The 230686-nt window shown below is 47.7% G+C and carries 219 protein-coding genes, 3 tRNA genes, 3 rRNA genes, 1 pseudogene, 8 riboswitches and 1 other annotated feature (2 of these 235 running past the window's edge); of the genes and pseudogenes, 67 read left to right on the top strand and 159 right to left on the bottom strand.

Features of this window, described 5'->3' with window-relative positions:
• The 9 genes from AC3IRK_RS03205 to AC3IRK_RS03165 form a co-directional block, all read right to left on the bottom strand.
• A protein-coding gene (locus AC3IRK_RS03205; protein WP_489170393.1) for a cytochrome c oxidase subunit II crosses the window boundary here: on the bottom strand, positions 1-198 show its start. 273 nt of this gene lie to the left of the window's left edge; 198 of the gene's 471 nt are visible here — the first part of the coding sequence; the start codon lies at positions 196-198; the stop codon falls past the left edge of the window.
• A gap of 328 nt (positions 199-526) precedes the next feature.
• The gene (locus tag AC3IRK_RS03200) at positions 527-1234 is read right to left on the bottom strand and encodes a Crp/Fnr family transcriptional regulator (RefSeq protein ID WP_131504220.1); all 708 of its coding nucleotides are present in this window, start codon (positions 1232-1234) and stop codon (positions 527-529) included.
• Positions 1235-1395: 161 nt separating this feature from the next.
• Positions 1396-2538 (bottom strand): CDP-glycerol glycerophosphotransferase family protein, encoded by a 1143-nt coding sequence (locus AC3IRK_RS03195; RefSeq protein WP_489170392.1) that lies wholly within the window; start codon positions 2536-2538, stop codon positions 1396-1398.
• A gap of 55 nt (positions 2539-2593) precedes the next feature.
• Entirely contained in the window at positions 2594-2986 is a 393-nt protein-coding gene (tagD, locus tag AC3IRK_RS03190; RefSeq protein WP_131504222.1) for a glycerol-3-phosphate cytidylyltransferase, read from the bottom strand.
• Entirely contained in the window at positions 2983-4200 is a 1218-nt protein-coding gene (locus tag AC3IRK_RS03185; RefSeq protein WP_188005178.1) for a CDP-glycerol glycerophosphotransferase family protein, read from the bottom strand. The genes tagD and AC3IRK_RS03185 overlap by 4 nt, the downstream gene beginning before the upstream one ends.
• Positions 4201-4268: 68 nt before the next feature.
• Positions 4269-5651: an aldehyde dehydrogenase gene (locus tag AC3IRK_RS03180; RefSeq protein ID WP_131504224.1), complete on the bottom strand. Its 1383-nt coding sequence runs from the start codon at positions 5649-5651 to the stop codon at positions 4269-4271.
• Between the two features lie 101 nt (positions 5652-5752).
• On the bottom strand, positions 5753-6460 hold the full coding sequence (deoD, locus tag AC3IRK_RS03175) for a purine-nucleoside phosphorylase (protein ID WP_026829180.1): 708 nt from the start codon (positions 6458-6460) through the stop codon (positions 5753-5755).
• 25 nt (positions 6461-6485) lie between these two features.
• Complete coding sequence (locus tag AC3IRK_RS03170; RefSeq protein ID WP_251138797.1) at positions 6486-7190, bottom strand: response regulator transcription factor; 705 nt, start codon at positions 7188-7190, stop codon at positions 6486-6488.
• A complete protein-coding gene (locus tag AC3IRK_RS03165) occupies positions 7190-8947 on the bottom strand; it encodes a sensor histidine kinase (RefSeq protein WP_131504226.1) in 1758 nt (585 codons plus the stop codon). The genes AC3IRK_RS03170 and AC3IRK_RS03165 overlap by 1 nt, the downstream gene beginning before the upstream one ends.
• Before the next feature lie 208 nt (positions 8948-9155).
• Between AC3IRK_RS03165 and AC3IRK_RS03160 the strand changes: the two genes are divergently transcribed.
• Positions 9156-10448: an NCS2 family permease gene (locus AC3IRK_RS03160; protein WP_131504227.1), complete on the top strand. Its 1293-nt coding sequence runs from the start codon at positions 9156-9158 to the stop codon at positions 10446-10448.
• A gap of 65 nt (positions 10449-10513) precedes the next feature.
• On the opposite strand, the gene AC3IRK_RS03155 is transcribed toward AC3IRK_RS03160, so the two are convergent.
• Positions 10514-11800, bottom strand: coding sequence for an ABC transporter substrate-binding protein (locus AC3IRK_RS03155; protein ID WP_114596851.1), 1287 nt, complete (start codon positions 11798-11800; stop codon positions 10514-10516).
• 188 nt (positions 11801-11988) lie between these two features.
• On the opposite strand from AC3IRK_RS03155, the gene AC3IRK_RS03150 reads away from it, so the two are divergent.
• A complete protein-coding gene (locus AC3IRK_RS03150; protein WP_131504228.1) occupies positions 11989-13467 on the top strand; it encodes a potassium/proton antiporter in 1479 nt (492 codons plus the stop codon).
• Between the two features lie 31 nt (positions 13468-13498).
• Here the strand turns inward: AC3IRK_RS03150 and AC3IRK_RS03145 are convergent, their stop codons facing one another.
• The 5 genes from AC3IRK_RS03145 to AC3IRK_RS03125 all read right to left on the bottom strand — a co-directional run bounded on the left by AC3IRK_RS03145 (position 13499) and on the right by AC3IRK_RS03125 (position 17724).
• Positions 13499-14092 (bottom strand): DedA family protein, encoded by a 594-nt coding sequence (locus AC3IRK_RS03145; protein WP_131504229.1) that lies wholly within the window; start codon positions 14090-14092, stop codon positions 13499-13501.
• Positions 14093-14109: 17 nt separating this feature from the next.
• Entirely contained in the window at positions 14110-14331 is a 222-nt protein-coding gene (locus AC3IRK_RS03140; protein ID WP_014969583.1) for a hypothetical protein, read from the bottom strand.
• 173 nt (positions 14332-14504) lie between these two features.
• The gene (gene asnA, locus AC3IRK_RS03135; RefSeq protein ID WP_131973621.1) at positions 14505-15479 is read right to left on the bottom strand and encodes an aspartate--ammonia ligase; all 975 of its coding nucleotides are present in this window, start codon (positions 15477-15479) and stop codon (positions 14505-14507) included.
• 67 nt (positions 15480-15546) lie between these two features.
• Positions 15547-15806: a binding site (T-box leader), on the bottom strand.
• A 143-nt stretch (positions 15807-15949) separates the two neighbouring features.
• Entirely contained in the window at positions 15950-16837 is an 888-nt protein-coding gene (locus tag AC3IRK_RS03130; RefSeq protein ID WP_131504231.1) for a carbohydrate ABC transporter permease, read from the bottom strand.
• Entirely contained in the window at positions 16834-17724 is an 891-nt protein-coding gene (locus tag AC3IRK_RS03125; RefSeq protein WP_026829190.1) for a carbohydrate ABC transporter permease, read from the bottom strand. Before AC3IRK_RS03125 ends, AC3IRK_RS03130 begins: the two co-directional genes overlap by 4 nt.
• A gap of 167 nt (positions 17725-17891) precedes the next feature.
• Between AC3IRK_RS03125 and AC3IRK_RS03120 the strand changes: the two genes are divergently transcribed.
• Entirely contained in the window at positions 17892-19571 is a 1680-nt protein-coding gene (locus AC3IRK_RS03120; protein WP_131504232.1) for a formate--tetrahydrofolate ligase, read from the top strand.
• Positions 19572-19581: 10 nt separating this feature from the next.
• Positions 19582-20553: an alpha/beta fold hydrolase gene (locus AC3IRK_RS03115; RefSeq protein ID WP_131973622.1), complete on the top strand. Its 972-nt coding sequence runs from the start codon at positions 19582-19584 to the stop codon at positions 20551-20553.
• A 46-nt stretch (positions 20554-20599) separates the two neighbouring features.
• Here the strand turns inward: AC3IRK_RS03115 and AC3IRK_RS03110 are convergent, their stop codons facing one another.
• Entirely contained in the window at positions 20600-21019 is a 420-nt protein-coding gene (locus AC3IRK_RS03110) for a hypothetical protein (protein WP_131504234.1), read from the bottom strand.
• Positions 21016-21561, bottom strand: coding sequence for an imm11 family protein (locus tag AC3IRK_RS03105; RefSeq protein WP_247858179.1), 546 nt, complete (start codon positions 21559-21561; stop codon positions 21016-21018). Before AC3IRK_RS03105 ends, AC3IRK_RS03110 begins: the two co-directional genes overlap by 4 nt.
• Before the next feature lie 172 nt (positions 21562-21733).
• On the opposite strand from AC3IRK_RS03105, the gene AC3IRK_RS03100 reads away from it, so the two are divergent.
• Positions 21734-21807 (top strand) — tRNA-Gly (locus AC3IRK_RS03100).
• Positions 21808-21977: 170 nt separating this feature from the next.
• On the top strand, positions 21978-22787 hold the full coding sequence (locus AC3IRK_RS03095) for an MBL fold metallo-hydrolase (protein ID WP_131504235.1): 810 nt from the start codon (positions 21978-21980) through the stop codon (positions 22785-22787).
• 51 nt (positions 22788-22838) lie between these two features.
• On the opposite strand, the gene argF is transcribed toward AC3IRK_RS03095, so the two are convergent.
• The 7 genes from argF to argC are packed head-to-tail and all read right to left on the bottom strand — an operon-like array spanning position 22839 to position 31986.
• Complete coding sequence (gene argF / locus AC3IRK_RS03090; RefSeq protein WP_131504236.1) at positions 22839-23777, bottom strand: ornithine carbamoyltransferase; 939 nt, start codon at positions 23775-23777, stop codon at positions 22839-22841.
• Positions 23774-26806, bottom strand: a complete 3033-nt coding sequence (carB, locus tag AC3IRK_RS03085) for a carbamoyl-phosphate synthase (glutamine-hydrolyzing) large subunit (protein WP_131504237.1) — start codon at positions 26804-26806, stop codon at positions 23774-23776. Before carB ends, argF begins: the two co-directional genes overlap by 4 nt.
• On the bottom strand, positions 26793-27848 hold the full coding sequence (locus AC3IRK_RS03080; protein ID WP_489170391.1) for a carbamoyl phosphate synthase small subunit: 1056 nt from the start codon (positions 27846-27848) through the stop codon (positions 26793-26795). Before AC3IRK_RS03080 ends, carB begins: the two co-directional genes overlap by 14 nt.
• Positions 27845-28987 carry an acetylornithine transaminase gene (gene argD / locus AC3IRK_RS03075; protein ID WP_489170390.1) on the bottom strand — a complete coding sequence of 381 codons (1143 nt, stop codon included), beginning with the start codon at positions 28985-28987 and terminating at the stop codon, positions 27845-27847. Before argD ends, AC3IRK_RS03080 begins: the two co-directional genes overlap by 4 nt.
• Positions 28953-29726, bottom strand: coding sequence for an acetylglutamate kinase (argB, locus tag AC3IRK_RS03070; protein ID WP_489170389.1), 774 nt, complete (start codon positions 29724-29726; stop codon positions 28953-28955). The genes argD and argB overlap by 35 nt, the downstream gene beginning before the upstream one ends.
• A complete protein-coding gene (argJ, locus tag AC3IRK_RS03065; RefSeq protein ID WP_304999554.1) occupies positions 29723-30940 on the bottom strand; it encodes a bifunctional glutamate N-acetyltransferase/amino-acid acetyltransferase ArgJ in 1218 nt (405 codons plus the stop codon). Before argJ ends, argB begins: the two co-directional genes overlap by 4 nt.
• A gap of 14 nt (positions 30941-30954) precedes the next feature.
• Positions 30955-31986: an N-acetyl-gamma-glutamyl-phosphate reductase gene (gene argC / locus AC3IRK_RS03060; RefSeq protein ID WP_131504242.1), complete on the bottom strand. Its 1032-nt coding sequence runs from the start codon at positions 31984-31986 to the stop codon at positions 30955-30957.
• 506 nt (positions 31987-32492) lie between these two features.
• Here argC and nhaC point away from each other — a divergent pair.
• Together nhaC and AC3IRK_RS03050 are read left to right on the top strand one after the other, a co-directional pair.
• Positions 32493-33866, top strand: a complete 1374-nt coding sequence (gene nhaC, locus AC3IRK_RS03055; protein ID WP_131504243.1) for a Na+/H+ antiporter NhaC — start codon at positions 32493-32495, stop codon at positions 33864-33866.
• Positions 33867-34136: 270 nt separating this feature from the next.
• Positions 34137-34346 carry a DUF3006 domain-containing protein gene (locus tag AC3IRK_RS03050; protein WP_026829204.1) on the top strand — a complete coding sequence of 70 codons (210 nt, stop codon included), beginning with the start codon at positions 34137-34139 and terminating at the stop codon, positions 34344-34346.
• An 88-nt stretch (positions 34347-34434) separates the two neighbouring features.
• Here AC3IRK_RS03050 and AC3IRK_RS03045 read toward each other — a convergent pair whose 3' ends face one another.
• The 5 genes from AC3IRK_RS03045 to nfsA all read right to left on the bottom strand — a co-directional run bounded on the left by AC3IRK_RS03045 (position 34435) and on the right by nfsA (position 38429).
• Positions 34435-34884 carry a hypothetical protein gene (locus tag AC3IRK_RS03045; RefSeq protein WP_131973627.1) on the bottom strand — a complete coding sequence of 150 codons (450 nt, stop codon included), beginning with the start codon at positions 34882-34884 and terminating at the stop codon, positions 34435-34437.
• Between the two features lie 4 nt (positions 34885-34888).
• A complete protein-coding gene (locus tag AC3IRK_RS03040; protein ID WP_131504246.1) occupies positions 34889-35434 on the bottom strand; it encodes a TlpA family protein disulfide reductase in 546 nt (181 codons plus the stop codon).
• Between the two features lie 220 nt (positions 35435-35654).
• A complete protein-coding gene (locus tag AC3IRK_RS03035; RefSeq protein WP_131504247.1) occupies positions 35655-36365 on the bottom strand; it encodes an NAD(P)H-binding protein in 711 nt (236 codons plus the stop codon).
• Between the two features lie 79 nt (positions 36366-36444).
• Positions 36445-37668 (bottom strand): LCP family protein, encoded by a 1224-nt coding sequence (locus AC3IRK_RS03030; protein ID WP_489170388.1) that lies wholly within the window; start codon positions 37666-37668, stop codon positions 36445-36447.
• Positions 37669-37682: 14 nt separating this feature from the next.
• The gene (gene nfsA, locus AC3IRK_RS03025; RefSeq protein WP_489170387.1) at positions 37683-38429 is read right to left on the bottom strand and encodes an oxygen-insensitive NADPH nitroreductase; all 747 of its coding nucleotides are present in this window, start codon (positions 38427-38429) and stop codon (positions 37683-37685) included.
• A gap of 185 nt (positions 38430-38614) precedes the next feature.
• Between nfsA and AC3IRK_RS03020 the strand changes: the two genes are divergently transcribed.
• Entirely contained in the window at positions 38615-39526 is a 912-nt protein-coding gene (locus tag AC3IRK_RS03020) for a hypothetical protein (protein WP_214855452.1), read from the top strand.
• A 70-nt stretch (positions 39527-39596) separates the two neighbouring features.
• Here AC3IRK_RS03020 and AC3IRK_RS03015 read toward each other — a convergent pair whose 3' ends face one another.
• Complete coding sequence (locus tag AC3IRK_RS03015; protein ID WP_131973630.1) at positions 39597-39860, bottom strand: hypothetical protein; 264 nt, start codon at positions 39858-39860, stop codon at positions 39597-39599.
• Positions 39861-39969: 109 nt separating this feature from the next.
• Here AC3IRK_RS03015 and AC3IRK_RS03010 point away from each other — a divergent pair, with 109 nt between their 5' ends.
• Positions 39970-40812, top strand: coding sequence for a GNAT family N-acetyltransferase (locus AC3IRK_RS03010; RefSeq protein WP_131973631.1), 843 nt, complete (start codon positions 39970-39972; stop codon positions 40810-40812).
• On the opposite strand, the gene AC3IRK_RS03005 is transcribed toward AC3IRK_RS03010, so the two are convergent.
• From AC3IRK_RS03005 to AC3IRK_RS02990, 4 genes are all read right to left on the bottom strand, one after another.
• Positions 40801-41733 (bottom strand): hypothetical protein, encoded by a 933-nt coding sequence (locus AC3IRK_RS03005; RefSeq protein WP_214855454.1) that lies wholly within the window; start codon positions 41731-41733, stop codon positions 40801-40803. The genes AC3IRK_RS03010 and AC3IRK_RS03005 overlap by 12 nt on opposite strands.
• 115 nt (positions 41734-41848) lie before the next feature.
• Positions 41849-42208, bottom strand: a complete 360-nt coding sequence (locus AC3IRK_RS03000; RefSeq protein WP_131504253.1) for a hypothetical protein — start codon at positions 42206-42208, stop codon at positions 41849-41851.
• A 56-nt stretch (positions 42209-42264) separates the two neighbouring features.
• Positions 42265-42732, bottom strand: a complete 468-nt coding sequence (locus tag AC3IRK_RS02995; protein ID WP_131504254.1) for a GNAT family N-acetyltransferase — start codon at positions 42730-42732, stop codon at positions 42265-42267.
• 31 nt (positions 42733-42763) lie between these two features.
• Positions 42764-43279: a GNAT family N-acetyltransferase gene (locus tag AC3IRK_RS02990; RefSeq protein WP_214855456.1), complete on the bottom strand. Its 516-nt coding sequence runs from the start codon at positions 43277-43279 to the stop codon at positions 42764-42766.
• A gap of 261 nt (positions 43280-43540) precedes the next feature.
• Here AC3IRK_RS02990 and murB point away from each other — a divergent pair, with 261 nt between their 5' ends.
• Positions 43541-44455 carry a UDP-N-acetylmuramate dehydrogenase gene (murB, locus tag AC3IRK_RS02985; RefSeq protein WP_114596878.1) on the top strand — a complete coding sequence of 305 codons (915 nt, stop codon included), beginning with the start codon at positions 43541-43543 and terminating at the stop codon, positions 44453-44455.
• Between the two features lie 97 nt (positions 44456-44552).
• Here murB and AC3IRK_RS02980 read toward each other — a convergent pair whose 3' ends face one another.
• Positions 44553-45776, bottom strand: a complete 1224-nt coding sequence (locus tag AC3IRK_RS02980) for an aminopeptidase (protein ID WP_426354752.1) — start codon at positions 45774-45776, stop codon at positions 44553-44555.
• Positions 45777-45871: 95 nt separating this feature from the next.
• Here AC3IRK_RS02980 and AC3IRK_RS02975 point away from each other — a divergent pair, with 95 nt between their 5' ends.
• Entirely contained in the window at positions 45872-46294 is a 423-nt protein-coding gene (locus tag AC3IRK_RS02975; protein ID WP_114596880.1) for a DUF1232 domain-containing protein, read from the top strand.
• Positions 46295-46388: 94 nt separating this feature from the next.
• Here AC3IRK_RS02975 and AC3IRK_RS02970 read toward each other — a convergent pair whose 3' ends face one another.
• On the bottom strand, positions 46389-47225 hold the full coding sequence (locus tag AC3IRK_RS02970; RefSeq protein ID WP_188005162.1) for a formate/nitrite transporter family protein: 837 nt from the start codon (positions 47223-47225) through the stop codon (positions 46389-46391).
• A gap of 183 nt (positions 47226-47408) precedes the next feature.
• Positions 47409-48017 (bottom strand): hypothetical protein, encoded by a 609-nt coding sequence (locus AC3IRK_RS02965; protein ID WP_131973636.1) that lies wholly within the window; start codon positions 48015-48017, stop codon positions 47409-47411.
• Positions 48018-48156: 139 nt separating this feature from the next.
• Between AC3IRK_RS02965 and AC3IRK_RS02960 the strand changes: the two genes are divergently transcribed.
• Positions 48157-49026 (top strand): YitT family protein, encoded by an 870-nt coding sequence (locus AC3IRK_RS02960; protein ID WP_114596883.1) that lies wholly within the window; start codon positions 48157-48159, stop codon positions 49024-49026.
• 162 nt (positions 49027-49188) lie between these two features.
• A complete protein-coding gene (locus AC3IRK_RS02955) occupies positions 49189-49821 on the top strand; it encodes a CHASE3 domain-containing protein (RefSeq protein WP_131973637.1) in 633 nt (210 codons plus the stop codon).
• Positions 49822-49855: 34 nt separating this feature from the next.
• Here AC3IRK_RS02955 and AC3IRK_RS02950 read toward each other — a convergent pair whose 3' ends face one another.
• The 7 genes from AC3IRK_RS02950 to AC3IRK_RS02920 form a co-directional block, all read right to left on the bottom strand.
• On the bottom strand, positions 49856-50221 hold the full coding sequence (locus AC3IRK_RS02950) for an ArsR/SmtB family transcription factor (protein ID WP_114596966.1): 366 nt from the start codon (positions 50219-50221) through the stop codon (positions 49856-49858).
• A gap of 178 nt (positions 50222-50399) precedes the next feature.
• The gene (locus AC3IRK_RS02945; protein WP_255508420.1) at positions 50400-50843 is read right to left on the bottom strand and encodes a hypothetical protein; all 444 of its coding nucleotides are present in this window, start codon (positions 50841-50843) and stop codon (positions 50400-50402) included.
• Positions 50844-50857: 14 nt separating this feature from the next.
• Complete coding sequence (gene thiE, locus AC3IRK_RS02940) at positions 50858-51496, bottom strand: thiamine phosphate synthase (protein ID WP_131973638.1); 639 nt, start codon at positions 51494-51496, stop codon at positions 50858-50860.
• Between the two features lie 4 nt (positions 51497-51500).
• Positions 51501-52256: a hydroxyethylthiazole kinase gene (thiM, locus tag AC3IRK_RS02935; RefSeq protein WP_188005160.1), complete on the bottom strand. Its 756-nt coding sequence runs from the start codon at positions 52254-52256 to the stop codon at positions 51501-51503.
• Entirely contained in the window at positions 52237-53046 is an 810-nt protein-coding gene (thiD, locus tag AC3IRK_RS02930; RefSeq protein ID WP_131973640.1) for a bifunctional hydroxymethylpyrimidine kinase/phosphomethylpyrimidine kinase, read from the bottom strand. Before thiD ends, thiM begins: the two co-directional genes overlap by 20 nt.
• Before the next feature lie 117 nt (positions 53047-53163).
• Positions 53164-53274, bottom strand: a riboswitch (TPP riboswitch).
• A gap of 60 nt (positions 53275-53334) precedes the next feature.
• Complete coding sequence (locus AC3IRK_RS02925; RefSeq protein WP_489170386.1) at positions 53335-54612, bottom strand: murein hydrolase activator EnvC family protein; 1278 nt, start codon at positions 54610-54612, stop codon at positions 53335-53337.
• Positions 54613-54818: 206 nt separating this feature from the next.
• Entirely contained in the window at positions 54819-56261 is a 1443-nt protein-coding gene (locus AC3IRK_RS02920) for a murein hydrolase activator EnvC family protein (protein ID WP_131973642.1), read from the bottom strand.
• 256 nt (positions 56262-56517) lie between these two features.
• Between AC3IRK_RS02920 and AC3IRK_RS02915 the strand changes: the two genes are divergently transcribed.
• Positions 56518-56925 (top strand): VOC family protein, encoded by a 408-nt coding sequence (locus AC3IRK_RS02915; protein ID WP_131504267.1) that lies wholly within the window; start codon positions 56518-56520, stop codon positions 56923-56925.
• Positions 56926-56978: 53 nt separating this feature from the next.
• Here AC3IRK_RS02915 and AC3IRK_RS02910 read toward each other — a convergent pair whose 3' ends face one another.
• The 6 genes from AC3IRK_RS02910 to AC3IRK_RS02885 form a co-directional block, all read right to left on the bottom strand.
• On the bottom strand, positions 56979-57491 hold the full coding sequence (locus AC3IRK_RS02910; protein WP_131973643.1) for a type 1 glutamine amidotransferase domain-containing protein: 513 nt from the start codon (positions 57489-57491) through the stop codon (positions 56979-56981).
• Between the two features lie 29 nt (positions 57492-57520).
• On the bottom strand, positions 57521-57691 hold the full coding sequence (locus AC3IRK_RS02905; protein ID WP_165871683.1) for a hypothetical protein: 171 nt from the start codon (positions 57689-57691) through the stop codon (positions 57521-57523).
• A gap of 27 nt (positions 57692-57718) precedes the next feature.
• On the bottom strand, positions 57719-58159 hold the full coding sequence (locus AC3IRK_RS02900) for an Ohr family peroxiredoxin (protein WP_114596893.1): 441 nt from the start codon (positions 58157-58159) through the stop codon (positions 57719-57721).
• A gap of 146 nt (positions 58160-58305) precedes the next feature.
• Positions 58306-59670, bottom strand: coding sequence for a hemolysin family protein (locus AC3IRK_RS02895; RefSeq protein ID WP_114596894.1), 1365 nt, complete (start codon positions 59668-59670; stop codon positions 58306-58308).
• Between the two features lie 165 nt (positions 59671-59835).
• Positions 59836-60318 (bottom strand): DUF456 domain-containing protein, encoded by a 483-nt coding sequence (locus AC3IRK_RS02890; RefSeq protein ID WP_131973644.1) that lies wholly within the window; start codon positions 60316-60318, stop codon positions 59836-59838.
• 63 nt (positions 60319-60381) lie between these two features.
• The gene (locus tag AC3IRK_RS02885) at positions 60382-61587 is read right to left on the bottom strand and encodes a DUF2254 domain-containing protein (RefSeq protein WP_489170385.1); all 1206 of its coding nucleotides are present in this window, start codon (positions 61585-61587) and stop codon (positions 60382-60384) included.
• 194 nt (positions 61588-61781) lie between these two features.
• Between AC3IRK_RS02885 and AC3IRK_RS02880 the strand changes: the two genes are divergently transcribed.
• Complete coding sequence (locus AC3IRK_RS02880) at positions 61782-63266, top strand: aldehyde dehydrogenase family protein (protein ID WP_131504271.1); 1485 nt, start codon at positions 61782-61784, stop codon at positions 63264-63266.
• Between the two features lie 75 nt (positions 63267-63341).
• Complete coding sequence (locus AC3IRK_RS02875) at positions 63342-63731, top strand: tautomerase family protein (RefSeq protein WP_131504272.1); 390 nt, start codon at positions 63342-63344, stop codon at positions 63729-63731.
• A 68-nt stretch (positions 63732-63799) separates the two neighbouring features.
• Here the strand turns inward: AC3IRK_RS02875 and yidD are convergent, their stop codons facing one another.
• Complete coding sequence (gene yidD, locus AC3IRK_RS02870) at positions 63800-64066, bottom strand: membrane protein insertion efficiency factor YidD (protein WP_131504273.1); 267 nt, start codon at positions 64064-64066, stop codon at positions 63800-63802.
• Positions 64067-64171: 105 nt separating this feature from the next.
• Between yidD and AC3IRK_RS02865 the strand changes: the two genes are divergently transcribed.
• The 4 genes from AC3IRK_RS02865 (at position 64172) to AC3IRK_RS02850 (ending at position 68673) form a co-directional block, all read left to right on the top strand.
• Positions 64172-65137, top strand: coding sequence for a quinone oxidoreductase family protein (locus AC3IRK_RS02865; RefSeq protein ID WP_188005156.1), 966 nt, complete (start codon positions 64172-64174; stop codon positions 65135-65137).
• A 190-nt stretch (positions 65138-65327) separates the two neighbouring features.
• Positions 65328-67769 (top strand): YhgE/Pip family protein, encoded by a 2442-nt coding sequence (locus AC3IRK_RS02860; protein ID WP_489170384.1) that lies wholly within the window; start codon positions 65328-65330, stop codon positions 67767-67769.
• Complete coding sequence (locus AC3IRK_RS02855) at positions 67756-68316, top strand: TetR/AcrR family transcriptional regulator (RefSeq protein WP_012369430.1); 561 nt, start codon at positions 67756-67758, stop codon at positions 68314-68316. The genes AC3IRK_RS02860 and AC3IRK_RS02855 overlap by 14 nt, the downstream gene beginning before the upstream one ends.
• 78 nt (positions 68317-68394) lie before the next feature.
• Positions 68395-68673: a hypothetical protein gene (locus AC3IRK_RS02850; RefSeq protein WP_131973649.1), complete on the top strand. Its 279-nt coding sequence runs from the start codon at positions 68395-68397 to the stop codon at positions 68671-68673.
• A 52-nt stretch (positions 68674-68725) separates the two neighbouring features.
• Here AC3IRK_RS02850 and AC3IRK_RS02845 read toward each other — a convergent pair whose 3' ends face one another.
• The gene (locus AC3IRK_RS02845; RefSeq protein ID WP_426354741.1) at positions 68726-69460 is read right to left on the bottom strand and encodes a metallophosphoesterase family protein; all 735 of its coding nucleotides are present in this window, start codon (positions 69458-69460) and stop codon (positions 68726-68728) included.
• Positions 69461-69797: 337 nt separating this feature from the next.
• On the opposite strand from AC3IRK_RS02845, the gene AC3IRK_RS02840 reads away from it, so the two are divergent.
• Positions 69798-70820, top strand: a complete 1023-nt coding sequence (locus AC3IRK_RS02840; RefSeq protein ID WP_041261459.1) for a PTS sugar transporter subunit IIC — start codon at positions 69798-69800, stop codon at positions 70818-70820.
• A gap of 92 nt (positions 70821-70912) precedes the next feature.
• Here the strand turns inward: AC3IRK_RS02840 and AC3IRK_RS02835 are convergent.
• Positions 70913-70985 (bottom strand) — tRNA-Val (locus tag AC3IRK_RS02835).
• 176 nt (positions 70986-71161) lie between these two features.
• Between AC3IRK_RS02835 and AC3IRK_RS02830 the strand changes: the two genes are divergently transcribed.
• Complete coding sequence (locus AC3IRK_RS02830) at positions 71162-74275, top strand: efflux RND transporter permease subunit (protein WP_188005153.1); 3114 nt, start codon at positions 71162-71164, stop codon at positions 74273-74275.
• A gap of 42 nt (positions 74276-74317) precedes the next feature.
• Here the strand turns inward: AC3IRK_RS02830 and AC3IRK_RS02825 are convergent, their stop codons facing one another.
• Positions 74318-74794, bottom strand: a complete 477-nt coding sequence (locus AC3IRK_RS02825) for a DUF456 domain-containing protein (protein WP_131973652.1) — start codon at positions 74792-74794, stop codon at positions 74318-74320.
• Positions 74795-74884: 90 nt separating this feature from the next.
• Positions 74885-75697, bottom strand: coding sequence for a D-alanyl-D-alanine carboxypeptidase family protein (locus tag AC3IRK_RS02820; RefSeq protein WP_131504281.1), 813 nt, complete (start codon positions 75695-75697; stop codon positions 74885-74887).
• 235 nt (positions 75698-75932) lie between these two features.
• On the opposite strand from AC3IRK_RS02820, the gene AC3IRK_RS02815 reads away from it, so the two are divergent.
• Together AC3IRK_RS02815 and AC3IRK_RS02810 are read left to right on the top strand one after the other, a co-directional pair.
• Positions 75933-76478, top strand: coding sequence for a methyltransferase family protein (locus AC3IRK_RS02815; protein ID WP_426354737.1), 546 nt, complete (start codon positions 75933-75935; stop codon positions 76476-76478).
• Between the two features lie 22 nt (positions 76479-76500).
• The gene (locus AC3IRK_RS02810; RefSeq protein ID WP_131504283.1) at positions 76501-77985 is read left to right on the top strand and encodes a phytoene desaturase family protein; all 1485 of its coding nucleotides are present in this window, start codon (positions 76501-76503) and stop codon (positions 77983-77985) included.
• 47 nt (positions 77986-78032) lie between these two features.
• Here the strand turns inward: AC3IRK_RS02810 and AC3IRK_RS02805 are convergent, their stop codons facing one another.
• From AC3IRK_RS02805 to AC3IRK_RS02795, 3 genes are read right to left on the bottom strand one after another with little or no spacing between them, the layout of a single operon-like run.
• On the bottom strand, positions 78033-78593 hold the full coding sequence (locus AC3IRK_RS02805) for a histidine phosphatase family protein (RefSeq protein WP_012369422.1): 561 nt from the start codon (positions 78591-78593) through the stop codon (positions 78033-78035).
• Positions 78594-78606: 13 nt separating this feature from the next.
• Positions 78607-79287: a response regulator transcription factor gene (locus AC3IRK_RS02800; protein ID WP_131973655.1), complete on the bottom strand. Its 681-nt coding sequence runs from the start codon at positions 79285-79287 to the stop codon at positions 78607-78609.
• Positions 79288-79291: 4 nt separating this feature from the next.
• The gene (locus AC3IRK_RS02795) at positions 79292-80653 is read right to left on the bottom strand and encodes a sensor histidine kinase (protein ID WP_131504285.1); all 1362 of its coding nucleotides are present in this window, start codon (positions 80651-80653) and stop codon (positions 79292-79294) included.
• A 152-nt stretch (positions 80654-80805) separates the two neighbouring features.
• Here AC3IRK_RS02795 and AC3IRK_RS02790 point away from each other — a divergent pair, with 152 nt between their 5' ends.
• The gene (locus AC3IRK_RS02790; RefSeq protein WP_131973656.1) at positions 80806-81372 is read left to right on the top strand and encodes a YdhK family protein; all 567 of its coding nucleotides are present in this window, start codon (positions 80806-80808) and stop codon (positions 81370-81372) included.
• Between the two features lie 43 nt (positions 81373-81415).
• Here AC3IRK_RS02790 and AC3IRK_RS02785 read toward each other — a convergent pair.
• A tRNA-Val gene (locus tag AC3IRK_RS02785) sits at positions 81416-81488 on the bottom strand.
• A 142-nt stretch (positions 81489-81630) separates the two neighbouring features.
• Positions 81631-82257, bottom strand: a complete 627-nt coding sequence (locus tag AC3IRK_RS02780) for a nitroreductase family protein (protein WP_131504287.1) — start codon at positions 82255-82257, stop codon at positions 81631-81633.
• Between the two features lie 194 nt (positions 82258-82451).
• On the opposite strand from AC3IRK_RS02780, the gene yhfH reads away from it, so the two are divergent.
• The 4 genes from yhfH (at position 82452) to AC3IRK_RS02760 (ending at position 85313) form a co-directional block, all read left to right on the top strand.
• Complete coding sequence (gene yhfH, locus AC3IRK_RS02775) at positions 82452-82598, top strand: protein YhfH (protein ID WP_251135546.1); 147 nt, start codon at positions 82452-82454, stop codon at positions 82596-82598.
• 204 nt (positions 82599-82802) lie between these two features.
• The gene (locus AC3IRK_RS02770) at positions 82803-83651 is read left to right on the top strand and encodes a polysaccharide deacetylase family protein (protein WP_131973657.1); all 849 of its coding nucleotides are present in this window, start codon (positions 82803-82805) and stop codon (positions 83649-83651) included.
• A gap of 12 nt (positions 83652-83663) precedes the next feature.
• Positions 83664-84314, top strand: coding sequence for a YkyA family protein (locus tag AC3IRK_RS02765; protein ID WP_214855477.1), 651 nt, complete (start codon positions 83664-83666; stop codon positions 84312-84314).
• A gap of 93 nt (positions 84315-84407) precedes the next feature.
• Positions 84408-85313 (top strand): EamA family transporter, encoded by a 906-nt coding sequence (locus AC3IRK_RS02760; RefSeq protein WP_131504290.1) that lies wholly within the window; start codon positions 84408-84410, stop codon positions 85311-85313.
• Between the two features lie 28 nt (positions 85314-85341).
• Here the strand turns inward: AC3IRK_RS02760 and nagE are convergent, their stop codons facing one another.
• The 3 genes from nagE to AC3IRK_RS02745 all read right to left on the bottom strand — a co-directional run bounded on the left by nagE (position 85342) and on the right by AC3IRK_RS02745 (position 88555).
• Positions 85342-86850, bottom strand: a complete 1509-nt coding sequence (gene nagE / locus AC3IRK_RS02755) for an N-acetylglucosamine-specific PTS transporter subunit IIBC (RefSeq protein WP_131973660.1) — start codon at positions 86848-86850, stop codon at positions 85342-85344.
• A gap of 160 nt (positions 86851-87010) precedes the next feature.
• The gene (locus tag AC3IRK_RS02750) at positions 87011-87208 is read right to left on the bottom strand and encodes a CsbD family protein (protein ID WP_114596916.1); all 198 of its coding nucleotides are present in this window, start codon (positions 87206-87208) and stop codon (positions 87011-87013) included.
• 144 nt (positions 87209-87352) lie between these two features.
• Positions 87353-88555: an ornithine--oxo-acid transaminase gene (locus AC3IRK_RS02745; RefSeq protein ID WP_131504292.1), complete on the bottom strand. Its 1203-nt coding sequence runs from the start codon at positions 88553-88555 to the stop codon at positions 87353-87355.
• A 174-nt stretch (positions 88556-88729) separates the two neighbouring features.
• Here AC3IRK_RS02745 and AC3IRK_RS02740 point away from each other — a divergent pair, with 174 nt between their 5' ends.
• Positions 88730-90769, top strand: a complete 2040-nt coding sequence (locus tag AC3IRK_RS02740) for an EAL domain-containing protein (protein ID WP_131504293.1) — start codon at positions 88730-88732, stop codon at positions 90767-90769.
• A 98-nt stretch (positions 90770-90867) separates the two neighbouring features.
• Here the strand turns inward: AC3IRK_RS02740 and AC3IRK_RS02735 are convergent, their stop codons facing one another.
• A complete protein-coding gene (locus tag AC3IRK_RS02735) occupies positions 90868-92262 on the bottom strand; it encodes a basic amino acid/polyamine antiporter (protein ID WP_188005148.1) in 1395 nt (464 codons plus the stop codon).
• A gap of 118 nt (positions 92263-92380) precedes the next feature.
• Between AC3IRK_RS02735 and AC3IRK_RS02730 the strand changes: the two genes are divergently transcribed.
• Together AC3IRK_RS02730 and AC3IRK_RS02725 are read left to right on the top strand one after the other, a co-directional pair.
• A complete protein-coding gene (locus AC3IRK_RS02730; RefSeq protein ID WP_131504295.1) occupies positions 92381-93064 on the top strand; it encodes an MgtC/SapB family protein in 684 nt (227 codons plus the stop codon).
• Positions 93065-93172: 108 nt separating this feature from the next.
• Complete coding sequence (locus tag AC3IRK_RS02725; RefSeq protein ID WP_131504296.1) at positions 93173-94807, top strand: peptide ABC transporter substrate-binding protein; 1635 nt, start codon at positions 93173-93175, stop codon at positions 94805-94807.
• A gap of 87 nt (positions 94808-94894) precedes the next feature.
• On the opposite strand, the gene AC3IRK_RS02720 is transcribed toward AC3IRK_RS02725, so the two are convergent.
• Together AC3IRK_RS02720 and ade are read right to left on the bottom strand one after the other, a co-directional pair.
• The gene (locus tag AC3IRK_RS02720) at positions 94895-95152 is read right to left on the bottom strand and encodes a hypothetical protein (protein ID WP_131504297.1); all 258 of its coding nucleotides are present in this window, start codon (positions 95150-95152) and stop codon (positions 94895-94897) included.
• A gap of 187 nt (positions 95153-95339) precedes the next feature.
• Positions 95340-97070 (bottom strand): adenine deaminase, encoded by a 1731-nt coding sequence (gene ade, locus AC3IRK_RS02715; RefSeq protein WP_131973662.1) that lies wholly within the window; start codon positions 97068-97070, stop codon positions 95340-95342.
• Between the two features lie 124 nt (positions 97071-97194).
• Here ade and AC3IRK_RS02710 point away from each other — a divergent pair, with 124 nt between their 5' ends.
• Together AC3IRK_RS02710 and AC3IRK_RS02705 are read left to right on the top strand one after the other, a co-directional pair.
• Positions 97195-97734 carry a gamma carbonic anhydrase family protein gene (locus AC3IRK_RS02710; RefSeq protein WP_131504299.1) on the top strand — a complete coding sequence of 180 codons (540 nt, stop codon included), beginning with the start codon at positions 97195-97197 and terminating at the stop codon, positions 97732-97734.
• Between the two features lie 108 nt (positions 97735-97842).
• On the top strand, positions 97843-98040 hold the full coding sequence (locus AC3IRK_RS02705) for a hypothetical protein (RefSeq protein ID WP_012369402.1): 198 nt from the start codon (positions 97843-97845) through the stop codon (positions 98038-98040).
• A 149-nt stretch (positions 98041-98189) separates the two neighbouring features.
• Here the strand turns inward: AC3IRK_RS02705 and AC3IRK_RS02700 are convergent, their stop codons facing one another.
• Entirely contained in the window at positions 98190-99773 is a 1584-nt protein-coding gene (locus AC3IRK_RS02700; protein WP_131504300.1) for an ABC transporter permease/substrate-binding protein, read from the bottom strand.
• Entirely contained in the window at positions 99770-100897 is a 1128-nt protein-coding gene (locus AC3IRK_RS02695; protein ID WP_114596923.1) for an ABC transporter ATP-binding protein, read from the bottom strand. The genes AC3IRK_RS02700 and AC3IRK_RS02695 overlap by 4 nt, the downstream gene beginning before the upstream one ends.
• 206 nt (positions 100898-101103) lie before the next feature.
• Between AC3IRK_RS02695 and AC3IRK_RS02690 the strand changes: the two genes are divergently transcribed.
• A complete protein-coding gene (locus AC3IRK_RS02690; RefSeq protein WP_131504302.1) occupies positions 101104-102123 on the top strand; it encodes a LysM peptidoglycan-binding domain-containing protein in 1020 nt (339 codons plus the stop codon).
• A 57-nt stretch (positions 102124-102180) separates the two neighbouring features.
• On the opposite strand, the gene AC3IRK_RS02685 is transcribed toward AC3IRK_RS02690, so the two are convergent.
• The 16 genes and pseudogenes from AC3IRK_RS02685 to AC3IRK_RS02610 form a co-directional block, all read right to left on the bottom strand.
• Positions 102181-102855, bottom strand: coding sequence for an IS3 family transposase (locus tag AC3IRK_RS02685; RefSeq protein ID WP_489170383.1), 675 nt, complete (start codon positions 102853-102855; stop codon positions 102181-102183).
• On the bottom strand, positions 102764-102964 hold the full coding sequence (locus AC3IRK_RS02680) for an IS3 family transposase (RefSeq protein WP_489170722.1): 201 nt from the start codon (positions 102962-102964) through the stop codon (positions 102764-102766). The genes AC3IRK_RS02685 and AC3IRK_RS02680 overlap by 92 nt, the downstream gene beginning before the upstream one ends.
• A 53-nt stretch (positions 102965-103017) precedes the next feature.
• On the bottom strand, positions 103018-103173 hold the full coding sequence (locus AC3IRK_RS02675) for a hypothetical protein (protein ID WP_489170382.1): 156 nt from the start codon (positions 103171-103173) through the stop codon (positions 103018-103020).
• Positions 103174-103191: 18 nt separating this feature from the next.
• Positions 103192-103332: pseudogene (locus AC3IRK_RS02670) on the bottom strand (helix-turn-helix domain-containing protein); the annotation flags it as partial.
• A 189-nt stretch (positions 103333-103521) separates the two neighbouring features.
• Complete coding sequence (lysA, locus tag AC3IRK_RS02665) at positions 103522-104835, bottom strand: diaminopimelate decarboxylase (RefSeq protein ID WP_426354720.1); 1314 nt, start codon at positions 104833-104835, stop codon at positions 103522-103524.
• A 12-nt stretch (positions 104836-104847) separates the two neighbouring features.
• Entirely contained in the window at positions 104848-105906 is a 1059-nt protein-coding gene (gene alr, locus AC3IRK_RS02660; protein WP_131504475.1) for an alanine racemase, read from the bottom strand.
• Entirely contained in the window at positions 105906-106838 is a 933-nt protein-coding gene (locus AC3IRK_RS02655) for a branched-chain amino acid transaminase (protein ID WP_131504474.1), read from the bottom strand. The genes alr and AC3IRK_RS02655 overlap by 1 nt, the downstream gene beginning before the upstream one ends.
• 25 nt (positions 106839-106863) lie before the next feature.
• Complete coding sequence (dapD, locus tag AC3IRK_RS02650; RefSeq protein ID WP_026829273.1) at positions 106864-107571, bottom strand: 2,3,4,5-tetrahydropyridine-2,6-dicarboxylate N-acetyltransferase; 708 nt, start codon at positions 107569-107571, stop codon at positions 106864-106866.
• Positions 107558-108304 (bottom strand): 4-hydroxy-tetrahydrodipicolinate reductase, encoded by a 747-nt coding sequence (dapB, locus tag AC3IRK_RS02645; protein ID WP_214766593.1) that lies wholly within the window; start codon positions 108302-108304, stop codon positions 107558-107560. Before dapB ends, dapD begins: the two co-directional genes overlap by 14 nt.
• Positions 108301-109182 (bottom strand): 4-hydroxy-tetrahydrodipicolinate synthase, encoded by an 882-nt coding sequence (gene dapA, locus AC3IRK_RS02640; protein WP_131504472.1) that lies wholly within the window; start codon positions 109180-109182, stop codon positions 108301-108303. The genes dapB and dapA overlap by 4 nt, the downstream gene beginning before the upstream one ends.
• A 19-nt stretch (positions 109183-109201) precedes the next feature.
• Positions 109202-110194 carry an aspartate-semialdehyde dehydrogenase gene (locus AC3IRK_RS02635; RefSeq protein ID WP_131973671.1) on the bottom strand — a complete coding sequence of 331 codons (993 nt, stop codon included), beginning with the start codon at positions 110192-110194 and terminating at the stop codon, positions 109202-109204.
• 12 nt (positions 110195-110206) lie between these two features.
• A complete protein-coding gene (locus AC3IRK_RS02630; protein ID WP_026829277.1) occupies positions 110207-111406 on the bottom strand; it encodes an aspartate kinase in 1200 nt (399 codons plus the stop codon).
• A 113-nt stretch (positions 111407-111519) separates the two neighbouring features.
• Positions 111520-111697: riboswitch (Lysine riboswitch) on the bottom strand.
• A 70-nt stretch (positions 111698-111767) separates the two neighbouring features.
• A complete protein-coding gene (gene argH, locus AC3IRK_RS02625) occupies positions 111768-113138 on the bottom strand; it encodes an argininosuccinate lyase (protein WP_131973672.1) in 1371 nt (456 codons plus the stop codon).
• Positions 113135-114340 (bottom strand): argininosuccinate synthase, encoded by a 1206-nt coding sequence (locus tag AC3IRK_RS02620; protein WP_489170381.1) that lies wholly within the window; start codon positions 114338-114340, stop codon positions 113135-113137. Before AC3IRK_RS02620 ends, argH begins: the two co-directional genes overlap by 4 nt.
• A 120-nt stretch (positions 114341-114460) precedes the next feature.
• Complete coding sequence (locus AC3IRK_RS02615) at positions 114461-114889, bottom strand: GNAT family N-acetyltransferase (RefSeq protein WP_114596935.1); 429 nt, start codon at positions 114887-114889, stop codon at positions 114461-114463.
• Positions 114886-116037 (bottom strand): alanyl-tRNA editing protein, encoded by a 1152-nt coding sequence (locus AC3IRK_RS02610; protein ID WP_131973673.1) that lies wholly within the window; start codon positions 116035-116037, stop codon positions 114886-114888. The genes AC3IRK_RS02615 and AC3IRK_RS02610 overlap by 4 nt, the downstream gene beginning before the upstream one ends.
• 128 nt (positions 116038-116165) lie before the next feature.
• Between AC3IRK_RS02610 and phnF the strand changes: the two genes are divergently transcribed.
• On the top strand, positions 116166-116900 hold the full coding sequence (gene phnF, locus AC3IRK_RS02605; protein ID WP_012369386.1) for a phosphonate metabolism transcriptional regulator PhnF: 735 nt from the start codon (positions 116166-116168) through the stop codon (positions 116898-116900).
• 123 nt (positions 116901-117023) lie between these two features.
• Here phnF and AC3IRK_RS02600 read toward each other — a convergent pair whose 3' ends face one another.
• The 5 genes from AC3IRK_RS02600 to AC3IRK_RS02580 form a co-directional block, all read right to left on the bottom strand.
• A complete protein-coding gene (locus AC3IRK_RS02600) occupies positions 117024-118121 on the bottom strand; it encodes an LCP family protein (RefSeq protein WP_131973674.1) in 1098 nt (365 codons plus the stop codon).
• A 212-nt stretch (positions 118122-118333) separates the two neighbouring features.
• Positions 118334-119092: a glucosamine-6-phosphate deaminase gene (nagB, locus tag AC3IRK_RS02595; protein ID WP_131504467.1), complete on the bottom strand. Its 759-nt coding sequence runs from the start codon at positions 119090-119092 to the stop codon at positions 118334-118336.
• 6 nt (positions 119093-119098) lie between these two features.
• Positions 119099-120244: an N-acetylglucosamine-6-phosphate deacetylase gene (gene nagA / locus AC3IRK_RS02590; RefSeq protein WP_489170380.1), complete on the bottom strand. Its 1146-nt coding sequence runs from the start codon at positions 120242-120244 to the stop codon at positions 119099-119101.
• Between the two features lie 148 nt (positions 120245-120392).
• Positions 120393-122951: a bifunctional lysylphosphatidylglycerol flippase/synthetase MprF gene (mprF, locus tag AC3IRK_RS02585; protein ID WP_131504465.1), complete on the bottom strand. Its 2559-nt coding sequence runs from the start codon at positions 122949-122951 to the stop codon at positions 120393-120395.
• Positions 122948-124303, bottom strand: coding sequence for an MATE family efflux transporter (locus AC3IRK_RS02580; RefSeq protein WP_131973676.1), 1356 nt, complete (start codon positions 124301-124303; stop codon positions 122948-122950). The genes mprF and AC3IRK_RS02580 overlap by 4 nt, the downstream gene beginning before the upstream one ends.
• 96 nt (positions 124304-124399) lie before the next feature.
• Between AC3IRK_RS02580 and AC3IRK_RS02575 the strand changes: the two genes are divergently transcribed.
• On the top strand, positions 124400-125182 hold the full coding sequence (locus AC3IRK_RS02575) for a CHAD domain-containing protein (RefSeq protein ID WP_012369380.1): 783 nt from the start codon (positions 124400-124402) through the stop codon (positions 125180-125182).
• Here AC3IRK_RS02575 and glsA read toward each other — a convergent pair.
• From glsA to AC3IRK_RS02560, 3 genes are all read right to left on the bottom strand, one after another.
• On the bottom strand, positions 125179-126111 hold the full coding sequence (glsA, locus tag AC3IRK_RS02570) for a glutaminase A (RefSeq protein WP_012369379.1): 933 nt from the start codon (positions 126109-126111) through the stop codon (positions 125179-125181). The genes AC3IRK_RS02575 and glsA overlap by 4 nt on opposite strands.
• 147 nt (positions 126112-126258) lie before the next feature.
• The gene (gene clpB / locus AC3IRK_RS02565; RefSeq protein ID WP_188005142.1) at positions 126259-128832 is read right to left on the bottom strand and encodes an ATP-dependent chaperone ClpB; all 2574 of its coding nucleotides are present in this window, start codon (positions 128830-128832) and stop codon (positions 126259-126261) included.
• Between the two features lie 7 nt (positions 128833-128839).
• Positions 128840-129706: a DnaJ C-terminal domain-containing protein gene (locus AC3IRK_RS02560; protein WP_012369377.1), complete on the bottom strand. Its 867-nt coding sequence runs from the start codon at positions 129704-129706 to the stop codon at positions 128840-128842.
• A 192-nt stretch (positions 129707-129898) separates the two neighbouring features.
• Here AC3IRK_RS02560 and AC3IRK_RS02555 point away from each other — a divergent pair, with 192 nt between their 5' ends.
• Positions 129899-130090 carry a YwbE family protein gene (locus AC3IRK_RS02555; RefSeq protein WP_012369376.1) on the top strand — a complete coding sequence of 64 codons (192 nt, stop codon included), beginning with the start codon at positions 129899-129901 and terminating at the stop codon, positions 130088-130090.
• Between the two features lie 64 nt (positions 130091-130154).
• On the opposite strand, the gene AC3IRK_RS02550 is transcribed toward AC3IRK_RS02555, so the two are convergent.
• From AC3IRK_RS02550 to AC3IRK_RS02540, 3 genes are all read right to left on the bottom strand, one after another.
• Complete coding sequence (locus tag AC3IRK_RS02550) at positions 130155-131330, bottom strand: amidohydrolase (RefSeq protein WP_188005141.1); 1176 nt, start codon at positions 131328-131330, stop codon at positions 130155-130157.
• 12 nt (positions 131331-131342) lie between these two features.
• Positions 131343-132197 carry a MurR/RpiR family transcriptional regulator gene (locus AC3IRK_RS02545; protein WP_188005140.1) on the bottom strand — a complete coding sequence of 285 codons (855 nt, stop codon included), beginning with the start codon at positions 132195-132197 and terminating at the stop codon, positions 131343-131345.
• Positions 132198-132415: 218 nt separating this feature from the next.
• Entirely contained in the window at positions 132416-133594 is a 1179-nt protein-coding gene (locus AC3IRK_RS02540; RefSeq protein ID WP_188005139.1) for a CamS family sex pheromone protein, read from the bottom strand.
• A 134-nt stretch (positions 133595-133728) separates the two neighbouring features.
• On the opposite strand from AC3IRK_RS02540, the gene AC3IRK_RS02535 reads away from it, so the two are divergent.
• Positions 133729-134301, top strand: a complete 573-nt coding sequence (locus AC3IRK_RS02535) for a class D sortase (protein WP_114596947.1) — start codon at positions 133729-133731, stop codon at positions 134299-134301.
• Positions 134302-134394: 93 nt separating this feature from the next.
• Here the strand turns inward: AC3IRK_RS02535 and ligA are convergent, their stop codons facing one another.
• The 36 genes from ligA to mtnK all read right to left on the bottom strand — a co-directional run bounded on the left by ligA (position 134395) and on the right by mtnK (position 179054).
• Entirely contained in the window at positions 134395-136389 is a 1995-nt protein-coding gene (gene ligA, locus AC3IRK_RS02530) for an NAD-dependent DNA ligase LigA (protein ID WP_131504457.1), read from the bottom strand.
• Between the two features lie 14 nt (positions 136390-136403).
• Complete coding sequence (pcrA, locus tag AC3IRK_RS02525; RefSeq protein ID WP_131504456.1) at positions 136404-138629, bottom strand: DNA helicase PcrA; 2226 nt, start codon at positions 138627-138629, stop codon at positions 136404-136406.
• 44 nt (positions 138630-138673) lie between these two features.
• Complete coding sequence (gene pcrB / locus AC3IRK_RS02520) at positions 138674-139357, bottom strand: heptaprenylglyceryl phosphate synthase (RefSeq protein WP_214855971.1); 684 nt, start codon at positions 139355-139357, stop codon at positions 138674-138676.
• Positions 139358-139441: 84 nt separating this feature from the next.
• A complete protein-coding gene (locus tag AC3IRK_RS02515; protein WP_131504454.1) occupies positions 139442-139666 on the bottom strand; it encodes a hypothetical protein in 225 nt (74 codons plus the stop codon).
• 12 nt (positions 139667-139678) lie between these two features.
• Positions 139679-141058, bottom strand: coding sequence for a TrkH family potassium uptake protein (locus AC3IRK_RS02510; protein WP_131504453.1), 1380 nt, complete (start codon positions 141056-141058; stop codon positions 139679-139681).
• Positions 141059-141097: 39 nt separating this feature from the next.
• Positions 141098-141412: a YerC/YecD family TrpR-related protein gene (locus AC3IRK_RS02505; protein ID WP_012369366.1), complete on the bottom strand. Its 315-nt coding sequence runs from the start codon at positions 141410-141412 to the stop codon at positions 141098-141100.
• A 67-nt stretch (positions 141413-141479) separates the two neighbouring features.
• Entirely contained in the window at positions 141480-143219 is a 1740-nt protein-coding gene (locus AC3IRK_RS02500) for an adenine deaminase C-terminal domain-containing protein (RefSeq protein WP_214855973.1), read from the bottom strand.
• Positions 143220-143437: 218 nt separating this feature from the next.
• The gene (purD, locus tag AC3IRK_RS02495) at positions 143438-144694 is read right to left on the bottom strand and encodes a phosphoribosylamine--glycine ligase (protein WP_489170379.1); all 1257 of its coding nucleotides are present in this window, start codon (positions 144692-144694) and stop codon (positions 143438-143440) included.
• 15 nt (positions 144695-144709) lie between these two features.
• The gene (gene purH / locus AC3IRK_RS02490; protein WP_131504450.1) at positions 144710-146230 is read right to left on the bottom strand and encodes a bifunctional phosphoribosylaminoimidazolecarboxamide formyltransferase/IMP cyclohydrolase; all 1521 of its coding nucleotides are present in this window, start codon (positions 146228-146230) and stop codon (positions 144710-144712) included.
• Positions 146227-146802, bottom strand: coding sequence for a phosphoribosylglycinamide formyltransferase (gene purN, locus AC3IRK_RS02485; protein ID WP_489170378.1), 576 nt, complete (start codon positions 146800-146802; stop codon positions 146227-146229). Before purN ends, purH begins: the two co-directional genes overlap by 4 nt.
• On the bottom strand, positions 146799-147833 hold the full coding sequence (purM, locus tag AC3IRK_RS02480) for a phosphoribosylformylglycinamidine cyclo-ligase (RefSeq protein ID WP_131504448.1): 1035 nt from the start codon (positions 147831-147833) through the stop codon (positions 146799-146801). Before purM ends, purN begins: the two co-directional genes overlap by 4 nt.
• A 19-nt stretch (positions 147834-147852) precedes the next feature.
• On the bottom strand, positions 147853-149262 hold the full coding sequence (gene purF, locus AC3IRK_RS02475) for an amidophosphoribosyltransferase (protein ID WP_131973685.1): 1410 nt from the start codon (positions 149260-149262) through the stop codon (positions 147853-147855).
• Positions 149238-151457, bottom strand: coding sequence for a phosphoribosylformylglycinamidine synthase subunit PurL (purL, locus tag AC3IRK_RS02470; protein ID WP_012369359.1), 2220 nt, complete (start codon positions 151455-151457; stop codon positions 149238-149240). Before purL ends, purF begins: the two co-directional genes overlap by 25 nt.
• Complete coding sequence (purQ, locus tag AC3IRK_RS02465; RefSeq protein ID WP_131504446.1) at positions 151438-152121, bottom strand: phosphoribosylformylglycinamidine synthase subunit PurQ; 684 nt, start codon at positions 152119-152121, stop codon at positions 151438-151440. Before purQ ends, purL begins: the two co-directional genes overlap by 20 nt.
• Entirely contained in the window at positions 152118-152366 is a 249-nt protein-coding gene (gene purS / locus AC3IRK_RS02460; protein ID WP_012369357.1) for a phosphoribosylformylglycinamidine synthase subunit PurS, read from the bottom strand. Before purS ends, purQ begins: the two co-directional genes overlap by 4 nt.
• Positions 152363-153070 carry a phosphoribosylaminoimidazolesuccinocarboxamide synthase gene (gene purC, locus AC3IRK_RS02455; protein WP_131504444.1) on the bottom strand — a complete coding sequence of 236 codons (708 nt, stop codon included), beginning with the start codon at positions 153068-153070 and terminating at the stop codon, positions 152363-152365. The genes purS and purC overlap by 4 nt, the downstream gene beginning before the upstream one ends.
• A gap of 60 nt (positions 153071-153130) precedes the next feature.
• Complete coding sequence (gene purB / locus AC3IRK_RS02450) at positions 153131-154426, bottom strand: adenylosuccinate lyase (RefSeq protein WP_012369355.1); 1296 nt, start codon at positions 154424-154426, stop codon at positions 153131-153133.
• Positions 154423-155526 (bottom strand): 5-(carboxyamino)imidazole ribonucleotide synthase, encoded by a 1104-nt coding sequence (gene purK / locus AC3IRK_RS02445; protein ID WP_131504443.1) that lies wholly within the window; start codon positions 155524-155526, stop codon positions 154423-154425. Before purK ends, purB begins: the two co-directional genes overlap by 4 nt.
• The gene (purE, locus tag AC3IRK_RS02440; RefSeq protein WP_114596963.1) at positions 155523-156014 is read right to left on the bottom strand and encodes a 5-(carboxyamino)imidazole ribonucleotide mutase; all 492 of its coding nucleotides are present in this window, start codon (positions 156012-156014) and stop codon (positions 155523-155525) included. The genes purK and purE overlap by 4 nt, the downstream gene beginning before the upstream one ends.
• A gap of 91 nt (positions 156015-156105) precedes the next feature.
• A riboswitch (purine riboswitch) is annotated at positions 156106-156207 on the bottom strand.
• Between the two features lie 224 nt (positions 156208-156431).
• Positions 156432-156638 (bottom strand): NETI motif-containing protein, encoded by a 207-nt coding sequence (locus AC3IRK_RS02435; protein WP_012369352.1) that lies wholly within the window; start codon positions 156636-156638, stop codon positions 156432-156434.
• Between the two features lie 97 nt (positions 156639-156735).
• Positions 156736-156851, bottom strand: a 5S ribosomal RNA gene (gene rrf / locus AC3IRK_RS02430).
• 47 nt (positions 156852-156898) lie between these two features.
• Positions 156899-159814 (bottom strand): 23S ribosomal RNA (locus AC3IRK_RS02425).
• Between the two features lie 166 nt (positions 159815-159980).
• A 16S ribosomal RNA gene (locus AC3IRK_RS02420) occupies positions 159981-161542 on the bottom strand.
• Together the 16S, 23S and 5S rRNA genes form the textbook arrangement of a ribosomal RNA operon.
• Positions 161543-161868: 326 nt before the next feature.
• Positions 161869-162780: a proline dehydrogenase family protein gene (locus tag AC3IRK_RS02415; protein ID WP_489170377.1), complete on the bottom strand. Its 912-nt coding sequence runs from the start codon at positions 162778-162780 to the stop codon at positions 161869-161871.
• A 91-nt stretch (positions 162781-162871) separates the two neighbouring features.
• Positions 162872-164224, bottom strand: a complete 1353-nt coding sequence (locus AC3IRK_RS02410) for an NCS2 family permease (protein WP_131503431.1) — start codon at positions 164222-164224, stop codon at positions 162872-162874.
• An 86-nt stretch (positions 164225-164310) separates the two neighbouring features.
• Positions 164311-164412, bottom strand: a riboswitch (purine riboswitch).
• Between the two features lie 411 nt (positions 164413-164823).
• The gene (locus AC3IRK_RS02405; RefSeq protein WP_426354694.1) at positions 164824-165792 is read right to left on the bottom strand and encodes a YsnF/AvaK domain-containing protein; all 969 of its coding nucleotides are present in this window, start codon (positions 165790-165792) and stop codon (positions 164824-164826) included.
• A gap of 312 nt (positions 165793-166104) precedes the next feature.
• A complete protein-coding gene (locus tag AC3IRK_RS02400) occupies positions 166105-166644 on the bottom strand; it encodes a hypothetical protein (protein ID WP_131503429.1) in 540 nt (179 codons plus the stop codon).
• Between the two features lie 299 nt (positions 166645-166943).
• Positions 166944-168464, bottom strand: coding sequence for a glutamine-hydrolyzing GMP synthase (guaA, locus tag AC3IRK_RS02395; RefSeq protein ID WP_041261800.1), 1521 nt, complete (start codon positions 168462-168464; stop codon positions 166944-166946).
• Positions 168465-168594: 130 nt separating this feature from the next.
• A riboswitch (purine riboswitch) is annotated at positions 168595-168696 on the bottom strand.
• A 37-nt stretch (positions 168697-168733) separates the two neighbouring features.
• Entirely contained in the window at positions 168734-170806 is a 2073-nt protein-coding gene (locus AC3IRK_RS02390) for a transglutaminase TgpA family protein (RefSeq protein WP_489170376.1), read from the bottom strand.
• Complete coding sequence (locus tag AC3IRK_RS02385) at positions 170803-171885, bottom strand: DUF58 domain-containing protein (RefSeq protein WP_214855653.1); 1083 nt, start codon at positions 171883-171885, stop codon at positions 170803-170805. Before AC3IRK_RS02385 ends, AC3IRK_RS02390 begins: the two co-directional genes overlap by 4 nt.
• Positions 171882-172838 (bottom strand): AAA family ATPase, encoded by a 957-nt coding sequence (locus tag AC3IRK_RS02380; RefSeq protein WP_489170375.1) that lies wholly within the window; start codon positions 172836-172838, stop codon positions 171882-171884. The genes AC3IRK_RS02385 and AC3IRK_RS02380 overlap by 4 nt, the downstream gene beginning before the upstream one ends.
• Positions 172839-173204: 366 nt before the next feature.
• The gene (locus AC3IRK_RS02375; RefSeq protein ID WP_131973292.1) at positions 173205-174224 is read right to left on the bottom strand and encodes an ABC transporter permease; all 1020 of its coding nucleotides are present in this window, start codon (positions 174222-174224) and stop codon (positions 173205-173207) included.
• Positions 174217-175740 carry a sugar ABC transporter ATP-binding protein gene (locus AC3IRK_RS02370; protein ID WP_131503424.1) on the bottom strand — a complete coding sequence of 508 codons (1524 nt, stop codon included), beginning with the start codon at positions 175738-175740 and terminating at the stop codon, positions 174217-174219. The genes AC3IRK_RS02375 and AC3IRK_RS02370 overlap by 8 nt, the downstream gene beginning before the upstream one ends.
• Positions 175737-176819: a sugar ABC transporter substrate-binding protein gene (locus tag AC3IRK_RS02365; RefSeq protein ID WP_426354686.1), complete on the bottom strand. Its 1083-nt coding sequence runs from the start codon at positions 176817-176819 to the stop codon at positions 175737-175739. The genes AC3IRK_RS02370 and AC3IRK_RS02365 overlap by 4 nt, the downstream gene beginning before the upstream one ends.
• Positions 176820-176838: 19 nt before the next feature.
• The gene (gene mtnA, locus AC3IRK_RS02360) at positions 176839-177888 is read right to left on the bottom strand and encodes an S-methyl-5-thioribose-1-phosphate isomerase (RefSeq protein WP_188005122.1); all 1050 of its coding nucleotides are present in this window, start codon (positions 177886-177888) and stop codon (positions 176839-176841) included.
• The gene (gene mtnK, locus AC3IRK_RS02355; protein ID WP_131503421.1) at positions 177885-179054 is read right to left on the bottom strand and encodes an S-methyl-5-thioribose kinase; all 1170 of its coding nucleotides are present in this window, start codon (positions 179052-179054) and stop codon (positions 177885-177887) included. The genes mtnA and mtnK overlap by 4 nt, the downstream gene beginning before the upstream one ends.
• 78 nt (positions 179055-179132) lie before the next feature.
• Positions 179133-179235: riboswitch (SAM riboswitch) on the bottom strand.
• 208 nt (positions 179236-179443) lie between these two features.
• Positions 179444-179545: riboswitch (SAM riboswitch) on the top strand.
• An 80-nt stretch (positions 179546-179625) separates the two neighbouring features.
• On the opposite strand from mtnK, the gene AC3IRK_RS02350 reads away from it, so the two are divergent.
• From AC3IRK_RS02350 to AC3IRK_RS02325, 6 genes are all read left to right on the top strand, one after another.
• Complete coding sequence (locus AC3IRK_RS02350) at positions 179626-180816, top strand: 2,3-diketo-5-methylthiopentyl-1-phosphate enolase (protein WP_489170374.1); 1191 nt, start codon at positions 179626-179628, stop codon at positions 180814-180816.
• A complete protein-coding gene (locus AC3IRK_RS02345) occupies positions 180813-181472 on the top strand; it encodes a 2-hydroxy-3-keto-5-methylthiopentenyl-1-phosphate phosphatase (protein WP_131503419.1) in 660 nt (219 codons plus the stop codon). Before AC3IRK_RS02350 ends, AC3IRK_RS02345 begins: the two co-directional genes overlap by 4 nt.
• Positions 181469-182089, top strand: coding sequence for a methylthioribulose 1-phosphate dehydratase (locus AC3IRK_RS02340; RefSeq protein ID WP_489170373.1), 621 nt, complete (start codon positions 181469-181471; stop codon positions 182087-182089). The genes AC3IRK_RS02345 and AC3IRK_RS02340 overlap by 4 nt, the downstream gene beginning before the upstream one ends.
• Positions 182090-182104: 15 nt before the next feature.
• Positions 182105-182644, top strand: coding sequence for a 1,2-dihydroxy-3-keto-5-methylthiopentene dioxygenase (locus AC3IRK_RS02335; protein WP_489170372.1), 540 nt, complete (start codon positions 182105-182107; stop codon positions 182642-182644).
• Positions 182645-182786: 142 nt separating this feature from the next.
• Positions 182787-183296 (top strand): arsinothricin resistance N-acetyltransferase ArsN1 family A, encoded by a 510-nt coding sequence (locus AC3IRK_RS02330; protein WP_131973300.1) that lies wholly within the window; start codon positions 182787-182789, stop codon positions 183294-183296.
• Between the two features lie 68 nt (positions 183297-183364).
• Entirely contained in the window at positions 183365-184120 is a 756-nt protein-coding gene (locus tag AC3IRK_RS02325) for an MBL fold metallo-hydrolase (RefSeq protein WP_426354680.1), read from the top strand.
• 60 nt (positions 184121-184180) lie between these two features.
• On the opposite strand, the gene AC3IRK_RS02320 is transcribed toward AC3IRK_RS02325, so the two are convergent.
• A complete protein-coding gene (locus tag AC3IRK_RS02320) occupies positions 184181-184828 on the bottom strand; it encodes a pentapeptide repeat-containing protein (RefSeq protein WP_131973302.1) in 648 nt (215 codons plus the stop codon).
• Positions 184829-184985: 157 nt separating this feature from the next.
• Between AC3IRK_RS02320 and AC3IRK_RS02315 the strand changes: the two genes are divergently transcribed.
• The 3 genes from AC3IRK_RS02315 (at position 184986) to AC3IRK_RS02305 (ending at position 187506) form a co-directional block, all read left to right on the top strand.
• The gene (locus tag AC3IRK_RS02315; protein ID WP_489170371.1) at positions 184986-186311 is read left to right on the top strand and encodes a Y-family DNA polymerase; all 1326 of its coding nucleotides are present in this window, start codon (positions 184986-184988) and stop codon (positions 186309-186311) included.
• Entirely contained in the window at positions 186295-186624 is a 330-nt protein-coding gene (locus tag AC3IRK_RS02310) for a YolD-like family protein (RefSeq protein ID WP_489170370.1), read from the top strand. The genes AC3IRK_RS02315 and AC3IRK_RS02310 overlap by 17 nt, the downstream gene beginning before the upstream one ends.
• 69 nt (positions 186625-186693) lie before the next feature.
• A complete protein-coding gene (locus AC3IRK_RS02305) occupies positions 186694-187506 on the top strand; it encodes a ZIP family metal transporter (RefSeq protein ID WP_012369327.1) in 813 nt (270 codons plus the stop codon).
• Between the two features lie 63 nt (positions 187507-187569).
• Here the strand turns inward: AC3IRK_RS02305 and AC3IRK_RS02300 are convergent, their stop codons facing one another.
• The gene (locus tag AC3IRK_RS02300) at positions 187570-189693 is read right to left on the bottom strand and encodes a heavy metal translocating P-type ATPase (RefSeq protein ID WP_489170369.1); all 2124 of its coding nucleotides are present in this window, start codon (positions 189691-189693) and stop codon (positions 187570-187572) included.
• Between the two features lie 171 nt (positions 189694-189864).
• Here AC3IRK_RS02300 and AC3IRK_RS02295 point away from each other — a divergent pair, with 171 nt between their 5' ends.
• The 5 genes from AC3IRK_RS02295 (at position 189865) to AC3IRK_RS02275 (ending at position 193597) form a co-directional block, all read left to right on the top strand.
• Positions 189865-190701, top strand: a complete 837-nt coding sequence (locus AC3IRK_RS02295) for an undecaprenyl-diphosphate phosphatase (RefSeq protein WP_489170368.1) — start codon at positions 189865-189867, stop codon at positions 190699-190701.
• Positions 190702-190809: 108 nt separating this feature from the next.
• The gene (locus tag AC3IRK_RS02290; protein ID WP_114597089.1) at positions 190810-191403 is read left to right on the top strand and encodes a LemA family protein; all 594 of its coding nucleotides are present in this window, start codon (positions 190810-190812) and stop codon (positions 191401-191403) included.
• On the top strand, positions 191400-192140 hold the full coding sequence (locus AC3IRK_RS02285; RefSeq protein WP_489170367.1) for a TPM domain-containing protein: 741 nt from the start codon (positions 191400-191402) through the stop codon (positions 192138-192140). Before AC3IRK_RS02290 ends, AC3IRK_RS02285 begins: the two co-directional genes overlap by 4 nt.
• 8 nt (positions 192141-192148) lie before the next feature.
• Positions 192149-192421 (top strand): DUF1294 domain-containing protein, encoded by a 273-nt coding sequence (locus AC3IRK_RS02280; protein ID WP_489170366.1) that lies wholly within the window; start codon positions 192149-192151, stop codon positions 192419-192421.
• Positions 192422-192634: 213 nt separating this feature from the next.
• A complete protein-coding gene (locus AC3IRK_RS02275) occupies positions 192635-193597 on the top strand; it encodes an EAL domain-containing protein (RefSeq protein ID WP_131503407.1) in 963 nt (320 codons plus the stop codon).
• Positions 193598-193651: 54 nt separating this feature from the next.
• On the opposite strand, the gene AC3IRK_RS02270 is transcribed toward AC3IRK_RS02275, so the two are convergent.
• Complete coding sequence (locus AC3IRK_RS02270; RefSeq protein ID WP_131973309.1) at positions 193652-194677, bottom strand: iron-containing alcohol dehydrogenase family protein; 1026 nt, start codon at positions 194675-194677, stop codon at positions 193652-193654.
• A gap of 138 nt (positions 194678-194815) precedes the next feature.
• Between AC3IRK_RS02270 and AC3IRK_RS02265 the strand changes: the two genes are divergently transcribed.
• A complete protein-coding gene (locus AC3IRK_RS02265; RefSeq protein WP_489170365.1) occupies positions 194816-195640 on the top strand; it encodes an aldo/keto reductase in 825 nt (274 codons plus the stop codon).
• A gap of 73 nt (positions 195641-195713) precedes the next feature.
• On the opposite strand, the gene AC3IRK_RS02260 is transcribed toward AC3IRK_RS02265, so the two are convergent.
• The 3 genes from AC3IRK_RS02260 to AC3IRK_RS02250 form a co-directional block, all read right to left on the bottom strand.
• Positions 195714-196469 (bottom strand): general stress protein, encoded by a 756-nt coding sequence (locus AC3IRK_RS02260; RefSeq protein ID WP_131503404.1) that lies wholly within the window; start codon positions 196467-196469, stop codon positions 195714-195716.
• Positions 196470-196592: 123 nt separating this feature from the next.
• Positions 196593-196910, bottom strand: a complete 318-nt coding sequence (locus AC3IRK_RS02255) for a DMT family transporter (RefSeq protein WP_114597082.1) — start codon at positions 196908-196910, stop codon at positions 196593-196595.
• A complete protein-coding gene (locus AC3IRK_RS02250) occupies positions 196907-197236 on the bottom strand; it encodes a DMT family transporter (RefSeq protein WP_114597081.1) in 330 nt (109 codons plus the stop codon). The genes AC3IRK_RS02255 and AC3IRK_RS02250 overlap by 4 nt, the downstream gene beginning before the upstream one ends.
• 263 nt (positions 197237-197499) lie before the next feature.
• Between AC3IRK_RS02250 and AC3IRK_RS02245 the strand changes: the two genes are divergently transcribed.
• Positions 197500-198051: a GNAT family N-acetyltransferase gene (locus tag AC3IRK_RS02245; RefSeq protein WP_131503403.1), complete on the top strand. Its 552-nt coding sequence runs from the start codon at positions 197500-197502 to the stop codon at positions 198049-198051.
• A gap of 179 nt (positions 198052-198230) precedes the next feature.
• Entirely contained in the window at positions 198231-200783 is a 2553-nt protein-coding gene (locus AC3IRK_RS02240; protein WP_489170364.1) for an NlpC/P60 family protein, read from the top strand.
• A gap of 54 nt (positions 200784-200837) precedes the next feature.
• Here AC3IRK_RS02240 and AC3IRK_RS02235 read toward each other — a convergent pair whose 3' ends face one another.
• Positions 200838-201131 (bottom strand): putative quinol monooxygenase, encoded by a 294-nt coding sequence (locus AC3IRK_RS02235; RefSeq protein WP_026829347.1) that lies wholly within the window; start codon positions 201129-201131, stop codon positions 200838-200840.
• Positions 201132-201208: 77 nt separating this feature from the next.
• On the opposite strand from AC3IRK_RS02235, the gene AC3IRK_RS02230 reads away from it, so the two are divergent.
• Positions 201209-202381, top strand: coding sequence for a M20 metallopeptidase family protein (locus tag AC3IRK_RS02230; RefSeq protein ID WP_489170363.1), 1173 nt, complete (start codon positions 201209-201211; stop codon positions 202379-202381).
• Positions 202382-202452: 71 nt separating this feature from the next.
• Positions 202453-202556, top strand: a riboswitch (SAM riboswitch).
• Positions 202557-202660: 104 nt separating this feature from the next.
• A complete protein-coding gene (gene msrA / locus AC3IRK_RS02225; protein WP_131503401.1) occupies positions 202661-203191 on the top strand; it encodes a peptide-methionine (S)-S-oxide reductase MsrA in 531 nt (176 codons plus the stop codon).
• Between the two features lie 99 nt (positions 203192-203290).
• Here msrA and AC3IRK_RS02220 read toward each other — a convergent pair whose 3' ends face one another.
• The 3 genes from AC3IRK_RS02220 to AC3IRK_RS02210 form a co-directional block, all read right to left on the bottom strand.
• Positions 203291-203770: a DMT family transporter gene (locus AC3IRK_RS02220; RefSeq protein ID WP_131973311.1), complete on the bottom strand. Its 480-nt coding sequence runs from the start codon at positions 203768-203770 to the stop codon at positions 203291-203293.
• Between the two features lie 16 nt (positions 203771-203786).
• Positions 203787-204215: a DMT family transporter gene (locus AC3IRK_RS02215; protein WP_489170362.1), complete on the bottom strand. Its 429-nt coding sequence runs from the start codon at positions 204213-204215 to the stop codon at positions 203787-203789.
• A 118-nt stretch (positions 204216-204333) separates the two neighbouring features.
• Complete coding sequence (locus AC3IRK_RS02210; protein ID WP_489170361.1) at positions 204334-205269, bottom strand: NAD(P)H-dependent flavin oxidoreductase; 936 nt, start codon at positions 205267-205269, stop codon at positions 204334-204336.
• 82 nt (positions 205270-205351) lie between these two features.
• On the opposite strand from AC3IRK_RS02210, the gene AC3IRK_RS02205 reads away from it, so the two are divergent.
• Positions 205352-205870: a gamma carbonic anhydrase family protein gene (locus AC3IRK_RS02205; protein ID WP_489170360.1), complete on the top strand. Its 519-nt coding sequence runs from the start codon at positions 205352-205354 to the stop codon at positions 205868-205870.
• A gap of 51 nt (positions 205871-205921) precedes the next feature.
• Here the strand turns inward: AC3IRK_RS02205 and paaX are convergent, their stop codons facing one another.
• The 12 genes from paaX to AC3IRK_RS02145 all read right to left on the bottom strand — a co-directional run bounded on the left by paaX (position 205922) and on the right by AC3IRK_RS02145 (position 216301).
• Positions 205922-206806 carry a phenylacetic acid degradation operon negative regulatory protein PaaX gene (gene paaX, locus AC3IRK_RS02200; RefSeq protein ID WP_026829354.1) on the bottom strand — a complete coding sequence of 295 codons (885 nt, stop codon included), beginning with the start codon at positions 206804-206806 and terminating at the stop codon, positions 205922-205924.
• A 76-nt stretch (positions 206807-206882) separates the two neighbouring features.
• Entirely contained in the window at positions 206883-207653 is a 771-nt protein-coding gene (locus AC3IRK_RS02195) for an enoyl-CoA hydratase-related protein (protein WP_131503396.1), read from the bottom strand.
• A complete protein-coding gene (locus tag AC3IRK_RS02190) occupies positions 207650-208858 on the bottom strand; it encodes an acetyl-CoA C-acyltransferase (RefSeq protein ID WP_489170359.1) in 1209 nt (402 codons plus the stop codon). The genes AC3IRK_RS02195 and AC3IRK_RS02190 overlap by 4 nt, the downstream gene beginning before the upstream one ends.
• The gene (locus tag AC3IRK_RS02185) at positions 208855-209724 is read right to left on the bottom strand and encodes a 3-hydroxyacyl-CoA dehydrogenase (protein WP_489170721.1); all 870 of its coding nucleotides are present in this window, start codon (positions 209722-209724) and stop codon (positions 208855-208857) included. Before AC3IRK_RS02185 ends, AC3IRK_RS02190 begins: the two co-directional genes overlap by 4 nt.
• 54 nt (positions 209725-209778) lie before the next feature.
• Positions 209779-211287 carry an aldehyde dehydrogenase family protein gene (locus AC3IRK_RS02180; RefSeq protein WP_489170358.1) on the bottom strand — a complete coding sequence of 503 codons (1509 nt, stop codon included), beginning with the start codon at positions 211285-211287 and terminating at the stop codon, positions 209779-209781.
• A gap of 14 nt (positions 211288-211301) precedes the next feature.
• Complete coding sequence (locus tag AC3IRK_RS02175; RefSeq protein ID WP_131503393.1) at positions 211302-212078, bottom strand: enoyl-CoA hydratase/isomerase family protein; 777 nt, start codon at positions 212076-212078, stop codon at positions 211302-211304.
• Positions 212056-212379: an EthD family reductase gene (locus AC3IRK_RS02170; protein WP_489170357.1), complete on the bottom strand. Its 324-nt coding sequence runs from the start codon at positions 212377-212379 to the stop codon at positions 212056-212058. Before AC3IRK_RS02170 ends, AC3IRK_RS02175 begins: the two co-directional genes overlap by 23 nt.
• 15 nt (positions 212380-212394) lie before the next feature.
• Positions 212395-212886: a 1,2-phenylacetyl-CoA epoxidase subunit PaaD gene (paaD, locus tag AC3IRK_RS02165; RefSeq protein ID WP_489170356.1), complete on the bottom strand. Its 492-nt coding sequence runs from the start codon at positions 212884-212886 to the stop codon at positions 212395-212397.
• Between the two features lie 14 nt (positions 212887-212900).
• The gene (gene paaC / locus AC3IRK_RS02160; protein ID WP_131503390.1) at positions 212901-213686 is read right to left on the bottom strand and encodes a 1,2-phenylacetyl-CoA epoxidase subunit PaaC; all 786 of its coding nucleotides are present in this window, start codon (positions 213684-213686) and stop codon (positions 212901-212903) included.
• Complete coding sequence (gene paaB / locus AC3IRK_RS02155) at positions 213683-214027, bottom strand: 1,2-phenylacetyl-CoA epoxidase subunit PaaB (RefSeq protein ID WP_131503389.1); 345 nt, start codon at positions 214025-214027, stop codon at positions 213683-213685. The genes paaC and paaB overlap by 4 nt, the downstream gene beginning before the upstream one ends.
• Before the next feature lie 13 nt (positions 214028-214040).
• Complete coding sequence (gene paaA, locus AC3IRK_RS02150) at positions 214041-215012, bottom strand: 1,2-phenylacetyl-CoA epoxidase subunit PaaA (protein ID WP_071499513.1); 972 nt, start codon at positions 215010-215012, stop codon at positions 214041-214043.
• A 17-nt stretch (positions 215013-215029) separates the two neighbouring features.
• Entirely contained in the window at positions 215030-216301 is a 1272-nt protein-coding gene (locus tag AC3IRK_RS02145) for a phenylacetate--CoA ligase family protein (protein WP_489170720.1), read from the bottom strand.
• A gap of 349 nt (positions 216302-216650) precedes the next feature.
• Here AC3IRK_RS02145 and AC3IRK_RS02140 point away from each other — a divergent pair, with 349 nt between their 5' ends.
• The 7 genes from AC3IRK_RS02140 to AC3IRK_RS02110 all read left to right on the top strand — a co-directional run bounded on the left by AC3IRK_RS02140 (position 216651) and on the right by AC3IRK_RS02110 (position 223527).
• On the top strand, positions 216651-217046 hold the full coding sequence (locus AC3IRK_RS02140) for a thioesterase family protein (RefSeq protein ID WP_131503388.1): 396 nt from the start codon (positions 216651-216653) through the stop codon (positions 217044-217046).
• 44 nt (positions 217047-217090) lie between these two features.
• A complete protein-coding gene (locus AC3IRK_RS02135; protein WP_489170355.1) occupies positions 217091-218233 on the top strand; it encodes a Glu/Leu/Phe/Val family dehydrogenase in 1143 nt (380 codons plus the stop codon).
• Positions 218234-218248: 15 nt separating this feature from the next.
• Positions 218249-219301, top strand: coding sequence for a pyruvate dehydrogenase (acetyl-transferring) E1 component subunit alpha (pdhA, locus tag AC3IRK_RS02130; protein WP_214855611.1), 1053 nt, complete (start codon positions 218249-218251; stop codon positions 219299-219301).
• Position 219302: 1 nt separating this feature from the next.
• A complete protein-coding gene (locus tag AC3IRK_RS02125) occupies positions 219303-220301 on the top strand; it encodes an alpha-ketoacid dehydrogenase subunit beta (protein ID WP_131503385.1) in 999 nt (332 codons plus the stop codon).
• 12 nt (positions 220302-220313) lie between these two features.
• On the top strand, positions 220314-221528 hold the full coding sequence (locus AC3IRK_RS02120; protein ID WP_489170354.1) for a dihydrolipoamide acetyltransferase family protein: 1215 nt from the start codon (positions 220314-220316) through the stop codon (positions 221526-221528).
• Positions 221529-222929, top strand: a complete 1401-nt coding sequence (locus tag AC3IRK_RS02115) for a dihydrolipoyl dehydrogenase family protein (protein ID WP_131503383.1) — start codon at positions 221529-221531, stop codon at positions 222927-222929.
• An 82-nt stretch (positions 222930-223011) separates the two neighbouring features.
• Positions 223012-223527, top strand: coding sequence for a methylated-DNA--[protein]-cysteine S-methyltransferase (locus tag AC3IRK_RS02110; protein WP_188005113.1), 516 nt, complete (start codon positions 223012-223014; stop codon positions 223525-223527).
• 49 nt (positions 223528-223576) lie between these two features.
• Here AC3IRK_RS02110 and AC3IRK_RS02105 read toward each other — a convergent pair whose 3' ends face one another.
• The 6 genes in view from AC3IRK_RS02105 to AC3IRK_RS02080 are tightly spaced (at most 25 nt apart) and all read right to left on the bottom strand, a layout consistent with a single transcriptional unit that may run on beyond the window.
• On the bottom strand, positions 223577-224596 hold the full coding sequence (locus AC3IRK_RS02105) for an aldose epimerase family protein (RefSeq protein WP_188005112.1): 1020 nt from the start codon (positions 224594-224596) through the stop codon (positions 223577-223579).
• A complete protein-coding gene (locus tag AC3IRK_RS02100; protein WP_489170353.1) occupies positions 224593-226086 on the bottom strand; it encodes a UDP-glucose--hexose-1-phosphate uridylyltransferase in 1494 nt (497 codons plus the stop codon). The genes AC3IRK_RS02105 and AC3IRK_RS02100 overlap by 4 nt, the downstream gene beginning before the upstream one ends.
• 25 nt (positions 226087-226111) lie before the next feature.
• On the bottom strand, positions 226112-227110 hold the full coding sequence (galE, locus tag AC3IRK_RS02095; RefSeq protein WP_114597053.1) for a UDP-glucose 4-epimerase GalE: 999 nt from the start codon (positions 227108-227110) through the stop codon (positions 226112-226114).
• Positions 227111-228283: a galactokinase gene (locus tag AC3IRK_RS02090; RefSeq protein WP_489170352.1), complete on the bottom strand. Its 1173-nt coding sequence runs from the start codon at positions 228281-228283 to the stop codon at positions 227111-227113.
• Positions 228280-230412, bottom strand: a complete 2133-nt coding sequence (locus tag AC3IRK_RS02085; protein WP_426354638.1) for an alpha-galactosidase — start codon at positions 230410-230412, stop codon at positions 228280-228282. Before AC3IRK_RS02085 ends, AC3IRK_RS02090 begins: the two co-directional genes overlap by 4 nt.
• A gap of 14 nt (positions 230413-230426) precedes the next feature.
• Positions 230427-230686, bottom strand: partial view of a beta-galactosidase gene (locus AC3IRK_RS02080; RefSeq protein WP_489170351.1) — the 3' end only. 1735 nt of this gene lie beyond the right edge of the window; 260 of the gene's 1995 nt are visible here — the last part of the coding sequence; the start codon falls outside the window, past its right edge — the gene reads right to left on this strand; it ends in the stop codon at positions 230427-230429.

The raw sequence follows: 230686 nt of genomic DNA, 5'->3' as shown, positions 1-230686 counted from the left end.
GCGGTTGTCGTCAATTTTTTTCAACCCCGGTTTATCAAATGGTTTGGTCTGATCCACTTGTGTCGGATCAATTAATGTAGCGTCAGACGGCGGTTGATTGCCGGATGCAAAAGCAGAAATACCAATGATGACTAAAAAAACGGCTAACATCACACAACCAAATACTAACCAAATTTTCTCCAAACGATAAATGTGCATTTCCTTTCCTCCTTATCTGGAACTAAATAATAGAAAAATCGATCCCCACATCCCGATGATGACGGAAGCAACAATAAAAACGGCGACGATTGTGCCTGATAAATTCGGTTCTGGTTTACTGCTCATGATGCCTGTCTCCCTTCTCATTTCAACTTGATGTCCTGTCTTCATTCTAGAAAAGACGAACCGCTTGAGACCGTGATAAATGTCACACCATTTGTGACGATTTCGCGCTTTCCCTTCTAAAAACACACATAAAGTTCACATTTTAGGAAGAAGCTCTCAAAAAAATCCCCTTGTCTCAAGGACAAGAGGATTCGTTTTATTTTTAAATCCGGCATACGCCTACCGGACATCCTTCACAATGGCATAAATCTCTCAAATAGTTAGCATCATGGACGATGATTTTAGTCGTCGTTGATGAAATGACCTTGTCTTTTTTCCACTGGGAAAACATGCGATTGACCGTTTCGCGCGGCGCCCCGATCAACTGACCGAGTTCGCTATCGGATGGTCGTTTGGAAATGACATAGTCTTCCCCAACCTGTTTTCCATGCATGGCAATCAACCGGAGTAAGGTCGAGGCCAGTGCACCTTGTTTCCCAAACAATAACAGGTCACGCAGTTTCGTTTCGGACTGCTTTCGCATCAAGGCTTGCCAACGCATGATTTCTAAGGCAAATACACCGTCCTGCTTCATCAATTCCTCAAGCTTCGTTTTCGAAATGACACCCAGGACACTGTCTTCCATTGTTTCAACGCTATAAGAACTTGGAAATGCTTCGCCGACATCAAACTCACCGAACAAATCACCCTTAAAGTATAAAAACATCATTAAAGGGCTGCCTTTTTTCGTCAGTTTAGACAGTTTGACACCGCCTTGCTTCACATAAAACAACTTATCGTTTAACTCACCTTCCCAACAAACGATTGAATCCTTTTTAAACGTCACCTCTGTCATGAAGTCTTCCAGTATCATTCGTGTCTCTGCTGATAAGACAAACGTATTGGCTTCTGTTGTTCCGCAAGCAAGCATTTCGCATTCTCCTTTCCTTGATTCCTTCTGCTCCTAGTATAGAACATCACACGTCAAAAAAACGTTTTTTCAAAAGATTGTCAAACATTGTTCATGTTTTCACAAAATGTTTTAAAAAAATGATTCTAGTTTCGTTTAAAAACGTAGATCATTTTTTTACTTCAACGTACTTTCCGGTAGTAATGATCGACAATCCGACGTGTCGCTTGTCCCGGTTGTTCCGTATACCAGACTGTTTTGAATTTTTCCATCGCTGTCCGGCTTTCTTCTAGCGCTGCATCCGAATTAATCCAGTTCAATATAACATCAAATTGATTTGTGCAAGTAACCGGTAACGGGTCCGGATAGGAATCGATGATACCCGGAATCTGCCGGTACGTGTCGATATCTGGTGTGTAAAGAATGGTCGGAACATCCAGCAGACAACTTTCAAAAGGAATCGAGGAATAATCGGTGATCAATACATCGGTGATGAGTAAGTAATCATTGATTGAATATTCGTCCGTAACGAAGTGCACATGTTTTTTTTGATGTGTGAACATCGAACGGACCGTCGGATGTAATTTGACAAGAATTGTCCATCCTTGATCGGTCAATTGTTCGAGTTGGCGGACAGTCTGTCCTTCCATTCCATTATATTCCCGGTAGGTTGGCGCATACAATAGAATACGACGTTCCTGTTTGACGTAAGCATCGTGAAGTTTTTTTTTGGTGTGTTGATGTTGTTCGTCAAACCAGTAATCTGTCCGGGGCACGCCAAATGTTTTGAAGACTGTCCGCGGAAGATCATGTGGTCCCATGAATTGTTTCGCGCAAGCTCCTCCCGGTACGATGAAGTCCCCATAACGCTGGTACACCCGTTTGAAACGTCGCAGGACATGATTCGGTACCATCAAACTCTTTGATGACGTCAAACCGAATTTCTTTAGTGTCCCTGCAGCATGCCATAACTGGATCCGTTTTGTTCCCTGACGAATCGGGGCGACACTATATTCGCCGATATAGTTATCGATGAAATGATGCTTCGATGTTGCAAGAAGGTACGCCAGCCGAATAAAACGCAGTCTGCGATAAGGCAATGCATATTCCGCCGACCATGCTTCCGGATATTTCACAAATTTTTTATCATAAATCAAATACCGTTTTTCGTTCGGAAATTCCGTCAGGAGCGCATCATTGATCGGTTTCACATTATCACCGTAAGTGACCCAAAAGAGCGTCACGGGTCTCACAGGTAACAAGCAGAAGATTCGATAGAAAATCCGGAAAAGCAGCAAGTAGATTTGCACGATACTCTCTCTCACGTTATTCCCTCCCTTCCATGAAGAAAGACCGCACGCAGGGTGTGGTCTTTTTTGTTCACGAACCTTTTCCTAACTCCGTTTTGATCTGGCTTGTCGAAATACCTTCCGTCCGACTGAGATAAACGACTTCACAATATTCTTTCAAGAAATCGAATTCACCGGCCCAGTCATCTCCCATGACAAATGTATCGATTTGATGTTCTTGTACATCGGTGATTTTCTGATCCCAATTGTTTTCCGCAATGACTTCGTCAACGTAACGAATCGATTCCAAAATCAATTTACGGTTTTCGAAGCTGTGATACGATTCTTTATGTTTCAATCGATTGAACTCGTCCGTCGAAATCGCGACGACTAAATAATCGCCCATTTCCTTTGCGCGTTTGAGGATGTTGATGTGACCCCAATGCAGTAAATCAAATGTGCCGTACGTGATGACTTTTTTCATGATAATTCTCCTTTATGCTGATTGCTGACAGGTTGCAAAAGACGTTGATAGGCTTGTAAAGAAGCTGTTCCGTCATCCCACTGACAAAATTTCTTTTCAAATGCAGCAAATTTTGCGCCATATCGATTACTCCATTCATGCAACCGATCAATCTCTTCAAATAATCGTGCTTGTTGTAAAACGAGCGGACCCGGTGCTTCCTGCTCAAAGTCAAAATAGAATCCGCGCAGTTGATCCCGATAATGTTCTAAATCATACGTGTAAAAAATCATCGGTCGTTTCAGATGAGCATAGTCAAACATGACGGATGAATAATCTGTAATCATAGCATCTGCTGCGATATATAAATCTGAAATATCCGGGTAATCCGAAGCGTTGTGGACAGATAGATAAGCTGACGTATCCACTTGATCCGCTACTAAATAATGCATCCGGATCAGCAACGTATATTCAGCACCAAACCGTTTTTCGAACTGTTCCAACGAAAATGGCAACGTAAAGGAATACGATCCTTGTGCCACGTACTCGTTGTCTCGCCAGGTCGGCGCATACAGAATGATTTTCTTAGTCCGATCAATTTGATACCGCGAATAAACCCGTTCGACGATTTCCGGATGCCGTTCCGTCTGGTAAAACACATCATTGCGTGGATAACCGACTTCAAGCATTTCACCTGAAAAATGAAAGGCCCGTCGAAAAATCCGACTTGAATAGGCATTCGGTGAAATCAAAAAATCCCACTTTGATGCTTCACGCGCAAAGTCACGCTTATAGCGTTTTGTCGTCGTATTGGCCATCTGCACATCATCCATGTCGAGTGCCAGCTTCTTTAACGGCGTTCCATGCCACGTCTGTAAATAGATGGTCCCTTTTCGTTTGAACAACCAAGAGGGAAGCCTGCTGTTAGAAATCCAGACGCGCGATGTAGCGAGCAGATAAATCCAGCGAATCGTCATTCGATTGACTGTCTGCACCGTCGGATCCGTTAATACACTCTGTCGATCTTTACTGAAAATCAACTCAAGTTCCGGATGTTCTTGTTTTAACGCTTCATAAATGGCACGTGGATTGTCGCTGTATTGTTTTCCTAAAAAGCTTTCGAAAAGGAAGCGATTTGGGTGAACCGGCAAACAAGCAAACAACCGCATCACGAGGTGCAATCCCGTTTCGACCAGTTTAGTTTTCTTGATCCACTGACGTAATTGACGTTTCAAAACATGTACTCCTTAATTCAACAAAAATTTACTTTTTATAACACTTCATATTAATCAAACCTCAACCATCATAACAAAAAGCGCATCCATTTGGAATCAGTATTTGAACGCATATAACGGAATGGTAAATCAAACTTCGTCGTATTGTGCACAAGGCCTTTTTGATGGCTGAACGTTTCAAAGCTGTACTTGCCATGATATCCACCAATCCCGCTGGCACCGACACCACCAAACGGTAAGTTATGCTGTGCGACATGCATGAGCGTATCATTCACACAACCGCCACCAAAGGAAATCCGGTTCAGGACACGTTCCTTGACGAAGTCATTTTCTGTGAACAAATAGAGTGCAAGTGGTTTATCACGGTCTGTGACAAATGTGATGACATCTTCAATTTCATCATATACAAGAACCGGCAAAATCGGACCGAAAATTTCTTCTTGCATCAATTTCGAATCAAGAGGAACGTTCGTCATGACGGTCGGAGCCATTTTTCTTGTTTCCGGATTGACTTGTCCGCCGAATTCAATGTCTCCCTGATCGAGATAGCCCGTCAAGCGTTCCAAGTGACTGTCGGATACAATTTTGACGTATGATCCAACTCCCACCCCATTTCCATACTGTGAAAATGCTTCTTCCTCGATATAACGCAGGAATGTTTCTTGTACATCCCGATGAACAAAAACATAATCCGGTGCGATACATGTTTGTCCGGCATTTAACCATTTGCCCCAGGCAATCCGTTTCGCCGCGAGTCTTAAGTCTGCATCCTTGTGGACAATCGTCGGAGACTTACCGCCGAGTTCAAGTGTGACCGGTGTCAGGTGTTTCGCTGCCGCCTGATGAACAATTTTTCCGACGCGTGTCGAACCCGTAAAAAAGATGTAATCAAACTTTTCTTCTAACACTGCTGTACTCACTTCCGCATCACCTTCGATTACGACACCAAAACGTTCATGGAAGGCCGTCTCAAAGACTTCGCGTAGCACACGTGAGACGTTTGGCGTTAATTCCGAAGGTTTCAAAACGACGGTATTCCCCGCTGCAATCGCGCCTACGACAGGTGCAAGGGCAAGTTGGAAAGGATAATTCCAAGGTGCGATGACAAGAACGTTTCCGTACGGTTCGAAACGGATTTCACTTTTCGAGCCAAAATGCAACAATGGCGTCCCCACACGGCGCGGCTTTGCAAGACGGCGCAATTGTTTTTCCATCCGATTGATTTCGCCGTAGACAAAACCGATTTCTGTCGTAAAAGCGTCTTGACGCCCTTTATTCAAGTCGACTTTCAAGGCATCGTAAATGGCTGCTTCATGCGTTTCAATCGCTTGTTTCAAGAACGTCAACATACTTAAACGAAAAGCAATGCTTCTTGTTGCGCCTGTCTTGAAAAAAGTCCGTTGTACCTCGACCTGACGTGCTACATCTAATCCCGTTGTCGTCAATCCCATCCGTAAATCCCCCTTGTGAGCTCATTCATTTCTTCCTTCTCATTCTACCATAGCTGCCAGGGCAAATAAAAAAAGCGGAGAGTCTTTTCTCCGCCTTCCGTTTACAGTTGGATTGCTGTTTCAAGTGCGACTTTCATCATGTCGTTAAACGTCGTTTGACGTTCTTCCGACGTCGTCTCTTCACCCGTCAACAAGTGATCGGAAATCGTTAAGATCGTCAAGGCGTTGACTTTATGTTTTGCAGCGAGTGTGTAGAGACCTGCCGCTTCCATCTCGATTGCGAGGCAACCGAAGTCCGCCCATTTTTTGAAGTGGTGGAAATCATCTTGGTAAAATTGATCGGTCGTGAAGATTTGACCGACTTTTGCATCGATGCCGTGTTCTTTCGCTGTCATATAAGCTTTGTGCAATAAGTCAAACGATGCTGTCGGCGCATAATCCAGTCCGTTGAACCGAACCCGGTTTTGTGCCATATCGTGTGACGCACTCATCGCGATGACGACGTCGCGGACTTTGACGTCCGGCGTGATCCCGCCGGCAGTACCGACACGAATCAGGTTTTTAGCTCCGTATGATTGGATTAATTCGTTTGCATAAATCGACATCGACGGGACACCCATCCCTGTTCCTTGAACAGAAACTTTTTTACCTTTATACGTTCCTGTAAAACCATACATTCCGCGAACTTCGTTATACAAAACGACGTCCTCTAAAAATGTATCGGCAATGTATTTTGCACGAAGTGGATCTCCTGGAAGTAATACGGTTTCTGCAATCTGACCTTCTGTTGCGTTAATGTGTACGCTCATGTACGATTCCTCCTCTAAATAGTGACTAAACCGACAACAACTCCCGGAACTCATTTGGAGTCATTCCAAACTGCTTTTTAAAGACTTTCCGAAAATATTTATCATCATGGTATCCGACTTCAAGCGCGATCTCGTAGATTCGAGCATCCGTCTCACCCAACAATTCCTTCGCCCGATTTAAACGGATCGTTTGAATATAATCCGATAGATTGACCGAAAAACGTTGTTTGAATCGTCTTGAAATGTATTCCCGGCTTAAGTAAAAGCGTTCGCTCATGAGTTGAAGCGTTAGTTCTTCCGCATAGTGTGTCGCAATGTACTTCGCAATCTGATCAATCGCTTCTCCTTGTTCCGGAACAGGACCTATCAATTCCATCGCACGCCCGACAGCATCGTTTAAAATATCAGGATCGATTGGCTTGAGTAAGTAATCAAACGATTGATGCAAAATCGCACGACGCATATACGTATAATCATCATACCCTGTCAATACAATCGTGACGACCTTTGGATGATGATTTTTTGTCCATTCGAGTAAACTTAGTCCGTCCAGTCCGGGCATTTCGACATCTGTTAACATCAAATCGATTTTTTCCTGTTCCAAAAAACGTTTGGCAGTGACTCCGTCATCCGCTTCAAAGATGTTGTCTACCTGCCATGTATCCCACTCGCCAAGCAATTTAACGGCATCACGAACATGTTTTTCGTCGTCTACGATCAATACATTCATCATAGTTCCTCCTGTTCAACGGGAATTCGAATGACGATTCTAAAACCACCTTCAGTTGGAGACTGCAGGATCATACTGGCTTCCTCTCCATAAAAGATTAATAGACGTTCGTAGATATTGTGTAGACCGATCCCGGATGTTTGACGGTCTTCCGGCCGGCGGTGCATCCGCATCGTTTGATCAATACTTTTCAGTTCCGTCGATTCCATGACTGCCCCGCTGTTTTCGACTTGAATGATCAGTTGATCCCCGTCACTTCTGACTTTATAGGCGAGATAGTTTTCGGTTGCATCTACCTGTTGATTAAACGCATGCTTAAAATAATTTTCAGCAAAGGGTTGTAAAATCATTTTCGGGACTTCAATCGAATTCATGTGCCACGGCACATCAACGATGTAGCGGAATCGATCGGGAAAGCGTTGCTGCTGAAGACGCATATAGGACTGAAGATGATCGACTTCCTGCTTCAACGTCACAATTGTCTGTTCATTATTCATCGAATAACGCATCATTTGCGAAAGTCCTGTAATCGAACGATATGCAACTTTTCGGTCGCCCTGTAACGTCGTCGTCCCGATTGATTGCAAGGCATTAAACAAAAAATGCGGATTCAACTGGGATTGTAAGGCCCGCAATTCATTCGTCCGGTTTTCCAGTGCCAAACGGTATTCACGTTTGATCAGCCGGTCGATTCGTTGAATCATCCGCTGGAACTGCCGATTCAGCAACCCGATCTCATCATTGGTTGTCGCAATGAATTGAGCCGATAAATCGCCTTGTTCGACACGCCACACGTTTGCTGTCAGCTGTTTAATCGGCTTTGTGATTTCAAGTGCCACGAGACTTGCTGCAATAATCATCAAGACTAACGAGCCAATTCCGATCAAAATTAAAATCAGAGCTGTTTCATTAGCACTTTTGACGACAGAGGCGTATGGCGTCGTCTTAACAAGTGTGATAGGAACACCCTGTGTTTTCGTTTTGGCATAAACGATGAAGGAGTCCCCGACCCGCATGCTGCCACTTTTACCTGTAAATCGGTCATTCGTGACCGGAAGCTCTTTTCCCGTCTTGGCAATCAATTGATTTCCATTCAACAGCCAAAGCGATTCACCGGGGAAGTTTTCAAACAGCTTTAATTGCTGTTCAAAGACACTCGTTGGAATGTCGACAGAAAGAAATCCAAGCGGTTCATCTGTTTCCACACGATTGATCCGGTAACGGAAGCTGACGATCTGTTTGTCATCCAAAATCATCGTATGTGTATTATAGGCAGTAATCTGATGTGCCGGATCAATCAACCAGCCGTTTTTTTGTTTCATCAAACGAAAGTAGTCGGTCTCCTGTAACCAATCAAACTTCCCCCGGCTGGATGTCTTCATGTTATAAACCGAGTACTCCGAGTTTCCTTTTAAGATGACGAAGTGAAGCTGCTCAATATCTTGTCTGGATAAAAAGAGTCCGAGAAGCGCCCGTGAAATCACACCCTCCGATTCACTGAGCTCAGCATCCGCCCCGACATTCATAATATTGAGTAAGGAGCGATTCGCATACAAACTTGTCGGTAATCGTCTTATATCTTCCATATAATGACTGATTTGGTTGCTTCCTCTTTTCAAAGCGCTCAAGCTTGAACGTTCCGCCTGCTCCACATTTTGATTCCGTACATAGAGATAAGAAGCTGATGTAGCAAGCGTCGTCGGAATCAGAATCGCTAAGACGACAAGTCGGATCAAACGTGTTCGGATGCTCTTCATCGCCGTCTCCTCCATCCTTTTTCTTCTAATAAGTAGTATAGCATAGCTGTATCCGCTTACATGTACGTGTTTTATTTGTTTGTGCCCCTCACGATTTTCTTCAAATTGGATTTCTAAAAAAACAACACTTGATTCCGAATGAATATTGATATAACATCGTTAATGTTCGTTTTTAACAAACTTTTAAGATTAAGGTGGTCTTTGGTTCATGTTTAAACTATCCGCACACGATACAACGGTCAAACGTGAAATTCAAGCTGGTTTTATCACGTTTATCACGATGGCCTATATTCTATTCGTCAACCCAACCATTTTGTCCGAAGCAGGAATTCCACAAGATCAAGCTTTCTCGGCGACAATTATTGCCACGCTGATCGGTACGTTATTGATGGGCTTTTATGCTAACTTACCGATTGCCGTAGCACCGGGAATGGGATTAAATGCTTATTTTACGTATACCTTGGTAATTGGTGAAAAAATACCTTATCAAACAGCCTTATCGGTCGTCTTCGTTGCCGGCATTATTTTTCTTTTGTTATCCCTGTCCCCTTTACGGACTAAATTGATTGAAGTCATTCCGACCACACTCAAATTGGCTATCACTGGAGGAATCGGTTTGTTCATTGCTTCCCTCGGTTTGAAAATGTCCGGAATCCTTGTCGCAGACCCTGCAACCTTGATTACAATCGGCTCCTTAACATCCCCGGAAGCCCTTATTACGTTAGTCGGTTTACTGATAGCAGCTATTCTGACAGTTAAACGTGTTCCGGGCGGGCTTTTGTACGCGATGATTTTATCCGGACTGCTGGCTTTCTTGACCGGTGAGTTGACGTTCTCGAAAACCTTGATTGCTTTGCCGACTTTACCGGAAGGCATTCTTGTCGCGAATCCGCTCACTGCCGTTCAAGACGTCATTCAATACGGACTCTTCAGTGGTGTGCTTTCGTTTGTGCTCGTCACGATGTTTGATACGACCGGTACGATGGTCGCAGTCGGTGAACAGGCTGGACTGATCGAAGAGGATGGTTCCCTGAAAAACAGTGAACGTGCCTTGTTATCCGATTCAACGGCGATGATTGCCGGAGCTATGTTCGGAACAAGTCCAACCACGGCCTATGTCGAATCGGCTTCCGGTGTCGCAGCCGGCGGACGAACCGGTTTGACATCCGTCACAGTTGGAATCTTGTTTGCGCTGTCAGCAGTTTTCGGCCCAATCGTTCAATCGATTTCAAGCGTTCCGGCCATTACGGCTCCGGCATTACTCCTTGTTGGTGCATTGATGCTACAAAACATCAAACAGATCCAGTGGGAAGATTTCAGTGAAGCCTTTACCGCGTTCATGGTGATCATCATCATGCCGCTATCCGGCAGTATCGCAACAGGTATCGCGTTCGGATTCATCATCTATCCCATCATGAAGGCTGTACAAAAACAGCGGGTCCACTTCTTGATTTATCTGTTCGCCGTTCTGTTTTTCATTCAATTGTTTTTTCTGCATTAATGAATAAAAAAACGTGTAAAAAAAAGTGCTGCTTCCAATTTTTCTTGGAAACAGCACTTTTTTTATTATTTCTTCATTTTTTCCCATGTCTTCGTAAAGTCTTGTAACATCTCTTCCGATGTTTTTTGTTTCCCTACATATGCCTGCATGATGGCACCAAATTCATTGACAGCGCCGTCCGGATATTTAAACCAGTTCCATGAGATGGTTTTATCTTCTTTAGAGTACTTGATGATATCGTCAGCCAGTGGTCCAAGATCGGCTGCTTCGATTGATTTGAAAGCCGGAATGAACTTGAACTTGTTGACCATGTAATCTTTTCCTGTGTCAGATGTCGCCATCCACTCGAGGAACTTTTTACCTTCCTCTTTATTTTTCGAGTTTTTGTTGACGACCCAGTTATTCGGAACGCCGACCGGAAGGCGGTCCATTTTTTCTTTATCATCATTGATCGGCATCGGGATGAAGCCCATCTCGATGTCCGGATTAACATCCGTGATCAATTGTTGCGCCCAGTTTCCTTGTTGGATCATTGCTGTTTTCCCTTCAGCAAACTGAGAAACTTGTGTATTGTAATCCGTCGTCAACGGATTTTTGTTTCCGTATTCGATCGTCAAATCAAACAAGTTCATAAACTCTTTAAATTGTTTATTGTCTTCGAACTTTCCTTTTCCAGAGTTCAAATCGGCAATGAACTGATCCGGATCATCCTGTTGCGCCATCGGGATATTCATTAAGTGGTTTCCAAGAATCCACCATTCGCCGTATCCGATTGAGAATGGCGTAACACCATCCGCTTTCAGTTTCTTAGACGCTTCTGTTAATTCTGTTAAAGTTTTTGGTAACTCTGTAATACCGGCTTTCTTGAAGATTTCTTTATTGTAGATGAAACCATAACCTTCCAGGTTCATCGGCATACCATAAAGTTTCCCGTCAATTGTCATCGGTTCTTTTGAAAGGTCTGTTAAATCACTGACCCATTTTTCATCCGAAAGATCTTCCAATTTGTCTTGCCATGTTTTCGCTTCTGTAAATCCACCGTTATTAAAGACATCCGGTTCATTCCCTGAAGCAAACTGCGATTTCAAGGCTGCGCCGTAATCCGATCCGCCACCAACCGTTTGAACGACGACTTTTACGCCTGTTTCTTTTTCATAGGCCTTTGCCATCTTTTCCATGTCTTTTGCGATTTCAGCTTTAAATTGGAATACGTTGAGGGTCTTCCCGTCCTTAGAAGAGCCACTGTCCTTTGAGTCATCACTATTGAGTGTCCCACCGCCACCACATGCTGCAAGTGCTACGACCATTGCGGTCGTCATAACTGGTAGTGCTGCCCATTTACGTTTACGCATTCGGATACCTCCCTGATTTTCGAGTTGATAATCGTGCTACGCTTTTACAATAAATGAAAACGCTTGCAATAAAAACGGATAATTTTGTCCGGTGCGGTGGAAAATATTGAACAATCGTTATCCGATAAAAAAAGTCGGGATTAGTGTATGATAAAAATAGATACTATTTAACGAAGGAGTTTGATGCAATGTCCCTACAGTTCACGATTTTATTGATTGGTTTATTGTTATTTACCGCAGTCTGGACAACGAAATTATCCAGTCGCTTGAACATTCCTGCGCTCTTGATTTTCATCGCTCTTGGTATGATTGCCGGCAGTGATATTACCGGTTTTATCCGGTTCGATGATGCGGAACTGGCGCAATTGCTCGGTACCGTGGCACTGATTATCATCTTATTTGAGGGAGGTCTTCAAACTGCCTGGAAAGAAGTGAAGACGGAATTGTCACCCTCTCTTTCACTTGCAACGTTTGGTGTCTTCATCGCAACGACGATTGTCGCCGTTGCGTCCCATTATATTCTCGGATTCAGCTGGGCTAACGCCTTTCTCCTCGGTGCCATTGTCGGATCGACGGATGCTGCCGCGATTTTTTCAGTACTCAGCGGACAATCCGTCCGGCGGAAAGTAGGATCGACGCTGGAACTCGAATCCGGTACGAATGATCCGATGGCTGTTTTTCTGACCGTCTTCTTCCTGGAATTCGTGACGAATCCTAAAGAGGCCTCACTTGTTTCCGGCTTAACTTCGCTAGTCTGGGAAATGGTGATCGGTTTACTGCTCGGTCTATTCATCGGCTGGATTGCTTCAACATTACTTAACCGGATTGATCTCAGTTCCTCGAGCTTTTATCCGATTCTGCTAATGTCATTCGCTTTTCTTTCGTTCGGTATTGCGGACACGATTCACGCCAGCGGTTTCCTCGCTGTTTACGTGACAGCGATTTATATTAGCAATCATGAGTTGGTCTACCGGCAGACGCTCGTCCGTTTCACAATGAGCATGGCGCACTTGGCGCAAATCGGAATGTTCATCGTGCTCGGATTACTTGTGTTTCCGAAACAGTTGCTTGATCCACAGGTGATTTTATCATCGATTGCCCTCGCTTTGATTTTAATCTTTATCGCTCGTCCGGTTTCCGTTTGGCTCAGTCTCCTTCCCTTTAACTATTCCTGGCAGGAAAAAGTATTTGTCTCTTTTGCCGGTTTAAAAGGAGCTGTTCCAATCATTCTCGCAACTTATCCGCTTGTTGCCGGAATCGATAATGCCGGCATGATCTTCAACATCGTCTTTTTCACTGTTTTGTTATCGACGTTAATCCAAGGGAGTATGTTGACCTTCTTGGCGGACCGGCTTCATTTAAACGAGACCGGTTCATCCACGATTCAAACGGTCATTGAGTTCATGTCGATCGGTAAACCGAATGCGGAAATCATCGAATTGACGATTCCGAACTCTCATCCGTTTGTCGGGGAAGCCATCTCGGATATTGATCTGCCGCAGGAATTTTTAATTACGGCCATCATCCGTAACGATCAAATCGTGACACCACGCGGCGATACAATTTTTGAAGGACGGGATCAATTACTTCTATTAACACCAAAACATCGGATTAAAACACTCAAACGTTTTTTATTCCCGCAAAAAGAGATGACAAAAAAGAGCTGACGTCGCTGTCAGCTCTTTTTTGTCATTTCTCTTAACGCTTTGATTTAACGCGGCGATACACAATGTATCCGATGATTCCGACGACGATAATACCAAGAATCCACCATAACTCCTGTTCGAGTCCTTTCAACATCGACTCTGCCCGTTCCACCCCAAACCTTTCTCCTAACCACACATAGAAGAACGATACCGGGAACAAGCCAATGCTTGAGGCCAATACATATCGTTTGAAAGACAAATTGAACAAACCACACGGAATGGAAACAACAGAACGAACGACCGGGAAGAAGCGGCCAAACAATGCTGACCAGGAACCGTATTTCGATACGATTCGTTCCCCTTGAACGATTTCCCGTTCCTTAATCATTAGCCATTTTCCGTAACGAACCAAAATTGGACGTCCGGCGTAACGACCGAGAAAATAAAATAATGTCGCCCCCATCAGACTGCCGAGAAAACCGATCAAGACGGCTGCGGTCCAACTAATTGTCCCGTTTGATACATAAAGACCGAGTACCGGCAACCCGACTTCAGCCGGGATTAATTCCGTCCCGAGTCCAAGAATCATAATTCCTAAAAACAGCCAGAGATTCGACTCTCCGGCTGAGAACAACCATTCTAACATCCAACCACTCCTCTAAATCAGCCTCGTGCAGGACGAAGAAGATAATAAATGATGACGACGAGCGTCGTCCAGACTCCTGTAAAGATCCCGATGATTCCGACGATAAAGAAGCCAAGTGCCATCATTGATCCTGTGCGTTTGTAATCACGCCACATCGTCCGTAATCCTTTGATGTTAAACCAAAGAAACACGACGAAAAGTAGGGCAAACACTAATCCTGTAATGAGTATCGCTGACATGTCTTCACCTCTCTCTTATTAGTTCATATGCCCATTATAACGTGTTTTCACACGTCTTTCCTCCGTCTGAGGTCGGATGAACTTATTTTACCCTATAAAAAAATGTCCTTCTGGCCATGAAATCATGGCCAGTAGGACATTTTGAATCAGATTTATCAGTACATCACTCGTTCTTACAGCAGGTGCACACCTTGTTCACGGTACGACGCGCGTGTTTCTTCCGACCAGACCGATGCTTGAACTTCACCGATATGACGTTTCTTCAAGAGGAACATCGCCATCCGGGATTGTCCGATTCCTCCACCGATTGTCAGCGGCAGTTTCTCTGCCAATACACCTTGGTGGAACGGGAAATCAAGTTTCGTGTGTTCGCCCGTCGTTTCGATCTGCGCCAGCAATGTTTCGCGGTCGACCCGGATACCCATCGACGACAGTTCAAATGCTCCGATTTCCGGATGGTGAACTAAAATATCACCGTTGAGCGTCCAGTCATCGTAGTCTGCTGCTCGACCGTCATGTTTTTCTCCGGATGCCAATGCACCACCAATCTGCATCAAAAAGACAGCACCATACTCTTTCGTCACTTCGGTCTCGCGCTCTTTTGTCGAAAGTGTCGGGTATGCATCTTCAAGTTCTTGTGTCGTCATGAAATGAATCGTCTCCGGTAAAATCGCTTCAATCGCAAGTTTCTCTTCGACTTCACGTTCCACTTGGCGAATCGACTCGTAAATCGCACGAACCGTCGTTTGCAAGTAGTCAATCGTCCGCTCTTCTTTTGTAATGACACGTTCCCAGTCCCACTGGTCGACGTGAATCGAATGAGTTTCGTCCAGTACTTCATCACGACGGATGGCATGCATCAATGTGTACAAGCCTTCCCCTTTTGAGAATCCGTATGTGTGGAGTGCCTGGCGTTTCCACTTCGCAAGAGATTGAACGATCTCGAGTTCTGCCTGATGGTCAATTGCATCAAAGCGGATGACACGTTCGATTCCGTTCAGATGATCGTTGACTCCAAGTGTGCTTTCGACGAATAACGGCGCTTCGACGCGTGTTAATCCGAGTTGTGCCGAGAACTGCTCCTCAAAGCGTTTTTTTACAAGTGTGATGGCTTCCTGTGTCTGTTTCATAGATACGAGTGTTGTCATGGTATTCTTCCTCCTCAATTGTGTGTTTGAAAAAGAAGCCATAAAAAAGAGCCCTTCTCTCCCAAGAATATGGGACGAAAGACTCGGTTCCGCGGTACCACCCATGTTAACAGCTCAGCTGCTCACTCAAAAGACTGATGATCAATTATCATCTCAATCTTCGGCCATATGATAACGGACAGGCAACTCCGGCTACGCCTACTGACTTCAGTGTTCGGGTAGCGACTCCGGGATGTTCTTCGCAACTTGTTTCCGACTGGGCTCTCACCGCCCCCAGCTCGCTAATCCGGTTTTACAAGATGTTACTCTTCCCTTCAACGTCGTTGTTACAATTGAATTGAGAACATCGTACACCATCCGGCAAGCATTTGAAAAGCCCTTTTTTCAAAAAAAAATAAAATAATCTGACTAATCAGACTAGATATGTCATATAAAAACGTTCCCGCAGAAGCGAGAACGCGCTTACATCTTTATTTGATTGAACCACTCGTAATCCCTTGAATAATTTGTTTTTGCATCGCAAAGAAGAAGAGTAACAACGGAATAATCCCGAGAATTAATCCGGCTAGCGCCAAGTCCCACTGCTTCGTGTACTGACCGAAGAAATAGAACGTCGCGAGCGGAATCGTCCGCAGTTCGACATCACGCAACATCAGGGACGGCAACAAGAAATCATTCCAAATCCAAAGTGTGTTCAAAATGACAATCGTTACCGTGATCGGTTTAAGCAACGGGAACACAATCCGCCAAAAGACGCCCCACTGCGAGCAACCGTCAATGATGGCTGCTTCTTCAATCTCTTCCGGAATCGATTTCATGAATCCATGATACAAGAAAATCGACAAGCCGGAACCAAAGCCGAGATACATCAAAATCAGACCCCAATAACTGTTTTGCAGACCGAGATCACCCGACAGCTTCGATAACGGAATCATGATCGACTGAAACGGAATGATCATCGCGGCGACAAACAGGAAAAAGATGATGGTCGACAAGCGGGTTTTCGTCCGAACAAGTTTCCAGGCGGCCATCGAACAAAAAATAACAATAACTGCATTTGCACCAACTGTAATGATGACAGAATTCAGAAACACTTTTCCAAAATTCATCGCTGCCCAGGCATCTGTATAGTTTGAGGTGATCCATTCTTTCGGAAGCCCCGATGTATTTGTAAAGATATCTCCTTGCGTTTTAAACGAGTTCGAAATGACATAATAAAACGGAATCATATACAGTAAGCCCATCAACAGTGCGGCAATCTCAACGGTACCGAGACGCACGGAATAACGACCACGCTTTTTCGGTGCCGGTTTCTCCGGCGTCAGTTCCGGTTTCGGCAAAGGTTGTGCAGTACTCATGCTTCCACCTCCCGTTTTTTCGTCAAGTAGACTTGAGTAACGGTAATCGCGGCAACGACAACAAAGAAGATGATCGCTTTGGCAGAACCAAGACCCAGGTTATTGTTTGTAAACGATTCTTTATAGATGTTCAGCGCAAGCATTTCTGTCGATTTGAACGGACCACCATTTGTCAGCGATAAGTTCGTATCAAATAATTTAAAGGACCAAGAAATCGTCAAGAACAGACAAATCGTAACAGACGGCATGATCAGTGGAATCGTAATATTCCGCAACGTGGATAATCGGTTGGCTCCATCGATTTTGGCTGCTTCAATCAGTTCCTGCGGTACATTTTGCAGGGCAGCGATATAGATGACCATGATATATCCCCCACCTTGCCAAATCGAGACGATGACAATGCCCCAGAAACCAGTTCGGGCGTCACCGAGCCATGGAAGTTCGAATAAACTCCAACCTGTCAATTCTCCAATCGACGCAAATCCTTTAACGTAAATAAACTGCCAGACGAACCCAAGAATCAATCCACCAATTAAGTTTGGCATGAAGAAAATCGTCCGTAAGAAGTTTCGTGTCCGAATATTTTGCGTGAGTAAAAACGCTAAAATGAATCCGACCAGGTTTGTTAAAATTACGGCAACGACGGTATATTTTGTCGTCAGCCAAAAGGACTGCTGAAACTGTTCGTCCACTGTAAAGAGGCGGACATAGTTATCAAATCCAATCCAATTTAATTCACCCGTAATTCCGTTCCAATCCGTGAATGAATACATGACACCATTAAAAAAAGGTACGAGAACAATCACTGCGAACACTAAAAAGACGGGTCCGACAAACATCCAAAATTCAAGTCCGCGCTTTACTTTTTTCTTATTGCTTACTGCCATTGCTCATCCCTCCTCTATCCCTAGACTACGCAACTTTCCATAAAATGAAAACGCAACCATTTGACAAGTTGGGTGGAATATATTGAACGATTATTTGGCGTGTCAGTTTCAGATACGCTACTATTAAGGAAATATAGAGAAATTCATCTTGAGAGGAAGATTACGCCATGGAAAAAACGATTCGTTCTGATCTAGAAATTGCCCAACAAACCATTCTGCGCCCCATCTCCGAAATTGCTAAACATATTGGATTAACCGATGCGGATTATGATACGTACGGAAAATACAAAGCGAAGTTGACGGACGGATTAGTTAAACGATTGGCGACGAAGACGGATGGAAAACTGATTCTTGTCACGGCGATCAATCCGACGGCTGCCGGCGAAGGAAAATCGACAGTGACGGTCGGACTTGGTCAAGCATTGCATCGCCTCAATCATAAGACGATGATCTGTTTACGCGAACCATCACTTGGACCAACGATGGGGTTGAAAGGCGGAGCGTGCGGTGGCGGTTACAGCCAAGTCTTGCCGATGGAAGAAATTAACCTTCATTTTACAGGCGATATGCATGCCATCACGTCAGCCCACAATACAATCAGTGCCCTGCTCGATAATCATCTTCATCAAGGGAATGACTTAGGAATTGATCCTCGTCGGGTCACTTGGAAACGTGTCCTCGATCTCAATGACCGGGCCTTGCGACAAATCACGATCGGACTGGGTGGACCGGCTCATGGCGTTCCGCGTCAAGATGGGTTTGATATCACGGTCGCTTCGGAAATCATGGCTGTTCTCTGCCTCGCCGATTCCATCACGGATTTAGAAGAACGGATCAGCCGGATTGTCGTCGCCTATTCGTATGATCAACAACCGGTTACAGTTCAGGATATCGAAGCTGCCGGTGCTGCGACGTTACTTTTAAAAGAAGCCTTCCGCCCAAATCTTGTCCAGACGGTCGAAGGCACACCGGCTTTAATCCATGGCGGTCCGTTCGCAAATATTGCCCACGGTTGTAACTCGCTGATTGCGACACGTACTGCCTTGAAGCTGAGTGATTATGTCGTCACGGAAGCCGGATTCGGAGCAGATCTCGGAGCAGAAAAATTCTTTAACATTAAATCCAGAATTGGCAATCTGCATCCGGATGCGGTTGTCGTCGTTGCGACTGTCCGTGCGTTGAAAATGCATGGCGGGGTTGCAAAGGATCAATTGGCGGAAGAAAATTTATCCGCTTTAGTCGAAGGACTGGCTTTACTCGAGAAGCACGTTGAAACAATGGATTTGTTCGGCGTGCCGGCCGTTGTCGCCTTGAATCGTTTCGCAAGCGATACCGATACGGAGCGCGAGACGGTGCTCGAATGGTGCCGTGAACGCAAGATCCGCGTCGCTGAAAGCGAAGTCTTCAGCCAAGGGGGAGCCGGTGGAGAAGCACTGGCGGAGCAGGTCTTTGAGGCTTTGGAGGAAGAGAGTCAGTTTACTCCGCTTTATCCGGCCGAACTGCCGCTGACACAAAAAATCGAACGGATTGCTAAACGAGTATATGGTGCAGCAGATGTGCATTTCGAAGAAAAGGCATTACGTGAGCTTGAGCGTTGCACCGAGCAGGGACTGGGACATCTGCCGATCTGTATGGCAAAAACACCTTTCTCATTGACGGATGATCCAAGCAAGTACGGACGTGTCGAAGGATTTACGATTACTGTCCGCGAAATCAAACCATCCATCGGTGCGGGGTTCATCGTCGCCTTGACCGGGAATGTATTAACCATGCCGGGTTTACCGAAAACACCAGCTGCCAATAAGATGGGAATTTCTGAAGACGGAACAATATACGGACTTTCTTAATCAGGGAAGGATGATAGATGTGACAATCGACCATACACACTGGATTGCATCAGACGGCTACACGACGACGATGCATCTGTTAGAAGCTACCGCTCCGAAAGGGGTCGTCATTGTTTTTCACGGAATGATGGAGCACGGTGCGCGCTACCAAGAGTTTGCAGAGTTCCTCTATGCCCACCACTACCATACGATCATTCCGGATGTGCGTTGTTTTGGCACACGCGCACAACAGCTGGACTCCCTTGGGCATTTGGAGCCAAATCATGGTTTTGCGCAATTGATGCAGGATGCTGAAGAACTGGTTTACGATATCAAAGATCGTTATCCGGATTTACCGATTTTCGTGTTTGGCCACAGTTTTGGTTCACTCATTTCAAGACGCCTTGGCCAAACACTCGGACACGAGTTGGCAGGGGTCATCGCAAGTGGTCCTCCGACAGACAATGGTTTACTCGGCACCGTCAGTCAAAAAATTGTCGGACGACTGATCGAACAAACTTCTTCTCAACATCCGGCAGAAGGACTCAGTAAGCTAATTTTCGGTCGGTATAACTTACGTTTCTTCCCGGCACTCTCTTCGAATGCCTGGTTATCCTCCGATCCTCAATCCGTCGTACGTTACGATGAAGATCCTCTATCGGGGCAAACCGTCACACTCGGCTTTTTTAACGAATTACTGTCGGCGACCAAATCCGTCAACTCACTGGCTTATCTGTATCAACATCCGCGTCATTTACCGTTGCTGCTGATAGCCGGGGAAGATGACCCGGTCGCATTCGACGGCAAAGGAATTCATGCCCTGTTTGATGCCTACAACCGGGTTCGTGTCGAAGGGGTGCAACTCACGGTCTACCGTGGATTGCGGCATGAGTTATTCCACGAGTTTGAGCGGATCCGTGTTTTTGCGGATATCGCAGGTTGGCTGAACAAGCAGATCGGCTCACATCCGCTTTCTTCACTGCGGAAACAAGGACATCCATAATGAACAAAAGCGAGGTGCCCTCAATTGAGGGCACTTCGCTTTTGTATTAGTGAATCCAGTTCAATGATAAGATCATCGCTTCAATTTCTTCCAATTCCAGTGACTCACGATCTGCAGAATACGTTAATAGAACAAGTCGTTCTCCGTCTGAATATGCATAAATCCGGATGAAGACCTCCTCTTCTTTCCCGTCTACAGCAAGAAGTGCTTCTTTGGAAGAATTCCGACGTGCTTCAAGTGGTCCAGTCAGTTCAATACCAAACTCTTCCACCAATAAGTTGATTTCCTGTTCTGCCGCTTCAAAAGGTGTCAGTTCTTCTGCATCCGACTCGTAGATGGATAACTGTAACGTCCCCATCGCATTTTCTTCCGTCGAATAAAAACTAACGAATGTTTCCTCTTCTTGGTATTCAAACGTTTTTGGATATTGCAGTGTAATCCAATTATCGACCGTGTACTGTTTCATATAATTTCCTCCATTCGATTTATCTCGTCAAAATGTATGCCTGTCACGGCTAGTTGCTGGAAACACCGTGCTAGCGTATCCGAGAGGAAAATACGTTCCGTACGTTCATCCCGCAAGATGTGGTGGGGACCAAGCGATGTACTGATGATTCGCTCCGTCATGAAGTAGACTTGTTTTTTCCGAAGAGTGCGGAAAATTTCCGTCTTATGTAGATGTTCCACCCGTCTTACCGCTAGAATATTGATGAGATAGTAATTGATGAGTCCCGTTCGTGTCTTCAGCTGGACACGAAGACATTGGACGGAAAACGGTGTCAGCCGCTCCAATATCTGTTTCATCCGTTCAGATACTAAGGGGATCCTCAATTCGTTCGGAAGCACGTCCGGTAGCATATCTGCATCCTGTTCGATTGAAAAGGCAAGTAAGCTTGCGTTAAGAAACCACTCTCCTGTCGTGAAGCGATAACGATCGATTTGATGGTGACATGTCGCCATCCATCCTTTTCCCATCAGCTGTTCGCTCCAAACTCGAACTTTGTTCACCAGTCATTCGCTCCTCTTTCCATCCTCAGCCACTCACTCTCGTTACAGGAAGCTCATGTAAACGATTTAGCTCTTATTATTGTACACATAAAATCGAAAGAATTACCTTTTTTCATAAAAGTTATGGAAATAAACGCTTTGCTATGCTACTATATTTCATGTAGTCACTTTTGCGGGTGTAGTTTAGTGGTAAAACCTCAGCCTTCCAAGCTGATGATGAGAGTTCGATTCTCTTCACCCGCTCCAATTTATGACATAACATAGGTCAACGACACATAGGTCAACGACTTTTATGCCCTCGAGGGCGGACGGCTTGCAATTTGCAAGCCGTCTTTTGTTGTCTCCAGGATACATTCCGTCTGCTTTCGGGTATAGTTCGGTATAAAACGTTACTACAAGAAAAGAGGAGGACTGTCATGATTCAAATGAAAATGCCCGGTGTCACGGTCTACCAAAGTACATTAATGAAAACGACCTCGACCTTGATTGAGACACCCGACTGTCTGATCGTCGTTGATCCGGGCTGGTTACCGGATGAAATCGCAACAATCCGCCGCGATGTGGAAATCATCCGACACGACCGTCCTCTTTATATTGTGTATACACATGCCCATTTCGATCATATATTAGGTGCCTATGCTTTCAAAGATGCGATCGCGATCGCGTCTCGCCGCTTTGTGGATGTGAACCGGACGGCAGCACTGGAAGAAGTCCAAAATTTTAATGACGAATACTATATCGAGTCCCCTGTCCTTTTTCCGAATATTACACACGTCATCGAGGAGTCCGAAACGACGTTGACGATCGGTAAAACCAAACTGATGTTTTTCCTGACTCCCGGTCATGAATCTACTCACTTATCGTTCGTGGTGATGCCGCTCCATATCCTCGTCTGTGGTGACTATGCATCCGACGTCGAAATTCCTTTGATTGAACACGATTCGGGTGAATATTTAACAACGCTTGAATTGCTTGAATCGTTCATTTATGAGTATGAGGTAAAGCTACTTATTCCAGGACACGGTCATATTTGTGACGTTCGCACGGAAATGATTGAACGCCTTCATTTGAGTTACGACTACATCTTAGCCTTACGTGCACATAAGGAGTCGGACTGGTCGCCCTCATGGCAGCGAACGTCCTTCATGGGGCGGTTGCACGAAAAAAATAAACGGCAGATTACAAAAGAACAGACTGAGCAGCTCGCCCGGCGTCAATACGATTAAAACAAAAGACAGACTGTGTTCCTTATCGGAACCAACAGTCTGTCTTTTCGCTTAGTCCATTACTCCAATCAATTCGATCATTAATGCTTTTTGAGCATGGAGCCGGTTTTCCGCCTGGTCAAATACAAGTGAGTGACTGCCGTCAATGACTTCTGCCGTCACTTCTTCCCCGCGATGTGCCGGAAGACAGTGCAGGAAAATCACATCGTCAGCAGCTGTCATCAACAACGCTTGATTGACTTGATATCCTTGGAATGCTTTCAGACGATCTGCCGACTCTTCTTCTTGTCCCATGCTGGCAAATACATCACTGTAGATGACATCTGCACCCGCAACCGCTTGAACAGGATCCGTATATTGTTCGATTCGGCCGCCTGACTTTTGTGCCAGTACTTTTGCTTGATCGATAATCGTTTGATCCGGTGCATAGGCGGCCGGACTGCAAATTCGAACTGTCATTCCACTTAACGCTCCTCCTAAAAGCAGCGAATGTGCCATGTTGTTTCCATCTCCAACATAAGCGAGTATCTTGCCTTGACGTTGACCAAAATGTTCTTCGATCGTCAGTAAATCAGCTAACACCTGACACGGATGATGAAGGTCAGTCAATCCGTTGATAATTGGAATTGTCCCGTGTGCCGCTAACGTCTCGACCGTTTCATGGGCAAAGGTCCGAATCATCAAGGCGTCAACATAACGGCTCATGACTTGAATCGTATCGCTGAGAGATTCTCCGCGACCGATTTGCATATCCGATCCGTTTAAGACGACCGGATATCCCCCTAATTCGACGACACCGACTTCAAAAGAAATCCGTGTGCGCGTCGATGCTTTTTCAAACAGCAAAGCAACTTTTTTTCCTGCAAGTGTTTGAGCATAAGTCGCAGGAGAGGCTTTGACGGCCTTCGCCAGTTCCAGCAACTCAGTCAGTCCTTCTGCGGTCAACTCTTCCAGTGTCAGCAAATGTTTTAATCGTTGTGTTGTCGTCATTGGATCGGCTCCTTTTGTTTCGTCCATTCGGCTAACCGTTTCACGGTACACATCGGTATAGCTTGGACGGATTCAAAATAGTGGGCAAGATGTTCTTCAGTAATGACAATCGCTCCCTGAGCAAGTGCTTTTTCCCGTTGTATCCGTTCCTCTTCCGCCTTTGAGAAGAACACGAGACACGTATCAAACTCGGTATCCTGCTCTAGTTCCTCTCCGTCCGACCATGTGTGGGTTCCCGCTCCACAGATACGACGTGTGCGTTTCGACATCGCGGCTTTCGTCGTCTGATCGAAGACGAACCGTTCTTTGGCAAATCCCGCTTCCGTCCACTGTAACGTTTCTCCGGTTGAACGCATGACAGGACCTGTCATCGGATCAACCCCACGTAACTTCAATGTTGAAAAAACCGGCGTCTTGACGGCATGAAACGGCAATGTCAATCGAGCAGTCGGCAAGGCATCGACCTGCATCCCGATGGCTGCTTGAACAGCCCATTCAAGCAACGGTTGTCCCGTCACCTTCGAGACGATCGGTAACGTCCGTGATGCGCGGGGATTAATCTCGAGCACATAGATCGTTTGATCTTTGACGACAAACTGAATATTGAAGGCCCCTTGGTAATCCAAGTGTTGACCGATTGTTTGCGCAATCCGTTCAATCTCGTCCTGTAAGTCTGCCGAAGCTGAAACCGGGGGTAAAATCATCGTTGAATCACCCGAATGAACACCGGCGGCTTCAATTTGTTCCATGATGACCGGTACGTACGTCGTTGTCTTGTCTGAAATGCAGTCGACTTCGAACTCTTGTCCTTCGATGTACGCATCCACCAGGATCGGAAATGCGATTTCCGGCAATAATTTCTCTAAATCGCTTGCTGTCGTTAAACGATGCATTCCTTTTCCGCCAATGACGTACGATGGACGAATCATCAACGGATAACCAAGTTTTTGTACGACTGCTGTCAGCTCTTCAGGGTTTGAAACTTCTTGACCCGGTATGCGGTCAATCTGTAACCGGTCCAAAAACTGATAAAAACGATCACGGTCTTCCATCTCGTCAATTGTGTCTGCCGTCGTCCCTAACAGCTGGTAACCCAGCTGTTCGAGCCCGGCTGCCAGTGTGATGGCGGTCTGTCCGCCGAACTGGACAAGCACCTGCTGACATTGCTCTGCTTCCAGGACATGCACAACATCTTCAATCGTCAACGGTTCGACGTAAAGACGATCCGCGACCTCAAAGTCGGTCGAAACGGTTTCCGGATTATTGTTGATCATAATCGTTTCATAACCGGCTTGCTGCAAGGCACGGACGGCATGGACCGAGCAGTAGTCAAACTCGATTCCCTGTCCGATCCGAATCGGTCCGGCCCCGAGGACAGCAACTTTCTTCCGGCTGGATGGCGTGACTTCCGTCCGGCCGGACCAACTGCCGTAAAAGTACGGCGTCAGACTTGAAAATTCTGCTCCACAGGTATCAATCATTTGAAAACTGGGCTGAATTAGAAAGGAACGGCGTTGTTGCTGGACGACTTCCACCGGTACATCGGCAATCTGCGCAATCTGCCGGTCGGTAAATCCGAAGCGTTTTGCTTGTTGCAGCGATTCTTTTAAATTCAAATCCAACGTTTCCTGCATCAGAATCAAAGTCTCGAGCGTCGTGATGAACAATGACTGGATTTGTGTTTTTTCAGCTAACTCGTTGTGTGTCGTCGCCTGTCGGTCCAGCAATGCCAACATCGCTAACAATCGGCGGTCCGTGATTTGGCTGACTTCCTGCCATAATACATCCGTTTCGGCCTCTTTCATCCAGCCCGGATACAACGGGGCTTGTTCGATTCCGGCACCGCGCCATGCTTTTTGTAAGGCTTCCTCGAGTGTCTTCCCCATCGCCATACTTTCTCCGGTCGCCTTCATCTGCGTACCGAGTGTGCGGTCACTTACAGGGAAAAGATCAAACGGGAAACAAGGAACTTTAGCTGTGACATAATCCAGGACTGGTTCGAAACTGGCCATCGTTTCTTTCGTCACCGGATTGATGCAATCATCGAGACGCTCACCGAGTGCAAGACGGGTCGCTAATTTCGCAATCGGGTAACCCGTTGCTTTTGAAGCTAAAGCCGAAGAACGGCTGACCCGGGGATTCACCTCAATGACATAGTACGTCTGTTCTGTCGGATGGATTGCAAATTGGATATTACATCCCCCAACGACACCGAGCGCTGAAACGATTTCCCGTGATGCCGTCCGTAAGGTTTGATTCATTTGATCGGATATCGATTGGATGGGTGCGAAGACGACAGAATCTCCCGTGTGCACACCGACCGGATCGATATTCTCCATGTTGCAGACGATGATCGTCGTATCAAAAGCATCCCGCATCACTTCGTACTCGACTTCTTTATAACCGGCAATGCTGGCTTCGACGAGACATTGTGAAATCGGGCTGGCCTGAAGTCCATTCGCTGCAAGTTTGCGGGCATCTGCTTTCGTTTGAGCAATACCGCCCCCGGTTCCTCCTAGCGTAAATGCAGGACGGACAACAAGCGGGACTCCTGCCTTTTCCATGAATCCTTCCAGTTCTTCCAGTGTCTCAATCGTTTGACTGATCGGGAGCGGTTGATTCAGTTCCAGCATCCGTTGTTTAAACCGTTCGCGGTCTTCGCCGTCCCGGATCGTCTCAAGTGATGTTCCCAGCAGTTCGACTTGATACTGCTCAAGCACTCCCGCCTCTTCGAGTGATAAAGCAAGATTTAAAGCGGTTTGTCCCCCAACTGTCGCTAATAAATGGGTCGGTCGCTCACGTTTGATAATGGCAGTCGCTTTTTCAAGCGTCATTGCTTCGATATAGATATGATCCGCTGTTGATGGATCCGTCATGATCGTAGCCGGATTCGAATTCATCAACATGACCTCGCATCCCGCTTCCCGAAGTGTTTGACATGCCTGTGTACCCGAGTAATCAAATTCTGCTGCTTGACCAATCACGATCGGGCCTGATCCGATGACCAGGACTTTTTTATGTTCCTGCATATGCTACCTCCTGCTTTAAGATGCTCGTCACGAATTGATCAAATATCACCATTGCCTCCAGTGGACCGGGATGGGCTTCCGGGTGAAACTGAACTGTCAAGATAGGGTGTGTCGGATGAAACAGCCCTTCGATTGAACCATCGTTGATATGCTCATATGCGACATTCAATTCAGATTTCCGGACACTGCCCGCCTGGACAACATACCCGTGATTTTGTGATGTCATGAAGACACGTCCGGTCTTTACCTGACGGACAGGATGATTGGCTCCACGATGACCGTGATGCTGTTTTTCGATTTGACAACCAAAAGATTTCGCAATCAGTTGATGCCCCATACAGATGCCGAGCGTCGGATAGGCAAGCGCCAGTTCCTTGATTTCAGGAATCAAATGATCGAGCTGACTCGGATTTCCCGGTCCATTTGAGAAAAGCAGACCATCGGGTTGCAATGCGTCGATGACCGACTTCGGTGTATCAAACGGAACGACCGTCACTTTCATCCGACGTACCTGCAACGCCTCAATCATCGATTTTTTAACCCCGTAGTCGAGACAGACGATATGTCCGGCTTCGTGATTAGTTTGATAAGTTTCCGGCTGTTTCGTCGAGACGGCCGCAATCAAGTTCGACTGTTTCTGAACAGGTGAGGCGTCGCTTGTGATCGTACCGATTTGATCACCATGATTGCGCAAATGATGGACCAGTGCCCGCGTATCGACTTGAGTCAAAACCGGTACATCCGATGCTGCCAACCAATCAGCCAAGTCCGACCGTAATCCGTTGTTCGCCAATGTCTGAACAATTACGCCCGATACTTGAATCTGGCAACTTTCTGAATCCTGCTCTGAAATGCCATATTGTCCGATGAGGGGATACGTAAAAACAATGATTTGTCCCCGGTAGGAAGGATCGGTTAACACTTCTTGATAACCGGTCATTCCCGTGAAAAATACGACCTCTCCTTGAACGGACGAAGTGCCCATGAACTCACCGGGATATACTTGCCCATCCGCTAATTTTAATGCCCCTAACGCTTTCACATCATGACCTCCTGTTGACATACTGACTTGATCTTTTCGACAGCCGTATCGAGTTCCGATTCCGTAACGAACAAAGATGGTAACAATCGAATGACATTTGATCCCGCACTGACGACGAGCATTCCGGATTGTTGCAACGCCGAGATCAGCGGTGAGACCGGTTCATGAAATTCAACCCCAATCATCAATCCACGTCCGCGGATGTCCCGAACCATCGTTTTCGGCAATTGAGCGAGTTGTTGCATCAAATAAAGTCCTTTTAGTTGAACTTGTTTCATTTGCTGATCGTTTAACAATAAATCCAGTGTCGCTTCTGCCGCCGCCATCGCCAATGGATTCCCTCCGAATGTCGACCCGTGGGTACCCGGTGTGAAAATGGCCGTCGCTTCCGGTGTCGTGATGATTGCTCCGACCGGGAATCCACTTCCGAGACCTTTTGCCACGGTAATGATATCCGGCTTTAACGGCGTCTGCTCAAAGGCGAAACGCGATCCGGTGCGTCCGATACCTGTCTGTACTTCATCGATGACTACTTTCACATCAAACTTCCGAACTCTCTCCATCAACGCTTCTAACCAGGCATTTCCCGCTACGATTACCCCGCCTTCTCCTTGAATCACTTCAAGCCAGACGGCAGCAGTTTGGTCCGTGATCATTTCAAGGCTGTCGAAATCGTTAAAAGTCAGATGCTTAAAATCCGGAACCATCTCTCCGAACCCGGCTTTAATTTTGTCTTGACCCGTTGCTCCCATCATGGCGAAGGTTCTTCCGTGGAAGGACTGACTAAACGTCAGGATTTCTTTTTTCTGCGTCCATTTTCGAATCAGCTTAAATGCCCCTTCATTCGCTTCTGTCCCACTGTTGCAAAAGAAGACATGGCTCAAATGACTGTTTTCGGTCAACATCGCTGCGACTCGTTCCTGTTTACTGCTGACGAATAAATTAGACGTATGCCATAATTTTTGCAGTTGTTCCTGTAATGCCTGTTCCACATGAGGATGACGATGACCGGTGTTACAGACGGCAATTCCCATCATGAAATCCAGGTAGGTTTTACCTGTCGTATCCTTGACGAACGATCCCTTCCCTTCGACTAATTCAATATCATGACGTAAATACGTTGGTAGTAAAGCGCTCATTGGTTTCCTCCTTAATCCGTGTCCCTCGGCTCGTCACGTCGTGTCCAGAACGAATCTTGACCTGATGTATCCCTTGTCGGACCGCTTCGATGACGGCTTCGACTTTCGGAATCATTCCACCATCGATTTCCGCCGATCCGATGCCCGCCTCCAGTTCTGAAACTGTCACCTCTGTCTGAAACGTTCCATTCAGCCTGACACCGGATACATCTGTCAGTAATTCGAATTCATCGACAGCCAGCCCTGCCGCTAAAGCAACCGCACACGTGTCTCCATTACAATTCAACGTTCCTTCCATCCCTGTAATCAAAGAGGTGACGACAGGGATGAATCCCGATTCCATCAGTGTCATAAACAACTTCGGATCAATCTGCGTCACTTCTCCGACTGCTCCGAACGCCGGTTGCTGTTTTCCGCGAATACTGGCTCCGTCAATTCCCGTCAAACCGATTGCCGGCAGTCCATTTTCATTCAAGGTGTAGACGATTTTGGATTGCACTTCTCCTCCAAGCACCCGTTCCGCTCCCAGAAGAACTGCTTCTGTCGTCATCCGAATACCATTTTTGAATTCGGCTTTGATATTCATGTCCTGACAATAGGCCGATAAAGCCGGACCACCGCCATGGAGGATAATCAATTCATTTTTCTTAGCAAGCCACTGATTCCATTCTTCGTAATAACGCGGATCCAATTGTTCAAAGATACTTCCACCCAGTTTGATTAATTTACGTTTCGTCATGTCCGGTAGCTCGCATTGATTTTGATGTAGTCATACGTCAAGTCACAACCAAATGCATAGCCACTGGCAGGTCCTTGATTTAAATGTACTTCGATTTCAACAACCTCTTGTGCGAGTTCTCGCGACGCTAACGATTCATCAAATAAAATCGGCATACTGTGACGCAGGACCCACTGAGAACCGATACGGATATCAATTTGTCCGACATCAATCGGTTCATCAATGCTGCCGACAGCTGCAATGATACGTCCCCAGTTCGCATCTTCACCAAAAATCGCTGTTTTCACGAGTGAAGATCCTACGATCTGTTTGGCAATTTTCCGGGCAGTCCATTCATTCGCCGTACCATGGACGTTGACTTCAATCAGCTTCGTCGCACCTTCACCATCACGTGCAATTTGTTTCGCTAAGTCCTGGCATACTTCCTCAACTGCTTGTTGGAATTGTGCCAGTTCGTCTGTTCCCGGTTGGAGTGACTGTGATTGTGCGGCCCCGCTCGCAAGAATCATCACCATGTCATTCGTCGAGCTGTCACCATCGACGGTGATACAGTTAAAAGTCCGGTTGACTGCAGATTTCAAGGTATCCTGTAATAACGGAGAAGGAATTGAGGCATCGGTCGTTAAAAATCCAAGCATCGTTGCCATATTCGGATGAATCATCCCCGAACCCTTCGCAACCCCGCAGACCGAAACCAGTTCTCCATTTAACCAGACTTGGCGCCCGGCTGTTTTCGTACCTGTATCGGTCGTCAAAATAGCCAGTGCAAAATCATCGGCTTTCTCTTCGCCTTTCTCCGGCTGCAACTGTTCGATTCCTTGAAGTAACGTATCGATGGCGAGCGGTTGTCCGATGATACCGGTCGAAGCGATGACAACGTGTTCCTGAGCCAATTGAAACTGCTCGGCAACAGCTTGTTGCGAAGCATATGCATGTTCGAGTCCGAGTTGACCTGTACAGGCATTGGCATTCCCGCTGTTGACTAAAACGGCATGTACCTTTCCGCCTGATGTTGCCATCGCCTGTTTCGTCACCGTAATCGGTGCTGCCTGGACCTGATTGGTCGTGTAGACCGCTGCAGCATCGGCACCCGCTTCACATATTAAAAGTGCTAAATCTTTCCGTTTACGTCTAAGTCCGACATGGATTCCTGTCGCTTTAAATCCTTTTGGTGTCGTCACGGTTAATGGTGATGTCAGTTGTATATTCAACATAGTCATGGTCCCCTCTATATAAAGAATGGCTGTTGTGTCAGACCGAGCGTTTCTGGATATCCACTAATCAAGTTCGCATTTTGGATTGCTTGTCCGGCTGCGCCTTTTTGCATGTTATCCAGGACGGATACGACCGTCAGTCTTCCTGTACGCGTATCCAGGTAAACCGAAAGATCACAGTAGTTGCTTCCGGCTGCCGATTTGATTTCCGGATCGGCTTGTCCGACGCGGATAAATGGTTCTTCTTTATATTTTTCACTGAACCATGTTCGCCACTGCGCTTCCGTTTTTTCGACAAGAGGCTGTAACGTCATCGTCGCCATGATCCCGCGATTGAGCGGTACTAGATAAGTCGCGAGAGACACAGTGATTTTGTGTCCGGTAATCTCTTCAGCAATGGATTCAATTTCCGGAATGTGTTGATGATGATTCATTTTGTACAATCTGACATTTTCACTCGACCGGACATGGTGTGTTTGTTCCGTCAACGTTTTTCCTGCACCTGATAATCCAGAGCTTGCATGAATGATGATTTGCGACGGATCAATTACGTGTTCTTCTAATAATGGGAGTAATCCAAGTAAGATGGCCGTTGCATAACAACCGGGATTGGCAATCAAACGACTGTCCTTAATCTGATCCCGCTTCCATTCCGTCAGTCCGTAGGTTGCTTTTTTTTGAAGGTCCGAATCGACTCCTTCATGGGGATACCATTCTTCATACAATGCTTTTTCAAGACGTAAGTCTCCACTCAAGTCGATGACTGTTCCTTTCCAGTCATGTAACTGTTTTAGATATTTAGTAGAAATTCCACTTGGCGTTGCTAAAAATAAAAGATCGGTTTCAACTGCTTCAATCTGTTCCAATGAGAAAGCTGTCAGTACCGGAAACTGTTTTTTATTCATAAAACTGTATAACTGATTCATTTCCTGATCGGTCTGCGAATCGCTGATCAAGGAGACGATTTCTAAATGAGGATGTAATTCAATCAGTCGTATCAGCTCAATCGCAGCATATCCGGTCGCACCTACAATCGTACATTTCATGATGGAAACTCCTTTGCCGTTAAATGATAACTCGATTTAAACATATGTATATTTATGCTGTCAAATGTATTTTTATTTATTTTGAACATAAAAAAAAGGCTTTGATCAATGACATCGTGGTAGATGTGACTGATCAAAGCCTTTTTTATCTAAAAATCAAATTATCTTTTTTCTGCTTTCTGAGCGACCATGTGATCAATTCCATAAACACTGGCTCCCATTATTGCAATGACTACGAAAAAAATTGCAGTAAACATATGTATTCCCTCCTGTTCACAAAATCGACATCTCTTATTTCCTATTGTGCAAGATTTTCAGTGAAAAAGAAAGCGTTTACGACAAAAAATCGTCACATTTTCGTATATTCCGATGATTTTTAGTTATATCGAGTGAAATTCAGATAGTTGACGAATGAATTCATATCCTTTAACATAACAACTGTTCTTTACTTTCGTACGTAAAAGCAAACAAGCATAAACGCAACATAGAATTAAGGAGGTGGAAGCATGCGTATATCCTTTCGTGAATCCGCAGCTGTCCTAGGAGTTAGTATCATTATATTATTATCTGTCATATTCGGTGCCAAAGCCGAACCGCACCTCGCCATATTATCCAGTCTGATTTTTGTCGTAGCTTATGCCGCTTTTCGTGGCTTTAAATACGAACAGCTGGAACAACATATGATCAATGGTATTCGTGAAGCAATCAAACCGATCTTGATCATGTTACTTGTCGGTATGACGATTGCTGTCTGGATGATGAGCGGAGCTGTTCCGACACTCCTCCACTACGGACTTGAAACACTTTCTGCAACATGGTTTGCACCAAGTGCTTTAATCATTACGATGATTGTTTCCACGTTTACCGGTAGCTCCTTTACAACAATCGGAACGGTCGGTGTTGCTTTGATGGGAATCGCAGTAGCACTTGGTGTCGATCCTGCCCTTGCCGCCGGTGCCATCATCAGCGGTGCCTGTTTCGGAGATAAGATGTCTCCATTATCAGATACAACGAATTTTGCACCCGGAATCGTTAATGTCTCTGTCTTTGACCACATTCGTTTTATGATGGGAACGACAGTGCCCGCCATTACAATCACTTTCATCCTCTTCTTCATCTTCGGACAGGGAAATGGCGCAATTGATTCGCAAACCATCGGGTCTACGCAACAAGAGTTGGCGCTTCTGTTCAATCTTTCACCTTGGACACTACTGTCCCCTTTACTCGTGATGATTCTTGCATTACGAAAAACTCCTGTCGTTCCGACTTTGATCGCCGGCGTCCTAAGCGGTCTGCTATTGACGGGATTGACACAAGGCAACTGGAATGTCGGACAATGGATGAGCGTCATTCAAAATGGATTAAAGATCGAAACAGACAACAACACTGTCGCGAGTATCGTCAGTAAAGGTGGTCTCCAGTCGATGATGTGGTCCGTCTCGCTTGTCATGCTCGCTCTGGCTTTTGGTGGCGTTCTTCGCGGGATTGGCGTCATTGATGTCATCATCGAAAGAACGGTTTCAAAACTAAAACGGGATGGCAGTATTATCTCATCGGCTGCTCTTGCTTCAATCGGGGTCAATTTTATGGCCGGTGAGCAATACCTGTCGATTTTGTTACCCGGTCAAGCATTTAAAAAGATTTTTAAAGATCGTTCGATTGATCCGCGCTTCCTCTCACGCGCTCTCGAAGACGGGGGAACTCTCGTGAATCCGTTGATTCCTTGGGGCGTATCCGGTGCCTTCTTCGCATCCACACTCGGTGTTCCCGTTACCGCGTACGTACCATTTGCCTTTTTCTTATTGCTTTCCCCGTTCTTCACATTTGTGTTTGCCTTTACTCGTCCGACTAAAAAGGTTGCCGAAAACTTGGTGGCTTAAACAATATCTTTCACCGAATAGTATTGAGAGTAGAACTGATTTTTCAGTTCTGCTTTTTTCTTGGAAAATTATTTAAAAATATATTCATTTTCATTTTGTTTGACAAATATTGTACAGAATTCAGCAATTGCAAATAAACATGTGTAAATTCAAAAGGAAATGGGAATATACCAAACATAAGATTAAAAAATTACAGCGAATTATAAAAAGAGAAACTTGCACCTGACCCTGAGGATGCGTTCGATGTAATTTTGTAGGAGGAGTTCGATTATGATCAAACGTGGCACACTGGAACGGCTTGATGGCAAATATGCTGTTCTTCTCTGGGAGAACGGTTCAAGTTTCATCCCCCGTCGCTATTTGCCTACTGAAGCAAGGCTTGGTGACACAATATTATTCGACGGATCAAATTACTCAATTGACGCAACCAGTTCTACTCAGTCTTCCTTTCAAACGTTTTCGTTTCGGCAAATGGGTTGACATTTAAAAAGCCATCTGACCGCTTAAAATGACTAGCAGACACATTGTCTCGAATAGTCGTTTCTTGCGACAGATGGCTTTTGTACGTTTAACGGATATGGAGTGTCTGTTGTTCACAGTTGGGACAGGACGTTTGTGTGATTTCATCCAAAGAAAGTCGAACCAACACCGATTTATCTTGTTCACACCGATGGATCGGTTCAATGATTGACGACCTCAAAAACAAGGCACACCAAAATCGTGTTGAGATTTGTTGACATGTCGGACACTGAAATACATCATATTGATGCGGTACCCACCCGTCCTCAATTTCATCGATGTGGGCGTGGTACGTTCGAATCAAATCTGCCCGAATCCGGTCATCAATTTTTTGACGACTGACTAACGGCTCTTGATACGGCGGAACGAATAAAAAAGGTAACGCTGATGCGTAATTATCCATACCATAAGTCAACACGGACGGAAATCCTTTCCACTCTTCTTGCTGACCGACTTCAATGACTTGACGATACGTACACACCTCACAATATAATTCCATCCGGTTATCCTCCGATCTTCCGCACCATTTCTTTCAACATTTCTTCCGTGACCGGTCCTACATGTTTCCCGACAATTGCCCCTTTTTCGTCAATAATATAAGTAGCTGGCATCGCCACTAGTTGATACGTTTTCTCTGATTGTCCTTTTGTATCGTAAAGGACCGAGTACGTAATAGGATTTTTTTTCAAAAACTGCTCCACGTCGCTCAATCGTCTTTCTGCGGTCGTCACATTGATCCCATACACCGGAATCGATGTTGACTTGGCGAAAGCATTTAACTCTGGTATTTCCTGCTGACATGGAGGACACCAGGTCGCCCAAAAATTGATGACGATGAGTTGATTCGTCAAATCAGACAATTGAATCGGTTGACCGTCTTGTTCTATTTCGAGGTCAGGCGCTTTCATTCCTGTTTCGAGTCCACCTTCTGCTTGTTGTTTCGCCTGGATTTGTTGTTGGTTTTGTTTGGTCTGGTACGCGCTATAACTCGTATAGGCAATCCCTGAAATGATTACTGCTGCCATCAGGTACATTACATATTTTTTCACTGATTTCGTCACTCCTCTATGTGTTCAGTGTAGCAGAATCGTCCACTTATTTTGTGACAAAAAAGGTAGACTGTGTGGGCTCACCTTTTTTGTCCGTCTTGTATGAAGTTTGTTTTGCGTACAAAAAAACAGGAGCTGGATATTCTCCAACTCCTGTTTCCTGATTCAGACCGACTTTTCTTTCGACCTTTATACGTTCAGCGATTTTTACATCATTTCGTTAATTATAACGCGGTAATTGCTTTTTCACTTGGCGGTTGTCTTTAACGCTTCCAACTGCTTCATCTCCACCAAGCGCTTCGTTTAATGCCGTTTTACCTTCTTTAACTTCCAGGCGGCGATTAAAGACCGCTCGGTTGTCGACAGCAGCGACCAGGATTGAAGCAACATCCGTTTCCGAAATTGTAGCTTCCTTAACATCCTTCAAGTCTTCATCAGCCTCAATTAATCCGCGTCCTTCTCCGTCAACGATGTCAACCGGACAAATGATGGTGTAAGTGAGTCCGCTATGTTCAATCTGTTCTTCCGCTGCGTTTTTTGCAGCGTAAAACGGATACATTTCTTTTTTAAACTGATTGGGACGATCAGCACCATAGGCACTGAGGAGGACGAAATGACGAACACGCGCCTTTTTCGCAGCATCAATCGTTTTTAAAGCAACCGTCCGGTCGAGTAACTCGATTTCCGTAGGTTCCCCGTCAACACCGGCTGTCGCTGCACAGATGACAGCATCCTGACCGGAAACACCCTGTTCGATGACTTTTTCGAGTTCTGTTTCGATATCGACATAGTGCGCCTTGACACCAAGTTTTTCAAATCGTTCCACCAGGTGTTGATGGCGGACGATGACCGTAACTTGATGACCTTTTGCGAGCGACTTGACGACACGAGCTCCGATTGTACCTGATGCACCTACAACTAATACTTTCATATGATAGGTCCCTCCTCGATAGATTAGTCACCTTTAGTAATTTCCACTGTTCGAGAAAGAACAAACCCGTTTTGAAAAATTAATCATTTTTTAGTGTCCCATAAAATGTCGTATCGAGCTTCGCACGTAATTCCTTCAGCTCTTTTTCTTTCGGGAAATCATAGAAAATACCATTCATCCGCTCACTGACACCTTCAACTTCAAAGTGTTCCCGTTCTGAGAACAAAGCGAGTGATAAACCGGCTGACATCATCTGACGGAAGCTGACATCTAAATTCATTTCTTCCTTCATATAGCGGTTCGCTCCGGGAATACTGGACCAGCCCGTCGGTTTCATCAAATGCGTCGCCACTGCTTGAATGACTTCCGATTGACGATTCGCCCGTGCGACGTCTGTATCCGTTTTACGGTGACGGGAATACGCTAACGCCATCGCTCCGTCCATATGATATTCTTTCCCTTTTTGGAAGGAATACTGATTGGCTTTTCCGCTCGCATCTTGTTCCGAGAAGGTTCCTGTCGAGACTAAATCAACCCCTCCGATTTCATCAATTAATCCGATGAAGCTGTCAAATGAAATGACAATCTTACTGTCGATCTCTTGATCCAGAAGTCCACTGACTGCACTGGTCGTACAGTCTTCGCCACCGTAAGCGAACGCATGGGTGATCTTATCTTTTTTCCCGTTTTCACAGTCAATCGGCGTATACGTATCCCGCGGAATCGACGTCAATTGAATTGTCCGCGAGAGCGGTACGAATTGCATGACGGACAGTGAGTCTGATCTCGAACCGCGCAGCGACTCTCCCGGTCGCGCGTCACTTCCGATTAGAAGAAACGTAAACGGTTGTGATCCAAAGATAATGGCCGCAATCACGACAAGTAATAAGAAACCAATCAGCTTTGATTTGAATCGGCGTTTCTTTTTTGGGACCGGCTGTTTTTTCAATCGTTGCTCAGAACCTGCTTCACGTACTGGTTCTTTCGTTCTGCCGCTTCTTGATGCACGGCGTTGGCTAAAACGATTCAGCGATAAACTAATTAATCGGGTTCCTGAACGTACGATGGTTACGGCACCCGATTGCAGACGTTTTGCATTAGATGCCTTTTCAGGAGCAGCCTCATGCGCGCGCGATCGTCTTGACGGCTCGTCTAAATAACGTTGACTGGCAGATCGTCCGCTCTCACGAGGTGCATCCGCGAATTCCCGCGATGCCTTTTCCTGCTCCATTTTTTCTGATTCACGCAACTCTTCCTGACGTTTACGTTCTAGACGAGAACGTCCTGAATGAAATTCTTCCATAGGTTACCTCCGTATCAATCTCGGGCTAAATGTTTTTCCTGTAAAAAGTCACGCATATACGTCCGTTTCGGATCCTTCATCGAAGCAGCCATCTGATAGACCCAGCCTTCTGTCCGGCGTCCATCCGTCCGTTCGCCGTAGTATACAGACGTTTCATTTTCATACTGTGACAACAATCGGCGCATCGTGTCGTCATTAGTATACGTATTCCGGTGGAAGACCGCATCCATCGGAAGGCGGGGTTTTTTCCCTGGCTGTTGATCAGGAATCCCTACCGCGACTCCGAATAATGGAACGACATGGCTCGGCAACGCCAACAGTTCACTCACTTTGGCAGCATCATTGCGTAGCGAACCGATATAGACTGTCCCGTATCCTAATGATTCCGCTGCAATGACTAAGTTTTGGGCGGCTAAGCCGGCATCGACCGCACCGACAATCAGCGCTTCCGTCGTTTCGACCGTCCGATCGACGGAACCTGATGCGATTTCTGCTGCTAAGATATGCTTATGATAATCGATACAAAAAACGAAAAAGTAACTGTTTTCCGCGACATAGGATTGACCGCTCGCCACACCTACCAACTGTTGTTTAAGTCCTTCGTCCTCGATGCCGATGATGGCATAGGCCTGCTGATAAGAAGACGTAGAAGCCGACTGTGCAGAACGAACGAGCGTCTCAATTGTCTCTTGATCTAATTGATGGGGCTTAAATTTACGGATAGACCGGTGGCTAAGTAATTGTTCGATTGTTTCATTCATGAATAATCGCTCCCTTTGATTAATGATTCTCTTAACGATAGGCAAACATTTAAGTAAGTGCAAATGTTAGATATCCATGTTCAAAAACAATCGTCTGTTAATTCCGCTCGCTGTCGGTTACTTCTTAAAAAAATCGGGAAAAGGATAGAACTAGTGTTGTGTCTTTTTGTCGAAGGAGGGCGATCATGAGAATTCGTAAGCTCCGTCTTTTACTTGAACAATATGGCGATACGACCCTTCGCGACATCATCGTAGAAATCTATCGCCAGCTCCCCAAACAAGTCATCGAAGAAAAAGACCTTGATTTGATGTTATCCCAGTTTGCTAAGTATAAAGGACTACAAAAAGAACACGACCAACCGACCGTTGAACAAACCATCGAACAAACGGAACAATTCATCCAGCTTGCTTATGATTTTCACTATTTGGAGCCAAATGAGCTCGTCTCCATGCGCGAACAAAAAAACTGGTATGTGACTGCGAAACGCCTGCTCAAACACTTACGGCATTATATCGGTCGGAAAAATGGAACACGGGTTGCTTTTGAGGAATTCTTTTTTTTACTCTCCTCAGCTGCCGGAGAAGAACCGCTTTTTTTAAGTAATGATCCCTTCCGGTTGATTAAAGTGACGCAAGTGGAATTGTTCGAGGAACTTGTCGGTTATTATAAACTTGATGCATCAGACCAGTCTTGGATGCAACGAGCCATATATACAGCTGTCAAAGTGCCAATCGATGTCGACACGGAGCGAAGTGATCTCTTCCTTGCCGTCCTCACCCATTGCACGAATGTGAGTGAACGGGAATCCTATGTCGCATTGTTGAACACACATGCGAAGAAACTTCAGATGAAAGTTCGAATCGACGCAGATATTCTCGTGTTATATCAAGAGATACGTTTTGCTGAACTGCATGCCCTAATCGCCTTACGCGAACTCGAACGTGCTGAAGCAATGCTGTTTACAGAATATATCCCTTATTTTTCACATCGTTCGACACCCTTCCGGTATTATTTGGATTTGCTTGAAAAGGCCGGATTAAATGACGAACACGACCGAATCGAACGGGTCGGTCGTCGAAAACATATTCATTTTTAAAAGACAATGTCCGGTAAAAAAACGACGATAGGTTCTCCGGTAATCCCCGAGAACCTATCGTCGTTTTCCTTTAGTCTGTTGCATTCACGATTCCTAATCCGACTGTCGCAAGTAACGCAATGCAGGCGAATAAAAAAGCCATGTCATTTGGTGAGTCGAAGCCATCATAAGTCGGCTCTTTTTGATCCGTGATAATCTCATCCATCGTCCCGTAGCTACCGTACGTCGTGGATTCCCGGACGATTGTTTCTTTTTTTTCGATTTCCTGTGCTTGGACAGGATTCATGCCAATCAAGATCCAAAAAAGGCCTAACGCCATCAGCAGTTTCGCCATCTCATCACCACCTAATCATTTACCTTAAATTTCAGTTATAACCATTTTAATTCCATTTATTTGTTATACTTCATGTACTGGCTTTCATTTTTTCTGAAAGGACGTGCACGTGTTGAACATTTTATCGTATGATCAGTTATCTCATCCACAACGCCGTTTGGTCCATCATTTACTCCGCACCAATCCGTCTCCCCCTTCATCATTTTCCTATCCACCGACCGAACATCAGCAATGGACGATTTGGAATGAAGAGTGTGTGCAGGCTACGCTCGGATTTCATGTTTTCGAACATTCTGTTCAGCTCTTAAATGCTTCCTACACCGATTTACAGGCATTCCAACGTCTCGCACATTATGTCCATTCACAGGCACTTTTGTTTTCTCCCCGTCACATCGATGTCCAAATCATACCGCCTTACGACTTTGGATTTGTCACGACTTGGAACGCTTTAGGTTACTGTTTATCCAGTGAACAGTTTCGGCTGATTGGTCTGACACACGATCGACCTGCCTCCGTCCAGTTCAAACCTCTCTCCTCACGTAATCGGCATTTGTTCTTGACGATTCGTAACGACGCCATCCGTTATTCTGAATTTCTTTTTCCTTACGATGCTGCCCATCTTGATTATTTAATCGACCAAGGTGTTTTGCCTTATCTCGTCTATGACAAGAAAACGATTGTTGGAACCATTTTAATGGAACAGCATAAACAAGTCGTCCGCCTTTTGGAAATTGCCTGTTTGCCGCAATTAAAAAATCAAGGCTACGGGCGCCGGATTTTAGACACCTTCCAAACGAAGTTACACAAGAAAAATATCTTATCGTTTGAAGTGTATTGTTGTTCTACACATCAAGAAGCGCTTCGTCTGTATCAGCCGACTGCTTTTTGTGATATTCAAATTTTTTCGAATTGGCACCGTTACTCCTCTGAACCGGTTTCGTTAGTCACGTAACCGCTGAACGATGTCCACGTATTCATCGAGTACATATTGATTGTCGAGTTCCTTAAAATCAATGCCTGCCTGTTGTTTTAATTGGCTGCCGATGACAAATAAACTTTCGTAATAGTCCGTTCCCATGCTTGCCGCAAGACCCGGCTGATGATTATGGAACGCCAACAATGCATCTTTTACGATTTCTTGCTGATTTGGTTCCGTCAAAACATCCTCTAACATTTTCGGAAATTGCTCAGTCTGGCGACCGACGATGGCATAAAAGAGCGGAAAATGTTTGGCATACTGAAATGCTACTTCGTAACGGGTATGATCAATGATTGGTCGGACACTTTCGAACTTTGCTCGTTGAAGACGTTCAACCAAGCCGACGGTCGCCGGATGTTTAAACAGAGAAAGGCTCTGTTCATCCAGTGCTTGTTCGTGCGTCAACAATAAGACGATATCCAGTGTGTTGATTTCATCCGTTTCAAGAAAACGGTCACTCCGTTGCAAAACCGTTGTGTAATCGAGGTACAAACCTGAATCGACGGCAAGTTGAAATAAGACGTGATCATAGACGGTATATAGACCTACCGGGAAAGATAACGGCTGTCTGACAAGCGACCGGTGGCCTTCCACTGTCATGATTTGATTCAAATCCAGTCCATTCGTAAGTAATTGTTGAAAGAGTGACGCTCCCTGACCGCTTTCTGCCAACTTTATCAACAGGCGATCCACCTCGATCAGCGGTTGTTTCGTCTCAAGGGCTAAAGTAAGGTGTTTATCTGATTGCAACGCAACGGCTCGTCCGATAAAATTCAAAGCTTTTCGTTCTTGTTCTGTCAATAGTTGATTGTATGTCTGAAAGGTTTCACTCTCAAGTGTAAGAAAAGCAGTCATCGCTGGAGCGATTGCTTCGTTTTTAACAAATCTTTTCATAATTTTAGTCCTCCTGCATGTTGTCTCTCTTCGTAGTGTACGCAATATTGAATCGTCTTGAAAGGCTCAAAAAAAATCTTGGTGGCTTCTACGGAAAAGGAAGCGACCAAGATTTTCATTTTTTACTGACCTGAAGATGTGAATTCCGGAATGCTTCATCCTGTTTTCCGGTTTTTTCGACACTGGTTCCAATCGAACCGCTGTATTCAATCTGTTGTTTAGGCTGAATGAATTTATAAGTGATGGCCGGTTCACCGCGCAGACGTACTTTAATCACTTGACGATGTTGAATTGAAAAAGAGGCCTTTACTTCGAGTAGTGACGTTTTATCGATGTCATGTTGTGCCTGCAACATCTTCGCTAACTGCTCTTCCGCACTGCGCTGGCTGCTTTGAAGTTCAGCGTAGGAAATTCCGACAGCAAACGACAACACGCCAATCAAACTTAACGCGAGAATGACCAGTACTTTTTTCAATGACTGACTCACCTCCAGACAAAGTTCTTCCTGCTCTCTTCATCGGTTCGTCCGTCCTATTCCTGAAGTCTTTTTGAAACTTCCTTTACGCTCATCTGCATGTCCAGATGGGGAATTCCGTCCTCCAAATATACGTCCGATATTTCCTTAAAACCAAATGAACTGTAAAATTGTTTTAAATGTGCCTGAGCCTGAAGATCAATCAATGCTTCATCCTGTCCTTGAATGTGGGCAATCGCTTCATTCAGCAGTCTTCTCGCTACACCGTTTGACCGGTAATCGGTTTGTACCGCCACCCGACCGATTGCGACTGCGCCCGACGGCTTCCTCGGTAAGATACGCAGACAGCCAATCAAGCGTTCCCCGTCGTACGCTAGACCATGCAGCGCCTCTTGGTCACGGTTATCGAGTTCTGGATACGGACAGTTCTGTTCTACCACAAATATATCCGTTCTTAATTTTAATAATTGATATAAGCGTGCACCATCCAACTCATCAAATGCCATCCACTTCGTGTGATACATACCTGATCCGCTCCTCTGTACTTTTGAAAAATCAACCTCTGAACAGCCGGGATAACCGGCAAGAATAAATGACAACTGGAATTCCGTTAAAAATCGTATCTTTCTCCCATTGTAACCCATTCGCACGAGCGACATTTTGCGAAGAATGATTTTCTGGGTGCATGATTGAAATCAGACGATCATGTCCCCGTTCGAACGCTTCACGCATTAATCGTTTGGCCGCTTCCCTGCCATACCCTACTTTCCAATGAATGGGCGTCAACCAGTAGCCAACTTCTAATTCATCGATTCCATCAACTTGTTGTAAAACTAATCCGGCAAAACCCACGGGTTCATGCGTCTCTTTTTTGATCAACAGTAAAAAACCTGTTTGCCGTTCATCCTCATAACGATCGAATTGACGTTCGAACCAATTTCGCGCCTCATCTTCTTCCAGCATGACACCGCCGTTGATATACCGCATGACTTGTTCATTTTGCACAAGACTTTTATAAAAAGTAAAATCTTCTTCCACAAACGGTCGCATTTCCAGTCGTTCACTCTCCATTTCAATCTCCCGCTTTCCGAATAACAGTCTTTTCTTTATTTTTCCCTTTTTTACTTTCATTCATTCCTAATCCATTCATTTTTATAAAAAGAAAACAACATATACATGTTGATTCGATTACATTCTTCCCGAACAGCTTGCTTTTTATCTGTCAACTCTGTATTTTGGGAACAGTATGCTAAACATCAATCACGGAATTAGTGTAAAATATATTTTGAGCGTTTTTTTGGCTGAATGGAATTTATGAAAAAGGACTGAGACATGATGACTGAGCAATTGTTAGCTGGATTATATGAAGGTATTGCAAAAGAAGCTGTTTTAATTAATGAACCCTTAAAAAACCATACGTATACGAAGATGGGTGGATTGGCAGATCTTTTCCTCATCCCGTCGACATACGAAGAAACTGCCTTCGCCGTCCGGTATGCGTACGAAAATGATCTCCCGTTGACGATGCTCGGAAACGGCTCGAATCTCGTCGTCCGTGACGGGGGTATCCGTGGGATCGTTTTATCTTTTGAAAAGTTAACGGATATTTCGGTTGAAGGTCACGAACTGATTGCTCAAAGCGGTGCTGCGATTATTCAGGCTTCACGTATCGCCTACGACCATGCTTTAAGCGGGCTTGAATTCGCCTGCGGTATTCCCGGAACGATTGGCGGAGCCCTGATCATGAATGCCGGAGCATATGGCGGAGAAGTAAAAGACTGTCTCCACAGCGCAACCGTCTTGACACGTAAAGGCGAGTTATTGAATATCTCACAGGAAGAGCTTGAGCTCGGATACCGGACGAGCTGTTTTTCGAAAAAAGAGTACATCATTTTAGAAGGACGTTTTTCACTAACAGAAGGCGATCCTGCCCTGATCAAAGAAATGATGGATGATTTGACACATAAACGTGAGACAAAACAACCACTTGAATACCCTTCTTGCGGGAGTGTCTTTAAACGACCGGAAGGATATTTCGCTGGTAAATTAATTCAGGATAGCGGATTACAGGGTGCACGCATCGGTGGTGCAGAAGTTTCTCAAAAACATGCCGGTTTCATCGTCAACATCCAAGACGCGACAGCGACTGACTACATTTCGCTTATTCGCCACGTGCAGGAAACCGTTCAAGAAAAGTTCGGCATCTTACTTGAACCTGAAGTGAAAATCATCGGAGAAGAAGCTTAATTCTTTTCAAGCACATCAGATCAAAAAAGGGAGCCAACCGACATGTTCATCATGTCCGGTGGCTCCCTTTTTTCTTTCCAATACGCAAAAACCTTTATCAGATTGCCCAGTTTCCGTCACGCATCAGTGGTTCGCGTGTACCATCAGACAATTCGCCGTCAATTGACATCTGACCTGAACCAATCATGAAATCGACGTGTGTCATTGAATCGTTCGCACCTTGTGCGGCTAATTCTTCGTTCGACAAACCTGGTCCATTTTCAAGGCAAGTGGAATAGGCGCGACCAATCGCCAAGTGACATGAAGCATTCTCGTCAAACAACGTATTGTAGAACAAAATACCGGAATCTGAAATCGGTGAGTGATGAGGCACGAGGGCCACTTCTCCGAGATAACGGGCACCTTCATCCAATGAGATGAGTTCGTCAAGCGCTGCTTGTCCCTGTTTCGCTTCAGCTTTAACGATTTTTCCGTCTTCGAACCATAACGTGAATTCATCAATCAGGTTCCCGCTGTAGCTGAGTGGTTTTGTGCTTGACACATGACCGTTGACGCCCGTTTTCTTCGGTAACGTGAAGACTTCTTCCGTCGGCAGGTTGGCGATGAAGTCGACGCCATCCGCATTCGGTCCACCTCCACCGAGCCAGACGTGACGCTCCGGCAATTCAATCGTCAGTTCTGTACCTGGTGCTGAATAATGCAACTTATTGTATTTCTTTTCTGTCAGGAAGGTAGCTTTCGTCCGCAAGTTGGCATCATGTTGCTCCCAAGATACGACCGGATTGTCCTGGTCGACACGTGTCGCTTTCAAGATTGCATCCCATAGGTCTTCTACAGCGTTTTCTGAGTCTGGGAATACCTTTGCCGCCCAGGCATCTGACGGCGCTGCAATGACGCACCAACTGACGTTATCGCTCATGACGAACTTGCGCCAATTTGCCAACGCAACACCAGCGGCTTTGTTCGCTCGTGCAATTCGACTTGATTCCACACCGTTCAATAAATCCGGATCTTCACTGACAACGGACAAGAAGGCTGTTTTTTCCTCTGCCAATTGATCAAAACGGGCTTTTAACCATTCCGGGAATGCATCAAATGAATCTTCCGGTGCATCAAAATAACGGATTTTCGTCATTTCGTCATCTGACCATTGAACGTAGACATTTGAAGCTCCCACTTCATAAGCAACACGCGTGATTTCACGGACTAACGGTGCATTTTCAATCCCCGCCCGAATTTCGAGCTGTTGACCGGCTTGCAGGTTGATTCCTGTACGTACGGCAAGTGCAGCATACTTTTTTAATTGTTCTTGAGTCGGCATTATGTAATCCCCTTTCAACTATTACTCTTATTTTCACGAAATAGTTGCAATTTTGCAAGAAATAAGGCGAAACTAGAGATACAGAAGGAGTGTTGATGATGGAATTTACACCAGGAGATTTTAAATCCGCTTATACCTATTTCCACCGACAAGCATTAACAGCTGTCGGAAATGCGAAAGCACAAGAAGACTTATTAATCCAAGGAGAACTCGGATTAGCCCGGTTGACGACAGACCTTGCCTCTGAGGACGGCTCGGATGTCGAACGCGAAGCAGAACTTGTTCTTTACTTCCAACTCAAACAGTTGCTCGACATGTTACGCGCTTTGTACAACAAACGTTTCGAGATGCAACCGGAACAGGAGCAACTTTTATTGACCGCTGTTCTTTACTTCACGTCCCCGGTCGATGCTTTACCTGACGAAAATATTTTAGGACTGTTTGATGATGCCCAAATCGTCGAGGCTATTTATGAAGAACTGGCCGCAGATGTTGATCGTTTTCAACACCTTGAATGACAACAGGCACTAATGGCAAACATCAAAAAAAGAAGGATCCGATTTTTTCATCGGATCCTTCTTTTTTGCTCTTCAACGCATAGAACTTACCATTTTACGCTTTTTGTTTTGAAGCGATATTGATTGTTGCGGCCTGTTCGTTCGATTGATCTACTTCAAGCTTCGATTTATTGAGCCATGTGTAAACCATTCCCATGAACAGTGCTCCACCGATAATGTTTCCCAACAACGCCGGAACCAGGTTATGAACCGCGCCGGCAAAGGAAATCGCTTCCGGATGCGGGACGACTAAAGCAAGTGAGAACAATGCCATGTTGGCAATGACATGGTCAAAGCCGGATGCAAAGAATACAGCGACCAAAATCATCATCATCATGATTTGTGCGAGTTCATTTTTCATGTTTTTCGGAATGAAAATCGCTAGACAGACCATCCAGTTACAGAAAATGGCTCGTGTAAAGATCTCCCATGTCGTATGATGAATTTTCGTCTCGGAAACAGCAAACAACCAGTTCTCCATTCCAAGTTCCTGAATAATCCCTGTTTGTGAGAAAAGTAAAGCGAAAGCGAGTCCACCGAGACCGTTTCCGATGAAACATAATGTCCATACTTTAAACGTATCCATTTTCGAAGTGAAACCACGCATTGTCGACGTCGTGAAATACATCGTATTTCCGGTAAATAATTCTGCTCCCCCGTACACGATCAAGACAAGCGCGACACCAAACGTTAACCCACCGACCAGTGTCGTAACCGGTGATTCATTTAAATATAAACCGTTGATTGCTTTAAGTGTAAATATGATGGCAAAACCAATGAATACTCCTGCTAACATCGCTCGAACCAAATATTCGAGCGGACGCATCCGTAGCATTTGCGTCGATTTGACAGCTTTTTTCCGTAATCCTTCTAATGCTTCTACTTCATTCATTGTAGAAACCCCGCTTTCTTTTGTTCAACACTTCACAATGTCTGTTCATTTATTATCATACTTCCATCTTATAAGATGTTCAAGTCATGAATAGACACTATTTAGCGTTTTATTAAAAGAAAAGGATGTAACCGATACCATTGTGTCAAGTTTGTGAAAAGTGCTTTTTCTTGGTGAATACAACTACTTTCCAGGAAGGATCCGCAACGATTCTTGGAACTTTTCAAAGAATACCGCCCGCCTGGAATCTACGAGTACATAGTCCTCGACAACGACACGATTAAACCGGTTTGCGGAAGAACTGGCACGTTCAATATCCCGGGGTGTATAGTCTTCAATACGTAGTCTGTCCATATCAAACGTGACATCAGAAAATGAGTCCCGATAATGAATTTGAAGTTCGGATAAATCAGATACACTCAAAAAAAGTGCTAACGTATGATGCATGATCAACTTGGATAAACGACTTTCCAAAAATGAGGCCTTGCCGGATTCGATCATCTTCCCGCTGCTTCCTGTCCAGTCCGCCTGTTCTTTTTCGGTAGGTTTGTATGTCAGCTTGACTGCCGTACCATCCACTGTTACACCGGTCAGCACTTCGGAAAACGGCAACTGCTTGACCAATTCTTCAATCGCAGCGGTATTGGACACTGATGTCCCGACATGACGTGCAATGACATGACCATCTTTAAAACTTTCTTCTTCCGGTGGCTGCTGCTGATTCCAGACGACCCACGAACCTGCCGACAGCCCGATCCCGATACACAGAATGAACAGTATGATTTTTTTCAAAAAAATGCTCTCCTTTCTTAAAACCAGCTGATCTTATTGTTCTTTTTTCAAATCAGGGGTTGAATTAATCTTCATATCAGCGTACTCTTGCAGGCAGATACTTTATGGAGGAGGAGCATGAGATTTCTCATCACTTACAATGAAAACTAAACAGCCTGCAAAGAAAAAACGTACAGAGAAAATCGGTTTTCTCTTGATTGGGACATTGCTGTACTCGTTGTACATCAGTCTTCTCTTGTCGCCAAACGATATCGGATCCGGCGGAATCATGGGAATCACACTTATTGTTCAGGAATTATTCCACACGCCAATTGGTTTGACACAACTTGTCTTAAACATTCCACTTTTTTTACTTGGATTTCGTTTTTTGAGAAAACGTTTTATGTTTTTATCCGGTCTCATCGTCCTGGCTTCATCATTTTTAATTGATTGGATTCCGACGCAAATCGTTCCGGAATCCTTAAATGATCCACTGGTTGCTTCCATCTTTGCCGGCCTCGTCTCTGGTTTAGCGATGGCTTTAATTTTCTTTGGCGGCGCCTCGACAGGCGGACTCGACATCCTCGGAAAATTCTTTTATGCCCGCTTTCACAATTGGCCGCTTCCCCGTATTTTTTTAATGCAGGATTTAGTCATCTATGTACTCGTCTGGTTCGTATTTGATTTGAAGCATGTCATGTATGCGTTAATCATGAGTTTCGTTCGGGCGAAAGCACTTCAGACGGTGTATAGTTTTTACTCCGCTTCTAAACAATGTATCATCATTTGTGAAAAAGCCGATGAAATCAATGAAGTAATCACAAAAGAACTCGGACGTGGCGTAACAATTCTTGATGCACGTGGCGGTTATTCGAAACGGACGAAAAAGATGGTCTATGTCGTCGTCCAGAATAATGAAATTCTCAAACTCCAGGAAATTGTGTCCTCTGTCGAATCAAACGCTTTTGTTACGTTTTCTGAAATTCATACGGTCTTCGGGAACTATAAAGAACACTCCTATTCTTTTTAATCGTCTAACATTCTGTAGCCGCTACACTCGTTGTAGCGGTTTTTTGTGTATAATACGCAAAATCAAAGAAAATGTTCCATATTTTTTTGAATAATCCTTCACTTTTTGGGAAATAGTGGTTAAGCTAATGACATTAAGTTTTGTAGAAAAAGGATGGATTGTATGAATCAACTATGGCGGCACTGTATCATCCTCATCCTGATTGTCAGTCTGTTTGCCTCGATTCCCCTTTTGTATGCCTTAAGCGGATATCGTACAATTTCTAATTTGACGGAAGAGATGCATACACAAGATATTCTAATGATTAAACAAGTCGACCAATTGATCGAACATAATCGCGATCGGGCAAATGCCGTTCGCGGCCTGTTATTATATGAAGATGACCGTTACATTGAACAATATTACTTTTCCACTTCTAAAGTTCATGATTTGCGACGTGTACTGAATTCATCCAATCAGACACCCGGTGCGGTTAAAGATTTACTATTACGTAACAATGTGTGGGAGGAAGAGATTCAAGAAGTTTTTACCGTTTACGAAACAGATCATCCGCAACGTGCTAAAAAATTAGCCAAGCAAACAACTCAAACCACACAAACGATTCTTGAAGACTTGTCACAAATCAAAGAAAAATTATATCGTGATCTTGAACAAAAATTGGAATTGACTACTGAAATGACGGCAGAGTATAAACGTATGTCCTTCAGCCTGTCGATTTTAGCTTTCTTGTTGATTGCAACGACTATCATCTTATTTCACCGATCTAAAAACACAACAAACACGTATCGTCCATGAGAACGATACGTCTTTGTTGTGTTGTTCAGTACACTCAAGAGGACGCCTTGCCTTCATTTACATGCTCCATTGCTAAGTGAACGAGCGACGATACATGATGATCGTCCAGCGAATAGTAGACGACCTTACCTTCTTTTCTATATTTCACCAGTCCTTGTTTCAACAAGGTACGGAGATGGTGAGAAGCTGTTGCAATCGAACAATCCACCGAAGCCGAAACATCACAGACACAAAGTTCCTCTTCCACCGTCAAGGCGTAAGCAATCCGTAACCGTGTGGCATCTGACAAGACTTTGAACAACTTTCCAATGTCTGTCGTTGGAATCGTATCGACGACTTGTCCAATCTCTTCTGCACGTACTTGATCAATGGCAATCGTTTCACAACGTGGTGCATCCACCGTCATCACCTCTTTCCCTTTCATTCCACCATCGTTTCAAGTGAATTGCAAGAAAATCACTTCAGGACTCAACTAGTGCCTGCTATTCCAAAAATCGGAAACTCAAAAAAGTCTGTTTCCCGTCGTTTAGAGCGGAAAGCAGACTTTTTCATTGGACATTCCTGTTTGAATCATTTTTTCATTTCTCACGGTTTCGTCTTGAGATCGCGTAAAAGAACCAGCCACCTAAAAAATTTCCGATATCCCAGACAATCCGGTTTGAATCGACAGCACGCACACCGATATCGATCACGCCTGTACTTTTCAAACGTTCTTTATAGCGGTTCCGTAAAAAGCACGGTAACGGAAGAGGTAACATCATCCGGTAAAAAATATCCAGATGTGTGTGCCCCCAGATTTCAGTTGCGATTGAACTCGTTTGGATGAGCAAGGAACGTTTATACTGTTGTCGGTATTTATTCTTTAATAACACAGCTAATTGATACGAATAACGATTCGGGAAAGGAAATAGAGCTGCACCTAAATGATATTTCCCGCGATTATCGATTCGAATGACTTGTGGTTCGATTTTATACCGAATCCAGCGTCCTCGAAATCGAACAGACTGCCATTTCACGACCATCACCTCTACGTGAACTATACCCTGCCTGAGGCGCTCTGACGCACTTGTTTCACGGTCGTCTTAAAATTTTTCGTCGTTCGTTCAATGTCTTCACTTGCAAATAAAGCTGAAACAACGGCATATCCGTCCACTAGAGAACCAAGTTCCGGAACGTTTGTTTCAGTAATTCCACCGATTCCCACCAACGGGATATGAACGGCTTTACGAATCTGTTCCAACGTCGCTCGCGCCATGAATGTCGCATCTTGTTTCGTTGCTGTCGGAAAGAGTGAACCGACCCCTAAATAATCTGCGCCTTCCCGTTCTGCTGCAACAGCTTGTTCCACTGTTGAAACAGAAACACCAATCGTCGCTTCCGGTAACAAACGGCGCGCTTCAATTAAGGGAATATCATCTTGACCGATATGCAAACCGGCATCGACCAGCAAAGCGATATCAATCCGATCATTGATAATGAACGGAATATCGTAACGTGCGGTGAGATCTTTTAATGCAATGGCTGATTCCAGAAAAGTTTTACCGGAACTGTCTTTTTCCCGTAATTGAACAACCGTTGCGCCTCCTTTAATCGATGCTTCGACGGCGTCTGCCAGGGAAAGATGTGGATGCAAGCGTCGATCGGTCACGGCATAAATCAAATATTCACTGTCCATTCATTTATACCTCCGGCAAACTTTTTTCTGTCATCAAACTCACTGCATCGAACAGCCCGGTTCGAAAACCTCCGATACCGGGAGAATCCTCAGCCGACTCCCCTGCTTTTCCCATAGCATACGTCCCAAATACGGCTGCCTCAAAACGATCGTATCCTGCTCCTAAAAACGTCGCAATCAAAGAAGCGGTCATACATCCCGTTCCCGTGACTTGGCCAAGACGTTTCGTCCCGACATCCAGATGATACTGGCGATTTCCATCTGTCACAAAATCAATCGGACCCGTTACGACGATGAGTTGTTTCGTTTCACCTGCAAAGGTATGGACACTTTGAAAATCCAGGGATTCTCCTTCGGCAACATCCACTCCTTTCGTTCGAGCGGCCTGTCCGAGCAATGTCTTGATTTCCGATGCATTTCCTTTGATGACCGTAAAGGTGATTTCATCCATTAACTGCTTCATAAAATCTGTTCTTAATGTCGTCGCTCCTGCGCCTACCGGATCCAAAATGACCGGTTTCCCCAATCGGTTAGCCGTTTTTCCTGCTAAAAGTTGGGCTTGGCGCATGTCCGGATTGATCGTCCCTGTATTGATTACGACGGCATCTGCGTGCCTGACCATTTCTTCCACTTCCAGCAGGTCATCTGCCATCACAGGAGAGCCACCAAGTGCCAGTGTCATATTGGCGCAGTCATTAATGGTTACAGTATTCGTTAAATGATGAATCAACGGTTTTTTATCATGGATGCGTCGTAACATGTGTATCCCTCCAGAGTTCATGAAAATGATGCGTCGGACCAACACCGCGTCCGAGCGCAAAGCCGTGGCGAATGGCTTCCGTCACATAACGTTTTGCATAACGGATGCTGTCTTCCACTGAAAGACCAAGTGCAAGATAGGAAGCGATGGCAGCAGATAATGTACAGCCTGTACCATGGGTATGACGGGACTCGATCCGTTCTTGTTCAAAGACGACATATCGCCCGTCTGTATATAAAAGGTCAGTAGCGTCCCGTCCCTCCAAATGTCCGCCCTTGAGCAAAATAGCACCCGTCCGTTTTTCAGCCAGTTTTTCCGTCGCCTGTTTCATATCGGCAAGCGAGTGAATCGTTCCGCCAATCATCCGCTCGATTTCAGGAATATTCGGAGTCACAAGTGTAGCCAATGGTAACAGCTGTTCGAGCAAGGCATGTTCTGCATCCGGTTGCAACAAGCTATAACCCCCTTTCGCGACCATGACCGGGTCGAGAACAACCGGAAGTTGATGTTTTTCCAGTTGTTGTGCAATCACTCGGATGGTGTCTTGATTGGAAACCATTCCAATCTTGACCGCATCGACACGGATATCGGAAAAGATGGATGTCAGCTGTGCTTCCACGAGCTCCGGGGATACGTCCTCGACCGCTTGAACACCTAACGTATTTTGTGCCGTAATCGCCGTGATGACGCTCATTCCGTATACACCGAGTGCCGAAAACGTTTTTAAATCTGCTTGAATTCCAGCTCCACCTCCGGAGTCGGATCCAGCAATCGTCAATACGTGTTTCATTCCAATTCCTCACTTTCCTGGGAGCAAATAAGGAGAAAACGGACAACAAAAAGCGCCGTCCGCTGTAAAAAAGCAGACGACGCCATGAACAACCAGTTCTACTGATTGAAGTCTTCATGTCTTCGATCTCAACTTTCCTACGCTGGTATTATCCAGTTCAGGTGACAGGGTCGAAAACAGAATGGTTTTCCTCTCAGCCGGACTCCTCCAGCTCCCCTAGTTGCTCGTAATTTAAATTCTTTTTCACTGTATCACAGCACCATTAAAAAAACGAGCCGAAGCTCGTTTTTAAAGGTATCCAAGTGGATTGACCGTGTTAGCTGGTCCTGTCGCACTGTATTGGTATCCACCGATATGCAATTCAAAGTGTAGATGCGGTCCTGTCGAATTCCCGGTACTGCCAAGAGTACCAAGCGTTTGACCTTGAGTTACCGTCTGACCTGCCGAAACCGATAACGAATTCATATGACCGTACACTGTTGTATACACCTGACCGTCAAGGAAATGCGAAATCATGACATGATTCCCATAAGGTCCGCCGCTACCAGCCGTAATGACTGTTCCGGAAGCTGCTGCTCGAATCGGTGATCCGACGGGTCCACTGAAGTCGACACCATTATGGAACGTATAGCCGTTCGCTCCACTAGCCGGTCCAAAACCTTGTGAAACACCGCCTGAAGCCGGACGAATAAACTTCGCCGATCCTGTCGGCACACTGCTGACAGGAGTCGGAAGAACCGTTGCTTCGCTTGACTCACGCGTTGATTTTGCCGCCTCTTTTGCAGCACGTTCAGCTGCTTCTTTTTCAGCGGCCGCTTTTTCTGCTGCTGCTTTCGCTGCTGCTTTTGCTGCCGCAATCGCTCTTTCTTGAGCCTCTAAAGTCGCTTGTAATTCTTTTGCATTTAACAGTTTAGTCGTGAACTTTGTTTTCCCTTTACGTAATTTATTCAGGGTCGCACTCCGTTCTTTCATCTGTTGTTTTAACTGTTTCTTTTGGACGAGTAACGACTCTTTCTCTTGAACACGCTCCGCCTTTTTAGCAATAAGATTTTTTTTCATTTCTGCTAGCTTTTCTTGTGTTTCCAAATAAGCAGAAATCATTTTATCGTCTTGTTCGGCAATTTTTTTACCTGCCATAACACGACTAAACAAATCACCCAAGTTTTTCGAACCAAAAATGACTTCTTCCCATTTTATAGAATTACCATCATTTTCTTGAAGGACACGTAAGCGGTCCCCAAGCAATTCTTCTTGCCGGGTGAGCATGATTTCGTAGCGGGCGATTTCCGCCTCAAGATCTTCAATTTGGAGATTCAATTGTTTAATCTGCTTGTTTTTTTCCGAAATCCTGAAAATATTTTCGTTGATGGCCGCATCAATTTTATTGATTTCGCGTTGCTCTACCGATATTTTAGCTTCCTGTTTTTTGATGGCTTTTTCCAAGCGACGTTGCTCTATTGCATTTTGAGATTTCTTTTCTTTAATCGTTGCAGCTTGACCAGAAGTCGGCACAGTGGATACAAGTAACGCCCCTAACAATACCGTTGCAAACAATTTTTTAAACATGTTTGGTTTCCTCGCTTATGTATGATTTCTTATTTAAAAAGTATTTAATTCAAAGTATTTCTGTCTGAGATTGATTATAGCACCGTAATAGTTTCAGGAAAATTTCATTTGTGTTTCAACTGAAAGCGTTTTATTTTAATATAACATTTTATGTTTTTATAAAAACATAAAAAAACGACTGCCGCAGCAATCGTCTTTTCTCGTTATTATAACATCGACATTGGATTTACAGAATTTGCTGGTCCTGAAGCACTGTAGCTGTAACCACCTACATGAATTTCAAAGTGTAAGTGTGGGCCTGTTGAGTTCCCAGTGCTACCAAGGGCTCCGATTTGTTGTCCTTGACTGACACGTTGTCCGGCATGTGCATTTAACGAACTCATATGCGCGTAAACTGTTGTATACGTTTTTCCATTTAATTGGTGTGCAATCATGACATGATTACCGTACGGACCACCACTTGATGCAGTGATGACTGTCCCTGTTGCCGCTGCAACAATCGGGGTACCGACTGGAGCGCCGAAATCAATACCATTGTGGAAAGAGTAACCATTCGAACCGCTTGCTGAACCATATCCTTGTGTGATTGATCCACTTGTTGGATGAATAAACATAGAAGAAGATGATGGTGCAGGCGTTGGTGCCGCTGGTTCTGGTTCTGGTGTTGGTGCTGCTTTTGGCACAGTCACAGATGGTGTAGATTGTTTTGTTGAAGTTGCAGGTGCTGACGATTTTTGTTCCGCTTGTGCTGCTGCTTTAGCAGCGGCCGCTTCTGCCGCCTGTTGTTCAGCTGCTGCTTTTTGAGCCGCTGCTGCTTGTGCCGCTTGTGCTTCTGCACGTGCTTTTGCTTCACGTGCCGCTTGTGCTTGACGCTCTTTTTCGATTCTTGCTTCACGTTCGCGTGCTGCTTTTTCAGCTGCAATCGCTTGTTCTTGTGCAATCAAAATTTGTTGTACTTCTTTTGCATCCATCAATTGCGTTTCAAATTTCTTTTTTTGTTTCCGGAGTTCTTTTAAGCGTTTGTTTCGTTCTTTAAGCTGTTGCTCAAGTTCAGCTTGTTGACGTTTTAGTTCTTGTTTCTCCGTCACAAGTTTAGCTTTTTTATCTTTTAGTTCTTGTTGAGCAGCTGCTAATTTCTTTTGTGTGTTTTGATAGTCGGTAATCATTTTATCGTCTTGTTGCGAGATTGATTTCCCTGCTAACACACGGCTGACAAGATCTCCGACATCCTTTGAACCAAAGATGACTTCTTCCCATTTAATGGAGTTCCCATCATTTTCTTGCATGACACGAAGGCGGTCACCAAGCAGCTTTTCCTGACGCTTTAATTTCGCTTTATACTTTTTAATCTGTTTCCCAAGTTCAACGATTTCAGCTTCAGTTGCTTTAATTTGACGATCTTTTGTTTCAACTGCAAATATTTTTTCGTTTAATGCTTCGTCTAGACGATTCACTTCTTGCTGAGTCTTCGAAATTTTTTGTCCTTCTTGATTCACAGACGATTCTAAGTTTTTTTGAGTATTAGCATTTTCTTGTTGTTTTTGTTCATTTTTAGCTTTTTGTTCACTTAAGTCATCTGCTGCTACGAAGTGAGGAGTCGATGAAAGAATAAGTGCGGAAACGATGAGCGACGCGAACGTTTTTTTCATGTAGTATTCCCTCTTTTTCTGTGTGGTTTATATAAGTAATCGAATGATGTTATTTAAATTTAATAATACTTTTTAAAAATTATAAGAACGTTTTTGATTATAGCATTCATTTTCCCTCTATTATATTTCAGTGAGATGTCATTTTTGATAAGTTCTCTTTTCGCCTTTATATAGATCCTTCAATCGAACCTTCTACATTGCGTGTTGGGAAAGAGTTTGACACACTATGACTATCGAAGTAAAGGAGGAACTGTTTATGCATTTGGACCATACTGGCATCGCTGTCCGGGATATGCAGGAAGCGATTACGTTCTATACGACTATCTTGGGAGGGACATTGATCCGTGAGTACAGTAATCCGACGCCCGGGGTTGCTTCTAATATTGCTGTCATTGAATTTGAAGATGCGCACATTGAGTTGTTGACTCCGACAAGTCCGGAAAGTCCGATTGCCCGTTTTTTAAAACAACGGGGAAAAGGTGTCCACCATATTGCTTATCGTGTGGATGATTTGGATCAAGCCATTAAAGAGGCAAAAGAACGGGGAATTACATTTTTAGAAGATACGTACCGCCAAACTCCGCTCGGCCGACGATTGATCTATATGGATCCCCGGCATTCGCATGGTGTCATTACCGAACTCTGTGATTATCCAGAGAACTAAAAATGAGCGTTCGCTGACCTAAGTCAACGAACGCTCATTTTTACTTTAAACAGTTATCCTAATTTTGCTAACATTTCGCGATTAAATGCCGGGATATCATCCGGTTGACGGCTTGACACGAAGTTGTCATCGACGACCACTTCATTGTCTTCATATGTCACACCCGCATTCTCTAAATCAATTCGAATGGATTTATATCCTGTCATTTTACGTCCCTTGACAATCTTTGCATTGATCATCAATTGTGGACCGTGACAGATGGAGAAGATTGGTTTTTTAGATGAATCAAACTCTTCCGTAAATGTAACGAAACGATCGTCTTCACGAAGTAAGTCCGGTGAAAAACCGCCCGGAATCAACAATGCATCAAAGTCTGAAGAAGAAGTTTCATCAATTGTTACATCGACTTTCACTTTTGCTTCTTCTTGTTTCCCGACTAATTCCGCACCTTTTTCTGTTCCGATGACTGTCACTTCATGACCCGCTTCTTTTAACGCATCGACAGGTCCGGTAAATTCTACATCTTCGAAATGATCTGCAAGCACAACTGCTACTTTTTTCCCCATTTCATTCATCCCCCAAATAAAAATTTATATTACTTATCAAGTCCTCGATCTCTTGGTGACACCGGATCATCCGGCATCTGATCTTTACCTTTTAAAACTTCTTTTTGCTGTTCGGGTGAAAGCTCAAGTTCCTTGTCTGTCAAACGTTTTCGTTCATCTTCAAACTTTTCGTTTGGTCGATCCGTTTCTTTTGGAGACATCTTACTTCCCTCCCTCTTCAGAACAAATCAGTTCTCTAAGGATTCTACTACTTTGACCGATAAATCAACATCAATGTTGCCGCGTGTTGCTTTTGAATACGGGCAGAATTGGTGTGTTTTTTCGAGTAAGTCTTTTGCTTCTTCTTCTGTTACGCCCACTACTTCAACAACAAGCTTAGCAGCAATTTTGACGCCGCCTGCTTCTTCGTCTTCGAGTAAGCTGACTTCGGAATTCGTACGTGTCTCGACACGTTTTTTATCTTGGCGGGCCATCAAGTTGAATGCCCCGTCAAAGCATGCAGCGTATCCTGCTGCGAATAATTGTTCTGGATTTGAAGTAGGAATATTTTCTTTGCCTTTCGTACCCGGCATCACAAGATCTAAATTGATTACGTTATCGTCAGAGGCGACCTTTCCATCGCGTCCCCCTACTGCAGTTGCACGTGAAGTAAGAATTGTTTTCGTCATGAATAAGAACCCCTTTATCCGCTAATTTTGGTAGCTTGTTTTGGCCACATAAACTGTATTACCACTGTCTGGAGAAGAATAAACAATCAAAGGTATTCTTTCTGACAAAAAAAGACCACACCGAAGTGTAGTCCTGTTCCTTACATTCAAACGATTTCTTCTGTAACGGGTTCTTTTTCCGGTAACTGCAAGTAAATTGATTTAACTTGATGGTTGTCGACTTCCATGACTTTGACCGTATGGTTTTTGTAACGGAATTCCTGACCACTCGATACTTCCGTATCCTGCGCCATGACCCAGCCACCAATCGTGTCAATATCTTCTTCTTCAATTCCAAGGTTAAAGCGTTCGTTTAAATCATCAATCAGAACTCGACCTGAAATCCGGTACAAGCGCTCATGAATCTGTTCAATATCTGCTTTTTCGTCTTTGTCAAACTCGTCCCGGATTTCACCGACGATTTCTTCGAGGATGTCTTCCATCGTGATGACACCGGCCGTTCCGCCGTATTCATCGATGACAAGCGCCATCGGTGTGCGTTCGACCTGCATCTTCAACATCGCATCCTGCAAGGGCGAGTATTCCGAGACAATTGGAAGGTTGTGTACATAATAGCTCAAGGCTTTCCCTTTGTTCGCCATATGATCCGTAAACAACTGCTTCGCGTTGATAAAACCTAAGATTTTATCTTTGTCGCCTTCTTCTGCAACCGGATATCGCGTGAATTGATACTCTTCGACAAGGGCGATGATATCTTCCATCGACGCATCGTTCGAAATCGTAATCAAGTCTGTTCGCGGAAGCATGATATCTTTCGCAATCCGCTCATCAAACGAAAAAATATTCTGCATATACGAAAGTTCTGTTTGATTGATTTCACCGCTCTTGTAGCTTTGCGTCATGATGATTTTGATTTCTTCTTCCGAGTGGGCATCTTCATGACCAACCGGTTCGACTCCAAACAAACGCAAGAAGACACGGGCAGATCCGTTCAGCAACCAAATGACAGGTTTCATGACTTTCCCGAACCAGTAAAGCGGCGGGGCAAGCAACATCGTAATGGCTTCTGTTTTTTGAATAGCCAGCGATTTAGGGGCAAGTTCTCCAAGGACGACGTGTAAAAATGTCACGACGGAAAAAGCTAACGTAAAGGAAACAACCGTCGAGACCGATTCCGGAAGCGCAATCTCCTTGAATACCATTGCAAGAATCGCACCGACCGTCGACTCCCCTAACCATCCCAATCCAAGGGCCGTCACGGTAATTCCAAGCTGACAGGCGGATAAATAATAATCCAGGTTGTCTAATAATTTCTTAGCCGTCTTCGCGGTTTTACTGCCTTCTGTGATCAATTGATCGATTCGGGACATTCTCATTTTGACAACTGAAAATTCTGCTGCGACAAAAAAAGCGGTCAACACAATTAATAGTGCAATAATCAAAAGCCGAATGATAATCGTTGTTGTATCGAATGTCTCCACTGCGTGTGTACTGTCCAATCGTTTCCCCAAACTAAGGGGATTCACCTCCATTTAAATTAAGCCGACAATCCTCTTATCGGTCTTCTCCATCAAAAAGAAGCTTGTTTTTAATGAACAAGCTTCTCTACTTTTTCATATTCATACTATAACGGAACTCTCGGAAAATGTGTACTTGCAGATAATCTTTCTTTTTCTTCACACGACGTACATGATGAATACGACAATCATTAATAACATCGCGATTCCTTTTAACAAGGCACTCGACAGGATTCCCAGTACGGTCCCGATTCCGATCGAAACAGAGTCTGACCACGTTTTTTTACTGATGATTTTTTCTGTTAAAATCGCAAAGACGAACGGAAAAATCAACAATCCGATACCCGGCAGGATGAAGGGACCGGCAATCAAGCCGACGGTCGTTGCAATTTTCGCAGCCTGCGAGCCTCCACGCCGGTCGACGGTATACGAACTGACCAGGTAATCCAGTGTAAACAACAAAATGATGAAAATGGCCTGAATGATCCAGAAACTGACGGTTAACTCAGTGAAGCCAAATCCAAATCCATAAATTAAAAATCCAATGACGAGTAAAGGTGCGCTTGGAATGACGGGATAAACCAGTCCTGCGAAAGCAGCTAAAAAACAAACTGCAATCAAACTCCATAATATGATGGTCATGCCAATCTCCTACTTTCTGCTGTTCTTTCTTCTTTTGATTACGTTAAAAAGCTTCGACTGGTTTCATGAAAGTGCCCTTTTTTGAGCCTGTTCCAAATGTTGACGGTCCCAGTCGTTTAATGCCGACCAGTCGACCTCCGAGCAGACAAACGGAATGAACCGGTCAATGCTCGCTCTGTGTTCCGGTAAAGCATTCCGTTTCATGATTTGAAGTGACTCAAGCATCGTCGAAAGGACTGAAATATCTTCTTCGCCGTAATGCCGAAGTTGATAAAACGTCAAATACAACAGTTCAGAAAACGCGAGCCGTTTGACGGTAACAGCCCCTTCCCCCTTCACCAGGAGATTGCCGTCCGGAAGCATCGTATACCGTCTGAACAAGTCACCGATTTGCTGCATCGCGTGACGTGCCGTATTCGGATCATTGATACCGGGTGAAATCGCCCGAAGTGCTACTTCTGACAGCTTTTGAATCACAAACGGAAAATCCTGTTCTGCGGAACGTGTCGGTCCGATGAGGATTCCCTGCTCTGCGTCCTCTTTTTCGGCACTGCCGATCCGTTGCCCTTGTGTGATGTAGCTTCCAATTGTCACATCAATCGTGACATGTCCGCCTGACTTCATCAATAATTCGTAATCAATTGCTTGTAAATAACCGGTTTGCACAGCGGTGAGATTAAACGGATAACTTGCCTGCTTGTCCGGAAACAATTGGTAGTGCCCTTCTTCTATCGCTTCAACGTGCTTGTCAATCAGCGTACGTCCTTCTTCATGTAAACGATCGAGTAAGGTCGTGACCCGAATCGATTGACTGACGATATGGACGAATGCGACAAACGCAACGATCGCAATCAAGACAACAATGACTGCGACGGCAGAGGCGACGACACTGTCTTTCAGCGATGGTCGCATGAAGAACAGCATAGTAATCGAATAAGTGACGGTTCCGATAAAAATCCCGAAAATGTGCTGGACTTGCCGATTTTCAATAAAGTTCGGTAAGGTGCGGGGTGAGAATTGTGAGGAATAGGTTGTCAGAACGACTAAAATGGTCGAGAACGTAAATGTCATCATCGTCAGTAATCCGGTAAAGACTGCGCTATGGATCGTTTGAGCTAAACCAAGCGTTGTTTTCCAACTGCTTGGAAACAGTTCTTTTGCATACAGATCAATCAGCAGGACGATCGCCGTCAATAGTGCGCCACCTACTCCATAAAGGAGCGGCCACCACCAGTTTGTTTCCCGGTAAACCAACCTCAACTTCTGCACATTTCATCCACTCCACTCTAATATATCGATATATTTTTTTAATTCCTGTTTCTTCATCTAGTAAAACGTCTTCTCCATATCTTTTTAAAATCCGCCGAGTCAATTCACTTTGTGAAAGTGTCGGTTTGTGTTTTACTTCTTCACATAACGTGAATAACTTAAGTGTTATCAAAACGAATTGGAGATGAAAAGTTATGCAACAGCATACTGAATCAACACTCAATACAGACTTCACTAAGATTTTTATTAACGGTCAGTGGCGCAAAGGCGCAAGTGACAGCAACATGACAAACACGAATCCTTTTACAGGCGAAACACTGTTTGAAATTTCGGCAGCTGATAACGACGATTTAGATGATGCCTATCAATCTGCTAAAATCGCTCAAAAAGAATGGGCGAAAGTGCCGGCACTTAAACGCCAGGCTTTAATCGAAGAATTCTTGAAAGTCATGTACGAAGAGAAAGAAACGATTGTCGAGTGGTTAATCAAAGAATCAGGCAGTACGCGCATCAAAGCAGAAGGTGAGTTTCTTGCATCTGTCCTAATCGTTAAAGAAGCTGCTACTTTCCCACTACGGATGCATGGCGAAATTCGTCCGTCTGTCGTACCGGGCAAAGAAAACCGAATTTACCGGAAGGCACTCGGTGTCATCGGTGTCATCAGCCCATGGAACTTCCCGTTCCACCTTGCCGTTCGTTCCATCGCAACAGCAATCGCAATCGGAAACGCTGTCGTCGTTAAACCGGCAACCGATACACCGGTCTCAGGTGGCTTGATTTTCGCCAGTTTATTTGAAAAAGCCGGCTTACCGAAAGGTGTCCTAAACGTCATCGTCGGTCGCGGATCAGAAATTGGCGACTCAATCGTCGAGCACCCGGTCCCACGCTTGATTTCGTTTACGGGTTCCACTGAAGTAGGTCGCCATATCGGCGAACTCGCAGGGAAACATTTGAAAAAGACAGCACTCGAACTCGGCGGAAACAACGTCTTCGTCGTACTTGACGACGCTGATCTTGATCGTGCCGTTGAATCAGCGGTTTACAGCAAATTCTACCACCAAGGTCAAATTTGTATGTCAACCAACCGTATCCTAGTTGCTCAATCGATTCACGATGAATTCGTTGAAAAATACGTCGCACGTGTAAAGGAACTTCAATTTGGTGATCCATCGAATGGACGTACGCAAGTCGGTCCATTGATTAACCAATCACAAGTCGATCGCATCATGGAAGAGATTGAAAAAACAAAAGCAGCAGGTGCAACAGTCCGCGTCGGTGGTGAAGCAGATGGAAACGTTATTGCTCCTACAGTCGTCACAGGCGTCACGAACGATATGCCGCTTGCTAAAAATGAAATCTTCGGACCAGTCGCTGTCATCATTCCGTTTAAAGATGACGCAGAAGCGCTTGAACTCGCGAACTCACTTCCTTACGGATTAAGTGGTGCTGTTCACGGTTCTTCAATTGAACGGGCAACAGAATTTGCACTTCAGGTTGAAACAGGCATGATCCACATCAATGACCAATCCGTCAACGATGAGCCGCATATGCCGTTTGGAGGCGAAAAAGACTCAGGTCTCGGTCGCTTCAACGGAGAATGGGTGCTTGAAGAATTCTCGACAGTCCAATGGTTGTCTGTCATGCACGAACGCCGTCAATACAAACCGTTTTTCGAATAAGATAAGTCGATCAAATGAAGTACAGGGCTCTCCTGTACTTCTACATATGGATGACAATTAGAAAGGAAGATAACTATGCCATTACTACGCTTTGATGTAATCGAAGGACGTTCGGATGAAGAACTGAAACTATTACTCGATACCGCACATGAGGCGATGCTTGAAGCCTTTGACGTGCCGGAACGAGATCGTTACCAAATCGTTCATACGCATAAAGCAAATGAAATGATCATCGAGGATACCGGACTCGGATTGACACGCTCCAATCAGGTCGTGGTCATCAGCGTGACCAGCAAAACACGGACAGAAGAGAAAAAACAAGCTCTCTACCGTTTGCTGGCTGAACGCTTGGAAGCGGCATGCGGACTCTCGCCAGACGATTTGATGATCTCGATCGTCGAGAATGATGCAGCAGACTGGAGTTTCGGACTAGGAAAAGCGCAATTTTTAACAGGTGATCTTTAAAACGATTTTCGCTTTTATAAAAAGGAGTCTGAACTCAAGTGTATGCCGAGTTCAGACTCCTTTTCCAATTATTTTTGCTGTTCTGCCGGATTTTCACGTTGTACCGGTGCCTTCCAGTCAAAGGTCTCCGGTACAAAATCAAGACCACCCGGATGAAACGGCTGACATCTCATCAATCGTCGGGTCGTTAAATAGCCGCCTTTAATGGCGCCATGTTTTTCGATTGCTTCTTTGCCGTAATGAGAACACGTCGGATAAAATCGGCACGTCGCCGGTTTCATCGGTGAAATCACTTTCTGATAAAAGTGAATACCGCCAAGCATGATTTTTTTCATTTTTCCCCACCTTCTTTTCCTAACTGTAACGCATATCAAAAGGATTTTCTGTTTGAGTGAATTATACTACTTCTATCTAACAACTACTAAAAAGGAAGTGTATCTATGCAGGCTCTTACGTTTTGCTCCTTCGGAGATTCCAGTGTCCTGACTTATCAAGAACATCCAACGCCTGAACTTCGACCGAATGAAGTATTGATTGAGATGAAAGCCATCGGTTTGAATTTTGCCGACATCTACCGTCGCAAAGGAAATTATCATTTAGAGGGAACGCCACCCTATCTGTTAGGGTATGAAGGGGCAGGTATCATTACCAGGCTCGGAGACGCTGTATCGGATTTACAGGTCGGTCAACGGGTCGCCTTTGCTGACGCCCCAAATGCTAACGCCGAGTTCGTCGCTGCACCTGTCGATCAGGTGATTCCCTTACCGGATTTTGTTTCGTATGAAACGGCAGCCGCTGTCCTGCTACAAGGTTTGACTGCCCACTATTTGACACGGGACAGCTATGCGATCCGACCGAAAGATTTAGTGTTGATCCATGCAGCAGCCGGTGGCGTTGGTCAATTGTTGACACAGATCGTCCGATTACACGGAGCCATTCCCATCGGCTTGACGTCATCGGCGAAAAAAGCAGACATCGCCAAACAAGTGGGATCTGAACATGTTTTCTTATATTCGGACGACTGGGTCGAACAGATTTTAACATTGACCGATCAGCGCGGTGTCGACGTTGTCTATGAATCGGTCGGCTCGACGTTGATGAACAGTTTTCAAGTGACGAAAACACACGGGACAGTCGTCTTTTACGGCATGGCCGGTGGTGATCCGGTTTCTGTCGATCCACGGTTCCTGATGGATACTTCGAAAACACTGACCGGTGGTGACTTATGGAACGTTCTGACGACGCGAGAGGAACGTCTTCGTCGTGCCGGTGAACTGTTCAGCTGGTTGGAATCCGGTCAACTGCAAATCGCCTCTCCGACTACCTTCTCCCTCTCGGACGGACAACGGGCTCATGATTATTTGGAAAACCGTCAGAGCACCGGAAAAATTTTATTAATCCCTTAATCTGAAATGCACCCTTCCTTCATTGGTTGGGTGTTTTTTCGTCTGGAATGATTACAAAAGAGAAACAATTCTTTTTATCAGCAATTCATCGACTTAAGTAGTTGCTTTCCTTCATAAAAAGGCGTAAAGTAAATTTCATCAAAACCAGAAACTTAAATTAGTTTTTAGTTTCAAGAAGGAGATTTGATTTATGTTTCGCTCAGAATGGAAAAAACTAAAAAGCCCGATGATGATCATCGTGATTCTTGCACTTATCCTCGTCCCGTTTCTTTACAACTCGATTTTTTTATCTGCTTTTTGGGATCCGTATGGTAAGACAGAAAACATCAAGGTCGCAGTCGTCAATGAAGACAAGGCGACGAAGTTCGAAGGAGAAAAAATTGATATCGGAGATCAGTTCGTCAAAAAACTGAAAAAAAATGATGACTTTGACTGGCAGTATCTCTCACGCAAAGATGCGGCTAAAAAGCTTCGCGCCGGTGATATTTACATGACAGTCGTCATCCCGAAGAAGTTTTCTCATAATGCGACTACTTTACTCGACGATCACCCGAAAAAAATTGAGTTGGAGTATTATCTGAATCCAGCCAAAAACTATTCCGGTACGCAGATTTCCAGCGCTGCCGCTAAGCAATTGAACGAAAAAATCCGGAAATCCGTCACGAAACAATACAGCAGTGCGATTTTCGGATCCCTTAAAAAAATTGCCAAAGGACTAGAAGATGCATCCGAAGGTTCCGCTAAACTCGAAGATGGCGCGAAGAAAACAACCGACGGCGCTAAAACACTGACGACGAATCTCAGTAAACTAACAAGTGGTACAAACGATCTGTCAACGAACTTAACGAAAGCCGCAGACGGTTCCGTTCAGCTTACAAGCGGTCTGAACACCTTAAGTGGTGGAACACAAACACTGGCTGAGAAATCCGGTGAGTTATCGAGCGGTCTGAACCAACTCGATGACAATAGCGGAAAGTTAATGAAAGGTTCAGCCGATTTACAGGCCGGATCAACGAAACTTCGCCAAGGTCTCGAAAGTTCGTCTGCCGGATCGACGAAACTTCGTCAAGGTCTCGAGAGTTCAGCTGCCGGATCGACGGAACTCCGTCAAGGTCTTGAAACTGCTTCGGCCGGTGCGTCGAAGCTCGACAAAAACCTGCCGGAGTTCACAGCCGGTCTCGATCAACTGAACGTCCGGGCTCAAGAAGCCAATGCCTCGCTGGTAGCAGTCAACGATGCGGCGGATACGTTAAAACAAGAGTTAAGTACTCGTCGTGAAGCACTTGAAGCAAACGTCGCGAGTATCAAGGCAGTCATTGCTTCATCTGAAACTTTGACGGAAGAAGAAAAAGGTGCTTTGCTTCAATCCATCGCAACGATGGAACAAAACGTTCAAAATTTAGCACAGCAAGAATCGACACTTGATGCAAGCCTCGCTAAAGCGAATGATGCAACAGAAAAAATCAATCAGCTTGCGGTTGGTGGTCAAAGTATTGCTTCTGCTGTCTCGCAACTCGATGGTGGGCTAGCACAACTGCTTGACGGTTCAAAACGATTGGAACAAGGACAAACCCAACTACTTGCCGGCTCTAAACAACTGGAGCAGGGACAAGCACAATTACTGACCGGCGCCAAGAGCATGGAACAAGGACAAGGCACGCTCACGCAAGGTTTGACAGCCTATACAGACGGCGTGCATAAAGCAGCTGTCGGAAGCACCCAATTAACGGCTGGTGCACAACAGCTCGCAACCGGCGCTAATGATGCCAGCACAGCATCCGGTCAATTGACTTCAGGACTCGGCCAACTGTCAGACGGTGCCGTTGCCATTTCAGATGGTGCCGGTCAACTGACGGACGGCGCGTCACGTCTAGCAGACGGTAACTCAAAACTTGCCGATGGTGCCAACACGCTGAAAACGGAACTGGGTAAAGGAGCAAAAGATGCTACTATCAAACCATCGAATGCCCGGGACAACATGCTCGCTGAGCCGGTCATCCTAAAAGAACATGATTATTCGACGGTCAACAACTACGGATCCGGTCTTGCGGCTTACATCCTCAGCATCGCCTTATTTGCCGGTGCCTTGATGTTCTCTTCCGTTTACCAGATCCGTCCTGAACATGGTGAGACATTAACATGGCGGTTCCTCGTCGGAAAACTGTCCATCATCTTACCGATTGGTGCCTTACAAGGGATTGCGGCTTCCGTCGCCATCGTCTATGTTCTCGATGCCGATGTTGCAAGCACCCCTGCGCTGTATGGTTTCGCCGCCTTAACCGGGATGACGTTCATCACACTACTCTTTACGTTAACAATGCTCTTCGGTCGTGTCGGACAGTTCAGTGCCTTCTTACTTCTGCTGCTTCAAATCGGCGGCAGCGGCGGTACGTTCCCGGTCGAAATGACTCCAAGCTTCTTCCAAACGATTCACCGCTTCCTGCCGATGACGTATTCGGTCACAGGTTTCCGTGAGGCACTTGGAATCGGAGTTACCGATACACTCATCACAAACGGTCAGATTCTTGGTTTGATTCTGTTTTCTGCTCTCGCTATCAGCTTCGCTGGTGCATTAGGTGGAAAACGCATCTTACTCTCAACGAAAGCGAGAAAACGCCATGACACTGTCTGATAAAGAACATCTCATTTTAGATGCAGCGATGGCCTGCTTTTCGGAACTCGGATATAAAGGAACGACTATCGAACGGGTTGCCAAACGGGCTCATGTCGGAAAACCAACCGTCTATCAATTGTTTGAAAGTAAACTTGATTTGTTTGAATCCCTCGTCACACGGGTGTTGCAGGAGATGAAGGCAGAAGCGGAAAACGCCTATACGACAACGGCTTCGGTCGAAGAAAATAAACAGGCGATGATTGATGCCATTGTCAATCATCAACAGCAGCATTTGTTTATCTTACAAATCACACAGGAAACCCAGACATTGAAACTTCAGGAGATGTCGGAGCTACGGATTCGAATCGAGCAGCATATCGTCGAATATATAAAGAATCTGCTTGAGACACGGTTGGAACTTGAAAAACGTTCTCCGGCAGTTCCGGTCGAAGTAACTGCGTTCTTACTGTTCAAGACGTATATTGCCTTGATTTCTGAATGGCCGCTGATTGGGAAACCGCTTGATTTAAAAACAATCAGTCAAGCGATGTTAAAATTGTTATAATGAAAACAGCCTCTCCATAAATTGAGAGGCTGTTTTTGCGTTATCGATTCTTACTCGTACCTGAATGGAGTGTTTTATTTGTCCCAGCTTTTACTGTCCAATTTTCTTTTCACGTTAGCTTTGCTGGTCTACGTCATTGTATCGCTCGTTGATATGTGGAAATCGTACACCCGCACCAGTTCCAAAACAGACTTTCTGTTTTTTATCCTGACGTTAATCACGATGTTCGTCGGATTTCTTTTATCCCCGTTCCTGTCGCTCGCTTTTCAGTGGAAACGAAGCCGGGCGAAGCGGATCATCGGGATTTTACTCATTGCCGTCCCTTTAGGTCTTTCTCTTTTAAGCCGCTTTTTATAAAAACATCGTTTTTCACTAAATGATCTGTACTTTTATAGCCGGATCGTTTTTTTCATGTTCTTCCTCCCAAAAAAAGTTTACGCAACAGTTCTTTTTCCGGCATCGGTGCCGCATTAAATGCTTCTAAGTACGGGCGGTCATCATACTTCACTTCAATGACATTCACCTTCCATTCTCCGCTGTTCTGTTCGACTAAGGCGAATGGTGCCACAGCTTCCGGCTGACAGCCGAGCGCCCCCGGGTTTAAGTACGTCACGCCCTCTGCCCGGATTACTTGTTTCGGATGATGGTGTCCAAAACAAATCAGGCTCGCCTGGTGTCCTTTAAACAGATTCGGCAAGGATTGTTCTGTTCCGTCAACCGCTTCCGCCAATGGTTCCTCTCCGATTGGTTTCTGTTCATCTAGATATGCATAATGTGTAAACAATGCTTCCTGTTCCGAAAATGTTTTTCGGACGGTTCTTGGGAGCTGCTCCAAAAAACGTTGATTATCCGGTGTTAACTGGTCGGCAATCCATTGATGATGGTTTTTCGCATGACGGTAACTATCAGGATATTTTTGACCGTGTATCAACGCCAGGACATTTTCGTCATGATTTCCGCTGATGGTCGTCATTTGTGGTATCGATCGTACAATTTCGATGACTTCATTCGTTTGTGGTCCGATACCAATCAAATCTCCGAGACAGAAAATTTCTGAGACATCTGTTTCTTCCGTTATTCTTTTTAAAACTGCTTTAAGTGCCGTTGCATTGCCGTGAATATCCGTAATGACTGCAAATTTCATGAAACCGCCTCCAATGTTCATCTTATGCCATTCTTACCTTTCCCCTGATTTTAAGTTCAAAAATCATGAAAAATAAATTGTCAGAAAATATTGATTATTCATCTTACTCATGTTAGACTTAGAAAAATTCGTTGAGAGGGGAATCACTTTATGTATGTACACCAACTTGCTGGCCGACTGATTATTCTATGCTCGAGGGACTGAAACCTTTTCCGCTGATTTTCGGAATTGATTTTGGGCCCTCCTTTCGATGCATCGAATGAGGCGCCCGCAGGAATAATGGCGCCTATCCGATACCGGATAGGTTTTTTTAATGGCAAAACGAAATAGAGAGAGGATGAGTGAGTTGAAAGAATATGCGATGGATCGAATGGTGAAAGTATCTGCCGGGATGGCAAATGCAGTGTTAGTGACGTTAGGAGTAGGATTATTGATTGAGACGTTCGGAAACCTCTTACATATTGAAATGTTACTGACAATCGGCGGAGTCGCCAAAGTCTTACTCGCCCCCGCACTCGGAGCCGGCATTGCTTATCAGCTTGGCGGAAACACATTAGTCTTATTCAGTGCAATGATTGCTGCTACGATTGGCGGTGCCGCACTTCAGCCGACGGATGCCGGTCTTGTCCTCGTACCGGGGCAACCAATCAGTGCGTTACTCGCAGCTGCTGTGGCCGTCTTCGTCGGAAAACGAATGACAGGGAAAACAAAATTCGACATGATGGTCATCCCGGTCAGTGCTGTTCTCGCCGGCGGTTTTACAGGTCTTGGTGCCGCTGCCGTCACAACACCTCTCCTCACACGATTCAGCGCAATGGTTACTGCGTCCGTCGAGTCTTCACCGATTGCGACATCACTTGTTATTGCTCTTATCTTTAGTGTCTTATTGATGTCACCCGCTTCATCGGCTGCACTCGCAATCGCCCTTCAACTCGACCCGGTCGCCAGTGCCGCTGCTTTAATCGGTTGTTCGGCTCAGTTTGTCGGCTTTACATTGATGGCATATCGTCAAACGGATCCCGGCGGTTTGATCGCTTCGTTCTTCGTCACACCAAAGGTTCAGTTTCCGAATATCGTTAAAAATCCGCGCCTTGTCGTCGCACCCTTCCTGGCCGCGATGATTTCCGCACCCATCGCCACACTTGTTCTTTCACTTGAAGTTCCTTATGAACTTGCGGGTCTCGGATTAAATTCAATGATTGCCCCACTCAACATCTTCGTTAATCAGGGTTTTAATGCGTTCCTGATCTTTTTTGCAACCGGCGTCGTCCTTCCCGGTGTCTTGACGCTCGTCTTTTACCGCATGACGACGATGGCCGGTTGGACAAAGATGGGCGACCTTCGATTAGAAATTCAATAAGTGCTCACGTTGCTGTTCCCTCATATAATGAAGGAACAGCTTTTTTATACGAAAAAACTCCCGTTCATCGTGTGATGAACGGGAGTTCGGTATGATTCTGACTGGGCTCGAACCAGCGACCTCTACCCTGTCAAGGTAGCGCTCTCCCAGCTGAGCTACAGAATCATGATCGTGTGTCCTGGGTATATGTTTATTATAGCAACATATTGAAAACTGTAAAGACTTTTCTCTGATTTTTTCATTATATTTTTTTCTTTCTGCTCTACAGTTCAAAGTTGCAGGGTTTCGTTTCGTCCTCTACTATGTAAATAAGCACATATAAAATAAAGGAGGGGTAACTGTTGAATTTTTTAACAAGGTTTAGTTTAAAGAACTCTGTCGCTGTATTTATTATTGCCATTTTATTAGTTTTGGGCGGCGTATATTCGTTTTCTCAGCTTAAAGTGGATCAGTTTCCTGAAATTGAATTTCCTCAAATTTCAGTAGAAGCTGTGTATCCGGGCGCATCTCCGGATGATGTCGATAAACAGGTCGTCTCAAAACTCGAGACAGCATTGAAAGGAATCGAGGGCTCGACAAAAATCACGAGCTCTGCTTATGAAAGTATCGGGATCATCAATATCGAATTCCCATTTGATACCGATATGGACAAGGTCGAACAACAAATCGATGCTGCGATCCAGGATGCTAACCTTCCGGAAGAAGCAACAACGAAGTTGAACCGCTTCTCATTTGGATCGTTCCCGATCTACAACATTTCCTTCTTTAGTAAAGACGGAAAAGAGATTGAGTCCCTTCTAAAAAATGAAATCGAACCGGAACTGAATAAAATTCCGGGCATCAACAGTGTATCGGTTGGTGGCTACAAAGATGACTTGGTCCAAATTACTGTCGACAATAAAAAAGCGACAGCTGCCGGTTTATCTTTATCAAGCATTAAAGAACAAATCAATGCCAAGTATGTTTCCTTCCCGTCTGGTCAACTCGCAGAAGGTGATTCGAAGATTCCAATCCGTGTCGAAGAAAAACTGGAAAACTTGGATAAACTAAAAAATCTCCAACTCACGTCAAATGTTGTTTCAGGCGCTGCTTCCGGCAACCAGGGTCAACCTGCTCAATCAGGACCTCCCGCTGGTGCAACAGGTGCTACCGGTGTTCCGGCAGAAGAAACGCAACCAGCTGAACCGGTTCGTCTTTCAGACATTGCTACCATTGAAGCCGTCTCGAAGCAAAGTGAAAAAACACGTTATGATTTAAAAGATTCTCTCTCGATGGCCATCACAAAAAAACAAGACGCCAATACGGTTGAAATCGCTGACGGCGTCACAAAAATCTTAAACAAATATGATGACCAAATTGATTATACGATTGGCATTGATTCTGCGAAAGATATCGAAGAATCCGTCGCTACGCTTGTCAAAGAAGGATTACTCGGTGCCCTGTTCGCTTCACTGGCTGTCCTTCTGTTCCTAAGGAATATCCGGGCGACGATCATCGCAATCGTCTCGATTCCGCTGTCACTCTTGATTGCGGCCATCTTCTTGAACTGGCAGGATATTTCATTAAATATCATGACACTCGGTGGTATGGCAGTGGCTGTCGGTCGGGTTGTCGATGACAGTATCGTCGTCATTGAAAACATTTTCCGGCGGGTCCGTAAATCAGATGGCGGTATGACAAATGAAATCATCGAACAATCAACGAAAGAGATTTTAAAAGCTATCACGTCTTCGACGCTTACGACCGTCGTCGTCTTCTTGCCGATCGGCTTTGTCGGCGGTATCACAGGTAAATTCTTCTTACCGTTCGCGTTGACCATCATCTTCTCATTACTCGCTTCCCTGCTTGTCGCGATTACGATTGTACCGATCTTAGCGAAATTCGCCTTTAAAAAGGTACCAGCGGAAGAAAAAGAAGGTGTCTTACAACGTTGGTACGGCAAACTGATTGAAAAATCATTGTCACATAAAGCGATCATCTTAGTCGTTTCCTTCTTGTTACTCGGTGGTTCGCTTGCGATCGTACCGCAACTCGGCTTTACGTTCATTCCGAATGAAGCTTCAAAAACATTAACCGCTTCACTCGAACTTCCTGCTGCAACATCGCTTGAGAAAACGAGTGATGTTTCGCTCAACATGGAAAAAATGTTCGATCAGGAAAACGCCATTGCTGATGTCACGACATCCGTCGGAGCACGTGACTTCACGACCGGGTTACGACTCGATAACAAAGCCAGCTACTTCTTGAACTTAAAAGATGGAGCAGATGTCGAAAAAACGATCAAATCCCTTGAAACCAAAATGGATGATATCGCAAAAGAAGATGGTGTCGACGTCAAAATCAGCGTTGCCGAGTTGTCGACAGGGGGTCCACCATCCAATAATAATGTGGATGTTGATTTGTTCTCGACTGATTTAGAAGCGCTCCAAAAAGCAGCTAAACTGGTGGAAGACAATATGAACAAAAACAACGATTTGAAATATGTTACGAATAACTTTAGCGAGAAACAAAAACAATTCCTCGTTGAAATTGATTCTGAAAAAGCCAGTGATCGTGGTTTATCCGGCTTCCAGATTCTTGGTACGGTCAACGACCAAACTAAACCGGTCACGGTCGGTACACTGAATCTCGATGACAAAGATCAGGACGTTCAATTGTCTTACAAGGAAGACTTAACGTCGAAAGCAGATCTTGAAAATGTCCAACTCTTCTCGGCTGCCGGTCCTGTCGCCTTAAAAGATGTCGCAACCGTCAATGAAGTCGATACGTTCACATCGATTCAAAAGCTGGACGGTAAAGTCTACGCTCGCGTTTCGGGTCAAGTCAAAGGCGATAACGTCCAAACGGTCTCAAGTGACGTCAAAGCTGCTGTCGAAAAAATCGATTTGCCGGACGGCGTTTCCTTAACAAGTGGCGGCGGAAATGATGACACGGTTGAAATCTTCCAATCTCTTGGAATCGCCATCGTCGTTGCCATCGGTCTCGTCTACTTGACGATGTTAATCACGTTCGGAAAAGCACGGATTCCGTTCATCATCTTATCATCGCTCATCTTCGTTCCGATCGGTTCGCTCGTTACGCTGTTCCTAGCTAACGAACCATTGTCTGTCAGTGTCATGATCGGATTCCTCATGTTGATCGGAATCGTCACGACCAACGCGATTGTGCTTGTTGACCGGATTGGTCAGAATATCACACGTGGACTTCCGATTCGGGAATCTTTGATTGAAGCCGGTAAGACACGACTTCGTCCAATCCTGATGACGGCATTCGCTACTATCATGGCGCTTGTCCCGCTCGCGCTGACAACGTCATCCGGTACCCTGATTTCAAAGGGTCTCGCCTTGACTGTCATCGGTGGATTGACGACGTCAACACTCTTGACGCTCATCATCGTCCCGGTCGTCTACGAACTCTTCTTCTTCAAAAAAGTAAAAAAAGAACGTCAATCTTAACCTAAAAAATCCTCCCCTCTTGATGAGGGAAGGATTTTTTGATTATTTTTCGAGCAATTCATCTGTCCGATCAATCGTTCCATTATGTTTCGCGACCAGTCCATCCAGTACGGATGGTTCGAATTCTTCCCCGATTGCAATGATTCCCGTCTTGCCGGGTGGAATCACACCAAGTGTCCGTTTGAATGTTTCTTGAACAGCTTGATTCTCTTTTAAGTCTTTCGATCCGCCAATCAGCATCCCGGTCATCGAACCTAATAAAATACCGAACGGTCCCCCGAGAATCCCGACTGCCATACCGATTAAAGAACCTTTAAAGGCTTTGTTGGAACCGCTCAAGTCGACGGCATCTTCAAAGGAAAAGGCTCCGCTTGCATTTCGTTTAATGACAGCGATCTGTTCAAAATCGACTTGACCATTCGCATGGTATTTCTTTAATTCACTGAATACCTGATACGAGGTCGCTTCTTCTTCAAATGTAAAGGTCATGATATGGTGCTTATCTTCTTTTTTCGCCACAACTTTCCCCCTCTTTCGAAAAAGACAGACTGCTGCTGACGATGAGGAATACACCATTTATTTACCATTTAAAGCTTGAAGCGAAACCTGTTATGGCGTACTTGGTTTACCCGGTGCTAATTGATAATATTCTTCCATTGTCAATCCGGTCATTTTCAGCTGCGCCGCAAGCGTTGCTCCGACATAACGGTAATGCCAGCTTTCATATGTGTAGCCTGTCCATGATTCTTTTCCGAGCGGGTAACGGAGATGGAATCCGTAACGGTGTGCATTGGCAGCCAGCCATTTTGCTTCTTTTGTACTTGAAAAGCTGAACTTTGCATATTTTGATGAATCGGCGCCTCCGATATCAAAACCCAGTCCTGTTTGATGTTCACTTTTTCCCGGTTGGGCACTGTACGTGCTGGCTTTCTCAAACCCATCCCGTGCCACATATTTTTCAAATAAGGCTTTTTGATACGCGTACGAACGGTATGTACTGAATGCGACCAGCGTAATCTTTTCCGCTTTGGCAGCCCGTTTCATTTTTTCAAATGCGGCTCGCGCAACCGTACTTTCTCCCGGCGCATACGTCGAACGTAACGGAAGATTTGGATTAACGATTAATGTCTTGCCGATGCGTAATCCGCCGATTTGTTGATCCGTCAGTAAATATTTTGTACTGGCATACCCTGTCTGTGTTCCATAACGAACTTTCGACCATGTCCCAAGTCGGCTGATTTCATTGACATAGACAGTAGTTGGGATCACTGCGACGACCGCTTTCGTTGTCGAAGCTCCGCTTCGCAGATTGAGCGGTGTTTTCGCCTGGCGGTAACTAGATGCTTCTGCGGCCAGTGAAAAACTGACGAGTGAGAGGAGAATCGCCAGTAACCCGATCACCGTTTGCTTTATTTTTTTCATATCTCTTAAAACTCCTTTTTTCCAAAACAGGGTAATTAGTCTTTAATTTTAGAATAACATTCATTTCAAAACGCCACCATTTTTTGTACAGGTGTAATCAAAATGAATTAATTGCCCGGTTTCCGAAAGAGGTCATATGGTCAGATATGAGGATTGAACATTTGTTCTTTCGGGTAAACATTTCTTGTATGCGTTTTCTTTAAATAATGATTGGCATTAGTCAGGGGCGAATCTTATGACCATTTTAGACAAAGTGTTCATCGCCGTCTCTCTTCTTTGGTTGCTCGAATTGTTTCTGTTCCGAAACCGTAAGAAGGAACCTTCTCCGCTGGAAGAACGGCGAAGTTTTTATTGGATTTTAGCTACGTTAGTCGCCACCATTCTTTTTTCCATTCTCTTCAGTGGTTCAAAATCTTTTTCCTTCTATCGCGAAATCGGATTGCTTCTGTTAAGTGCAGGTGTCGCGCTACGGTACTGGGGAATCTATCATCTTAAGCATCAGTTCACCCGCCATGTCGCTGTCAATCCAGGTGATCAGCTTGTCAGCACGGGTCCTTATCGGTCCTTACGCCACCCTCTCTATACCGGTCTGTTTTTCATCACGTTAGGTTTCCCGTTATACTTCGGGAACTTACTTGTCACGTTATGCGCCGGCGTCCTGATGTTTCTCACCTTGCTTCACCGCATTCGAATCGAGGAGCGGATGTTGACAGAAGGATTTGGTCCTGCTTATACTGCCTGGGCCCGCAGAAGAAAACGTTTGATTCCGTTTATCTACTAAGACATAAGGAGATGTGATTTTTTTGAAGAAACAAGCAGTCGTCATTGGAGCAGGTTTAGCAGGTATGTCAGCCGCAATTCGTCTCGCTGGGGACGGTTATGAAGTCACGATGCTTGAACAAAACGGAAACGTTGGCGGTAAATTAAATCAACGCAGTGGTCAAGGATTTACGTTTGATACCGGCCCTTCGATCTTGACGATGCCTTGGGTACTCGAGCAATTATTTACGAGCGTTCACCGTCGACTCGACGACTATCTAGAAATCGAGCGGATCGAACCGCAATGGCGGACTTTCTTTGAAGACGGTACACAACTTGACGTCAAAGGCGATCTTCCAGGTATGTTGGAAGAATTTAAAAAAGTCTCCGACCAAGCTGACTTCGTCGAATTGTTCAGCTATTCCAAAAAAATGTATGACCTGTGTTTGGACAGTTTCTATAAATACAGTCTCGAAGATTTGAAGGACTTAAAAAAATACCATACGATGTCTGAATTACTTAAAATGGATCCACTCAATACAGTAGCAAGCGGTACAAAAAAACATTTGAACAACAAATACCTGGAGCAACTGTTTAACTATATGGTCATGTATGTCGGATCCAACCCATATGAAGCTCCTGCTGTCTTCAATCAAATGATTTATGTTCAGATGGGTCTCGGCATCTATTATGTCAAAGGTGGTATGTACAATATCGCCCGTGCCATGAAGACGGTGCTTGACGAACTCCGGGTGACCATTCACGTCAACACACCTGTCGAACGTGTCGTCACAGAAGGCAAGCGTGCAATCGGCGTGGAAACGACAGACGGTACATTTTATCCGGCTGATGTCGTCGTCTCGAACCTTGAGGTCATTCCGACCTATCAACATCTCATTTCAGAGAAAAAAGGACCAAAACATGCTAAAAAATTAAATCAGTCATTCGTGCCTTCCGTTTCCGGTCTTGTTCTGTTACTTGGGGTTAACCGTGAATACAAAGACTTGAAACACCATAACTTCTTCTTCTCTGATGATCCGGAACGGGAATTTGCCCAAATGTTCAAGGATGGTGTTCCGCCAGAAGATCCAACGATTTATGTCGGTGTTTCTTCTAAATCCGATGCGTCACAGGCTCCTGAAGGAAAAGATAATTTGTTCGTCTTGACACACGTGCCACCACTGACGAAACAAGATGGAAAAACCGATTGGGATGCGTACCGTGAAGTCGTCCTCGATAAATTGGAACGGATGGGACTGACTGATTTACGCGAATCGATTGAATTTGAATACCGCTTTACACCAGAAGACTTGAAATCCCTATATGGTCCGAACGGTGGCTCGATTTATGGTGTGGCAGCCGATCGGAAAAAGAACGGTGGATTTAAGATTCCATCGAAGAGTGATCTCTACGAAGGTCTCTATTTCGTCGGTGGTTCCACACATCCAGGTGGTGGTGTCCCGATGGTCACCTTATCAGGTCAGCTGACAGCTGATTTAATCCAAAAACATGAAAAGGTAAAAGCATAATCAAAACAGGAGAAGGTCCCTTATCGAAGGGACAATCTCCTGTTTTTTTAGTTATGCTGACAAACTTCTTCAATCTGAAGGAAGGTTTCGTCTTTAAATGTCATTTGATACACAGCCGGCATCTTTAGCGTTTTCCAGAACGCATATCCATATGCCGGATCAAAATGTTGCATTAATAACACCATGATATTCCCGTGTGTTCCGATGACGACGGTTTGATCTTTATGTTTTTCTAGTAATCGTTTGATCTCAGGCACGATACGCCGTTGTGCCGTAACATTTGATTCACCTCCATACGGATTTTCATCCGGATGTTCCCATACATAACCGACAGCCTGTTGAAAATCCGGCAGTTCTTCGGGCGCCAATAACCGTTCTTGAAAAGCCGCTGCTTCTTGAATGACTAATCCGTATTGTTCTGCTAAAGGCTGGACCGTCTCAATCGCTCGCCGATACGGACTCGCGTAAATCTGGTCCGGTTTAATCCCTTCAAAAAGAGTCGTCAGTTGTTCCGCATCGTATCTCCCTTGTTCTGATAAAGGACGCGCTTTTTCGTCTGTAGAATAGGTCGAATGCGCATGACGGACCAAATAAATTGTCGTTGTCATTTCAATTCTCCTTTTAGCTGTCTTTTGTCTGCTCCAGCAAACGATAACCCACACCTCGGACAGTCTCCAAATACTCATCGATTGGAAAACCGGAACGGCGCAATTTCTCACGAAGATGACGCATATGAGAATCAATCGTTCGTGGTTCAATCGATTGATCATCGCCCCACAGCGACAAAACCAATTGTTCTCTTGATAAGACGCCATTCACGGACGTCAAGAGTTTTCCTAAAAGTTGAAACTCTGTTTTCGTCAGTAAGATTTTTTGTCCGTCGAATGTACAATGATATCCTGCGACGTCATACTGTAGTCCATGAAATGCATACTGCTCCCGCTTTTCTCGACCAATCAACAGTTCGATTCGTCCTAATAATTCTCCTTCATGAATCGGCTTTGCCACATAATCATCTGCACCGACTTTGCGCCCCCGTAGCACATCTTCCATTTGATTCCGCGCTGTCACCATAATGATTGGAAAATCAGCCATTCGTCTTATATTTTCACACAACGTCCATCCATCCATATCGGGCATCATGACATCGAGTAAAGCCAAATCGATGGGAACGGTCTTGACGATGTCGAGCGCTTTTTCGGCCGTGTCGGCTAAATGACATGTATGACCATAGGGTACCAGATATAACTTCATTAATTGAAGCATCCGTTGTTCATCATCAACGATTAAAATTCGAGCCATTTCTTCACACCTTCCATTGAATCATCACACTCGTCCCGGCATTCTTTTCACTCTTGATATCTAATGTCGCATCGTGTGCTTGAACGATTGCCAAGGCAATCGTCAAACCAAGCCCTGATCCGCCCCGGCTTCGTGATCGTGACGGTTCACTGCGGTACAGACGTTTTGTCACATGGGGTAAACTTTCTTGGCTGATGCCGCTTCCTGTATCACGTACTTGAAAATACGGTCCTGTTTCATTCCTGCCGTATCGGACGACGATTTCACCGGTTGCTGTATATTTTTTTGCGTTATCCAATACATTTATCAGCACTTGCTTGAGCCGAATTTCATCTCCTGCTATCTCTACCGGTTCCCCTGATACATGCAAATGCAGCCCTTTTTCTTCAATTGCAGGTCGCATTTTCTCTGTCGTCGAGACAATCAATTGATCGAGCGCAAGCGGCACTCGTTCAACTGAGAATGCATTCGTATCGGAACGTGCCAGTAACATCAGCTGTTCAATCAATGTGCTCAAATGATCGCTTTCTTCTTTGATAATCGACAGATAAGCTGTTTTTTCAGATTCCGGCAAGTTTGGACGATGTAATATATCCGCATAACCCTTCATGTAGGTCAGCGGAGTTCGAAGTTCGTGCGAGATATTTGCTAAAAATTCTGTCCGTTCACGATTCAAAAAATCGAGATCTTTTGCCAACTGTGTGATGGAGCGTGCCAGTGCCCCAAGCTCATCCGAGCGGTTTACCGGTAAATCCACGTCAAGGTTTCCTTCTTTCAACTTGGCCGTCGCACGCTCCATCTCAATGAGCGGTCTTGAAATCAATCGTGTACACAGCACGACAGTCGCAAGCGACAGAAGAACGGCAATGATACCAACTTGAATGAATTGTTGTCTTAACGGGTTAACGACTTGTTGAATTAACGTTTCCGGAGCAAACATGAAGACATGCCCACGATGAACACCTGAAATCGTGATTGGACTATCTGTCATTAAAAAATCCTTCGTTTCCGCTTGAGCTCTTAAAATCCGATCTTTTCGTTGTGTTTGAAATTCCGTATGGATAAGCTCTACTTTCATTTTAGGAGTAAGTGGATGCGAAGCCTTTAAAATTTTTCCTTTTTGATCCGTGATAACGACTGTAAATTCGGATGCTGATTCCATCAAACTGACATGTTCCAATGTTTCCGCATGAAATGATTCCTCGAGGACATCGCGGTGCGTGTTCCCTCGGTTCAGCAAACCGAGGACCACTTCATTCGTCCTTTGATTCACAAGGTTTAAATAGAGGGTACTGAACAGAATGCCGCCGATGAAAAGAATGGCAGTCAAAAAAAGTAGACCAATGTAGTACGAAATATGCCGCATGCCCTGCTCCTCCTTTTTCTTCACTATTACGATACACTTTTCCAATGACTCGTTCAGTCAGGTAATTGAATTGTCACTCTTTCTGCACGGTTTCTGCACGAAACACGGGTATAGTAGTCACATAACCAAATTACTACAGGAGGTATTTTTTTATGAAAAAACAACTACTTGTTACATCACTCGCTCTTTCTGCTGTCCTAAGTTTAGGTGCCTGCGGATCTGATTCCAATTCCTCTACTTCACACGATATGCATGATAATAAGAACGATTCCCATGCAGGGATGATGCATTCAAGTGACGGGAAAATTCCCGCTGGACTGAAACAAGCTGAAAATCCGAAGTTTAAAGACGGATCAGACGTCCTTCTGTCCTCTGATCATATGAAAGGGATGGATGGCGCAAAAGCAACAATCGTCGATTCATTTGATACAACAGTATATGAAGTCAGCTATACACCAACGAACGGTGGTAAAAAAGTCAGCAATCATAAATGGGTGATTCAGGAAGAACTTAACCCGGTTCCGGCTTCACCGTTACAAGCAGGTGATGAGGTGACTTTAGCTGCTGATCACATGAAAGGTATGGATGGTGCAAAAGCGACCATTGATCAAGCAGATCAGACAACCGTGTATATGGTCGATTTTAAACCGACAACCGGTGGAAAAACGATTAAAAATCATAAATGGGTGACAGAAGATGAACTTCAAGCCAATGATTAAAACAAAAAAACCCGCTCATCCAAAGATGAACGGGTTTTTGGTATGATTCTGACTGGGCTCGAACCAGCGACCTCTACCCTGTCAAGGTAGCGCTCTCCCAGCTGAGCTACAGAATCATGATGCAGTACGTTATGTACTTGCTAGGACATGTATTAATATAGCAAGAAACTAACCATCTGACAAGTACTTTTCTAAAAAAATATGAAAAATAAAAATGAAGGGGCTGAACTTTATTTTAAGTCAGCCCCTCCCTTTTACTTATAGAATGGTCGTCACTTGATCGACCGGTAAACGGAGCGCCGGACGTTTTTTCGCGTCTTCGACTGCTTTCCCGACAGCAATCAACATGACCGGGACATAACGTTCGTCTGTAATGAACGTTTCTGTAAAGAGTTGATGATTGAATCCGCCCATCGCGAGTGTCGAGAGTCCTTTTGCTTCAGCAACTAGCATCAGTTGCATCGCAGCTAAACTTGCGTTTGACATGGCTGCATCTCTCGCGTAAGCCTCGCTTTGATATGCCCCTTCTACTTGTCCTTTGATCGAGTCAAACAAGTCTTCCGTCATGCCTCCTGCTTCTACGGCTGGTCCATAAACCGGATTATAGTTTCGGTTTGCCTGTAAATCCCCTAGTACGGCAATGACGACGGAAGAAGAACTGATGGCCGGCTGATTGTAAGCGATTGGAGCTAATCGTTGTTTCGCTTCTTCCGAATGGAAGGCAACGAAATGCCAATGTTGCAAGTTCCAGGCACTTGGTGCAGCTGTCGTCAATTCAACCAATTCTTGGACTTCTTCTTGTGAAAGCGTGAATGTCTCATCGTAATGACGAACTGACCGGCGTTCTGTCAAAATTGATAGTGTGTCAGATAGTGTTTGATTCATAATGATCCCCCTCTAAGTACATCTGTTTACTTTGTTATCGTATCATCCTCTACGCTACCTGTCATATGACAAGACTCGCTAAAGACTCTTCTGTTATAAAACAAAGATTGACATATCAAATCTGTACTAGTACAATAAAATAAATTCAGTGTTATTTGCTGGTACATCCATATACTAAGAGGAGGAATACAATCATGGAACAACCCCTTTACCAAGAGACCTCTCCCGAGTTTTACCGTCAACTTCCGGTCAAAACCTGCTCTCATTGCGGAAAAGAAATGGATGAACAATGCGAATCGTATAAAACAGAATGTGATGAGTGTGCTGTTACAGAACACTAATCGTAAAGTTGCTTGAAGAAAGAAGTCTCCGGTAGCGGATGGACTTCTTTTTTGTTTGAAAATATAACACTATTTCTATCTTAATCAACTTTTTTTGAATTATAGGTTCTGTAGTCATCTTTTTGTAATATTTTTGTTACAAATGAAACAGACAAAATGTTACATTTAACTCATAAGATTTTCCGTAAAGGAGCTCAGACATCAATGGATTCATACAACTCAGGCAATCCAATCGGCCTTGGACCAAGACACCGAAAACCAAAACGAAAGTATTTCGCTAAGCTTTTGATCGTACTGGCGATGATTCTTCTTCCGATTGGCGGTTATATCGTTTATCAGTACCTTGCTTCGACACAACAACAAGCGAGCGTAAAACCCGTCCAATCTTTGCGGGAAGTTCCGACTCCGAACCTGGATAAGGCACGCGTCGAGAAATGGAACGGGATTACTAAAAAAGTGGCGTATCTGACATTTGAAGACGGACCGACTGCATTGACTCCGGACATCTTGAAATCGTTACAAGACCAAGAAGTTAAAGCGACTTTCTTTTTGATCGGAAGTAACATCGATGAACAACCGGATGTCGTCCGCTCGATAGCAAAGGCTGGACATTATATCGGACCACACAGTGAAACTCATGATTATGACACCCTGTATAAGAAAAAACAGTATGTTCCCGAGATGCTTCAAGTCCAAAAACAAATCAAACAACTGACGAATCACAGTCCGTTGCTGACACGTCCTCCTTATGGATCAACACCTGGTATTAACAAGTCGATTGCAAAAGAAATCGAACAGGCGAAACTTCGGGTGTGGGATTGGTCGATCGATTCGATGGACTGGTACTACAAAGATAGTGCCAAGGAAGTTGCCAAAACTGTCATCAGCCGTGCAGAAGACCCGGTCGAAATCATCCTGTTGCATGAACAACCACAAACATTGCGGGCATTACCGGCAATTGTTGCTGGATTAAAGAAAAAAGGCTATCAGTTTTCCATCTATGATGAAGATTTTCATGTCCCGTATAATTTCGCAAAATTCTCTAATTTATAAGGAGTTCCTTTCATGATTAATAAACGGATGATCCTCACCAGTTGTTTGACCTGTCTCGGCCTCTTGGTTCTCAGTGCCTGCTCGAGTGACCCGGCCGCTTCGATATACGAGCAGTTGGAAGAACAAGCGAAGTCCGAACAAAAAGCAGCAGTCGTCGCCGAGCAACGGACGCGTCAAGATGAAATTTCCGTCAATACCTATCAAGCCGTCCTCGAAGCTGGGGCCGATGATATTAAACGGGCGCAAAATGAACGGGATGAATTGACCGCTCTGAATCAAAATCGTGTCAAATTGTTAAAACAAGAACAAACAATCCGTACCCGTGCTTTTGATGAGTTAGACCTTGCGGAATTAACGAGTACCTTATCTTCGTTGTCTGCCGCTAAAAAAGACGGCACAGCCCTTATCGATGTCTTTAAAGAGCGTGAGAAGGCTTTTGATACGTTTTTGAAACGTTATGCGGCGACGATTGCTTCAGAAAAGAAAGTGCTTTCCTACTTGACCGAAAAACCGAACTTCGTTAAGATTGATGAAGCAACAGCTGATTTAAACCGGACTTCCCGTCAAGCAACAGAGGCACTCAAAACCTTTAATCAATTGACCGTCCGCTACAATGAATTAAAGCCAACCTTTTACAAAAAGGCTGGACTCAACATTAAATAACTCACACAGGTTGCAACCAAACCCTGTCCAAAAAACCTGGACAAGGCCCCGTTGCAACCTTTTTTGTGCGTTCTAAAACATGGAGGAATCTGTATGAATCGTTCAAAAGCAACACTTTTCGTCTTAATCGGCGCCATTAGTTACGGCGTCCTGTCGACAATCGTCAAACTGGCTTACGAGGCAGGATTTAATTCGGCCGCTGTTTCCGGAAGCCAATTCTTCTTCGGGTGGCTGATGATTTTCATCTTAGCTCTGCTGTCGAAAAATCTTCGTCTTCATCCTAAAACTGCTTTTACTTTGATGGCAATCGGGATTTCAAGCGGAACGACCGGCTACCTGTATTACCAAAGCCTGCAAACTGTTTCTGCTTCTGTCGCCATCATTCTCCTCTTCCAATTCACATGGATTGGTGTCGTGATTGATTCGATTCTTGCAAGAAGATTGCCTTCACGCCCCCATTTTTTATCTGCCATCCTGTTAATTGGTGGTGCTATTTTAGCCAGCGCGGCTTACACCAGCGCTCTTGACGTGCGCGGTACGTTGTTTGGACTTGGAGCAGCCGTCAGTTTCTCGATCTTCCTGCTTGCCAGTGGTCGGGTCGCAAATCATGTACCTGTCATTAAAAAAAGTTTTTATATGATGACGGGTGGACTTCTGTTCGTCATGATCATGTATCCACCTACGACATTCTTGACTGCAGCGAATTTCGAACAAGGACTGATCTGGTATGCCCTTCCGCTTGGTCTGTTTGCCTTAATTTTACCACCGCTGTTGTTCGCAGCAGGAGCTCCACACCTAAGTCCTGCCAGCGTCTCACTGCTTGGTGCAGCAGAACTGCCGACTGCGGTCATCTGTTCGGTCCTCATACTCGGTGAGCATCTTTCCGGTTCACAGTGGATTGGGATCATCATCATACTGATTGGGATTTTCTATCCGATTTATGTCAGCAGTTTGAAACAGTCGACCAGCTCTGCCCCACGTCAAAACGACCTCTCCTGATTAATCAGGAAAGGTCGTTTTTTTGACATTATTTTTGACGTTTCATCGCATCAGCGACAAATTCAACATCCGTCCCAATGATGATTTGGACATTTTTTGCCCCCATCTTCATGACACCTTTTGCGCCTGCCGCTTTAATCGCTGCTTCATCAATGATAGTCGAATCTTTCACTTGGAGACGGAGACGTGTCGCACAGTTATCAATCGATGTGACGTTTTCCGTTCCTTGTAATCCCGCAAAAATCCGGGCTGCTTGTTGCTCATACTTATCGTCCGATACCCCTGTGACCGGTCCTGCATCCGTCACAAGTGTTTCATCTTCACGCCCTGGCGTCTTCAAATCAAATTTCGTGATCATGAAGTAGAACAGGAAGTAATAGATGACCGCGAACACCAGACCGACGACCAGTAAAAGTAACGGTTTTGTCGCGATTCCGAAGTTCAGGACATAATCGATGAATCCGGCCGAGAAGGAGAATCCGTGCAGTATACCGAGCAGGTTGACGACTGCCATGGAAACACCCGTCAATACGGCATGAATAACATATAATACCGGAGATAAGAACATGAACGAAAACTCAATCGGTTCCGTAATTCCCGTCAGGAACGACGTTAATCCCAAACCGATCATCGCTCCCGCGACTGCTTTCCGATTTTCTTTGCGTGCTGCCATGACCATCGCTGCGGCCGCTGCCGGTAAAGCGAACATCATGATTGGGAAAAATCCTGCTTGATAAATACCGGCTGTTGGATCTCCTGCGAAGAACCGTGCGATATCGCCATTCGCAATCGTTCCATCCGCTTTTTCGTATGAACCGAAGACGAACCAGAAAATATTGTTCAAGACATGGTGAAGACCGACAGGAATCAACAGACGGTTGAAGAATCCAAACAGTGCGGCTCCTCCCGCCCCAAGGCTGACCATCCATTCTCCCGCATTATTGATGCCATCTTCAATGAACGGCCATAAGTAACCAAAGATGAATGCCAGGATCAGCATGGCAGCCGAAGTGATGATTGGAACAAAACGGCGTCCACCGAAGAACGCTAACCAATCCGGTAATTTAATATTGTAAAATCGATTGTATAACAAACCAGCGACAATACCGGCAATGATCCCGCCGAACACAGCCATATTGACCATCGAACCTAAAGTTGCCTGATTGGCAATGGAACTTAAGGTCGCCCCATCCACTTTCGTCGAGGAGTCATTGACAATGGCGGCGATTGCATCGTACTTAGCCTGAATTTGAGCGTTCGAATAATCCTTGTTCATGGAGTCGACACCCGTTTTTAAGACCAAATACCCGACTGCCCCTGCCAAGCCGGCAGCGCCACTTGCATCAATCGATAATCCGATCGCGACACCAATCGCAAAAATCAGTGGAAGATTATCAAAAATCGCACCACCTGCTGCCACCATCAATGGAACATCCAACATGTCGGCTGAACCGAGTCGAAGGACAATTCCTGCGGCTGGTAAAACGGCGATCGGTAGCATTAAGGCCTTACCGATTCGTTGAAGAAACTGCAACATATACTTCACCCTTTCTTAAATAAAAACAAATAATGACATGACGATGAAAACGCTTTAACATTTATTATTATTCCACATACACATATAAATGACTAGACCTTTATACATATTTTTTCATAAAAAAAGATCCCTCTACACAAGGGACCTTAATGGGTACAGATTAACGACGATTTGTATCTTCGAGATTCTGTTGAACATTTCCAACCGTTTTTTTAGCATCGCCTTTAAGCTGATCTTTTTTGCCTTCACGTTCTGTTGATTTATCTCCTGTTGCTTTTCCAAGCGCTTCTTTCGCTTTTCCGGCAACTTTATCAACTAAACCATCCGTTTTTTTGCTTAATCCGCTATCGTTTGACATGTTCATTACCCCCTATTTTTTTAACGCATAATAATATGTTCCCACCTGAAACAGATTCAAACATCGTTCTGCTCTCATTTGTCCTAAATCCAAAAATCAGTCGATTAAAAAACTCCCTATCGCTTTCCGATAGGGAGTAGTTTATTACTGTGCAACCGAGACGCCGAGGACTTGTTCAATCCGTTCGAATGCCCAGTCTAATTCTTCTTTTGTGATGACGAGTGGTGGTGCAAAACGAATGACTGTCTCATGTGTTTCCTTGCAGAGCAATCCTTTTTCTTTTAATGCTTCGCAATACGGACGAGCAGCTTCTGTCAATTCGACACCGATGAACAGTCCACGTCCACGAACTTCTTTAATCATCGGATTGTCGATTTCTTTTAGACGGTTCATAAAGTATGTTCCGAGCTCAAGTGAACGTTCTGGCAACTTCTCTTCTTCCAAAACTTCGAGTGAAGCGACAGATACCGCACAGGCCAATGGATTCCCACCGAATGTCGAACCATGCGATCCCGGATTAAAGACACTCAGGATATCGTGGTTGGCAGCCACACAAGAAATCGGGAACACGCCGCCACCCAGTGCTTTTCCTAAGATGTACATATCTGGTGTTACATTGTCCCAGTCCGAAGCAAACCATTTACCCGAACGGCCCAGTCCTGATTGGATTTCATCCGAGACGAGTAGTACGTTTTGTTCCTTACAGACGTCTTGAGCATCTTTCAAGAATCCTTCGTACGGAATCAGGATACCCGCTTCACCTTGGATCGGCTCAACGATGAAGGCAGCTGTATTTTCCGTGATGGCACCTTTCAGTGCTTCCAAATCCCCGTACGGAATCGTTTTGATGCCCGGTAAGAGTGGTCCGAATCCGCGTTGATATTCGGCTTCTGTTGACATCGAAACAGCCGTCATCGTCCGACCATGGAAGTTTCCTTCGCAGACGATGATTTCGGCATCTCCCGGAATTTGTTTGACTTCGTACGCCCAGCGACGTGCTGCCTTGACTGCCGTCTCGACCGCTTCCGCTCCCGTATTCATCGGCAGGACCATATCTTTTCCTGTCAATTGTGCGACCTTTTCATAAAAGAATCCGAGCTGGTCATTGTGAAAGGCGCGGGATGTCAGCGTAATTTTATCCGCTTGCCGTTTTAAGGCTTCGATGATTTTCGGATGACGGTGTCCTTGGTTTACAGCTGAATAGGCACTAAGCATATCCATATACTCGCGGCCTTCCGGATCTTTAACGAAAACCCCTTCTGCCTCCGAGATGACGATTGGGAGTGGATGATAATTGTGTGCCCCGAATTTCTCTGTCTGTGAAATAATTTTCTCTGTTTGATTCATGATAAATCCCCCTTTTTTCGCTTAGAAAACGCTTTCATTCTGATTATAACAGATTCAAACAGATAATCTTCAATCGAAATACAGGATTTATCCGCATGAAAATTGAATATACTGGGAATAGACAAGACAAGTGAACCGTCATCTCTGATCATTTAAAAGGAGTGTGCGTCCGTAATGGATCGTTCGACCATTAATTCCTATGAAACTGTCATGCAAGGATTTCCCTTACCTGCATTTATTCTGCACGTCGATTTAACTGTTCATTCCTGGAATGAGGCTGCCGAATCCTGCTGGGGCTGGTCGGCACAAGAAGTTATCGGACAATTGATTCCGCTCCTTGATCCGGAAGATGCTGCGTTCAGTCGGCAAATCTGGCATTCATTTTTAAAAAAACGACAATCGATCCAATTACCCAATACAACATTTCTGCATAAGTCAGGTGAACATTCAGCAGCGACGTTACTCGTCTCACCGCTCTTTGATGACAAAAATGAGCCGTTTGGTGCTTTTTTCTGTCAGTTGCCTTCTTCTACTCAACAAAATGCAAGCAAACCGTTATTCCAGGGATTGATGGATTTACGATATGCGTTTGATCAAATCGCTTGTGTCGCCATCTTCGACGCACGGGGAACGATTCAATATGCCAATGCCAACTTGACAGACGTTACAGGATTTTGTCCAAATGCGTTGCTTGGTCAAGCTTGGACGATCCTCCTCGATTCGTCGGAAGAGGTTCTTCCGACGATCCGCTCCCAAATCAAAAGAAAAAAGGCCTGGTCCGGAAAACTATCGATTTCGACCCAGGATGATTCTAAAAAAGTCCTTCGTGCCACCCTGATTCCAGTGTATGACGTAAATGGTGTCCGTTTCCAACATATTTTCATTGGTACCGATATTACGGAAACCGAACATCTCGAACAGGAACTTGATTTTTTAGTCCATCATAATGAATTGACCCATCTGCTGAATAAACGAGGCTTCCTTCGTGAAGGTCAGGTCTTATTCTCCCAAGCATCTGATGATTTCCCGATCTCACTCATCTTATTTGATATTGATCGTTTTAAAGTCATCAACGATTCTTTCGGTACACATGTAGGCGACCAACTGTTACAAGCGTTAGCCAAACGTTTGTCTCAACATGCAAAACAGCTGTTAACGTTCCATCCGACGAGTGACTTGTTTGGTTTATTGCTAAAAGTCACCGACCGGAATGCCCTGTTCCAGTATGCCCGGAAACTGCAACAAGTATTGCAACGTCCCTATTATATTAATGGGCATTCCTTAATCATCTCCTGTACGTTCGGAATTACCGTCTATCCTTCGGAAGCCAAATCACTTGAAGATTTGTACCGCCGTTCGGAAATGGCCTTGTATGCCGGAAAATCAATCGGTACAGGAACGATTCAATATTTAACCCATGAAATGGATGAGCAATTCACCCGGAAATTACAGCTCGAACGCTCATTATTTACGGCTTTAGAGGATCAAGCCCTTCATTTGGTCTATCAACCAATCATCAACTTGAAAACCAAGCATGTCGATGGTTTTGAAGCGCTGTTGCGTTGGAATCATACGGCACTCGGGAGCATTCCTCCTGATGAATTCATTCCACTTGCGGAAGAAGCCGCTTTGATCACACCCATTAACAACTGGGTCGTCATCGAGGCCTGTGAGCGGCTCGCCATTTGGCAGAAACGGATTGCGGCTGATTTGACGATGGCCATCAATATTTCACCGCACCAGTTCCAAAGTGACTCGTTCGTCCGGACGCTGCAACACGTCGTGACCCAGAAAATAATTAATCCGCAATTCGTCACCCTTGAATTGACGGAGAACATCGCAATTTTACAAACACAGCGGACAATTGAACGGATGCAACTGATCAAAGCGCTTGGCTTCCGATTATCGATTGATGATTTTGGAACAGGTTATTCTTCCTTACAATATTTGCGTGCTTTTCCGATTGATGAACTCAAGATCGATAAAGTCTTCATTGACGGCATCGATTTAGGAGAAAACGGGTTGCTCGACTCAATCATTCAACTTGGTCAAAACTTAAAGCTGAACCTCGTCGCAGAAGGTGTCGAAACGGCAACCGCCTTACATTATTTACAAGAGACGCCTTGCCAACAAATGCAAGGATTCATTTTCTCTGAACCACTGTCTGTTGATGCAGTGGAACACCGCTTCGGCTCAGCAAATTCTGAAGACTGAGATAGATACCAGACAACAAAAAAACAGGAGCCGGATGCTGATCCGGTTCCTGTTTTGTCTATCAAGACGGATATTAACGTCCCTCTTGCTTTTTTGTCTTACAATTGAATTTGACCTCCGACCATTCCGTAAATCGCAACGGCAGCTAAGATAATTAAAATTCCGCTTGCAATCATTTCGTAACGCGACATGCCGCCCCGTTTCTGTTCCCGTTCTGCCATCAGGTAGGCAATGATACCCGGTGCATAGACGAGGGCTGCGATGACGATATACCAAATCCCTGAAGCGTAGACGAGCCACAGTGAATAGGCAGCAGCAATCGTCGAGAAGATTAACATCTTCGTATTACGTTCTGCTCGTGAAAAACGGACACTGTATACGGCAGACAACAGATACGGCAACAAAGCACAAATTCCGGCAATACTGGATAAGACTAAATACGTCTGTGCAGAAAATAAGGCGATACCCGCAACGAACTGGGTCGCAATTTGAGTGATCAGCAACGCACCGACCGGCGCCCCTTTACGGTTCGTTTTTGCAAAGAACTTTGGAAACGCACCGTCTTTCGCGACAAGGTAGGAAATTTCAGATGCAAGAATCGTCCATCCGAGCAATGCTCCTGATAACGAAATGATCAATCCGATCATAATCAATGTGGCTCCAAACGGACCAATGGCAGCTTCGAGCACATAAGCCATTGTCGGTTCTTGTAATCCTGCTAATTGCTCCTGGTTCAAAACACCGAGCGATAAGACGGAAATCAGGATGTAGATGACAAGTACTCCGACAAGTCCTACGACTGTCGCCTTCCCGACATCACTCCGTTTGTTGGCGCGTGTCGACAAGACGACAGCCCCTTCAATCCCGACGAAGGCCCAAAGCGTTACAAGCATCGTTCCTTTGACTTGCGTAAAGATACTGCCTAATTCTGTTCCTTCTCCCCAAAAATTGAGGTTAAACGTCTTCACATTAAACGCAATTGCTACCAGTAAAATAAAGATCAAAATCGGAACGAGCTTGGCGATCGTCGTAATCAGGTTGACAAGTGTCGCTTCTTTAATCCCGCTCGAGACGATGAAAAAAAGTCCCCAGACGACGAAAATACTCATTATCAACAAAAATACACGATTTTCTGATGAGAAAATCGGGAAAAAGTAACTGAGTGCATTAAAGACCAACGTTATGTTGGCAACTGTCCCGATCCAGGCCGAGACCCAATATCCCCAGGCGCTGTTAAAACCGACAAATCGTCCGAATCCTTCACGGGCATACGCGTAAATGCCGCCCTCAAGTTCCGGTTTACTGTTTGCTAAGTGCTGAAATACCAGTGCCAGCATAATCATACCAAGACCAGTAATTCCCCATCCGATCAAAATCGGACCTGCACTTGCTTTTTGAGCCATCGCTCCCGGCAGATTAAAGGCACCTCCACCGACCATCGATCCAATGACCATTGCGGCTAAAGCAAAAAAGCCGATCTTTTGTTGATTCATTCTCTAACACGTCCTTTATTTCTTGTATATCTATTCATATCAAACGTATATTCATTCGAAAGACACAAAATTCATTATAACAAAATCAAAGCCGTTGTAAAGAAAGGATTTGATAAACATGAATTGGATCCATTCGTTCCAACTGGAAGATTTTTTAAAATTAATGATTTCTGCTATTTTTGGAATTATTTTAGGATTTGAGCGTGAAATCAAAAACAAACCTGTTGGTATACGTACTAGCCTCGTAATTACCCTGATTAGCTGTCTGTTAACCATTGTTTCCATTAAGTCTGTCCTTCTTTACAGCGAGATTGCGCCAAATATTCAGATGGACCCAATGCGACTTGTCGCTCAAGTCATTGCAGGTATCGGTTTTATTGGAGCCGGTGTCATTTTAAGACGACCTCATGATATCGTCAGCGGCTTGACAACAGCTGCCATCATTTGGAGTTCAAGCGGGATAGGCATAGCAATCGGGGCGGGATTTATTTATGAAGCCGCTTTTCTAGTAATTTTTCTGTTTCTTTCTTTAGAAATAATCACGAGAATAATGAAACGTTTTAACAATAGTCGTTTCGAAGCCAACGTCATGGTTGCTCATTTGATACTATCCAGTGAAACAAACGCTCAATATGTAAAAGAAGCTTTGGAACAACAAGGAGTTCGTATCACTAATATGCGCCTGCATAGTAACGGTCGACAATTAACTTTACGGATGTATTCCCCTCATAAACTGACAATATTCATACTTTATGACTACTTGAAAACACTCGGAATTGAGCATATAGACCTTGATCAATAAGAATTGTCAGAAAATTTATGTTGCATTTTTACTCGCTTTCACTTAAATTTACATTATGTTCACACTTTTCTGAAATCATTTCAATCTAATCGGGGGGTCATCTTTCACATGAAGAAACAAACTAAAATTGCCTTTGCTGGACTATCCAGCATGGCGCTGCTCGCAGTAGCAGCTTGTGGCCAAAGCAATGAATCAGATGGAAACTCTTCTTCCTCAAAAGAAAAGAAACAAGAGGTGACACTCATCTCGACTACGGATGTGCCACAACTTGATCCAACAAAAACAACGGACTCAACATCCATCATCGTTACGAACAACGTCTTTGAAGGTCTCTACCGTCTTGACGGCGACAACAAACCGACTGCCGGAATCGCAGAAAGTGTCGAAGTATCAGATGATAAGAAAACATATACATTTAAACTCCGTAAAGATGCCAAGTGGTCAGATGGTTCAGCTGTTACGGCAGACGACTTCATCTACTCTTGGAAACGTGCACTCGATCCAAAAACAGGAGCAGAGTACGCATACATCCTTCAGGATTTAAAAAATGCTAACAAAATCTTAGCCGGTGAAGCAGAACTCGATTCGCTCGGTGTCAAGAAAGTAGACGATCAAACTCTTGAAGTGCAATTGGAAGCTCCGGCTCCATACTTCCTCGGATTGACAAGTTTCCCTACTTACTTACCACTCAAGCAATCGTTTGTCGAAGAAAAAGGCGACAAGTTTGCGACAAACGTCGACTCGATGCTCTTCAACGGACCATTCATTTTGGATAAGTGGCAATCTAATTCCGGTTGGACATATAAGAAAAACCCGGATTACTGGGATAAAGCAAACGTCAAAATGGAAAAAATCGATGTAAAAGTCGTTAAAGAAATTTCGACTGGTGTCAACTTGTTCGAGTCGAAAGACGTCGACTTCGCACCTATCACATCGGAGTTCGTCTCACAATACGAAAAATCCGACAACTACAAGACACGTCCAGATGCACGGATCAACTTCCTCCGATTCAACCAAAAAAATAAAGCACTTAAAAACGAAAACATCCGTAAAGCGCTTGCACTTGGTTTTGAAAAACAAGGAATTACAGACGTCATCTTAAATGACGGTTCAAAACCGGCTAACTTCATCGTCGCAAAAGACTTTACATTCACACCGGATGGGGAAGATTTCCGTGCCAAATATCCAGATCTCCAAAGCTTTGATGCAACAGAAGCGAAAAAAGCATGGGATGCCGGCCTAAAAGAACTCGGTGTCAAAACAGTAGAACTCGATATGTTGTCACGTGATGAAGATGCCTTCAAGAAAGTTTCTGAATTCTTAAAAGGTGATCTCGAGAAAAACTTACCGGGTCTTACGGTCAACATCAAGCAACAACCGTTCAAAAACTTCCTGGACCTCGAGTCTAAAGGCGATTACGACATCTCTGCTGCCGGTTGGGGCCCTGACTACCAGGATCCAATGACGTTCCTCGATATGTGGTTAACAGGCGGAAGCTTTAACCGTATGGAATACTCGAACAAAGAGTTCGATAAGATGATTAAAGAAGCAAAAGCAGAGCCGGATGAAGCAAAACGTTGGTCGACGCTTCAAGAGGCTGAAAAAATGCTCTTGGCAGAAGACTATGCGATTGCTCCAATCTACCAAAAAGGTGAAGCATACTTGCAACGTGCGAACATCGACAAACTATATCGTCACCCATTCGGAGCAGACATGAGCTTCAAATGGATGGAAGTAAAATAAGTATCCTCCTACCGGTTACCAGGCTTCCCTTGGTGACCGGTTTTTGTATACAACAAAGACCCCTTCTGCCGGAGCCGATCGGGGTCTTTACTGTGCGATTTGTTTATAAAATTCGATTTCTTCCCGCTGTCCTTCTTCGACAGCACGGAAAAATTCAGCAAAAAATGCGTATAAGATGGTTCGTTCCTGATAGGTCGGACCAGCCTGTCGAATCACTGAAAATGCAAGATTTCGTAACTGACGTTTTGTACGCCGGTTGTTTGGTAACTCATGAAACTGGTCGATAAACGAACGGTATACATCAGCAATCAACTTTTCATGACCTTCAAAATATGACTTATCCATTGAATCTGTCCTTTCTGATTGTTCTCTTCTTTTCTACGGAGTATCCTCCTGAAAAGTTTCATTAAGCTACACTTTTCACAAAGATATAAGACCTACTATAACAAGGATCAAATAATGATTCAACCGGAAAACTATTAAGAAAAGGTAAAGTCCACGTCATCACCTTTCGTGGACTTTACCTTTTCATTTAAGCTTGTACTGCAATATGTTGGAACGTTTTAACGTCAAACAATCCGCTGTCCGTTAACTTCAGATTCGGGATGACAGGCAAACAGAGGAACGACATCGTCAAGTACGGATTAAAGGAACGGTCGGCTTCTAATACATCAAGTGCATCATTGAGCGCTTCGAGTGTATCTCCGACTTCCTGGAAAGGACGACTCGTCATCAATCCAGCGATTTCAAGCGGCAACTCCGCCAGAACTTCTGTCCCATTGACCGCAATGACACCTCCACCCGCCTTAATCAGACGCTCTGCCGCAAGTTTCATCTCGGCATCCGATGTTCCAACGATGACAAGGTTATGCGAATCATGGGCGACCGTCGCCGCAATGGCACCTCGTTTCATGCCAAACCCTTTAACGATGCCGACTGCTGAGAAGTTGGTCGCATTATGACGCTCGATGACGGCGATTTTCAATAAGTCCTGTTCCGGGACGGGGACAAATTTCCCGTCCTGTAAAGGCACATCCAAAATCAAATGTTCCGTGACAATGCTTTTCGGGATGATTCCGATGACATGCGCTTTCGGTTTTTCTAATACTAATTCAAAAACTTGATCCGTGATCGGCTTCGTTTTCAGTTCGCCGCGCAATGTCGACGGTACCGCTATCTTTTGGGATGAGATGATTGTTTTACCGGCTCGGGCGACCGGCTCTCCACTGACAAACACTTCATCAATGATCACTTGATCGGCATCCTGCAAGATGACAAAGTCCGCACGACGTCCCGGTACGATTGCTCCACGGTCATTTAGTTGATACGCATTAGCTGCATGAAGAGAAGCCATTGCATAGGCCGTTTCACGCTTAATACCGTGCTGTATGGCATAGCGGATATTATAGTCGATCGTTCCTTCACGTAACGTGTCGTCCAGGTGCTTATCGTCCGTACAGAAAAGGAATCGACCGGCATTGCTTTCCGTGACTGCGTCGAGCACTTCCTTGAGATTCCGGGCAGCCGATCCTTCCCGGACTTCGACGTATAATCCGCGACGTGCCCGCTCAATTGCCTCTTGTTTACTGACTGCTTCGTGATCCGTCCGAATACCTGCTACACCATAGATATTCAATTCACGTGCGCCAAGTCCTGCGGCATGACCATCGACCAGTTTACCAGCACTCTCGATTTGTTCAATTTTTTTCAGCATATCACGATCAGCCCGTTCGACAGCAGGATAGTCCATGACTTCCCCTAAGCCATGCACTCCCGGATGATTAACAAAAGGTTCGAGTGCCGCTGCATCGAGCGACGCTCCGGCATGTTCAAATGACGTCGCCGGAACACAGCTCGGTAACATCATTCGCACGTCAAGCGATAGTCCTTCTGCATCGTCCAACATGAACTGGAGCCCTTCCGCTCCCTTTACGTTTGCAATCTCATGTGGGTCGGCGATGACGGTCGTTACACCGAGCGGTAAAATCGCTTGCTCGTATTCACTTGGTGTCACCATCGATGACTCGATATGGACGTGTCCGTCGATGAAGCTCGGCGCAATGAATTTACCTGTTCCGTCAATCGTTTCGATTCCTTCATATCCGTCGCCGACTGCGGCAATGTAACCGGAATCCACTGCGACATCCGCTTGATACGTCTCGCGGGTCATCACATCGATGACTTGAATCCCCTTGTAGACGACCGCCGCTTTTTCTTTTTTGGCGGCGATTGTAATAAGTCGTGCCCGAACTGTCTGATTCATCCTGTTTCCTCCTGTTGTGAACGGTATTTTTACCATCTTACAATTAGTTTGGAAGCAGTTGCAATTTATTTTTCAAGCCGTCAAGATGAAAACGTACAGTTCAAAATGAAATGGAGGAACAGATATGAAATATCGTGTAGGTCAATTGGTTCCAAACGTCGACCCAAGTGTCTATATCGCGGACGGCGCTAAGGTCATCGGGGAAGTTGAAATCGGTAAGGATTCGACCGTTTGGTTCAACACTGTCATCCGCGGAGATGAGGGACCGATTAAAATCGGCGAACGTGTCAATATCCAGGACGGATCGATGATTCATCAGTATGAAGGCTATCCGACGATCATTGAAGATGATGTCACGATTGGACATATGGCGATGATCCACGGGGGAATCATTCGTCAAGGTGCCTTGATCGGAATGTCGGCGACGGTTTTGGATGAAGCCGAAATTGGACAAGGTGCATTCGTTGCAGCAGGAAGTCTCGTTCCACCTAAAATGGTCGTTCCTCCGAACTCGATGGTCATGGGTGTTCCGGCAAAAATCGTTCGTGAGATCAACGACCATGACCGGTTCATCATGGAACGGACCATTCGGAAATACGTCAAACGTGGTCAACAGTATGCTACTGACTGTGAGCCGGTAAAAGAAGATTTGACGACAATGTGAAAACGCTTACAAAGTTCACCTGTTTTTAACAATTCTCTTCTATCCTGTTTACATCTTTCCCTTACACTGTAGATGTAAGGCAGGAATCACGACGGAGGAGGATTTAAAATGACACCATTGTTCGAAGAACGGTTAATGGCTGACTTGTTTTCATCCACAAATAATCCAAGTTACGGTTTGCCGACTTTACCCGTATATGAAACAGATGGGTTGACGAAAGAGTTACAAGCACGTATTGTTAACGATGCCGAGCAAAAGTCCTTGAGTTTAGGAATAATTCAATCAAGAGAGGAAGAACATGTATGATTCAGCAAAATACAGTTCGCGCTTGGCTCGCTAGTCGAATCAAAAAATAATGATCTACCACCAGGATTACCTATTTTCCAAAACGATATAGCGCGTCAGCGCGCATGATAAAGAGCCGAAGCGGATTCCCGCCTCGGCTCTCTTTTGTTTTACTTTTTAATTAATCCTTCTTCAATCAAGAATTCACGTGCCACATCTTCCGGGCGTTCTTTTTCAACATCGGCTTTAAAGTTCAATTCCTGCATCTTTTTATCCGTAATCTTATCTTTCAACAGGTTCAGGACTTCTTTTAGTTCCGGATGTTCTTCGAGCGTTTCTTGACGTACAATCGGGACTGCATAGTACGGTGGGAAAAATTCTTTATCATCTTCAAGAACTGTCAGATCAAACTTTTTCAATAAGCCGTCTGTCGAGAAGCTGTCGATGACATTTGTTTTTCCATTTGTCAATGCAGTATAACGAAGACCACCATCGACAGGCTGAACATCTTTGAATTTCATATCAGGATATTTCTCTTTCAATCCGAGGTATCCATCTTCGCGGTTCGCAAACTCAATCGTCGATCCTAAAATGAGGCGATTACTGACGCCCGCCATATCAGAGACCGTTTTTAAATCATATTTTTTGATATCTTCTTTTGTCATCGCAAGAGCGTACGTGTTGTTAAAGCCGATTGGCTCCAGAACATCAACCTGGCTCTTTTCCGGAATCATTTTTCCGACCTTCTTATAGACGGCTTCCGGATCGGTTTCCAGTTTTTGTTTCAGGACATCAATCAATAATGTACCGGTATATTCGACATAGGCATCGATTTCACCCGTTTCAAGCGCTCCATAGGCAACTTTTGTGCCTCCGAGATTGAGCTGGCGTTCGACTTCCAAATCGGTTTTATCTTCAATTAAATCGGCTAACATATTTCCTAAAATCAATTGTTCCGTAAAGTTTTTTGAACCGATGACGATTTTATCCGTTTTTAAGAACGAATAGGCAACGGTTCCGCCAATCAATAGGAAAACAATCGCTGCAATTGCAATTTTCTTTCCGGCCGACATTGCTTTCCGGCGTTTACGGGCTCTGCTTTTCACCCGACCGTCCGCAAGCGGAATTCCGTTCGGCGCGACGGAATACTCAATCCGGCTAACGATGAAATCAATCGCTAATGCTAAGATGCCTGCAGGAATGGCACCGGCAAGAATCTGATTGTTATCAACAGTTTGAATACCGGAGAAGACCAGATACCCCAGTCCACCTGCACCGATGAAGGCAGAGATCGTCATCAGACCGACAGCCGTCACGGCAGAGATCCGAATTCCGGCCATCATGATCGGTAACGCCAGTGGAATTTGAACTTTACCCAAAATCTGACGATCCGTTAACCCGATTCCTTTCGCTGCTTCCAGCATGTCTCCCGGAATACTTGATAACCCGGTGTACGTGTTTTTGACAATCGGAAGCAGTGAGTAGAGAACGACCATGATAATAGCAGGTGTTGAACCGATTCCGATGAACGGAATCAGGAACCCGAGCAAAGCAAGACTTGGCACAGCTTGAACGACACTTGTCAATGCAAGGATCGGCTTCGCAAAACGTTGATACCGCGTGATGAGAATACCGATTGGAATTCCTAGTACAACGGCAATGACGACTGCCAACACAGTCAACTGTAAGTGTTCGAGCAATAAGTCAAAAATTTGACCGGTATTATTTTGAACATAATCTAAAAATCCATTCATTGAACTTCCTCCTCCTGAATGAACTGCTCACTCAAGACGGAAAGCAAGCTACTTCTTGTAATTAATCCACGTAATTGTCCTGATTTATTTGTTACCGGCAGATACCCTGTCTCTTCATGGTTCATGACTTCAAGTACATCAAGCAAGGAGTCCTGCTCATCAACAGCAACCAGCTCCCCTTCCATGACGTCTTCAATCCGGACACCTTTATCAGGAGCCGTTTGAATGTTCTTCAGTTTGACGATTCCCTGGAGGATACGATCGCGGTCTGTGATCAACAGGCTGTCGACTTTACGTCCCCGCATGATTTCAATCCCCTGCAACAGAGTCCGTTTCCCACTGATCGAGACAGGATCTTCAATCATGATGTCCTCTGCTTTAATGAACGCCGGACTGCTCCAAATCTTATTTTTCCCAATAAAGGATTCGACGTATTCGTCTTTCGGATGACGTAAGATTTCTTCCGGTGTATCAAACTGAACGATTTCCCCATCGCGCATGATACAAATCCGATCAGCCAGCTTGATCGCCTCATCCATATCATGTGTGACGAAAACAATCGTCTTCTTGACTTCTTCCTGGAGGTTGAATAATTCTTCTTGGAGGTCATTTCGTGTGACGGGATCAAGCGCACTGAACGGTTCATCCATCAGGATGACGTCCGGGTCATTCATTAAGGCACGGGCAAACCCGACGCGTTGCTGTTGTCCACCACTGAGTTCACTCGGGTAACGGTCAATGAATTGTTTTGGATCAAGACCGACCATTTGCAGCAACTCTTCCGTTCGAATATCCATCTGATCGTGGTCTTTCCCTTCAAGTCCGGCAATCAATTGGATGTTCTCCCGGACAGTCATGTGCGGAAAAAGACCGGTCTGTTGGATGACATATCCCATATGCCGGCGTAATTCAATCGTATCGGTCTTCATGATGTCTTTTCCATTCACTAAAATCGTCCCCGACGAGGGTTCAATCAAACGATTGATCATTTTTAAGGATGTCGTTTTTCCACATCCACTCGGTCCGATGAATACAACCAGCTCGCCCTCTTTGATTTCGAGCGTCAAGCCCTTTAAGACAACGTTGTCTTTAAATTGCTTACCGACGTTTTTAAATTCAATCATCCGTTTCCACTCCTTTTACTATTTTCATATATTATATGTTCCCCATTTATTTGGTCATCAAACAAGTTTTTGAGCTTATTTCGTTTAAGATCATAAAAATTCGGGAATATTTTCTTTCTTTTTTAGTTTTTTTACTCAAAAAGGGTAATAGATAAGTAGAGACAAGTGAGACGCAGTCATCCTGGAAAAAGGAGGCGACGTACAACATGCACGGGAAATGGATTCGGATCATCATGATAGTGTTAATATCGCTTTTTCCTTTCTTTAGTTATGGTTTGACCGCAGATGCAGCCAGTTCGACGTTTGTCACAAAAGGATCGACGACGAGTAAAGTCGTCGCGTTGACGTTTGATGACGGAGCAGATGGTGGAAACATCACTAAGATTTTGAGCATCTTAAAAAGTAACAATGTCAAAGCGACTTTTTTCCTGACAGGTACCGGTGCTAAAAACCACCCGCAATTGATCAAGAACATCGCTACTGCAACTCCAACGCATCAGCTTGGAAATCACTCTTACACGCACCCTGACTTTACGAAATTGACTGCCACGCAAATGACGAGCGAACTATCAAAAACCGAAACGCTAATCAAGTCATTGACCGGGCGGACGACTAAACCGATTTTCCGCGCACCGTTTGGCGCGAGCAACAGCGCTGTCCTTGCAGCTGTCGGTAATGCCGGATATACGAAAACAATTCAATGGAACATCGATACCACTGACTGGAAAGGCATCAGTTCAAAAGCTATTTTAGCGCGTGTCGTTCCAAACATTGTCCCCGGGTCCATCGTACTGATGCATACAGGGGCGGGAGCACCTGGCACACCGGTTGCACTTCCTTCAATGATTTCCCAGCTCAAAACCAAAGGATACAAATTCGTCACGATTTCTGAATTGTTGAAGCTTCCTTCGACCATCAGCAAAACTTATACCGTCAAAGCTGGAGACACCTTGTACTCCATCGCTAAAAGATATGGCGTCACCGTTACTGCTCTCGTTAGAGCAAATAACATTTCCAACAACCTGATTAAAATCGGCCAAGTCCTGATTATTCCCGGAACTACATCTCCTCCGACGACAACCGTCACCTATACTGTCAAAGCCGGTGACACGTTATATTCCATTGCAACGAAGTATGGCGTGACGGTCACCGCTCTTGCCAGTGCCAATAAAATCACTAACGTCAATTTGATTTCCGTCGGGCAAGTCCTTGTCATTCCGAAGTAACACAAAAGCGTCCCGGTCTTTGAACTGAACCAAAAAAGTTAGACAATAAATAATTCGTCAGGCGACCTTGAGGACCTGAGTCCGGTATTCCACCGGGCTCAGGTTTTTTAGTCGTCTCTTAATACGACGATGGTTATAGTACTCGATATAATGCTTGAGCTCACATTTGAAGTGGTCCATGTCATCGAACTCCTTGAGATATAGGAGCTCTGACTTGAGCACGGCGAAGAAGCTTTCGATGGCTGCGTTGTCGAGACAGTTTCCCTTACGGGACATACTTTGCGTGATGCCGTGCTCGTGGAGCGTATCGATGAACGCTCGGTATTGATAATGCCAACCTTGGTCGGAATGGAGGATTGGTTGGGCTTCTCCATCGAGCCTTCTGATTGCCTGGTCCAACATTTCGCCGACGAATTGGTATGTGGGACGGTCCGACATGGTATAGGCAATGATCTCACGGTTTCCCAAGTCCATCATCGGCGAGAGGTAGAGCTTCTCCCCGAAGAGGTGAAACTCAGTGACGTCGGTCACCCATTTCTGGTTCAGGCCGGAGGCCTTAAAGTCCCGTTGGAGAAGGTTAGGCGCGACCTTCCCGACTCGCCCCTTATAGGAGCGGTATCGCTTCATGCGGACGAGGCACTTAAGCCCGAGCTCGTTCGAGACGGCGTATGGTCTTCGGGTCGTGCCGGAAGCCCTGGCGTTCGAGGAGTGCGTGGATGCGACGATAGCCACATCGCCCCTCGTGTTCGTGGAAGAGGGTATGGATGGCTGCCTTCACCTCCGCATACTTGTCTTCGCCCGTCAGGCGCGTCCGCCAGTAGTAGTAGACGCTTCGGGCCATACCGAGCACGCGGAGGAGTCCCGGGACGGGATAGATCGCCCGCAACTCGTCGATCACTTGCGCCTTGATCCGGTTCGTCGCGCGTTCTCTTCTTGAACCAAGGCTCTCAATTTTTTTAACGCAGCGTTCTCCATCTCGAGGTACTCGATTCGCTCCTTGAGCTTCTCAACCTCTGTCATCTCTTCAGGATTCTTTTTGCGTCTCGCCATCGGGGCACGTCCTTTCGGTCTGGCGACCAGACCCTCGACCCCTTCCCGTTCATACGTTGATCGCCAGTTCGAGATCATCCCTGGGGAGGAGATTCGGTATTTTATAGCCGCCTCTATGCGGGACAGCCCGTTGGTCGCTATGTCATTTAATACCTCCAGTTTAAATGTCGGCGAGTGGGTTGTATAGGAAGGATCGAAGATCGTCTCGTCAGATAACGTTCAGCGACCTGGATTTTAAACGCCTTCGTATATTTGACCATAAAAAACACCCCATAAAAGTTGGATTTTCATGTCCAACTTTTATGGGGCAGTTCAATTTCGCGGATGCTTTTTGAATGATTTCAGTTCTTAAGACGACGGAATATTTTTCAGACCAAGATCACATTGAATCAAATCGTCGTACGTCTGGCGACGGACGACTTCGCGCGATTCACCTTGATTAACAAAAACGACAGCCGGTCGTAAAAATTGGTTATAGTTGCTTGCCATCGAATAGTTGTAAGCTCCTGTCCCGAAGACCGCTAATGTATCTCCACTGACGGGTTCGGCCAGATCAGCCGATTCGGCAACTAAATCCCCTGATTCGCACGCTGCACCGACAACGGTCACATGACGTGTTTCTCCTTCGATCCGATTCGCGATGACGGTTTCATACACCGCCCCGTATAAAGCAGGACGGATATTGTCCGCCATTCCGCCGTCAACGGATAGATACGTTCTCACACCTTGCACTTCCTTGATGGCACCGACCGTATAAAGCGTCGTCCCGGCATTTGCGACGACCCACCGCCCCGGTTCAATCCCGATTCGCGGACAATCGATCGCAAGACGTGTCGTCTCTTCATCGATGATCGACATAACCCGCTCCATCGTTTGTTCAAAATCAAGCGGTTGATCGTCTTGCGTATAGGCAATCCCGAATCCGCCGCCAAGATTGACTTCACTTGCGATGAAGGATGTCCGTTCACGAATCGTTTCGACGAATCCCATCATCGTCCGGGCTGTCCGTTCAAACAGTTCAATTTCTTGGATTTGTGAACCAACATGGCAATGAATACCGAGTAACGCTAGATGTTCCGCCGCTAAAACAGCTTCGACGGCTTCCAAATACGAATCATCATGCGTCGAGAACCCGAACTTCGTATCGACACCGCCCGTCTGAATTTTCGTATGTGCACCACCGATGACTTGCGGCACGATCCGAATCAGGACGTGGACCGTTTGACACGCTTCTGCGGCAATCTGATTGAGTTGAGCAATTTCTCCGTAATGGTCGATGACAATCTTACCGACACCTTCTTCGACAGCGTACCGTAAATCCTGTGTCGACTTGTTCGAGCCGTGGAAATAAATCCGTTCCGCCGGCACACCCGCTTTGCGGGCAATAAACAGTTCACCGCCCGTTACGACATCGATTCCAAGACCGTGTTTGACGACTTGCTGATATACGGCACCAATCGTCAAGGCTTTAGAAGCAAACGAGGCATACGTATTCGGATATTTTTCTAAAAAGGCATCGCGTACAGTCGCCAGACGGTCCGTCAATTCACGTTCTGCCATGATATAGAGTGGCGTCCCGTATTGTTCGGCGAGCTTTGTTGCTTCCATCCCGTCAATCTGTAGTGCATTGTTTTGTTCCGTCAAATATCGGCTTCCGTACATCTGAATTCCCCCTTATAAATAACGATGTGTCAAACGCCACGAACGGGCACACATCTGCTCCGAATTATTAGCTGTCCCGGTCCGGGTGATATCATCGATTTCAATACCATCGCCATATAACACCACTTTATCTCCGATTTCAACCGTCGAATCCACGGCAATGAACGTATGACTCATGAATAACTTACTGATGATCGGATAACGTTTCCCGTTGATGATGACGGGCAGTGAAGATCGTCCGCGAACGACCCCGTCCCCGTAGCCGACCGGCAGAACGGCGACACGAATCGCTGTCGGTGCCGTATACGACGTACCGTAGCCGACGTGTTCGCCTGCTTCCACTTGACGAATCTCAACGACTTCCGTCGTCATCCGAAGCGAGGGCACGAGCCAGTCCATTTTTTCAATCGGTGAGTAACCGAACAGGAAGATGCCGGGCCGGACATAATTACAGCAGGCCAGCCGCGGATCATGTTTGACGATCGTCGCGCTGTTTTCGGCATGAATGTACGTGAATGTGTGTTTCTCCTGTAACGGATTCCCGATTTTGAGGAATCGTTCGACTTGACCGTCATGATCGGCTCCCGGCTCATCGGCTAGCGGGAAATGCGTATAGAGACCCGTCAATATCAGTTCCTGTTCCTGTACGGTTTCAAGAACTGCTAGCGCTTCCTCAAGCGAACTGACACCAAAACGGTTCATCCCGACATTTATTTTTAGATGAAGTTCAATTCCCGATAAATCCGCCTGATGGCGTTGCAGCCAGTCGAGCGAAGGAATTCCGAGCGCTACTCCGTGCAATCGGACTTCTTTGAAGTACGATGCCGGATTCATCGCCAGGACATAACTGTCTGGAAAATTCGTTTTGATTTCAATTGCTTCGTAGACTTCTGCCACTGCGAAATGCCGGACACCGGCTTCCATCAATGTGGCAACCATTTCAATCATTCCTAAGTTGTAAGCATTGTTTTTGACGACGGCAAAAATCTGCTTATTGGACCGGGCGAAAACCGATGCGACATTATGCCGCACCGCTTCCCGATCGATGGTAACAATAGTTCGTGAACTCATTATTCTGCGATGGCTGGTGTCACGTAAGTCAACCACGATGCATATTGTGGCAGTTGACCCGAGACTGCTTGACGGTAAAGATCAAGTAACTCATCTGCGACAGCCCGTGTTCCGCCGTTGATGACGATATGATCAATTTCACCGACACTTGTGATTTCTGCAGCCGTACCTGTTAAGAAGATTTCGTCTGCAACGTATAACTCATCACGGCCGATATGACGCTCGACGACCGGATAGCCTTGATCCTGTGCCAAACGCATGATGACTTGGCGTGTGATTCCGTCTAATACTGAACAATCGAGTGAAGGCGTGTAGATTGTCCCGTTTTTCAACATGAACAAGTTGGCAACACTCGCTTCGCTGACGTTTCCGTTCATATCAAGAGCAATCGCCTCGTCAAATCCGTCGCGAAGTGCTTCTCCTTTTAAGAGTTGCGAGTTCATGTAGTTGGCGGCAGCTTTTGCCTGCATCGGCATCATTGTCGACGAAACGCGGCGATACGAAGCAACTTTTGCCCGGATACCGGCACCTTTGTCGAAGTATTCACCAAGTTCCCAACAAGAAATCCCGACGTGTACCGTCGTATCTTTTGCCATCAATGCCTGCCACGGTGTACCGAGGAAAACAAACGGGCGGATGTAACAAGACTCAAAGCCGTTTTTGGCGACCAGATCAATCGTCGCTTGAACAAGTTCTTCCACTGTATAAGGAATCGTCACGTGATAGAACGCGCAACTGCGGAACAGACGTTCAATGTGTTCCGTCAATTGGAAAATCGCCGGACCATCCGGTGTCGCATACGCACGGATGCCTTCAAAAAATCCGCTTCCGTAATGAATCGCATGGGACATGACGCTCGTATTTGCCTCTTTTGGATCATGAAAAACCCCGTCTAACCAAATTGCTTCTCCATACTGTGTATCCACTGCCATGTGTTTTCCTCCTCTTCGACGTCAATCAGAGTGAACGTAAATCATCCACCAGTTGCGTCTTCTCTGCTGTTTTTGCATCTTTCTGTTTGATGACACGTGCTGGCGTACCAGCCACTACGCTGCCTGCAGGAACGTCTTCTGTGACGACACTGCCTGCTGCGACGACCGCATCTTTTCCGACACGAACACCTTCTAGGATGACGGCATTCGCTCCGATTAAGACACCATCTTCAATGATGACCGGTGTTTTTGAAGGTGGTTCAAGAACCCCTGCGACCACGGCACCGGCGCCGACATGAACGTTTTTGCCGATTGTGCCACGTGCTCCGACAACAGCGTTCATATCAATCATTGTACCATCTCCGATTGATGCACCGATATTAATGATTGCGCCCATCATGATGACCGCGTTATCGCCGATGACGACATGATCGCGAATCCATGAACCCGGTTCGATCCGGGCATTCAAATGACGTGTATCAAGCATCGGCACGGCACTGTTGCGGCGGTCATATTCGACATGCACTTCAGTAATCCGGTCTGCATATTCTTCTAAGAAAGTTGAAGCAAGTCCTGCATCAGCGAAGAAAATTTTTGATTGATCCGTTCCGAATGCCGTCGCTCCTTCAATCGTCAGTCCTGCCAAGTCACCATTGACGTACAGTTTAACCGGTGTTTGTTTTTTAGCATCTTTAATGAATTTTGCAATTTCATAAGCATCAGTTAATAACATGTGAATCCTCCTGTGTGTAAAGCGTCTCCAGTGTATAGAGTCCCGCTGATTTTTGAATGAGCGCTTCCGCCGCTTTGATGGCACCTGAAGCGAATACTTTTTTTGATAACGCCGTGTGTTTGATTTCAATCAATTCATCGACGCCCGCAAACAATACTTCATGTTCGCCGAAAATCGTTCCCCCACGCATCGAGTGCATGCCGATTTCGTTTGGCTCCCGCTTCTCACGCGTCGACTCCCGTTCGTAGACCGGTTGGACATCTCGTAAATCCTGGATGGTCCGGAGCAACAGCTCCGCCGTCCCGCTCGGTGCATCGACTTTTTGATTGTGGTGTTTCTCAAGCAGTTCGATGTCGAATGCTCCGGCGAGCGGAACGAGTGTTTTTAACAGCTGTTGCATCATCGCGATTCCAAACGACATGTTATACGATTGGAAAATCGGAATTTGTGTCGAAGCATCGCGAATCGTCTGCAGTTCCGCTTCCGAGAAACCCGTCGTCGCAATGACGAGTGGTGTCTTCGTTTTAATCCCATAAGCAAGCAAGTCCGGCAAAAGACTCGGATGCGAAAAATCAATGATCGCATCGACCGACTCCGTCATTTCGGCAAGCGTACCGTAAGACGGGACCTGATCCGCCGTTTTCGTTTTATCGATGACGGCGACGACAGCATCCGGTGCCAGTTCGTGGACGAAATGTCCGGTTGCCCCGTATCCGTGAATGGCGAGTTTCATCCAACCACTCCTTTGTAACTCCGCATCATCTCAAGCAGATGCGCATGTCCCGCTTCCGACTGACGGACGAGCGGCAGACGCGGTGCTCCGACCGCCAGTCCGATTTCTTCGAGCGCTGCTTTGACGGGAATCGGATTGACATCGCTGAACAACGCGGAGATGACAGGCATCAAATCACTTTGAATCCGTCGTGCCGTAACATAGTCGTTTGCCAGTAACGCTTCTGCAAGCGCCTGCGTTTCTGCCGGGTATGGATTCGACAAGACGGAAATCACGCCTTGTGCCCCCCATGCCATATAAGGAAGAATTTGATCATCGTTGCCACAGAAGACCGCAAAGTCAGCGGGTAAGGCCGTCATCAATTCGCCCATGAAACTGACGTCACCGCTTGCTTCTTTAAACGCTTGGATGTTCGGATGTTTGGCAAGTGTGACGGCTGTTTCGACGGAAATCGCGACCCCTGTCCGTGACGGAACATTGTAGAGCATGATTGGCAAATCAACTGCATCCGCAACCGCCGTGAAGTGGGCGACGAGTCCTGCTTGTGATGTCTTATTGTAGTAAGGTGTGACAAGCATTGCCGCATCAGCACCAAGTCGGGCTGCCGTCTGTGTTTTTTCAATCGTCTGTGCCGTATTGTTCGTTCCGGTCCCGGCAATGACCGGTACACGTCCGGCTGTCACACGGACTGCCGTTTCCAGTAATGTTTCAAACTCTTCATTCGTCAACGTTGACCCTTCTCCGGTCGTCCCTCCGACGACTAACGCTTGAATATTCGCTGCGAGTTGTTGTTCGATCAGTTGTTCAAATACCGCTAAATCCAGCTCACCGGTTGATGTAAATGGTGTAGCCAGTGCTGTTCCTGCTCCTTTAAACATATCGATTCCTCCCCGTTTTTTAAGAATGGATTGAACTTTCAAGTGCTTGACGCGCTACCTGGACAGCGTTCGAAGCGGCCCCTTTACGGATGTTATCGGCGACACACCAGATGTGGAATGTATTGGCAAGACTTTTATCCTGACGAATCCGTCCGACATAGACGTCATCTGTTCCGCTTGCATCAAGCGGCATCGGATATTGGTTTTGACTGACATCATCGACGAGAATGACGCCTGGTGCTTCCGCTAATGAGGCACGGATGGCGGCAACGCTTGTCTCCTGCTCGAATGTCACGTTGATGGCGACAGAATGCGAATTCGTGACCGGAACCCGGACACATGTCGCACTGACCGGTAACTCCGGTAGCTGGAAGATTTTTCGTGTTTCGTCAATCATTTTCTGTTCTTCTTTCGTGTAACCGTCTGGTAAGAACACATCGATATGCGGCAGAATGTTATCGTGAATCGGATGCGGATAATTGACCGGTTCTTCGCCGCGGCTGCCGCGGGCTAAATCCTCGATTCCTTTTTGACCGGAACCGGACACGGCTTGATACGTCGTATAGTTAACACGTTTCAAACCAAATTGTTGAAGCGGCGCCAGGGCGACGACCGATTGAATCGTCGAACAGTTCGGGTTGGCAATCAAACGGTCATTTGGTCCGATTGCTTGCGGATTCACTTCCGGTACGACAAGCGGGATATCGGCCTGCATCCGGAAGGCGCTTGAATTGTCGACGACCAGTGTGCCTGCTGCAGCCAGTAACGGTGCATACTGCTCACTGATGGTGCCGCCTGCTGCAAACAGCGCCACATCGATGCCGTCTTCCGTAATCTGCTCCGATAATGCTTGAATCGTGACGTCCTGTCCTTTGAACTGGACGGTTTTCCCGGCAGAACGGGCTGAAGCGTACGCTGAAATCTGACGAACCGGAAAGTCGAGTTCCGCCAGGACTTGTAACATTTTTTGACCAACGGCGCCGGTTGCGCCAATGACTGCGACATGATACATATGATTTCCTCCTTACAGGTCGAATGCTTGAGCAATTGCTGCGACGGTCCGTTCGATGTCAGCTTGGGCAATCGTATATGAGATGCTGATCTCTGATGTTGTAACCTGATAAAACGTGATGTTTTCGGCCCGGAAAATCGCAAATAATTTCGAAGCGACGCCGGTTGCGTCCCGCATGCCGATTCCGACGACCGATAATTTGGCATGTTGGTTATGACGATCGACTTTGACGGTCGGGAAACGATTGATGATATCCTGCAAGGCCTCTTCCAAAAACTCTTCTTCGTCTAACGGACAAGAGAAGGAAAGGAAGATGTCACTGTCAAACGTCGTCTGACTGATCATATCAATGTTGACGTGGCGACCTGACAACAGTTCAAAGATATCCGCGACCGCTGAATTCGTCTGTGGAACGTGTTTGATTGATACCGTCAGGACGTTTTTCGTCACACTGACACTCGTTACTGCTTTCTGTTCCATCGTTTCCGTTGCCTCCATAATCCAAGTCCCTCTTTTCGATTCTAGTGTTTTTCCGACGAAGATGTGGACGCCGTATTTTTTACCGAGTTCGACACTGCGCATCTCCATGACTTTTGAGCCAAGAGCACTCATTTCCATCATCTCATCGTATGAAATGTGCGGAATCGGCTGCGCTGCAGCATGAATCCGTGGATCTGCCGTATAGACACCGTCAACATCCGTATAGATCTCACAACGTTTATCAAGGACGGCTGCTAAGGCAACGGCTGTCGTATCTGATCCGCCGCGTCCGAGTGTCGTGACATCCCCCAGTTCATTGACCCCTTGGAAACCGGCGACGATGATCACATCGTAGGTTTCAAGTTTTTTCCGGAGCAGTTCACCGTCGATTTGTTTGATTTTACTTTTCGTATGCAGCCCCATCGTACTGATGCCGGCTTGGGCTCCCGTTTGCGACAAGGCTTTTGTCCCGAGTGAATTCAGCGCGATGCTGAGTAACGAAATCGTCTGTTCTTCTCCGATTGCAAGCAGACGATCCAGTTCGCGCCGTTCCGGCCGGTCGGTAATCGCTTGTGCTTGGGCAATCAATGAATCCGTCATTTTCCCCATCGCTGATACGACGACGACTAATTTCTCCCCTTGATCCGTCCGATTCTTCAAATAATTCGCAATTGACTGAATCTGTTCGACAGTCGCAACCGAACTACCACCAAATTTAAGTACAGTTGTCACAATCCTATCTCCTTTTGTCCCGAAACAGAAAAAAACGACGGGCCGGTAGGAGCGTTCCTACGGCCCGTCGTTATCACGATCGGACAAACGATGACAGTGTCATTCGTTCTTTTACGTAAGATAGCGCTCCGAAACGTGGGTTTCGGCAGTACAACGGATCTTAACCGTTGTACCAGCAATCAGGAAAAAGCATTTTCCTGTTCACTTCGGCGGATTTCCCCTTTCACATCACTTGGCATGCTTGCCTTTGTAAGTGTTGCTACTGATGTCATCCGCGCCTCTATCTGTCGGTTGTTAGTTACAGTTATAGCAAACATTTTTTGTTAAATCCAGTGATTTGCCAAACTTTTTTTGAATTTTATCATTTTTCAAGGTACTTCTTCGCTAATGTGAGTTGTTCCCGGACGGCTGTAAAACCGGTCCCGCCGTAACTTCCCCGTCGTGCGACGGCTTGAACCGGATCGAGCAACGGATATACATCTTCCGCAATGACCGGATGGAACGTCTGATACGTCGACAGCGTCAAATCTTTTAAGAAACATCCGCTCTGCACACAATGTAGGACGGCTTTCCCGACGATTTCATGCGCTTCCCGGAACGGAATCCCTTTTGTGACCAGATAATCTGCCAGTTCCGTTGCATTCGAGAAGTCTTGCATCGTCGCCTTCTTGAGCGCTTCTGTCTTAAACGTAGCGGATTCGATCATGCCTGTAAAAATTTGAACGGATTGTAACACCGTATCAGCGGTATCAAAGACACCCTCTTTATCTTCTTGCATATCTTTATTGTAAGCGAGCGGAAGAGCCTTCATCGTCGTCAGGAAGCCCATCAGGTTACCATAGACACGTCCTGTTTTACCGCGAATCAGTTCTGCGAAATCCGGATTTTTTTTCTGTGGCATCATACTCGATCCCGTTGAAAACGCGTCGGATAATTCGATGAATGAAAACTCCTGTGAAGCCCAGATGATGATTTCTTCGCAAAAGCGTGACAAGTGCATCATCACTGTTGAGGCGATACCGAGATACTCGATGACGAAGTCCCGGTCCGAGACCGCATCCAGGCTATTCGGATAGACCTGTTCAAAACCAAGCAGCTCGGCTGACTTGAACCGGTCAATCGGGAAAGTCGTTCCCGCCAGTGCCCCTGCACCGAGCGGCGACATCCGGATCCGCTTTAAGTTATCCGTCAACCGATCGGCATCCCGTTCAAACATCCAAAAGTAAGCGAGCAAGTGATGTGCCAGTGAAATCGGCTGTGCCCGCTGCAGATGGGTGTAACCCGGCATGACCGTCTCGACATGTTGCTCCGCTTGTTCCGTAATGACGGATTGCAGATTACGGATGCTGGTCAGGAGTTCGAGAACATGTTGTTCCATCCAGAGATGCAAATCAGTCGCGACCTGATCGTTTCGACTGCGCGCCGTGTGCAGCTTCCCGGCAACGGGACCAATCTGTTCCGTCAGCAACCGTTCAAGATTCATGTGGATATCTTCGTCAACCGTCGTGTAGACGTGCTGATCGAGTGTCGTTTGTAACTGTTTCAGCCCGGCTTCAATTTGTTGCCACTCGGTTTTCTCAAGAATCCCTTGTTCATACAACATCTGTGCATGCGCAAGACTCCCTTGCAAATCAACGGCGGCTAATTTCTGATCAAATGAAATCGATGCGCCGAAGGCTTCCGCTTGAGCGGAAGCACTTTCCGTAAAACGTCCGCCCCATAGTTTCGTCATTTTTTCACGCCTTCCTGACGATGGACACTGGCATGTGTCGCAATCGCAAGACCATGCAATTTAATGAATCCTTTCGCTGCTTCGTGATCAAAGGCATCTTCTTTTGTGTAGGTCGCGAGTTTCTCGTCGTACAATGAAACGGCTGACTGACGTCCTGTAACGGTTGCATTCCCTTTATAGAGTTTGACACGGACTTCGCCGGTCACGTCCTGTTGCGTTGCCGTCAAGAAGGCCTTGAGCCCTTTCGTCAGCGGAGCATGGAACAATCCGTTGTAAATCGTTTCTGCATATTGTTTGCTGAGAATCGGTTTAAAGTGTGCGACATCTTTCGTCAATGTGATGGTCTCAAGGGCTGCATGTGCTTTCAGTAAGACCGTTGCACCCGGGCACTCATAGACTTCACGTGACTTGATTCCGACCAAACGGTTTTCGACATGATCAATCCGTCCGACGCCATGTGCACCGGCGATAATATTCAGTTCGGTAATCAGTTTTGCCAGCGGATACTCTGTACCATTGATTGAAACCGGGACACCTGCTTCAAAACCGATGATGACTTCTTCCGCTTGATCCGGCGCGTCTTCCGGTGCAACTGTCAGGGCATAGGCATCTTGCGGTGGCTCTGTCCATGGATTTTCAAGAACGCCACATTCATTACTGCGTCCCCATAAGTTCATGTCGATTGAATATGGACTGTCGAGATTGATTGGAATCGGCACATCATTTTCTTTCGCATAAGCGATCTCTTCTTCACGTGACCATTTCCATTCACGAACCGGCGCGATGACTTCGAGTGACGGATCGAGTGCTGCAACCGAAACTTCGAACCGGACTTGGTCGTTTCCTTTTCCGGTACAGCCGTGGGCGACTGCTGTGGCACCGTGGGCATGAGCCACTTCGACCAGTTTTTCAGCAATCAATGGACGAGATAAGGCGGAAATCAGAGGATAGGCTCCTTCATAATGCGCACCGTACTGAAGGGCCGGCAAAACAAAGTCATTTGCGAATTCGTCTTTGACATCAAGAACGATGGATTCGATTGCTCCGACAAGTAACGCTTTTTCTTTGATGACTGACAAATCTTTTCCTTCGCCGACGTCCATGCATAATGCGACGACGTCATAATCCTTGCTCAACCATTTGATGGCGACTGAAGTATCGAGTCCACCCGAATACGCTAAAATCAATTTTTGTTTTGTCATTCTTATTTCCTCCTTGAATTCGACTGTATCTTTCTGTATAAAAATTCACTATGAATTATATATATACATAGACTTTCAAAAAAAGAAACCCTTTTTTCAGGATTTCTTAAAAAATCAGCGTTAAATTTTTTTCTCCATCGTCCGGTGCGGGATGCCGGCATCGTCAAATTCATCGGAAACAATTGCATAACCAAGCCCTTGATAAAACGGGATTGCCTGGACCTGGGCACCGAGTGTCAAAATCGTCCGCCCTTCACGGCGGGCAATCCGTTCCATCGCCTGCATCAGTTCGCCACCGTATCCTTTTCCTCTTGTCGCCGCAAGTGTCGCGACGCGTTCGACCTTCATCCGTTGCTCATCATACGGACGCGTCCGCCCCGTTGCGACAGGACGATTCTGCTCATCGAGGACGAGCAGATGAATCGCTGTTTCATCGTGTGTATCATATTCCAAATGGCGGGGAACCCCTTGTTCCTCGACGAAAACCCGTTCCCGGATCATTCGGACTGCTTGTTGCTGTTCGGCTGTTTTCACTTGAATCACTGTCATGTATGTAATTCCTCCTTTAATGCTTCTACATAAGCTTGTGCCTCTTCATACGTTTGGAATAATGCCTGGGCATTGTTTTCACTTCCGCCGCCACGTCCATTAAACTGCTTAAGATGAGTTTTGGCAAATTGCCCGAGATGAATGGAACCGGCACTGCACATGAATAATTTTTTAGCTGTCTCGTTCCAGACGAATCCTGTCCGTCCTGCTTCGGCTACGGCTTTCAGCAGTTTTTCCGAGAAACGGATGTCTTCCTTATCATGTCGCACAGTCAGGACCGGTTCGTCCGTCGCCAGAAGTTCTTTTAAGACCGCTTTGACATGAGCATCTTCAGCCTGTCCGATTTGACGGTTCAGACGCACCTGCTCCTGTTTCAGTTCCTCGACGACGAGATGAACCTGATCTTTTTTAGCTGATAATGCACGGGCCGTTTCTGCTAAAACACGTCGTTCCGTCGTCAGTAATCCAAATGCCCGGTCTTTCGCTACATATGCCAAGCGGATATTTCCTCGAACCTTTTCCAGTCCTGTGAATAAAATCAGTTCCAGTTCCGACGTCAAGGCCAGATGTGTCCCTCCGCAGGCACTGTAATCGAGTTCACCGATTTGAACGACGCGGATTTTCCCGGTTACTTGAGGGGTCTTTCGTAAAGGTAACCGGAGTGCCGCTTCTTCTGTATACTCTGTCGCCGTGATTAGGAGGTTGGCTTGAATCACCGTCCGCAACCGTTCCTCCAGTCGACTTTGAAGGGCGTCGTCCCATGCGTCAAAATCGAGATCAAGCGTCGATTCTTCCGTACCGGTCCGAAAGCTGATCGTCTTGATTTGGAACTCGTCCTGAAGAATCGCAGAAATGACGTGTTGCGCCGTATGTTGCGCTGCATGGTCCGTTCGAATGACATCATCGACTTCACCTTGCACTTCGGATTTAAGAAGTGGACTTTCGAGGCGATGCCAGACCTGTCCGTCTTCAAGCTGAACATCCAATACGGGAATACCGTTCAGCGTGCCCCGATCGGCAGGCTGTCCCCCACTCTCCGGATAAAAGTAACTTTGTTGCAGCGTCACCCAGTGTCCCTGCTCTTCTTTCGTACCCGTCACGATTGATTCGAATGTCCGGACGTCCGGATAAATTTGCTCTGAACGCATCTTCATTCCACCTTTTTTGTACTGAATTTGCTTCTATTATGACACAAATCACTTACAATCGTTTGTCGACATCTTCATTTCCTAGTACACTAGATGAAAGACTATCGACCGCGAAGGGACGAAATGCCGTGATTCAGCACATCAATAAAAATTCACCACTTCCAATCTACTACCAAATTGAGGCTGCCTTAAAGCAACAAATCGAAGAAGGTCTATTACAACCGGGCGATTTGATTCCCTCAGAACGCGAATTCGCCGAGGCCCATCAAATCAGCCGGATGACTGTCCGTCAAGCCATCTCGAACCTCGTCAACGCCGGTTATCTGATTCGTCAAAAAGGACGCGGTACATTCGTTGCCAATAAAAAAATCGTCATGCAACTGTCTGGTTTGACCAGTTTTTCTGAAGAGATGGAACATCTTGGATTGGAACCGGCAAGTGAATTGTTGTCCTACCAGACGATTGCTGCTGAAATGACAATCGCGAATAAACTTGGTATTCGTGAAGGAGCCAAAATCTATGAATTAAAACGGTTACGGATCGCAAACGAACAACCGCTTGCGCTCGAAACGGTCTACATCCCGGAACAGTTGTTGCCGGGATTGAATCAGGACGTCGCTATCACGTCTCTTTATGCCTTTGCTGAAGCCAGTGGACTCAACCTTGGCCGTGCCAGTCAGACTTTCGAATCACGCCTCGCGACAAAAGAAGAAGCGCAACATCTCGGTCTGTCGGTCAGTTCACCGGTGTTGTCCGTCGAGCAGCTGACTTTCCTTGCCACCGATCAACCGTTTGAATATGTCATCTCTGCTTATCGCGGCGACCGGTATACGTTCACGGTCGAAATGGAAAGGCAACGCTGAGTCTGATTTGAAGTCAGGAGAAGTCCACTTTCTTTTTTTCGAGCAAAAAAGCACACATTTCAGGATACTTTTCAAGAAAGTATCTGAAACGTGTGCTTTTTTAGGCTCATCCGTCTGAAACAGTTATTGAACGGGTTGCTCGACTGTCGGCGAATCCGTTTCCTCCGGTGTGCTTGTCTCTTCTTTTATGGGTGAAACTTCTTGTCCTTGCATCGCCTTGGTCAAATTGGCTTTGACACGATCAAGTTGATTTGGGTCCAGATGATATTCCCATTTCCCGCTGATGCCGATGTATCCTTCACCTGCGAGCTGGTATTCTGTCGTATTACGTAAAGCCGTCGTAAAATCAGCTAAACGAAGATAATCATTTGGTCCTAAGTTCGTTTCGACATTGTCTCCGACAGCGTCTAAGATATCACGGTACGCACCAAGCGAACGGAAGCTTGCGGCTTCTTTCGCAACAGCCTGAATGACCTGCATCTGCTTTTGCCCTCGACCAATATCACCGAGTGGATCATCATGGCGATTCCGGACATAAGCGAGTGCTTGTTCCCCAGTCAAATGTTGCATGCCTTTCGGAACGGTAATCGTTCCGGCTTTACGGGCTGAATCCTGTTCTTTGAACGCATAACGCACATCGATATCAACTCCGTCCAGCGCATCGATCAACTGAACGAATCCTTGAAAATTGACTTTAACGACATGGTTGATTTCAATACCAAGCAGATTTTCCGTTGTCTCACGGGCGAGTTTGATTCCGTTGTATGAACTCGATTTGTCCATCGAACCAAAATAATGCGCATGGGTGATTTTATCCTGCTCGACACCCGTTTTCCCGTACGGCACATCATATTTGGAGTAATCGATATTGACGAGTGAATCCCGCGGAATACTGGTCAGTACCAATTGCTCCGTCTTTTTATTCAAGACACCGACAATCATGACATCTGATCGTGCCGGTTCCTTGCGTTCTTTACTGGCTTTCGTCTCATCCGTTCCTAAAATCAAAAAAGATTCGGACGGGACATCATCATATTTCGAACTGACTTTCGAACCCGGAATGTTGATTTGTGTTCTCGCCAGTGTTTCCTGTGTTTTTATGAAAACCGCTCCCGCATAACCGGAACCGATGACGGTCAAAAGTAATAACAAGGCAGCAATCACTTTGATGAACATCTTGCCAGCACTCGGTTGCCTCTTTCTTGCTGATCTCGTCTGCATCTGTAAGCCCTCATTTTCATGTAAATTTTCTGTAAAGTTCACTATTCTCCATTATCCCGACTTTTATTAAAATGTCAATTTACGATTCGATTAAGATCATGTGTCTTCACTGCTTTTGCGATGGAACAGCTAAACCGAAATTCAATACAAAACTCGCCTCTTGAGAAGAACGGTCTAAAGCAGTCCGGTCTCATCAAAGACGAGTTGTTGTTTCATTTCATGAAGTTGGTATAGGCAGCTCTGCCTGTACGTTTTGCTTCGTCCGATAACAAGCTTGCGGCTTCTTCGTCAAGAACAACCATCACATCGGCATGACGTTGTAAAATCGTCGCCGGGCAAGCAGTCGTTGCCGGACCTTCCATCATGTCGCGAATCGCCTCTGCTTTTCGCTCGCTTGAAGCGACTAATAAAATCTTCTTCGCTTCCATGATCGTTCCGATTCCCATCGTGATCGCTTCAGTCGGAACATCCTCCAACCGATCGAAAAAACGTTGGTTGGCAATCCGGGTCGACTCGGTCAGCTCAGTCACATGGGTTGTCGCATCAAACGGTGTACCGGGTTCATTGAATGCGATATGACCGTTCGAACCGATGCCGAGCAATTGAATGTCGATTCCCAATTTCCGAACCAGTTCTTCGTACCGCGCACTCTCTTGACTCGGATTGATCGTGTTTCCAATCGGTACATAGGATTCTTTAAAGTCGACCGCATCAAACAAATGTTCTTGCATGAACGTATGATAACTGTGCGGATGATCCGGGCTCAGTCCGACGTATTCGTCCAAGTTGACGGTCGTCACATGCCGGCAATCCACTTGATCCTTGCGCCATTCTTCATACACACCGAGCGGAGAACTGCCGGTCGCCAGTCCAATCGTCAATCCTTCCGGGTGTCTTAAAATCTCCTGTTTGAGCAGTTGGTACGAGACATTTGCCAATTCTTCTGCTTTTTCTACAATCATCCATTTCATTAGTTGTTACCCCTTTCCGTTTGTAAATCGGTGCACTTTCCCGCGGTGAACGGTTTGTTCGACTTCCAAGTCTGTCGTCAATACAACAAAGTCCGCATCCTTGCCCCGCTCGAGTCGCCCTTTATGTGTTAAGCCAAATTCTTCTGCCTGATTGATCGAAGTCATTTGTACCGCTTGTTCGAGTGAACAGCCGGTAAAAGTGATGATATTGCGTAACGCCTGATCCATCGTCAGGACACTGCCTGCCAAGTTCCCGCTTTCAAGACGCGCGGCTCCGTCCTTGACGTGCACCGTCTGTCCACCAAGTTCATATTCTCCGTCCGACAATCCCTTCGCTCGCATCGCATCGGTGATGACCGTCAAACGGTCTGACCCTTTCATCCGATAAGCGAATTCGACCATCTCTTTTGAACTATGAATCCCGTCCGGAATGATTTCCGCGTATACCGATCGTTCGAGAAGACAATACCCGACCGTCCCTGGTTCCCTGTGATGCAAGGCGCGCATTTGATTATAGAGATGCGTCCCGTGGGTGACATTACCTAAATGATTTTGATCGAATGTCGCATCGGTATGTCCGGCAGACGGAATCGCACCCGTCTCTCGGACCACCGCTTCAAAGTTTCGGGCACCGGGCTGTTCCGGAGCGTACGTGACCAGTTTGATCTGATTTCCGGATGCCTGTTGCCATATTAAAAATTGATTCGCATCCGGTTCGACGATGTATTCCAACGGTTGGGCTCCGGCATAGTCCGGATTAATGAACGGTCCTTCCAGATGAATCCCTTCAATCGTGGTCTGCCGGGAATTGATGACGTCCCGTGTGACTTCTAGTGCCCGCGTGATTTGGTCCCAGTCTTGGGTAATCGTCGTCGCAAAAAAAGACGTGACACCTTCCGCAAGCATCGCTTTACTCAACCGGTGCATCGCTTCCGCATTCGCATCCATCGTGTCGACATCATATCCACCGTGGATATGAACATCAATCATTCCTGGAATCAGTCGTTTTCCTTTAAGATCGATGACGACTTCGTCGCGCGGTGTATAATCTGACATCTTCCCGATTTCCTGGATGGTCTCTTCAAAGCGGATGAATCCGTCTTGAATGACAGTATGTCCCGTATAAATTTCTGCATGAATTATGCTTGGCATCTTGTTTCTTCCTTTCTCTTTTTGATTCCGACAAGTGTTGGTTCTTCACCATTAGTATACCGCTGTTGTTTCTAGTTGTATAGACCTTTATACATTTAACTGATTATGAAAAAGAAGATTCCGGAGTCTAGTCCAGAATCTTCTTTGCTTACGGTAATAAAATCCGGTCCTTTTTCTTCGAAATCAGACGTGTCACTTTTAAAATCGCAATTGTTAATGATTGACGTTTGCGATATGCGAGGTAACGCCCTTCCCACTTCGGATCATATTTTTCTTTATAGCGTCTCAACCCGGTAAAGCTGTACATGTACCGGATGTTGTTGAATACGTCGGCAGCTACACGTTCCTGCCAAAATGATGTTTCGTCCTCACCAACGGATGAGAGAGGAGCCATTCCCATATTAAAGGTGTGGTAGCCTTGCTCAGTCGCATAGTCAAACAAGCGGATAAACATGGCATCCATGATCCCGTTCGGACCATCCGGACGAAAACGCATCAAATCAATCGAGAGAACACCTTCCTGATACGCCGGCATGAATGTCATGAATCCAAGCATCTGCTGATTGGCATCACGCATGATGCCGATCGGCGCTTGATTCAAATAAGACTCGTTGAAATAGCCTAATGAAAATCCTTTTTCGGATTTCCCTCCTAACCATTCATCCGAGATGTCACGTAATTGATTCAGCAACGCTTCACTAAATGGAGGCGATACGACTTCAAACGTCATCCCTTCCCGTTCAAAACGATTTTTAATGGAACGTAAGCCGGCCCGTTTTTTCCCGGAAACGGTAAAGGTCGTCATGTCGACAATCGCCTCTTCACCAAGCTTAAAGAAATTAAAGCCGAAATCATGATACAACGACATGTTCTGTGCCTGAATCTGATAGATGTTCGGGATATAACCTAAATCCTCAACACGCCGTAAGAAACAGGCAATCAACTGGGAATGCTCTTCCGGATTTCCGCTCGGATCACCAAGCATCATAATCCGGTTTCCGGTCTGACTGAACTGAATAAATGAACGTCCGGACTCGGAGAAGAAAAAGCGTTTATCTCCGAGAAAAGCCAGGTGACTTAAATAATTTCCCCCTTCTTCCGTCAAGACATCCTTAACTTTTTGCAGATCTAACTTTTCACCCAAGACCGGCTGATTAAAGGTATTGAATAAACGAATGAAGACGAGTGTGTAGACAAGTGCAAAAATCGATGCACTCGCGGCAAACATGAAGATCTCATGGGCAGGATAAACCTTTGTTCCGTCAGCCGAACCGAGTGTGTAAAAGGCATATCCGAAGAAGATGAATCCACCGATGTATAAAAAACCGGCAAAAGCGGCCCGAATCAGTCGAGTCGTCGTGATCAACGTCCGTTCACGATGAAAGGCACTCCGTGACATCGTCACTAAAACCAGCACGATCAACACGACAGACAAGGAGATCAAGTTAAATCCGCGCAGTGCCATCCCGATTAAAGCAAAAGCCGAAACACCATAAATCATATACAGCGAACGTTTAGTCCGTCGGTACAGAGACGGTGCAAGCAGTACATACAACAAGCCGGCCATCAAAAAGAAACTGTTCGCAAGCAACAACAATTCATGCGGCAGACGGGCTTCCAAATATTCATACTGTGTCGAGTTTGGCGGCAAAATCGCCAGACCCCAAATCGCGATGCCGGCGAGTAACGTAATCAAGGCCAATGTAAAATGTCGGACTTTACTTAAAAAACGTAACTGAAGCCGCCAGATGACGCCGCCGACCTCAACCGACGGGCCGACAATCGGTTTATCCTCAATCATTTTGACGACCGGACCGCTGAACTCACGTGCCGAGAAAATGACCCCGATCACAAAAGGAATCAAATAATATACAAGACGATAAATCAACAATCCGGTAAGGACGATACCTTCTTCGACGCCGGCACGCTGCATACCGATCAAAAAGACCAAGTCAAACGAACCGAATCCTCCCGGTACCATCGAAATCAGACCGGCTGTCGCGGCGATGATGAAGACGCCGATGACTTTAGAAAAACTGACATCCGTTCCGAGGGCCGCCAAAATAAAATAGACGACGACTCCCGCACTGAACCATTCCGCAAGCGATACAAGCGAATAGAGGGCGATCGACGACGGACGGATACTGCTGCTCCCCCGTCGGAAAGTAAACAACAGATAGACCGGGAAGAAGAAGGCAACACCGATGATGACCGGCCATAACCATTTCTTTAAATCCAACACTTCAAATGCCGGAAAGACGTTTAATAAGGATAATGCCGATAAAATCGATAATCCGCTGATCAGTGTCGGTGCCATCCAACCGATGGCTTTCAATAACCGGGTTCCTTCGACGAACGGTCGATAGAGGGCGGTTCTGACCCCCATTCCGGCAAGTCCGCCGAAACCGATGATGCCGTTAAACGAGTTGGCAATCCAGGATGCCCGGAAAATCAATCCGATCGGAACCTTCACTTGAAGCGAACGCAATAAAAAGAAATCATAAAAGAACATCGTCGCGACCGCTGCAAGCCCCGATACAATCAATAAAATAAACTTCCAGGACGGAATTTGCTGAATCGCCCGAATCGATTCCTTTAACGACAGACTTCTTAATTCGTTTTGACCCTGATAAAAAATGAATGCAATCAAGATAATCGGCAAAATGATTTTCGCCACTGTCAACACACGTTGTTTATTGAATCTCATTTCACGACCTCCTTTGATTTTCTGACAAGATGCATCAGGCGGAGCAAGAGAAGACTGGCTCCGACGGCAAGTCCGATGATCAATCCCCACCAATACCCATCCGGTCCAAGTTCCGTAAACCGCTCAAAATAAAATCCGAGTGGTAGTCCGATGACCCAGTACGCGGTAATCGTCAAAATAAACGTGACGTTGACATCTTTGAATCCGCGAAGTGCCCCTTGAGTGGGTGCCGCGACTGCATCGGATAATTGAAAGAAAATCGCTAAAATCATGAAATGAGCCGCCATTTTGATGACTGCCGGATCGTTGCTGTAAAGTGCCGCAATCCGTTCATTTTGAACGTACAGCAGTCCACCTGAAAACAAGGAAACGACCAGACACAGCAACAAGCCGATCCACACGTACTGGACGGCGTCCTTGACCCGCTTGGCTCCCATCTCGAACCCGACCGTAATCGTCAGGGCTGATGCGGCCGAGAGTGGAATCATATAAACGAACGAAGCAAAGTTAATCGCTGCCTGATAGGCTCCAATGACGACATCGCCGTAGGCGCCAAGCAGCAAAGTCACGGCTGAAAAGATACTGACTTCCGAAAAGATTGCTAATCCAATCGGTGCACCGAGCAATACCAATTCTTTGATTCGTGTTACATCCGGTTTATAAAAACGACGGAGAATCCCGAGCCGTTGAAACAGTTCACCTTTCAAGACGACCCCAACAACCGCGATACATAAAATCCAGTATGTGATGGCTGTTGCCACTCCTGCTCCAATCCCGCCCAGTTCCGGAAAACCAAACTTTCCGAAGATAAACAGATAATTGAAAGCCACATTAATGGGTAAAGAGAATAATAATAACGTCATTGTGATGTTCGATTTGCCTAACGAATCAATTAAGGTGCGCAGGACAAAGAAGACGAACATCGGAATGATTCCAAAACCTAACATGACGAGATAGATGCGGGCAACATGACGTGCCTGATCCGATAATTCCATTTGGTTCAAAATCGGATTCACGAGCACGAGTCCAAGCAGAACCGTCAAAACGATGATGACGACGGAGACATACAATGCCTGAATCACGATCCGCTTCACTTCCCGCTCTTTTCGTGCCCCCATTGCTTGGGAGACAAGCGGTGCCACGGCTAATAAAATACCCGTCAATCCTGTGTAAACCGGTGCCCACAGACTGGCTCCGACGCCGACGCCCGCTAAATCAGCCGACCCATATCGTCCGGCCATGACCGTATCAAAAAAACTAATTAAGTAAAACGCTACCTGTGTGACCAGAATCGGAAAGAAAATCTTCATAAACTGTTGAATCTTTCCCGATAGCGTAGTTGTCTCTAACATTGTTCCACCACATTCCAGGGCAACCTGCACCCTATTTTTATTGAAGCATTCAAGTTTGCTATTTGTTCTACGTAAATTATTTAAGGAGGGATTCATTTGAATCATCGTGATGCGGAAAATTTAACTTTTGAATTACTCGAGACCTGGTCGACATTTAATCATTATGCCGAGGAAGCCCAAACATTTAAAAACCCGGAAGACGTTCACCAGGCGCGGATCCGTTTACGTAAATTAATCACCTTCGCGAAGTTAGTCGATCAAACGGAGGAACCAATCTATCTCATCTGGAAACGATTGATGGCTGCGTTCGGTCAAGTCCGGGATCTTGATGTTCAACTCAGTCAACAAGGTGTCACTTCTCCGATTGAGCAGTTATTCGCGGAACACCTCGCCTTACAACTGCAAGGCAAACGGGCCACGTTACTCGAAACGATGCATCTGTTGATTTCCGACGAACTCGACCGCTCCGTCCGTCGATTTTTAGCCGGTCGCTTGACGAAACAATTAAAACGGATTGATGAAAAAGATCTTCTTCAGACAGCTGAAAAACGATTCGACAAAAAGAAACTTCATTATGAAAAAGTTCAGCATAAGGAAGGGAAGAAGCGTATTCAGATGATGCATGAGTTACGGCTTGCAACGAAGTTCTACCGCTATACGGTCGAGTATTTACGTCCGTATACCGATTTCCCGAAATCGTCCGTCGACCGGTTAAAACGGATTCAAACCCAATTAGGTGACATCAATGATACGTATAACCGCCTCGAACGCTGGCGTCTTTTCAGCGTTCCTGACGACCAGCTTGCGCAACAACAAAAAGAAATCACCCGTCTTGAGAAAAAGCTTTCGAAACTGCTCGATCAACTGTCGTTTGATTAAGGATGACGCTGGACGAGCAACTCCAGCATCTTCGTTCCGGCAATCGAATTTCCTTTCAGGTCAAGTGCCGGTCCGAAGATACCGATTCCAAGGTCCGCCATGTCGAAGTCACTGCGACCACAGGCCACGATGGCACCCGATACCCCGCTTTTTCCGGGTAACCCGACCTGGACTGAAAATTCACCGGACGCATCGTACATGCCGCATGTCGTCATGATCGCCCGGATGATCCGTGCATTCCGGCGGGAGATGACTTGATTCCCGGATGGTGTTTTTCCGGATTGACTTAAAATTTTCCCCATCATCGCGAGTCCTTTACAATTGGTCAAAATCGCACACTGTTTCGTATAAACATCGATAATTTCTTCCACATTTCCTTCGATGACTCCATGATACCGCATGAAGTACAGCAGAGCCCGGTTTAAGTCGGTCGTCTCGAATTCGGACTTCGCGACCTCTGCATCGTATTTGACCATATCGAGTTCGATATCCAGCAGATCGGCAATGAATTGGCGTAACCGGTTCAGCTTATCGGCTGCATCTTCCCCCGGTAACATGCTCGTCACAGCGAGTGCTCCGGCGTTGATCATCGGATTCAGGGGTTTCGTCGGAATCGTCTCTTCAAGCTTCGCAATCGAGTTGAACGCGTCTCCCGTCGGTTCCATACCGACCTTCGAGAACACGTAATCTTCACCAAATGTCTCGAGGACAAAGGCTAACGTGATGATTTTTGAAACACTTTGTAAGGTGAACATCGTTTCGGCGTCTCCCGCGGATACAAAACTGCCGTCTGCATTACAAACAGCGATTCCGAGTTGGGTCGGTTCCGATTTTGCCAGTTCTGGTATATAACTCGCCACCTGCCCGAGCACCGTATAGGGGCGGCATTCAGCGATTAATTCTTCTAGTTGTTGTTGCGTTACGTTCATCGGAGTCCCTCTTCCTGTCGTTTTCATTAGCTTATCATGCTTTTTCGTCACGAGGTATGCCGTTATTCTTTTTTAGTTTTCCTTCTCATTCAAAAGGTCGTCTCTCCCCTGACTGTCAGAGGATGAGACGACCTTTTAAACTATAGTTTAGCGGATAACGAGTTCTGTACCGTCTGTATCGATCGCCACATGCGAACCATCCTGGATGGATCCACTAATCAGAGCCCGTGCCAGTTTCGTTTCAATCGTCCGCTGGATATACCGGTTAATCGGACGGGCACCGTACTGTGGTTCAAACGCTTCATTGAAAATTAACGTTTTCGCCGCTTCTGTGACATCAATCGTAATTTCACGACCTGACAGACGTTCTGCCATCTTGCTGACGGCCTTGTCGATGATCCGTTCGATTTCCGCCCGGTGGAGAGGATGGAACAGAATCGTGTCATCAATCCGGTTCAGGAATTCCGGCCGGAAATACTTTTTCAGTTCTTGGCGGACCGCTTCTTCTTCGGCCGCATCAATATCACCGTCTTTTGCTGCTTCGAGTAAAATATGCGATCCAATGTTCGATGTCATGATGACAATCGTGTTCTTGAAATCGACCACCCGTCCTTGCGCATCGGTCAAACGGCCGTCGTCCAGTACTTGAAGTAAGATATTGAAGACGTCCCCGTGTGCTTTTTCGATTTCGTCAAACAACAGCACCGAATACGGACTCCGACGGACGGCTTCTGTTAATTGACCGCCTTCTTCATAACCGACATAACCGGGAGGTGCTCCGACCAGGCGGGAAACGTTGTGTTTCTCCATATACTCGGACATATCAATCCGGACGATGTGTTCTTCACTGTCAAACATGGCGGCTGCAAGAGCTTTCGCAAGCTCCGTTTTCCCGACTCCTGTCGGTCCAAGGAACAGGAACGAACCGATTGGACGATTCGGATCTTTGATTCCTGCACGCGCCCGGATGACAGCATCCGAGACCAGCCGGACTGCTTCATCCTGACCAAAAACACGTTCATGCAACGTATCTTCTAAATACAGTAACTTTTCGCGTTCCCCTTGTGCGAGACGGCTGACGGGAATTCCCGTCCACTTCGACACGATATCGGAAATCTCTTCGTCCGTCACGGCTTCCCGGACGAGTTCATGCGCGACGTGTTCCGCTGATTCTTCCGCCACTTTCAACTGATTTTCAAGTGCCGGAATCTGTCCGTATTTGATTTCCGAGGCTGTATTCAAATCATACCGTCCTTCAGCTTCCTGAAGAGCCAGTTTTGCTTTTTCAAGATCTGCCCGCAACTGCTGGACATTTTGGGAACTGTCTTTCTCGCGTTCCCATCGTGTCCGGAGCGCACTTTCGTCTTCCCGGACAGAACTGAGTTCCTGTTGCAGGGTCTCGAGTCGTTTCCGGGATGCTTCATCGGTTTCTTTTTTCAGTGCGGCTTCTTCGATTTCAAGTTGCATGACACGGCGGACGAGTGAATCCAGTTCCGCCGGCATCGATTCCATATCGGTCCGAATCATCGCACACGCTTCATCGACTAAATCAATGGCTTTATCGGGCATGAAACGGTCCGTGATGTACCGGTCTGACAGGATGGCTGCCGCAACCAGGGCATTATCATGAATCCGGACACCATGATGGATTTCAAACCGTTCTTTCAGACCACGTAAAATCGAAATCGTATCTTCGACATCTGGTTCCGCGACCAGCACTTGTTGGAAGCGGCGTTCAAGTGCAGGATCTTTTTCGATGTACTTCCGGTATTCATCTAAAGTCGTCGCACCGATACAGTGCAGCTCTCCGCGGGCAAGCATCGGTTTCAGCATGTTTCCGGCATCCATCGCGCCTTCGGTCTTCCCGGCACCGACAATCGTGTGCAATTCGTCGATGAACAACAGAATCTGTCCTTCTGCTTCCTTAACTTCATTTAAGACCGCCTGAAGACGTTCTTCGAATTCACCACGGTATTTGGCACCCGCGACAAGCGTACTCATATCGAGACTGAACAACTGTTTGTTTTTGAGACTCTCCGGTACATCGCCCCGGACAATCCGTTGAGCCAGTCCTTCGACGATTGCCGTTTTACCGACCCCAGGTTCGCCGATCAGGACGGGATTATTTTTTGTTTTCCGGCTGAGAATCCGGATGACCCGGCGAATCTCGTCATCCCGTCCGATGACCGGATCCGTTTTACCGGACCGGAAATCCGCGACGAGATCCCGCCCGTATTTCTTCAGGACATCAAAGGTCGCTTCCGGATTTTTCGTCGTCACCTTCCGGTTGCCCCGCATCTCGATGATGGCTTCCCGCAAGACCTGCTCGGTCACACCCTGACTCCGCAAATATTGTGTCGCCGGACTGGATTGTTTCACAAGACCTAACAATAAGTGCTCGACAGAAACGTAATCGTCTTGCATCAAACGGGCTTCGGTTTCTGCTTCCGTCAACACCTGCAATAAGGAGTTGCTGATTCGCGGCGTCGAGGATTGACCGAGCGCCGGTAACCGTCCGAGTGCTTCATTGACGCCCGTCTCCAACTGGTCGATCCGTTGATCGAGTTTCTCAAAAACAATCCGTGCAATGCCTTCTTCTTGTGAAAGCAAAGCCAGCAACAAGTGCCACTCTGTAATCTCACTGTGTCGACGCTGTTTGGCAATGGCTTGTGCCGATACGATGGCTTCATGTGCCCGGTCCGTTAATTTTTCGAAATCCATTTTCCCGTCACTCCTTCACAGATAAACGATTTTCCCACTCTTCATAAAACGATGGTTCCATTTCCGGTAATTTGACTTCCAGTTGAACCAGCAAGGCACCGCGGTGTCCCTCCCGGTTACTGAGTCCCCGATTCGGGATCCGAAGACGGGCTCCCGGTTTTGTGCCGGGCTTGATTTTTAATTTGACACGTTTTCCTTCCAACGTATCTGCCACGACTTCTCCACCGAGAACAAATACCGTCGGATAGACACGGACAGTCGAGATGACATCGGTTTCCTGCCGGCGGAATTGATCATCATCCTTCAGGTGAATCGTCACGTACACATCTCCCGCAATTCCTTTACGGTTGCGTTTCGAACTTTTCCCGCGTAACCGGACTTTTTTCCCGTCATACAAATCTTTCGGCAGACTCATTTGAATGGCTCCTGTCGCCAGTCGGATCGTCACCTTGTCATTCTGACTGAGATGACTTAACGGAACCGTCAATTCGAGTTCTTCGTCCGTTTCTTCCGGTTCTTGACTAAAAAACGAACCGAACATATCTTCAAATCCAAACGATTGCCCTGCCGATCCCGCCGTCCGGGATTGACGTCCGTTGAATTGGCGGAAAAGATCGTCATAGTCGGCTGACTGTCCATACCCCGCTCCAGCCATCCGTTCATAGTTACTTCCATATTGATCATACTGTGCCCGTTTTTCTTCATCCCCGAGGACATCAAACGCTTCCTGGATATCTTTGAAGCGCTGATCCGCACTCGCTTCCTGATTGACGTCCGGATGGTATTGTTTCGCAAGCTTCCGGTATGCCCGTTTGATTTCCTGGTTCGATGCCGTCTTCTCGACACCAAGCGTTCGATAATAGTCTTTCGCCACGCTGATCACTCCCTTAACTTTTTGTTCTGTATCTTAATTATAGAATTGGTCAGTCAATTGGTCAAATATAGTCAAACTTTTTTTGACGATTCTTTTGTTCTTTTCACTTTACGCATTTTCCTCAAACAAGTTTCGCTCCAGGAAACCATGATATACTGACAACTAGCATTATGAAAAAGGAGCGATCAAGACATGGATGGTAAAAAACGCGCCGATGTTAAAATCGGACAACACGTCAGTATCGTATTAAAACAAGACCAGCGGACAGGTAAACGGACGGAAGGAATCGTCAAGGATCTGTTGACCAAGTCGCCGAATCACCCGCACGGAATCAAAGTCCGTCTCGAAGACGGACAAGTCGGTCGGGTTCAAGAAATCTTATAAGAGAGCACATGAAAAAGACACCCGTCTTCCGGTCATCATCGGCCGGAAAATGGGTGTCTTTTCGTCAATTACTGGACTCTTCGAGATAACGTAAGGTCACTTCGATTAAAATACGGGCTGCATGCTGCATCGCCTGCTCTTCAAAGTCAAACTTCGGGTGGTGATGGGGATAAAAGGTTTCGTCCCCTGCTCCCGTGAAGAAAAAGGTGCCGGGTACTTGTTGCAGATAATACGCGAAGTCTTCGCCGCCCATCGTCGGAGCAATTTCAAAGACGTGATCCGCACCCATGATGTCAGACGCAACGGTCCGTAAAAGGTTCGTTTCTTGCGGATGATTGACGACCGCCGGATATCCTCTTTCGTACGTAAACGAATAGGTCGCCCCTGCCGCGTCACACACGCCTTTAATCGTCCGTTCCATTTCGTGGACGATTTGCTCAGCGACTTCCGGATCAAATGTCCGGATTGTCCCGGTCAGTTCCGCACTGTCGGCAATGACATTAAACGTATTCCCGGCATGCAGTGTTCCGATGGTCAAGACCGCTTGCTGAAGCGGATCGAGTCGGCGGCTGACGATACTTTGCAACTCTTTGACGACCGTCGCCCCGAGTACGACGGCATCAATCGTTTCGTGTGGCTTCGCGCCATGTCCCCCGCGCCCGAACAACGTCAACTCGAACTTATCGGCCGCTGCCATGACAGGACCGATCCGGTAACCAATCGTTCCAAGTTTCGTCGTCGACCACAGATGGGTTCCGAAGATGACATCGACACCGTCGAGGCATCCGTCGGCAACCATGTCCCGTGCCCCGCCCGGAACGACTTCTTCCGCGTGTTGGTGAATCAAGACGACGTTCCCTGCCAACTGTTCTTTCTGACGGACCAGAATTTCGGCGACGGCAAGTAACGTCGCTGTATGGCCGTCATGTCCGCATGCATGCATGACACCGGGCACGATCGACCGGTAATCGACGGTTTTTTCATCCTGAATCGGCAACGCATCAAAGTCTGCCCGCAGTGCGACAGTTTTTCCCGGTTTTCCTCCGCGAATCGTTCCGACTACCCCCCGGCCACCGACACCGGTCCGGACTTCAATCCCAAGCTCCGTCAATCGATCCGCAATGAATTGCGGGGTATCGACCTCATGAAACGACAACTCCGGATGTTGATGTAAATACCGACGCCGTTCGACCATCACTGGAAATAACTGCTCCACCATCTCTTCCACTGTCTGTTTCATTATGTACGCCCCCTATTTTTTACTGTGCAACATCTTGACGCTTTCCCGTGTATACTGCAGCCGTTCGATCGTATCGTCATAATGGACAGCAGCATAGGATAAAAACAACACATCAATCGCAAACAACTGGGCGAGACGCGAACTTAAGGCCGCACTGCGTAACGGCGCTTCCGGCGCCCGTGACGTCCATAAGGCGATATCCGCCAACTGGCTGACCCGGTTATCCCCGAACCGCGTCAAACTGATGACTTTCAGCCCGCGAATCTTGGCAAGCCGGATTAACTCGACGACTTCCTCGGTTTCACCACTGTAAGAAATCGCAAAAAAGACATCATCCGGACTGGCGTTCGCAAGAATCGTCGCGACGAGATGTTGATCCGATTCCTGAATCGTCAGTTTCCCGACGCGTGTCCATTTTTGTGCAGCATCCAACGCGACGACGTTCGATGCCCCGATTCCGTAAAAGTAAATTGCGCGTGCCTGGTCCAAGACATCCGCCGCTTCGGCAATCCGGTCTTCACTCAATTGTTTCGCCGTATCTTGTAAGGCTTGAATGCTGTTGCTGACCGTTTTTTCCACTAAGTCAGCAGGCCGTTCATTTTTTTCAATATCATGATACCCCTTTAAATCGGTTCGTGCCGTATCCGCTGAAATCCGCATCCGCAGTTCTGGATATCCTTTTAAACCGAGTGCCCGGCAAAAACGGACGACCGCTGCGGCACTTGTTCCCGATTCCTCGGCTAAATGATGAATCGTCATCCCCGCGATTTCATTCATATGCGCTAAAACAAAATCAGCGACTTTCCGCGAAGAAGAAGGCAACTCTTCGTGGACGGCGCTAATCTGTGAAAAAATACCACCTTTCATGCGACCCGCTCCCTTACCATGGATTAAAACAGGCGAATCCAGCGTGTCTCTGCTGATTCGCATGATGCTTCTTTTCTATTATGCGCTTTCAAGACGGCTTTCGTAAATCTAAAGAAATCTGACAATAGTAAATCGTTGTTTTGTTGTGCTTAAAAGTCAGCTTAGACTCAACAAAAAAGACTCCTGCTTGCGCAAGGAGCCTGTCTGTTCAAATGAAATCAACGGATTTTGACAATCGGTTTTTTCATATCCGGCTCGATGAATAACATCGCTTCCGTATCGCCGTTCAAGTTCGTGACGGTAATCGTTGTCGGGACATTCCGATTGTATTCCCAACGATTTTCGAGCAAGTAGGTCACATATTGAATGAACGCTACGAGTTCTGCTTTTCCGTAAAACTGAACCGGAATCTTGATTTCCAACTTCTTCAGTTCACCTTCCTGATAAAAGCCTTCTCCCATCATACCGGTGTAGTTCGGGAAATAGTCTTCGAGGCGGTCCTTGAACAAATCAAACTTCGCGGAATCATCACGGACATCGTTCGTCGCGGCACCCGATGGGTAGTAATAGTATTTTTCATCATAGTTCTTCCAGTCGTTCGAACTGATCTGATTGCCGCGCCCGATAAAGGCGGAAGATACATAATGTCCGGAAACCGGTGACCCTTCACTTTCCTGCAAATACAAGGCGACGTGGATCGGTGTCGTTTTGATACCGTCCGTTTTCCGCATTTTCTTGACCAATTCATTTGCCATCCGTTTTCCTTCTGCGATGACTTTTTTCTCGTCGAGTTTCACGGTATAGGTCGGACCGTAGTTTTCATCCTGGAAAACATATTCGCTGTTTAAGACTAAAGCGACGGATGTCCCGCCGAGTTCGAGTTTTTTATCTTCTTCCAACATGTAGTCCTGTTCCAAAATGTGCGATAGAATCAAAGGAGACTTTTGGTTTTTTTCTTTGTAAGACTTTCCGGTCGTATAGGCAGGGTTCAAGCCGTTCGGATCACTGACACCATCCCCGGCTTTTCCTTTTCGTAACAACCACTGGGCAATTTGATCGGCCTCGAGCAGTTGTCCTTCTTGATAATAGTATTTATCCGGAGCAAAAAATTGAGTGGAGTGACGCATCAATCCGGTCTCGATTTCATCCAGCTCCAGGCGTGAACTGACTCGTTTTTGTGTCATCCCGCGAGCGACACTCGGCCGGAACGGTAAGACGGTCCGGTAATAGGAATCGGTCGTATCAATCGCCGGACTGACGACAGCCTGGACTTCTTTTCCTTGTTCACTCTCTGTAATGACTTCTTTTGTATCGCTTTTTTGTGATAAATCAAACGAACACGCGCCGAGGAATAATGTACTCGTCAACGTCAACGCGACTATTTTTTTAGATTTCATCTGTTTTCGCACCCCATGTTTTCAAAATCGTTCTCTCTATCATAACAGAATAGTTTTCCATCGGGGAAGGTGTAGTTTTTCCCTGATTTTCAAAAAAGTATATCCTGCTTTTCAGCAGATGAAAGGATTTTTTTATGAAACGACGACTTCTTGGTCTTCTTCTTTTGATTGCCGGCATCCTGCTCATTCTTTGGCCGATGTATACCAATCATCAAAAACAACAGGCCGCTGACGAACTAAAACAGCAATGGACACAAAATTTAAAGGCGGTCGATGCCAAGGAAACGAAGAAACCGGTCGCAACAAACGGTAGCGGCTTACTGACGATTCCATCACTTGATTTTGAACAGGTCATCTTAGAAGGTGCTTCGACGACCATTCTTGATCAAAGCATCGGTCATCTGAAAGGAACCGGCGCGCCCGGTAAAGGGAATTACGCCTTAGCGGGACACCGCAGTTTCACGAAAGGACTGCATTTCAACCGTCTGCCCGAGTTGAAAACGGGTGCACATGTCATCGTGACGACAAAAAGTCATCGGTATACCTATCAAATGAAGACCTCACAACTTGTCAAACCAACGGATTTGTCCGTCTTAAATCAAGACGTCAAACAAGCAACCCTTACACTGATTACGTGTGATCCGCCGGAAACGGCAACCAATCGTTTGATTAAACAAGGGATTTTAATCAAAACCGAATCGTTGTAATTCTCCGTACACTTCAATACGAAACAGGGAAGGCGCATGATGCATGCCACCTTCCCTGTTTTTATTTAAATCATCTGTTTGACGGATTTTCTGTTACCCTTCGTATTTCGCCAACTCTTCAAGCAATTGTGTTTCATTCCAAATCTCGATTCCGAGCGACTCGGCTTTCGTTAATTTCGAACCGGCTTTTTCTCCGGCTACCAAAATGTCCGTTTTCTTACTGACGCTGCCGGTCACGTCCGCACCAAGCAACTCGAGCCGTTTCCCGGCTTCTGAACGCTTCAGTGATTCGAGCGTTCCGGTCAACACAATCGTTTTACCGGCGAGCGGTGCATTCGATTGATCGACCCGTTGTCCTAGAAACTGTTGGTTCAGTCCGAGTTCTGCTAAGTCCTTGATCAAGGCTTGCGCTTCCGGATGTTCAAAATACTTCGTCACAGAATCGGCAATCTTACTGCCGATTCCATCAATCGCTAAAATATCTTCATATTCCGCCTGTGCGATGCCGTCGAGTGAATCAAACCGCTCTGCCAGCAGGTACGCCGCTTTTTGACCGACCAATCGAATCCCGAGACCAAACATCAACCGTTCCAAAGAATTTTGCTTCGACGCTTCAATCGCAGTCAGAAGATTATCGACCGACGTTTCACCCATCCGTTCATACGTCAACAATTCATCCCGGTCGAGGCGGTACAAATCGGCGAGCGTCCGGATGGCTTCATGTTCATACAATTGACGCACGACTTTTTCGCCGAGACCGTCGATATTCATCGCTTGACGCGAGACGAAGTGAATGATCCCTTCGACAAGCTGGGCCGGACACTCCGGACTGACACACCGAATATCCGCTTCGCCTTCCAATCGAACAAGTTCCGACTCGCAGGCCGGACAATGAGCCGGAAATTCGATCGGTTGTTCGTTCCCTGTCCGTTCTGAAACGACAACGCTGACGACTGCCGGTATGACGTCTCCGGCTTTTTTGATGATGACTTGATCGTGCAGTCGAATATCTTTTTCCGTGATGAAGTCCGCGTTGTGCAATGTTGCATAACTGACGGTTGATCCGGCGACGACGACCGGCGCAAACCGGGCGCGCGGCGTGACTTTCCCTGTCCGTCCGACACTGAAATCAACTTCTTCGACTGTCGTCATGACTTCTTCTGCGGCAAATTTATACGCCGTCGCAAAGCGGGGACTTTTCGCCGTGAAGCCAAGTTCTTCCTGATCGTCATACCGGTCAACTTTCAGGACGATACCGTCGATTTCATACGGTAAATTAGAACGTTCCATCGTCCAGTGGGCAATGTAGGCTAAAATCTCTTCGACCGTCTCACACGTCTGCATCTCCTTGTTCGTCGGTAACCCGAGCTCAGCCAGCTGAAGCATCGCTTCGCTGTGCGAACGGGCACTCAGTGTATTGACACCGACACCGTAGACGAATAAGGACAGATTGCGGGATGCCGTAATCGACGAGTCGAGCTGGCGTAAGCTCCCTGCTGCTGCATTACGCGGATTAGCGAACAAGGCTTCCTCACGTGCTGCCCGGTCCGCATTCAAGCGTTCAAATGATTGTTTCGGCATATAGGCTTCCCCTCGGACTTCGACCGTCTCATTTCGACGTAACCGAAGGGGTAAGGCTTTGATTGTCCGCAGGTTTTGTGTAATATTCTCGCCGACCGTTCCGTCGCCCCGCGTCGCACCGCGGACAAGTTGTCCGTCTTCGTACTTCAAGGAAATCGCAAGTCCGTCAAACTTCAACTCTGCCACATACGTCGTCGACCGGCCGAGTGAACGTTCGATGCGGGCGACCCACTCCCGGATTTCTGTTTCGTCAAAGACATTGCCGAGCGATAGCATCGGTAAATCATGAGTCACCTTCTCGAAGGCATCGAGCGGCGCAGCACCGACGCGTTGCGTCGGTGAATCTGGCGTGATCAGTTCCGGATGTGCCGTTTCAAGTTCCGTCAGTTCCCGTAACAATTGATCATAGGTGCTGTCCGGAACAGTCGGTTGATCCTGGACGTAATATTCGTAACTGTATTGGTTCAACTTTTGGCGTAATTCCTCGATTCGTGCCTGTTCTATCATCTTGACGCCTCCACTCATACCTTTTTGATTGGTGCGAATTTCGCAAGCAACCGTTTGACACCGACTTCCGGGAAGGCGATATCGATTTCTAAGCTGTCCCCTGCTCCGCGTGTCTGAACGACGGTTCCGCGTCCCCATTTTCCGTGTTCCGCTTTGTCACCGACGTTCCAGCCGAGTGATTCTGCGCCTGATGTCTTCATCGCTGTCGGTTTCGTGACCGATCGGCCGATGACGGCTTTTCCTTGCGGTACCGGTCGATCTTCCCATGGCAATGGCTTCGGTTTTTTACCGGTCCGTTCCAATACTTCCTCCGGTAATTCGGCAAGGAAACGGGATTCGAGATTGGCATTCGTCCGGCCATACAGTGAACGCATCCGCGCGTGGGACAAGTACAATCGTTTTTCAGCCCGCGTAATTCCGACATAGGCGAGACGACGTTCTTCTTCCATTTCGTCTTCATCCTGCAGGGAGCGGCTGTGCGGGAACAATCCTTCTTCCATCCCGATCAGGAAGACGATCGGGAACTCGAGTCCTTTTGCGGAGTGTAACGTCATCAAGGTGACCTGTTCCCCCGGATCACTCTCATCCAGTGAATCGACATCGGCGACCAGCGTCAAATCCGTTAAGAACGCGATGATCGTTTGGTCTTCCGGATCGGCTTTTTCGGTCTCTTTTTCAAAGTTTTGTGCGACTGTGATGAACTCGTTGATGTTCTCGAGACGACTTTGTGCTTCGAGTGTTTTGTCTTCTTTTAAGACTTGGCGGTATCCGGTTTTCTCAAGGACTTCTTCCACCAGTTCGGACAGGCTGATGAATTCCTGCATTTGCTGTAAGCCAAGAATCATTGTCCGGAAATCCGTCAGTTTCGCTGCCGTTTTCGGGGCAATGCTCGACAATTCGATGTCGCGGATCGCTTCCATCAAGGACACGCCTTGCAGGTCGGCAAAATCACGCAGTTTATCAATCGTCGTCGCTCCGATACCGCGTTTCGGTTCATTGACAATCCGGGCAAATGATAAGTCTTCGTTCGGATTTGAAATCAGGCGCAGGTACGCCAGGACATCCTTGATTTCTTTACGGTCATAGAACTTCGTGCCGCCGATCATCTTGTACGGGACATTGGATTTCAGCAACGTTTCCTCAATCGCCCGCGATTGGGCATTCGTCCGGTACAGAATTGCGACATCGTTTAGTTTCATGCCGTAACGCAATGCATTCCGGATTTCCTGGACGATATAAAACGCTTCTTCCCGCTCATTTTCCGCTGTATGGACAATCAGTTTTTCGCCTTCTGCGTTTTCCGTCCACAGTTTCTTATCTTTCCGGGTACTGTTGTTTTGAATGACATGGTTCGCTGCATCCAAAATTCGTTTCGACGAACGGTAGTTTTGTTCGAGCAGGATGACTTTCGCTGTCGGATAATCTTCCTCAAACGACAGGATGTTTGCGATATCGGCTCCGCGCCAGCGGTAAATCGACTGATCCGAGTCCCCGACGACACATAAGTTCTGGTGGGCTGCTGCCAGGAGATTGACGAGATCATACTGGGCTTTGTTCGTATCTTGATACTCATCGACATGGATGTATTGGAACTTTCGTTGATAAAACGACAGGACGTCCGGATTTTGTTTAAACAGTTCTGTCGTCTTCCCGATCAAGTCATCAAAATCAAGGGCGTTGTTGCGACGCAGGACCGCTTCGTATCCTTTATAAATCTCAGCAACCGTTTTTTCATACGGATTCGTGACGATGGACGCGTAGAACTCGGCACTGCGCAGTTCATTTTTTTGACTCGAGATGATCGACAGCATCGACCGGGGATCCCACTTCTTCGGATCGAGGTTTTGTTCTTTTAAGACGAGCTTCAGTGCTGACTGTTGATCGCTCGAATCAAGAATCGTGAAGTTTCGGTTATAGCCGATTTTTTCGATGTCACGCCGTAACATCCGGACACACATCGAGTGGAAGGTCGAGACCCAGATGTCATTCGCGACACCGCCGACCAACCGTGAAATCCGGTCACGCATCTCACGTGCCGCTTTATTCGTAAACGTAATCGCCAGGATATTCCACGGAGCGACCTGTTTTGCTGCCATCAAATAGGCAACGCGGTGTGTCAGGACACGGGTTTTCCCGGAGCCTGCTCCCGCCATGATCAAGAGCGGTCCATCGGTGTGTTTGACTGCCTTTGCTTGTTCCGGGTTCAATCCGCTGACAAGCTGTTCACTTAAATTAAACATCTAAATAGCCTCATTTCTATATTCCGAACTTTTGTTCTTATATTTTATCGTGTTGCTGCGACAGTCGCAAGTGCCGCTTCTAAATTGTCATAGATGATGTTGCCGACGACGATCGTATCGGCATGTGTCAACATCTCCTGTGCCCGTTCGATGGAATCAATACCACCGCCGTAGAACAGACGGCCTTGCTTCAAGACCCGTTTGACGGAGGCGACGAGTGACGGATCACCATACATACCGCTGTACTCGAGATAAATGATCGGCATCCGAAAGACACTGTCCGCCAGTTGCGCGTAAGCGACCACTTGATCATCATTAAGAGATTTTGCTTGTGTGACACGGGCGACCTTGGCGTCAGCGTTCAGGACGATATACCCTTCCCCGACCAGATCTTGATGCGCGAGCATATGTCCGACTTCTTCCAGCGCTTCGACTTGCTTGTCAATCACGTGCTCAAGCGTTCCGCTGTTGAGGACACTCGGCGTCAAATATGCATCAAATCCCATCGTCGCGGCCTCAAGCTCCGATACTTCCAGTGCCACAGCGACCGGATACCGCCGCAAGCGCATCAGTAAATCCAGTGTCGCATCGAGGGTGATATCATCGGTCCCTCCGACGATGATGGCATCCGTTCCCGAAGTCGCAATCGCTTGAAGAGCAGCCTCTTCAATCTCTTTTGCCGGATCGAGTTTAAAGACATGACGCCATTCGTTATAGGGTAACAACATGTTCGTTCCATCCTCTCTTCTCATTCTCTGTACCCAGTATAAAACAAAATCCCATCTCGCGCAGAGCGGGATGGGAGAAGCCATTCAAGTCCGGACCTGGCGTTTCGTTAACAACGCGGCAAGCCCCAGTGCAAAAAAGGCATAAAGGACGGCAAACGCCCACGGTTCTGCCAGGAAAAAACCCAGGACCGGGATATCCAGTAACGGGGAATCCGGCGAACAGAGCGCCCGTCCGTTGACGAGTGCTAAAAACGGTAAAGCCGGCACCATAAAGATATAACCAAAGTTGATCCAAAATGTCCGATTCACGTCACAACCTCCTTAACCGATGATGACTGATTCTTTCGGATAATTGTAATTCCGTTTTGGTTGATTCGCCTTCAGCAACAGGACAAACGAAATAACACCAATCCGTCCGATGAACATCAGGACGGATAAGGTCCATTTGCCGACATCGGATAACTCATTTGTAATTCCAAGCGACAATCCGGTAGTTCCGAACGCGGAACAGGCTTCAAAAAACAGCACGAGGAACGGGGCATCTTCAAAGATCAGCAGGACAATCAGTCCAATCATCGTTACACCGGTCGAAACGACGATGACGACAAAGGCTTTCCAAATGTCCGACTGTCCGATCTCGCGTCCAAAAATCTTGATGCCGTATTCGCCGCGAATAAAGGCGATGACACTGAGGACGGCGACGGCAAATGTCGTCGTCCGAATCCCTCCCCCAACGGAGGACGGCGACGCTCCGATGAACATCAGAATTGACAAGACAAAAATCGAGGCTTGCGAGAACGACGTAATATCGACCGTCGTCAGTCCGCCGTTTCGGGTCGTCACCGATTGGAACAAGGCATCGACCATTTTTTCATTGACCGGCAATCCTTTAAACGATTGATTCCACTCAAACAGCAGCAGACTGACCGTTCCGAATAAAACCAGGATGAAGAACGTCGATGCGGTTAATTTCGTGAATAATGAAAAGTGATACGGTTGACGGGTCGCTTGACGGGTCGCCCGGTACGAGATGTACCGACGGACTTCAACGAGGACCGGGAAACCGATCGCACCAAGCGTCAGCAGTAAAATCTGCATAAAGACGACAAATAAATCTCCCCGAAACGGAAGGAGGGATTCTCCGGTAATGTCGAACCCGGCATTGGTCGTCGCGCTGACCGAACCAAACAATCCTTGCAGCATCGCTTCGCCGAGCGTCGGAAAATATTTCGTATAATACAAACCTAAAATAAGAGCACCGATGATTTCAATTGACAGGATGATGATGATGACTTCCCGAATGTATTTGACGACCCCTTGCATCGTCGTCTGGTTCTGGTCACGGACAACCAGTTGCCGCTCCCGAAAGCCAATCCGTTTGCCGAGGATGACCCACATCGCGATATGCAGGGACATCAATCCGATCCCGCTGACCTGTACGAGAATCATGATCATGAAGTAACCGAACGTCGTGAACGTGTCCGAGACGGAGACGGTCGTCAATCCGGTCACGCTGACACAACTGACGGCCATGAAGACAAGATCCGTGAAATCCCAGTCGTAATTGCCCTGTGTCGACCAGGGTAACCCCAGTAAAATGACGCCGATGATGACGGCTACAAAATAAATAATGACGAGTGACTGGATCGGCGTCAGTTTTCGAATGAAATGTTGCAGTTTTTGTTGATACGCTAAGTCCATCAGGCTTCGTCCTCCTTCACAGAAATAGCGGATAACCGGTTAGTTATCCGCTACTTCCTCTTCTACGAGACCTAATCGTGCGAGTGCTAAGTCATAGCCACCGGAACCGTAATTCAGACAACGTTTCACACGCGAAATCGTTGCTGTCGAAGCACCTGTCGCCTTTTCGATTTTATGATACGTGTTACCTTCGCGTAACTGACGGGCGACTTCAAGACGTTGTGCCAATGCCTGGATCTCATTGACCGTCGCTAAGTCTTCAAACAGCGTATAACAATCTTCTAATGAATCCATCTTCATGATGGCTGTAAATAATTGATCGAGTTCTTTTCCACGCAATTTATCGAGTTGCATCGTCTAACTCCCTTTCCCATGTGTTGCTCTTTAACAGTTTAAAGTGCGACGTTTTAAATTTCAAGCGTCAGCGTAAAATTGCCGGGAAAAGTACTTTTTTCCGTAACACTTCATAGATGCCTTGCGGCGTAATCCGGACATACGGCAAATGGGTCGACGCGAGGAACAAGAGCGTATAAATCGGGTCTTCATACTGATAGCCGCGTGCGAATAACGCTTCCCGCAGTGCCGTCTCCTGCACAATCAAATCTTCCAGCGGTAAATCGGATGTCTGCCCCATTAAGGTCAACGGAACTTCTGCGATTACTTCCCCGTCATCGACAAGGACGACACCACCGCCGAATGATTTCATCCGGTCAAAGGCAATCTGCATGTCCCGTTTCGATTTTCCGATCAACAGGATATCGCCGCTGATCGAATACGAACTGACGAGCCCGCCGACGTGTGTCGCAAAGTTTTTCAAGACCGTATTCAGACGCCATTTGCCCTCCCGGTCAATCAGCATCAAGAAGGACTCATCGCATCCGGCAGGCAAGACTTGCATGCTTGTATCGTGTTCGACCTGATACAGCTTCATGATGACCGAATTGACCATCTCAAGACCAACCGGCATGCTGAAGGAAAAGTCCTGTTCGGTTAACTCAATCCCGACTTGCGAAGCCGGCATCAAATCCATCGCCCGGTCCAGCGCTTCGACCGGATAACACGGAATATCATTTCTCCGGACCCAGGTGCCGCGGGCTACGACATCGACCGGTGTCGGCTTATCTTTCGCTTCAAGGATGTTTAAATGCGCAATTCGTCCGGGTGCGATACTGCCGAGCAGATGATCGAGATTAAAGTGACGCGCTGCATTATACGACGCAATCCGGTAAGCTTCTTCCGGAGCAATCCCTGCAGCAAGCATCAATCGGATCGTCTCATCCATCAATCCGGCTTTATAAAAGGAAGGTGTCGATCCGTCCGTCGTCACCAGCACTTTTTCATAATTTTGCAGTCCGGCTTCGACGAGACCGGCAAATATATCCGGTAGATCCGGGCGAATCGAGGAGTAGCGGATGGTCGTCGTATAACCGAGTTCGAGGCGGATCAAGGCTTCTTCGACCGTCATCGCTTCATGATCACTCGTCACGCCGAACAATGCCATTTTCGTCAGGGTCTTGGCGGAAGCACCGGGAAAATGTCCTTCAATCGGCTTGCCGAGTTTCATCGCATCCTGCATCCATTGCAACAGCTCGTCGTCGCCTTGCGACAGTCGCGGCCAGCCCGTTAATTCACCGGCTTGGATGACTTGTGGATGTTTCAGCCACGCTTGAATTCGTCGGTTATCAATCGTGATGCTGTCGGCATCCAGTTCTGTTTGAGCATCCAGTCGCGCCCACCAGTACATCGATGTTGGAAGGTCTGCCAGTGCGTCGACCTGCGCAAACGCTTGCTCCGTCGGCTCTAATAAAAGCAGCATATTATCGTTGACGAGTGTCGTCGTTCCGCGCTCTGCCGCAAATTTTGCAAGTGTCGCCGGATTATACAATTGGAACGGATGGGCATGCGGTTCGATGTAACCCGGGACGATGAATTTTCCCGTCGCATCGTAGACTTCATCCGCCGTTTCCGGCATGTCCGGTCCGACGTAGATAATCCGGTCGCCGCTGATCCAAATGTTGGCTGTCCGCCATGTTTTGAGTCCTTGATTTAAGTACGTCGCATTTTCAATCACGAGTGTAGGTGCAAGCTTTCCGTTGATGACCGCTTGATGCGTGCGGACTTCTGTTTTCGTCCATGGGGACCGTCCACAATTTTTTTTCATGAAAGCTCGACCTCCTTTATATTTGAAAACGCTTTCTTATAGTTCTTATACTAAAATGTTACCGGAAAAGTTTCAAGCTTATTCGTCGTCAATTCGAGTCATTTCGCCAAAATAACACAAAACTGCCATGGAAGACAAGTCATGTTCTGCCGTACCCGTCAAAAAAGCCGGCCCTCTCACACTGATGTGAGCAGAACCGGCTTATGGAAAGTAAGAAATTATGTCGTGCGAAATGCTTTTTTGGCGATATCCGTCCGGTAAAAGAAGCCGGTCCGGTCAAATGAATCAAGTCCGCTGTAAACGCTCGCTACGGCCTGCTTCATGTCTTTTGCCTTCGCCACACAGACGAGGACACGTCCTCCGGCCGAAAGAATCACATCATCATCCCCTGCGGCCGTGCCCGCGTGGAAGACAAGGAGATTTGACCCGATTGTATCTGCTGGGACAGGCTGACCCGTAACCGGTTGTTCCGGATAACCGTTCGCCGCGATGACGACACCAACGACCGCTTCATCCGACCAGGCGACTTCCGGAATGTCACCCTGCATCAATGGCATGATGACGTCAAGCAGCTCCGTTTCAAGCCGCGGCAAAATTACTTCCGTTTCCGGATCACCGAAACGGGCGTTGAACTCAATGACGGATGGTCCGCGACTTGTTAACATCAGACCCGCGTATAAGAAGCCGGTAAACGGAATCCCTTCGCTTGCCATCTGCTCGACAAGCGGACGGAGGACACGTTGCATCGCTTCTTCCGTCACGGCCTGTTCGTCAAATTGCGGCAAGGGACTGTACGCCCCCATTCCGCCTGTATTCGGGCCGGAGTCCCCGTCAAAAGCCCGTTTATGATCTTGCGACAGGACCATCGGAATGACGGTTTCTTCATGTACGAAAGCCATCAGCGAACATTCTTCACCGACGAGACATTCTTCAATCACGACACTGCTCTGCTGACCGAAATCGCCGCCAAAAATTTCGTCAATCGCTTGAACAGCCTGTTCAATCGTCGTCGCAACCGTGACACCTTTCCCTGCTGCCAGTCCGTCCGCTTTGACGACGATCGGTGCACCCTGCCGACGGATGTAAGCAGTCGCTTCAGCCGCTGATGTAAAGACGGCATGGTCCGCCGTCGGGATACCGGCCCGGTCCATCAAAGCTTTCGCAAATTGTTTACTGCCTTCAATCGCTGCTGCTTCGCGGGACGGTCCGAAAATCTTTAGGCCGGCTGCTTGAAACGCATTGACGATTCCGAGCACAAGCGGTCCTTCTGGTCCGACAATTGTCCAGTCGATCTGCTCTTCCCGTGCGAACTGAACCAATTCTTCAATCGCGTCTTCCCGGATCGACACACAGACCGCTTCCGTCATCCCGACGTTGCCGGGTGCTGCATACACTGTCTCGATCCGGACATCCTGTGCCAATTTCCATACGAGCGCATGCTCGCGTCCACCTTTACCGACTACTAATACTTTCATTCGGCTCGCCTCCGCTTAGTGTTTAAAATGACGCACGTTCGTAAAGATCATCGTAATGCCATGTTTGTTGCAGGCATCAATCGATTCCTGGTCACGGATCGAACCGCCCGGTTGAATGATTGCTGTAATGCCTGCCGCAGCAGCTGCCTCAACCGTATCGCCCATCGGGAAGAACGCATCCGAGCCCATTGCGGCACCGACTGCTTTAGCACCGGCTTGGGTAATCGCGATATTGGCTGACCCGACACGGTTCATCTGCCCGGCACCGACGCCGACCGTCACTTCATCTTTCGCGATGACGATTGCATTCGATTTAACGTGTTTAACGGCACGCCAAGCGAGTTTTAAGTCTTCCCATTCACCTGCCGTCGGTTTCCGGTCTGTCACGACACGTGCTGACGCGTCATCGAGCGTCTCGTCGTCACTGTCTTGAACGAGCATCCCGCCGGCAACTGCCGTATACCGGATCGCTTGAACCCGTTTGACGTCCAGTTCCAGTAACCGGAGATTTTTCTTCGCTGCAAGCAACGTAAACGCTTCTTCCGTAAAGGATGGAGCGATGATGATTTCGAGGAAGATCCCACTGAGTTGTTCTGCTGTCGCAAGATCGACTTCCCGGTTCAAGGCGACGATTCCGCCGAAAATCGAGACCGGATCCGCGGCATGGGCACGACGGAACGCTTCATCAATCGTCGGTCCGACCGCGACGCCGCACGGATTCATGTGTTTGACGACGACCGCTGCCGCTTCACGGAACTCATCGAGAATCTCAAGTGCCGCATTGGCATCCTGGATGTTGTTGTAAGACAATTCTTTGCCGTGGAGCTGCTTCGCGGACGCGAGTGAAGCCCCGCGGTAGATCGGTGTTTTGTAAAAGGCCGCTTCCTGGTGCGGGTTCTCTCCGTACCGTAAGTCCTGCACTTTTTCGAGCGTAATCGTCAATTGATCGGGGAACTTTTCACCCGTCTGCGTCAGGAAGTAATCGGCAATCAACGCATCATACGCCGCTGTGTGACGGAATGCTTTGGCTGCCAGCTTTTGACGGGTTTCGAATGTCGTTCCACCAAGATGAATTTCCTGAATGACTGCCTGATAATCTGCCGGATCGACGACAACCGTCACGGCGGCATGATTTTTGGCAGCCGAACGGATCATGCTCGGTCCACCGATATCGATGTTCTCGATCGCATCGGCATACGAGACATCTTCATTCATGACCGTTTCTTTAAACGGATAGAGGTTGACGACCACAAAATCAATCGGTTTGATCTGTTGTTCCGCCATCTGTTCGCGATGACTTTCAAGGTCTCGGCGTCCGAGCAGTCCACCGTGAACCATCGGATGGAGGGTCTTGACCCGACCGTCGAGCATTTCCGGGAATTGTGTGACTTCACTGATGCCAATGACCGGAAGTCCTGCTGCTTCAAGGGCTTGATGTGTCCCGCCTGTCGAAATTAATTCAATCCCTGCTTCATGCATCGCTTGTCCCAGTTCGACGATACCTGTTTTGTCTGATACGCTGATTAACGCTCTCATACGTTTGCCTCCTCTTTCATCCACTCTTCGATGACTTGCGGGTACAATCCGTGCTCCACCTGCTGAATCGCCTGTTGGAGCGTTTCCCGTGTCATATCCTCTGTGATCCGAACCGCTTCTTGTGCGATGATCGGTCCTGTATCCATACCTTCATCGACTATATGAATTGTAACACCTGTGATTTTGACTCCGCCACGAAATGCTTGACCGATCGCATCTTTTCCCGGAAACGCCGGGAGCAGTGACGGATGGATGTTGACGATTCGTCCGGCATAATGCGACAGCAGGACATCTCCAATCAACCGCATGTATCCGGCTAAGATGATCCGCTCCACATTTCTCCGTTGTAACTCAGAAACGATTTCCCGCTCGAACGTTGGTTTATCCGGATACTCCTTGGTTGTAAACACAAACACATCACAATTACGTGCGCGTGCCCGTTCAATCACTTTCGCTTGTTTTTGATCACAGACGACGAGTTCAATCGTAGCGTGCAGACGTCCTTCTTCAATCGCTTCGAACAATGCTTCGACATTACTGCCACTTCCCGAGGCAAAACAGGCGATTTTCATTGATCGACTCCATGGATGCGGACGCCCGGCTCACCCGTGACTGTCCCGATTGTGTAGACCGTCTCATTTTCACGGGCAAGACGTGCCGTAACGGCATCGACATCTTCCGGTTTGACAATCATCATGTAGCCGATTCCCATGTTGAAGACGTTGTACATATCGTGACGCGGCACGTTTCCGGCTTGTTCGAGCCAATCGAAGACCGGTAACGTCGGCCATTTTTTCGGGTCAAACGTCGCACCGCATCCTTCAGGAAGAACACGCGGCACGTTTTCGTAAAAACCGCCGCCCGTAATATGGACCATCGCCTGAATTTTTTCTGTCTCAAGGGCCGCTTTGACCGCTTCGACGTAAATCCGGGTCGGCATCAGTAATGTATTGCCGATCGTACTGCCGAACATCATCAGCTCATCTTCATACCGCAGACCGCTTTCAGCGACGATTTTTCGAACGAGTGAGAAGCCGTTCGAATGGACACCGGATGAAGCGAGACCGAGAATGACATCTCCCGGTTGAACGTGTTCTCCTGTGATCAATTTTTGTTTTTCGACGGCACCGACGGCAAAGCCGGCAATATCATACTCACCGTCTGCATACATCCCCGGCATCTCGGCCGTTTCCCCGCCGATCAGGGTACAACCGGATTGGACACAGCCTTCCGCAACACCGGCGACAATCCGCTCGATTTTTGCCGGAATAGCTTTCCCGAGGGCGATGTAATCGAGGAAATAAAGAGGTTCTGCGCCTTGGACAATGATGTCATTGACACACATCGCGACACAATCAATCCCGATCGTATCGTGCTGGTCGAGGGCGAAAGCAAGCTTCAGCTTGGTGCCGACGCCATCCGTCCCGCTGACGAGAACCGGTTCTTTCAGATTCAATTGGCTGAGGTCGAACATTGCACCGAAACTGCCGAGTCCCGTCATGACTTCTTTGCGCATCGAGCGGGCCACGTGTTTTTTCATTCGAGAAACGGATTCGTATCCTGCCGTCAGGCTGACACCTGCTGCTTCGTATTGTTTACTCATGCTTTGTTCCCCCATCTGTTCAAAGTTTAGCTTCTAATTCCAACGTACCGATCGGCGTTGGATATTCGCCTGTGAAACAAGCCGTACATTGGCCTTTTAACGGTCCTTCAAATGGTCGGTCAATCGCATTGACCATTCCGTTGACTGTCAGGAACTCGAGCGAATCGGCTCCGATTTCCCGGCAAATCTCGTCGGGTGTCAACCGGGCGGAAATCAATTCATCTTTGGAAGATGTATCGATGCCGTAATAACACGGATTGGTGATCGGCGGTGCCGTGATCCGGACATGAACTTCCGTTGCCCCGGCTTCCCGTAACAGTCCGACGATGCGACGGCTCGTCGTTCCGCGAACGATGGAATCATCAACCATGATGACCCGTTTACCGTTAACGACTCCCCGCAGCGCCGATAGTTTCATTTTGACACCGCGTTCGCGCAATTCTTGCGACGGTTGAATAAATGTCCGACCGACATAACGGTTTTTGATCAAACCCATTTCATACGGAATGCCGCTCGCTTCCGCGTAACCGATGGCTGCCGAAATACTCGAATCCGGCACACCGGTGACGACGTCTGCTTCGACCGGTGCTTCTTCGAACATCTTTTTGCCAAGTGCTTTTCGTGCCGTGTGGACGTTGACCCCATCAATCATCGAATCGGGACGGGAAAAGTAAATGTATTCCATCGAACACATCGCCCGCTCATGTGGTTCCATATACTGACGTGATGACATGCCGGACGTTGTGATCGTTACGAGCTCCCCAGGCTCGATATCGCGAATGAACTCGGCACCGACAATATCAAAGGCACACGTTTCAGATGAAAAGACGATGCCGCCGTCCGGTGTTTTACCGAGCGACAATGGACGCAGACCGTGTGGGTCAACGGCAACGTACAACGTATCTTCCGTTAAGAACAGGAAAGCGAACGCTCCGACGAGTCGCGCCAGACTATCGGCAATCCGGTCTTCAAGCGTCGGTAACTTACTCCGTTTGACGAGATGCGCGACGACTTCCGTATCACTCGTCGTTTGGAAAATGGCGCCTTCCGCTTCAAGTAAATGTTTTAACGAATCAGCATTGACGAGGTTTCCGTTGTGCGCAAGCGCCAAGTCGCCCGTCCGTGATTTAAAATGGAGCGGTTGTGTATTTTCGAGCGTATTTCCCCCGGCTGTCGAATAGCGGACATGTCCGATGGCGTGGTGCCCGGATAAAGAATCCAGTGTTTCCTGTGAAAAAACTTCCGTGACGAGTCCTTGTCCGCGGTGCGGCAGAAGCAGTTTCCCGTCGCTTGCGACGATTCCTGCCCCTTCCTGTCCCCGGTGTTGTAAGCTGTGAAGACCATAATACGCAAGTTGCGCGGCTTCCGGTTGTCCGAAAATCCCGAACACCCCACACTCTTCATTTAATCCTTTGATGTCATATAACACGCGATCGCCCCTTCCCAGTCGGCTTGCAGTGTTGAACGTGTTGCTTCGATGAGTGTATCGTTAGTCTTAATTTGCAAAGCATCTTGATCGGTAACGTATCCTAATTTATACGCTCCTGTCTGCTTGACGAAGGCTGCTTCCTGTTCCGGCTTCACCGTCACGACGAAACGTGATTGCGATTCACTGAACAGGTGCAGGGCTGGTCCGTCAAATATCACGTCAAGACCAAGCGTCGTCCCGAATGTCATCTCGGCTAAGGCAACGGCGAGACCACCTTCTGCCACGTCATGGATCGCCGTGACAAGTCCCGCTTGAACCGCCGCTTGCAAGGCGAGTAACCGTTCTTGTTCGACGGCTAAGTCAATGTGCGGTGCTTTGCCGAATGATTTTTCGAATTGCAGGTATTGCAGTTCACTGCCGCCGAATTCCGCTGTCGTCTCTCCGAGTAGGTAGACAGCGTCGCCTGCTTGCTTGACGTGTTGTGTCGTAATCCACTCCGTTTGTTCGTGGAGACCGACCATCCCGACGACCGGCGTCGGATGAACTGCTTTTCCGGCAGATTCGTTGTATAAGGAAACATTCCCGCCGATGACCGGCGTCTCGAGCACACGACATGCTTCGGCCATTCCGGCCGTCGCTTGCTGTAGTTGCCAGAAGCCTTCCGGTTTATCCGGATTCCCGAAGTTCAGGCAGTCGGTAATCGCCAGTGGTGTCGCACCACTCGCAACGATGTTGCGGGCTGCTTCGGCGACGGCAATCTGTCCGCCGACGAACGGATCGAGGTAAACGAACCGGCTGTTGCAGTCGGTTGTCATCGCGAGTGCTTTGTTCGTTCCGCGAACCCGGATGACGGCTGCATCAGACCCCGGTGCGACGACCGTTGACGTCTGAACCATATGATCGTATTGATCGTAGACCCAACGTTTTGAAGCAATCGTCGGCTGTTTGAGCAAGGCCCGCCATGTTTCAACAGCATCTTCGACGACCGGTAACGTTTCATCCATTGCTTGGAACTCTTCATAATAAGCCGGGACACGGGATGGTTTGTTATAAACCGGTGCTTCTTCCGCGAGTGCATCGACCGGTACTTCAGCGACAATCTTACCGTGGTGAACGAGACGAAGCACTTTCTCGTCGATAACTTCTCCGACATGCACCGCATGGAGTCCCCATTTGCTGACGATGGCTTCGATCTCTGCTTCGCGTCCGCGTTCGACGACGAGCAACATCCGTTCCTGTGATTCCGATAACATCATTTCATAAGCTGTCATCCCGGTTTCCCGTTGCGGGACGTCATCAAGATGCATCTCGATGCCCATACCGGCTTTCGAAGCCATCTCGGCTGACGAGGACGTCAGTCCGGCGGCGCCCATATCCTGCATCCCGACAAGTGCCGGATGACCGACGATTTCAAGACAGGCTTCAATCAACAACTTCTCCATGAACGGATCTCCGACCTGAACGGCCGGACGTTTCGCTTCTGTATCTTCCCCAAGATCTTCTGAAGCAAAAGTCGCTCCGTGAATGCCGTCACGACCGGTTGCGGCACCGACGTACATGACCGAGTTACCGGCGCCTTTTGCGAGACCCTTTTGAATGTCTTCGTGGTTGATCAAGCCGATACACATCGCATTAACGAGCGGGTTGCCTTCATACGAATGATCAAATCCGACTTCTCCTCCGATGGTCGGAATCCCGACACAGTTCCCGTACCCGGCGATTCCGGCGACTACCTGTTCAAACAGTTGATTGACACGCGGCGTCCCGAGATGACCGAACCGAAGTGAATTCATCAACGCGACTGGACGGGCTCCCATCGAGAAGATATCACGAATGATGCCACCGACACCGGTTGCTGCACCTTGATACGGTTCAACGGCTGACGGATGATTGTGGCTCTCGATTTTAAAGACAACGGCTTGATTGTCACCAATGTCGACGACACCTGCTCCTTCACCGGGACCTTGCAGGACGCGTGGACCTGTCGTCGGAAACTGGCGTAAGACTGGCTTCGACGTTTTATATGAACAGTGTTCCGACCACATGACGGAAAACAAGCCGATTTCCGTATAGTTCGGTTGGCGTCCGAGTAAGTTGACGACCATCTCGTATTCTGCGTCACTAAGTCCCATTGTTGCGTAGATCCGTTGTTCCTGAATTTGCTCCATCGTTGGTTCAGACTGTTGTTTTAACATGGTGTGCCCCCTGTTTGACGAGTGAAGTGAATAACTTAAGTCCATCCGTTCCGCCGGTCAGCAGCTCGACTGCCCGTTCTGGGTGCGGCATCATGCCGAGGACGTTTCCGGCTTTGTTCGTGATGCCGGCGATGTCGCCGCGTGATCCGTTCGGGTTATCCGTATACGTAAAGGCAATTTGACGGTTCGTCTGTAGCATCGCGTATGTGGCGTCATCGCAGTAGTAGTTGCCTTCTCCGTGTGCGATGGGAATCGTTATCGTTTCCTGCGCAGCATAGTCTGATGTAAAGCGTGTCTCGTTGTTTTCGACCTTCAGTTCAACCGTGCGGCACATGAACTTCAGTCCCGTGTTGCGGTGTAAGACACCCGGGAGAAGTCCGGCTTCAACAAGAATCTGGAACCCGTTGCAGACGCCGAGAACCGTTTTGCCTTCTGCCGCAAAGCGTTTTACCTCTTCCATGATCGGTGAGAATTGAGCAATCGCTCCACACCGGAGATAGTCCCCGTAAGAAAAGCCGCCCGGCAACAAGACGCCGTCATATCCTTCGAGAGACGTTTCCGTATGGAAGACGTATTCCGCTTCTTCACCAAGCGCATCTTTCACAGCATGATACATATCTAGATCACAGTTAGATCCGGGAAAAACGATAACGGCAAACTTCATGCGGTCGTCACCTCTTCTACATCAAAACGATAATCCTCCATCACAGTATTAACGAGCAGCTTCTGACACATCTCATGAATCATCGCGTCTGTCGTTTCATCCGCAACGAGCAACTCGATCCGTTTACCGATCCGCACTTCTTCGACACCCGCAAAACCAAGCTGAACAAGACCGCCTTTAACCGCAACACCTTGTGGATCTAAAATACTTTCCCGTAATGCGACCGCTACTGTAACCTTTTTCATTGTCCGTTTCCCCCTAGGCGATTGAATAGTGTTTGGTACGTGTCGATGAGTGATCCGATATTACGGCGAAAGACATCTTTATCGAGATGTTCGCCTGTTTCCTTATCCCATAACCGGCATGTATCCGGTGAGATCTCGTCTGCGAGTAAAATCTCGCCAGCCGGTGTTTTACCGTATTCGAGTTTAAAATCAATCAATGTGATTCCTTTTTCATCAAAGTAAGGACGTAAGACATCGTTGACACGGTTGGCTTCCTGTTCAAGCAAGGAAAGCTCCTCCGTAGTCGCAATCTTCAGTAAATTGATGTGTGCCGGTGTGACAAGCGGATCGCCTAAGCTGTCATCTTTATAATAAAACTCGACGATCGGTGTTTCGAGAACCGTTCCTTCTTCGATGCCCAGCCGTTTACTCAGGCTGCCGGCGACGACGTTTCGAACGACGACTTCCAGTGGAATGATCGTGACACGACGTACGAGCTGTTCGCGCTCCGATGTCCGTTCAATGAAGTGTGTCGGAATTCCTGCCGCTGCGAGGACCTCAAAAAAGTGGCTCGTTAAGCGGTTGTTCAGTTCTCCCTTACCGGCAAACTCTGCCTTCTTCTCTCCATTAAATGCCGTAGCTTCGTCTTTGTAGACGATGCGGAGCACATCCTGATCCTGCGTCGTGTATAATCGTTTTGCTTTTCCTTCATAAAGTGGTTGCATCGATTTCGTCCCCCATGATCCTAAGATGTAGACGGGAGTCAGACTCCCGTCTCAGGTTGATTAGTTCAAGCCACACCGTTCAAAGATTTCATCGACCCGGCTCGTATGATACGTCGGATCAAAACAAGCATCGAGTTCTTCTTCTGTAAAGAGTTCTTGAATATCCGCTTCCTGCCATAAGACATCGCGGAACATGATTTGTTCTTCCCATGCCTGCATCGCCCGCGGTTGGACGAAGTCGTACGCCGCTTCACGTGACCAACCTTTTTCAATCAAGGCGAGTAAGACGTGACCGGAGAAGATGACACCAAACGTCCGGTCCATGTTGCGTTTCATATTTTCCGGGAAGACCGTCAGATTTTTAATGATGTTACCGAACCGGTTCAGCATGTAGTTGAGTAATCCCGTCGCATCCGGCAAAATGATCCGTTCCGCAGACGAGTGGGAGATATCGCGTTCATGCCACAGCGATACGTTTTCGTACGCTGTCACCATATGGCCGCGGATGACCCGGGCAAGACCGGTCATGTTCTCCGAACCGATCGGATTCCGTTTATGCGGCATCGCCGATGATCCTTTTTGACCTTTAGCGAAGAATTCTTCGACTTCACGGGTCTCCGTTTTTTGCAGACCACGAATTTCCGTCGCCATCTTTTCAATCGATGTCGCGATTAAGGCAATCGTCGACATGTAATGGGCATGACGATCACGTTGCAGGGTTTGCGTCGAGACCGGTGCCGGTTTCGTACCAAGCTTCTCACAGACATATTTTTCGATGAACGGGTCGATGTTCGCAAACGTTCCGACCGCTCCCGACATCTTGCCGTATTCGACTGTTTCCCGTGCTGCCTCGAACCGGACTTTATTGCGTTTCATTTCTTCGTACCAAAGGGCCAGCTTCAGACCAAACGTCGTCGGCTCGGCGTGTACGCCGTGTGTACGTCCCATCATGACCGTATATTTATGTTCGTTGGCTTTGACTTTTAAAATCTCGATGAAACGATCGAGATCGGCCGCCAAGATATCATTGGCTTGTTTCAACAGATACGATAATGCCGTATCAACGACGTCCGTTGACGTCAGTCCGTAATGAACCCATTTGCGTTCTTCGCCAAGTGTCTCCGATACGGCACGTGTGAAGGCGATGACGTCGTGTCGTGTCTCCTGTTCAATCTCATTGATGCGGTTGACATCAAAGGAAGCTTTTTCCCAGAGCAACTGGACATCTTCTTTTGGAATCACGCCAAGCTCACTCCAGGCTTCACATGCTAAAATCTCAACTTTCAACCAGGCTTCGAATTTGTTCTGTTCTGTCCAGATCGCTTTCATTTCAGGACGTGTATAGCGTTCGATCATCTAACCGTCTCCTTCCATATCTGCAGGCGCTCAACTTCGGCTAACGCTTCTTCGACCGAATCAGCCAAGATGTTCAGATGCCCCATCTTCCGCCCCTGTTTTGCGTCCTGTTTTCCGTATAAATGGACTTTCGTCCGCGAGGATAACATCGGTAATGCCTCGTCTAATGCCGTGATATGCTGACCTAGGATGTTCGCCATGACGACCGGTGTCGTCAAGCGGGTGTCGCCAAGCGGCAGTCCGCAGATAGCGCGGATGTGCTGCTCGAACTGTGACGTCTCGCACGCATCAATCGAATAATGACCCGAGTTGTGCGGGCGCGGCGCCAGTTCGTTGACGATCAGTTCGGAGCCGACGACGAACAGTTCGATTGCCAGTGTGCCAATCAAATCGACATCGTTTGCGAGACGTGTCGCCAGTTCAATCGCTTTTTGTTCCAAGTCGATTGGGATGCGGGCGGGAACGATTGACAGATGCAGAATGTTGTCTTGATGGATATTTTCACTGACCGGGAAGACCTTCGTTTCCCGCTCGCTTCGCGTGACGATGACGGAAATCTCCTGATCAAACGGTAACCATTTTTCAGCAACATATTCGGTTGCTTCAAAGGTCTTCATCGCTGTTTGTAAATCCAGCTCTGTCCGAATGACCGTCTGGCCTTTCCCGTCGTAACCAAAGCGGGCTGTTTTCAAGACGAATGGGAGACCTAACTGCCGTTTGGCTCCAAGGAGATCTTCACTTGTCTGAACTCCCTGATACGGTGCCACCTTGTAACCAAGCTGTTCAATCAGTTCTTTCTCCCGAATCCGGTGTTGGGTCCGAAACAAAAGCTCTGTCCCGTGAATCAGTTTATAACCGATTGCTTCCGCTACTTCGTGTGAGATATTCTCAAACTCATAGGTCACGACGTCTGATTCAGCAGCAAGTCGCTTTGCGGCCTCGACATCCGTGAACGGTGCTTGAATCTGTTGATCCGCTACTTGCGCACACGGTGCGTTTTCAGTTGGATCAAGTGTGATGAGCGAATAGCCCATTTGGCGTGCAGATAAAGCCATCATCCGACCTAATTGACCTCCACCTAAGATACCAACCCGTTTCATGTCAGATGCACCTCGGAAGCGATGACGTCTCCTTCCAGTTCGACACGCATATGATCAAGAGCTCGGGCAATCCGTTCGTCAACCGTTCCAAGAATCTGAGCAGCAAGTAAACCCGCATTTTTGGCTCCGGCGTCACCAATTGCAACTGTCGCGACTGGAACACCACCGGGCATTTGGACAATGGAGAGTAAGGAATCGATGCCTTGAAGTGCTTTGCTTTGAATTGGGACACCGATTACCGGTAATGTCGTCTTCGCAGCAACCATTCCCGGAAGATGAGCGGCTCCGCCTGCCCCGGCAATGATGACCTTGAGCCCTCGTTCCCGGGCTGACTCGGCATATCGAAACATTAAGTCAGGTGTCCGGTGTGCCGATACAACTTTCTTTTCATAACCAATGTCCAATTGATCCAGTACATCACACGTTTTCTGCATGGTCACCCAATCCGATTGGCTGCCCATGATGACTCCGATTTCTACCTTACTCATCTGCGTCTCCTCCTCTTTTTGCATAAAAAAAGCCCAAACCACGTCTAAAAGGGTGGCTTAGGGTATAAAAAGGTACGCCAAAGAATTATCGACGAACATCCATATACCCCATAGTCCAACGATTTAGGGTCGTCGGGTAGAAACTTGCAAGCCATATCCCTGCTATTATACGAGGTTTTATATTCAATCTTCCTATCACGCCTTCATCTTAACAAGACTTCGGTCCGTTCGTCAACCAAAGGCGAACAATTTAATTATCTGAAAATTCATCGTTCGGTTTTATGGATAAATTGTTGAATTCATTTCGTTCAGCATTCGGAAATTTGAAAAGTATTCAACACGAACGACAAGAAAACCACAAAAAAATACGACCCTTTCTTTTACGAAAGAGTCGTGTGTTTGAGAAGAGACCTCGATTCAGACATTCTCAGCTTCGAGCTTCGGTTTGCAGTCAAAAATGATTTGCTGACGGATGGGATACGGTTCATCATTCGCATCCAGTCCAAAAATCGGTTCTTCCCGTCGGACGGTCGGACGATAACCCATGGCATCGATCCGATCCAGACAATCACTGATCGTTTCATTTTCTTCTACGGCAACGCGCATTTTTTGTTTTTTTGCCATGAGTATCACATTCCTTCCTTATTATATGTGTGAAAAAACCAAAAAAAGTCCATAAAAAAGCGGCGGCCCTTGAGCGTATGCTCCAGAACCACCGTTTGCCTGGCAACGTCCTATCCTCACAGGGGGAAGCCCCCAACTACTTTCGGCGTTCAAGTGCTTAACTTCCGTGTTCGGCATGGGAACGGGTGTGACCACTTGGCTATCGTCACCAGACGACGGGCTCGCGCCCTCAAAACTGAAGTCATCAACAATGCATCTGCTAGAACAAGGCCTCGACCGATTAGTATCACTCAGCTCCGCATGTCGCCATGCTTCCACCCGTGACCTATCTACCTCATCGTCTCTGAGGGGTCTTTCTTGATTACTCAAAGGGAAATCTCATCTTGGAGGGGGCTTCATGCTTAGATGCTTTCAGCATTTATCCCGTCCGCACGTAGCTACCCAGCGATGCTCCTGGCGGAACAACTGGTACACCAGCGGTGCGTCCATCCCGGTCCTCTCGTACTAAGGACAGCTCTCCTCAAATTTCCTGCGCCCACGACGGATAGGGACCGAACTGTCTCACGACGTTCTGAACCCAGCTCGCGTACCGCTTTAATGGGCGAACAGCCCAACCCTTGGGACCTACTCCAGCCCCAGGATGCGATGAGCCGACATCGAGGTGCCAAACCTCCCCGTCGATGTGGACTCTTGGGGGAGATCAGCCTGTTATCCCCAGGGTAGCTTTTATCCGTTGAGCGATGGCCCTTCCATGCGGAACCACCGGATCACTAAGCCCGACTTTCGTCCCTGCTCGACTTGTAGGTCTCGCAGTCAAGCTCCCTTCTGCCTTTGCGCTCTACGAATGATTTCCAACCATTCTGAGGGAACCTTTGGGCGCCTCCGTTACTGTTTAGGAGGCGACCGCCCCAGTCAAACTACCCGCCTGACACGGTCCTCCAGCCGGATGACGGCTGCGAGTTAGAGACTCTATGCATGAAGGGCGGTATCCCAAGGGTGACTCCTCCGAAGCTGGCGCTCCGGTCTCGACGTCTCCCGCCTATCCTGTACATCATGCACAAAGCCTCAATATCAGGCTGTAGTAAAGCTCCATGGGGTCTTTCCGTCCTGTCGCGGGTAACCTGCATCTTCACAGGTACTATGATTTCACCGGGTCTCTCGTTGAGACAGTGCCCAAATCGTTACGCCTTTCGTGCGGGTCGGAACTTACCCGACAAGGAATTTCGCTACCTTAGGACCGTTATAGTTACGGCCGCCGTTTACTGGGGCTTCGGTTCAAAGCTTCGCTTGCGCTAACCCATCCCCTTAACCTTCCAGCACCGGGCAGGCGTCAGCCCCTATACGTCATCTTGCGATTTAGCAGAGACCTGTGTTTTTGCTAAACAGTCGTTTGGGCCTATTCACTGCGGCTCTACTCAATGTAGAGCGTCCCTTCTCCCGAAGTTACGGGACCATTTTGCCGAGTTCCTTAACGAGAGTTATCCCGCGCGTCTTAGAATTCTCATCCCGCCTACCTGTGTCGGTTTACGGTACTGGCACCTTCCACCTCACTAGAGGCTTTTCTTGGCAGTGTGAAATCGTGACCTTCGTCCCTACGGGACTCCGCATCGTTCCTCGACTTTAGTGCCTGACGGATTTGCCAATCAGACGGTCTCGAAACTTACACATGCACTTCCATCCGCATGCGTCACTATCCTCCTGCGTCCCCCCATTGTTCAAACGGTGGATCGGTGGTACAGGAATATCAACCTGTTATCCATCGCCTACGCCTTTCGGCCTCGGCTTAGGTCCAGACTAACCCTGAGCGGACGAGCCTTCCTCAGGAAACCTTGGGCTTTCGACGGAGGGGATTCTCACCCCTCTTTTCGCTACTCACACCGGCATTCTCACTTCCAAACGCTCCACTGCTCCTTACGGTACAGCTTCACAGCGGTTTGGAACGCTCCCCTACCATTCCTTACGGAATCCGCAGCTTCGGTGGTATGTTTAGCCCCGTTACATTTTCGGCGCGGCGCCACTCGACTAGTGAGCTATTACGCACTCTTTGAATGGTGGCTGCTTCTAAGCCAACATCCTAGCTGTCTAGGCAGCGCCACATCCTTTTCCACTTAACATACACTTTGGGACCTTAGCTGGCGGTCTGGGCTGTTTCCCTCTTGACTACGGATCTTATCACTCGCAGTCTGACTCCCGAGTATAAGTTGCCGGCATTCGGAGTTTAACTGAATTCGGTAACCCTGTGGGGGCCCCTAGTCCAATCAGTGCTCTACCTCCGGAACTCTCAACCTCGAGGCTAGCCCTAAAGCTATTTCGGGGAGAACCAGCTATCTCCAGGTTCGATTGGCATTTCACCGCTACCCACACCTCATCCCCGCACTTTTCAACGTGCGTGGGTTCGGACCTCCAGTCAGTGTTACCTGACCTTCATCCTGGACATGGGTAGATCACCTGGTTTCGGGTCTACGACAACGCACTATGGCGCCCTATTCAGACTCGCTTTCGCTACGGCTCCGCCTCATCAGCTTAACCTCGCGCGCTATCGTAACTCGCCGGTTCATTCTACAAAAGGCACGCCATCACCCATTAACGGGCTCTGACTACTTGTAGGCATACGGTTTCAGGATCTATTTCACTCCCCTTCCGGGGTGCTTTTCACCTTTCCCTCACGGTACTGGTTCACTATCGGTCACTAGGGAGTATTTAGCCTTGGGAGATGGTCCTCCCGGATTCCGACGGGGTTTCACGTGTCCCGCCGTACTCAGGATCCACTCTGGAGGGAAAACAGTTTCAGCTACAGGGCTGTCACCTTCTTCGGCCGACCTTTCCAGGTCGTTCGCCTACTGTCTTCCTTTTTGACTCCGTATAGAGTGTCCTACAACCCCGGAGAGCATGCTCTCCGGTTTGGGCTGTTCCCGTTTCGCTCGCCGCTACTCAGGGAATCGCATTTGCTTTCTCTTCCTCCGGGTACTTAGATGTTTCAGTTCCCCGGGTCTGCCTCACGCTACACTATGTATTCATGTAACATGTCCCATCCCATTACGGATGGTGGGTTCCCCCATTCGGAAATCCTCGGATCAAAGCATACTTACTGCTCCCCGAAGCATATCGCTGTTCGTCGCGTCCTTCATCGGCTCCTAGTGCCAAGGCATCCACCGTACGCCCTTCATACCTTGATCTAGCATTTTGGTATTCTAAGAACACACGTCTAATGACATGGTTATAAAAAATTTGATGTCTTGTTGATGTCTTCAGTTTTCAAGGTGCGAGTGTCTCTTGCGAGACGGAGAGACGAGCTCTCAAAACTGAACGATGGGCATGTCCCGTAAGGGACGTTTTCCTTAGAAAGGAGGTGATCCAGCCGCACCTTCCGATACGGCTACCTTGTTACGACTTCACCCCAATCATCTACCCCACCTTCGACGGCTGGCTCCTTGCGGTTACCTCACCGGCTTCGGGTGTTGCAAACTCTCGTGGTGTGACGGGCGGTGTGTACAAGACCCGGGAACGTATTCACCGCAGTATGCTGACCTGCGATTACTAGCGATTCCGACTTCATGCAGGCGAGTTGCAGCCTGCAATCCGAACTGGGAACGGCTTTCTGGGATTGGCTCCACCTCGCGGTCTCGCTGCCCTTTGTACCGTCCATTGTAGCACGTGTGTAGCCCAACTCATAAGGGGCATGATGATTTGACGTCATCCCCACCTTCCTCCGGTTTGTCACCGGCAGTCTCCCTAGAGTGCCCAACTAAATGCTGGCAACTAAGGATAGGGGTTGCGCTCGTTGCGGGACTTAACCCAACATCTCACGACACGAGCTGACGACAACCATGCACCACCTGTCACCCTTGTCCCCGAAGGGAAAACTTGATCTCTCAAGCGGTCAAGGGGATGTCAAGAGTTGGTAAGGTTCTTCGCGTTGCTTCGAATTAAACCACATGCTCCACCGCTTGTGCGGGTCCCCGTCAATTCCTTTGAGTTTCAGCCTTGCGGCCGTACTCCCCAGGCGGAGTGCTTAATGCGTTAGCTTCAGCACTGAGGGGCGGAAACCCCCCAACACCTAGCACTCATCGTTTACGGCGTGGACTACCAGGGTATCTAATCCTGTTTGCTCCCCACGCTTTCGCGCCTCAGCGTCAGTTACAGACCAAAGAGTCGCCTTCGCCACTGGTGTTCCTCCACATCTCTACGCATTTCACCGCTACACATGGAATTCCACTCTTCTCTTCTGTACTCAAGCCTTCCAGTTTCCAATGACCCTCCCCGGTTGAGCCGGGGGCTTTCACATCAGACTTAAAAGGCCGCCTGCGCGCGCTTTACGCCCAATAATTCCGGACAACGCTTGCCACCTACGTATTACCGCGGCTGCTGGCACGTAGTTAGCCGTGGCTTTCTCGCAAGGTACCGTCAAGGTACGAGCATTACCTCTCGTACTTGTTCTTCCCTTACAACAGAGTTTTACGATCCGAAAACCTTCATCACTCACGCGGCGTTGCTCCATCAGACTTTCGTCCATTGTGGAAGATTCCCTACTGCTGCCTCCCGTAGGAGTCTGGGCCGTGTCTCAGTCCCAGTGTGGCCGATCACCCTCTCAGGTCGGCTATGCATCGTCGCCTTGGTGGGCCATTACCCCACCAACTAGCTAATGCACCGCAAGGCCATCCCAAGGTGACGCCGGAGCGCCTTTCATCATCAGACCATGCGGTCTGAAGAACTATTCGGTATTAGCTCCGATTTCTCGGAGTTATCCCAATCCTTGGGGCAGGTTCCTTACGTGTTACTCACCCGTCCGCCGCTCATTCCCTTCACTTCCCTCCGAAGAGTTCCGTGAGCTTCCTGCGCTCGACTTGCATGTATTAGGCACGCCGCCAGCGTTCGTCCTGAGCCAGGATCAAACTCTCCATAAAGTGTTTGACTTGCTCATTGTGTGACCGAAGTCACGTTGACGAAGCTTGCGCTTCATTTATTGTTTGTATCCGAAGATACGTTTTTTGCCTCATCGTTCAGTTTTCAAAGTTCGTCATTTCTTCCGCGTCGTGTTAGCGACTTCAATAGATTAACAGGTTCTTTCGATTATGTCAACCACGTTTTAGAAAAGATTTTTCAGCCCCAACAAACCGTTTATAAAAGGCGTCTCGCTGGAACATTTATTAATATACCAACAAAATTCGACAAACACAAGCATTATTTCAAAAAAACTTTACAAAGGATTTAAAAACCCTTTGTAAAGCCTTTAGAGTCTTAACATGCTCATTGCCGTGAAGCCGATGTTGGCCGGTCGTTCCGCCAAACGTTTCATCAGATACGTATACCAGTCGACACCATGAGGGACATAAATGACGACACGATATCCTTCAGCTGCTAATTCCTGTTGCCGCTTCGGCCGCATCCCTTGCAGCATCTGGAATTCAAATTGATCGAATCCAATTCCCTGTCGGTGGACGAATCGAATGACTTCTTGAATCATATCTTCGTCATGTGTCGCGACTTGCGTATAACAGCCTTGCAAAAGATTTTGTTTCACGAGTTGTAAATACGTCGCATCCACCGTTTCTTTCCGCTCGATATAAATGTCTTCCGGACCCGTATAGGCACCCTTGACGACACGAACCGTCGAATGCAATCGTTCAAGATCAAAACGCGTTCGGTATAGATTGGCTTGCAAAGCGATTCCGACATTTGAAAAACGACGATGCAATTGTTCAAAAACTTGAATGATGCTTTCACATACGGCTTCTTCTTCCATATTAATCGTGACACGCAAATCAAACGTTTCTGCTGTTTCCAAAATCCGTCTCATCTGCGCAACTGCAATTTTCGGATTTAACCTTAATCCGACTGAAGTCAGTTTCAATGAGACTTGCGCATTCAACTTTTCTTCCGAAATCCGATGAATGACTTTGATGCATTCATCAGCAATCCCGATTGCATCTTGTTCCGTTTCGATGAATTCACCGAGACAGTCCACTGTGACTGCTCGTCCGTCCTGATTTAAGGTTCGAACCGTCTCGATGGTTTCTTCCGTCCGTTGTCCACCGACAAAAAATGTTCCCCCTAACGGCAGCCCCACCTTCCGCGCCGTTTCAATCAACCCTTTATGCTCCGCCAAGTATTCAAAGACAGGACCTGTAATTTTTTCAATCATGGAAACACCTCCTCTTATTTCCCTTTCCCTCCTGCATAAAAAAAACGCCTTTCTTCTATATAGAAGAAAGACGTTAACTATAAAAGGAAACTCAGTGTAACCAGATGAAGTAAGCAAGGAATCCGAGTGACATCGCGTACATGATCGGATGGACTTCCTTCGCGCGACCTTTTGCAATCATCGTAATCGGATAGAACAAGAATCCGAAAGCGATTCCGGTTGCAATGGAATACGTAAGCGGCATCATGATGACCGTCAAGAAGGCCGGAACCGCGTACTCGAACTTCTTCCAGTCAATCTGGAGAAGAGATGAAGCCATCAATACACCAACGATGATTAATGCCGGTGCTGTTACCGGTGCTGTGATAACTGCGAGGAGTGGCGAGAAGAACAATGCAAGTCCGAAGAATAAACCGGTAACGATCGCCGTCATTCCTGAACGACCGCCTGCTGCGACACCCGCACTTGATTCAATGTAAGAGACCGTAGTCGACGTTCCGAGAATTGAACCCGCGACCGTTGCCGTCGAATCTGCAATCAAGGCGCGGCCGGCACGCGGGACTTTATTTTCTTTAATCAATCCTGCCTGGTTTGCGACCGCAACAAGTGTTCCGGCTGTATCGAAGAAATCAACGAAGAAGAATGTCAGGATGACGACTGCCATCTGGACTGTGAAGATTTCGTCAAAGTGTAAGAATGCTTGACCGAATGTCGGTGCGATACTTGGTGGTGCTGAGACGATTTCACCGAGACCTGACGGGACCGGAATTAAACCAAAGATCATACCGGCAATGGCTGTGATGATCATTCCGAAGAAGATCGCCCCTTTAATTCCGCGTGTCATCAAGATAGCTGAGATGACTAAACCGAAGACAGCAAGTAATGTCGTCCCCTGCCCCAGGTTACCGAGTGACACGAGTGTTGCTTCATTGGCGACGACGATACCGCCCGTTTTTAAGCCGATGAAAGCAATGAATAAACCGATTCCGGCAGCTACTGCCATTTTAAGCGGTTCTGGAATCGCATTGATGATTGTTTCCCGAATACCAGACGCTGTTAACACCATGAAGACCAGACCGGATACTAAAACACCGGATAAAGCCGTTTGCCATGGGATCCCCATTCCGATGACGACACTGTAAGCGAAGAACGCATTCAATCCCATACCTGGTGCCAGAGCGATTGGGTAATTGGCGAGTAAGCCCATCGTAACCGAACCGATGATGGCAACAAGTGCTGTTGCACCGAAGACCGCTCCCGCATCCATTCCCGCTTCTGCGAGTGTGTTCGGATTGACGAACAAGATGTAGGCCATCGCGAAGAACGTCGTCATACCGGCGATGAACTCTGTCCGCATATTCGTACCGAGTCCATTAAAATCGAAGTAACGCGCAATCGCATTCTCCTTTTGTTTTGGTTGTTGCGGTTTCATCTGTGTGCTCATGATTGCCCTCTTTCCAAATAAGCCGTCTCAAGAAACGAAAAAAACGGCAGTTACCTAAGCGGTAAAAGCCGTTTCTTTAAGCGCACACCAGAATCAGTGCACGCCGTAGTAGGAACCTTTAAGGTGTTCCTGTAGAGACTTCCGGGCCATATCCCCAGAATTATACGGCATTATTTTTTGTTTTTTAGTGGATAATTAAAATAAGAACAGACACATCGTAGCATGCTCAAAATCGCGGGTCAACCATAAAAACGAAATTTAGTCGTTTAAATAATCCGAACGTTCGGTTTTGGAAGCGTTTTTCCCAATTAACTCACTTCTTCCAAGTTTTCCTAATTACGTCTGTCGTTCTTAAACAAGAGCGGGGATAACTGAAAACGAATCGTGATTCTTCCCAAGCCAACTACAAGAACAATCGCCAATATCCTTTTCTTATCGTAAGCTCATTAAAATAAGCAGAGGCGATGAGCCTTTTAACCACAAACTTATAAAGTATGTATATATAGATGGTCAGCGTCTTTGTACCAAGATATCGTATTCCATATAAATAAAAAGAGCGTAGCTCATAAGCTACGCCCTCTTAACCATTAACTAAAAAATTATCTTCTGTCATCTCGATTAAGTCCGTTGTTTCGATCAAGATCATTATCTCGGTCAAGTCTGTTATCCCGATCAAGATCGTTGTCTCGGTCCAGGTTATTAGTAGTACTCACACTATCATCAATATCTGCTTCTTCACGGCGAACTGTTTCTGAGACGGTTTCCGTATCCTGAACTTTCCGTTTCCCGACGACAATTTCTTCAGTAACAACATCTTGTTTTGAAACGACAACGCGTTCTTCAGAAAGTGGAACATGAATCGAATCATTTTCATCTACAAAAGCATCTGTTCTTGTTTCGCTCTCGTTGACCGGGCGACGTTCCACATATACTTCTTCGCGTTCAACAGGCACTTCGATGGATTGTTGATCTTCGACAACACGTTTGCTGACATTTACTTCTCCAGTTTGAACTCTTTCTTTATCAACGTTCAAACGTTCTTCATGCAAGCGAAGACGTTCTTCCTCTGTTCCAGCATCTGGTGCAATAGAAGATGTCCGATCCGTTTTTGAAGAGTTATCATAATCCTGATTCCGGTCCACTCCGGAAGTCGTACCGTATCCTTGATCCCCATTCATATCTGAAGCAACACCATAACTTTGATTGTGTTTTTCGTAAGAATCCCCATACTCACTGTCTACATACAATACTAATTTGCCGTTTTGTACTTGACGGCGGTACTCTTCCGATTCAGTACGATCCAATCCCATACCACTGAATGCTCCCGCAGAAGAATCTTCAGAGAAGGCGGCCATAAATTTCCCCATGAACCCTTGATGCTGCTCTTCACCTGTAGTATCCACATGGACGTCTGTCTGGTCTTTTAACATAGAAAACGAATCTTTATCTTGTGCGACGACATACATATCGCTTTCATTGTAACCCTGTGCCTTTAATTCATTCACTTTACTTAATACTTCCGCTTGGGTATTAAACACGTCGATAAATGTATTTTCTTTTCTACTCATGACCTTCTCCTCCTTTGGGATAAACAGCGTTTAAAATTCAATGTTAAAATCAAATATCAAACGCTTACAAGTAATTTTAAGTGCCAACATTTTGAATTTGCCCTATTTCTTTTTTAATTAAACATTTTTTTCACATGTTTAATTAAAAGAAAGTCCGCGCTGGTTTAGCAACAGACTTTCTTCTGGCATTCCATGTTTTGCATTAATCAACAAAAAAACTAATATTTCGCCTTAACCCCTCTATACTTCTTCACATTTTTTATACATCAGATCTCATGCAAAAAAATTGAGGATTAAAAATCATCTGGAATGTTAGCTAAATATACTTTTAAAGTACTCAGACAGTAGGCCTTCTCCTCTAAATCGATCTTCTAAAACAGGTTTTACCCGCTTTAATTCATTCTTACGTGTTCGACGTGTTCGATAAGTATTCGTGAAAGATCCTAAGTAAGAATATTTATATATAGGTTCCTCAGGATACAATTCATAAGCATGCTTTAACATGGAAATTCCTTTTTCTTCCTGCTGTTCATAGTCTCCAAAGTAATAAGGAAACATGGAAATCATATAACCAAAACACCAGAGAAAATCTTCATGCGTTATAAAATGAGCCAAACCGAAATTTGTCACTTCAGTCAAAAAAGACTCTAATTCATCCGTATCTATATCTGCATCTGTAATCCCAAGTGGCCCTTGTTCGACTACGACATACCAACAAAAAAAGCCAAGTCGTACAGTCGTTTTTAAGTCCGTCGGATTTTGTTGCCATGCTTTTATAAGATATTCTTTTGCTTCATTCCAATTCTCTTGATGCTCTAATCGATCAACTTCAGGCCATGTCCAATCAATCATAGTGGTTCGCCACCTATTCCATTTCATTACTGACTTCATATTATATCAACTGTACGATACACAGCTCGGTGTGTCTTATTTTACTCCTTAGAATTTGTTGGTTCAGTTTGACGTCACTTAACAGTTCCATGATTTTAGTCGCGAAAAAAGCCCCTTTCATTCACAAATCGTGTGAACAAAAGAGAGCTTCGTTTTAAAATAGAGTTGTTGAAGGTGAAACGGACTTCTTTCCACCTGTTCCCTTTAAAGCGTTGGTAAGAAAGGCTTCATGAGACAAATCCCCTCAGCAAGTCTAGTTCTTATTCCCACTCAATCGTTGAAGGTGGTTTCGACGTCACATCGTACAGGACGCGGTTGACGTTCTGAACTTCGTTGACGATCCGGACAGAAATCTTCTCGAGCACGTCCCACGGGATGCGTGCCCAGTCCGATGTCATCCCGTCGATTGATGTAACGGCACGGATTCCGACGGCATAGTCGTATGTCCGCTCGTCACCCATGACACCGACTGAACGAAGTGGCGGCAAGACTGTGAAGTACTGCCAGATTTCGCGTTCAAGACCGGCTTTTTTGATTTCATCACGGAGGATGAAATCGGATTCGCGGACGATTTCAAGTTTCTCGTCTGTGATTTCACCGAGGACACGGATCCCGAGACCTGGTCCCGGGAACGGCTGACGCCAGACGATTTCGTCCGACAAACCGAGTTCTTTTCCGAGTTCGCGGACTTCGTCCTTGAACAGCGTGTTAATCGGTTCGATCAACTTGAACTGCATGTCTTCTGGCAATCCACCGACGTTGTGGTGTGATTTAATCGTTTGGGCCGTATCTGTTCCGCTTTCGATGATATCCGTATAAAGCGTTCCTTGAGCCAGGAAGTCCATATCCGTCAGCTTCGACGCTTCTTCGTCGAATACATAAACGAATTCGTTCCCGATGATTTTTCGTTTTTGCTCCGGATCCGAGATCCCTTTTAACTTGTTGAGGAAGCGGTCCTGCGCGTCAATCTTGATGACGTTCATGTGGAAGTGATCCGCAAATGTCTTCATGACACTTTCGGCTTCCCCTTTTCGCAAGAGACCGTGGTCGACGAACATACATGTCAACTGGTCACCGATTGCTGCGTGAATGAGTGCCGCGACGACGGATGAATCAACGCCGCCTGAAAGGGCGCAAAGGACCTTTTTATCGCCGACTTCTTCTTTAATTTTTGCGATTTCGATTTCGATGAAGTTTTCCATCGACCAGTCGCCCGTACACTGACAGACTTCGAAGAGGAAGTTTTTCAAGAGTTCTTTACCGAACATCGTATGGTTGACTTCCGGATGATACTGGACGCCGTACATCTTCAGCTCTTCGTTTTTGATTGAAGCAATTGGGCACGAGACATTTGTTCCATCGACGACGAAACCGTTTGGTACCGATGTGACGAGGTCACTGTGGCTCATCCAAACCGTCTGTTCGAGCGGGAGGTTCGCATACATCGGCGATGGATCGTTGAGTGTCAACGTCGCTTTTCCGTACTCGCGGTGTCCGGCGCGTTCAACCGTTCCACCAAAGTGTTGCGACATCAATTGCATACCGTAACAAATTCCGAAAATCGGAATGCCGAGGTCAAAGATTTCTGGATCACAGCGGTACGCGTCTTCTGCGTAGACACTCCGTGGTCCACCGGAGAAGATGATACCGGCTGGTGCGATGTCTTTTACTTCCGCTGCAGTGATCTTATGCGAATGCAGTTCACTGTAAACTCCGAGATCACGAATGCGGCGTGTGATCAATTGATTGTACTGACCTCCAAAGTCGAGGACGAGGATCATTTCTTGGTCCAAATGTGCTTCCAAATCTATTCCCGCCTTTCCAATTTCATGCGTACCCCGATGAAAAAAAGCCCACTCTTCCCCCATAGATAAATGGAAAAAGAGCAGGCCGCTTCACAAAAAAGTGTATACGAAGGGTCTGCTCCTTCATAGTCAGGTCGTTTAAGGTGACCCGGTAGAGACTCTCACGCCATATTCGCGAGTATATACAAAGGAGATGCATGTATGATTTACGTTGTTCCCATTGTAACTGTATCAATTCGAAAATATCAACCCTCTATCCGTCGAATGATATTTTCGAAATATTCACGTTTTTTATCAACCGATAACGATTCGCCTCCGTAGACCATCCGTTCATAGGCATCCGTCAACGGACGCATCGCATACGTTTCGTAATATCCGTCAACCTCATGCGCAAGTTCCGTCAGTGTCCGGCCGTCCTTGTAGCGGAAGCCTTGTTTGTCGAGACGGCGCAATAAGAAACGGTACATCCGCTTGAATCCTTCCGGACGATGAAGCTGGTTGCGGAAAAATAAAATCGCCGCGGTCCGGGTCAACGGTTTCCGGAAGAGATACAAGAATACCAGTCCGACGATTACACCGACAACCGGCCAAATCGGAAACGATTGTTGTTCGGTCTGCGCTGCTGTCGTCGTTTGTTCTTCATCCAGCAGATTCTCCTGCGGACGTTCCGGTGTTGCGGTTTCCGTATCGGTCTCCGTATCGCGTTGCGGATTCGCTTGTTCGGTCTCATTATTCGTTTCCTGATCAATCGTATATTGTCCGGCTCCGTCAAAACTGACGGTCGGTTCGAGCGGTACCCAACCCGGTCCTTCGATATAGACTTCGACCCACGAGTGGGCATTTTTATTGCGGACCGTATAACTCGTCACGGCTGCCCCGATGACATCCGATTCGCCGCCCGTAAATCCTTTTACCCAGCGGGCCGGCAAACCGGCAGCGCGTAATAACACGGTCGCGGACGTCGAAAAATTATCACAGTAGCCGAGTTTCGTCTCAAATAAAAATTGATCGACATAATCCTGATTTTCTTCCGGTACGGCGACTTCTTCCGTATTGTATTCGAAGTTTTCCTGCTCAAAATAACTTTCGATCGCCTTCGCTTTGTCCCACGGACTGTCTTCGTCCGCGACGATCTCTTCCGCGAGATCTCGGACACGATTCGGTAACGTATCCGGTAACTGTAAATACCGGTCCTGCTCCACCTCCGACAATGTAATCGGCTCATCCGTCTGGAGCAATTCTTCCGTAAACAACGGATACGTGTATTGAATCTGATAATTTTGCTGGCGTTCCGTATCATCCAGGTACGAGACCTTTTGATTTTCCGGATCAATCAACAGATTTTGCCGTTGCTTATCTACACTCAAACGGACATTGTCCCCGTTATACGGCACAAACGGCAGCTCCCGTGACAGTTCAAATGTCGCCCGTTCTTCCCGTGTCTTGACATCATCTCCGAAGTGCGAGAAAAATCCCCGCGAATCGATTTCCGGTTCTGATTTCGACAGGACCCAGCCTTTTCCGGTATAGACGTCTTTTGTCTCGACACGCCAGTAACGGCTGCCTTCACTTTCGACCTGAAAGACTTCCCGGTCGTCCATCTGGAACGGACCGCCGAGCTGCTCGTCGTTGTTGCCGTAGCCAACTTTTTGAATCCGGCTCGACGATGTGCCCTCACTCTCGAAACCATCGGTCCAGTCATACCAGCTATCCTGCCACGTCGCCGTAATGACCGGGCTTTGAACAGCAGCAACCACTGTCGCTCCGATGATAAGCAACGCACTGAGCGGACGGACGTAAGACGCCGTCGGACGTTCGCTGACTTCTGTCGCATACAACAGAAACAGTGCCAGGACGATCGGATAGATGATGAACTGTTCTCCCGAGTAATCCGTCCATGTGTCGCAGTAGGCAATGAAGCCGATGACGCCGAGCGCCAGCCCGAAAACAAAGCCTCGGTTCGGAAACGTCCGCCGCGCCAAATAGCTGATCAAAAAACTGATCAGTCCAATCGAGAAGGCAAATGCCGGACGTCCCGGTAACTCTCCGTTGATGACACGGTTGATGTCGCCCGCGATTTCACGGAACAAGTTCCACGGTGCTTCTCCGGGAATCAAAATAAAGTAAAACGAAACGAGTAACGCAAGCAGACTGCCGAGTAAAAACCAGCTGCGCCGCAGATGCGACAACAGGAGGGGGGTCAACAGGAGCGGCAAGAACGGAATGACACTCTCAAATGTCGTCAGTTCGAGTAACGGCGGCATGAAGCTCGCAAACAGTAATCCTGCAAGCAGATTCCAAATCAGTCGTCGTATCATCCGGTCGTCCTCCTCTCTGGTGTGTAGACATGAACGCTTGCTTCCTGCCGGACTTTCGAAATCCACATTTCATTGTTGGATTCGAGATCCGGTGTGATGAACAGGACATTTCCGCTCAGTCGTAACGCTTTCGAAGAGTATTCCCAGGATTCGATGAATGACCGGGTCCGGCTCGGTTGCGCCGTCATCAGATAGTGGGTCAACTTCGCGCCTTCAAGCGGCAACGATAAGGACTGCACACCGTGCCCGACGAGGTGAATCCGGTAATTCAGATGACGTTTGTTCAGTTGATCCGTCGCGGCAGCCAGCATGGAAATACTTTTTTCAAAGTTCTCATCACTGACCGTTCCTTCGTCAAATACAATCGTCGTCTCGCGTTCCTGTTCCCGTTCAAACGTTTTCGTCATCAATCCCTGCCGTTTCGCGGTCGATTTCCAGTCAATCTGATTCATCCGGTCCCCGCTGACGTATTCGCGGACACCGACGACCGTAAAGGACGATTGCCGGAGATCGAGTGAAACGGGAGAAATCCCGCCGTCGCCACGGTCATCTTCGTGCGGCAGTTGAACCGCCAACCGGGCAGGTTCGACTGCCAGATATGTTTCGACCGGATAGAGCTTTTTCCGCATGAACAAGCCGAACGGATCGCGTATTTCCAGTACACAACCGGGAATTTGATACAGTCCACGACGGATCGATGGAATCAAATAATCAATGTGCTCGACTTTCCGGTAATGTGCCCGCAGCGGATGCCGGATATTCAGCGGTTCTTCACTGAGTGCATCCGGAACGGCTTCCGTCACGTCGACGGCCCCTACAAGGAACGGAAACTTCCGTCGTACTTGAAGCGAGACCGGTATATCGGTTCCGGCAATCAACATCTTATTGGAGACTTCCCGCGTCGCCAACGCTTGCGTGACGGGCCAAATCAAAAACAGTGTCCAGTACACGGTCAATCCTGCCATGACATAAACCAACAGCGATGCGACATTCCCGCCGTCAATCCGGGCATAGACCCATAACGCGGTGAGTGTGATCAGCAAGACGGCGTAACGCCAACCGATTTGCCATCTCGTCATAAGGACTCCACATCCTGCTGAATCGGCACGGTGACTTCTTTTTTCACTTGTTCGAGAATTCGTTCTGCCGTCTGTCCGTGATAGCGTGCGTCCGCTGTTAAAATCAGGCGGTGCGAGAGCACAGGCGTCAACAGCTCCTTGACGTCATCCGGTAAGACGAATGACCGTCCTTCCATGTACGCCCAGGCTTGTGCCACTTTCATCAGGGCGATCGAAGACCGCGGACTGGCTCCGAGATAAAGGGATGCATGCGTCCGTGTCGCCTGGATCAGTTGAACGATATATTTTTTAACCGGTTGAGAGACATGAACGTCCTTCACCGCCTCTTTCATCCGTAACAATTCGTCACGTGTGATAACGGACTCGAGCGTCTCGATTGGTTCATCCCGTTCGAACCGCGTCAATAGCTTCATTTCTTGTTGAAAGTCGGGATAACCCATCTTGACCTTAATCAAAAACCGGTCGAGTTGGGCTTCCGGAAGCGGATACGTCCCTTCATGTTCAATCGGATTTTGAGTCGCCATGACAAAAAAGGGATTAGGAAGCGTGTGAATTTCTCCATCCACCGTGACATTCGCTTCCGCCATCCCTTCGAGCAATGCAGATTGTGTTTTTGGTGAGGTCCGGTTGATTTCATCTGCCAGGACAATGTTTCCCATCAAAGGACCCGGCCGGTATTCAAACTGACTCGTCTTTTGGTTATACATCGAAACCCCCGTCAAATCGGACGGCAGCAGATCAGGTGTGAATTGGACACGTTTAAATGTCAAACCAATCGAACGGCTGAATGCGCGAACGAGCATCGTCTTTCCGACACCCGGTACGTCTTCGAGTAAGACGTGACCTCCGGCAAGTAATGCTGCTAAAGATTGTGTAATCACGTTTTCTTTTCCGATGATTACTTTTTCTACGTTGTCGATGATCGCTTGAATCTCCTTCGTATATGTTCGCATTGTCTGGCCCCTTGCTGTTTAGTAGTTGAATTTTCTGACTTTTTATATCATCTCATATCTGTCGATGCTTTTAAAGGCATAGGGATAGCTGAATACGCACAAAAGGGGGCGCCGCTGTTCGCGACTCCCCCTTCCTGCTTTCAGGAACGATCACATATCGTAAACCGTTCTTGAACCGTGCAATCTGCACGTAAAACACGAATCACTTCGTGTCTATTGTCATGTTGCGTCCGTCAAGTCCGGTGATCCTCTTCTTCTCGAAGCGACATGCGATCGTTCCCTATACATTGATAATCATTCATGTGCATCACCATCCTTTCATATACTGAATATTACCGATTCTATTCGAAGTTAAACCACTTTTTTTTAATTTTTTTTGAAACGGTAATAGGTCGAAGCCAAGGCAAGCGCCAAAACGGCACCTTTGATGATGTTCAGTGAATAATACGGTACCGACAACATGACGAGCCCGTTCTCAAGAATTCCGACGAGACAAGCACCGACGAGTGTGCCGAGCGCGTTCGGCTTCCCTTGTCCGGCAAATGAAGAACCGATGAACGCTGCTGCAACAGCCGGCATCAAATAACCGGATCCGGCATTGATTTGGGAGGAACCGACTTGCGACGCCAGCAAGATCCCGCCGACAGCCGCCAGTAATCCGGCAATCAGATAAGCGAGTGCCCGGTACCGGTTGACCCGGATTCCGGTCAGATGGGCCGCTTCCGGATTTCCGCCGATGATGTACAAAAAACGTCCATGCCGGGTATGGTTCAAAAAGACATGCGTCACGGCGACGACGACAAGCATGATCAGAATGATCCAAGGCGCCTGACTGATTTTTAAAAACGACTCCGGAATCAATCCGACCGTCGGTGTTCCGTCGAGACGGGGCATCCCGGCACTGATTGATCCGCCACCGGTATAGGTCATCGCGACGCCTTCAAAAATGAACATCGTCGCAAGTGTGGCGAACAGATCCGGAATCTTAAACTTCACAATCAACAAAATGTTGACGAGTGCGACCGCCAAGGCAATTACGAGGGCCAGACCAATCGAGACGCCGAGCGGCAGGCTGTACCAGACAAAAAAAGAGACGACGAGCGAGCTGGCAAAGGTTGCGGTTGAACCGACGGACAAGTCAAAGCCGTTGACCGTCAACGAAACCGTTAATCCGATGGCGATGATGGTCACAATCGAGATGCTTCGTAAAATATTGACCAGGTTCGTCCCTTGTAAGAAATTCGGCGCCGTCATGGCAAAGAACAGAATAAGTGCAACAATCGCGAGGACGATGCCCCAGTCGTTCAAAAAGCGTAATAACGGTTTTCCCGGTGCGGTTCGTGGTGCGTCCGGCTTTGCCGTCGGTTTTTGCAATACATCATTCATTCTGTTGTCCTCCTGTTGCATACCACAATAATTGTTCTTCGGTCGTTTCCGCAGTGGTCGTTTCAAACACGATCCGTCCGTCATACATGACATAAATCCGGTCGGTCACAGCCAGCAGTTCATCCAGTTCGCTCGACGCATAGATGACGGCTTTCTGTTCTGCAGCCAATTGATCAATCACTTGGAAGATTTCCGCTTTCGCCCCGACATCGACGCCTTTTGTCGGTTCATCCAATACCAGGACGGACGCGTCTGCCAGCAACCATTTCCCGATGGCGACTTTTTGCTGGTTCCCGCCGGATAAGTCGGCGGCACGTTGCTCGGTACTGCTGACTTTAATCGACAGTTGCTGCACGATTTTTTGAGCTGCGGTCCGCTCCTTTGTTTTCTGTATAAATCCGAACCGGTTGACGAATTGTTGGAGACTGGCTGCCGTCATGTTTTGGTCAATCGGATCTGCGACTAAAATCCCTTCTTTCCGCCGTTCTTCCGGCACCAGCCCAATACCGAGCCGGACTGCATCATTCGGCGAACGAAGGCGGTGTGTTTCTCCATGCAGACGAATCGATCCCGAAGTGACAGAAAGCGATCCGAAAATCGTTTTACACAGTTCCGTCTTACCGGCACCGACGAGTCCGGCAATTCCGATCACTTCTCCGGCACGGACGGTTAACGAGATGTCATCCAGTTGTCCGGCGACTGTGACCCGGTCGAGTTCAAGTGATGGTGCACCCGCCGGACGCGCTTCCCGTTTCGATTGGCGCAGACGCCGGCCCAGCATCTGTTCGACGACTGTTTCCTTTGTTTGTCCGGCAAGAAGCTGACGTGACACCAGCTTGCCGTCCCGCATGACAGAAATGGATTCACAAATCTCAAATAGTTCTTGCAGCCGGTGGGAAATGAAGATGACGCCCAGTTGTTCCGTCTCTGCCAGCTCACGAATGATGCGAAACAGTTGCTCCGTTTCCCGTCCGCTGAGCGGGGCGGTCGGCTCATCCAATATCAGGAACCGGCTCTCCTGGACCAAGGCGCGGGCAATCAAGACCAGTTGTTTTTCGGCCAGACGCAACTCGCTGACCCGCTGCCGGACATCAATTGATGCTTTCAGTTTCCGTAAAGCACGTTCGGCTATTTCCTCGTATCGCTGCCGTCTGATGAACCCTTTCAGCTGTCCGTTCGTCAGCACATCGAGACAAATATTTTCCGCCACGGTCAAATAACCGACCAGTGCCGTATCGACTTCCTGATAAACGATTTCAATCCCGGCCCGTTTTGCGGCAGCCGGTGAATCGATTGTCAGAGGTACACCGTCAAACCAAATCGTTCCGTCATATGAATCGTACGCCCCGGCCAACACTTTCATCAACGTGGATTTACCGGCTCCGTTCGCTCCGACAAGCGCATGGATTTCCCCGCGGCCCACGGAAAAATCAACATCGTCCAGCGCCTTGACGCCGGGGAATTCGATTGAAATTCCCTGCATCTCCAGTCGTTGTTCCTTCACCGGACGGGTCATTTCCCGTCATTCGCTTTCCGCAGTTTTTCCATCCACGGTTCATTGAACTTTTCGGACGTACTCCAGCCTTTGATGATCGTATCGAGATTGTACATCGTCGTATCGGCTTTCAGTGCTTTTTGTTCGACCAGTTTAGCGTCTAGGTCAAAAGTGTCCGGTGTGTTTTCCCCGGCCAGCTTTTTCGCCAGCAGACGCATATCCGTCTGTCCGATCAAATGCGGATCGACGGCACTCGTCGACACCCAGTTACTGCCCTTTTCACGCATCAGATTGATGTCCTGGTTCGAAACGTCGATTGAAATCAACGGAATCTCCTGACGTTTGTTATCCTTTAAGGATTTATAGGCTCCTTTGGCGACTTCATCCCAAGCACCCCAGACGGCATCGATACTTCCTTTCGGATATTTGGCGAGAATCGCGTTCATCTTCGCCGCAATATCGCCTTGGACATCCTGGAAGTTCGTTGGTCCGACTGTTTCAAGCGTTTTAATTTTTCCGTCTGCTTCGTATGTCTTGTAGATTTCCTGACGGCGGTCAAGCGGGGCAAATCCCGGACCGAACCACAGTTTGATGACCCGGACCGGCTGATCGTCTTTGACTTTCGTTACTTCATCGAGTGAAAGCTGTGCCAGTTTATGATCATCCTGGAACGTTTCCGTGATGCCTTTTAACGTCTGGTCCTTTTTCTTTGTCACTGTATCGAACGTCACGACTTTGATCCCTTTGTCGATCGCCGGTTTGATCATGTCGTAGGCATAATCCTCTTTTCCGTGCGAGATAATCAGTCCGTCATAATCCTGTTGGACGGCTTGGGCGACGAGTTCCTTGAATTTGACGTCATTGCCTTCCGAGATGAACGTGTTAACCTGAAAACCGAGCGCTTCCCCTTCCGAACGAGCTCCGTCCAAAAACTGTTTCGTATGGTCATCGGATGCCAGATTGCGGATGACGGCAATTTTGACGTCTCCCTGGACACTTTCCGGTACACCACTGATTTTTTTCGTCGGTGTCGCTTCGCTATTGGCGCAAGCAGCCAGCAAGACCGCCGGTGCAAGTACCGCAAATGCTAATTTTTTCATTTCGATCTCCCCAGTCTGTTTAACGTATTTGTTGTCCGATTGTCTGCTCGATCGTTTCGACGGACGGATGCTTGATGACTCCCAGTTCCGTAATGATTGCCGTGATCAATTCGTGCGGTGTCACGTCAAACGCCGGATTAAAGACGGCCACACCGGCCGGCGCCGTTGCTTTCCCTGCGAATTGCGTCACTTCACGGGCATCGCGTTCTTCAATCTCAATCTCGTCTCCCGACAAGCTCGTCAAATCAAAGGTCGAAAGGGGTGCCGCGACATAAAACGGAATCCCGAAAGCACGGGCCAGTAATGCCAGTTGAAACGTCCCGATTTTATTCGCGGTATCCCCGTTTCGGGTAATCCGGTCGGCACCGACGATGATGGCGGTGATGTTTTTTTCTTTGATGGTATGGGCGACCATATTATCGGTAATCAAGGTCACGTCAATACCGGCCCGTTGCAGTTCCCATGTCGTCAGACGCGCTCCCTGCAGTAACGGCCGCGTTTCCGATGCATAAACGGAGAGCAGAATTTCCTGTTCTTTCGCGAGATAAAACGGGGCGAGTGCCGTCCCGTAAGCCGCTGTCGCAATCGATCCGGCATTACAAATCGTCAGAACCCGGTCACCGGACTCAAATAATTCCAATGCGTGGATCCCGATTTGCCGGGATGTCTTGGCATCCGTTTCATACAGTTCGAGCGCCTTTTGTTCCAACCGTTTTGGTAACTCGGCAAGCGCCGTACTCGAGACAATAATTTGATTCAGCTCATCAAGCACGTTCCGCAAATTGACCGCCGTCGGCCGGGTTGCGAGCAATTGGGCCGACACCGTCAACAGTTCTTGTTTCGCTTCAGAAAGTGACCCTGTCGTCCGGCGGAATGCTTCCTGCACAAGGATGAAGCCGCCGAACAGGCTGATGGCCGGGGCACCGCGGACACGTAATTGTTTGATGGCGTCAATCGCTTGCGCCAAGTCATGGATAACCTCGTATCGTTCTTCTTCCGGGAGCCGGGTCTGATCCAAAATCGTCACCGTCCCGTTGTCATAGATGATGCTTTGGACGAATTGGCTCATCGGCTGAGTTCCTCCGTCAAATCGAAGTTCCGTAAATCGGTGAACGTCTTGCATTCGGTCCGGCGTTTGATCAATGCCACTCCAAGACGTAACGCATGACGTTTCCGCTCAAGTCGTTCCCCCGCGTCCGTGATGTTCTCGAGGTCCGCAACCGGTGCCAATCCAATCGTCCGCCGAATCAACTCACAACCGGCAAAGCCCAGTGCGTCCTGTAAAATCGTACTGAGGACATCGTCGACAAGTCCGCCCGCCGAACGGAACGGCTCTACCGCTTCGCGTTCCCATAATGCTTTGAACGTCGACGCAAAGGTCAGCCAAAACGTATCGATATCCTTCACCCGTCCATCCCGTAACTCGGCATAGTTTGGATACGCGGCAAAGCAGAGATGGGCGATGAATTGTCCGACATCAAAACCAAACGGTCCGTAAAAGGCGAACTCGGGATCGATGACTTTCGTTTCATCGGCTGAAGCAAAAATACTTCCGGTATGTAAGTCACCGTGCAATAATGCATCACCTTTTGTGATGAACAGTGTTTCCAGTTTCGCGACTTCGCGTTTCAGTTCTGCATCCTGCCATAACCGAACCGCTTCCGCTTCGAGGCCTGCTTCAATCGCATTCGTTTCCGCATCATAAAACGGGTCTGTGAAGATCAATTTTTCCGTGATATCACAGAGATCCGGATTGTAGTAGTTCCGCGCCACTTGTTTTTTCGCGACCGGTCCAAGCGCAAAATCCGACGTATAAAACAGTGTCCGCGCCAGGTACGAACCGATGTGTTCCGCGAGTAACGGATACTTTTCCCCTTCGAGCAAGCCGGTCCGGGCGATCGTCAAATGCGACAAATCCTCCATCACCGTAAACGCTTCTTCCTTGCTCGCATGGTAGACGTGCGGAACGAAAGGAACAGCGACTTTTGCGAATTCTTTTAAGGCCGATTGTTCAATCCAGGCCCGTTCGAGCGACAGCGGCCAGCTTTCCCCGACGACTTTCGCATATGGCAACGCCTGCTTTAAAATCAGCCGTTTTTCTCCTTCCTGAATCCGGAAAACGAGATTTAAATTCCCGTCCCCGATCTCTTCTGCCGTCACCGGTTCATTGCCGATTAATCCGAGTGTCCGGACCCGTTCAATCGCGTCCTGTACTGTAAATGCTTGGTATCCCATTCTGGTTTCCTCCTTGTTGATCACACGAAAAAACGCCTCTTTTCGTCAAAGAAAAGAGGCGCGGCAGAATACTCCGTCCTCTTATCTCTCAGACGAATGTCTGTTGGATGTAGCACCGTGCCGGATGGTCGGTTGCTGCGGCGTCTTCGGGCCAATTCCCTCTGCCAACTCACGATAAGAGTCATATGTAGTTGTCATGTGATTTGATGTTGATTTGAATACTACGTGCGTTGCTGGCCGTCTGTCAATTCCAATTTTTAGTGAAACGGATTCAAAAACGGAACCGTCTATAGAAGAAGTATTTTCAAAAAAATAAATTTTCAAAATATAGTTTGACAAGTGATGGATCTCATGTAAAAATTGCAATTAGATTTCACAATTTCATCCAATTCTTATCAAGAGCAGACGGAGGGACGAGCCCTACGATGTCGCAGCAACCGACCACTTGGCACGGTGCTAATTCTTGCAGCTAATACGCTGACAGATAAGAGTCCACGCGCAATTTTTCATGGTCTCTTGTCATTGACGAGGGACCATTTTTGTATTTTTCAATAAGGGAGAGACGATTCATATGGCGTACATTACCGCAACATACCAACTCGGAACGACTGATCAGTTGCCGAAACGGGCAGAGCAAATCGCGCTCGGTCTGACGGTCGGTTCATGGACCGATTTAAATCACTTGGAACAACAACAACTGGAATCCTTTAAAGGACAGGTCGTCCATACAGAAGAACATGACGGCAAAGGTTACATTACGATCCGTTATCCGGAACACAACGTCTCACGGGACTTTTCCGCTATCTTAACGACGGTCTTCGGTAAACTGTCGCTCGATGGACAAATCAAGTTAACCGACTTACAGCTTCCCTCGTCATTCACGAACGACTTTCCCGGTGCCAAATTCGGGATTGAAGGAGTCCGTCAATTGATTCAGGTCCATGACCGTCCCCTGTTGATGAGCATATTTAAAGGAGTCATCGGACGGGACCTCGTCTTTTTACGGGAACAACTCGAAGCACAGCTCGCGGGCGGCATCGATCTCGTTAAAGATGATGAGATTCTATACGACAATCCGTTGACGCCGGCACTCGACCGGGCACGGATCGGACGGGAAGTCCTCGACGCCCATTATGAACGCACCGGCAAACGGGCGCTTTATGCAATTACGTTAAGCGGTCCCGTCTTCGGCTTGAAGGAACAGGCAAAACGCCTGATTGAAGCAGGTGCCACGGCCTTCCTGCTCAACACGTTTACATACGGACTCGATGTCCTGCGCGAGTTGGCTGCCGATGCGGACATTTCCGTCCCGATTTTTAATCACCCGGCCTTAAGCGGTGCCTTGATCGCAAGTCCTGAATACGGTATTTCGGCTCCTGTTCTGCTTGGAACGTTACCCCGACTGGCCGGTGCTGACTTGACATTGTTCCCGTCTCCCTATGGTAACGTTGCACTCGCCAAAGATTTGGCCCGCGGGATCGCCGTTGAAGCGACGCGAATCGGAGAAACGAAGACGATTCTGCCGGTTCCGTCCGCCGGCATCCATCCCGGCCTCGTCGCTCAGCTCGTCCGTGATTTCGGTACCGATTCGGTCATCAATGCCGGAGGCGGCGTTCACGGTCATCCGCAAGGGGCAGCGGCCGGTGTCCTTGCATTTCGTCAGGCGCTCGACGCCGCACTGACCGGAGAATCGCTGACAAGTGCCGCAACGCGGCAGGAAGAATTACGGGTCGCCCTTGACGCCTGGGGGATCACGAAATGACGACTCGGATTTTATGTGACTTCGACGGCACGGTGACGGAACACGACAACATCATCGCCTTGATGAAAGAGTTTGCCCCGCAAGAAGCATTTGAACCATTAAAAAAAGGTGTGCTCGACCGGTCGCTGTCGATCCGGTCCGGGGTTGGACAGATGTTCCGATTGTTGCCCTCAGATCGAAAACAGGAGTATATCGATTTTTTGATTAATCGGGCAGTCATCCGTCCCGGCTTCGACACCTTACTCGCCTTTGCCAAATCAAACGGAATCGACTTTGCGATTGTCAGCGGCGGAATTGACTTTTTTGTCCAACCGATTCTTGCCTGTTTACTGACAGATGAAACGATTTACTGCAACGGCAGTGACTTCAGTGAAGAGACGGTCCGGATTGAATGGCCACACGCTTGCGATGCGGCATGCAACAATCAATGCGGCTGTTGTAAAACGTCAATCGCCCGGAAGTTGAAGCAGGACGGCGATACGATCATCGCAATCGGCGATTCCGTGACGGATTTTGAACTGGCGAAAAAGGCTGATCACGTCTATGCCCGGGATTATCTGATAACACTCTGTGAACAGCACGGTATTCCCTATACGCCGTTTGAAACGTTTTATGACATCGTCAAACACTTACAGACCACGGGGGTGCATGCATGACATTCTTGAAACGATACGAAGAACTCCGCGCTATCAAGCAGGAGTTCGCCGCACGCGACTGGTTTCCCGGCACGAGCGGTAACCTCGCCATTCGAACGAACAGCAGTCCGACGGAATTTCTTGTGACGGCAAGCGGCAAAGATAAACGCCAGGACACGCCAGACGATTTCGTCCATGTTGACGCGACCGGTCAATTGATCGGCGAACAAAACGGACGTCCTTCCGCGGAGACGTTACTTCATGTCGAAGTTTTTAACCGGACGACGGCCGGCTGCTCGCTTCATGTCCATACCGTCGACAACAATGTCATTTCAGAACTCTACGGAGACCGCGGGGAAATCCGGTTTACCGGTCAGGAAATCATCAAGGCACTCGGCCGCTGGGAAGAAGATGCGGAAGTCGTCGTACCGGTTATTGCGAACCATGCGGATATCCCGACTCTTGCCGCAGTGTTTGCCAGGCATGTAAAAACGGAAAGCGGTGCCGTCCTGATTCGCAATCACGGGATCACCGTCTGGGCACCGACTGCCTTTGAAGCGAAAAAACAGTTGGAAGCCTTTGAATTTTTATTCAGCTACACGTTAAAACTGCAAACGTGCCGACAGGCGATTCATTAAAAGGAGGAATTTAAAATGGCAACAGTACTTTTCCAAAAGACAAACGAACGGTATACGGATCAAAACGAGGTTTCCGCTTTTCTTTCTTCACGTGGTGTCCTGTATGAACAATGGGATGTCTCGAAACTCCCGGCAGAACTGGTCGACACCTATACGCTGACGGACGCGGACAAACAAACGATTCTCGATACGTTCGAGCCGGAAATTACGGACGTCTCGGAACGCCGCGGCTACCAGACGGCCGATATCATCTCACTGTCCGATGCGACACCGAACTTAGATGAGTTGCTCGTCAACTTCCAGAAAGAGCACCACCATACGGATGACGAAGTCCGGTTCATCGTCAGCGGTCACGGCGTGTTTGCGATCCAGGACGACGAAGTCGGCTATTACAACATTGAACTGAACCCCGGAGATCTGATTTCCGTCCCCGTCAATACACGTCATTACTTCACACTACAGGACGATCGCCAAGTCGTTGCGGTCCGGATTTTCGTGACAACGGATGGTTGGGTTCCGATTTACGAAAAAAATCCGATCGAAACTACAAACTGAGGAAACATCCGAATAGCAGACGGCCCGGTCCATCCGGCTGTCTGTTTTTTTCTGCTCCATTCCTATCTTACAAACATACCGCTTGTTTTCGTTTCCTCCTATATAATGAAGAAAAGACTCTTTTGAATTGGAGGTCACGTGTATGATGATTCGTCCTGTCCAAGAAGCTGATTTACAAGACATCCTCGCCATCTATAACGAAGGCATCGAAGATCGGATCGCGACGCTTGAAACGGATACCAAGGAATTATCTTTCATGCAGGACTGGTATCAGGAACGGACACCCCGCTATGCCGGGTTTGTAGCGTATGAAGGAACGACGATCCTTGGCTTCATCTCACTTGACCCCTACAATCCGCGCCCCGTCTATCAATCGGTCGGTGAACTGTCGGTCTACATCACCCGGACCCACCGCGGACAAGGCATCGGGCGTCAACTGCTCCATGTCATTGAAGAACACGCGATTACGCAAGGGTTCCACAAGTTGATTCTGTTTACGTTTCCGTTTAACAGACTCGGTCAAAAACTGTACATCCGGTCCGGTTTCCGGATTGTCGGAACATTTAAGGAACAGGGTATGCTTAACGGGTATTATGTCGATGTCCTGGCGATGGAAAAATTGCTTCCGAAAACGATCGACGAGCAGATATGATTAGTCCGGCGTCTGAATGGGAAATGAACGAACAGTGAAACATTCCCAACCCGAAAGGAAGACTGCCTGTGGATATTCAACAGATCCGTAATGCGACACTCGTCGTCACTTATGCCAATCAAGTATTTTTAATCGATCCGTTTCTCGGTGAAAAAGGAACCTTACCGCCGTTTGGTCACACACCTAATGCCGTTCCGAACCCGCTCGTCGACTTACCGGTCGATATCGCGACGTTACTTGATCCGGACGCGATTTTCGTCACCCATCTGCATGCCGACCATTTTGACGAGACGGCAAAAGAAGTGTTACCGAAACAAATTCCGCTTTATGCACAAAATGAGTCGGATGCGGCCACGATCCGCGAAGCCGGGTTCACGAATGTATCTTCGTTTGAGAACGGACTGTCGCTCGGTGATATCCGTGTCTCCCATACGTCGGGACAACACGGTGTCGGTGAAATCGGTCAACGGATGGGTACGGTGTCCGGTCTCGTCTTGAAACATCCTGACGAACCGACGCTCTATATCACCGGTGACACGATTTGGTGTGATGAAGTCGCGAAGGCAATCGAACAACATGCGCCGGATATCATCATCGTCAACAGTGGTGCTGCACAATTCCTGACCGGCGAACCGATTACGATGTCCCAGCGTGATCTGCTTGCTGTTCATGAAGCGGCGGCTGAAGCCACGATCATCGTCTCGCATCTCGAGACCGTCAACCATTGTCTCCTGCGCCGCGATATGATTGCCGACTTTCTGGCCGCTCATCATCTGTCCGCACATTTCCTCATCCCGGATGACGGTGAAACCATTTCCTTCTAAACAAAATGAAGTCCACTGTCCCGAGTACTACCGGGACAGTGGACTTCATTTTGTTTATCGTTAATCGTGACTTGGAATGACGAGTCCGAGTAAACGGGCAAATGTGATGGCCTGGCTTTCCGTAACGACGGCACCCGGTAAGAAGCGTGGATCAATCGTGATTCCGGACAGATCGGCATGCCGCAGATCGAGTCCTTTTAACGCCGTCTCGACCCATTGGCTTTCCGATAAATCAACTTCATGCAGACGGAAATCGGTTGGCTTCATTTCAAAGAAATGGCTTTCCCGCATCGTCGTCTGCTCCAGTGCGACGTGACGTAACGCTGTCCGGATAACTTGAGCATAATTAGCCTGACAGTTTTTGATCGTCACATGATCGATTGTATTGGACTCAAAGTGAATCCCGGTCAGACGACAATCCTCAAAGACGATCCGGTGAAAACGACTGTCCTGAAACTGGCAGCCCGTCAAGTCACATTGTTCAAACCGGACATTTTCAAATGAAGCCCGTTCAAAAACCAGTCCTGCAAACGAGACGTTCCGAAAACAGACTTGATTGACGTCCAGCCGTTCTGTCAGCTCGACCGGTAATGTCTCTTTTTCATACAGCGTTTGGTACAGATACGGGTCATCGATTTCGACATCCGCAAAGGTTTCTGGTGTCAATTGATGCGGTAACTCGGGTAATTGAATGATTTGTTTTTTCACGTACTTCCCCTTCTTTCTTTACTTCACTTTCATCTTTCTTAGTGTAGCAAAGATTGACTCTTTTTTTGGTTTTTTGATTTGAGACCGACTGAGACCATGATATAGTCAAATCAAAAACAAGAACAAACGTTCTTTTATGTATCAAGGAGTGTTTCCGATGAACCCGACTATCTCTTTTCCCGATCGACGCATCTTTTGTGTCGACAGTGTCTCCTTCTATGCCAGTTGCGAATGCCGTTACCGAAACCTTCCTCCTTTGACGACGAAACTCGCTGTCGTATCAGACCTTCATCGATCCGGATCCGTTATTCTTGCGGCCAGTCCCGCCTTAAAACAACTTGGCATTAAGACAGCTAGTCGTCTTTATCAAATTGAGCAGCTGCCTTCTCGTGAGCGGAAACAGATTGTGCTCGTCGAACCGCGGATGCTGGCATACATGAAAACATCAATCGAAGTACTGGATGTCTTGCATCAGTTTGCACCTCCCGACGCGATCCGGATCTATTCGATTGACGAAAACTTTATCGATATGACCGGAACGGAACGGCTTTTTGGCTCAGATGTTGAAACGGCTCAAAAAATCCAGACAGCGATTTGGCATCAGACCGGCATTCCGGTCCGGATCGGGATTGGTCCGAACAATTTCATCGCAAAACTGGTCCTTGATTTACGTGGAAAACGTGAAGGCATCGCACGATGCGGATATGCGGATGTTTCCCGGTTGCTGCACGATTTTCCGATTCGTAAAATGTGGGGCATCGGACGGATGATGGAACAGCATTTGCTGGCGCTTGGTATCGAAACGATTGGTGACCTGGCAGCAGCACGGGTGGAAGATCTGCACGAACAGTTCGGCGTAATCGGGGCAGAACTTTGGCATCACGCCTGGGGAATTGACAGTTCTCCGACGATCATCAATCCCCTGACTTTATTTCAGACCACATCCGATGCCAAACGAACGATCGGCCATGGAGTGACCTTGATGCGTGACTATTACCAGTACGAACAGATTCGTTTAGTCCTCTCCGAATTAGCAGGTGATGTCGCCGCACGGGTCCGTTTTTCTAATCAAGTCGGTTGGACGGTGCATCTCGGCGTTCGCTACTCCCGCCATGTCACCCGGGATGGCTTTTCGAAACAGCTCCGCCTGCCTTATCCGACCGCCGATGAACGGCTGTTGTTGCGTTACGTCCTCCAATTGTTCGAACCGAATTGGCTCGATGGTGAACCGGTTCGCTTTCTATCGGTCGCCCTCGGACAACTCACCCCGGATCAGGGAACACTTCAATTGTCCTTGTTTGAAGACAATACAAAGGTCTGGCGCAGAAAACGGTTATTAAAAGCCATCGACCATGTCAATTTACGTTACGGAAAAGGAACAATCCGGCTGGCGGTGTCTTTCCTCGATACAAGTGTCGCGAAACGCCGCCTCCGATTCGTCGGCGGACATCCGGGAGGTGATTTACATGACACGTTACCGTGACCGCGGAAATCTCAAGTGGCTTCCCTTTTTGATGCCGGAACACATCCAGTTGCTTAAAGCCTATTATCTTGAAAAATATCACATCGATTTTCCTGTCATCGATGAACAACTGCAGTATCCTTGGCATTTTTTACTCGAACAATCATTAATAGAAGGAACCGAGCTCGAAATCACGTATTATAGTGAAAGAGGCTATGTCACGACATCCGGATTCATCGAGCAGGTTCACCGTGAGCGCGCGTACCTTGTTTTGCGCGGGTCCTCACGGATTGAAATTCCGCTCGGACGAATCATCCGGATCGAAAACGGGTAGAAGAGACAGAAGCTGCTGTACGATACGCACTTATTTTAAGAATTGTCATTGAAAGAAGGATTGATTGGTATGATGGAATGGTTTACCGGACTTCCGGTCGTCATGCAAGCCCTGCTTGCCGGTATGATGACCTGGGGATTGACGGCACTCGGGGCCGCACTTGTCTTCGTCTTTACGACGATTGAAAAACGGGTCATGAATATGATGCTCGGCTTTGCAGCCGGTGTCATGATTGCGGCGTCGTTTTGGTCCTTGCTTGCCCCGGCAATTGAATTTACGGAAAAAGATGGTGGGATTGCCTGGTTGCCGGCCGCAATCGGTTTCCTCGCAGGCGGTTTTTTTGTCCGCCTCCTGGATTTTGTAACTCCCCATCTGCACTTATCCGCTCCGCTCGAAACCGCTGAAGGTCCTTCGACCGGTCTGAAAAAAACAACGTTGCTGTTTCTCGCGATTACGCTCCACAATATCCCGGAAGGACTCGCGATCGGTGTCGCGTTCGGTGCCGCCGCACTGAACATGGATGGTGCGACCGTTGCCGGTGCCTTGACACTGGCACTTGGAATCGGGATTCAAAACATGCCGGAAGGGGCTGCTTTGTCGATTCCGCTTCGCGGAGAAGGCATGTCACGTCGGCGTGCCTTTAACTACGGACAATTGTCGGCGATCGTCGAACCGATTGCTGCAATGGTCGGTGCTGCTGCCGTCTTCTTTATTCAACCGCTCTTGCCGTATGCTTTGGCGTTTGCCGCCGGCGCAATGATTTTCGTCGTCGTCGAAGAATTGATTCCCGAATCACAGGCTGAAAACGGATCAGACTTGGCAACACTTGGTCTGATGGTCGGTTTCACTGTTATGATGATTCTTGACGTCGCACTTGGCTGATGTAACATCAATAAAACCTCTCCCGTGTAAATATGGGAGAGGTTTTATTTGTAGATTGAATTCTTATTTTCGTAAAATCCGCATCGCATTTAGGACAGCGAGGACTGTCACACCGACATCGGCAAAAACGGCTTCCCACATCGTCGCAACACCAAAGGCACCAAGCAATAAGAAAATCCCTTTGATACCTAATGCAAACGTAATGTTCTGATAGACGATCCGGCGTGTCGACCGGGCAATCCGAATCGCTTCGACCAGTTGTTTCGGTTCATCCGTCATCAGGACGACATCCGCTGCTTCAATCGCGACGTCACTTCCAAGTCCACCCATCGCAATCCCGACATCCGCCCGCGTCAATACGGGAGCATCATTAATTCCGTCCCCGACAAACGCGACCTGTCCCTTTGCTTGATCTAAGATCGCTTCGAGTTGTTCCACTTTTTGATGTGGCAACAGTTCTGCCTTTACTTGCGTTATCCCGATTTGCTGCCCGATCCGTTCCGCCGTTTCCCGCCGGTCTCCGGTCAACATGATTGTCTGGCGAATCCCGAGTGTTTTTAGTTCGCGTAATGCTTCTATCGTCGTATCTTTAATACGGTCGGCAATCCGGATATATCCAAGGTAGCTGTCGTTTCGGGCAACATGCACATAAGTCCCGTCTTCGGTCTGATCGAGCGGCATCAAGCCGAGTTCTTTGAACCACCGGGCATTTCCCGCCTGAATCTGATCCGTGCCGAACCGTCCGGCGACGCCGGAACCGGCTACTTCCTGATAGTCTTGAACAGCGGTCGGAATAGAACCATGCAGGGCATACATCCGTTGAATCGATTTTGCGATTGGATGATTCGAGTGTTGCTCAACGGTCGCTGCGACGCGAAGCAGTTCGTCTTCCGATCCATGCACGGCTTTCAGTTCGACGACTTCAAACACACCTTCCGTCAACGTTCCCGTTTTATCGAAGACGACCGTATCGAGTTGTTGTAACGCTTCGAGATGATTTCCGCCTTTGACAAGAATACCGCGTTTCGAAGCAGCACCGATTCCACTAAAGAAGCCGAGCGGGATTGAAATCACGAGCGCACAGGGACAACTGATGACAAGGAACACAAGTGCCCGGTAAATCCAGTCGTTCCAAGCCGCTCCCGTCACAACGAGTGGCGGCACGATGGCAAGAAGTGTTGCAATCACGACGACAATCGGTGTATAAATCCGTGCAAATCGTGTAATGAATTTTTCCGTCGGTGCTTTATGGCGTGACGCATTTTCGACTAAATCCAGAATTTTAGCGACGGTCGACTCACTGTATCGTCGATCGACCTGAATCAACAGATGACCATCGGTATTAATCGTCCCGGCTAAAATCGGCTCGGTCGGACGGACACGCCGCGGGATCGATTCACCGGTCAATGCCGTCGTATCGATGAACGCTTCCCCTTCAAGAACAGTCCCATCCAGTGGAATCTTCTCCCCTGCCCGGACAATAATCCGTTGACCGATGTTCACCTGTTCCGGACTCACACGCCGGCCATCCTCAAGCGTCGCGATATCCGGCCGGATGTCCATCAACGCGGCAATCGATTTACGCGACTGATCGACGGCACGGTGTTGGAAAAACTCACCGACTTGATAAAACAGCATCACAGCGACGGCTTCCGGATATTCTCCGATTAAAAAAGCACCAGCCGTCGCAATGACCATTAAAAAGTTCTCATCAAACACTTGACCTTGCCGGGTATTTCTTACAGCGGTTCGAAGGACATCCCAACCGATTAAAAAGTAGGCAATCGTAAAAAATAGAAGGTCAATTGATCCCGGAACAAAAAAGGCACCGATGAAGGATATCATCCCGATACTATATTGTATTTTTTTCGTACGATTTAAAAATGGACCGTGATCGTGCGGATGACTATGGTCATGTCCCACTTGTTGATGCGGATCAACTGCTTCTGCGGATGCTGTCCGTATCACTTGTACATCCGGTTCGAGCTGCTGAATCCGTTCAATGACTGCCTGATACGTCTCGTCGTATGCAACGTCCTTTTCATACGTCAGATAAAGTTTCTGACCGGCAAAATCCAAATCTGCCTGTTCAATGCCTGTTACGTTCGCAACACCCCGCTCCACTTTCGCAGCACAGTTCGCACAATCGATTCCTGTAATCTGAAGACGTTCTGTTTTCGCTTCCATTCTCCCACCTCATTCAAACGTTTGTTTGATTATAAGAATAGCTTACTCCTTTATTTCTTTTTCAACAAGTCACATTTGTCTCAGACTTGCGCCCGATATTTTGATTAGTTCTATCTCAGAAGAATAAAACATGATATGTTTTTAAATAGAAAAATATAGAAGGAGAATAACATGACTATCATTGAATTACTTAAAGCACTTTTACTCGGTTTCGTCGAAGGAATGACGGAATTCGCCCCTGTCTCCTCGACAGGACATATGATCATCGTCGATGACATGTGGCTCCAAACAACAGATTTTCTAGGCAAGTACTCAGCGAATACCTTTAAAATCGTTATCCAGCTCGGCTCGATTTTAGCTGTCATCGTCGTCTTTTGGAAACGGTTGTTCAGTTTAATCGGTCTTTACAAAATTGAAGGTGAACACGATGCGTCGGGTACACACAAATTAAAGTTACGTCACGTCCTGATTGGTTTACTTCCGGCAGCCATTCTCGGTCTGTTGTTCGAAGACTTCATCGATGAAAACCTCTTCTCCATCGATACCGTCATCATCGGTCTTGCAGCCGGTGCCATCTTGATGATTGCGGCTGATAAATTCGGACCAAAAGAACCGAAAACAACGACGCTTGATCAGATTTCGTACCGCCAGGCAGCTCTTGTCGGCCTATTCCAGTGTATCTCGCTTTGGCCGGGCTTCTCACGGTCCGGTTCGACGATTTCCGGAGGGGTGTTCCTCGGGATGAATCACCGGACGGCAGCAGACTTTACGTTCATCATGGCTGTTCCGATCATGTTTGGTGCAAGTGCCTTGTCACTCGTTAAAAACTGGCAGTACATCGAAATGGCACACCTCAGCTTTTACATCGTCGGTTTCATCGCTTCGTTCGGTTTTGCGTTACTGTCGATTCGTTTCTTCCTGAAACTGATCAACAAAATTAAACTCGTTCCGTTTGCGATTTACCGCCTTGTCCTGGCAGCCATTCTTGCGGTCATCGTCTACATGTAATCCTCAAACTACCAGCGAAGCGTTGGTAGTTTTTCATTTTCATGAAACTAATTAAGAACGATTAGGGTATATATAGTTGAGATACAGAAAAAAGGAGTGGTCATCGTTATGGCTCGTAGAAATCGTGGAGGTTCCAAGTTACCTCTCATCATCGGGATTGCGGTCGTCGTCCTCATTGCATTTTTAGCAATCGGACAATACAACAGTCTCGTCAATGTGGAAGAAGATGTTTCAAATAAGTGGTCGCAAGTCGATAATCAAATCAAACGCCGGGCGGATTTAATTCCGAATCTCGTCGAAACCGTCAAAGGTGTCGCCGGTCAGGAACAAAAAGTGTATGGTGATATCGCTGAAGCACAAGCCGGCTTAGCACGTGCTGCTTCAACAGAACAACGGATTGAAGCCGATCAACAGGTCACCTCTTCGCTTCGTGGATTAATCGCGTTGCAAACGACATATCCGGACTTAAAATCAAGCGAACGGTTCCAATCGTTGATGGATACACTCGAAGGAACGGAAAATCGTCTGGGTATTGCCCGTAAAGATTATAATGATGCTGTGACAGTCTATAACAAAAAACGTCGCAGTTTCCCAACTTCGCTTTATGCTTCGGCATTTGGTTTCGAGAAAAAACCATATTATGAAATCTCCGAAAGTGACCGTGAAAATCCGACGGTCGACTTCAATAGTGACTCGAAATGATTTGGCGACGAACGCGACTGCTTTTTACCGCGTTCCTCGTCTTCTTCCTTCTGACTCCGACTGCCGAAGCCGTGTCAGAACGCACGGGCGCAGTATTCTTCATCCAGGATGATGCACAGCTGCTGACCGCGTCGGAAGAAGCGGAACTCGCTCGTCTCGGGCAAGAACTCGAACAATATACAACGGCACAGGTCGTGCTCAAGACTGTGCCGGATTTAAAAGGACAAGATCTAAGCACGTATGCCAATGAAACGTTCCGGGCTCAAGGTATTGGACAGGCTGGAAAAGATAACGGAATTCTCGTTGTCGTGGCCCCAAACGAAAAAGACCGGAACTTCCGGATCGAAGTCGGCTATAAGCTCGAAGGCATTCTGACCGACATCACAGCGGGACGCATCCTCGACAAGTACGCTGTTCCCTATCGTGATCAAGGCGAGTATGGTAAAGCGGCGTCCGAAACATATAAAGCGGTCGTCAGTGTCGTTTCGAAAGAACAGTCGCTTGAATCGCAGGATCCGGTTAAGAAAAGTGCGGACGACGGTTTGAGTACATGGGCAAAAGTCCTGATTGGCGCAGGTCTCGTTCTCTTGTTATTCCTCGATATGAAGTTCACCGGCGGGATGTTCTTTTTTGCCATCATCAACATCTTTTCCGCTATCATGCGTGGTGGTGGAGGCGGTGGCGGTGGCAGCCGGGGCGGCGGCGGAAGTTCCGGCGGCGGCGGCGCGGAAAGGTAAGGACTGCTATGACTATTTTTTCAGGTATCGTTGTATTTTACGGGATCATGTCCATCATTGGATTCGTTTCGATGTGGCGGGATAAACGTAAAGCGCAGCAACACGAATGGCGGACGCCGGAAGCCACCTTGTTGACAATTGCTTTTTTAGGCGGCGCTCTCGGGACGCTTTTGGCAATGCAACTCGTCCGGCATAAAACACGGACCGCCAAATTCCAACTCTTTGTACCGTTAGCAATTTTACTGCATGCTACGCTTTGGATTTTGTGGATTCGATCGTAATCCTTTAAATTATGTACCGATTAACCGATAAAAAAGACAGGATGGTTCATCAAAAGATGAACTGTACCTATCTTTTTTTTTACTTTGGTCAATTGAAGGACAAATAGTTGATATCAGGTTTATTTATAGATTATCTTCGGGTAAAGACTTTAACTAATTTAATAAATACATCTTTTACAGACGTATTTTACCAAGAGAGGTGGACACCCATTCATGTGGCATCCTTGCGCCGAATGTACAACAACAATCCGTTTTATCGAGGCCGGTTCTTTACATATTCAATCGCCTGCGCCAGAAGTATTTTCTTACAGTTCATTTGAGCAGTTGGAACAAATCCTTAGCTCTACGTTACAGATTGGGGATTTTCCGGTTTCCTGCCGGGCGAACGGATCACGTCTCGTGACACCTGTACTTGCAGCTTCTGTTTTGCTCGAACAGTTGAAGAGCCGACAAGCCATTGATTTCATTCAAAACGGCATCATGACGAGTCATCTGCAACCAATCTTCAACATTCAAGACAACTCACTTTTTGCGAATGAAGCGTTGCTTCGGGCCGCTGACCAAACGATTCCGATGTCCCCGGGTCTGCTCTTTTCGACCGCTTCCAAAATGGGGCTTCATTCCCGACTCGATCAACGGGCGCGTGAAGAAGCGATTCGGGCAACACATCTGGTCGGTGGAACGCAAAAAACCTTTATTAACTTCCTCCCTTCGACCATCTACAATCCGGAGTACTGCCTGCGTCATACGTTCGAAATCGTCGAACGGTATAACGTGGATCCAAGCCGGCTCGTGTTCGAAGTCGTCGAGACGGAAAAAATCGAAGACGTCAATCACTTGAAACATGTCTTCGAACAATATAAAAAACAAGGCATCCAAGTAGCACTCGATGATGTCGGTGCCGGCTTCTCGACGCTTGATATGTTGTCGTTACTCCAACCGGATTATGTCAAAATTGATCGTGCCTTCATCTCAAACTGTGACACTGTAACAGAAAATGAAGCCTTTTTACGAAAAGCGCGTCATTTAACAAAAGAGATGGGGATTCAGATTCTTGCGGAAGGCATCGAACGTCAGGAAGAACTCGATCTCTGCCGCGAACTTGGATTTGATCTCGGACAAGGTTATCTGCTCGGCCGTCCCGCACCGTACTCAGAACTGGCAAAAGCACAGTAATCGTAAAGCCCCTCTCCTCCGCTTCGAGGAGAGGGGCTTTATCTTATATTTCCATCAAGATATGAGTACTGCTTCCCGGTCATTTTTCATTAAGGCCGAAAGAACGGTCGCCTTCGACCAATCCGTCGCAATCAGTTGACAGAGCGGTTCCTGACCAATTCGTTGCGCCAAGTCGGCTCGCTCCGCTTCCGTCAATCCTAGATTTGTACTCGTCGTCGGTTGTTTGTTTTCAATCAAATACTGTCGCAACTCTGTATAGGACACTGTTTCACCTAACAATAACTCCTGAATCAACAAGCCGTAACCGACTTTACTTCCGTGTAAAATCCGGTTCGTCGACGGGAATGGAGATAACGCATTATGAACACCGTGACCAATCGCCCCACGTGTTGCTTCGTCACCGAATCCACCGACACTTCCGGCAAGCGGAATGACCGTCTCCACCAGATGTTGAATCGGGGACGAATACTCCTGAAATTGTTTTGGACTGATCGGTGTCTGCAAAATTAATCGTTTACAGTGTTCTGCCATCCGTAAGGCCGATTCGACGACAGGATGGTCAGAAGTCGATCCGCTCAGCGCCCGGGCTTCGTACCATTTCGCTAATGTATCGACCAGTCCGGCAACAAAATAATCATATGGACTGGCTGCTAAAATCCGATGGTCGAGCAATAATGCTTCAATGACGACAGGAATCGTGTCAAAACGAAGGTACCGACCCCGTTCATCATACATGACACTAAGGGGTGTCCACGGGGCACAGTTCGAGACGATCGTCGGAATGACAATCAACGGGCAATTTCGTTTGACGGCCACTTGTTTGGCCGTATCAATGACGGACCCGCCGCCAAGAGCGATGATCATTTCGTACGTGGCACATTGTTCTGTAAGCTCTATTACCTGCTGATCTGTACAATGTCCGGAAAACAGCAGCTTCGGCAATTCCGGCAAATACTGTTCGGACGATTTTAATGCCTGTTCACCGTGAATCAGCACCGCTTTTCTCCCCCGTAACAGTTCTGAAAGCCGATCGACGGCTTGTTCTTCGTGTATGTATTGTAAAACGGCTTGACGAATCATCCTGATCCCTCCCATTATTTGTTAACGCTCAGTATACGGATTTCCTTGTGCCAATTCAACCCTTCCTTTGATTCGATTTTCGAAAGTGAAAAGCGTAAACTGGGTAAGACAGGATTATTATCTTAAGGGGGAATTCAAATGGAATTCGTTACGTTGAACAATGGGCTGGTCATGCCGCAACTCGGATACGGTGTGTTTAAAGTCCCGGAACAGGAAGTGTATGAAGCGGTGCGGGAAGCTTTACGGGTCGGCTACCGTTCCATTGATACGGCAATGATTTATGAAAACGAGACCGGTGTCGGTCGCGCCTTAAAGGATTCGGGGATTCCACGGGAAGATATCTTTTTGACGACAAAGGTTTGGAATAAGGATCAAGGTTATGAACGGACACTGGCCGCGTTTGAAACCAGTCTTCAAAAGCTCGGGGTTGATTACGTTGATTTATACTTGATTCATTGGCCGATGCCGGACGAGGATTTGTATATGGATACGTGGCGTGCTTTAGAACAGCTGTATCGAGATGGCAAAACAAAAGCAATCGGAGTATCGAATTTCCACATTCCGCATTTAACACGGGTATTGGAAGAAGGAACCGTCGTCCCTGCCGTCAATCAAATCGAACTGCATCCGTTCTTAAGTCAGGAAGCGATTCGCGCATTTTGCCAAAAGAACGGGATTGTCGTCGAAGCCTGGAGCCCGTTGATGAAGGGACGCGATGCCTTAACAGACCCGGTCATCACAGACATCGCGGCACGTCACGGTAAGACACCTGCTCAAGTCGTTCTCCGTTGGCATCTTCAGCATGACATCATCGCGATCCCGAAATCCGTCACACCAAGCCGGATTCAGGAAAACTTGGACATCTTTGATTTTGTGTTATCACCGGATGACATGCGACAAATCGATCAGCTCAATCGGAATGAGCGGACCGGCTCGAATCCGGACGACATGCATAAAAAATAAGACGAGGCTTACATCAACGTAAACATCGCCCCATACAAAAAGGCTGACATGAGCGTCAGCCTTTTTGTATGCATTAACGGTCCAAATCATTTCCGTGATCTTGTTTTGCTAAATCATCGGAATGATCCGCCGAACGGTTCGGACGGTGGATGTCGTCTTTTTTCCCGTCCTGCTGTTCTTCGTGACGTACTTTTTGTTCTTCCCACTCCGGACGCTTAAAATCATCGTCCCGGCGCATCGCGATATCCGGTTTACGATCTTCTTTTAACTTGGCATGATGAATGGCTTCTTCGTCTTGCGGCATCTTATCCGTACCCGCACGGTGCAAATCAATCTCCGCGTGTTCTTCTTTTGAGTCTTTATCGACATCAAGCGGATTTCCCGATCCGAGTTGGGCATTTGAATTGGCATCGTCCGATGTATGCGTTTCTTCGTAACTGCCGTAACGTACTTTGACGTCAGGATGTGTATTGTCCGTGTTTAAGTGGGGATCGAACTGAATGTCCTGAACTTCCAGTAACAGAACGAATCCACCGCCTTCGACTTCCGTCTTATGGACCTCGACTTGATCCGCCGGTAAATCGAGTGAACCAAACAGATCATTTACTTCCTGATCACGTCCCTGATTCCCGCGAATCCGGTCAATCCACGACGGTTTCGTCGTCGCGATTTCCGCGTCCATCTGACTGCGGACCAGTTGAAGATTCGATTTTTCTTTAACGATGATATAAAAATCTTCTTCGCGATGACCTTGCTGATGCAACTCATCCATTTTTGAAATCAGTTCTTCTTCTTTATAAAACGTTCCGATATACTGTTTCGTTTTCATACCAATCCATCCCCTTATGCACGAATTTAATGACGTACTTGTCTTATAAGGAGTATTTCCTTTTTTCAGCTAAAATATGCCACCCAGTCGGCTCAAACAGGAAAAGTAATCTAAATGATATGTTTATTCTCCGACCAGCTTCAAACCGATCGTCGCACTGAGAATTAAACCGATACAAACAATCCGTTTCCAATCCTTCGCTTCGTTGTAAAAAATCATGCTGAGAATCGTACCACCTGCTGCTCCAATTCCGGTCCACACCGCATAGGCCGTCCCCATCGGCAGCTCATTCATCGCCAAAGTGAGGAATAAAAAACTGAGACCAAAACCAGCGAACATCAACAACAGATTTTTGGTGTTTTTTTGCTGATTAAACGTATTGATCAGGACGACACCTAACATTTCAAATAGTCCTGCCAGAATCAAATAGAACCAACTCATTGTTGTTCCCCCTCCCCACTGACTAATTTCAAACCAATCACGCCCACTAACAGGACTGCAATCAACATCAACTTGATGATGGATGCCGACTGACCGAATAAGACGATATCCGTTACGACCGTACCCGCTGTTCCGAGTCCGACGAACACCGCATAGACCGTTCCGACCGGCAGATGATTACTGACCTTGATTAACACCGTGAAGCTGACGATGATGCTGACAATCGTCGCTCCCCACTCGAGTGGGGTCGCTGCGTGTTTTAATCCGATGACCCAACCGACTTCAAAAAAGGATGCCAGGATGATGCTTAACCAATATTTTGCCATGTTGTTTCCTCCTCTGTTTCGAATCAAACAAAAAAGCCCGGGAGCAAGCGCCTAAACGCTTTACTCCCGGGCTTTTATCCCTCCGTTGCATAAGGTTCCCCTTATGTTCCTCCCTTGGTCCAGCCGAACGGAACCCTAGAGGATTACTATTCTGTTCATTCGATACCCCGACTTTAGCACGCCCGATTTTGCCTGTCAAACAGGAAAATCCGGCTGAACAGCCAATATCTTATAAAGAGTCAACTATAGAGGAGGAGTCCATCATGCGCTACAAAATCAATGAGCAACTACGGATCCGTCGTTTTACTCCAGAAGATTTAGAAGCTGTCCATGCCTATGCCTCAAAACCCATCGTCAGTCAGTATCAATCGTGGGGACCCAACTCCGAAAGTGACAGCAAACAATTTATTCATGACGCACTTGAAAGCGAACTTGAGAATCCGCGCCGCCGGTATGTCTTCGCCGTCACCTTCCCGGATGATCGTGTGATTGGAGCCGGTGAACTGGTGATCACCGATACCGAACACAAAACGGCGGAGATCGGTTACATTCTGTCGCCGGATGAATGGGGAAACGGCTATGCGACATCCGTTGCCGCATTTTTACTCGAATTCGGATTCGAGAAACTGGAGTTACACCGGATTACAGCAACATGTGATCCGCGAAACGTCGCTTCAGAACGTGTCCTCCAGAAAGTCGGGATGACGAAAGAAGGTCAACTCCGCGAAACGGTTTATCTCGAAGACCATTGGCGCGATTCCCTCATTTACGGCATGCTCGATTGGGAGTGGCAGGTCGACCATGAAGACGATTAAAAATAAATCAGACCGGTGCCTCTTATCCAGGAGGGGCCGGTTTTTCATTTCCTTGTGTAGCATTTGGTTGATGATTGACTTTTTTTGATATCTTTTTACACCTTTAAAAATGAACATGGTAAACTTATTTTTAACTGGAGTAAAAATTAATTTTCTAGAGAAATGGAGTTTTACATACGATGCCTCTTTCAAAAAAATGGTTCACGACACTTGCTGCTTCCGTCATGCTGTTCAGTTCATTCCCGATCAGTACCTTGGCAGAAGGAGACATTTCGCAAACGGTCGTCGACGAGAAAACGGAACTTGCAACCGGTAAACTGTTTACCCAAACCGATACCCCCGTCTTCGAAACACCGGAAAGTACAGAAGCAGTCGCTACCCTTTCTGCCACAACTGAAGTCGAGACGTTCGGGACAGAAGGTCTGTTTACACGCATCCTGCTCGATGGCGTCTATCGTTTCGTGAAGACAGATCAATTAGCGGATACCCCTATATATCCAAGAATCGACAGCCGGTATACGAATAAGGTCACAGTTCTTTATACAGCAGCAGATTCTTCAACGGCGACAGCACAAACATTTGATCAAAATAAGCAGCTTGATACATACGGTCAGGTCGGTCTCTTCACCCGGATTAAACAGGATACTGGCTATCTGTTCGTCCTGACAGCGGATTTAAGTACGATCCCTGTGTACTCGATGACCGGTGAACGGTTCGTTCAGGAAAAAACGTCGGTTTATCCAACAGCCGATGCAGTTGGAACACCTCTCACCACGTTGAAACAAAACGATTCCATCAAGACGTTCGGGACGTCAGGAACTTTTACCCGGATTGAGTGGAACGGTACATATGCTTTTGTCTTAACGGCTCACCTCGGAACGAAACCGGTCGTCTCGTATGAAGCAACCGGCAAAAAGTACAGTCAACAACTTGCCAACGTCTACCCAACCGCTGCGGCGACCGGGAAACTGCTTGGGACATTGGCACAAAATCAATTAGTCGACATCTACGGTGTATCCGGTGCTTATACACGAGTCCGCTTAAACGGTGTCTATGGATTTGTCCTGACGGCTCAGTTAGGAGATTTGGAGTTTTTTGCACAAACAGCCCGTTTGTATGTCCAGTCTCCTACTCCAATCCGCCAAGCACCCAACGCATCGAGTCCCGTCTTAAAAGAACACCAGACGAATACCCTGCTGACGGTCTACGGGACGAGCGGTGCGTACAGCCGGATCTTATTCCGCGGACAATATGCGTACGTTTTGACAAATACGCTCGCTCCATTAAAAGTCTATGCCAAAACAAATCGTTTATACGTTCAGACACCGACAGCAATCCGTTCTGCTCCCAATGTATCCAGTCCCGTCTTAAAGCAGCATCAGACGAATACCCTGCTGACGGTTTATGGAACGAGCGGTGCATACAGCCGGATCTTATTCCGCGGACAATATGCGTACGTCTTAACAAATACGCTTGCCCCAACAAAAGTCTTCGTTAAAACAGGACTTCGTTATGCGAACAAAAACACATCGATCTTTAAAGATACGACAGCCAAAAATGTTCTTCGCTCTATAAAACGGGCGGAATCCATCGATATTTACGGCACAAGCGGCGTGTATACACGCGTCAAAGTCGGGTCAGTGTACGGCTACGTCAAGACAACGGATCTTGTGACGAAAAAACCGGATTTGTATGATGTCACCGGAACACGTTACGTCCTCGAAGATAAATTAGTCGTTCATCCGAAAGCCAGTCTGACAGGGAAAATCGGTACACTGAAGAAAAATACCCTGCTGTCGATTTACGGCACAAGCGGCTATTACACCCGCGTCAAGATCGGTACGACGTTTGGTTTTGTCGACTCGAGCAAACTCGGCTTAAACAAACCGGTCGCGCGTCCGAAAGTCGGAACGGTCTTTTATGTCCATTTTGATCAGACCCCACTCTTTTCAGCCGATGTCGCGTATAGCCGCCCTGCCGGTTATTTAAGCAAAGGCACGAAACTGATTGGTCTAAAGGCGATTGACGATGACTTTTGGAAGGTTCGCCTACCGAACGGAACGACCGGTTACGTCATCAATCCATACATCGGGACGACGAAACCGGATATGCGTTACGCCCAACAAGCAATCAACCGTCAAAAAATCTATACAGTCAAAACAACAACGTCTTATTTTGCAACACCCGTCAGTCCGAAAAGTGCCGGATTGATTGAACAGGGAAAACGCGTCTATCCCCGGTATCGGGTCGGCAATTTTTATGTCATTCAGTCCGGCTGGTCACCTGTTTATCTGCCGGTCAGCGCTGTCACCGTCAAGACGGATGCACGGATCGCACAGAAGAATACATCGCGCGGGGAAAAGTTAATCCAAGCAGCCGCGAAACACTTGGGAACGCCGTATACGTGGGGTTCTCAAACGGCAGCCAACGGCGGTTTTGATTGTTCGGGACTGATTCACTACGCAACGAACGAAGCCGGAAAGTACGGCGGCCGGACGAACGTCAGTGGTTACTGGTACGGGGCTTTCTTTACGAACCGGCGGACGACAATCAGTAGCGGGAAACGATCGGATATCGTCTTTTTCGAAAATACGTATACGGATGGACCATCGCATATCGGCATCATGCTCGACAATGAATATTTCATTCATGCGGGTGGCTCACAGCTGCAAATCAACTCGATCTATGAACCGCGTTGGCGGGAACACTTTCTTGGCTTCAAATCGATGTAACACAAAAAGAGGCGTATGGACCCTTCCGGATCCATACGCCCTTCTTTCATTGATTTAGAATGTCATCTCGACATACTTTGTCACTTGACGATCCTCAAGATACAACTCAATTTGTTCGCGGTATGCTTTATAGTGGTCCGATGCAATATGAGCCTCAAGTGCTGCTTCGTCTTGGTAGACTTCATAGAGCATGAACTGATGTTCATTTTCAATCGATTGATGTAACGTATAACGTAGGCAGCCCGGCTCGTTTTGCGCTGCTTTGTAGACTGTACTTAGAATCGGAAAGACTTGATCAGCTAATCCTGCTTTGACTGTAAGAACGGCATTGACAATGATTTCACCCATATGTTGATTCCTCCTCTAATTGATTACTTCTATCTGTACCCGTTTTTACTCAAGACATACCGAAAAGGATGATTTCGATGCAAGAAAATTTATTCACCTACTTAACTGAGTATGAATTAGAGATGATTCGTTTACGCCGTGACTTTCACCGCCATCCGGAATTATCGTTCCAGGAAGTCCGGACGCCTGCTAAAATTGCTGCGTTTTATGATGCACTCGGTATTCCTTACCGTGCAAACGTCGGTGGCAGCGGAATCGTCGCGACACTGACCGGCACCCGTCCCGGAAAAACAATTGCGGTCCGGGCCGATTTTGATGCGTTACCGCTCCAGGAAGAAACGGAATTATCGTTCCGCTCAATCCGTCCCGGTGTCATGCATGCTTGCGGACACGACGGACACACGGCGATTGTCCTTGGACTCGCCGCTGCTTTTCAAGCCATCCGGGATGAATTAACAGGTACTGTCGTCTTTATCCACCAACACGGTGAAGAAGTATTTCCGGGTGGTGCGATTCAAATGATTGAGGACGGCTGTCTCGACGGTGTCGATGCGATTTTCGGCACACACCTCGAAAATGATCTTCCGGTCGGAACGATCGGTTATCACAGCGGGCATACATTATGTGCGATCGATGAATTTGAAATCGTTGTTCATGGTCAAGGCGGTCATGCCCAAGCGCCACACCGGACGCAGGACGCACTTGTCGCCGGTGCACAGCTTGTCTGTAATCTTCAGCACCTCGTCAGCCGGCGCGTTGATCCGTTTGAGCCGGCCATCGTTGCAATCGGTTCATTTCATGCCGGAACCGCACCGAACATCGTCACCGGCGAAGCCCGGATTGTCGGAGAAATCCGGACGTTCAACGAACAACTCCGGCATCAGTTGCGCCAACAGGTGGATCTCGTCGCACGGACGACCTGCACCGGAATCGGCGCTGATTATTCCATTGATTTCACGACAGGTTACCCGTCCCTTTGGAATCATCCGGATGAAACGAAGCTCGTCCGGGAAGCGGCCGGTTTTTTGCCGGAAACACAGGTCCGTGAAATGAAACCGATGATGGCAGCCGATGATTTTGCCTATTACCTGGAACAGGTTCCGGGCAGTTATTTCTTTACCGGCTCCGCGAAAACAGATGGACGCACGATTTATCCGCAACACCATCCGAAGTACGAAATCGATGAGCGGGCTTTACTGATCGGGGCGAAAACGTTAGGGGCGACAGTTCTTCGTGCCCTGCAAACATAAGAATTGACTTTCCACTTTTATGAATGGTATTATCATCCCAATGATAACGAACTTACATCAACTTCATATAACACTTATCAAGAGTGGACCGAGAGATCTGGATCGATGACGTCCCAGCAACCTGCGCACAGCAAGGTGCTACGACCAGCAAAGCGAAAGCTTTGGTTGATAAAAAGCGGCGACTCCTTTTGCAACCAAGCAAAGGAGTCGTTTTCGTTTTCTCGCTGTCAGAAATGAGAGCATTACGGCTCAAGAGGCCAGGAGAAAGGGAGAGATGACATGGAAAAAGCAACATTTGCAGGAGGATGTTTCTGGTGCATGGTGACACCATTTGAGGAATTACCGGGGATTCACAGTATCGTGTCCGGTTATACAGGAGGACACGTCGACAATCCGACATATGAGCAGGTCAAAACCGGAACGACCGGACATTCCGAAGTCGTCGAGATTACATTTGACCCGGCACTGTTCTCATACGAACGGTTACTCGAACTGTATTGGCCGCAAACGGATCCGACCGATGCCGGCGGACAATTCCAGGACCGTGGTACACAGTATGCCCCGGCGATTTTTTACCATACGGAAGAACAACGCCTTGCAGCGATTGCGTCACGTGATGCGCTGGCTGCAACAAACCGTTTCAAACAACCGATCGTTACACGGATCGAACCGGCAGCTGCTTTCTATCCGGCGGAAGAATACCATCAGGACTTCCATAAAAAAAATCCGGCCCACTACAAAAAAGACCGGAAAGCCTCCGGCCGTGATGCCTTTATCGACGTCGCCTGGAAAGAAGAAGTATCCGTCTGATTTAAACGAAGCGTCTTTTAAAAGAGATCACCCTTTCACGCACTTTACTGTAAAAGTCGCGTGAAAGCCGTGATCTCTTTTGAGTGGTTGACGATGTTTTTAAGAAATCGCTTTGATTTCATCTGTTTGATTTGACTCGTCCACGACCTGATACCGTTTTAAGACGAAAATGCCGCTCAGCATGACGACTAAACCAATGATCTGCCCAAACGATAAATCGACTTTTGGTAAACCAAACCAGCCAAAAACGTCGACACACAACGCAAAACTGAGTTGCGAAATCAGGACGACGGAAATCGCGATGGACGGACCGAGCAGTTGAATACCCCGCATGACACAAAATACGACACCGACACCGACGAAACCGCCAAATAGATAAAGCGGTTCGACCTCCGTAAGCGCTGCGACCTCCCCGCCCCGAAAGAAAACCAAGGCAAGCAACGAACCAATCAGACCGACCAAAAAGACTAACGTCGTCGTCGCCCAGGCACCAAAGACATGACTCATCCGTGCGTTCAAAACAGTTTGTAAACTGATCATCATCCCTGCGACGATGGCACAAAACATGCCTAATCCCATTTCTATCTCCTCCTACTCAGGTAAATGAAAAGATCAGGACGCCGGTCAACATCAAACCGACTCCGATCCACTGCCCTTTGTTACTGCTTTTTTTAATGACTCCGAACCAGCCGTTCAAATCAATTACAAAGGCACACAGAATCTGTGCGATGAGCAACAGCGACATTGCCCATGTCATGCCGAGTAATTGAATTGACGTCAGTTCCGTAACGACGACTAAAACACCGAGCAATCCGCCGCTCGCATAAATAAGCGGTAACGTGCGAAAACCGCCGATTTTACGATCCCGAACAAAGCCGTAAATCAATAAACATCCGATCAGACCAACGAAATGGACGATGGTTACGGATAACCATGGACCAACCGCGTCACCGAGCCGGGCATTAAAGATGCCTTGTAAGGCAATAAACAATCCACTGAATAAGGCAAACACGATTCCTTGCATCTTCATCCTCCTTTTTCTCTAGTTACGAGTAGACCCTATTCTGTCATCTTTTTAAAGGACAAATGTCCTGAAACACAAAAAAAGCCGACCTGATCGGTCAGCTGCGCTTATATTCACGTTACTGGAATGCCCGGTATGTCCGTTCGATTCGTCCGAAAGCATCATCCATCATCCGGTTAAAGAGTTCCGCAACGGTCGGAACATCATCAATCAAACCGGAAACGAGACCGGCATTGACGTATCCTGCCGTCTCGTCGCCTTCGAGTGCCCCTTTGATATGAAACGATTCGTTCGTCTGTTCTTGAAAGGCAGCGAGTGATGTCGGCTGCAACGCATCGACATACGGTCCGTTCAATACCCGCCGGACTTGTCCGACTTCTCGGCCGATGATTCGTGTCCCGAGATCATCCGCCTGCACGAGGTGTCTTTTATAGTGCTCATGGACACGGGATTCCTGTGTCGCAATCAACCGGGTTCCGAGCTGTACGCCTTCTGCTCCGAGCATCCAGGCTGCTGCAAGACCACGTCCGTCGCCGATGCCGCCCGCGGCAAGGACAGGAAGCGTGACATGATCCGTGATTTGCGGAATCAGGGTCATCGTCGTCAACTCGAGCGGTGAATTGATTCCCGCCGCCTCGACCCCTTCCGCTACCAGTATGTCCACTCCGGACTGCTCGGCTTTAATTGCCTGTTTGACGGAAGCAACGACACCAATCGTCCGGATTCCCGCCTCCCGTAACTTCGATAAAAAAGGAGCCGGATTACCGGCTGACAAGGACACGACCGAAATCCGTTCCTCGATCGCTAACTCAATCAACTGTTCGGTATAAGGTGAGACCCGGATGGCGATATTCAAGGCAAACGGACGCGACGTCAAGCTTCGTGTCGCGTCAATCAATTGTTTGACCTCGACAGGCGTCATCGTTCCGCATCCAATCGTTCCGAGACCTCCGGCATTCGAGACCGCCGCCGTCAGTTCGGCATGGCTGATGTTCCCCATACCCCCTTGAATGATCGGCACATCAATCTGTAATGTGGTACATAGACGAGACATGGTCTCCCTCCGTTTCCGTTGTTAAGAATGGTATACTAAGTAAGACTGAATTTTAATTCATTTTTAGAAAAGAGGCGTCCTTATGAATATTCCGTACCGCTATGTTTCACCAAAGCTAGCAACACATGTGTTTGTCGCCCCCGGTGCTTTTTTGATTGGTAACGTGACCGTCGGCGAAGAATCGACGATTTGGTTCAATGCCGTCCTGCGCGGCGATGAAGGACCGATTACGATCGGCAAACGTTGCAGTATCCAGGACAATGCGACCATCCATCTCTACGAGGGTGCACCGGTCATCGTCGAAGATGAAGTGACGGTCGGTCACAATGCCATCTTGCACGGTTGTAAAATCGGTCGGCGCTCGATTGTCGGTATGGGGGCCACTGTTCTCGATCATGCTGAAATCGGTGAAGAATGTATCATCGGTGCCAACACCTTAATCCCATCCGGCAAAAAATTCCCGCCTCGTTCGCTCATCATCGGATCACCGGGCAAGGTCGTGCGGGAACTCACGGCAGCAGACCTTGAGATGATTCAGGAATCCATCGATTCGTATGTCGATAAAGGATACGCCTTCCGCAAACAGCTTGCTGAAAATTGATTGTCGGCACGAAAACGCTCATCTCGCTTCTTCGGGATGAGCGTTTTCGTTTTATCGTTCCGCGAACAACGGATGTTCCGATGCATCATAATCAGCACTTTTTTGCGTCACATCATGCGTTTCACGGAAGATCGATTCAAAAAACCGGCTCGCCGGTTCCGCGAGTAACCGGTAGTATTGTTCAAACAGCAAAGCGGCATGATGACCGCTCCACTCATCCGGCAACAACTCTTGCGGCAGACCGGGATCGGTAAACAAAAACTTCCGGTATTCATGGACAAGTGTCGTCCGTTCGACAAAACACTGCTCCTCGTCCATCTCGCCAAGCTGAATCCGGCTTTGATGGACGATATAACGCCGGCTGTATTCCGCAATGAACCGTTCATACCGTTCTTGCAACTCATCCAGTGGGAAAGCGCGTTCGACCAGCGATTGATCCGGTTGCGGTCCATGATATTCGCCGACGAAAAAATCGACGTACTCGGTGATACCGTAGGCGTCAATCAACCGCTCCGCTTCTTTTTCGAGCGGGTTCGGTGAAATCCAGACCCCGTTCGATAAATTCCCGAAACCGCTCCAGGACAACTCTTTTCGTAATTCATCCCGAATTTGCCGTTTGTCCTCCGGAATCGTGTACATCAAGGTCCGCCATTTCCCGTCCCAGACATGAGGCGTCGATTTGTATATCCGTCGCGCGGCTTCTTCCATCCGCTCAACACCGCGCGGGGTCAACGAATAAAAACTTTTTGTCCCTTGTTTTTGTGACGTCAACCAGCCTTGTTTGACCATCCGGGAAACGGCAACCCGGACCGCCTGTTCATTATGACCGAATTCTTTCAATAGGCGGATCAGACTGCCGACCCAGATTTGATTGCCGTAATGGCGGATGTAATCTCCGTATACCGTAAAAATCATCGATTGGGTATTCGCACTCATGTCATTCACTCTCTCTTTAATATAACGTTTTTTTGTGTACCGTTAGTATACGTGTTATTTCAGAGGACGACCATCCTCATTTTCCTTGAAACTGCGGCGTCCGTTTTTCGGCGAAGGCGCGTAACGCTTCCAGCCGGTCTTCCGTCGGGATGACCGCTTCGTAAGCGGATGTTTCAATTTTCAAGCCCTCCGAGAGAGATTGATCGAGTCCTTGGTCAATCGCCTGTTTAGCCTGTCGGATGGCAACCGGTCCGTTTTGTAACATCTCATCCGCAAACGAAAGACAAACTGCCATCAATTCTTCCCCTGTTGCGACGACACGCGAGACGATCCCGTACTGTTCAGCGGTCTGTGCATCAATTTTCCTGGCTGTGAAAATCAGTTCTTTCGCCCGGGTCTCTCCAATCAACCGCGGCAACCGTTGTGTCCCGCCGGCACCGGGAATGATGCCGAAACTGGTTTCTGTCAATCCGACCAATGCCCCTTCGACGATGATCCGGAAATCACAGGCGAGCATCCATTCGAAACCGCCGCCGAGTGCATGACCGTTGACCGCAGCAATCGTCGGTTGCGGCAGATGGGCGATATCTGTGAAGACGTCACGAATGGCTTCGACGTTTCGCCGGACTTCCGTTTCGTTTAACGTCACCCGTTCCTTCAAGTCAGCACCGGCGCTGAACGCCTTCCCTGTTCCGGTAAAGATGACAACCCGGATGGTCGGATCGTGACGAACGGTCGTGACCAGCTGTTGCAGCTCAACCAGCGTCGGATAATCAAAGCAGTTCATCCGTTCCGGCCGGTCAATCCGAATGATGACGACGTAGTCGCGTCGTTCCAAATGAATCATGTGAGTCCCTCCCGTTCCACGACGAGGGCAATGCCTTGTCCGACCCCGACACACATCGTCGCCAGACCATATGTCTGATTCGTGCGGCACATCTCGTGGATTAACGTCGTTAAAATCCGTGCTCCGCTTGCACCGAGCGGATGACCAAAGGCAATGGCTCCTCCGTTGACGTTGACTTTTTCCGGCGGTAATCCGAGTTCTTGCATACAGGCGACGCTTTGTGCGGCAAACGCTTCGTTGAGTTCAATCAAATCCAGCTGGTCGACCGTCAGTCCCGCCCGGTCCAGCGCTTTCCGTGTCGCATCGACCGGTCCGATTCCCATGACAGCCGGTTCGACGCCGGCGACACCACTGGCCCGGTAATAGGCGAGCGGCGTCAGTCCGAGACGTTCCGCCGTTTCTTCACTCATGAGCAATAAGGCAGCTGCCCCGTCGTTGATACCGGAAGCATTCCCTGCCGTGACGGTGCCATTCGGAAACAGGCTTTTGAGCGTTCCGAGCTTTTCACGGCTCGTGTCGGGACGTGGATGTTCATCCGTGTCCACTTCGACGATCTGTCCTTTGCGTGTCGTATACTGCACCGGAACAAGTTCTGTTTGAAAACGATGTGTTTCCATCGCCTGTTTCGCCCGTTGCTGACTTAAAAAGGCAAAATCATCCTGCGCTTCCCGTGAAATCCCGTACCGGGTTGCGACGTGTTCCGCCGTCTCCGGCATCGAGTCGGTTCCGTATTGGGCTTGCAGTTTTTCATTGACGAAGCGCCAGCCGATCGTCGTATCGTACATCATCGGATTACCACGGGCGAAACCCGTTTCCGGTTTTCCCATGACGAGTGGAGCCCGGGTCATACTTTCCGTTCCACCGGCAATATAGATTTCCCCTTCGTTCATCGCGATCGCCCGGGCTGCGGCGATGACGGCATCGAGTCCGGAACCGCACAACCGGTTGACGGTCGTTCCGGCTACTTCAACCGGCAAACCTGCGAGCAAGCCGGACATCCGGGCGACATTCCGGTTGTCTTCCCCTGCCTGATTGGCATTTCCGAAAATCACTTCTTCGATTTGAACCGGATCCACCCCCGGATTGCGATTGATGAGTGCTTGAATGACACAGGCCCCTAAATCATCCGGCCGGACGTCTTTGAGTGCTCCGTTATAGCGGCCGATTGGTGTACGGACAGCATCTATGATGGCGACACGCCTCATCGGCTCTTCACCCCGCTGTCCGAATAATCGTAGACGCCGCGCCCGGTTTTTCGTCCGAGACGTCCTGCTTTGACGTACTGTTCGAGGAGTGGTGCCGGACGGTATTTTTCGCCTAACTTTTCGTGGAGATACCGTAGATTGTTTAAGCGGGTGTCGAGTCCGACGAGATCCCCGAGTTCGAACGGTCCCATCGGATAGTTCAGTCCGAGCTTAATTGCTTTATCAATCTCTTCCGGTGTGCCGAGTCCTTCCTGCAACATATAAAATGCTTCATTGCCGACGAGGGCACTGATGCGTGATGTGACGAATCCGGGAAACTCCCGGATGACGACTGTCTCTTTCCCCATTTGTTGCGCAACGGTTTCGCAGATTATGACCGTTTCATCCGATGTTTCCAGCCCGCGAGCGAGTTCGACGAGCGGCATCCGGTGCACCGGATTAAAGAAATGCATCGCCATGACCCGTTCCGGACGTTTCGTAAACGAAGCAATCTCGGTCGGACTCATCGTCGACGTATTCGTCGCAAAAACACAATCGGCCGGTGCAAAGCGGTCAAGTTTCTCAAACACGGTCCGCTTAATATCAAGCCGTTCCGGAACGGCTTCAATGACAAGATTTGCGTCTCTGACAGACTCCTTTAAATCCGTTGCATAACTTAAGTGTTGAAACAGTTGCCCGACTTCTTCCGTCGTCATTTTTCCGCGGACGATGGCTTTATCGGCAATCTGTTCCAATTCCTGTTGTGCGGATGTCAGCAAGTGTTGCTCGACATCGACCAATGTCACGTCAAATCCGCTGGCTGCTGCCACGTATGCAATCCCTCTGCCCATCACACCTGACCCTACGACCACCATCTGTTGAACCATCATCTGATTTCCCCCTTTAAAAAGCGTGCGGACGAACGTCCGCACGCTTGGTTTTTACAGTCCGAACGGATTAAGTGGACGACTGCCGTAATACGACAGGATACTTTTCGTTTCCGTATATAAATCAAGTGTCTCGATGCAGAGTTCGCGTCCGAAACCAGATTGTTTGTAGCCGCCGAACGGTGTGCCCGGGAAGGCCGAGAACGGACAGTTGATCATGACGATACCGGCTTTGATCTGATTCGCAATCCGCGTCGCGCGTGCTCCATCTTTTGTCCAAATTGCCGACCCAAGTCCGAACTCTGTGTCGTTTGCCAGACGAACGGCTTCTTTTTCATCCTTGAACTTCATCACGACGACGACCGGTCCAAAGATTTCTTCCTGGACAACTTTCATCTCATGTGTGACATCGGCAATGATTGTCGGTGCATACCAGAAACCTTCTTCAAAACCAGCCACTTTCTCAATTTGACCTCCAGTCAAGATCGTAGCTCCGTCCGCTTTTGCCGACTGGACATAACCGTCGATGACATCAAGCTGTTGTTGATCGATGATTGCCCCGACATGTGTCCCTTTATCAAACGGATTACCGAGCACCAGTTGTTTTGTTTTGGCGACGAATTGTTCCATGAACGTATCGTAAATGTCTTCATGGACATACAGGCGCGACCGTGCTTCGCACGACTGCCCGCTGTTGTAGAAGATGCCAAACAGTGACCCGTCGACGGCTGCCGTGATGTCAGCATCCTCAAACACGAGGTTCGGTGATTTACCGCCGAGCTCCAACGTGACGCGTTTTAAGCTTTCCGACGCCCGGCCCATGATATCTTTTCCAACCGGTGTCGAACCGGTAAAGGCGACTTTATCGACATTCGGGTGTTCCACCAAGTGGTTGCCGATTTCGCGACCCGACCCCGGAATGACGTTGACGACACCTGCCGGTACACCGGCTTCGAGACAAATCTCGCCGAGGATGATAGCTGTCAACGGTGTCAGCGTCGCCGGTTTGACGACAACCGAACAGCCGACCGCAATCGCCGGTGCGACTTTCCAGGCCGCCATCATCAATGGATAGTTCCATGGAATGATTTGGGCACAGACACCGACCGGTTCTTTTTCCGTGTAGTTATGGAATTGCCCCGGCACGTTATTGACGGCACCACGGTGACCGACGATGGCTCCGGCATAAAATTCAAAGTCTTCAATCGCTTGCGTGATTTGCCCTTGCGCTGCCGCGAGGGATTTTCCGGTATCGAGAATCTCAAGTTCCACCAGTTCGTTGAAACGTGAACGCATGATACCGGCAATTTTGTTCAGGACTTGCGACCGGCGAACAACCGGCCACATTTTCCATTTTCCGTGATCGAAGGCTTCCCGTGCCGCCTGTACCGCACGATTGGCATCTTCTTTTGAAGCTTTTGCGACTTCGGCGATGACTTCGCCGGTTGCCGGATTATAGGTCTTGAAGGTCTCCCCTGATGTCCCTTCGACTTGCTCGCCGTTGATGACCAGATGATAGACGGAACGTTTCATCTCGATTGTTTTTTCATGTACCGTTGACATAGCTCCCACTCCCCTTAGTTTCCTTTGAATGTCGGTTGACGTTTGTCAAGAAAGGCTTGCATCCCTTCCGTCTGATCATTCGTCCCGAATAGTAAGTAGAAATTTCTTCTTTCATGATCCATGCCGTCTTGCAACGACAGGTCGCCTGCCTTATCGACTGCATCTTTGATCAGTCGCACGGACATCACCGGTTGTGCCGCAATCCGTTCGGCAACGGCCAAAACACTTGCTTCGAGTTGATCCGCTTCCACAATCCGGTTGATGATTCCAAGACATTCTGCTTCCGATGCCAGCATCCGGTCTCCCGTCCATAACCATTCAAGGGCCCGGGTCCGGCCGATCCGTTTCGTCAGGCGTTGCGTCCCGCCGGCGCCCGGCATGACACCGAGTCCGACTTCCGGGAAACCGAACTGGGTCTCCGGTGTCGCATAAATCAAATCACAGGCCAGTGCCAGTTCAAACCCGCCGCCGAGCACAAATCCATGAACCGCAGCAATCAGCGGCTTATGTAACCGGCTGATCCGGTCCCAATCGGCAAACGGATCGAGTAATTCCATCGAAATCGGCGTTGCGTCGACCATCTCCTCGATATCGGCTCCGGCTGAAAAGGATTTTCCTTCCCCGTTCAGGACAATGACTGTAATCGCTTCGTCCTGATCAAACTGTTCCATCGCTTCGACGATTTCCCGGATCATCGTCCGGTTCAAGGCATTGTAACGTTCCGGGCGATTCAGTCGAATCCGGCCGATTCGCCCCTCGATACTTGTCTTAACGTACTGTGGCGTCAGCATGGACTTCTTCACCAATCATCAGCGTCACAAGATTTCCCGCAAAGCCCATCAAATCTTTACCGGACGCTTTTCCTTCAAGCGAACGCATGCCGGCTTTCATCGTTTCATGGTTTTCGTAGACCATTTCGCACATCAGATAATATTTACCGTCTCCGCCCATTGGTGAACCGACGATCTTCGTGACCGTCATCTGCTGCAGACCGGGAATCTTGGCCGTCAGTGGACCGTGGACATTGAAATAATGCTCGTCAAACTGTTCCTTGTTCTCCGGATGTGTATAAAGCGCGATTAGTTTTACCATAATGATTACCTTCCTTCACATGAGAGTAGAGACGGGTTTCATCGCCTCGAATGGATTTTTGCATGATTTACAATATAAAATACTCCGGCAAGCCGTCGGACCAAACAGATTTTCAATCGAGACGAACGTCGATCCGCAGTACGGGCAGTCGATTTCCCACTTTCCGTCGACGACCCGCGGCGGGGCAATTCCAAAGGACTTCAGACCGGTAATTCCTTGTTCTGTAATCCGGTCCGAGGTCCACGGCGGATCAAACAGGAAAACGACATCGACCGTATTGACCTGGGGCACTTGTAACAAAGCGGATTCGGTGTTCTTTTGGATGATATCAAGCGCCGGACATCCTAAAAATGTCGGGAGAAGCGTAATCCGGATATCGTATCCGAACGGGGTCTCCGTCCATTCCGTCGCTTCGACCATTCCGAGATCGAGAATACTTACCGCATCGATTTCCGGATCTTTAACTGTATCCAGGGCTTCCCGGATGTCCTGTTCTAGTGTCACCATCTGCCGTTCCTCCTTCACCATACCGCTGACTGATCGAGCAGATAGACTTCCCCGAGCGTCGATAAGGCATCGTTCAAATCAGAAGAATGTTCACCGTTTCGTCCGTTGTAGGTCATGTTCATTTCCGGCAACGTGACGTTCAGATCGACGAGGACCGGTGTCAGTGCCTGATACCAACGATCCAGTAAAATCCCCTGCCCCTCAATCAGGCGCATCTCGTCAATCCTTTCTGCTGCTTCCCCGTAATCAAACAGGTCACCGAAGTCAGCCAGTACCCGTTCAAGAGCCGCATCCATCTTCTGACGGGCTGTTTCTGTTGATTGATACAGCTGGGTGAACCACGTTTGCCAGTGCAACAAATGATAGTACAACTCCATGTTGACCTTGACGGCGAGTGCTGCGAGCGGCGCATAACTGCTTTTTTTCAACGAGTCGATCCGTACCTTTTTCGCAAGCGTATAACAATAGTTGCGCACGACGGCATACGCCCAGTCATATTCCGGATTCTCCATATAATATCCCGGTCCGTTGACCCGTTCGACGAGGACCGAGTTTTTCCGTTCATGCGCAAGCCGCACATGAGCGAGTGCATCAGCCTTTCCTTCGCCGATTTCTTCGAGCAGTTGGTAGTACATGGCCGCATGCCCCATCGAATCCTGAGCAATCGAGGACGACGCGACATCTTCTTCGATATGCGGGGCGAGTCCCAACCATTCCGATCCGCGGTAGGCATATAAAAAGTCATCATCTGCTAATTGATAGAGCAGTGAGCCCAAGGCCAAACGTTCTGCTTCCGTCATTTGGAATCGCCTCCTTGCCAGGACATGATTTCTTTTTCGTCGAGCATCTGTTGTTCATAATGACGCCATTTTTTCTTCAGGTAGCCGTACCCTTTCGTCGTCCGGTAATCTTTGTTATCCAGCCGTTGCAGCATCAGCTTTTCATCCGGAGTCATTCCCCGGATATCTTCCCGTTTGACGACCCAGATGTCGACGACCGGCTCCCGGCGCATGAAGTTTTCCTGCGCCATCAAAAGGGCCATCTCTTTATTCGGTGCCAGTAAACTGAACTGATGCGTAAAAGCGGCATTCGGCGTCCGTTTACTGAAAATCTCGAACTCCTGATAAAACGTTTCCGTCATGGTCTCTCCTCCTTCAGCCGATCGTCTCAGCAAGTGCCTCGCGTACCCACGCATTGTTTTGATACGAAGTTTGACGTAAGGCGAGCCGTTCCTTCGAACGGGGGCCGCCACCTTGAATGATTTTCTTGAATTCCGTCCAGTCCGGCTGGGCGTAAATCCACTGTCCTGTCTCCTCGTCGAATCGTAATGTCGGATCCGGAATGACGAGTCCGAGCGAACGGATCCGGGGAACGTATTTCGTAAAGAAATTTTGACGCAACTCTTCGTTCGTTTTCGTCCGGATTTTGTAGGCAATCGTCACGTCCTGTTTGGACGTACCGGTCGTCTCTTTCGACGCCGGACCGAAGAACATCAAGAGGGATTCCCACCATTCATCCAGGGATTCCTGAATCATCGCTTTTTGTTCCGGTGTCCCTTCCGCCAGTGCCATGATAATCGACTCACCGTGCTGGGCATGGAATACTTCCTCCGCACAAATCCGTTGCAACGCCCGCGCATAAGGGCCGTAGGAAGCCCCGAGCATATTCGTCTGAGTAATGATGGCTGCTCCGTCGACGAGCCAGCCGATTGTTCCGGCATCTGCCCACGAACGCGTCGGCATGTGGAAGACGTTGTGGAATTTGAGGCGTCCCGTAAATAAATCGTCCATCAAGTCGGCCCGTGTTTTTCCGTACGGCTTCATCAAATCCTCGACGACCCGAAGTAGGAGTTGACCGTGCCCCATCTCATCCTGGACTTTTGCCATGATGCCGAGCTTCCGGCGTAACGACGGAGCTTTTGGCACCCATTCCTTTTCCGGTAAAGCCCCCATGATTTCACTGATGCCGTGCATGGAAATCAGCTTGATCAGCGTGTCGCGGTAGAAATCAGGCATCCAGTCGTCCGCTTCGATTTTTTCCCCGTTTTCGATTCGTTCTTTAAACCGTTCCAATTTTTCTTCTTCAGTCATGACCGGTGGTTCAAAAAGATGCGTCGCATCGTACATTTCAGTTCCTCCTCTGCTTAAACAAACTTCTTCTCGGACATTGCGCGACGGTCGATGATCCGGACAGCCTTCCCTTCAGAGCGCGGAAGACCGTATGGCGGGTGACAAATCAGATCCACCGAGATCAGACATTCGGTTTTCATGGCATGACAGATGCCCCGTTTCAGTTCTTCAGCAACTGTTCCCGGTTCAAGTTCGATGTGCAGTTCCAATGCTTCAAGACCGGCCCGTTGAATCCGGTGAATTTGATAATGGGGTGTGACACCCGGTTGCTGTAATAAGACCCGTTCAATTTCGGACGGAAAGACGTTGACGCCACGGATGATCATCATGTCATCCGTCCGCCCTTTGACCCGCGACATCCGGGTCGTCGTCCGACCACAGCCGCACATTTTTGTCGTGACGGATGCCAAGTCTCCGGTACGATACCGAATTATTGGAAGCGCTTTCTTTTTCAAACTTGTAAAAACGAGTTCCCCGACCATTCCTTCTGGTAGCGGTTCGCCCGTTGCGGGATCAATGACTTCCGTGATAAACAAATCATCCATCAGATGCAATCCGTTTTGTTCCTGACACTCCATTGCGACACCCGGTCCCATGATTTCGCTGAGACCGTAGATATCAAAAGCCCGGATCCCCCACTTGTTTTCGAGGGTCTTCCGCAGTTCTTCCGACCATGGCTCGGCTCCAAAAATCCCGTACCGGAGGCTGCTCGCTTTCGGATTAAGCCCCTTTTCTTCCATCCGTTCCGCAAGATGCAACATATAAGACGGTGTTCCGCAAATTCCACGGGGCTGGAAATCTTCAATCAACGTGATTTGCCGGTCGGTATTACCGCCGGACACGGGAACAATCGTCATCCCGAGTTGTTCGGCTCCGCTGTGCAGACCGAGTCCGCCGGTGAATAAACCGTATCCGTAAGCATTGTGCAACAAGTCGGTTTTTTCAGCACCGATGGCGACCAGACCACGTGCGACAGCTTTCGACCAATCATCCAAATCGCTTTGTGTATAACCAACGACGGTCGGTTTTCCACTTGTTCCGGATGAAGCATGGATCCGGACCGTTTCCTGAGGCGGAACCGCAAATAAGCCAAACGGATACTGTTCCCGCAAATCACTTTTGTATGTGAACGGTAACTTTTGAATATCCGCCATCGTTTGGAATTCCTCCGGATTAAGTCCCCGTTCCATGAAGCGGGTGTGATAAAACGGGACATGTTCCATCACATGACGAACGGTCTCACGTAAACTTGCAAGCTGTAAGCGGGATCGTTCTTCCGCTTCCATCGTTTCCAGGATTTCGTTATACAAGTGGCACCCCTTCCCGCGTCTATATAACACAATAAATAAACGTCCGTTTTAAAATGGTTATACCATTAAACTACGATACGTTCACAATGTTGTCAATCCTTCATTTTGTTAAAAGCTCCCAAATTTCTTGATTCCGGTCTTTTTTTCAATTAAAAGTCTGAATAAAGACCTTTCCTATAGAGAAACACTAAAAATGATATTTCTTTTTGGAAAATATTCCTGAAAATGTTTGCTCATTTTGTAACTGATTGATAAAATATCGTGTGACAAGTGTTATACTATTTTTGGTAAGACCAGCTGTGGTCACAGGCAAGGGGGAAACGATATGAAAAACGGTTTGTCGCTCGGCGACTCTGCTGTCATCGAGGCGATTGTCACAGAAGAAATGTTCGCTCAGTTCGAAGGTGTGGTCGTCCACCCGGCTTACTCCACCGTCTCGATGGTCTATCATATGGAATGGGCCGCTCGAAAACTCATCCTCCCCTACCTGGAAGAACAGGAAGAAGGAGTCGGTGGTGCTGTTTCCTTGAAGCATTTAGGAATGGCGACACTCGGATCCAATATCCGCATCGAAGCCACTGTCAGCGAGCTCACATCCCGCCGTGTAGTAGCCAAAGTCGAAGTCAGACAAGGTGATCGTGTCATCGGTCTTGGGGAAGTCAAACAAATCATTTTAAATAAGCAGCTGATTCAGGAAAAGTTGACGCCGCGTGTTTTTTAAAGAGCGAAATGAAAGCGCTTACTAAAGTCAGGAGGATGTTTACTATGAATATGTTGAACCCATCCACGGATCCATCACCATCCATCATGGAGAAGATTTCCGGTCACGAACAGGTCGTTTTTTGTAACGATCCTGTGTCCGGTCTGCAGGCGATCATTGCCATTCACGATACGACACTCGGACCCGCCCTCGGTGGTTGCCGGATGGCACCGTATTCGACCGTCGACGAAGCACTCGATGATGTCTTGCGGCTGTCGCGTGGCATGACGTATAAATGTGCAGCAGCTGACGTCGATTTCGGCGGCGGGAAAGCCGTCATCATCGGCAATCCGGCGACGGACAAAACACCCGAATTGTTCCGTGCCTTCGGACGATTCGTCGATTCACTCGGCGGACGTTTCTACACCGGAACGGATATGGGCACGACGATGGAAGATTTCGTCCATGCCAGCCGGGAAACGTCACGGATCGTCGGGATTCCGGAAGCTTTCGGCGGAAGCGGCGATTCATCGATTCCAACAGCGGAAGGCGTCATTTACGGCTTACGGGCAACGGTCGAAACGTTATACGGATCCGATGATTTAAGCCGGGCCAGTTACGCTGTCCAAGGACTCGGAAAGGTCGGCTATAAAGTCGCGGAACAGTTATTGTCTGCCGGTGCTAACCTGTACGTGTCCGATTTGAGCGAATCCGTTCTCGCTGCTCTCGTCGAGCAAGCGGAAAAAACGCCCGGAACGGTCCGTGTCATTGCCGCTCATGAAATTCACCTGACGGATGCCGACATCTTTGTGCCTTGTGCTTATGGCGGTGTCATCCAAGCAGCGAACATCGGACAGCTCCAGTGTAAGGCAATCTGTGGATCGGCCAACAATCAACTTGCCGATGATGCCCTTGCGCTCGAATTACAGCAACGCGGTATTTTATATGCACCCGATTATATCGTCAACGGCGGCGGTCTGATTCAGGTTGCCGACGAACTATACGGGGCGAACCATGAACGTGTCCTGTTAAAAACCAAACATATTTATGATGCGGTCCTCGAAGTATTCCACGAGTCTCATGCGGAATCGATCACGACACTCGAAGCAGCCAATCGGATGTGCAACAAACGGATTCAAATCCGCTCACGCCATAACAACATTTTTACGAATACGATCAAACCGAAATGGAACATCCGGAACGACTAAATGGAGGTGACACGAATGGAAACCGAATTTCCGATTTACCGGATACTTGATGATGCAGGACACGTCCTTGATACATCTAAAACTGATTTGCTGACAAAAGACTTGAGTCTCGCACTCTTCACACATATGAACCGGATCCGGACATTCGACCGGAAAGCCATCAATCTGCAGCGTCAAGGACGGCTCGGGACCTATGCGCCGTTCGAAGGACAGGAAGCGGCACAGGTCGGCAGTGCGTATGCACTGCAGGACAAGGACTGGGTCTTCCCGACGTACCGGGATCACGGAGCGACGCTGACGTTTGGCGCCGACATGGTCCGGACATTTTTGTATTGGAACGGACGTGTCGAAGGCTGTGTCCCGACGGATGAGTTGCATATCTTCCCGCCCGCTGTTCCGATTGCCACACAAATCCCGCATGCGGTCGGTGCGGCCTGGGCAGAAAAACGAAAAGGATCAACCCAGGTCGCCGTCGCTTACTTTGGGGACGGGGCCACATCGGAAGGTGATTTCCACGAGGGCATGAACTTCGCCAGCGTCTTCCAGGCTCCGGTCATCCTGTTTAATCAAAACAACGGGTATGCGATTTCCGTCCCGATTCAAAAACAGATGCATTCGGAAACGATTGCCCAAAAGGCTTTGGCTTACGGGATGCCGAGCGTCCGGATTGACGGCAATGATGTCTTCGCCGTTTATTTCACGATGCAGACTGCACTGGAACGGGCACGCTCCGGTGGCGGACCAACCTTGATTGAAGCGGTCACGTGGCGATTCGGTGCCCATACGACAGCGGATGATCCGTCGAAATACCGGGATCAGGACCGTTCCCGGGACCGAATCGATCCCCTCACCCGCTTGGAAGGTTTCATGAAAGAACAAGGTTTCTACGATGAACAGGAAATCGAAGCCATCCGGACGCGGCATCAAGAAGAGGTCGAAGCCGCCGTCAAAACGATGGAAGCTTTCCCGCCGCCTGACGTCAACGATTTGTTCGATCATACGTACGCAACATTACCGGACGATTTAGTCCGTCAAAAAACAGATTATCTGACCGCAAGGGGGAATTGATATGGCGACACCAATCAACCGACAAACGGAGATGACGCTCGTCCAGGCTGTTACCGATGCCTTACGGACAAAACTGACGGACGATGAGACGACGCTTGTACTAGGTGAAGATGTCGGGAAAAACGGCGGTGTCTTCCGGGCGACGGACGGTCTGCAGGAAGAGTTCGGGGAGGACCGGATCATCGATACGCCGCTGAGCGAAGCAGGAATCGTCGGAACGTCAATCGGTCTCGCGGTCAACGGGTTTAAGCCGATTGTCGAAATCCAATTTCTCGGCTTCATCTATCCTGCTTACGAACAAATCATGACCCACGTCTCGCGGATCCGGATGCGGACGATGGGACGTTACGGCGTGCCGATGGTCATCCGGGCCCCTTATGGCGCCGGCATTCGGGCGCCGGAGATTCATTCCGACAGCACGGAAGCCCTTTTCACTTCGATGCCGGGCTTAAAAGTCGTCTGTCCCTCCACTCCGTATGATGCGAAAGGTTTATTGATTGCGGCCATTGAAGATCCGGATCCGGTCTTATTCCTCGAGTCGATGCGGAGCTACCGGGCCTTTAAGGAGCCGGTTCCGAGTGAAGCCTATACGGTTGAAATCGGGAAAGCGAAATGTGTCACCGAAGGTCAGGACGTGACACTGATTGCTTGGGGAGCGATGGTCCAAGTCGCACAAAAAGCCGCAACGGAAGCTGCGACCCGCGGTATTTCCTGTGAAGTGATTGATTTGCGGACGCTCTATCCGCTTGATCGTGAAACGATTGCGGCCTCCGTTCAAAAAACCGGACGGGCTGTCATCATCCACGAAGCACAAGCTATGGGGGGGCTTGGCAACGATTTGCTTGCGCTGATCAACGATACCTCGTTCTTATATTTACGTGCCCCGGTAGCCCGTGTCACCGGGTTCGACGTGCCCGTTCCATTATTCGCCCTCGAGGACCATTACATCCCGACGCCGACGCGTGTACTTGAAGCGATCCAGCGTACGGTCGATTTTTAAGGAGTGAACGTGATGATTGAAGTAAAGTTGCATGACGTCGGTGAAGGGATGACGGAAGGTGAAATTGCGAACTATCTGGTCCGGGTCGGGGATCTTGTCACAATTGATCAGCCTGTCGTCGAAGTGTCGACCGATAAAATGGTCGCTGAATTACCGGCACCGGTTTCCGGTGTCGTTACGGACCTCATCATCCCTGTTGGTCAAACCGTCTCGGTCGGTACGGTCCTATTATTGATTGAAGCCCTTGAAACAGAAACGGCCGTAACTGCGGAACAACCGATCCGGCAGACGACGGAACAAATCAAAGTCCGGCCGTCTGTCCTAACACCGGCTGTTTCATCGAGTAGTCGGCGTGTCTTGGCTACCCCCTACACGCGTAAAATCGCGCGCGAACACGGGATTGATTTGGAACAAGTTCCACCTTCCGATCCATCCGGTCGCGTGACGGAGGAGGATGTCCGGCGGTTCCTCGATACAACTGCTTCTGTCGAGAAGGCAGATGTCGTCGAACAAACAAGTACCCCTTCTGCTAAACCGTTCGAAACGATTCCGTTCCGCGGCATCCGGAAACAGATTGCGAAAAAAATGACACAGTCCCTCTTTACGATTCCGCACGTCACGCATTTTGAAGAAGTGGATATGACCCGCCTGCTCGCCTTGCGCGAAGAATTAAAGGCGGCCGGTAAACCGATCAGCGTCAACGCCTTTTTCATCAAAGCCTTGATTGTCGCACTCCAGGACTTCCCGGTGTTTAACGCAAAACTCGATGAAGCCAACGAACAGATCATCCTCGAGCAACAGTATCATATCGGTGTCGCAACCGAGACGGCGGACGGACTGATTGTCCCGGTCGTTCGTGACGCAGACAAGCTGACGATGCAACAGTTGCACACGCGTGTCGCGGAACTGTCCGCCCGTGCCAAGACAGGAGACTTGCGAGCTGCCGATCTGAAACCAAGCACCTTTACGATGAGTAATGTCGGTCCCCTCGGAAGTACAGGAGCGACCCCGATCATCAATTACCCGGAAACGGCTTTAATTGCCTTCCACAAAACAAAAAAACGGGTCTGCGTCGATGATCACGATCAGATCGTCATCCGCTCGATGATGAATCTATCGATGTCCTTTGATCACCGTGTCGCTGACGGCGCGACGGCCGTTGCTTTTACGAACCGGTTCGCCGGCTTAATCGAACACCCCACTACTTTATTAATGGAGCTGATTTAAATGGTCGTAGGTGAACTGACACAAGAACGTGATTTAGTGATTCTTGGTGGTGGTCCGGCCGGTTACACCGCTGCCATCCGTGCCAGTCAACTGGGCCGCAACGTCACCTTGATTGAGCAGGCACAGCTTGGTGGACTTTGCTTGAACAAAGGATGTATCCCGTCCAAGGTCGTCGCTCATGCCGCAGATATCAAACAACAGATGAATCACATGTCTGCTCTCGGTTTTTCTTTCAACCCGACCCACGATTTCAGTCAATTGGTCGAGTACCGGGAACGGACCATCCGTCAATTACGAACGGGAGTCGAAGCGCTCTGTCAGGCAAACGCGATTGAAATCTTGCACGGAACCGCTTCATTTTTAGCAGACGACCGGATTGGGGTCGAGCTGGGGCATCAGTTTGATACGTACCGGTTTACCGACGTCGTGATTGCGACCGGAAGCCACAGCATCGAACAAGATTCTCCCTCTATCTTAAATGCCGAACAGTTATACCAACTGACCGAATTACCTGAACGTCTCGTCATCATCGGACAAGACTATATCGCTGTCGAAGCCGCAATGAGTTTTCAAGCTCTTGGTACGTCGGTCACGTTGATTGCCGACGACTTCCAGTTGGATTCGAGTATAAACAAAGAACTCCGACGCCTCTTAAAAAAACAAAAGATTCAACTTGTCTCTGGGACCGTCACAGCCATCGAAGCAGAAGAGGCAGTGACCGTTACGGTCGTCAAACAGGGACAGGAGACGACCTGGTCCGCTCCTTTTTTGTTTCAATCGTTGCCTCGCGTTCCGCACACGTTGGAACTCGGACTCGAGCGGATTGGTGTGACGGTAGCAGAAGACGGAACGATTCCCGTCGATCCATTCGGACAGACAAACCGTCCGCATATTTATGCCATCGGAGATGTAACACCTGGTCCTGCGATTGCGACACGCGCCATCCATGAAGCGAAACGGACGGCCGAACATTTATCCGGACAACTGGCCGATGCGACGGTACCCTATTACCCGACCATCATCCGGTCTCTTCCGCCAATCGTCTCCATCGGCTTGACGGAACAGGCGGCAACGGACGCCGGTTATTCGATCCGGACCGGCCAATTTCCCCTTAATGCCAATGGAACAACGATGATTGAAGCCGGAAGTGGTTTCATCAAGGTCATCTCCGATGCGACGACGAATCTCCTTTTAGGCGTTCATATGATGGGCGAAGGCGCCGTCGATCTCGCCGGAACGTTTGCACAAGCTCTTGAGATGGCTGCCAAGGAAGAAGATGTCCGCTTCCCGATCATGCCGCATCCGAGCCGGAACGAAGCCTGGACAGAAGCCGTCGAATCGTTAATCGGACACGCAATTCACCTGTCGCCCCGCCAACAAGATGTCTTAACGAAGTCGTAATCCTAAAACCGGTCCCCGCCCTCTTTTGGAGAAGGGGTGACCGGTTTCTTGCGCGAATCTTTTGGTTGAAGGAGGTACGATGATGGACTTATACTTCACGACGTTACGCTGGAACGAAACATCGTTTCCAATCGCGGCAACAACGGATGGCCTGTGTTATGTCGGGGCATTGAACGAACCCCGGGACTTATTTAGCGACTGGGCCCGAAAACAGTTACCCCGGGCCGAACTGATTGAGCATCCGCAGATCATGCAACCGTACCAGGAACAACTCATCGAATACTTAGACGGAACACGCACCCGGTTTTCTCTCCCGCTTCATTTGATCGGCACGCCCTTTCAGTTGGAAGTCTGGCAGGCCTTATGCCATATTCCATACGGTGTGACGGTGACTTATTCAGATATCGCCCAACGGATTTATCGACCGGGTGCGACACGCGCCGTCGGAACCGCCATCAGTAAAAATCGTGTCCTGATCGTCGTCCCCTGTCATCGAATCATCGGAAAAAAAGGGGATCTGACGGGCTATTGGGGTGGTCTGAACATGAAACGACAACTGCTCGCGATCGAACAGACTTCCTCTTCTCAACCGCACTAACATAGCAAAAGAGAACGAACTCGACATCAATCGAATCCGTTCTCTTTTTTTATACCGAATTTACACCAAACCGGTACGTCGTTTCCCAGTGGTACGTCTGATCCGGTTCAACCAAAATGTCCGGGAAGTTTGGTTCGTTCACCGCATTCGGATGAACTTGCGTTTCGAGACACAGACCGAGCGAAGGACGAGCACCGACACCGCGGATCTCATAATCCGTCTCGAGTTGCGTCCCCGTATAGAGGATGACGACCGGTTGATTCGTCGTCACTTCTACATAACGGCCATTTGACATGTCTTCCAAGCGAATCGGCTGTCCCGATAAGAGAAACGGATGATCATATCCATGTCCCGCGGCTACCGTTTCCGGATGATCGGATTCCGCACCGCTTCGAATCTGCCGTCCCGTTCGAAAATCAAGGGGAGTCCCCGTCACGTCCCGCAACTCACCGGTCGGCAACAAATCTTCTCCAACAGGTAAATACGTTTTACTCGGGATCGTCAAGTGATGATCAAGGATATCCCGTTTCAAGTTTCCGGACAGGTTCCAGTACGTATGATTCGTCAGATTCAACGGTGTCGTCTGATCCGTCGTCGCGTGCATCGTCAGTGTCAAGGCGAGACCTTCCAGCTGATAGATGGCATCGAGCGTGACGTTCCCGGGGTACCCTTCCGTTCCGTCCGGACTGAACAACCGGAGGTGAAGCCGGTCCGTTGTGGCTTCGACGATGTCAAAAAATGTTTGATCAAACCCTTTGATTCCTCCGTGCAGATGATGCGTTCCATCGTTTACTGCGAGCGGATAGACGGTTCCTTCCACTTCCATTTGCGCTTGTCCGATGCGCCCGGCGACCCGGCCGACGATGGCTCCGAAATATGGAGAATGGTCCTGGTATTCCTTTAACGTATCAAAACCCAGGATGACACTCTCGATCCGGCCGTCCCGATCCGCAACACGGATATCGTTGATGATGCCGCCATAATTCCAAATCTCGACTTCGATTCCCGGTTGCGTCAGCGTATGACGAATGAGATCCGTTTCCTGAATTAATTGTGTCTGCTTCGTCATCGTCGATCACCTGCCACTTGGCGGCTGACCGTTTCAAGGAAGCGGTCAAGTCCCGCCTGCCCGCCCGGCGTTTGTTTAAAGACACCACAGTCTTCAAGACCACGGACAAATTTGGCCGCGACCGCTTGGCGGACATACTCCGTCACATCTTGTCCGTTGTATGCTGCTTTCAATTCGGTTGCCCATGTTTGGTGGGAAGGAGCCGTCGAAGCGGCTGTTCCTGTCACAAATTGTTCGACTTCCTCGAGTTCACCTAAAAGACGGGCCGGTAAAACGGCGAGTCCCATCACTTCAATCAAACCGATGTTTTCGCGTTTGATATGGTGAATATCGGCATGGGTATGGAAGATTCCGTCCGGATGATCCGTCGATGTCCGGTTGTTTCGTAAGACGAGATCCAGTTCAAACCGTTCGCCTCGCATCCGGGCAATCGGTGTCACCGTGTTGTGACGGACACCATTTGTTGCCGCGAGAATCTGATGATCGGCATCTTCGTACGTCAGCCACGTCCGGTAGACGTCGTCCGCCGCATCGAGTAATGCGTCAGCATCGGTACTGCTCAACCGAACGACTGTCAACGGCCAGTGTAATGTTTCACCGGCCACATCCGGATGATCCGGTAGGACGAACTCTTGGAGCGTCTTCGCCCGATCCATCGCAAATTCATACCGTCCGCCCTGATAATGATCATGCGTCAAAATCGATCCACCGACGATCGGCAGGTCTGCATTGGATCCGGCAAAATAATGCGGGAACTGGGCGACGAATTCAAGCAACCGCGTAAATGCTTGACGGTTAATGACCATGTCCCGGTGCTCCTGCGACAAGATGATACTGTGTTCGTTGTAATAGACGTACGGTGAATATTGTAATGCCCAAGGTTCACCGCTGAGTGACAGCGGCACAATCCGGTGATTGGCACGGGCCGGATGATTACTCCGTCCGGCATATCCGACGTTTTCGACACACAAGAGACAGGTCGGATAGGTCGATTCGACGACCTCCGTTTGTGCTGCCGCGATTTCACGGGGATCTTTTTCCGGTTTCGACAGGTTGATCGTAATGTCGATTTCACCATAGACCGTGTCCGCTTGATACTGGATGTTTTTGGCGATGCGTTTCGTCTGGATGTAATTATTCGCTTGACTAAGCTGATAAAAATAGTCAGTCGCCTGTTGCGGATTTTCAGCGTACAACTGACGGAAAGTCGAAGTAATCTGAGACGGGCGATCGACGAACACATCCATCAATTCTGCCGCCAGCCGTTCTTTTTCGTCGAGACGCGGTGCCAGCTTTCCGGCCGTGATCTGGTGTTCAATCATCTCGTCCAAAAGATCAGGAATCGGACGCGTGCCGACTGTTCCCGGATCCACATATGCAGCTTCCCCGAGCAAGGATAAAAGCCGGTTTCGGGCATATACCGTGTCTTCCGGTTCAATCAACCGTTGACGGACCGCCTGCTCTATTAATTGTTTGATGAGTTCATTCATCGCCTTCACTCTCCTAACTCTCTCTTTACCGTACAGGTGTTTTGTAACCTTGCGGACGCTGTTCGTGCCAACGCCATGCATCTTGAATGATGGTGTCGATTTCCGTCCGGCTTGGTGTCCAGCCTAAGATCGTTTTGGCTTTATCGGATCCGGCAATCAATGTACTCGGATCTCCGGCACGTCGTGCGACGACTTGTTCCGGAATCGCATGTCCCGTCACGCGGCGGGCAGCTTCGATGATTTCCCGGACCGAAAAGCCGCGGCTTGAACCGAGATTAAAGACATCACTCGTGTTGCCCTGTTTTAGATACTCCAGCGCAAGCAGATGGGCATCGATTAAATCCTCAACATGGATATAGTCGCGAATACACGTGCCGTCTTCCGTCGCATAATCATCGCCGTAAATCGAAATCATCGGCCGTTGACCGTTGGCGACTTCGAGGACGAGCGGAACCAAATGGGTTTCCGGTGTGTGATCTTCTCCGATTTCACCTGTTGCACGTGCGCCGGCGACGTTAAAGTAACGGAGCGCCACATACTGGAGACCGTACGCGGTTTCACACCAACGCATCATCTTCTCCATCATCAGTTTCGTTTCACCGTAGGCGTTTGTCGGGTTCGTCGTTGCCGTCTCGAGAATCGGCATCTGTTCCTGCTCGCCGTATGTGGCCGCGGTTGATGAGAAGACAATCTGCTTCACATCATGCGCCATCATCGCTTCAAGCAACACTTGTGTGCCGTAGACGTTGTTGTCGAAATAAGCGAGCGGATGCTCCATCGATTCCCCGACTAACGAGAAGGCTGCAAAATGAACGACCTGATCGATTGTTTCCGTCTCAAACACGGTGTCAAGGAAGGCACGATCCCGGATATCCCCTTCGTAAAAACGGGCTTTCGGATGAACGGCTTCACGGTGACCCGACTTTAAATGATCGACCACGACGACGTCCTGACCGGCATCCACCAGTTGATAGACTGCATGTGATCCGATATAACCTGCTCCACCTACTACGAGTACTGCCATTTAAATGACCTCCTGTTCGACTTCTCGTGCTCCATCACCAACAGTTGCCGTATAGAACGATGCCGGATAACCGATTGTCGTCTCGTACGCTTGACCGACTTCCGTCATGAATGTCTCGACCGTTTCGTCTTCGACGATGGCAATCGCACAACCGCCAAAACCGGCACCCGTCATTCGGGCACCAAGGACTCCCGGTTGCGCCCACGCCGCTTCGACCAATGTATCCAGCTCTTTCCCCGTCACTTCGTAATCCACCCGCAACGAACGGTGTGAGGCATTCATCAGTTGACCGAATGCTTCGAGTCTCTCTTCTTTTAGAGCATCGAGCGCCTGCAACGTCCGCTCGTTTTCAGAAATCGCGTGACGTGCCCGTCGTTGCAATCGTTCATCTTCAAAAGAAATCGTTTCGAATTCATCCATCGACCATTGACCGAGTGATGCATACGGACGGTACTGTTGCAGATAGGTCAGTGCTGCTTCACATTCCGAGCGGCGTTCGTTGTATTTCGAATCGGCCAGCTCACGGCGCTTATTCGTATTCATGATGATGATCGTATAACCGGATAAATCGAGTGGTGCATACGTATAGTCAAGTGTCTCACAGTCAAGTAAGAGTCCGTATCCCGCTTTGCCCATCCCGATGGCAAATTGGTCCATGATGCCGCTGTTGACACCGATGTAGTGATTTTCAACCTGTTGACCGTATTTGACAAGTTCAATCTGGTCGACATTCAGATTGTACAGTTTGTCGAGCAAGACACCGATTACCAGTTCAAGAGAAGCGGACGAAGACAGTCCGGCCCCGTTCGGGATATCACCTTTGATTAAAATGTCGCACCCTGTATCAATCCGGTAACCGGCTTCCCGTAAGACATGAATCATGCCCTTGGCATAGTTGGCCCAGCCATCGGCAGATTGATGTGTCAAGTCATCCCCTGCGACTTCGATGATGCCGTCAGCTTCAAAGTTCAGCGAATAAAACCGGAAGACCGCATCATCGCGCTTGCGGGCAACCGCATGCGTTCCAAGCGTCAAAGCACACGGAAAGACATGTCCACCATTGTAGTCTGTATGTTCTCCGATCAAGTTAATACGACCCGGTGCAAAAAAGCGGTGGGTCGACGGTTGACCGAATTGTTGTTCAAAAATCTGTTCTAATGTCTGGTCTGTCATGCGATCGGCTCCTTTGACTCTGATGTAGGAAGGCTGCGGTGAACCGGCTGAATGTGTAGACAACGGGCTTCATAATCTGTCGTATAAGTAATCGTCAATCCTTGTTGCATCAAGTAGGCCCCGCTGAGCTGACGCCCGTCGACCTGATACAAACCTGTCTTCTCAAGTCCGTTCAGACGGAAGTGGTACTGGTTTGAGCCGTGCTGACGCATCGGCGCTACTGCCAGGACAACCGTTTGATCGTTTGACGTATATTGCATGAGGGAAGCCGCCATGCGGTCTGCCGACAACCGGTACTGACGTCCGAATTGAACGGTTTCCCGAATTGTTTTATACGTCGCAATCCACTCGGTTGCTTCCGTTAACTCTTCCGCTGTCCATTCGCTTAAGTTGCCGCCGATGCCAAGTGTTCCTTGCATCGATGAGACGAAACGTGTCGCAAGCGGTAAGTTCCGGCCGTTCAGCCAGTTCGGACCATCCGTCACCCAACAACTCATCATCTTCGCATTATAGGCAAACGAGAAATCATGTTGGATCGTCAACCGGTCCAGTGGATCCGTGTTATCACTCGTCCAGACCTGTTCCGTCCGTTTGAGAATTCCAAGATCAATTCTTCCGCCGCCTCCGGCACAGGCTTCAAAATCCACTTCCGGGTGACGTGTCCGCAACTCGTCAAAGATCCGGTACAAGGCATCGACATGACGCTTCCATAATTCCTGTTGTGCTGCTGGTGTTGCTTCCGGAACGCCCGGTTCTGAAAAAGCACGGTTCATGTCCCATTTGATGTAATCAATCGCGTGTGTCTCAAGCAACTCATCCATCATCTCAAACACAAATTGTTCGACTTGCGGTAAACCAAGGTTCAGAACAAACTGATTGCGTGATGTCGTCCGGTGTGCACCGGGACTATGGTAAATCCAATCGGGATGCGTCCGGTAAAGGTTTGAATCTGGATTCACCATTTCCGGTTCGACCCATAGACCAAACTGCATGTTTTGTTGTTTCACGTACTCGATCAACGGGGTTAAACCGTCCGGAAATTTTTCCGGATTCACGACCCAGTCACCGAGACCGGCCTGATCAGAGTTTCGTTCACCGAACCAGCCGTCATCGACGACGAACAGTTCACAACCAATCGCAGCAGCCTGGTCGACGAGCGCCCGTTGTCCGTGTTCCGTCACGTCAAAATAGGTCGCTTCCCAGGAATTGTAGAGGACGGGCCGGACCTTGTTCCGGTCCGATTCCGGCATGATGATGTCACGCTGGAAATCATGCGCCCGGGCACTCATCCCGGAAAAGCCGTCTGCCGCATACCCGATATAAAAGTCCGGTGTCACGAGCTGTTGACCGGCTTCGAGTTTCCAACTGAAATCAAACTCATTCATCCCGCCGGATACTTGAACGAATCCAAAGGCATCCTGCTCGAAGTGCATCGACCAGTTACCGGAATAGGCAAAATGTCCGTAAATGACTTCCCCGGTTGATTCGGTCGCCCCTTGTTCAAGTGCAAACCAGGGATTCGCCTGATGACTTGTCACACCCCGCCGGCTGTCAATCGTCTTACGTCCCGGCGTTAGTGGTGTCACCTGTTTTTGGAATTCGCCGGTCCATGTCCCCGCGAAGTGGTGCACGTTCAAGTTCGGTCGTTGCAGAATTCCCATCGCAAAGGATTGGGCTGTCGTCAACCGGACCGGTTGTGTTCCGGTATTTTCAATCACGAGCGACCGTCCGATCATATCGTACGCTTCGTACAGGTCGTATTTGATGCCGACCCGGAGTTCTTGTAACGAATCAAACAACCATAACGTCAATCCACTGCCGGATTGCTCGGCGCGTTCAAAAGCGAACTGACTGATTCGTTGTCCGTCCTCCCGTTCTGATTTTAAAGTCGGCTCCGTGTAGACCATCTCACCAAACGGAATGAAGTCGTAGACCGCGACACCATCCGGTGATTCAAATGAGCTGTGCGCAAGAACCGGATTCGGCAATGCTTCATAGTCGGATGGATACGGCAGACGTGCTCCAAAATACGTATGCAACACTTTACCGTGCTGTCCGATCGTCACGACATGCGCGACGTGTTGTCCTTCGAGGACGAACCGCTGATTCGGCAGTTCAAGAATGGCCATGGTCGTTCTCCTCCTTACGTTGTCAGAATCAGCGTCTCGAGCGGGGCGAGTGTCACTGTTCCACTATATGTCTCGTTCGTATTCAACTCTTTATAGGCAGCATCGAGCACAACGTCCCGGCTTGCTTTCGTATCATGGTTCATCAGGAAGAGGAAATCACGTGTCTCCCCGTGACGGCGGACGACTTCGACTTGATCCGGCGCTTCAAACGTCTGAACGCCGGCATCGAGAAACGCTTGCCGGTAAATCGTATCGATCATCGCATCATCAATCG

This window comes from Exiguobacterium sp. GL_137, assembly GCF_057834585.1.
The sequence above is the reverse complement of the archived record's forward strand: the minus strand, read 5'-3'. Positions and strand labels throughout refer to the sequence as shown.

Coding starts and splice junctions, on each gene's coding strand:
- AC3IRK_RS03200 (WP_131504220.1), bottom strand. CDS start 1,234: ATGCTTGCTTGCGGAACAACAGAAGCCAATACGTTTGTCTTATCAGCA.
- tagD (WP_131504222.1), bottom strand. CDS start 2,986: ATGAAAAAAGTCATCACGTACGGCACATTTGATTTACTGCATTGGGGT.
- AC3IRK_RS03180 (WP_131504224.1), bottom strand. CDS start 5,651: ATGGGATTGACGACAACGGGATTAGATGTAGCACGTCAGGTCGAGGTA.
- deoD (WP_026829180.1), bottom strand. CDS start 6,460: ATGAGCGTACACATTAACGCAACAGAAGGTCAGATTGCAGAAACCGTA.
- AC3IRK_RS03170 (WP_251138797.1), bottom strand. CDS start 7,190: ATGAATGTATTGATCGTAGACGACGAAAAACATGTTCGTGATGCCGTT.
- AC3IRK_RS03165 (WP_131504226.1), bottom strand. CDS start 8,947: ATGAAGAGCATCCGAACACGTTTGATCCGACTTGTCGTCTTAGCGATT.
- AC3IRK_RS03160 (WP_131504227.1), top strand. CDS start 9,156: ATGTTTAAACTATCCGCACACGATACAACGGTCAAACGTGAAATTCAA.
- AC3IRK_RS03155 (WP_114596851.1), bottom strand. CDS start 11,800: ATGCGTAAACGTAAATGGGCAGCACTACCAGTTATGACGACCGCAATG.
- AC3IRK_RS03150 (WP_131504228.1), top strand. CDS start 11,989: ATGTCCCTACAGTTCACGATTTTATTGATTGGTTTATTGTTATTTACC.
- AC3IRK_RS03145 (WP_131504229.1), bottom strand. CDS start 14,092: ATGTTAGAATGGTTGTTCTCAGCCGGAGAGTCGAATCTCTGGCTGTTT.
- AC3IRK_RS03140 (WP_014969583.1), bottom strand. CDS start 14,331: ATGTCAGCGATACTCATTACAGGATTAGTGTTTGCCCTACTTTTCGTC.
- asnA (WP_131973621.1), bottom strand. CDS start 15,479: ATGACAACACTCGTATCTATGAAACAGACACAGGAAGCCATCACACTT.
- AC3IRK_RS03130 (WP_131504231.1), bottom strand. CDS start 16,837: ATGAGTACTGCACAACCTTTGCCGAAACCGGAACTGACGCCGGAGAAA.
- AC3IRK_RS03125 (WP_026829190.1), bottom strand. CDS start 17,724: ATGGCAGTAAGCAATAAGAAAAAAGTAAAGCGCGGACTTGAATTTTGG.
- AC3IRK_RS03120 (WP_131504232.1), top strand. CDS start 17,892: ATGGAAAAAACGATTCGTTCTGATCTAGAAATTGCCCAACAAACCATT.
- AC3IRK_RS03115 (WP_131973622.1), top strand. CDS start 19,582: ATGATAGATGTGACAATCGACCATACACACTGGATTGCATCAGACGGC.
- AC3IRK_RS03110 (WP_131504234.1), bottom strand. CDS start 21,019: ATGAAACAGTACACGGTCGATAATTGGATTACACTGCAATATCCAAAA.
- AC3IRK_RS03095 (WP_131504235.1), top strand. CDS start 21,978: ATGATTCAAATGAAAATGCCCGGTGTCACGGTCTACCAAAGTACATTA.
- argF (WP_131504236.1), bottom strand. CDS start 23,777: ATGACGACAACACAACGATTAAAACATTTGCTGACACTGGAAGAGTTG.
- carB (WP_131504237.1), bottom strand. CDS start 26,806: ATGCAGGAACATAAAAAAGTCCTGGTCATCGGATCAGGCCCGATCGTG.
- argD (WP_489170390.1), bottom strand. CDS start 28,987: ATGAGCGCTTTACTACCAACGTATTTACGTCATGATATTGAATTAGTC.
- argB (WP_489170389.1), bottom strand. CDS start 29,726: ATGACGAAACGTAAATTAATCAAACTGGGTGGAAGTATCTTTGAACAA.
- argJ (WP_304999554.1), bottom strand. CDS start 30,940: ATGTTGAATATACAACTGACATCACCATTAACCGTGACGACACCAAAA.
- argC (WP_131504242.1), bottom strand. CDS start 31,986: ATGAAATGTACGATTGTAGGTGCGACCGGATATGCTGCGATTGAGCTG.
- nhaC (WP_131504243.1), top strand. CDS start 32,493: ATGCGTATATCCTTTCGTGAATCCGCAGCTGTCCTAGGAGTTAGTATC.
- AC3IRK_RS03050 (WP_026829204.1), top strand. CDS start 34,137: ATGATCAAACGTGGCACACTGGAACGGCTTGATGGCAAATATGCTGTT.
- AC3IRK_RS03045 (WP_131973627.1), bottom strand. CDS start 34,884: ATGGAATTATATTGTGAGGTGTGTACGTATCGTCAAGTCATTGAAGTC.
- AC3IRK_RS03035 (WP_131504247.1), bottom strand. CDS start 36,365: ATGAAAGTATTAGTTGTAGGTGCATCAGGTACAATCGGAGCTCGTGTC.
- AC3IRK_RS03030 (WP_489170388.1), bottom strand. CDS start 37,668: ATGGAAGAATTTCATTCAGGACGTTCTCGTCTAGAACGTAAACGTCAG.
- nfsA (WP_489170387.1), bottom strand. CDS start 38,429: ATGAATGAAACAATCGAACAATTACTTAGCCACCGGTCTATCCGTAAA.
- AC3IRK_RS03020 (WP_214855452.1), top strand. CDS start 38,615: ATGAGAATTCGTAAGCTCCGTCTTTTACTTGAACAATATGGCGATACG.
- AC3IRK_RS03015 (WP_131973630.1), bottom strand. CDS start 39,860: ATGGCGAAACTGCTGATGGCGTTAGGCCTTTTTTGGATCTTGATTGGC.
- AC3IRK_RS03005 (WP_214855454.1), bottom strand. CDS start 41,733: ATGAAAAGATTTGTTAAAAACGAAGCAATCGCTCCAGCGATGACTGCT.
- AC3IRK_RS02995 (WP_131504254.1), bottom strand. CDS start 42,732: ATGTATCACACGAAGTGGATGGCATTTGATGAGTTGGATGGTGCACGC.
- AC3IRK_RS02990 (WP_214855456.1), bottom strand. CDS start 43,279: ATGGAGAGTGAACGACTGGAAATGCGACCGTTTGTGGAAGAAGATTTT.
- murB (WP_114596878.1), top strand. CDS start 43,541: ATGATGACTGAGCAATTGTTAGCTGGATTATATGAAGGTATTGCAAAA.
- AC3IRK_RS02980 (WP_426354752.1), bottom strand. CDS start 45,776: ATGCCGACTCAAGAACAATTAAAAAAGTATGCTGCACTTGCCGTACGT.
- AC3IRK_RS02975 (WP_114596880.1), top strand. CDS start 45,872: ATGATGGAATTTACACCAGGAGATTTTAAATCCGCTTATACCTATTTC.
- AC3IRK_RS02970 (WP_188005162.1), bottom strand. CDS start 47,225: ATGAATGAAGTAGAAGCATTAGAAGGATTACGGAAAAAAGCTGTCAAA.
- AC3IRK_RS02960 (WP_114596883.1), top strand. CDS start 48,157: ATGAAAACTAAACAGCCTGCAAAGAAAAAACGTACAGAGAAAATCGGT.
- AC3IRK_RS02955 (WP_131973637.1), top strand. CDS start 49,189: ATGAATCAACTATGGCGGCACTGTATCATCCTCATCCTGATTGTCAGT.
- AC3IRK_RS02945 (WP_255508420.1), bottom strand. CDS start 50,843: ATGGTCGTGAAATGGCAGTCTGTTCGATTTCGAGGACGCTGGATTCGG.
- thiE (WP_131973638.1), bottom strand. CDS start 51,496: ATGGACAGTGAATATTTGATTTATGCCGTGACCGATCGACGCTTGCAT.
- thiM (WP_188005160.1), bottom strand. CDS start 52,256: ATGTTACGACGCATCCATGATAAAAAACCGTTGATTCATCATTTAACG.
- thiD (WP_131973640.1), bottom strand. CDS start 53,046: ATGAAACACGTATTGACGATTGCTGGATCCGACTCCGGAGGTGGAGCT.
- AC3IRK_RS02925 (WP_489170386.1), bottom strand. CDS start 54,612: ATGTTTAAAAAATTGTTTGCAACGGTATTGTTAGGGGCGTTACTTGTA.
- AC3IRK_RS02920 (WP_131973642.1), bottom strand. CDS start 56,261: ATGAAAAAAACGTTCGCGTCGCTCATCGTTTCCGCACTTATTCTTTCA.
- AC3IRK_RS02915 (WP_131504267.1), top strand. CDS start 56,518: ATGCATTTGGACCATACTGGCATCGCTGTCCGGGATATGCAGGAAGCG.
- AC3IRK_RS02910 (WP_131973643.1), bottom strand. CDS start 57,491: ATGGGGAAAAAAGTAGCAGTTGTGCTTGCAGATCATTTCGAAGATGTA.
- AC3IRK_RS02905 (WP_165871683.1), bottom strand. CDS start 57,691: ATGTCTCCAAAAGAAACGGATCGACCAAACGAAAAGTTTGAAGATGAA.
- AC3IRK_RS02900 (WP_114596893.1), bottom strand. CDS start 58,159: ATGACGAAAACAATTCTTACTTCACGTGCAACTGCAGTAGGGGGACGC.
- AC3IRK_RS02890 (WP_131973644.1), bottom strand. CDS start 60,318: ATGACCATCATATTATGGAGTTTGATTGCAGTTTGTTTTTTAGCTGCT.
- AC3IRK_RS02880 (WP_131504271.1), top strand. CDS start 61,782: ATGCAACAGCATACTGAATCAACACTCAATACAGACTTCACTAAGATT.
- AC3IRK_RS02875 (WP_131504272.1), top strand. CDS start 63,342: ATGCCATTACTACGCTTTGATGTAATCGAAGGACGTTCGGATGAAGAA.
- yidD (WP_131504273.1), bottom strand. CDS start 64,066: ATGAAAAAAATCATGCTTGGCGGTATTCACTTTTATCAGAAAGTGATT.
- AC3IRK_RS02865 (WP_188005156.1), top strand. CDS start 64,172: ATGCAGGCTCTTACGTTTTGCTCCTTCGGAGATTCCAGTGTCCTGACT.
- AC3IRK_RS02860 (WP_489170384.1), top strand. CDS start 65,328: ATGTTTCGCTCAGAATGGAAAAAACTAAAAAGCCCGATGATGATCATC.
- AC3IRK_RS02855 (WP_012369430.1), top strand. CDS start 67,756: ATGACACTGTCTGATAAAGAACATCTCATTTTAGATGCAGCGATGGCC.
- AC3IRK_RS02845 (WP_426354741.1), bottom strand. CDS start 69,460: ATGAAATTTGCAGTCATTACGGATATTCACGGCAATGCAACGGCACTT.
- AC3IRK_RS02840 (WP_041261459.1), top strand. CDS start 69,798: ATGAGTGAGTTGAAAGAATATGCGATGGATCGAATGGTGAAAGTATCT.
- AC3IRK_RS02820 (WP_131504281.1), bottom strand. CDS start 75,697: ATGAAAAAAATAAAGCAAACGGTGATCGGGTTACTGGCGATTCTCCTC.
- AC3IRK_RS02815 (WP_426354737.1), top strand. CDS start 75,933: ATGACCATTTTAGACAAAGTGTTCATCGCCGTCTCTCTTCTTTGGTTG.
- AC3IRK_RS02805 (WP_012369422.1), bottom strand. CDS start 78,593: ATGACAACGACAATTTATTTGGTCCGTCATGCGCATTCGACCTATTCT.
- AC3IRK_RS02800 (WP_131973655.1), bottom strand. CDS start 79,287: ATGGCTCGAATTTTAATCGTTGATGATGAACAACGGATGCTTCAATTA.
- AC3IRK_RS02795 (WP_131504285.1), bottom strand. CDS start 80,653: ATGCGGCATATTTCGTACTACATTGGTCTACTTTTTTTGACTGCCATT.
- AC3IRK_RS02790 (WP_131973656.1), top strand. CDS start 80,806: ATGAAAAAACAACTACTTGTTACATCACTCGCTCTTTCTGCTGTCCTA.
- AC3IRK_RS02780 (WP_131504287.1), bottom strand. CDS start 82,257: ATGAATCAAACACTATCTGACACACTATCAATTTTGACAGAACGCCGG.
- yhfH (WP_251135546.1), top strand. CDS start 82,452: ATGGAACAACCCCTTTACCAAGAGACCTCTCCCGAGTTTTACCGTCAA.
- AC3IRK_RS02770 (WP_131973657.1), top strand. CDS start 82,803: ATGGATTCATACAACTCAGGCAATCCAATCGGCCTTGGACCAAGACAC.
- AC3IRK_RS02765 (WP_214855477.1), top strand. CDS start 83,664: ATGATTAATAAACGGATGATCCTCACCAGTTGTTTGACCTGTCTCGGC.
- AC3IRK_RS02760 (WP_131504290.1), top strand. CDS start 84,408: ATGAATCGTTCAAAAGCAACACTTTTCGTCTTAATCGGCGCCATTAGT.
- nagE (WP_131973660.1), bottom strand. CDS start 86,850: ATGTTGCAGTTTCTTCAACGAATCGGTAAGGCCTTAATGCTACCGATC.
- AC3IRK_RS02750 (WP_114596916.1), bottom strand. CDS start 87,208: ATGTCAAACGATAGCGGATTAAGCAAAAAAACGGATGGTTTAGTTGAT.
- AC3IRK_RS02745 (WP_131504292.1), bottom strand. CDS start 88,555: ATGAATCAAACAGAGAAAATTATTTCACAGACAGAGAAATTCGGGGCA.
- AC3IRK_RS02740 (WP_131504293.1), top strand. CDS start 88,730: ATGGATCGTTCGACCATTAATTCCTATGAAACTGTCATGCAAGGATTT.
- AC3IRK_RS02735 (WP_188005148.1), bottom strand. CDS start 92,262: ATGAATCAACAAAAGATCGGCTTTTTTGCTTTAGCCGCAATGGTCATT.
- AC3IRK_RS02730 (WP_131504295.1), top strand. CDS start 92,381: ATGAATTGGATCCATTCGTTCCAACTGGAAGATTTTTTAAAATTAATG.
- AC3IRK_RS02725 (WP_131504296.1), top strand. CDS start 93,173: ATGAAGAAACAAACTAAAATTGCCTTTGCTGGACTATCCAGCATGGCG.
- AC3IRK_RS02720 (WP_131504297.1), bottom strand. CDS start 95,152: ATGGATAAGTCATATTTTGAAGGTCATGAAAAGTTGATTGCTGATGTA.
- ade (WP_131973662.1), bottom strand. CDS start 97,070: ATGAATCAGACAGTTCGGGCACGACTTATTACAATCGCCGCCAAAAAA.
- AC3IRK_RS02710 (WP_131504299.1), top strand. CDS start 97,195: ATGAAATATCGTGTAGGTCAATTGGTTCCAAACGTCGACCCAAGTGTC.
- AC3IRK_RS02705 (WP_012369402.1), top strand. CDS start 97,843: ATGACACCATTGTTCGAAGAACGGTTAATGGCTGACTTGTTTTCATCC.
- AC3IRK_RS02700 (WP_131504300.1), bottom strand. CDS start 99,773: ATGAATGGATTTTTAGATTATGTTCAAAATAATACCGGTCAAATTTTT.
- AC3IRK_RS02695 (WP_114596923.1), bottom strand. CDS start 100,897: ATGATTGAATTTAAAAACGTCGGTAAGCAATTTAAAGACAACGTTGTC.
- AC3IRK_RS02690 (WP_131504302.1), top strand. CDS start 101,104: ATGCACGGGAAATGGATTCGGATCATCATGATAGTGTTAATATCGCTT.
- AC3IRK_RS02680 (WP_489170722.1), bottom strand. CDS start 102,964: ATGGCCCGAAGCGTCTACTACTACTGGCGGACGCGCCTGACGGGCGAA.
- AC3IRK_RS02675 (WP_489170382.1), bottom strand. CDS start 103,173: ATGGCGAGACGCAAAAAGAATCCTGAAGAGATGACAGAGGTTGAGAAG.
- lysA (WP_426354720.1), bottom strand. CDS start 104,835: ATGTACGGAAGCCGATATTTGACGGAACAAAACAATGCACTACAGATT.
- alr (WP_131504475.1), bottom strand. CDS start 105,906: ATGAGTTCACGAACTATTGTTACCATCGATCGGGAAGCGGTGCGGCAT.
- AC3IRK_RS02655 (WP_131504474.1), bottom strand. CDS start 106,838: ATGGCAGTGGATACACAGTATGGAGAAGCAATTTGGTTAGACGGGGTT.
- dapD (WP_026829273.1), bottom strand. CDS start 107,571: ATGTTATTAACTGATGCTTATGAAATTGCAAAATTCATTAAAGATGCT.
- dapB (WP_214766593.1), bottom strand. CDS start 108,304: ATGAAACTCGCCATTCACGGATACGGGGCAACCGGACATTTCGTCCAC.
- dapA (WP_131504472.1), bottom strand. CDS start 109,182: ATGTTTAAAGGAGCAGGAACAGCACTGGCTACACCATTTACATCAACC.
- AC3IRK_RS02635 (WP_131973671.1), bottom strand. CDS start 110,194: ATGTATCATGTCGCAGTCATTGGCGCAACCGGCGCCGTTGGTCAAAAA.
- argH (WP_131973672.1), bottom strand. CDS start 113,138: ATGACGAAACTATGGGGCGGACGTTTTACGGAAAGTGCTTCCGCTCAA.
- AC3IRK_RS02620 (WP_489170381.1), bottom strand. CDS start 114,340: ATGACAAAACAAAAATTGATTTTAGCGTATTCGGGTGGACTCGATACT.
- AC3IRK_RS02615 (WP_114596935.1), bottom strand. CDS start 114,889: ATGACAGTGATTCAAGTGAAAACAGCCGAACAGCAACAAGCAGTCCGA.
- AC3IRK_RS02610 (WP_131973673.1), bottom strand. CDS start 116,037: ATGCGTTCAGAGCAAATTTATCCGGACGTCCGGACATTCGAATCAATC.
- AC3IRK_RS02600 (WP_131973674.1), bottom strand. CDS start 118,121: ATGCAGACGAGATCAGCAAGAAAGAGGCAACCGAGTGCTGGCAAGATG.
- nagB (WP_131504467.1), bottom strand. CDS start 119,092: ATGAAATGGATGATTGTAGAAAAAGCAGAAGAATTGGCAAATGTCTCG.
- nagA (WP_489170380.1), bottom strand. CDS start 120,244: ATGCCAAGCATAATTCATGCAGAAATTTATACGGGACATACTGTCATT.
- mprF (WP_131504465.1), bottom strand. CDS start 122,951: ATGAGATTCAATAAACAACGTGTGTTGACAGTGGCGAAAATCATTTTG.
- AC3IRK_RS02580 (WP_131973676.1), bottom strand. CDS start 124,303: ATGTTAGAGACAACTACGCTATCGGGAAAGATTCAACAGTTTATGAAG.
- glsA (WP_012369379.1), bottom strand. CDS start 126,111: ATGAACGTAACGCAACAACAACTAGAAGAATTAATCGCTGAATGCCGC.
- clpB (WP_188005142.1), bottom strand. CDS start 128,832: ATGGATTTCGAAAAATTAACGGACCGGGCACATGAAGCCATCGTATCG.
- AC3IRK_RS02555 (WP_012369376.1), top strand. CDS start 129,899: ATGGATGGTAAAAAACGCGCCGATGTTAAAATCGGACAACACGTCAGT.
- AC3IRK_RS02550 (WP_188005141.1), bottom strand. CDS start 131,330: ATGAAACAGACAGTGGAAGAGATGGTGGAGCAGTTATTTCCAGTGATG.
- AC3IRK_RS02545 (WP_188005140.1), bottom strand. CDS start 132,197: ATGAAAGGTGGTATTTTTTCACAGATTAGCGCCGTCCACGAAGAGTTG.
- AC3IRK_RS02540 (WP_188005139.1), bottom strand. CDS start 133,594: ATGAAATCTAAAAAAATAGTCGCGTTGACGTTGACGAGTACATTATTC.
- AC3IRK_RS02535 (WP_114596947.1), top strand. CDS start 133,729: ATGAAACGACGACTTCTTGGTCTTCTTCTTTTGATTGCCGGCATCCTG.
- ligA (WP_131504457.1), bottom strand. CDS start 136,389: ATGATAGAACAGGCACGAATCGAGGAATTACGCCAAAAGTTGAACCAA.
- pcrA (WP_131504456.1), bottom strand. CDS start 138,629: ATGTTTAATTTAAGTGAACAGCTTGTCAGCGGATTGAACCCGGAACAA.
- pcrB (WP_214855971.1), bottom strand. CDS start 139,357: ATGTTGTTACCCTATAACGAATGGCGTCATGTCTTTAAACTCGATCCG.
- AC3IRK_RS02510 (WP_131504453.1), bottom strand. CDS start 141,058: ATGGACTTAGCGTATCAACAAAAACTGCAACATTTCATTCGAAAACTG.
- AC3IRK_RS02505 (WP_012369366.1), bottom strand. CDS start 141,412: ATGCAACTCGATAAATTGCGTGGAAAAGAACTCGATCAATTATTTACA.
- AC3IRK_RS02500 (WP_214855973.1), bottom strand. CDS start 143,219: ATGAAAAAAAATTGTGGACGGTCCCCATGGACGAAAACAGAAGTCCGC.
- purD (WP_489170379.1), bottom strand. CDS start 144,694: ATGAAAGTATTAGTAGTCGGTAAAGGTGGACGCGAGCATGCGCTCGTA.
- purH (WP_131504450.1), bottom strand. CDS start 146,230: ATGAGAGCGTTAATCAGCGTATCAGACAAAACAGGTATCGTCGAACTG.
- purN (WP_489170378.1), bottom strand. CDS start 146,802: ATGAAAATCGCCTGTTTTGCCTCGGGAAGTGGCAGTAATGTCGAAGCA.
- purM (WP_131504448.1), bottom strand. CDS start 147,833: ATGAGTAAACAATACGAAGCAGCAGGTGTCAGCCTGACGGCAGGATAC.
- purL (WP_012369359.1), bottom strand. CDS start 151,457: ATGTTAAAACAACAGTCTGAACCAACGATGGAGCAAATTCAGGAACAA.
- purQ (WP_131504446.1), bottom strand. CDS start 152,121: ATGAAGTTTGCCGTTATCGTTTTTCCCGGATCTAACTGTGATCTAGAT.
- purS (WP_012369357.1), bottom strand. CDS start 152,366: ATGAAAAAGGTTACAGTAGCGGTCGCATTACGGGAAAGTATTTTAGAT.
- purC (WP_131504444.1), bottom strand. CDS start 153,070: ATGCAACCACTTTATGAAGGAAAAGCAAAACGATTATACACGACGCAG.
- purB (WP_012369355.1), bottom strand. CDS start 154,426: ATGATCGAACGCTATACACGTCCTGAAATGAAAGCGATCTGGACAGAA.
- purK (WP_131504443.1), bottom strand. CDS start 155,526: ATGAAACGGGTTGGTATCTTAGGTGGAGGTCAATTAGGTCGGATGATG.
- purE (WP_114596963.1), bottom strand. CDS start 156,014: ATGAGTAAGGTAGAAATCGGAGTCATCATGGGCAGCCAATCGGATTGG.
- AC3IRK_RS02435 (WP_012369352.1), bottom strand. CDS start 156,638: ATGGCAAAAAAACAAAAAATGCGCGTTGCCGTAGAAGAAAATGAAACG.
- AC3IRK_RS02415 (WP_489170377.1), bottom strand. CDS start 162,780: ATGATTGAAAAAATTACAGGTCCTGTCTTTGAATACTTGGCGGAGCAT.
- AC3IRK_RS02410 (WP_131503431.1), bottom strand. CDS start 164,224: ATGAGCACACAGATGAAACCGCAACAACCAAAACAAAAGGAGAATGCG.
- AC3IRK_RS02405 (WP_426354694.1), bottom strand. CDS start 165,792: ATGAGTAGAAAAGAAAATACATTTATCGACGTGTTTAATACCCAAGCG.
- AC3IRK_RS02400 (WP_131503429.1), bottom strand. CDS start 166,644: ATGATTGATTGGACATGGCCTGAAGTTGATCGATTAGAGCATCAAGAG.
- guaA (WP_041261800.1), bottom strand. CDS start 168,464: ATGATCCTCGTCCTCGACTTTGGAGGTCAGTACAATCAATTGATCACA.
- AC3IRK_RS02390 (WP_489170376.1), bottom strand. CDS start 170,806: ATGATACGACGACTGATTTGGAATCTGCTTGCAGGATTACTGTTTGCG.
- AC3IRK_RS02385 (WP_214855653.1), bottom strand. CDS start 171,885: ATGACGAGATGGCAAATCGGTTGGCGTTACGCCGTCTTGCTGATCACA.
- AC3IRK_RS02380 (WP_489170375.1), bottom strand. CDS start 172,838: ATGCGAACATATACGAAGGAGATTCAAGCGATCATCGACAACGTAGAA.
- AC3IRK_RS02375 (WP_131973292.1), bottom strand. CDS start 174,224: ATGAATGATGTATTGCAAAAACCGACGGCAAAGCCGGACGCACCACGA.
- AC3IRK_RS02370 (WP_131503424.1), bottom strand. CDS start 175,740: ATGACCCGTCCGGTGAAGGAACAACGACTGGAGATGCAGGGAATTTCA.
- AC3IRK_RS02365 (WP_426354686.1), bottom strand. CDS start 176,819: ATGAAAAAATTAGCATTTGCGGTACTTGCACCGGCGGTCTTGCTGGCT.
- mtnA (WP_188005122.1), bottom strand. CDS start 177,888: ATGAGCCAATTCGTCCAAAGCATCATCTATGACAACGGGACGGTGACG.
- mtnK (WP_131503421.1), bottom strand. CDS start 179,054: ATGGGATACCAAGCATTTACAGTACAGGACGCGATTGAACGGGTCCGG.
- AC3IRK_RS02350 (WP_489170374.1), top strand. CDS start 179,626: ATGGCGTACATTACCGCAACATACCAACTCGGAACGACTGATCAGTTG.
- AC3IRK_RS02345 (WP_131503419.1), top strand. CDS start 180,813: ATGACGACTCGGATTTTATGTGACTTCGACGGCACGGTGACGGAACAC.
- AC3IRK_RS02340 (WP_489170373.1), top strand. CDS start 181,469: ATGACATTCTTGAAACGATACGAAGAACTCCGCGCTATCAAGCAGGAG.
- AC3IRK_RS02335 (WP_489170372.1), top strand. CDS start 182,105: ATGGCAACAGTACTTTTCCAAAAGACAAACGAACGGTATACGGATCAA.
- AC3IRK_RS02330 (WP_131973300.1), top strand. CDS start 182,787: ATGATGATTCGTCCTGTCCAAGAAGCTGATTTACAAGACATCCTCGCC.
- AC3IRK_RS02315 (WP_489170371.1), top strand. CDS start 184,986: ATGAACCCGACTATCTCTTTTCCCGATCGACGCATCTTTTGTGTCGAC.
- AC3IRK_RS02310 (WP_489170370.1), top strand. CDS start 186,295: ATGACACGTTACCGTGACCGCGGAAATCTCAAGTGGCTTCCCTTTTTG.
- AC3IRK_RS02305 (WP_012369327.1), top strand. CDS start 186,694: ATGATGGAATGGTTTACCGGACTTCCGGTCGTCATGCAAGCCCTGCTT.
- AC3IRK_RS02300 (WP_489170369.1), bottom strand. CDS start 189,693: ATGGAAGCGAAAACAGAACGTCTTCAGATTACAGGAATCGATTGTGCG.
- AC3IRK_RS02295 (WP_489170368.1), top strand. CDS start 189,865: ATGACTATCATTGAATTACTTAAAGCACTTTTACTCGGTTTCGTCGAA.
- AC3IRK_RS02290 (WP_114597089.1), top strand. CDS start 190,810: ATGGCTCGTAGAAATCGTGGAGGTTCCAAGTTACCTCTCATCATCGGG.
- AC3IRK_RS02285 (WP_489170367.1), top strand. CDS start 191,400: ATGATTTGGCGACGAACGCGACTGCTTTTTACCGCGTTCCTCGTCTTC.
- AC3IRK_RS02280 (WP_489170366.1), top strand. CDS start 192,149: ATGACTATTTTTTCAGGTATCGTTGTATTTTACGGGATCATGTCCATC.
- AC3IRK_RS02275 (WP_131503407.1), top strand. CDS start 192,635: ATGTGGCATCCTTGCGCCGAATGTACAACAACAATCCGTTTTATCGAG.
- AC3IRK_RS02270 (WP_131973309.1), bottom strand. CDS start 194,677: ATGATTCGTCAAGCCGTTTTACAATACATACACGAAGAACAAGCCGTC.
- AC3IRK_RS02265 (WP_489170365.1), top strand. CDS start 194,816: ATGGAATTCGTTACGTTGAACAATGGGCTGGTCATGCCGCAACTCGGA.
- AC3IRK_RS02260 (WP_131503404.1), bottom strand. CDS start 196,469: ATGAAAACGAAACAGTATATCGGAACGTTTTATAAAGAAGAAGAACTG.
- AC3IRK_RS02255 (WP_114597082.1), bottom strand. CDS start 196,910: ATGAGTTGGTTCTATTTGATTCTGGCAGGACTATTTGAAATGTTAGGT.
- AC3IRK_RS02250 (WP_114597081.1), bottom strand. CDS start 197,236: ATGGCAAAATATTGGTTAAGCATCATCCTGGCATCCTTTTTTGAAGTC.
- AC3IRK_RS02245 (WP_131503403.1), top strand. CDS start 197,500: ATGCGCTACAAAATCAATGAGCAACTACGGATCCGTCGTTTTACTCCA.
- AC3IRK_RS02240 (WP_489170364.1), top strand. CDS start 198,231: ATGCCTCTTTCAAAAAAATGGTTCACGACACTTGCTGCTTCCGTCATG.
- AC3IRK_RS02235 (WP_026829347.1), bottom strand. CDS start 201,131: ATGGGTGAAATCATTGTCAATGCCGTTCTTACAGTCAAAGCAGGATTA.
- AC3IRK_RS02230 (WP_489170363.1), top strand. CDS start 201,209: ATGCAAGAAAATTTATTCACCTACTTAACTGAGTATGAATTAGAGATG.
- msrA (WP_131503401.1), top strand. CDS start 202,661: ATGGAAAAAGCAACATTTGCAGGAGGATGTTTCTGGTGCATGGTGACA.
- AC3IRK_RS02220 (WP_131973311.1), bottom strand. CDS start 203,770: ATGGGATTAGGCATGTTTTGTGCCATCGTCGCAGGGATGATGATCAGT.
- AC3IRK_RS02215 (WP_489170362.1), bottom strand. CDS start 204,215: ATGCAAGGAATCGTGTTTGCCTTATTCAGTGGATTGTTTATTGCCTTA.
- AC3IRK_RS02210 (WP_489170361.1), bottom strand. CDS start 205,269: ATGTCTCGTCTATGTACCACATTACAGATTGATGTGCCGATCATTCAA.
- AC3IRK_RS02205 (WP_489170360.1), top strand. CDS start 205,352: ATGAATATTCCGTACCGCTATGTTTCACCAAAGCTAGCAACACATGTG.
- paaX (WP_026829354.1), bottom strand. CDS start 206,806: ATGAGTGCGAATACCCAATCGATGATTTTTACGGTATACGGAGATTAC.
- AC3IRK_RS02195 (WP_131503396.1), bottom strand. CDS start 207,653: ATGATTCATTTGGAACGACGCGACTACGTCGTCATCATTCGGATTGAC.
- AC3IRK_RS02190 (WP_489170359.1), bottom strand. CDS start 208,858: ATGAGGCGTGTCGCCATCATAGATGCTGTCCGTACACCAATCGGCCGC.
- AC3IRK_RS02185 (WP_489170721.1), bottom strand. CDS start 209,724: ATGGTTCAACAGATGGTGGTCGTAGGGTCAGGTGTGATGGGCAGAGGG.
- AC3IRK_RS02180 (WP_489170358.1), bottom strand. CDS start 211,287: ATGTCAACGGTACATGAAAAAACAATCGAGATGAAACGTTCCGTCTAT.
- AC3IRK_RS02175 (WP_131503393.1), bottom strand. CDS start 212,078: ATGCTGACGCCACAGTACGTTAAGACAAGTATCGAGGGGCGAATCGGC.
- AC3IRK_RS02170 (WP_489170357.1), bottom strand. CDS start 212,379: ATGGTAAAACTAATCGCGCTTTATACACATCCGGAGAACAAGGAACAG.
- paaD (WP_489170356.1), bottom strand. CDS start 212,886: ATGGTGACACTAGAACAGGACATCCGGGAAGCCCTGGATACAGTTAAA.
- paaC (WP_131503390.1), bottom strand. CDS start 213,686: ATGACGGAAGCAGAACGTTTGGCCTTGGGCTCACTGCTCTATCAATTA.
- paaB (WP_131503389.1), bottom strand. CDS start 214,027: ATGACGGAAACGTTTTATCAGGAGTTCGAGATTTTCAGTAAACGGACG.
- paaA (WP_071499513.1), bottom strand. CDS start 215,012: ATGTACGATGCGACGCATCTTTTTGAACCACCGGTCATGACTGAAGAA.
- AC3IRK_RS02145 (WP_489170720.1), bottom strand. CDS start 216,301: ATGGAAGCGGAAGAACGATCCCGCTTACAGCTTGCAAGTTTACGTGAG.
- AC3IRK_RS02140 (WP_131503388.1), top strand. CDS start 216,651: ATGAAAAACGGTTTGTCGCTCGGCGACTCTGCTGTCATCGAGGCGATT.
- AC3IRK_RS02135 (WP_489170355.1), top strand. CDS start 217,091: ATGAATATGTTGAACCCATCCACGGATCCATCACCATCCATCATGGAG.
- pdhA (WP_214855611.1), top strand. CDS start 218,249: ATGGAAACCGAATTTCCGATTTACCGGATACTTGATGATGCAGGACAC.
- AC3IRK_RS02125 (WP_131503385.1), top strand. CDS start 219,303: ATGGCGACACCAATCAACCGACAAACGGAGATGACGCTCGTCCAGGCT.
- AC3IRK_RS02120 (WP_489170354.1), top strand. CDS start 220,314: ATGATTGAAGTAAAGTTGCATGACGTCGGTGAAGGGATGACGGAAGGT.
- AC3IRK_RS02115 (WP_131503383.1), top strand. CDS start 221,529: ATGGTCGTAGGTGAACTGACACAAGAACGTGATTTAGTGATTCTTGGT.
- AC3IRK_RS02110 (WP_188005113.1), top strand. CDS start 223,012: ATGGACTTATACTTCACGACGTTACGCTGGAACGAAACATCGTTTCCA.
- AC3IRK_RS02105 (WP_188005112.1), bottom strand. CDS start 224,596: ATGACGAAGCAGACACAATTAATTCAGGAAACGGATCTCATTCGTCAT.
- AC3IRK_RS02100 (WP_489170353.1), bottom strand. CDS start 226,086: ATGAATGAACTCATCAAACAATTAATAGAGCAGGCGGTCCGTCAACGG.
- galE (WP_114597053.1), bottom strand. CDS start 227,110: ATGGCAGTACTCGTAGTAGGTGGAGCAGGTTATATCGGATCACATGCA.
- AC3IRK_RS02090 (WP_489170352.1), bottom strand. CDS start 228,283: ATGACAGACCAGACATTAGAACAGATTTTTGAACAACAATTCGGTCAA.
- AC3IRK_RS02085 (WP_426354638.1), bottom strand. CDS start 230,412: ATGGCCATTCTTGAACTGCCGAATCAGCGGTTCGTCCTCGAAGGACAA.